This is a genomic window from Leifsonia sp. ALI-44-B (assembly GCF_001984125.1).
Classification (GTDB): Bacteria; Actinomycetota; Actinomycetes; order Actinomycetales; family Microbacteriaceae; genus Okibacterium.
Window position 1 is genome coordinate 1,642,878 of the sequence record NZ_MTQL01000007.1, and the last position, 179,260, is coordinate 1,822,137.

Annotated in this window: 163 protein-coding genes, 1 tRNA gene and 1 pseudogene (1 of these 165 running past the window's edge); 103 read left to right on the top strand and 62 right to left on the bottom strand. The window is 68.5% G+C overall.

Annotated features, from left to right (window positions below; genetic code table 11):
- On the top strand, window positions 1-82 hold the 3' end of the coding sequence (locus ALI44B_RS14610) for an LCP family protein (RefSeq protein WP_077055280.1). The gene continues 1,289 nt to the left of window position 1, outside the view; the window shows 82 of its 1,371 coding nt (coding positions 1,290-1,371); the start codon falls outside the window, past its left edge; its stop codon occupies window positions 80-82.
- A gap of 85 nt (window positions 83-167) precedes the next feature.
- Here the strand turns inward: ALI44B_RS14610 and ALI44B_RS14615 are convergent, their stop codons facing one another.
- The 4 genes from ALI44B_RS14615 to ALI44B_RS14630 all read right to left on the bottom strand — a co-directional run bounded on the left by ALI44B_RS14615 (window position 168) and on the right by ALI44B_RS14630 (window position 3,647).
- Entirely contained in the window at window positions 168-1,307 is a 1,140-nt protein-coding gene (locus tag ALI44B_RS14615; protein ID WP_077055281.1) for a glycosyltransferase family 4 protein, read from the bottom strand.
- A gap of 24 nt (window positions 1,308-1,331) precedes the next feature.
- Entirely contained in the window at window positions 1,332-2,219 is an 888-nt protein-coding gene (gene rfbD, locus ALI44B_RS14620) for a dTDP-4-dehydrorhamnose reductase (RefSeq protein ID WP_077055282.1), read from the bottom strand.
- A gap of 73 nt (window positions 2,220-2,292) precedes the next feature.
- A complete protein-coding gene (locus ALI44B_RS14625) occupies window positions 2,293-3,069 on the bottom strand; it encodes a polyprenol monophosphomannose synthase (protein ID WP_077055283.1) in 777 nt (258 codons plus the stop codon).
- Window positions 3,066-3,647 (bottom strand): GtrA family protein, encoded by a 582-nt coding sequence (locus ALI44B_RS14630; RefSeq protein WP_083710077.1) that lies wholly within the window; start codon window positions 3,645-3,647, stop codon window positions 3,066-3,068. Before ALI44B_RS14630 ends, ALI44B_RS14625 begins: the two co-directional genes overlap by 4 nt.
- 230 nt (window positions 3,648-3,877) lie before the next feature.
- On the opposite strand from ALI44B_RS14630, the gene ALI44B_RS14635 reads away from it, so the two are divergent.
- The gene (locus ALI44B_RS14635; RefSeq protein ID WP_077055284.1) at window positions 3,878-4,492 is read left to right on the top strand and encodes a dTDP-4-dehydrorhamnose 3,5-epimerase family protein; all 615 of its coding nucleotides are present in this window, start codon (window positions 3,878-3,880) and stop codon (window positions 4,490-4,492) included.
- A gap of 2 nt (window positions 4,493-4,494) precedes the next feature.
- On the top strand, window positions 4,495-5,358 hold the full coding sequence (gene rfbA, locus ALI44B_RS14640) for a glucose-1-phosphate thymidylyltransferase RfbA (RefSeq protein WP_077055285.1): 864 nt from the start codon (window positions 4,495-4,497) through the stop codon (window positions 5,356-5,358).
- A 105-nt stretch (window positions 5,359-5,463) separates the two neighbouring features.
- Here the strand turns inward: rfbA and ALI44B_RS14645 are convergent, their stop codons facing one another.
- The 7 genes from ALI44B_RS14645 to ALI44B_RS14675 all read right to left on the bottom strand — a co-directional run bounded on the left by ALI44B_RS14645 (window position 5,464) and on the right by ALI44B_RS14675 (window position 12,563).
- Window positions 5,464-7,014: a glycosyltransferase gene (locus ALI44B_RS14645; protein ID WP_077055286.1), complete on the bottom strand. Its 1,551-nt coding sequence runs from the start codon at window positions 7,012-7,014 to the stop codon at window positions 5,464-5,466.
- A 2-nt stretch (window positions 7,015-7,016) separates the two neighbouring features.
- Window positions 7,017-7,283 (bottom strand): hypothetical protein, encoded by a 267-nt coding sequence (locus tag ALI44B_RS14650; protein WP_077055287.1) that lies wholly within the window; start codon window positions 7,281-7,283, stop codon window positions 7,017-7,019.
- Entirely contained in the window at window positions 7,280-8,209 is a 930-nt protein-coding gene (locus ALI44B_RS14655) for a hypothetical protein (protein WP_077055288.1), read from the bottom strand. The genes ALI44B_RS14650 and ALI44B_RS14655 overlap by 4 nt, the downstream gene beginning before the upstream one ends.
- On the bottom strand, window positions 8,209-9,099 hold the full coding sequence (locus ALI44B_RS14660; protein ID WP_077055289.1) for a glycosyltransferase family 2 protein: 891 nt from the start codon (window positions 9,097-9,099) through the stop codon (window positions 8,209-8,211). The genes ALI44B_RS14655 and ALI44B_RS14660 overlap by 1 nt, the downstream gene beginning before the upstream one ends.
- A gap of 4 nt (window positions 9,100-9,103) precedes the next feature.
- On the bottom strand, window positions 9,104-10,336 hold the full coding sequence (locus ALI44B_RS14665; RefSeq protein ID WP_077055290.1) for an ABC transporter ATP-binding protein: 1,233 nt from the start codon (window positions 10,334-10,336) through the stop codon (window positions 9,104-9,106).
- 12 nt (window positions 10,337-10,348) lie between these two features.
- Window positions 10,349-11,257: an ABC transporter permease gene (locus tag ALI44B_RS14670; RefSeq protein ID WP_077055291.1), complete on the bottom strand. Its 909-nt coding sequence runs from the start codon at window positions 11,255-11,257 to the stop codon at window positions 10,349-10,351.
- Window positions 11,258-11,369: 112 nt separating this feature from the next.
- Complete coding sequence (locus ALI44B_RS14675) at window positions 11,370-12,563, bottom strand: glycosyltransferase family 2 protein (protein WP_238592224.1); 1,194 nt, start codon at window positions 12,561-12,563, stop codon at window positions 11,370-11,372.
- Between the two features lie 232 nt (window positions 12,564-12,795).
- On the opposite strand from ALI44B_RS14675, the gene ALI44B_RS14680 reads away from it, so the two are divergent.
- The 3 genes from ALI44B_RS14680 to ALI44B_RS14690 all read left to right on the top strand — a co-directional run bounded on the left by ALI44B_RS14680 (window position 12,796) and on the right by ALI44B_RS14690 (window position 19,565).
- Window positions 12,796-15,288, top strand: a complete 2,493-nt coding sequence (locus ALI44B_RS14680; protein WP_077055293.1) for a glycosyltransferase — start codon at window positions 12,796-12,798, stop codon at window positions 15,286-15,288.
- 103 nt (window positions 15,289-15,391) lie between these two features.
- The gene (locus ALI44B_RS14685) at window positions 15,392-17,407 is read left to right on the top strand and encodes a LasA N-terminal domain-containing protein (protein WP_077055294.1); all 2,016 of its coding nucleotides are present in this window, start codon (window positions 15,392-15,394) and stop codon (window positions 17,405-17,407) included.
- A gap of 109 nt (window positions 17,408-17,516) precedes the next feature.
- Window positions 17,517-19,565 (top strand): DUF7657 domain-containing protein, encoded by a 2,049-nt coding sequence (locus ALI44B_RS14690; protein WP_143459293.1) that lies wholly within the window; start codon window positions 17,517-17,519, stop codon window positions 19,563-19,565.
- 54 nt (window positions 19,566-19,619) lie between these two features.
- Here ALI44B_RS14690 and ALI44B_RS14695 read toward each other — a convergent pair whose 3' ends face one another.
- Window positions 19,620-20,135, bottom strand: a complete 516-nt coding sequence (locus ALI44B_RS14695; protein ID WP_077055296.1) for a GtrA family protein — start codon at window positions 20,133-20,135, stop codon at window positions 19,620-19,622.
- A gap of 188 nt (window positions 20,136-20,323) precedes the next feature.
- On the opposite strand from ALI44B_RS14695, the gene ALI44B_RS14700 reads away from it, so the two are divergent.
- Together ALI44B_RS14700 and ALI44B_RS14705 are read left to right on the top strand one after the other, a co-directional pair.
- Window positions 20,324-21,268, top strand: coding sequence for a glycosyltransferase (locus ALI44B_RS14700; RefSeq protein ID WP_077055297.1), 945 nt, complete (start codon window positions 20,324-20,326; stop codon window positions 21,266-21,268).
- Between the two features lie 61 nt (window positions 21,269-21,329).
- Window positions 21,330-22,304, top strand: coding sequence for a glycosyltransferase family 2 protein (locus ALI44B_RS14705; protein WP_077055298.1), 975 nt, complete (start codon window positions 21,330-21,332; stop codon window positions 22,302-22,304).
- A 14-nt stretch (window positions 22,305-22,318) separates the two neighbouring features.
- Here the strand turns inward: ALI44B_RS14705 and ALI44B_RS14710 are convergent, their stop codons facing one another.
- From ALI44B_RS14710 to ALI44B_RS14725, 4 genes are all read right to left on the bottom strand, one after another.
- Window positions 22,319-23,629 (bottom strand): O-antigen ligase family protein, encoded by a 1,311-nt coding sequence (locus ALI44B_RS14710; protein ID WP_238592225.1) that lies wholly within the window; start codon window positions 23,627-23,629, stop codon window positions 22,319-22,321.
- The gene (locus tag ALI44B_RS14715) at window positions 23,626-24,996 is read right to left on the bottom strand and encodes an O-antigen ligase family protein (RefSeq protein ID WP_077055300.1); all 1,371 of its coding nucleotides are present in this window, start codon (window positions 24,994-24,996) and stop codon (window positions 23,626-23,628) included. Before ALI44B_RS14715 ends, ALI44B_RS14710 begins: the two co-directional genes overlap by 4 nt.
- Window positions 24,997-25,111: 115 nt before the next feature.
- Window positions 25,112-26,296, bottom strand: coding sequence for an acyl-CoA dehydrogenase family protein (locus tag ALI44B_RS14720; RefSeq protein WP_077055301.1), 1,185 nt, complete (start codon window positions 26,294-26,296; stop codon window positions 25,112-25,114).
- 228 nt (window positions 26,297-26,524) lie between these two features.
- The gene (locus ALI44B_RS14725; RefSeq protein ID WP_077055302.1) at window positions 26,525-27,517 is read right to left on the bottom strand and encodes a GlxA family transcriptional regulator; all 993 of its coding nucleotides are present in this window, start codon (window positions 27,515-27,517) and stop codon (window positions 26,525-26,527) included.
- Between the two features lie 91 nt (window positions 27,518-27,608).
- On the opposite strand from ALI44B_RS14725, the gene ALI44B_RS14730 reads away from it, so the two are divergent.
- From ALI44B_RS14730 to ALI44B_RS14750, 5 genes are all read left to right on the top strand, one after another.
- Window positions 27,609-27,971 carry a hypothetical protein gene (locus ALI44B_RS14730; protein ID WP_077055303.1) on the top strand — a complete coding sequence of 121 codons (363 nt, stop codon included), beginning with the start codon at window positions 27,609-27,611 and terminating at the stop codon, window positions 27,969-27,971.
- Window positions 27,968-28,939 carry a UDP-glucose 4-epimerase GalE gene (galE, locus tag ALI44B_RS14735; RefSeq protein WP_077055304.1) on the top strand — a complete coding sequence of 324 codons (972 nt, stop codon included), beginning with the start codon at window positions 27,968-27,970 and terminating at the stop codon, window positions 28,937-28,939. Before ALI44B_RS14730 ends, galE begins: the two co-directional genes overlap by 4 nt.
- A 184-nt stretch (window positions 28,940-29,123) precedes the next feature.
- Window positions 29,124-29,438, top strand: a complete 315-nt coding sequence (locus ALI44B_RS14740; RefSeq protein ID WP_077055305.1) for a WhiB family transcriptional regulator — start codon at window positions 29,124-29,126, stop codon at window positions 29,436-29,438.
- Between the two features lie 86 nt (window positions 29,439-29,524).
- Window positions 29,525-32,599, top strand: a complete 3,075-nt coding sequence (locus ALI44B_RS14745; RefSeq protein WP_077055306.1) for a glycosyltransferase family 2 protein — start codon at window positions 29,525-29,527, stop codon at window positions 32,597-32,599.
- Window positions 32,592-34,016 carry a DUF5719 family protein gene (locus tag ALI44B_RS14750; protein WP_077055307.1) on the top strand — a complete coding sequence of 475 codons (1,425 nt, stop codon included), beginning with the start codon at window positions 32,592-32,594 and terminating at the stop codon, window positions 34,014-34,016. Before ALI44B_RS14745 ends, ALI44B_RS14750 begins: the two co-directional genes overlap by 8 nt.
- Before the next feature lie 29 nt (window positions 34,017-34,045).
- Here ALI44B_RS14750 and ALI44B_RS14755 read toward each other — a convergent pair whose 3' ends face one another.
- Window positions 34,046-34,501 (bottom strand): metallopeptidase family protein, encoded by a 456-nt coding sequence (locus tag ALI44B_RS14755; RefSeq protein ID WP_077055308.1) that lies wholly within the window; start codon window positions 34,499-34,501, stop codon window positions 34,046-34,048.
- A 60-nt stretch (window positions 34,502-34,561) separates the two neighbouring features.
- Between ALI44B_RS14755 and ALI44B_RS14760 the strand changes: the two genes are divergently transcribed.
- Window positions 34,562-34,768, top strand: a complete 207-nt coding sequence (locus ALI44B_RS14760) for a DUF3499 family protein (RefSeq protein WP_077055309.1) — start codon at window positions 34,562-34,564, stop codon at window positions 34,766-34,768.
- Between the two features lie 4 nt (window positions 34,769-34,772).
- The gene (ahcY, locus tag ALI44B_RS14765) at window positions 34,773-36,260 is read left to right on the top strand and encodes an adenosylhomocysteinase (RefSeq protein WP_077055310.1); all 1,488 of its coding nucleotides are present in this window, start codon (window positions 34,773-34,775) and stop codon (window positions 36,258-36,260) included.
- 61 nt (window positions 36,261-36,321) lie between these two features.
- On the opposite strand, the gene ALI44B_RS14770 is transcribed toward ahcY, so the two are convergent.
- Window positions 36,322-37,185, bottom strand: coding sequence for an RDD family protein (locus tag ALI44B_RS14770; protein WP_077055311.1), 864 nt, complete (start codon window positions 37,183-37,185; stop codon window positions 36,322-36,324).
- 17 nt (window positions 37,186-37,202) lie between these two features.
- On the opposite strand from ALI44B_RS14770, the gene ALI44B_RS14775 reads away from it, so the two are divergent.
- On the top strand, window positions 37,203-38,198 hold the full coding sequence (locus ALI44B_RS14775) for a stage II sporulation protein M (protein WP_077055312.1): 996 nt from the start codon (window positions 37,203-37,205) through the stop codon (window positions 38,196-38,198).
- An 86-nt stretch (window positions 38,199-38,284) separates the two neighbouring features.
- Here the strand turns inward: ALI44B_RS14775 and ALI44B_RS14780 are convergent, their stop codons facing one another.
- From ALI44B_RS14780 to ALI44B_RS14800, 5 genes are read right to left on the bottom strand one after another with little or no spacing between them, the layout of a single operon-like run.
- Window positions 38,285-39,592, bottom strand: coding sequence for a DUF58 domain-containing protein (locus ALI44B_RS14780; protein WP_077055313.1), 1,308 nt, complete (start codon window positions 39,590-39,592; stop codon window positions 38,285-38,287).
- Window positions 39,593-40,576, bottom strand: a complete 984-nt coding sequence (locus ALI44B_RS14785) for an AAA family ATPase (RefSeq protein WP_077055314.1) — start codon at window positions 40,574-40,576, stop codon at window positions 39,593-39,595.
- Window positions 40,573-41,799, bottom strand: coding sequence for a DUF4350 domain-containing protein (locus ALI44B_RS14790; RefSeq protein WP_077055315.1), 1,227 nt, complete (start codon window positions 41,797-41,799; stop codon window positions 40,573-40,575). The genes ALI44B_RS14785 and ALI44B_RS14790 overlap by 4 nt, the downstream gene beginning before the upstream one ends.
- Window positions 41,796-42,542: a DUF4129 domain-containing protein gene (locus ALI44B_RS14795; protein ID WP_083710081.1), complete on the bottom strand. Its 747-nt coding sequence runs from the start codon at window positions 42,540-42,542 to the stop codon at window positions 41,796-41,798. Before ALI44B_RS14795 ends, ALI44B_RS14790 begins: the two co-directional genes overlap by 4 nt.
- Window positions 42,539-44,041, bottom strand: coding sequence for a glycerophosphoryl diester phosphodiesterase membrane domain-containing protein (locus tag ALI44B_RS14800; RefSeq protein ID WP_077055316.1), 1,503 nt, complete (start codon window positions 44,039-44,041; stop codon window positions 42,539-42,541). The genes ALI44B_RS14795 and ALI44B_RS14800 overlap by 4 nt, the downstream gene beginning before the upstream one ends.
- Window positions 44,042-44,233: 192 nt before the next feature.
- Between ALI44B_RS14800 and mtrA the strand changes: the two genes are divergently transcribed.
- The 6 genes from mtrA (at window position 44,234) to secA (ending at window position 53,196) form a co-directional block, all read left to right on the top strand.
- On the top strand, window positions 44,234-44,914 hold the full coding sequence (gene mtrA / locus ALI44B_RS14805) for an MtrAB system response regulator MtrA (protein ID WP_077055317.1): 681 nt from the start codon (window positions 44,234-44,236) through the stop codon (window positions 44,912-44,914).
- A gap of 10 nt (window positions 44,915-44,924) precedes the next feature.
- Complete coding sequence (mtrB, locus tag ALI44B_RS14810) at window positions 44,925-46,766, top strand: MtrAB system histidine kinase MtrB (RefSeq protein ID WP_077055318.1); 1,842 nt, start codon at window positions 44,925-44,927, stop codon at window positions 46,764-46,766.
- Window positions 46,763-48,490: an LpqB family beta-propeller domain-containing protein gene (locus tag ALI44B_RS14815; protein ID WP_083710083.1), complete on the top strand. Its 1,728-nt coding sequence runs from the start codon at window positions 46,763-46,765 to the stop codon at window positions 48,488-48,490. Before mtrB ends, ALI44B_RS14815 begins: the two co-directional genes overlap by 4 nt.
- 92 nt (window positions 48,491-48,582) lie before the next feature.
- On the top strand, window positions 48,583-49,446 hold the full coding sequence (locus tag ALI44B_RS16495; protein ID WP_077055319.1) for a ComF family protein: 864 nt from the start codon (window positions 48,583-48,585) through the stop codon (window positions 49,444-49,446).
- Window positions 49,436-50,101 carry a ribosome hibernation-promoting factor, HPF/YfiA family gene (gene hpf / locus ALI44B_RS14825; RefSeq protein ID WP_077055320.1) on the top strand — a complete coding sequence of 222 codons (666 nt, stop codon included), beginning with the start codon at window positions 49,436-49,438 and terminating at the stop codon, window positions 50,099-50,101. Before ALI44B_RS16495 ends, hpf begins: the two co-directional genes overlap by 11 nt.
- 251 nt (window positions 50,102-50,352) lie before the next feature.
- Window positions 50,353-53,196: a preprotein translocase subunit SecA gene (gene secA / locus ALI44B_RS14830; protein ID WP_077055661.1), complete on the top strand. Its 2,844-nt coding sequence runs from the start codon at window positions 50,353-50,355 to the stop codon at window positions 53,194-53,196.
- Window positions 53,197-53,467: 271 nt separating this feature from the next.
- Here the strand turns inward: secA and ALI44B_RS14835 are convergent, their stop codons facing one another.
- The gene (locus ALI44B_RS14835) at window positions 53,468-53,971 is read right to left on the bottom strand and encodes an Rv3235 family protein (RefSeq protein WP_083710085.1); all 504 of its coding nucleotides are present in this window, start codon (window positions 53,969-53,971) and stop codon (window positions 53,468-53,470) included.
- Window positions 53,972-54,191: 220 nt separating this feature from the next.
- Here ALI44B_RS14835 and ALI44B_RS14840 point away from each other — a divergent pair, with 220 nt between their 5' ends.
- The gene (locus tag ALI44B_RS14840) at window positions 54,192-55,685 is read left to right on the top strand and encodes a sensor histidine kinase (protein WP_077055321.1); all 1,494 of its coding nucleotides are present in this window, start codon (window positions 54,192-54,194) and stop codon (window positions 55,683-55,685) included.
- Between the two features lie 126 nt (window positions 55,686-55,811).
- Here the strand turns inward: ALI44B_RS14840 and ALI44B_RS14845 are convergent, their stop codons facing one another.
- The gene (locus ALI44B_RS14845; RefSeq protein WP_077055322.1) at window positions 55,812-56,060 is read right to left on the bottom strand and encodes a WhiB family transcriptional regulator; all 249 of its coding nucleotides are present in this window, start codon (window positions 56,058-56,060) and stop codon (window positions 55,812-55,814) included.
- A 361-nt stretch (window positions 56,061-56,421) separates the two neighbouring features.
- On the opposite strand from ALI44B_RS14845, the gene ALI44B_RS14850 reads away from it, so the two are divergent.
- Complete coding sequence (locus ALI44B_RS14850; protein ID WP_077055662.1) at window positions 56,422-56,859, top strand: hypothetical protein; 438 nt, start codon at window positions 56,422-56,424, stop codon at window positions 56,857-56,859.
- Window positions 56,860-56,878: 19 nt separating this feature from the next.
- On the opposite strand, the gene bcp is transcribed toward ALI44B_RS14850, so the two are convergent.
- The 3 genes from bcp to aroA form a co-directional block, all read right to left on the bottom strand.
- A complete protein-coding gene (bcp, locus tag ALI44B_RS14855) occupies window positions 56,879-57,358 on the bottom strand; it encodes a thioredoxin-dependent thiol peroxidase (protein ID WP_077055323.1) in 480 nt (159 codons plus the stop codon).
- 104 nt (window positions 57,359-57,462) lie between these two features.
- A complete protein-coding gene (gene rsgA / locus ALI44B_RS14860) occupies window positions 57,463-58,494 on the bottom strand; it encodes a ribosome small subunit-dependent GTPase A (protein ID WP_077055324.1) in 1,032 nt (343 codons plus the stop codon).
- Window positions 58,494-59,942, bottom strand: a complete 1,449-nt coding sequence (gene aroA, locus ALI44B_RS14865) for a 3-phosphoshikimate 1-carboxyvinyltransferase (protein ID WP_083710086.1) — start codon at window positions 59,940-59,942, stop codon at window positions 58,494-58,496. The genes rsgA and aroA overlap by 1 nt, the downstream gene beginning before the upstream one ends.
- A gap of 118 nt (window positions 59,943-60,060) precedes the next feature.
- Here aroA and ALI44B_RS14870 point away from each other — a divergent pair, with 118 nt between their 5' ends.
- Together ALI44B_RS14870 and ALI44B_RS14875 are read left to right on the top strand one after the other, a co-directional pair.
- A complete protein-coding gene (locus ALI44B_RS14870; RefSeq protein ID WP_179100282.1) occupies window positions 60,061-60,681 on the top strand; it encodes a sigma-70 family RNA polymerase sigma factor in 621 nt (206 codons plus the stop codon).
- Window positions 60,678-60,920, top strand: coding sequence for a zf-HC2 domain-containing protein (locus ALI44B_RS14875; protein WP_077055326.1), 243 nt, complete (start codon window positions 60,678-60,680; stop codon window positions 60,918-60,920). The genes ALI44B_RS14870 and ALI44B_RS14875 overlap by 4 nt, the downstream gene beginning before the upstream one ends.
- A 66-nt stretch (window positions 60,921-60,986) precedes the next feature.
- On the opposite strand, the gene ALI44B_RS14880 is transcribed toward ALI44B_RS14875, so the two are convergent.
- Both ALI44B_RS14880 and ALI44B_RS14885 read right to left on the bottom strand, forming a co-directional pair.
- The gene (locus tag ALI44B_RS14880; RefSeq protein ID WP_077055327.1) at window positions 60,987-62,699 is read right to left on the bottom strand and encodes a cation:proton antiporter; all 1,713 of its coding nucleotides are present in this window, start codon (window positions 62,697-62,699) and stop codon (window positions 60,987-60,989) included.
- Window positions 62,700-62,788: 89 nt separating this feature from the next.
- Window positions 62,789-66,601: a multifunctional oxoglutarate decarboxylase/oxoglutarate dehydrogenase thiamine pyrophosphate-binding subunit/dihydrolipoyllysine-residue succinyltransferase subunit gene (locus ALI44B_RS14885; RefSeq protein WP_179100283.1), complete on the bottom strand. Its 3,813-nt coding sequence runs from the start codon at window positions 66,599-66,601 to the stop codon at window positions 62,789-62,791.
- 135 nt (window positions 66,602-66,736) lie between these two features.
- Between ALI44B_RS14885 and guaB1 the strand changes: the two genes are divergently transcribed.
- The 3 genes and pseudogenes from guaB1 to ALI44B_RS14900 all read left to right on the top strand — a co-directional run bounded on the left by guaB1 (window position 66,737) and on the right by ALI44B_RS14900 (window position 71,060).
- Window positions 66,737-68,176, top strand: a complete 1,440-nt coding sequence (guaB1, locus tag ALI44B_RS14890) for a GMP reductase (RefSeq protein ID WP_077055328.1) — start codon at window positions 66,737-66,739, stop codon at window positions 68,174-68,176.
- A gap of 191 nt (window positions 68,177-68,367) precedes the next feature.
- A pseudogene (locus ALI44B_RS14895) lies at window positions 68,368-69,675 on the top strand (hemolysin family protein); the annotation flags it as partial.
- A 320-nt stretch (window positions 69,676-69,995) separates the two neighbouring features.
- Window positions 69,996-71,060, top strand: coding sequence for a hemolysin family protein (locus ALI44B_RS14900; protein ID WP_077055329.1), 1,065 nt, complete (start codon window positions 69,996-69,998; stop codon window positions 71,058-71,060).
- A 150-nt stretch (window positions 71,061-71,210) separates the two neighbouring features.
- Here ALI44B_RS14900 and ALI44B_RS14905 read toward each other — a convergent pair whose 3' ends face one another.
- Window positions 71,211-72,290, bottom strand: a complete 1,080-nt coding sequence (locus ALI44B_RS14905; protein ID WP_077055330.1) for an NADH:flavin oxidoreductase/NADH oxidase — start codon at window positions 72,288-72,290, stop codon at window positions 71,211-71,213.
- Between the two features lie 141 nt (window positions 72,291-72,431).
- Between ALI44B_RS14905 and ALI44B_RS14910 the strand changes: the two genes are divergently transcribed.
- From ALI44B_RS14910 to ALI44B_RS14940, 7 genes are all read left to right on the top strand, one after another.
- Entirely contained in the window at window positions 72,432-73,304 is an 873-nt protein-coding gene (locus tag ALI44B_RS14910; protein WP_077055331.1) for an ADP-dependent NAD(P)H-hydrate dehydratase, read from the top strand.
- A 165-nt stretch (window positions 73,305-73,469) separates the two neighbouring features.
- Window positions 73,470-73,952: an FMN-binding protein gene (locus tag ALI44B_RS14915; RefSeq protein WP_077055664.1), complete on the top strand. Its 483-nt coding sequence runs from the start codon at window positions 73,470-73,472 to the stop codon at window positions 73,950-73,952.
- A 14-nt stretch (window positions 73,953-73,966) separates the two neighbouring features.
- Window positions 73,967-74,899: an FAD:protein FMN transferase gene (locus ALI44B_RS14920; protein ID WP_077055665.1), complete on the top strand. Its 933-nt coding sequence runs from the start codon at window positions 73,967-73,969 to the stop codon at window positions 74,897-74,899.
- Window positions 74,896-76,431 (top strand): hypothetical protein, encoded by a 1,536-nt coding sequence (locus ALI44B_RS14925; protein ID WP_077055332.1) that lies wholly within the window; start codon window positions 74,896-74,898, stop codon window positions 76,429-76,431. The genes ALI44B_RS14920 and ALI44B_RS14925 overlap by 4 nt, the downstream gene beginning before the upstream one ends.
- 38 nt (window positions 76,432-76,469) lie before the next feature.
- Entirely contained in the window at window positions 76,470-77,885 is a 1,416-nt protein-coding gene (locus ALI44B_RS14930; RefSeq protein ID WP_179100284.1) for a glycosyltransferase 87 family protein, read from the top strand.
- A 17-nt stretch (window positions 77,886-77,902) separates the two neighbouring features.
- On the top strand, window positions 77,903-78,214 hold the full coding sequence (locus ALI44B_RS14935; RefSeq protein WP_077055333.1) for a thiamine-binding protein: 312 nt from the start codon (window positions 77,903-77,905) through the stop codon (window positions 78,212-78,214).
- Between the two features lie 105 nt (window positions 78,215-78,319).
- Complete coding sequence (locus ALI44B_RS14940; protein ID WP_077055334.1) at window positions 78,320-79,609, top strand: MFS transporter; 1,290 nt, start codon at window positions 78,320-78,322, stop codon at window positions 79,607-79,609.
- A gap of 27 nt (window positions 79,610-79,636) precedes the next feature.
- Here the strand turns inward: ALI44B_RS14940 and ALI44B_RS14945 are convergent, their stop codons facing one another.
- The 5 genes from ALI44B_RS14945 to ALI44B_RS14965 all read right to left on the bottom strand — a co-directional run bounded on the left by ALI44B_RS14945 (window position 79,637) and on the right by ALI44B_RS14965 (window position 85,490).
- Window positions 79,637-80,284, bottom strand: a complete 648-nt coding sequence (locus ALI44B_RS14945; protein WP_077055335.1) for a response regulator transcription factor — start codon at window positions 80,282-80,284, stop codon at window positions 79,637-79,639.
- 11 nt (window positions 80,285-80,295) lie between these two features.
- The gene (locus tag ALI44B_RS16015; RefSeq protein ID WP_077055336.1) at window positions 80,296-81,495 is read right to left on the bottom strand and encodes a hypothetical protein; all 1,200 of its coding nucleotides are present in this window, start codon (window positions 81,493-81,495) and stop codon (window positions 80,296-80,298) included.
- The gene (locus tag ALI44B_RS14955; RefSeq protein ID WP_143459298.1) at window positions 81,492-82,760 is read right to left on the bottom strand and encodes a sensor histidine kinase; all 1,269 of its coding nucleotides are present in this window, start codon (window positions 82,758-82,760) and stop codon (window positions 81,492-81,494) included. The genes ALI44B_RS16015 and ALI44B_RS14955 overlap by 4 nt, the downstream gene beginning before the upstream one ends.
- 105 nt (window positions 82,761-82,865) lie before the next feature.
- Entirely contained in the window at window positions 82,866-84,068 is a 1,203-nt protein-coding gene (gene metX / locus ALI44B_RS14960) for a homoserine O-acetyltransferase MetX (RefSeq protein ID WP_077055338.1), read from the bottom strand.
- Window positions 84,069-84,161: 93 nt separating this feature from the next.
- A complete protein-coding gene (locus tag ALI44B_RS14965; protein WP_077055339.1) occupies window positions 84,162-85,490 on the bottom strand; it encodes a bifunctional o-acetylhomoserine/o-acetylserine sulfhydrylase in 1,329 nt (442 codons plus the stop codon).
- Window positions 85,491-85,800: 310 nt separating this feature from the next.
- Between ALI44B_RS14965 and ALI44B_RS14970 the strand changes: the two genes are divergently transcribed.
- Window positions 85,801-86,595, top strand: coding sequence for an SDR family NAD(P)-dependent oxidoreductase (locus ALI44B_RS14970; RefSeq protein ID WP_077055340.1), 795 nt, complete (start codon window positions 85,801-85,803; stop codon window positions 86,593-86,595).
- A gap of 72 nt (window positions 86,596-86,667) precedes the next feature.
- Here ALI44B_RS14970 and ALI44B_RS14975 read toward each other — a convergent pair whose 3' ends face one another.
- Window positions 86,668-88,155, bottom strand: coding sequence for an MFS transporter (locus ALI44B_RS14975; RefSeq protein ID WP_077055341.1), 1,488 nt, complete (start codon window positions 88,153-88,155; stop codon window positions 86,668-86,670).
- 46 nt (window positions 88,156-88,201) lie between these two features.
- Here ALI44B_RS14975 and ALI44B_RS14980 point away from each other — a divergent pair, with 46 nt between their 5' ends.
- Genes ALI44B_RS14980 through ALI44B_RS14995 form a run of 4 tightly spaced genes read left to right on the top strand, consistent with a single transcriptional unit; the run spans window position 88,202 to window position 90,747 of the window.
- Entirely contained in the window at window positions 88,202-88,726 is a 525-nt protein-coding gene (locus tag ALI44B_RS14980; RefSeq protein WP_077055342.1) for a phosphoribosyltransferase, read from the top strand.
- 9 nt (window positions 88,727-88,735) lie between these two features.
- Window positions 88,736-89,458: a type 1 glutamine amidotransferase family protein gene (locus ALI44B_RS14985; RefSeq protein ID WP_077055343.1), complete on the top strand. Its 723-nt coding sequence runs from the start codon at window positions 88,736-88,738 to the stop codon at window positions 89,456-89,458.
- A 14-nt stretch (window positions 89,459-89,472) separates the two neighbouring features.
- On the top strand, window positions 89,473-90,165 hold the full coding sequence (locus ALI44B_RS14990) for a uracil-DNA glycosylase (protein ID WP_077055344.1): 693 nt from the start codon (window positions 89,473-89,475) through the stop codon (window positions 90,163-90,165).
- Window positions 90,166-90,168: 3 nt separating this feature from the next.
- A complete protein-coding gene (locus tag ALI44B_RS14995; RefSeq protein WP_077055345.1) occupies window positions 90,169-90,747 on the top strand; it encodes a GNAT family N-acetyltransferase in 579 nt (192 codons plus the stop codon).
- Between the two features lie 3 nt (window positions 90,748-90,750).
- Here the strand turns inward: ALI44B_RS14995 and ALI44B_RS15000 are convergent, their stop codons facing one another.
- A complete protein-coding gene (locus ALI44B_RS15000) occupies window positions 90,751-91,560 on the bottom strand; it encodes an SDR family NAD(P)-dependent oxidoreductase (protein WP_077055346.1) in 810 nt (269 codons plus the stop codon).
- Window positions 91,561-91,612: 52 nt separating this feature from the next.
- Between ALI44B_RS15000 and ALI44B_RS15005 the strand changes: the two genes are divergently transcribed.
- Window positions 91,613-93,049, top strand: coding sequence for an amidase (locus ALI44B_RS15005; protein WP_077055347.1), 1,437 nt, complete (start codon window positions 91,613-91,615; stop codon window positions 93,047-93,049).
- 87 nt (window positions 93,050-93,136) lie between these two features.
- On the opposite strand, the gene ALI44B_RS15010 is transcribed toward ALI44B_RS15005, so the two are convergent.
- The 6 genes from ALI44B_RS15010 to ALI44B_RS15035 form a co-directional block, all read right to left on the bottom strand.
- Window positions 93,137-93,931: an ATP-binding cassette domain-containing protein gene (locus tag ALI44B_RS15010; protein WP_077055667.1), complete on the bottom strand. Its 795-nt coding sequence runs from the start codon at window positions 93,929-93,931 to the stop codon at window positions 93,137-93,139.
- A 56-nt stretch (window positions 93,932-93,987) separates the two neighbouring features.
- Window positions 93,988-94,827 (bottom strand): ABC transporter ATP-binding protein, encoded by an 840-nt coding sequence (locus tag ALI44B_RS15015; RefSeq protein ID WP_077055348.1) that lies wholly within the window; start codon window positions 94,825-94,827, stop codon window positions 93,988-93,990.
- A gap of 77 nt (window positions 94,828-94,904) precedes the next feature.
- Window positions 94,905-95,840: an ABC transporter permease gene (locus tag ALI44B_RS15020; protein WP_083710097.1), complete on the bottom strand. Its 936-nt coding sequence runs from the start codon at window positions 95,838-95,840 to the stop codon at window positions 94,905-94,907.
- A complete protein-coding gene (locus ALI44B_RS15025) occupies window positions 95,837-96,787 on the bottom strand; it encodes an ABC transporter permease (protein ID WP_077055349.1) in 951 nt (316 codons plus the stop codon). Before ALI44B_RS15025 ends, ALI44B_RS15020 begins: the two co-directional genes overlap by 4 nt.
- Entirely contained in the window at window positions 96,784-98,289 is a 1,506-nt protein-coding gene (locus ALI44B_RS15030; protein ID WP_077055350.1) for an ABC transporter substrate-binding protein, read from the bottom strand. The genes ALI44B_RS15025 and ALI44B_RS15030 overlap by 4 nt, the downstream gene beginning before the upstream one ends.
- A 249-nt stretch (window positions 98,290-98,538) precedes the next feature.
- Entirely contained in the window at window positions 98,539-99,504 is a 966-nt protein-coding gene (locus ALI44B_RS15035; protein WP_077055351.1) for an alpha/beta fold hydrolase, read from the bottom strand.
- A gap of 97 nt (window positions 99,505-99,601) precedes the next feature.
- On the opposite strand from ALI44B_RS15035, the gene ALI44B_RS15040 reads away from it, so the two are divergent.
- Together ALI44B_RS15040 and ALI44B_RS15045 are read left to right on the top strand one after the other, a co-directional pair.
- Window positions 99,602-100,345 carry a tyrosine-protein phosphatase gene (locus ALI44B_RS15040; RefSeq protein WP_077055352.1) on the top strand — a complete coding sequence of 248 codons (744 nt, stop codon included), beginning with the start codon at window positions 99,602-99,604 and terminating at the stop codon, window positions 100,343-100,345.
- A 56-nt stretch (window positions 100,346-100,401) separates the two neighbouring features.
- Window positions 100,402-100,884: an SIP domain-containing protein gene (locus ALI44B_RS15045; RefSeq protein WP_077055353.1), complete on the top strand. Its 483-nt coding sequence runs from the start codon at window positions 100,402-100,404 to the stop codon at window positions 100,882-100,884.
- 162 nt (window positions 100,885-101,046) lie between these two features.
- Here ALI44B_RS15045 and ALI44B_RS15050 read toward each other — a convergent pair whose 3' ends face one another.
- Window positions 101,047-102,093: an LLM class flavin-dependent oxidoreductase gene (locus ALI44B_RS15050; protein ID WP_077055354.1), complete on the bottom strand. Its 1,047-nt coding sequence runs from the start codon at window positions 102,091-102,093 to the stop codon at window positions 101,047-101,049.
- Window positions 102,094-102,194: 101 nt separating this feature from the next.
- Here ALI44B_RS15050 and ALI44B_RS15055 point away from each other — a divergent pair, with 101 nt between their 5' ends.
- The 5 genes from ALI44B_RS15055 (at window position 102,195) to ALI44B_RS15075 (ending at window position 107,658) form a co-directional block, all read left to right on the top strand.
- The gene (locus ALI44B_RS15055; RefSeq protein ID WP_179100285.1) at window positions 102,195-103,256 is read left to right on the top strand and encodes a siderophore-interacting protein; all 1,062 of its coding nucleotides are present in this window, start codon (window positions 102,195-102,197) and stop codon (window positions 103,254-103,256) included.
- A 104-nt stretch (window positions 103,257-103,360) separates the two neighbouring features.
- Window positions 103,361-104,398 carry an iron-siderophore ABC transporter substrate-binding protein gene (locus tag ALI44B_RS15060; RefSeq protein ID WP_077055356.1) on the top strand — a complete coding sequence of 346 codons (1,038 nt, stop codon included), beginning with the start codon at window positions 103,361-103,363 and terminating at the stop codon, window positions 104,396-104,398.
- 72 nt (window positions 104,399-104,470) lie between these two features.
- Window positions 104,471-105,520 carry an iron-siderophore ABC transporter substrate-binding protein gene (locus ALI44B_RS15065; protein WP_077055357.1) on the top strand — a complete coding sequence of 350 codons (1,050 nt, stop codon included), beginning with the start codon at window positions 104,471-104,473 and terminating at the stop codon, window positions 105,518-105,520.
- Between the two features lie 9 nt (window positions 105,521-105,529).
- On the top strand, window positions 105,530-106,585 hold the full coding sequence (locus tag ALI44B_RS15070) for a FecCD family ABC transporter permease (RefSeq protein WP_083710099.1): 1,056 nt from the start codon (window positions 105,530-105,532) through the stop codon (window positions 106,583-106,585).
- Window positions 106,582-107,658, top strand: coding sequence for a FecCD family ABC transporter permease (locus ALI44B_RS15075; protein WP_077055358.1), 1,077 nt, complete (start codon window positions 106,582-106,584; stop codon window positions 107,656-107,658). Before ALI44B_RS15070 ends, ALI44B_RS15075 begins: the two co-directional genes overlap by 4 nt.
- 103 nt (window positions 107,659-107,761) lie before the next feature.
- Here the strand turns inward: ALI44B_RS15075 and ALI44B_RS15080 are convergent, their stop codons facing one another.
- The 5 genes from ALI44B_RS15080 to ALI44B_RS15100 are packed head-to-tail and all read right to left on the bottom strand — an operon-like array spanning window position 107,762 to window position 112,218.
- Window positions 107,762-108,133: a Fe-S oxidoreductase gene (locus ALI44B_RS15080; RefSeq protein WP_077055359.1), complete on the bottom strand. Its 372-nt coding sequence runs from the start codon at window positions 108,131-108,133 to the stop codon at window positions 107,762-107,764.
- Entirely contained in the window at window positions 108,130-109,542 is a 1,413-nt protein-coding gene (locus tag ALI44B_RS15085; RefSeq protein ID WP_077055360.1) for a dihydrolipoyl dehydrogenase family protein, read from the bottom strand. The genes ALI44B_RS15080 and ALI44B_RS15085 overlap by 4 nt, the downstream gene beginning before the upstream one ends.
- 2 nt (window positions 109,543-109,544) lie before the next feature.
- A complete protein-coding gene (locus ALI44B_RS15090; protein ID WP_083710100.1) occupies window positions 109,545-110,441 on the bottom strand; it encodes a crotonase/enoyl-CoA hydratase family protein in 897 nt (298 codons plus the stop codon).
- A 31-nt stretch (window positions 110,442-110,472) separates the two neighbouring features.
- The gene (locus tag ALI44B_RS15095) at window positions 110,473-111,423 is read right to left on the bottom strand and encodes an arginase family protein (protein WP_077055361.1); all 951 of its coding nucleotides are present in this window, start codon (window positions 111,421-111,423) and stop codon (window positions 110,473-110,475) included.
- A gap of 24 nt (window positions 111,424-111,447) precedes the next feature.
- Window positions 111,448-112,218, bottom strand: a complete 771-nt coding sequence (locus tag ALI44B_RS15100) for a PspA/IM30 family protein (protein ID WP_077055362.1) — start codon at window positions 112,216-112,218, stop codon at window positions 111,448-111,450.
- A 208-nt stretch (window positions 112,219-112,426) separates the two neighbouring features.
- Between ALI44B_RS15100 and ALI44B_RS15105 the strand changes: the two genes are divergently transcribed.
- Both ALI44B_RS15105 and ALI44B_RS15110 read left to right on the top strand, forming a co-directional pair.
- Window positions 112,427-113,185: a gamma-glutamyl-gamma-aminobutyrate hydrolase family protein gene (locus tag ALI44B_RS15105; RefSeq protein WP_077055363.1), complete on the top strand. Its 759-nt coding sequence runs from the start codon at window positions 112,427-112,429 to the stop codon at window positions 113,183-113,185.
- 74 nt (window positions 113,186-113,259) lie between these two features.
- Window positions 113,260-114,102, top strand: coding sequence for a DUF3097 domain-containing protein (locus tag ALI44B_RS15110; protein WP_077055364.1), 843 nt, complete (start codon window positions 113,260-113,262; stop codon window positions 114,100-114,102).
- A gap of 54 nt (window positions 114,103-114,156) precedes the next feature.
- Here the strand turns inward: ALI44B_RS15110 and ALI44B_RS15115 are convergent.
- Window positions 114,157-114,229: transfer RNA gene (locus ALI44B_RS15115), tRNA-Arg, on the bottom strand.
- A gap of 94 nt (window positions 114,230-114,323) precedes the next feature.
- Between ALI44B_RS15115 and ALI44B_RS15120 the strand changes: the two genes are divergently transcribed.
- The gene (locus ALI44B_RS15120; protein ID WP_077055365.1) at window positions 114,324-115,118 is read left to right on the top strand and encodes a transglutaminase-like domain-containing protein; all 795 of its coding nucleotides are present in this window, start codon (window positions 114,324-114,326) and stop codon (window positions 115,116-115,118) included.
- Window positions 115,119-115,178: 60 nt separating this feature from the next.
- On the opposite strand, the gene ALI44B_RS15125 is transcribed toward ALI44B_RS15120, so the two are convergent.
- The gene (locus ALI44B_RS15125) at window positions 115,179-115,817 is read right to left on the bottom strand and encodes a hypothetical protein (protein WP_077055366.1); all 639 of its coding nucleotides are present in this window, start codon (window positions 115,815-115,817) and stop codon (window positions 115,179-115,181) included.
- A 130-nt stretch (window positions 115,818-115,947) separates the two neighbouring features.
- Between ALI44B_RS15125 and argS the strand changes: the two genes are divergently transcribed.
- The 8 genes from argS (at window position 115,948) to prfA (ending at window position 127,387) form a co-directional block, all read left to right on the top strand.
- Complete coding sequence (argS, locus tag ALI44B_RS15130; RefSeq protein WP_077055367.1) at window positions 115,948-117,615, top strand: arginine--tRNA ligase; 1,668 nt, start codon at window positions 115,948-115,950, stop codon at window positions 117,613-117,615.
- Window positions 117,616-117,656: 41 nt separating this feature from the next.
- Entirely contained in the window at window positions 117,657-118,448 is a 792-nt protein-coding gene (locus ALI44B_RS15135) for an LmeA family phospholipid-binding protein (RefSeq protein ID WP_077055368.1), read from the top strand.
- Window positions 118,449-118,794: 346 nt separating this feature from the next.
- Entirely contained in the window at window positions 118,795-120,264 is a 1,470-nt protein-coding gene (lysA, locus tag ALI44B_RS15140) for a diaminopimelate decarboxylase (protein ID WP_083710105.1), read from the top strand.
- The gene (locus tag ALI44B_RS15145) at window positions 120,261-121,583 is read left to right on the top strand and encodes a homoserine dehydrogenase (protein ID WP_077055370.1); all 1,323 of its coding nucleotides are present in this window, start codon (window positions 120,261-120,263) and stop codon (window positions 121,581-121,583) included. The genes lysA and ALI44B_RS15145 overlap by 4 nt, the downstream gene beginning before the upstream one ends.
- Window positions 121,583-122,668: a threonine synthase gene (gene thrC / locus ALI44B_RS15150; RefSeq protein WP_077055371.1), complete on the top strand. Its 1,086-nt coding sequence runs from the start codon at window positions 121,583-121,585 to the stop codon at window positions 122,666-122,668. The genes ALI44B_RS15145 and thrC overlap by 1 nt, the downstream gene beginning before the upstream one ends.
- Before the next feature lie 2 nt (window positions 122,669-122,670).
- The gene (gene thrB, locus ALI44B_RS15155; RefSeq protein WP_077055372.1) at window positions 122,671-123,606 is read left to right on the top strand and encodes a homoserine kinase; all 936 of its coding nucleotides are present in this window, start codon (window positions 122,671-122,673) and stop codon (window positions 123,604-123,606) included.
- Between the two features lie 293 nt (window positions 123,607-123,899).
- Entirely contained in the window at window positions 123,900-126,206 is a 2,307-nt protein-coding gene (gene rho / locus ALI44B_RS15160; protein ID WP_077055373.1) for a transcription termination factor Rho, read from the top strand.
- Window positions 126,207-126,307: 101 nt separating this feature from the next.
- Entirely contained in the window at window positions 126,308-127,387 is a 1,080-nt protein-coding gene (prfA, locus tag ALI44B_RS15165; protein WP_077055374.1) for a peptide chain release factor 1, read from the top strand.
- A 135-nt stretch (window positions 127,388-127,522) separates the two neighbouring features.
- Here the strand turns inward: prfA and epsC are convergent, their stop codons facing one another.
- Window positions 127,523-128,107, bottom strand: coding sequence for a serine O-acetyltransferase EpsC (epsC, locus tag ALI44B_RS15170; RefSeq protein ID WP_077055375.1), 585 nt, complete (start codon window positions 128,105-128,107; stop codon window positions 127,523-127,525).
- Window positions 128,108-128,119: 12 nt separating this feature from the next.
- Window positions 128,120-129,058 carry a cysteine synthase A gene (gene cysK, locus ALI44B_RS15175; RefSeq protein ID WP_077055376.1) on the bottom strand — a complete coding sequence of 313 codons (939 nt, stop codon included), beginning with the start codon at window positions 129,056-129,058 and terminating at the stop codon, window positions 128,120-128,122.
- Window positions 129,059-129,262: 204 nt separating this feature from the next.
- Here cysK and prmC point away from each other — a divergent pair, with 204 nt between their 5' ends.
- Window positions 129,263-130,198, top strand: coding sequence for a peptide chain release factor N(5)-glutamine methyltransferase (gene prmC, locus ALI44B_RS15180; protein ID WP_077055377.1), 936 nt, complete (start codon window positions 129,263-129,265; stop codon window positions 130,196-130,198).
- A gap of 116 nt (window positions 130,199-130,314) precedes the next feature.
- On the opposite strand, the gene ALI44B_RS15185 is transcribed toward prmC, so the two are convergent.
- Complete coding sequence (locus tag ALI44B_RS15185; protein WP_234991171.1) at window positions 130,315-130,950, bottom strand: HAD-IA family hydrolase; 636 nt, start codon at window positions 130,948-130,950, stop codon at window positions 130,315-130,317.
- Window positions 130,951-131,025: 75 nt separating this feature from the next.
- On the opposite strand from ALI44B_RS15185, the gene ALI44B_RS15190 reads away from it, so the two are divergent.
- The 12 genes from ALI44B_RS15190 (at window position 131,026) to ALI44B_RS15245 (ending at window position 141,502) form a co-directional block, all read left to right on the top strand.
- Window positions 131,026-131,775 carry an L-threonylcarbamoyladenylate synthase gene (locus tag ALI44B_RS15190; protein ID WP_077055379.1) on the top strand — a complete coding sequence of 250 codons (750 nt, stop codon included), beginning with the start codon at window positions 131,026-131,028 and terminating at the stop codon, window positions 131,773-131,775.
- Window positions 131,772-133,091, top strand: a complete 1,320-nt coding sequence (locus ALI44B_RS15195) for an MraY family glycosyltransferase (RefSeq protein ID WP_083710107.1) — start codon at window positions 131,772-131,774, stop codon at window positions 133,089-133,091. Before ALI44B_RS15190 ends, ALI44B_RS15195 begins: the two co-directional genes overlap by 4 nt.
- Window positions 133,088-133,534: a Cg1360 family ATP-synthase-associated protein gene (locus ALI44B_RS15200; protein WP_077055380.1), complete on the top strand. Its 447-nt coding sequence runs from the start codon at window positions 133,088-133,090 to the stop codon at window positions 133,532-133,534. Before ALI44B_RS15195 ends, ALI44B_RS15200 begins: the two co-directional genes overlap by 4 nt.
- Before the next feature lie 231 nt (window positions 133,535-133,765).
- Window positions 133,766-134,569, top strand: coding sequence for a F0F1 ATP synthase subunit A (atpB, locus tag ALI44B_RS15205; RefSeq protein ID WP_496507432.1), 804 nt, complete (start codon window positions 133,766-133,768; stop codon window positions 134,567-134,569).
- A gap of 47 nt (window positions 134,570-134,616) precedes the next feature.
- Window positions 134,617-134,850 (top strand): ATP synthase F0 subunit C, encoded by a 234-nt coding sequence (gene atpE / locus ALI44B_RS15210; RefSeq protein WP_035837596.1) that lies wholly within the window; start codon window positions 134,617-134,619, stop codon window positions 134,848-134,850.
- A gap of 30 nt (window positions 134,851-134,880) precedes the next feature.
- The gene (locus tag ALI44B_RS15215; protein ID WP_077055381.1) at window positions 134,881-135,447 is read left to right on the top strand and encodes a F0F1 ATP synthase subunit B; all 567 of its coding nucleotides are present in this window, start codon (window positions 134,881-134,883) and stop codon (window positions 135,445-135,447) included.
- Window positions 135,448-135,453: 6 nt separating this feature from the next.
- A complete protein-coding gene (locus tag ALI44B_RS15220) occupies window positions 135,454-136,269 on the top strand; it encodes a F0F1 ATP synthase subunit delta (protein WP_077055382.1) in 816 nt (271 codons plus the stop codon).
- A gap of 118 nt (window positions 136,270-136,387) precedes the next feature.
- A complete protein-coding gene (gene atpA, locus ALI44B_RS15225; protein ID WP_077055672.1) occupies window positions 136,388-138,025 on the top strand; it encodes a F0F1 ATP synthase subunit alpha in 1,638 nt (545 codons plus the stop codon).
- Window positions 138,026-138,028: 3 nt separating this feature from the next.
- Complete coding sequence (locus tag ALI44B_RS15230; protein WP_077055383.1) at window positions 138,029-138,928, top strand: F0F1 ATP synthase subunit gamma; 900 nt, start codon at window positions 138,029-138,031, stop codon at window positions 138,926-138,928.
- A 30-nt stretch (window positions 138,929-138,958) separates the two neighbouring features.
- Window positions 138,959-140,425, top strand: coding sequence for a F0F1 ATP synthase subunit beta (gene atpD, locus ALI44B_RS15235; RefSeq protein WP_077055384.1), 1,467 nt, complete (start codon window positions 138,959-138,961; stop codon window positions 140,423-140,425).
- A 2-nt stretch (window positions 140,426-140,427) separates the two neighbouring features.
- Window positions 140,428-140,697, top strand: coding sequence for a F0F1 ATP synthase subunit epsilon (locus tag ALI44B_RS15240; protein WP_077055385.1), 270 nt, complete (start codon window positions 140,428-140,430; stop codon window positions 140,695-140,697).
- A 28-nt stretch (window positions 140,698-140,725) separates the two neighbouring features.
- Window positions 140,726-141,502 carry a YaaA family protein gene (locus tag ALI44B_RS15245; protein ID WP_077055386.1) on the top strand — a complete coding sequence of 259 codons (777 nt, stop codon included), beginning with the start codon at window positions 140,726-140,728 and terminating at the stop codon, window positions 141,500-141,502.
- Here ALI44B_RS15245 and ALI44B_RS15250 read toward each other — a convergent pair.
- Window positions 141,462-142,010: a methylated-DNA--[protein]-cysteine S-methyltransferase gene (locus ALI44B_RS15250; protein ID WP_077055387.1), complete on the bottom strand. Its 549-nt coding sequence runs from the start codon at window positions 142,008-142,010 to the stop codon at window positions 141,462-141,464. The genes ALI44B_RS15245 and ALI44B_RS15250 overlap by 41 nt on opposite strands.
- A gap of 152 nt (window positions 142,011-142,162) precedes the next feature.
- Here ALI44B_RS15250 and ALI44B_RS15255 point away from each other — a divergent pair, with 152 nt between their 5' ends.
- A complete protein-coding gene (locus ALI44B_RS15255; protein WP_077055673.1) occupies window positions 142,163-143,140 on the top strand; it encodes an aldo/keto reductase in 978 nt (325 codons plus the stop codon).
- An 18-nt stretch (window positions 143,141-143,158) separates the two neighbouring features.
- Here the strand turns inward: ALI44B_RS15255 and ALI44B_RS15260 are convergent, their stop codons facing one another.
- The gene (locus ALI44B_RS15260) at window positions 143,159-143,767 is read right to left on the bottom strand and encodes a TspO/MBR family protein (RefSeq protein WP_238592226.1); all 609 of its coding nucleotides are present in this window, start codon (window positions 143,765-143,767) and stop codon (window positions 143,159-143,161) included.
- A 152-nt stretch (window positions 143,768-143,919) separates the two neighbouring features.
- Here ALI44B_RS15260 and ALI44B_RS15265 point away from each other — a divergent pair, with 152 nt between their 5' ends.
- Entirely contained in the window at window positions 143,920-144,699 is a 780-nt protein-coding gene (locus ALI44B_RS15265) for a PP2C family protein-serine/threonine phosphatase (protein WP_238592227.1), read from the top strand.
- 117 nt (window positions 144,700-144,816) lie between these two features.
- On the opposite strand, the gene ALI44B_RS15270 is transcribed toward ALI44B_RS15265, so the two are convergent.
- Window positions 144,817-145,824 (bottom strand): asparaginase, encoded by a 1,008-nt coding sequence (locus tag ALI44B_RS15270; protein WP_077055388.1) that lies wholly within the window; start codon window positions 145,822-145,824, stop codon window positions 144,817-144,819.
- Between the two features lie 95 nt (window positions 145,825-145,919).
- Between ALI44B_RS15270 and ALI44B_RS15275 the strand changes: the two genes are divergently transcribed.
- A complete protein-coding gene (locus ALI44B_RS15275) occupies window positions 145,920-146,396 on the top strand; it encodes an OsmC family protein (RefSeq protein ID WP_077055389.1) in 477 nt (158 codons plus the stop codon).
- Between the two features lie 18 nt (window positions 146,397-146,414).
- On the opposite strand, the gene ALI44B_RS15280 is transcribed toward ALI44B_RS15275, so the two are convergent.
- Window positions 146,415-147,095: a lysophospholipid acyltransferase family protein gene (locus ALI44B_RS15280; RefSeq protein WP_083710190.1), complete on the bottom strand. Its 681-nt coding sequence runs from the start codon at window positions 147,093-147,095 to the stop codon at window positions 146,415-146,417.
- Between the two features lie 245 nt (window positions 147,096-147,340).
- Between ALI44B_RS15280 and ALI44B_RS15285 the strand changes: the two genes are divergently transcribed.
- Window positions 147,341-148,318 (top strand): FKBP-type peptidyl-prolyl cis-trans isomerase, encoded by a 978-nt coding sequence (locus tag ALI44B_RS15285; protein ID WP_077055676.1) that lies wholly within the window; start codon window positions 147,341-147,343, stop codon window positions 148,316-148,318.
- A 158-nt stretch (window positions 148,319-148,476) separates the two neighbouring features.
- Entirely contained in the window at window positions 148,477-149,571 is a 1,095-nt protein-coding gene (gene dxr / locus ALI44B_RS15290) for a 1-deoxy-D-xylulose-5-phosphate reductoisomerase (RefSeq protein WP_077055391.1), read from the top strand.
- 57 nt (window positions 149,572-149,628) lie between these two features.
- Here dxr and ALI44B_RS15295 read toward each other — a convergent pair whose 3' ends face one another.
- Window positions 149,629-151,167, bottom strand: a complete 1,539-nt coding sequence (locus ALI44B_RS15295; RefSeq protein ID WP_077055392.1) for a Mur ligase family protein — start codon at window positions 151,165-151,167, stop codon at window positions 149,629-149,631.
- A gap of 111 nt (window positions 151,168-151,278) precedes the next feature.
- On the opposite strand from ALI44B_RS15295, the gene ALI44B_RS15300 reads away from it, so the two are divergent.
- The 16 genes from ALI44B_RS15300 to rbfA all read left to right on the top strand — a co-directional run bounded on the left by ALI44B_RS15300 (window position 151,279) and on the right by rbfA (window position 169,344).
- Window positions 151,279-152,823 (top strand): M50 family metallopeptidase, encoded by a 1,545-nt coding sequence (locus ALI44B_RS15300; protein ID WP_077055393.1) that lies wholly within the window; start codon window positions 151,279-151,281, stop codon window positions 152,821-152,823.
- Between the two features lie 102 nt (window positions 152,824-152,925).
- Window positions 152,926-154,239 carry a sensor histidine kinase gene (locus ALI44B_RS15305; RefSeq protein ID WP_179100287.1) on the top strand — a complete coding sequence of 438 codons (1,314 nt, stop codon included), beginning with the start codon at window positions 152,926-152,928 and terminating at the stop codon, window positions 154,237-154,239.
- Window positions 154,236-154,898 (top strand): response regulator, encoded by a 663-nt coding sequence (locus tag ALI44B_RS15310; protein ID WP_077055395.1) that lies wholly within the window; start codon window positions 154,236-154,238, stop codon window positions 154,896-154,898. The genes ALI44B_RS15305 and ALI44B_RS15310 overlap by 4 nt, the downstream gene beginning before the upstream one ends.
- A gap of 160 nt (window positions 154,899-155,058) precedes the next feature.
- Window positions 155,059-155,442: an SHOCT domain-containing protein gene (locus ALI44B_RS15315; RefSeq protein ID WP_077055396.1), complete on the top strand. Its 384-nt coding sequence runs from the start codon at window positions 155,059-155,061 to the stop codon at window positions 155,440-155,442.
- Between the two features lie 113 nt (window positions 155,443-155,555).
- A complete protein-coding gene (gene ispG / locus ALI44B_RS15320; RefSeq protein ID WP_077055397.1) occupies window positions 155,556-156,713 on the top strand; it encodes a flavodoxin-dependent (E)-4-hydroxy-3-methylbut-2-enyl-diphosphate synthase in 1,158 nt (385 codons plus the stop codon).
- A gap of 16 nt (window positions 156,714-156,729) precedes the next feature.
- Complete coding sequence (locus ALI44B_RS15325) at window positions 156,730-157,794, top strand: AAA family ATPase (RefSeq protein ID WP_083710109.1); 1,065 nt, start codon at window positions 156,730-156,732, stop codon at window positions 157,792-157,794.
- Between the two features lie 19 nt (window positions 157,795-157,813).
- Window positions 157,814-158,782 (top strand): DUF58 domain-containing protein, encoded by a 969-nt coding sequence (locus ALI44B_RS15330; protein WP_077055398.1) that lies wholly within the window; start codon window positions 157,814-157,816, stop codon window positions 158,780-158,782.
- Window positions 158,769-159,248 carry a hypothetical protein gene (locus tag ALI44B_RS15335; protein ID WP_077055399.1) on the top strand — a complete coding sequence of 160 codons (480 nt, stop codon included), beginning with the start codon at window positions 158,769-158,771 and terminating at the stop codon, window positions 159,246-159,248. Before ALI44B_RS15330 ends, ALI44B_RS15335 begins: the two co-directional genes overlap by 14 nt.
- Window positions 159,239-160,237, top strand: a complete 999-nt coding sequence (locus ALI44B_RS15340; RefSeq protein WP_077055400.1) for a vWA domain-containing protein — start codon at window positions 159,239-159,241, stop codon at window positions 160,235-160,237. Before ALI44B_RS15335 ends, ALI44B_RS15340 begins: the two co-directional genes overlap by 10 nt.
- On the top strand, window positions 160,234-161,361 hold the full coding sequence (locus tag ALI44B_RS15345) for a VWA domain-containing protein (RefSeq protein ID WP_077055401.1): 1,128 nt from the start codon (window positions 160,234-160,236) through the stop codon (window positions 161,359-161,361). Before ALI44B_RS15340 ends, ALI44B_RS15345 begins: the two co-directional genes overlap by 4 nt.
- Window positions 161,358-162,170 (top strand): hypothetical protein, encoded by an 813-nt coding sequence (locus ALI44B_RS15350; protein WP_077055402.1) that lies wholly within the window; start codon window positions 161,358-161,360, stop codon window positions 162,168-162,170. The genes ALI44B_RS15345 and ALI44B_RS15350 overlap by 4 nt, the downstream gene beginning before the upstream one ends.
- A gap of 98 nt (window positions 162,171-162,268) precedes the next feature.
- A complete protein-coding gene (locus tag ALI44B_RS15355) occupies window positions 162,269-164,044 on the top strand; it encodes a proline--tRNA ligase (RefSeq protein ID WP_077055403.1) in 1,776 nt (591 codons plus the stop codon).
- A gap of 140 nt (window positions 164,045-164,184) precedes the next feature.
- Entirely contained in the window at window positions 164,185-165,174 is a 990-nt protein-coding gene (nusA, locus tag ALI44B_RS15360; RefSeq protein WP_077055404.1) for a transcription termination factor NusA, read from the top strand.
- Window positions 165,175-165,456: 282 nt separating this feature from the next.
- Window positions 165,457-165,702 carry a YlxR family protein gene (locus ALI44B_RS15365; protein ID WP_077055405.1) on the top strand — a complete coding sequence of 82 codons (246 nt, stop codon included), beginning with the start codon at window positions 165,457-165,459 and terminating at the stop codon, window positions 165,700-165,702.
- Between the two features lie 84 nt (window positions 165,703-165,786).
- Complete coding sequence (infB, locus tag ALI44B_RS15370) at window positions 165,787-168,630, top strand: translation initiation factor IF-2 (RefSeq protein WP_077055406.1); 2,844 nt, start codon at window positions 165,787-165,789, stop codon at window positions 168,628-168,630.
- 150 nt (window positions 168,631-168,780) lie between these two features.
- Window positions 168,781-169,344, top strand: a complete 564-nt coding sequence (gene rbfA / locus ALI44B_RS15375) for a 30S ribosome-binding factor RbfA (protein ID WP_077055407.1) — start codon at window positions 168,781-168,783, stop codon at window positions 169,342-169,344.
- A gap of 275 nt (window positions 169,345-169,619) precedes the next feature.
- Here rbfA and ALI44B_RS15380 read toward each other — a convergent pair whose 3' ends face one another.
- Complete coding sequence (locus tag ALI44B_RS15380; protein ID WP_077055678.1) at window positions 169,620-170,483, bottom strand: HhH-GPD family protein; 864 nt, start codon at window positions 170,481-170,483, stop codon at window positions 169,620-169,622.
- Between the two features lie 125 nt (window positions 170,484-170,608).
- Here ALI44B_RS15380 and ALI44B_RS15385 point away from each other — a divergent pair, with 125 nt between their 5' ends.
- The 5 genes from ALI44B_RS15385 (at window position 170,609) to ALI44B_RS15405 (ending at window position 174,085) form a co-directional block, all read left to right on the top strand.
- Window positions 170,609-171,283 carry a nucleoside/nucleotide kinase family protein gene (locus tag ALI44B_RS15385; protein WP_077055408.1) on the top strand — a complete coding sequence of 225 codons (675 nt, stop codon included), beginning with the start codon at window positions 170,609-170,611 and terminating at the stop codon, window positions 171,281-171,283.
- A gap of 93 nt (window positions 171,284-171,376) precedes the next feature.
- Complete coding sequence (truB, locus tag ALI44B_RS15390) at window positions 171,377-172,300, top strand: tRNA pseudouridine(55) synthase TruB (protein ID WP_286140839.1); 924 nt, start codon at window positions 171,377-171,379, stop codon at window positions 172,298-172,300.
- Entirely contained in the window at window positions 172,297-172,665 is a 369-nt protein-coding gene (locus tag ALI44B_RS15395) for a hypothetical protein (protein ID WP_077055410.1), read from the top strand. The genes truB and ALI44B_RS15395 overlap by 4 nt, the downstream gene beginning before the upstream one ends.
- A gap of 41 nt (window positions 172,666-172,706) precedes the next feature.
- Entirely contained in the window at window positions 172,707-173,156 is a 450-nt protein-coding gene (locus ALI44B_RS15400) for a hypothetical protein (RefSeq protein WP_077055411.1), read from the top strand.
- Complete coding sequence (locus tag ALI44B_RS15405) at window positions 173,153-174,085, top strand: bifunctional riboflavin kinase/FAD synthetase (protein WP_077055679.1); 933 nt, start codon at window positions 173,153-173,155, stop codon at window positions 174,083-174,085. Before ALI44B_RS15400 ends, ALI44B_RS15405 begins: the two co-directional genes overlap by 4 nt.
- Window positions 174,086-174,095: 10 nt before the next feature.
- Here ALI44B_RS15405 and ALI44B_RS15410 read toward each other — a convergent pair whose 3' ends face one another.
- On the bottom strand, window positions 174,096-174,794 hold the full coding sequence (locus ALI44B_RS15410; RefSeq protein WP_083710111.1) for a maleylpyruvate isomerase family mycothiol-dependent enzyme: 699 nt from the start codon (window positions 174,792-174,794) through the stop codon (window positions 174,096-174,098).
- Window positions 174,795-174,989: 195 nt separating this feature from the next.
- Between ALI44B_RS15410 and ALI44B_RS15415 the strand changes: the two genes are divergently transcribed.
- The 4 genes from ALI44B_RS15415 to ALI44B_RS15430 all read left to right on the top strand — a co-directional run.
- A complete protein-coding gene (locus ALI44B_RS15415) occupies window positions 174,990-175,934 on the top strand; it encodes a sugar-binding transcriptional regulator (RefSeq protein WP_077055413.1) in 945 nt (314 codons plus the stop codon).
- A gap of 76 nt (window positions 175,935-176,010) precedes the next feature.
- A complete protein-coding gene (gene deoC / locus ALI44B_RS15420; protein ID WP_407668767.1) occupies window positions 176,011-176,973 on the top strand; it encodes a deoxyribose-phosphate aldolase in 963 nt (320 codons plus the stop codon).
- Between the two features lie 59 nt (window positions 176,974-177,032).
- The gene (locus ALI44B_RS15425) at window positions 177,033-178,601 is read left to right on the top strand and encodes an aldehyde dehydrogenase family protein (protein ID WP_077055415.1); all 1,569 of its coding nucleotides are present in this window, start codon (window positions 177,033-177,035) and stop codon (window positions 178,599-178,601) included.
- A partial coding sequence (locus ALI44B_RS15430; RefSeq protein WP_083710113.1) for an aldehyde dehydrogenase family protein occupies window positions 178,598-179,260 on the top strand: 663 nt, incomplete at its 3' end. The genes ALI44B_RS15425 and ALI44B_RS15430, both read left to right, overlap by 4 nt.

Here is a 179,260-nt window from a genome sequence, read left to right on the forward strand (position 1 = left end):
CGAAGAGCCCGACTTCGACAAAATCCGCAGCATGGTGGATGCCGCGCTCCACCCGGCATCGCCCGCGCCGTCCGGCGGCTAGCGATCACCGACAACGCTGAAGGGCCCTCACGCAGGATGTGAGGGCCCTTCAACGTTTGTGCCTCTGCGCGTGCGCGCAGCGGTGCCTAGAGGTCGGCGTGCAGCTGCCAGACGCGCTCGGCCGAGTCGCGCCAGCTGAAGGCGCGAGCACGGTCGGAGCCGGCCACACTGAGGCGCGAGCGCAGGTCGCTGTCGTCGAGCACCTGCGCGATGGCCTCGGCCAGACGCTCGGGGTAGCCCTTCTTGCCGCCGCGTTCGACGACGAGCCCGGCGCCGCCCGCTACCTCGACGAGGGCGGGGTCGTCGGAGTGCACGACGGGCGTGCCGAACGACAGCGCCTCGACGAGCGGCAACCCGAAGCCTTCGCGAATGCTCGGGTAGACGAACACGGTGGCGCGGTCGAGCACGACGGCCAGGTCGGCGTCGGACAGGAAGCCCAGCGAACGCACGCGGCCCTCGGGCAGGCCGGCCTCGTCGGCAACGGACGCCAACGTGAGGTCGCCCCAACTGTCGGGCCCGATGACGAGCACGGGCAGGTCGGGAGCATCCGTCGCACCGAGGCCGCTGATGAGCGACAAGAGGCCGCGACGCGGGTCGAGGGTGCCAAACGTGAGGATGTATTCATCGGGAAGTTCGAGGTTGCCCGCGCGCCACTCGGCATCGCTCGTGAGCTGCAGGCCCGAACCGACGGCACCCGGGATGACGCGCACGCGGTCGCCGAAGTCGATGATCTCAGCTAGCTGCTCGGCCACGGCGTGCGTCGGCACCACGATGGCGTCGGCGTGCTTCTTGGCGCGCTTGGCCATCGACTTCGTGAACGACACCGACGTGGGCGTCAGCGACTTCGGATGCGTCCACGCCAGGGTGTCGTGAATCGTGACGACCGTCTGCTTGCGGTCGTAGGCCCGGTTGTGTCGCACCAGGGGAGCGAGCAGCGTGGGCGAGTGCACCATGCCGTCGCCGTAACCCGCCACAAGGCCCAGCTGCCACGCGGCCGACAACTCGCGACGCGCCAGCGTGGTCTTGTGCAGCTCGGCCAGGCCGGGCAGGCGCGTCTCGACGTCGGCGATCTTCTCGGGCGGCAGGCTCGACACGATGCCCTCGACCTGGCAGTTGCGCGGGGCCGTGAGGATCAGCGCCTTCGTCAACTCTTCGGTGTAGCGGCCGATGCCGCCGGGAACGGGCGCGACCATCTGGTCGACCACCATGGTCAGGGTCGTGGGCATGAGTGCTCCTGATCCGGCCGGGGCCTAGGCCTGGCTCGCGGCGGGGGCAGCGGTGTCGGCCGGGCGCGCGACGGCGCCGGTCTCGACGGCCTCGTGCAGGGCTTCGCGCCAGTCGCGCAGGGGCGACAGCCCGGCGGCGGCCCAGCCGTCGTGGCCGAGCACCGAGTAGGCCGGGCGGGGAGCCGGGCGCACGAAGCTGGCGCTGTCCGTCTTGCCCACGCGCTCGGGATCGAGACCCACCTCGGTGAAGATGGCGCGCGTGAAGTCGAACCACGAGCCCTGGCCCGCGTTGGTGCCGTGATAGACGCCCGCGGGGGCGTCGGCGTCGGCGAGGGCCACGATCTGGCGCGCGAGGTCTTTCGTCCAGGTGGGCTGGCCCAGCTGGTCGGTCACGACGCTCACGGTCGGGTGGCTCGCCGAGAGACGGATCATGGTGGCGGCGAAGTTGGGGCCGTGCTGGCCGTACAGCCACGCCGTGCGCACGATGTAGGTGCCGTCGGGGTGCTCGTCGAGCGCGAGCTTCTCGCCCGCGGCCTTGGTGCGGCCGTAGGCCGAGATGGGTGCGTGCGGGGTGTTCTCGGCGTAGGGCGTCGTCGCCGAGCCGTCGAAGACATAGTCGGTGGACACCTGGATGAGCTTGGCCCCGGCTTCGCGCGCCGCGATCGCCAGGTTCTGAGCACCGAGCGCGTTCACCGCGTAGGCGGCATCCTCGTTCGTCTCCGCGTCGTCGACCTTGGTGTAGGCGGCCGCGTTGATCACGACATCGTGGCCCGCGACGGCCTGGCGCACCGCGTCGAGATCGGTCACGTCGAGGTCGGCGCGCCCGAGGGCGGTCACCTCACGGCCCTGCAGAACGTCGATCAGGTCGGTGCCGAGCATGCCGGATGCTCCGGTGATGAGGTAACGCGTCATGGTGTCCTTCGCCAGCTGAGTCGGCGACGAAATGGCCGCCGAATGTGCGACCCCAGTCTAGCGAGGGGCCACCCTAGCGTCGGCTGAACAGGCCGGTGAGCTGCCGCATCCGACGCTGGAAACCCCACAGCGTGACCTTGCCCATGGCCTCGAAGATGATGTTGCCGCTCATCTTCGATTCGCCGATCTCGCGCTCGCGGAAGACGATCGGGACCTCTTCGATGCGGTAGCCGGCGGTGTCGACGCGCAGCGTCATGTCGATCTGGAAGCAGTAGCCGTGCGAGTTCACGTTCTCGAGGTTCAGCGCGCGCAGCACCTCGGCGTTGTAGACGCGGTAGCCGGCCGTGGCATCTTTGACGCCCACGCCGAGCGCCAGACGCGCATAGACGTTGGCCGCGCGGCTGAGGATCTCCCGGCGCTTTGGCCAGTTGACGACGCTTCCGCCGGGCACCCAGCGCGAGCCGATGACAAGGGCCGAACCGCCCTGAGCGATGGGTCGAGCTTTGGCGCGTGCCACCATCTCGGGCAGCGTCTCGGGCGGGTGCGATCCGTCGGCATCCATCTCGATGAGGTAGTCGTAGCCTTCGCCGAGGCCCCAGGCGAAGCCCTGCAGATAAGCGGAGCCGAGGCCCAGCTTGCCCGTGCGGTGCTTGACGTGGATGTGCGGGTCGGCCGCGGCCATGTCGTCGGCCACCTGGCCCGTGCCGTCGGGGCTGCCGTCGTCGACGACGAGCACGTGCCCGTCGGGCAGAACCTCGCGCACGCGGCCCACGATCTTCGGCAGGTTCTCCCGCTCGTTGAACGTGGGGATGATGACGAGCGCGGATGCTCCGGAATCGCTGGGTGTCACGGTCGGGCAGCTCCCTTGTCGCTGGCGGGCGCGGGGTTGCCGGCGCCGTCGATCGGATGTCCGGGCTCCTCGAACAGCGAACGCTGACCCTCTTCGACGCGGGCCCGGGCCGACAGGCCGTCGCTGCGGTGCATGCCGTAGACCCAGTAGCGGTAGAGCAGGAAGCGGAAGATGGTGCCGAGCACGAGCCCGATCACGTTGGCCGAGATGTTGTCGGCGATGATGTTGTCGAAACCGAGCAGGTGGTGAGACACCCACAGGCAGAGCAGGCTGATGAGCAGGCCGCCCACGGCTACGACGACGTATTCGAGCAGCTCGAGGACGAAGTTCTTGCGACGGTGCTCGCGGAAGGTCCAGTACCGGTTGCCGATCCAGTTGAACACGATGGCGACGCTCGTGGACAGCACCTTGGCGCCGAGCGCGGTGCTCCACCATCCCTCACCGAACACGCCGAGGCGCAGGAGGTTGAACAGGCCCGTGTCGATAGCGAAGCCGATGAGGCCGACGACCCCGAATTTCAGGGCGTACAGCACGATGCCGTGCCAGGCGCGTTCGGCCAGCTGGCGTATTCTTCTCATCAGACCTCGGAGGGGATCGTCGCGTGAAAGCGACCTCAATCGGTGACCTTCGTCGGTCTCTTCCGGACAGCGTCGCCGTGCACATGCACGATGACAGACTCATCATCGTATCCGATGACCGGCTGCATATTGGCTGACCATTCGGCGTGCGTCGCGGGTTCGGCGTGCGCATATCGTGACAAGCCGCTCATCTCTGCGCTGATCAGCCCGGTCTTGCTAGGATTTCGAGCGTGCAGATACGCGAACTCCGAGTCCCCGACAGTTACGAGATCACCCCGAAGCAGTTCGGCGACGACCGAGGCGTGTTCCTCGAGTGGTACCGCTTCGACAAGCTCGAAGAGACCATCGGGCACTCGCTGAACCTCGCCCAGGGCAACACGTCCGTGTCGAAGCGGGGCGTCGTGCGCGGCATCCACTTCGCCGATGTGCCGCCGAGCCAGGCCAAATACGTCACGGCCACCCACGGTGCCGTGCTCGACTACGTCATCGACATCCGCGTGGGGTCGCCCACCTTCGGCGAGTGGGACACGGTCCTGCTCGACGACACCGACCGCCGCGCCATCTACCTGGCCGAGGGCCTCGGTCACGCCTTCGTCGCCCTCACCGACGACGCCACCGTGAGCTACCTGGTCACCTCCACGTTCAACGCCGAGCGCGAGCACGGCATCAACCCGCTCGACCCCGAGATCGGGCTCGTCTTCCCCGAAGAGGCCGGCGAGCCGCTGCTGTCGCCGAAGGACACCGACGCCCCCGGGCTCTCCGAGGCCGCCGCGCAGGGGCTCCTGCCCACCTGGGAGGCCGCTCGCGCCTACTACGAAACGCTGAACAAGGGACAGGGACACTAACCATGCGCGGAATCATCCTCGCCGGCGGCTCCGGCACGCGACTGTGGCCGATCACCAAGGGCATCTCGAAGCAGCTCATGCCCATCTATGACAAGCCCATGATCTACTACCCCCTGTCGACGCTCATGATGGCCGACATCCGCGAGGTGTTGATCATCACGACGCCCGAATACAACGAGCAGTTCAAGGCGTTGTTGGGGGATGGCTCGGAGCTCGGCATGCGCATCGAATACGCCGTGCAGCCCTCGCCCGACGGCCTCGCCCAGGCGTTCATCATCGGCGAAGAGTTCATCGGCGACGAGAGCGTCGCGCTCGTGCTTGGCGACAACATCTTCCACGGAACGGGCCTCGGCTCGTCGCTGCGCACGCACAGCGACATCGAGGGCGCCACCATCTTCGCCTACCACGTGGCCAACCCGAAGGCCTACGGCGTCGTCGAGTTCGACGAGAACTTCACGGCCGTGTCGATCGAAGAGAAGCCCACCGAGCCGAAGAGCAACTACGCGGTTCCCGGCCTCTATTTCTACGACAACAATGTCGTCGAGATCGCGAAGACAATCGAGCCCTCCGCGCGCGGCGAGCTCGAGATCTCCACGGTCAACGAGCGCTACCTCGACGCGGGCAACCTCAGCGTCAAGGTGCTCGACCGCGGCACCGCGTGGCTCGACACGGGCACATTCGAGTCCATGATGCAGGCCTCCGAATACGTGCGTGTGATCGAAGACCGCCAGGGCTTCAAGGTCGGCTGCATCGAGGAGATCGCCTGGCGCGCCGGCTGGATCGACGACGAGCAGCTCGCCAAGCTCGCCGCGCCCCTCGTCAAGAGCGGCTACGGCACCTACCTGCAGGGCCTCCTGAGCGCCTAGGCGTCCAGCCGAAGCATCGGGCTCGATACGAAGAGCGCGTCCCCGATGGGGCGCGCTCTTCGTCGTTCTGAGGCCCGGTGCCGGCGGCCGTGCGGCCGGGGTGGCCTACGGCAGGTAGGGGTCGCGCTCGGGCACGCCCCAGCGGTCGTGCACGAGGGCGTATTCGGCATCCGTGATGGTGTTCACGCGCGTGCGAGACTCGTAGTGGAAGAGGACGACGTCGCGCAGCCACAGGAGGCGCAGGCCCAGCAGGTCGTGCACCTTCTTGCTCAGGTCGACGTCGTTGTAGTTGATGGCGAATTCTTCGGAGAAGCCGCCCACCTGCTCGACGGTCTCGCGGCGCATGGCGATGCACGCGCCCGTCAGGCCCGACGCCTCGCGGTTGACGAACAGCGCGCTGAACTCGCCGGGATAGATCTCGGGCGTGCCGAGGTAGGCGTGCGTGAACTGCCCGTTGCCGTAGCGGTGTCCGCCGTGCTGCAGCGTGCGATCCTCGAACAGCAGGCGCGCGCCCGTCATGCCGACATCGCTCTCGCGCAGCGGGGCGATGAGGTTCTCGATGACACCCTCGCTGATGGCCTCGACGTCGTCGTTCAGGAAGATGACGACATCGCCACGGGAGGCGAGGAACCCGGCGTTGCACTTGCGGCTGAAGTTGAAGGGCTCGTCGTAGCGCACGAGGGTGAGCCGGTCACCGGTGATCTCGGCCAACTCGTCGAGCACGGCATCCGGGGTCTCGGGGTCGTAGACGATGACGACCTCAACGTCGGTGTGGGCGCTCGTGGCCAGCACCGAACGCACGGCGTCAACGACGAACACGCGCTCGACACCGTTGATGGGGCCGGCCGAACCGCGCGTGGGGATGATGACGCTCACGCTCGTGGTCAGATCGGGGTCGCGCACCACGCGGTAGTGACTGGGCGCCGGACCGCGCTCGGCATGACCCAGGATGCCCACGCGCTTGACGTGGTCGTCGACGGCCTTGACGCCGGAATCCCAGGCATACGGCTTCGCGTCGATGTCGGTGGCCGCCGAACCCGGGATGGCGCGCCAGTGGTACAGCACCTCGGGGATGTGCACGATGCGCCGGGCCTTCTCGGTGACGCGCAGCGCGAGGTCGTGGTCTTGTGAGCCGTCGTAACCGTCGCGGAAGGCGCCGACCTCGTCGACGATGGAGCGGCGCAGCACCGACAGGTGGCCTGTGTACATGTGGCCGCGCAGGCGCTCGGGCGACCACTCGGGCTTCAGGAACGTGTCGTAGTGGGTGCCGTCTTCGCCGACCTTGTCTTCGTCGGTGTAGATGTAGTCGGCGTCGGGCTGCAGGTCGATCGCCTCGGACACCTTCTGCAGGGCGTCGGGGTGCAGCAGGTCGTCATTGTCGACGAGCGCCACGAAGTCGCCCGTGGCGGCCGCGAGGCCCACGTTCGAGGCGCCCACGATGCCCTTGTTCTCGGGCAGCTGCACCACACGGATGCGGCTGTCCTCGGCCTCGCGCTGGCGCAGGTAGGGCACGATGGATGCATCGGGCGACGCGTCGTCGGCGAGCACGAGCTCCCAGTTGCCGAAGCTCTGCGCGACGACCGAGTCGATCATCTCGCCGAGCACGTCGAGCGGCGGGTTGTAGACGGGCGTGACGACAGAGAATTTGGGGGCCATGCTCAACGCACCTTCGAGACGATGATCCGCACGAGGCTGCGGGCTTTGCGGGGGACGACTTTCGCGCGCAGGGCGGTCGACATGATGGCGTTCCCGACCTTCCACGACTTGGATGCCTTGAGCGCGGCGTTCTGGGCTTCGCTGCGGGCCAGCGCGCGCCGCGTTTCGGCGAGCGTCGCCTCGATGCCGAGTGCGCGGTCGGCGGCGACCAGGCGATCGTGTTCGGGCGAGGACAGCAGGGTGGCGGCGTCGAGCGGCTTTCGGGTCACGGGGTCATCCTATCGGCCGGCTCGTCGGCGGCACCGGGGCGGGCCTGGAGCACGGGGTCGGTGAGCGGGGTGGTGTGCAGCAGATGCTCGGAGAAGACGGTCTTGAGGTCGAAGATGGCGTGGTGCTGGTCGACGTCACGCAGGACGAACTCGATGGGCGTCTCCACCTTGATGAGGCGCCAGCCGTTCCAGGCGGCGAACGTCGACATCCACATGTCCTCGAGGAACAGGTAGCGGCGGGGGAGCGCGCGGAAGAAGACATCCGAGCGCACCAGGGTGCTGTCGCAGACCGCGCCGCCCGTTCCCACATAGGTGGCGGCGTCGCCCTGCGAGAGGGCCGCGCGCTGATAGTAGGTCTCGACATAGCTGAACGCCCACCAGCCCGCGATGGAGCGCGGGGCATAGGCCGCGAGCAGGTCGTCGAGAAAAGCGGGGGTGATGTCTTCGTCGTCGTCGAGCATGACGAACGGGCCCTCGTAACCCGTGTCGACGACGCGGCGCATGGCGAGGAAACGCCCGACGCCGCCCACGTTGACGGGGGCGTTGAAGAGTTCGATGCTGTCGATCGCGCCGAGATCGAGCGCCTGCACCGCGCGGCGGTAGTGGTCACCGTTGGCGGCGAGGTTGTTCCACAGGATGAGGCGGATTCGGCGGCCGCCGTGTTGCTCGCCGAGCTGCTTCACGATGTCGGCGATGCGCTGCGGTCGCTTCCACAGGCACATGACCACCGGGAGGGCGTCGTTCGAGGGGGTGCCGCGCAGGCGTTCGAAGTCGAGGGGACGTTCGAGGTGTCGGCGGTAGGCGTTCCAGCGCCGCGATTCCGTGTAGCCCTCGCGGGCTCCGCGGGCGGCCCGCAGGCCGGCGCGCGCGACGGGGCCGAGCCCGAGGCGTTGGGCGGTGCGGCCGACGGCGTTGCGCAACGCCATCACGCGGCTCCGGACGAGTGGGACGTGCCTGACGAACGCGACGAACGCGTGTTCCACCGCAGGCGTACCCAGAGCCCAAGGCGCAGCAGTCCACGCAGCGGCGCCTGATACCAGCGCGGGTAGCGGCGGGACAGGTAGAGATAGGCGCTCGAGTGGTGGGCCGTCAGCATGCGGACCGGGTTCTGCGAGGTGCTGCGCGCGCCGCGGTGCACGACGGTCGCGGCGGGCACGTAGCGGTTCTCGAAACCCGCCTCGCGCAGTCGGCGGCCGAGGTCGACATCCTCGAAGTACATGAAGAAGCTCTCGTCGAAGCCGCCGACGCGCTCGAACGCCGCGCGCCGGATGAGCACGCACGCGCCCGACAGCCAGCCGACGGATGCCTCGAGCCCCGTGTCGATGCGCTCGTTGTGGTAGCGCTGCGTCCACGGGTTCGATGGCCAGATGCGCGAGAAGAGGGCATGGCCGGCGCCCGACGACAGCGAGGGCAGTTCGCGCGCGGAGGGGTAGATCTCGCCCTCCTCGGTGAGGATGCGCGGCCCGGCTGCCCCGGCCTCGGGGTGACGATCAAGGATGTCGACGAGCGCGTCGATGCTGCCGGGTTCGAGCACGACATCCGGGTTAGAGATGAGCAGGAATTCGACATCCGGCGAGACCGTGCGCGCGCCGGCGTTGATGCCGCCGCCGTAACCCCGGTTGTCGTCGAGCAGCAGGAACGATGCCCCGCGCTCGTCGACGGTGGCGCGGGTGTCATCGTGCTGGGGCGAGGCGTTGTCGACGACGACGACGTCGACGGGCCCGGTCGACGCGCGCTCCACGGATTCGAGGAACGGGCCGATCTGGTCGCCGGAGTTGTACGTCACCGTGACGACGGCGACTCGAGGGGAGCTCATCGGATCAGGAGATCTCCGCCATCTCGGGGCGGGCGTGCAGAATGCCGACGGCCAGCTCGTAGTCGGGCGCATCGAACGACGTGGCCTGCGGGAAGTCGTGCAGGTGTCGTCCGGCCATGTCCATGAGCGACGCGTTGATGAAGTACTTGCCCGTGCCCAGGTTGACGTCGTGCAGCGTGAGCTCGACGGTCTTCTGCCCGATCAGGCGTGGGAGCGGAGTGCCGAGGCGCTTCGAGGTCGTGCCATAGACCACCTGGCCCATCTCGTTGTCGATCTGCACGGCGGCGACCCACTCGTCGAGGCCGTCCTTGTGCTCGAAATCGACCTGGATTTTGAGGTCTCCACCTGGGGCGATGGGCTCGCCGACGGTTCCGCCGGCGGGGAAAGCGCGCACGGCCAAGACGCGGCCGTCGTCGCGACGCTGCACGGCGACGGGCTGTTCCTTCTTCTCGTCGAGGCGGCGGCCTTCGAGGATGTCGCGGAAGTCGGCGACGGCCTCGCGCGGGTTGCCGTCGAGCACGATCTTGCCCTTGTTGAGCAGCACGGCGCGGTCGCACAGCTCGACGACCTGGCCGAGCGAGTGGGTGACGAGGATGATGGTGCGACCCTCGGCCTGGAACGACCGGATCTTGTCGAGGCATTTGCGCTGGAAGGCCTCGTCGCCGACCGCGAGCACCTCGTCGACCAGCAGCAGGTCGGGGTCGGTGTGCACGGCCACCGAGAAGGCGAGGCGCACGTACATGCCGGACGAGTAGAACTTGACCTGCGTGTCGATGAAGTCGCCGATGCCCGAGAAGGTGAGGATGTCGTCGAACTTCGCCTCGGTCTCTTCGCGGCTGAGGCCCAGGATGGATGCGTTGAGGAACACGTTCTCGCGCCCCGTGAGGTCGGGGTGGAACCCGGCGCCCAGCTCGAGCAGCGCGGCGACGCGACCGCGGCGGGCCACCGTTCCGCGGGTGGGGTCGAGAATGCCGCCGATGACCTTCAGCAGCGTGCTCTTGCCCGAACCGTTGTGGCCGATGAGGCCGACGGTCGTGCCGGCCTGGACCTTCAGGTCGATGCCGTCGAGGGCCCAGAAGTCCTCTTTGTGGCGGCGCCCGGCGCGGCCGAACGTGACGATGCGCTCCTTGAGCGAGTTGTCCTTGCGAATCGTGAAGCGCTTGGCGACACCCTCGATCTCGACGATCGTCGGGCGGCCGGGGATCAGACCTTTTTCGGTGTCCGTTGCGGTAGTCATAGGGGAGTCGACCTACAGTTCCTGTGCGAAGTTGCCCTGCAGACGGGCGAAGACCCGCTGCGAGAAGAAGAGGACGATCAGGCCGACGCCGATCGCGATCAGCATGCGCAGCATGAGCTCGGGCGGGGCCGACATCGGGTTGTCGTGGCCGGCCGTCCAGAAGACGCGCTGGAAGCCCAGAACGGCCAGGGTGATCGGGTTGTTGGTGTAGACCTCGAGGATCCACGGGTGGCTGGCCGTGATGTTCTTGACCATCTCCCACGAGTAGACGATGGGGGAGGCCCACATGCCGAGCATCAGAACGACCTCGACGAGGTACTGCACGTCGCGCAGATAGACGTTCACGGCCGAGAGCAGGATGGCGAAGGCCGTGCCCCAGACGAGTAGCAAGAGCAGCGCGGGGATGAAGTAGATGGCCTCGGCCGAGAAGGGCGGCGATCCGAGCGCGAACGTTGCCGCGAGCAGGATGACGAGCTGGATGAGGAAGTTGAACCCGGCAGAGCCCACGCTCGCGAGAGGGAACACCTCTCGGGGCAGGTAGATCTTCTTGATCAAGCCGGCGTTCATGATGATGGACGACGTTCCGCCGCCCACGATCTCGCTGAACAGGCCGTAGGCCGTCAGACCCGTGTAGACGTAGATGGCGAACTCGGGGATGCCGCGCTCGGCGCCGAGGATCTTGCCCATGACGAAGTAGAAGATCGCGAGCTGGGTGAGGGGACGCACGAGGGTCCACACGAAGCCGAGGCTGGAGTCCTTGTAGCGCGACTTGATGTCGCGCCGCACGAGCAGACCGAGCATCTGCCGGTGCGCCAGAACACCTTTCAGCGCCGACCAGCTCGAGCCCACCTTGCCGCCGGACGAACCGACGGGGATGAGGGGTTGTTCGGCGAGCGTCTGGAATCGTTCCTGAGCTGTCATACCTGTTTGTTCCGTTCCGCTTCGGGCAGGGGAAAGCCCGTCGCACACTACGACTCAGGTAGCGTACCCCACCTGTTGCTGAGCGGCCCCCGAGTTCGCCCGGCCGGTCCCGCTAGCGGCGGCGCAGATTCTTGAGGGTGCCCGGAAGCTTCTTGGCCTCGCGCTGCGCCTCGCGTGCGCGGGCCCCGGCCCAGTCCGCGGCCTTCACGATCTTGCGGTCGTGGAACGCCTGCACCTGCGCCTCGAGAGAGCGGATGTGTTCGTCAGCGGCCTTCTTCTCGCGTTCGAGTCTGGCGCTCAGCTCGGCCTCGATCTCGGCGGCCTCGGCCCGCAGGGCGTCGGCGTCGGAGGCGGCGCGGGCGAGCTCATCCTCGAGTTCGGCGATGCGTGCGGCCTCGGCGATGAGCGCGCGACCGGTGGCCTGGCCGAGTGCCGTGACGTCGTCGGAGAAGAACACGTCGGGCTGTCCGGTCAGGTGCTCGTCTGAAACCGTGCGGTCGAGCATGAAGCGCCCGTCGGCGAGCCCCGCCTCGAACTCTTCGGCACTTGGATGCCGCACCAGATAGTAGGAGAGCAACGTGCCGCCGAGCAGCCGCCGGTAGTCGCGCATGCCGTGGTGGTTGGGGCTCGGCGTGAGCCCGGACACCTCATAGGCCGAGCCGGCGTTGCGCACCTTGTGCTCGTATTGCTTCCACGAGCGCCACGGCAGGTGCAGCACCTCGATCATGTAGGCGGGGTCGGGTTCGCCGTGGCTGGCGAGCGACACGTAGTGGTTGCCCTGGGCCACGTTCACCTCGGGGTCGCCGATGTGCGCTGCATCGTGCGTCGAATGCGCGAGCAGGCCCACGCGGTTGAGCTCCTCGACGGGGCGGCTGTCGCGATAGATCAGGCGGTCGAGCCCGGACCCCTCGGCAGCCGGCGCGCCGATCATGTCGATGACGGGCACGGTGAATGAGTGCAGATCGGTGGGGATGTTCTCGAACGCCTCTTTCAGCGTGAGCGAGCGGTTGTTCGGCACCCAGAACTCGTCGGCGTCGGCGTTCAGCACCCAGTCCGCGTCGTGCAGCGTCTTGGCGTCGCGCGCCATCTGCGTGACCATCTCGGCCTGTCGCTTGTCGTGCACGGGGTGGTGTCGCAGGTCGACCGTTCCGGCGGCGGCGTAGCGCTCGAGGATCTCGGTGGTGCCGTCGACCGAGCCGTTGTCGGTCGCGATGATGATGTCGACACCCTGTTGCAGGTGATGTTCGATCATCGCTTCGATGATGTCCGCTTCGTCGCGCACCATCAGGGTCATGGCTAATCTCATGGGTTCAGTTCCTCGTCGGGGGCCGCATTTCGCGGGCTTGCCGGGTTCGGGGGCACCGGCCGTGCCTCTATTATTGGCGGATACCGAAGGCCGGGCGTCGTGCCGCGCGGAACACGATCGTCGAAGTTTCTCAGAATGCTCTGGAAGACTCGGGGGATTGTGCCGTGCATCGACGTGCGGCGCCGCCAGCCAGCACAACGGACACCTCAGTCAACGGGAGAACATCCACACCATGGTTCAGACGACATCGGGCACCGTATCGGTCATCCTGGTCAATTTCCGGGGCACGCCCGACACGCTCGAGGCCATCCGGCACCTGAACGCGCTCGACTGGCCGGCCGACAAGCTCGAGATCGTCGTCGTCGAAAACGGCTCGGGCGATGACAGCGCCGAGGTGCTGGCGCGCGAGGCCCCGCAGGTGAAGCTCGTCGTCTCTGACGAGAACCTCGGCTTCGCGGGCGGTTGCAACCTGGGTGTGAGCCACAGCACGGGCGAGTTCGTCGCCTTCCTCAACAACGATGCCAAACCGGATGCCGGCTGGGTGCGCGCCGCGGTCGACCGCTTCGCCACGTCGCCCCGCGTGGGCGCCGTCGCCAGCCAGGTGCTCGACTGGGACGGCGAACGCGTCGACTTCATCGGCTCGGCCATGACCTGGTTCGGCATGGGCTACAAGCCGCTCACGGGCCAGCCGCTGCCCAAGAAGCAGAACGATGTGCCCGAGAACGTGCTGTTCGGCACCGGTTCGGCCATGTTCGTGCGCCGCTCGGTGTTCGACCGCCTGGGCGGTTTCGACGAGCGCTACTTCATGTTCTTCGAAGACGTCGACCTCGGCTGGCGCCTCAACCTGCTGGGCTACCGCTTCGCCTACGAGCCCGCCTCGCTCGCGTACCACAAGCACCACGCGTCGATGGCGTCGTTCGGCGAATACAAGGAGACCTACCTCCTCGAGCGCAACGCGCTCTACACGCTCTACAAGAACCTCGGCCAGGAGGCGCTCAACAACACGCTGAGCGCGACCCTGGCGCTCGCCGTGCGCCGTGCGGTTGCCCGCAGCGGCCACGACTCCACCGAGTTCGACCTGCGCAAGGTCGGCGGCGACCGCGACGAGAACATCGAGATGCCGCGCGATTCGATCGCCACGCTCTACGGTCTCGACCAGTTCGTCGAGCACCTGGGCGACCTCACCGAGACGCGCACGCACGTGCAAGAGACGCGCGTCGTCTCCGACCAGGTCATCTGGCGACTGTTCGGCGAGACCGACGCGCCCTCGTTCGGCGGCGACCACTTCCTGCGCGGCTACAGCACCATCGTCGAGACGTTCGACGTGCTCGACGCGCCCGACTCCACGCGCGTGCTGATCATCACGGGCGACCCGATCGGTCCCAAGATGGCCGGCCCCGCCATCCGTGCCTGGCACATGGCCGAGGCCCTGTCGGCCGACAACGACGTGCGCCTCGTGACCCTGTCGGGCATCACTCCGGTCGGCGCGCCCTTCGACATCGTGCACGTGGCCCCGGGCAACGAGAAAGACATGAAGAAGCTCGAAGAGTGGGCGGATGTCATCGTCTTCCAGGGCTTGGCCATGACCATGTTCCGCGCCATCCGCGACTCGACCAAGATCATCGTGGCCGACATCTACGACCCCATGCACCTCGAGCAGCTCGAGCAGGCCCGCGAGTTGGGCGACGCGCAGTGGACCATGCAGGTCGAGAGCGCCACCAACGTGCTCAACCAGCAGCTCGAGCGCGGCGACTTCTTCCTGTGCGCCTCCGAGCGTCAGCGCCACTTCTACCTGGGCCAGCTCGCCGCCCTCGGCCGCATCAACCCGCTCAACTACAAAGACGACCCCGACCTCACCGGGCTCATCAGCGTCGTGCCCTTCGGCCTCGAGGCCACGCCTCCCGCGCACGAGTACGACGTGCTGAAGGGTGTCGTCGCGGGCATCGAGAAGAAGGACAAGGTTCTGCTCTGGTCGGGTGGCCTCTACAACTGGTTCGATCCCAAGACGCTCATCCGCGCCGTCGCCCAGCTGAGCGAGACGCACGACAACATCCGCCTGTTCTTCCAGGGCACCAAGCATCCGCACCCCGGTGTGCCCGAGATGGCCATCGTGGGGGAGTGCCGCCGCCTCGCCACCGAGCTGGGCGTGCTCAACCGCTCGGTGTTCTTCAACGACTCGTGGGTCGACTACACGGCTCGTCAGAACTTCCTCACCGAGGCCGACGCGGGCGTCTCGACGCATTACTCGCACGTCGAGACCACGTTCTCGTTCCGCACGCGCATCCTCGACTACCTCTGGGCCGAGCTGCCCATGGTCGTCACCGAGGGCGACCACTTCGCCGACCTGGTTCAGGCCGAGGGGCTGGGTATCGCGGTTCCGGCCGAAGACGTCGACGCCCTGACCGCCGCGCTCGACAAGGTGCTTTTCGACAATGCGTTCCACGCCGAGTCCAAGGAGAACATCCGTCGCGTGCGCGAGTCCTATAAGTGGGATCGCGTGCTCGAGCCGCTGACGTCCTTCGTAGCCGAGGCGCGGCATGCCAACGACCTCGTGTCTTCGGGCATGATCGGGGCGGGAGCATCCGAGGCCCGTGCGCGCGTGCGTCGTCAGCCCACACCCTTCGGGCCGCTGCGCGACGTGCAGCTGGTCTGGTTCTATGTGAAGCAGGGCGGCCCGCGCATGCTGCTCAGCAAGGTGAAGGGGCGCCTGCTCAAGCGGCGTTAAAACTAAAGTTCTACTCAGGCTTGAAGGTCGGGTTATCATTCACATGGATAGACCGTGACCTCGAAGGGCCAGAGCCTTGCAACTCCGCAGAATTTTCACAGCAGTGCTGGCTCTTGTCGCGCTCGTCGCCGGCCTCGCGTTGACGGCTCCCGCCGCTCCCGCCGAGGCCGCGAACAACGCCGATTTCCGGGCCGACAACATCATCTCGGACAGCGTGTTCTTCAACAGCAACACGATGTCGGCGGGTGACATCCAGAACTTCCTCGCGGACAAGGGGCGCAACTGCGTCGCCGGAAGCGCGCCCTGCATCAAGGACTTCCGAGCGGATTCGCCCAGTCGCCCCGCCCAGGGTGCCGGCCACTGCGGCGCCTACCCGGGTGGCACCAACGAGCTCGCCTCGACCATCATCTACAAGGCCGCCAAGGCCTGCGGCATCAACCCGCAGGTTCTGATCGTGACGCTCGAGAAGGAACAGAGCCTCATCACGGGCTCGCGTCCGTCGGCCACGCGCTTCGCCATCGCCATGGGGTTCGACTGCCCCGACACGCGTGCCTGCGGCTCGAGCTCGATGGGCTTCGAATACCAGATGTACAAGGCGGCCTGGCAGTTCCGTCAGTACACGCTCACCCCCAACTACTTCCGCTACAAGCCCGGCAACATCGCCGTGCAGTTCAACCCGAACGCGGCCTGCGGTTCGACCATCGTCAACATCAAGAACCAGGCCACGGCCAACCTCTACAACTACACGCCCTACCAGCCGAACGCAGCGGCGCTGCGCGCCGGTGCCGGCGTCGGCGACAGCTGCTCGGCCTACGGCAACCGCAACTTCTTCCGCTTCTTCACCGACTGGTTCGGCAAGACGACGACCGCCAACAACCCGGTGGGCGGATTCTCGCTGCAGGCCGAAAAGGGTGGCTTCCACGTCGAGGGTTGGGCTCTCGACCCCGACGACAAGACCAAGTCATTGCGCATCGACGTGTACGCGAACGGCGTCGGCGCCGGTTCGTTCACCGCTAACGCGTGGCGCCCCGACATCCCCGTGAGCTACCCCGGCGCGAGCAACAACCTGGGCATGGATGCGTCGCTCGACAACGAGGGCGGCGCGCAGAACATCTGCGTCTACGCCATCAACATCGGCTCGGGCGACAACACCCTGCTCGGTTGCAAGGACCTCACCATCGAGACGGCCTCCCCGCACGGCGGCACCTCGCTCGACGTTCAGCCGGGCGGCGTGCGCCTCACGGGCTGGACGCTCGACACCGACACCAAAGCCGCCCTGGCAGTGCACGTCTACATCGACGGCAAGGGCCAGCAGATCCTCGCCAACACCTCGCGCCCCGACGTGGGTCGCGTGTTCCCGGGCTTCGGCGACAACCACGGCATCGACGCATCCTTCGCCCTCAGCCCCGGCAAGCACAACCTGTGTGCCTATGGGATCAACGTGGGCCGCGGCTCGAACAAGACCCTGGGATGCTATGACTTCACGGTCGAGAACCCGAACCCGTTCGGCGGCATGGACGTGACGGCGATGCCGGGCGGCGCACAGCTGCGCGGCTGGACGATCGACCCCAACACGACCGTGCCCATCCAGGTGCACGTGTACACGGACGGCAAGGCACAGGCCGTCACCACGGCCAACGCCAACCGCACCGACGTCGGCCGCGTGTACCCCAAGTTCGGCGCCAACCACGGCATCGACACTTTCCTCCCCATGTCGGCAGGCACGCACCAGGTGTGTGCATACGGCATCAACGTCAACTACGGCGTGAACACGCTGCTGGGGTGCTCCACGGTGACCGTGCAGTCGGGCTCGCCCTTCGGCGGAACCGACATCACCCCGGTCGCGGGCGGCGCCCAGCTGCGCGGGTGGGCGATCGACCCCGACACGGCCAACCCGATCCAGGTGCACGTGTACGTAGACGGCGCCGCGCGCGCCATCACGGCCAACGCATCCCGCCCGGATGTCGGACGCGCGTACCCGATGTACGGTTCGAACCACGGAATCGACACGACGCTCAAGCTGTCGAGGGGCACGCACCAGGTGTGTTCCTACGGCATCAACGTCGGGCCCGGCACGAACAACCTGCTGGCCTGTCAGACGGTGAACGTCACCTCCTGACGCGGCGCGGGTTCGGATGGTCTGAGGATCGATCGGTAAGCTCCTACGAGGGTGCGTGACGCTCGACCCGAACGACCGCTTCTTCGAGCGGCAGACAGCCGAAGGAACCATGACGAACCGAACACTCGACTCTGCCCGCGCCCGCTTCGCCGCGGCCCGAGACCGTTTCGACCGTGCCGTGCAGCCCACAGCCGATGCCCTGCCCAACCGCCGGGTGCTCTGGTCCTTCCCGGCGCTCATCGCCGTGTTCTTCGTCATCATGGTCGCAACGGGCATCTCGGGCACCTCGTCGGGCAATTACTGGGCGACCTTCGGCGACGGGCAGAAAGACCCGGCGCTGATCTCGGGCGAACCCCGCGGCATCCGCAGCGACGAATGGCTCGTGCAGTCGAGCTGGATCGTCTCGCAGGAGGAGCAGGGCTTCCCCGTCGAGAACCAGACCCTCCCGGGCGGCATGGACCTCACGGTGCAGAACGATGCGCCCACGTGGGACTGGTCGACGGCCTTCCGACCGCATATCGCGGGCTTCCTTGCCCTGCCGCTCGATCAGGGCATGGCCGTGCGCTGGTGGTTGCCCGGTCTCGCGGTCATCGTCGCCGCCTACCTCTTCTCGGTCACCATGATGCCCCGACGGCCGGTCACCTCGGCGCTGCTCGCGGTGGGCCTCTTCTTCACCCCCATCCTGCAGTGGTGGTTCCTGCCGACGACCCTCTGGCCGGTGGCGCTCGCTTTCACCGCCATGGCCGCGATCATCTGGATCTTCCGGCATCCGCGCCTCGGGGTGCGCATCGCGTGGGCCGCCGTGACGGGGTATTTGGCCGTGACCACGGCCATGTCGATCTACGCCCCATTCATCGTCCCCGCGGCGCTCGTCGTGCTGTTCTTCTTCATCGGCGCGTGGATCAGCGAGGCCCGTCGGCAGGAGCTCTCCTTCCGCGCATCCCTTGTGCGCATCAGCCCGCTCCTGGCAGCGGCCGTCGGTGCCGGCGTCGTCATGGTGCTGTGGATCCTCACGCGCCTCGACACCATCAGGGCGCTCTTCGGCACGGTCTACCCGGGCCAGCGGCTCGAGGGCACGGGGCTGCTGTCGGCCAAGGGTCTCGTGTCCCTCTTTGCCGGCCCGTTCAACGAGGCCCTCACGAACTCGGCGTTCAGCCAAGATCAGTCGAACTATCTCGGGGCCAACCAGTCCGAGGCGGCCGGCGTCGTCCTCTACGCGTTCTTCTTCCTCATCCCGCTCGCCTGGATCGTCGTGGCCGACTGGCGGGCGTCTCGTCGCCTCAACTGGATCGCGCTGGCCGTCATCGGCTGCACGGTGTTCGTCACGGCCTATCTGCTCATTCCCGGCTGGGATGCGATCGCGCACCTGCTCTTCGTCGACCGCACGACGGTGGCGCGCATCCGTCTGGCCTACGCCATCCTCGGCATCGTGTCGATCGTCGTGCTGCTGAAGCGACTCGACAAGCGCGACATCCGCCTGCCGGGGAGTGTCGTCTGGACCACCGTGGCCCTCACGGCCGGCAGCATCCTCTTCACGGCCGTGGTGCTGACCGTGGTCGACCCGCTCGTTCCGAACCTCGCGGCGCACTGGCGCATCACCGCCGTGCTCATCGTGCTGGGCGTCTTCTTCATCCTGAAGCGGTGGGCGGTGGCCGGCGCGGCCGTCATCCTCGTGGCCGCGCTGTTCATCGGCTCGGGTGTGAACCCGCTCTACCGCGGAGTCTTCGACCTGAACGACACCGAGATCGGCGAGGCCGTCGATCGCGTCAACGCCGAAGACCCGGGCACCTGGGTGGGCATCGGTTCGTATGTGCCGACGGCCGTGCTGGTCGAGTCGGGCGTGCGCGCGATGAACGGCGTGCAGACCTACCCGCCGACCGAGATGTGGGACCAGATCGACCCCGACGACCGCTACGAAGAGATCTGGAACCGGCTGGCGAACGTGAACTGGGTTCCCGGCGAGGGTGAGCCCGTGCCGACCAACCCGGTGCGCGACCAGATCCACGTGTCGTTCGACGCCTGCAGCGACTTCGCCGAGGAGCACGTCTCCTACGTCTTGTCGGAGGTCCCGATCGATGAGACGTGTGCGACCCCCGTCGAGACGGTCACAGAAGGCGGATCGACTCTGACGATCTATGAGGTCCAGCCCGACAAATAGGGCGGATGCTCGGTCGGCCGATGCCCCTGAGTCGGCGCCTGCCTCCGAGCCGGACTAGGCCTCGGAGCCGGCCGGGCGCGTGAACGGGTCGTCCGAGCCGGGCTCGGTCGACGGACCGGGCTGCGCGGGCCCATCGGCCTGCTTCGGGAAGACGAAACGGCCATAGGTGACGTAGCGGAACGCCGTGGCGACGATCTGGCCGATGACCGTGCCGAAGATGTTGTCCGAGACGGCGTCGTCGAGGTGCAGCACGTAACGCGAGAACCCGAGGCACGCGAGCTGCAGGCCGCCCGCGATGAGGTTGATGACCACGAAGATCGCGATCTGCCGGGCCGAAACCCGCGTGGGCCGGTCGCGGTAGGTGAGGAACTTATTGCCCACATACGTGGCGACGGATGCCGTGGCGATCGAGATGATCTTGGCGACGAGCGGCAGGTCGTGCAAAACGCCGTGCCCACCCCAGTAGACGAGCAGGTTGTAGAGGCCCGCGTCGACGAGGAAGGCCAGTCCGCCGATGACGAGGAACGAGCTTCCTCTGGCGATCTCGATCAGAGCGCGGCTTCTCGCCATTGTCGGGTTCTCCTCGGGTTTTGGGGGCGCCCAGCCAGCGGGCCGCGCACCTCCCGATTGTACGGTCCGGGCCCGGGACTGCGCCGCGCGCTCGCGCTCACCGACCCGCGCCAGCCGTCTAGTAAGCTCATCTCCGGCACCGCCCGGACGAGCGACCGGTGCCCCCATACATTTACGGAGTATCACCAGTGTCTCAATTCGACGGTTTGACCATCGCCTGCATCGTTCCCTGCCACAACGAAGAAGTTGCCGTTGGAACGGTCGTCGCCGACCTCAAGCGCGCGCTGCCGACGGCCGACATCTACGTCTACGACAACCGCTCCATCGACAACACGGTCGAGGTCGCCCGCGCGGCCGGCGCCATCGTGCGGCACGAGCACATCAAGGGCAAGGGCAACGTGGTGCGCCGCGCCTTCGCCGACATCGAAGCCGATATCTACCTCATGATCGACGGCGACGACACCTACGACGCCTCGGCCGCGCCGCGCATGATCGAGACCCTGCTCGAGGGCCCTTACGACCACGTCCTGGGCGTGCGCAAAGAGACGACCGCCACGTCCTACCGCCCCGGCCACTCCACGGGCAACAAGGCGTTCAACAACCTCATCTCGGGTGTGTTCGGCGCTCGCGTCAACGACATGCTCTCGGGCTACCGCATCTTCTCGCGGCGCTTCGTCAAATCGTTCCCGGCCGTCTCGCGCGAGTTCGAGATCGAAACCGAGCTCACGGTGCACAGCGTCAGCCTGCGGGTGCCGCAGACCGAGGTCGAGGTGGGCTTCAAGGACCGGCCAGAGGGCAGCGAGTCGAAGCTCAGCACCTACCGCGACGGCTTCAAGATCTTGAACCTCATCGTGAGCCTCGTACGTCACGAGCGGCCCGTCCTCTTCCACGGCCTCATCGCGGCACTGCTCGCCATCATCTCGATCATCGTGGCGATTCCCGTAATCATCGACTTCTTCCAGACGGGGCTCGTGCCGCGGCTGCCGACGGCGGTGGCGGCATCCTCGCTCTTCGTGATCGCGGCGCTCGTGTTGTTCCTCGGCTTCGTGCTCGACGGCATCACCAAGTCGCGACACGAGAACGCGCGGTTGACCTACCTCGAATTCCCGGCCGTCGGCCACAAGTCCCGCTAGATTCACTCATTCCTTTCGCCGCCGATTCGTTGACCCGCCGACTCCTGACGAGAACCGCTCCGTGACCCTCACCGTTTCCGTCGCGCTGTGCACCTACAACGGTGCGCGGTTCATCGGCGAGCAGTTGTCGAGCATCCTGGCGCAGAGCCGCATGCCCGACGAGATCGTGGTGTCCGACGACGGTTCTCGCGACGAGACGCTCACGATCGTCGAGCGGATGTCGGCCACGGCGCCCATTCCCGTGCGCGTGCTCTCGGGGCTCGAACCGCTCGGTGTGACGCGCAACTTCGAGCGCGCCATCCGGGCCACGGCGGGCGAGATCATCGTGCTGAGCGACCAGGATGACATCTGGAAGGCCGACCGCGTCGAGCGCTGCGTGCGCCTCTTCGAGCAGCAGGATGACGTCGACTTCGTATTCGGGGACGCGCAGATGGTCGATGCGAACGGCGCCGACCTGGGGTACACGCTGTTCGAGGCCCTCGAGTTCCGGCCGGACGAGCGCCGCGACGTGCAATGCCCGTCGGCGTTCGACACGCTGCTGCGCCGCAACGTGGCGACGGGCGCGACCGCGGCGTTCCGGCGCCGGTTGGCCGACGCCGCCATGCCGTTCCCCGCCGACTGGGTGCACGACGAATGGCTGGCCATCATCGCCTCGTTGACGGGCCGCCTGGCCGTGATCGACGAACCGCTCATTGACTACCGCCAGCACGGCGCCAACCAGATCGGCATGCGCAAACCCGGCTTCGCGCAGAAGGTGTCGCGCGTGCTCGAACCGCGCGGCGACCGCAACCGCGCGCTCGTGCGCCGCACCGAGGCGCTGGTCGAGCGCATGCTCGAGGCTGACTTCCCCGCCGAGCACGAGCACCTCGAGGCGGCCGAGGGCAAGCTGCGCATCGAGCGCGTGCGCGCGGGCCTGCCGAAGAACCGCCTGCTCAGGCTGCCCACCGTGCTGCGCGAGGCGAAGACGGGCGACTACGAGCGCTACACGAGCCAGGGGCGCGCCGAGGTCCTGCGCGACCTTCTCCAGCCCGCCTGAGCGCTGCCTCGGCTCTACTCGAGCGGCGGCTGCGGCACGAGCGTCTCTTTCGAGCGCAGGCGGCGGCGCCAGCTCTGACCCTGGGACGCATTCGCGGCGCACACCACGAGCAGCAGCCAGCCGGCATCCAGCAGGGCGAAGCTTTCGGCGGCCGACGTGGCGATGACGACCACGAGCACGAGCGCCGGCCACGTGTAGGTGACGACGCGGCGGTTGGACGCCAGCAGCCAGGAGCGCACGAACGCCAGTCCGACGAGCGCGACGAAGGCCAGCAGCCCGACGAGCCCCACCTGCAGATAGACGTCGAGGAACGCGTTGAGGCCCGTCGAGTGCCCGCGCGAGAGCGCGAAGTCGATATTGGCGAATGGCGGGATGCCGGTGCGCCAGAAGCCGGCCCACCCCCAGCCCTCGAGGGGGTGCACGGGAATGAGCTGCCACATCTGGATCCACAGTGAGTAGCGGTACTCGAACTCGCTGCCCACGTTGAGCAGGTTGATGACGCGCACGCGCGCGAGATAAGTGGCGACGGCCCCCACGACGGTCAGGCCGAGGAGCGCCCACTGCAGCCGCAGCCGCACATCGGGTTTGGCCTTGCGCAGCCCGTAGAGGGCCAGTGTGGCGAACAGCAGCACCGTGACGACCAACCAGGTGACGGGGGAGCCGCTGAAGAGCAGAGCCGCCCCGCCGAGGATGGCCGAGAAAATGAAGAGGCCTCGCGTGATGGAGCGCGTGCGCCACTCGATCACGAACGTGACGATGGCGATGACGGCCACGAAGCCCAGCATGTTTCGCGTGCCGAAGACGCCCTGGATGGGGCCGCCGAGGGCGAGCGCGCCGTCGACGCCGAGGAAGCGGAACGGCACGTCGAGGATGAGGCCCGAGAGGATCTCGACCCCGAAGGACAACACGAGCAGGAATCGCAACACCGTGCCGACCGAGCGCACGATCTGGATCAGGTCGCGCGTGAGCACGATCGTGATGCCGAGGAACGCGAACGCGGCCTGATAGAGCACGCTCGAGGCCGTGACCCACTGGTACTCGGTCCAGAACGCCGAGAGCCCGCACCATCCGATGAAGACCAGGATGGAGATGGGCAGCAGGCCGTGCCACTCGATGGCGTCGCGCCGCGCGATGAGGATGCCGATGCCGAGCACCACGAGCACCACGAGGGCGCCGATGAGCCCGGGCCAGCCGATGATCGCGCGGATGGCGGGCGTGGCAAACGCCAGTCCGAAGGTGATCAGGCTGAAGGCGGCCGCCGCGTGGGGGCTCTGAAAAGCCTCGGGCACCTCGCGTACGGCCCGCGGCCCGCGACGGTCACTCACGCCGGTTCGACCTCGTAGCGCACGGGGTCGGCGGCCGCGGCATCCGAGTCGATCACGGGGTGCTGCTTCGATTTGAGGGCGAAGAGCGTGAGCAGCACCCATCCCGATTCGATGAGGATGCGGCTCTCGGCGAAGCTCTGCACGATGAGCACCGTGATGATGAGCAGCGGCAGCAGGCTGAGCGCCGTGTAGGGGCGGTCGTCGCGCAGGTCGAAGCGCGGCCGGTCGACGGCCAGGAACCACACGCGCCAGAGCGTGGCGAACACGACGGCCGCGAAGACGATGACGCCCAGGATGCCGAGCTGCAACCACACGTCGAGCCACGCGTTGTGCGCCTGCAACTGCACCACGCCGTGGCGCACCACGAGGGAGTCGAACGGTTTGACCCACGGCACCCACGGGCTCGAGAAGCCGAGGCCGAAGACGGGGGTCTGGGCCGCGAGCGATTGCACCGTGTCCCAGATCTCGAGCCGGCCCGTCAGGTCGGAACTCTTGCCGAGCAGGCCGAGCAGGGGGCGGGAGAACACCGTGGCGCCGAGCACCAGGCCCGCGCCCACGACGACCACGCCGAGACTCAAGGCCCGTCGGGCGGCGGCCGATGCTGCATGCCGGAAGCCGAGGGCCGCGGCCAGGGCCACGGCGGCGATGGCGGCCGCGACGATCATGGTGCTCGACCGCGTGAGCAGGAACTCGAGCACCGCGAGGCCCAGCCAGAACCAGCCGCGGAAGCCCCTGGCGGTCTTGCCGGCCAGCTGCAGCGAGAAGACGATGATGCCGATGAGGGCGATGACGCCCAGCAGGTTGGCGTTGCCCACGATGCCCTGGATGCGATCGCCCGTGAAGAGTTCGTTGCGCGACCAATACGACAGCGCCGGATGCTTGCCCTCGGTGCCGATCAGCGTGACGGGCAGCAGCGGATGCCGCAACACCACGCTCACGAGCAACTCGAACAGGATCGACAGCCCGAGCACCCACTTGACCGCGGCGCCCAGCGCCCGCAAGACCTCTGGCCAGCTCAGCATGGTCGCCACGAACAACCCGGCGAACGTGCACACGACGACGCCGAGCAGCGTGAACGCGCTGGCCCCGGGATAGGCCGACCAGGCCAGCGACGCGAACGCCAGCAGCAGATAGGCGATGAGCGACTTGGGCAGGCGCGTCGCGTCGATGCGCGGGCGTTCTTTCACGAACAGCACGACGAGCCACACCGTGACGGCCACGGCGATGATGGAGAAGCCCCACATGGTGAAGGCGTTGCGCAACGCGTCGCCGGCGAAAGCGACGAAGAGCGCGGACGCGGCGGCGGCCCGAACCTGGAGTCGCCAGGTGCTCTCCGACGCTGGCGGGAGAACGCGCGTGCGGGTCATGTGTTCTACGGTAGCGCGTCGAAGCCGTGAGGAGACGGGGGAGGGCATGGGAATCCGCCGCCCCGCCGCCCGGCCGTCATGAACATCCGGTGATCACCGCGCGATCGTCCGGCGATCAGACGAACGCGGCCTCGCCCGTGATGGCCCGGCCGACGATGAGCGCGTTCATCTCGCGCGTGCCCTCATAGGAGTAGAGCGCCTCGGCATCCGCGAAGAACCGGGCCACGTCGTAGTCGAGCACGATGCCGTTGCCGCCGAAGATCTCGCGCGCCCACGCGACCGTCTCGCGCATGCGGGCCGTGCAATACGCCTTGGCCAGGGCCGAGTGTTCGTCTCGCTGCGTGCCCGCATCGTGCATCTCGGAGACGCGCACGCACATGGCGAGCGACGCCGTGATGTTGCCGAGGCACTTCGAGAGCAGGTCCTGGATGAGCTGGTGCGCGGCGATGGGCTTGCCGAACTGGATGCGCTCCTTCGAGTAGCGCACGGCCGCCTCGTAGGCGCCGATGGCCACGCCGACGCTCGACCAGGCCACGCCGGCGCGCGTCAGCCGCAGGACGGCGGCCGTGTCGCGGAAGGAGTTGGCGTTCTGCAGGCGCAGCCGCTCGGGCACGCGCACGTTCTCGAGCGTGATGTCGGCGTTCTGCACGGCGCGCAGGCTGATCTTGCCCGCGATCTTGGTGGCCGTGTAGCCGGGGGTGTCGGTCGGCACGATGAAGCCCAGCACCTTGCCCGTCTCGGCATCCTTGGCCCAGATGATCGTGATGTCGCTGAAGGTGGCGTTGCCGATCCAGCGCTTCTGACCGTTCAGCAACCAGTCGCCCGTGTCGGCATCGCGCGTCGCGGTCGTGCGCAGGCCCTGCGCGCTGTCGCTGCCCGAGAGGGGTTCCGTCAGGCCGAAGGCGCCGATGACCTCGCCCGACGCGAGCTTGGGCAGCCATTCGGCGCGCTGTTCCTCCGAGCCGCACACGCCGATCGAACCCATGGTGAGGCCGTCTTGCACACCCAGGAACGTGGCGACCGAGGCATCCACGCGCGAGAGTTCGAGGGCCAGCATGCCGCGGAACACGGCCGAGTTCGTAAATGGTGCTGTCTCGGGCCACGAGTAACGGGCCGCGTCGGTGGCGAAGAGCCCCGGAAGGATGTCGTGCGGGAATTCGGCCTTCTCCCACGCCTCGTTCACGACGGGTTTCACCTCGCGCTCGAGGTGCTCGCGCAGGCGGCCGAGCGCCTCCCGCTCATCGTCGGTGAGGGTGGACGCGAAATCGTAGAAATCGCTGGCGAGGGTGTCGAACGGCATGTCGTGCTCCAGTGCTCGAGAGGCGTGATCGGATGCCCGTCGAGGCGACAGCGCGTCGACGAGCGTCGGGCTCAGCCTAGGCACGCGAGAGCGGGGCGGTTCAATCGCTTGAGCGTTTGGACGAAACCGGGCGCGAGCCCGGCGGGGCGCTTTGTAGGGTGCCGCCAACAGGGTCGGGTCGGTCGACCACGCGTGCCGTGTTGACCGCGCTCGGCCGCGCCCGCCCGGTCAGCCCGCCAGCTCCCGCATGCGCTCCTCGGCGCTCGGCAGGCTGCGCCCGAAGGTGCGGCGATAGTCGTTCGGGGTCGTGTGCAGCACCTTCACGAAGTGGTGCCGCATGACGGATGCCGAGCCGAAGCCCGCCTCCTGCGCGACGCGCTCGAGCCCCTCGTCGCCGTGTTCGAGCAGGTGCTGCGCTCGCAGCAGGCGCTGGCGGTTGAGCCACGCGGCCGGTGTGGCCCCGAGTTCGGCCCGGAACCGGCGCGCGAACGTGCGCTCCGACATGTGCGCCTTCTGCGCCAGCAACTCGACGGGCAGCTCCTCAGCCAGGTTCTCGAGCATCCAATCGGTCACGGCCGCCAGCGAGTCGCTAGCGCGCGTCGGCACGGGGAAGGGGATGTACTGCGCCTGACCCCCGTCGCGGTGCGGCGGCACGACCATGCGACGCGCGATGACGTTGGCGGCGGCCTGGCCGTGCTCGCGGCGCACGAGGTGCAGGCAGGCGTCGATGCCGGCCGCGGTACCGGCGCCCGTGATGACGCCGCGGTCCTCGATGTAGAGCACGTTGGGGTCGACATCCGTGAGCGGGAATTGGGCGGCCAGGCGCGCGCTGTGCTGCCAGTGCGTGGTGCTGCGGCGGCCGTCGAGCAGCCCGGCCTCGGCCAACACGAAAGCTCCCGTGCACACGCTCAGCACCCACGCGCCGCGCGCCTCGGCCTGGCGCAAGAGGTCGAGGGATGCCTCGTCGATCGAGTCCGACACCGAATGCATGTTCGCGACCACGGCGATGAGATCGGCATCCTCGGCGGCCTCCAGCCCGTGCTCGACCGTGATGTCGAAGCCGAGGCTCGTGCGGATGGGCCCCGGATGCGCCGTCACGATCGTGAAATCGAACGGGGGAGCGCCCTCGTCGGTGCGGTCGATGCCGAAGACCTCGCACACGACGCCGAACTCGAACGGGGCGACGCCGGGGGCCACGAGGAGGGCGACTTTTCTCAGCATGGGCGGTCCGTTCGTCGAATGGCAGGAATGAGGCGAAGTGTGGCAACTCTGCCACTCGTGGCAGGAAAGCGCAAGGAGAAGGATTACTGCCATGACCTCCTTACTCTTGCTCGCCGGCCTCGGCATCCTCGCCCTCACCGCCTCGGCCTACACGGTCGTCGACCTCCTGCGCGACGGATACCGCCACCGCGCCACGCTCGACGGGCCGGAACCCGACCGCACGATCGACCGCACGATCCAGCGGTCGTCGGCGCCGTCGCAACAGCGCTCGCCGGAACACGAGCCGGGACTCGAGCCGGAACCCGAGCCGGGGCATCGGCCGCATGCCGGTGTCCGCCGATCGCGACTCGGCGCCCGCGATAAGGTAGCCAGGAAAACGTCGACGTCCTCCGCGGCGAAAGCGGCCGCGCGCCGCACCGCTCGGGCGTCGCATCACGCGATGGAGGGCGAATGACCTGGTTGGTCACCGGCGGTGCCGGATATATCGGAGCACATGTGGTTCGAGCATTCCAACGGGAGGGCATCGGGGTCGTCGTCCTCGACGACCTGTCGTCGGGCCATGAGCGCTTCGTGCCGGCCGATGTGCCGTTCGTGCGGGGCAGCATCCTCGATGGCGCCCTCGTTCTCGACACGCTGAAGAAGCACGACATCACGGGCGTCGTGCACGTCGCGGGCTTCAAATACGCGGGCGTCTCGGTGCAGCGCCCCCTGCACACTTACGAACAGAACGTCACGGGCACGCAGGTGCTGCTCGCGGCCATGGACGAAGCGGATGTCTCGAGCATCGTCTTCTCGTCGAGCGCCGCCGTCTATGGCACGCCCGACACCGACCTCGTCACCGAGGACACCCCCAAGAACCCGCAGTCGCCGTATGGCGAGTCGAAGCTCATCGGCGAGTGGCTGCTGCGCGACCAGGGCGTCGCCCGCGGCCTGGCCCACACGAGCCTGCGCTACTTCAACGTCGTCGGCTCGGGCTACCCCGACGTCTACGACACGAGCCCCCACAACCTGTTCCCGCTGGTGTTCGAGGCGCTCATCGAGGGCCGCACGCCGAAGATCAACGGCAACGACTACCCGACCGCCGATGGCACGTGCGAGCGGGACTACATCCATGTGGCCGATCTCGCGACCTCGCACGTGGCCGCCGCGAAGCGCCTCGACGCGGGCCAGAGCATCGAACCCGTCTACAACCTGGGTTCGGGCGACGGCGCCTCGGTCGGCCAGATCATGTCGACGGTGGCCCAGGTGACGGGCATCGACTTCGAGCCCGAGATCACGCCGCGCCGCCCCGGCGACCCGGCCCGCATCGTGGCGTCCGGCGAGCGGGCCGCGCGCGATCTCGACTGGACCATGCGCCACACGCTGGCCGAGATGGTCGAATCGGCCTGGTCGGCGCGCAAGGCCTCCGCTGCCGCTGAATAACGAGTCGTGCTCGGATGTCTCGCGAGAGGCATCCGGGCCGCGACACGCCGACAAACCCTCAACAACTCTCCATCCGAACTTGAGGGTTTACTATCCGCGACTTGACGGCAGGGTAATGACAACGGTGTAATTATGTCGAGGCACCGGTCGGTGCATAGGGGATTTTCACCAGAAAGGGGCAGCCATGGCACCCGAGTATCGCGCTGGCGTCCCCGACGACTGGTTCGTCGATCCCGTTCAGCTCGGCGTTCCCGGGGTGCGCAAGCCCGTCGAGGACGACGCGCTCGCCTGGCAGACCGATTCGCTCTGCGCCCAGACCGACCCCGAAGCCTTCTTCCCCGAAAAGGGCGGCTCCACGCGCGATGCCAAGCGCATCTGCTCGAGCTGCGAAGTGCGGTCGCAGTGCCTCGAATACGCTCTCGAAAACGACGAGCGCTTCGGCATCTGGGGCGGCCTCTCCGAGCGCGAGCGTCGCAAGCTCAAGAAGCGCGCGGGCTAACACCCCGGCGTCGGCTCGTGGCCAAATGTGAGCCACGCCACCGCGCCTGACGGGCGCAGCAAGAACGCGAGCTTAGGGTTGAGCCGATGTCTCCCCGAGTAACAGCGATCATCGTCGTCCACGACGGAACAGGTCCCACCGCGTCCCCCCGTGCACACGACCCCGCCGACGACCAGCGGCACCTTCGGCGTACCCTCGACGCCGTCGCGGCGCAAACTCGCCGCCCCGACACGGTCATCGTGGTCGCGTGCGCCACACCCGAGGCCGAACTCGAGCTCGTGCGCCGAGCCGTGCCCGACCGCATCGTCACCTCTAACGACCGTCTGTCGTTCGGCCAGGCGGTCGCCGCGGGGCTCCGCGTCGCCGAGCCGCCCGCCTCCGACGACGACTTCCTCTGGCTGCTCGCGCAAGACACGGCCCCCGAACCGGATGCCCTGGCGCGCCTCGTCGGCTCGCTCGAGGTGTCGCCCTCGGTGGCCGTCGCCGCCCCCAAGAACGTGGATTGGCCCGACGGCTCGACGCTCGTCTCCTTCGGCCAGTCGATGACCCCGTTCGGCACGACGGTCGAACTGGTCGAGAACGAACTCGACCAGGGCCAGCACGACACCGCGAGCGACGTGCTCGGCGCCGCGCCCGCGGGTCTCCTCGTGCGCCACCGCGTCTGGGACGAGGTCGGCGGCTTCGACCCCGGCCTGCCGACGACCGACGACGGCCTCGACTTCTCCACGCGCGTGCGCCTCGCCGGGCACCGCGTCGCGCTCGTGCCCGACGCCGTCATCCTCACGGCCGGCGACGGTGTCGCGGGCCCCAACCGCTCGAAGCGCGCGCACGCCCGCCGTCGACGCGCCCGGGCCGCCCGCACCGCTCAGCTGCACCGCCGCCTCGTCTACGCGCCCGCCGCCGTCGTGTGGCTGCACTGGCTGAGCCTCGTTCCGCTCGCCGTTTTGCGCGCCATCTGGCGCCTCCTCTCGAAGACCCCCGAGTTCGTCGGCGGCGAGCTCGCGGCCGCGTTCGTCACGGCTTTCGGCGGCACGAAGGTGCTCGCGGCTCGCAAACGCCTGAAGAACTCCAAGACGGTCGGATGGTCGTCGGTGCAACCGCTCCGCTTGCCCTTCGCCGAAGTGCGTCGACGCCGACGCCTCAGCCGCGAGGCCGGCCAGGTCGTCTACACGGTCGAACGCAGCGAGCTGCGGTTCTTCTCCGGGGGCGCGGCGTGGGTCGTGCTCGCATCCGCTCTCGCCGGCGTCATCGCGTTCTTCTCCTTGCTGCCCGCGACTGCTCTGCAGGGTGGCGGCCTCCTGCCGCTGTCCGAGCAGGTGCCGCAGCTCTGGCAGCACATCGGCTATGGCTGGCGCGATATCGGCCTCGGCTTCGTCGGTGCGGCCGACCCGTTCTCGGCCGTGCTCGCGGTGCTCGGATCGATCACGTTCTGGGAGCCCTCCTACGCGCTCGTGCTGCTGTGGCTGCTGGCCTTCCCGCTCGCCACGCTCGGTGCGTGGTTCGCGGCGACGCGGCTCACCGAGCGCAGCGGCTACCGCATCTTCGCGGCCATCGTCTGGACGCTCGCGCCCACGTTCCTCTCGTCGCTCGCCGACGGCCGCCCGGCCGCCGTTCTCGTGCACCTGCTGTTGCCCTGGCTGTTCTATGTCGGAGCCGTCGTGGCGCGGTCGTGGGCTTCTGCCGGCACGGCCTCGCTGCTGCTCGCGGCCACCGTCGCCGCGGCGCCCTCGCTCGCCCCCGCCATGGTCGTGCTGTGGGTTCTCGCGCTCGTGCTGTCGCGCAAGGCCATCGTGCGCGTCGTGTGGACCATCATTCCGACCGCCGCTTTGTTCGCCCCGCTCGTGTGGCAGCAGGGCATCGTGGGCGGCAACTGGTTGCGTCTGCTGGCAGACCCCGGCCTGCCCATCGTCGGTCCGCAGCCCACCGGATGGCAGCTCGCGCTCGGTTTCCCGGCCGGTGACGAGGGCGGATGGCTCACGTTCGGCCAGTCCCTCGGGCTCCCCGCCGAGGTGCTGCACATCCTCGTGCCCGTGCTGCTCGCACCCCTTGCCCTGCTCGCGCTCGCGGCGCTCTTCCTGCCCGGCAGCGTGCGCGCGGCCGTTCTCCTCTTCGTCGGCCTGCTCGGCCTGGTCACGGCGGTCGGCGCCTCGCACCTCATGCTCACGTTCGTCGGGTCGTTCAACACCTCGGTGTGGGCCGGTCCCGCGCTCAGCCTCTACTGGATCGGCCTCGTCGGGGCGGCCGTCGTGGGTCTCGACAGCCTGCGTCGCGCGGGCCGCGCGCCCGCCGTCGTCTCGGCGCTCATGCTCGCCGCCGTGGCCGTGCCCCTCGTCGCCGCGGGCGCCCTCGGCACGTCGGTCGTGCAGCGCACCGACGGGCGCACCCTGCCGGCCTACGTGGCCGCGGCCGCCGCTCAGGAGCCGCGCGCCGGAACGCTCATCCTCACGCCGCAGCCCGACGGCGGGCTCGCCGCCCAGCTCGTGCGCGGCGCGGGGGAGACCCTCGACCGACAGTCCACCATCGTCAGCACCGACCCCGTGGTCGAGGACGACGATCTGCGCCTGGCCACCCTCGCGGGCAACCTGGTGTCGCAGTCGGGCTACGACCTGCAGGCGGGCCTCGAGGAGAACGGCATCCGCTTCATCCTCGTCGCGCCGCCCGCCACCAACCGCGGCGAATCGGCGACCACCCGTTCCGAGGAGCTGCGCGTGCGCGCGATCTCGGCCCTCGACGGCAACGCGCAGCTGGCTCACGTGGGCGAAACGGGCCGCGGGATGCTGTGGCGCAACGACGGCGAGGCCTCGACGGGTCCGGCCCCCGAGACGACGCCGCTCTGGTCGAACGTCGTGCTCATCGGCACGGGCGTCGTGTTCCTCATCGCCCTGCTGCTCTCCATCCCGACCGCCGCCTCGCGCCGTGCCACCGAGTCGACGCCCCGCACGGTGGGTCGCCGCGACCGCGTCCGGCCCGAGCGTCGCCGCCGCCGCGCCAAGGAACCCGCCGTGGATGCGACCGAGGTGGGCGTGACGGCCGCGGGAACGCAGCATCCGGAGCCCATCGAAGTCGCCGCGGAGGACCTGCCGGACGAGGAGCAGAAGACGACGGATCATCACTCCGACGAAGACCGAACCGCCGAGCGAGAGGAGCACACCCGTGGCTAACACACGTCGCGCGGCAGCCGTTGGCGGCCGCATCGTCTCGGGCGTCGTCGGCCTCGCGCTGGCCGGAGCCGCCATCTTCGCCGCCGGAACGGTGCAATTGCCCGACCTCGGCCGCGAAGCCCCGCGCACCTCGGTCACCCCCGAGGGAGCCAGCCAGCTGCGCGCCTGCGCCGGGCCTCTGCTGCAGCTCGCCTCGACCGACACGGCCCTCGCCGCCGTGCAGTCCATCGGGGCCGCCACCACCACGCTCTCCGGCCGCGACGCCGCTCAGGAGCCCCTGGCCTCGCCCGACAACACGTCCGGTGACGCCTCGGGTCTGCCCCTGCGGCTCACGGCCCCCACCGACGACAGCTCCGATGCCGCGGCACTCCTCGCGGGCGCGCAATCGCAATTCGCCGACCAGGAGAACGTCTTCGGGGCAGCGGCCGCCGATTGCGCCGAACCGTCCGCCAACAGCTGGGTCGTCGCCGGCTCGACCGAGGTCGGGCGCACGAGCCTGCTCGTGCTCACGAACCCCACCGCGCAGGATGCCGTCGTCGACCTCGAGTTCTCGGGCGAGGACGGGCCCATCCAGGCGCCCGGTTCGCAGGGCATCATCGTGCAGACCGGTCAGCAGAAGGTCTTCTCGCTCGCGGCCTTCGCGCCCAACGTGGTCATGCCCGTCGTACACGTGACGACGCGCGGCGGACAGGTGAGCGCCGTGATCCAGCAGTCGGTCGTGCGCGGCCTGACCCCCACGGGCGTCGACTGGGCGGGCGCGACGGTCGCCCCGCGCACCGAGGTGACGATCCCGGGCTTCGTGGTTCCGGGCGATATCCCCGCCACGGCGAACGACGACGCCTACGACGATCAGGCTCCCGTCATCCGTGTTTTCGTGCCGGGGGAGGACGACGCCGACGTGGCGCTCAACTTCATCGGCGAGGGCGACGATCAGAACGCGCCGGCGCCGCTCAGCGTCACGGTGCCGCACCAGTCGGCCGGCGAGATCAACCTCGCGAGCCTCGACCCGGGCAACTACACCATCGTTCTCACCTCGACGCAGCCTCTCGTGGCGGCCGGGCGTTCGACCGCCGTCGCGGGCGACAAGAGCGACTTCGCGTGGTCGCCGGCATCGGATGCACTCGGCGCAGCCGCCTCGTTCGCCGTCCCCGCCGGGCAGAACCCCGTGCTGCACCTCTCGAACCCCGGCTCGACGGCGCTCGACGCGACGCTGGATGGCGGGGGCGAGAACCGCTCGCTGACCGTCATGCCCGGCACCGCCGTGACCGTGCCGCTGAAGGAGAACTCGGGTTACACGCTGACGGGAGCCGTCGGAGCGTTCGGACGCGTCGTCTACTCGGGCGATCGCGGTATCGCGGGCTTCTCGATCGCGCCGACCAACCCGGCCGCCGATACGGTCACGGTATACGTGCGCTGAATCTGAGCTCGCCTCGAGCGGATGCCTCTTTAGAGGAAGCGGAACCGCTCGGGCCCGAGATCCCACGGGTCGCGGCCGAGCAGCTCGGCCGTTGCACGGAACACGCAGCTCTCGATCATCATGCGCTGGTGCAGCTCGTCGTCGCGGTGCAGCCGGCTGAGTCGCTGGATGGGCAGCCGGTAGAGCACGATGCGCCGGGCCGCCGGGAACGTGGCCCAGCGAGGGACTCCGCCGCCCTCGGGCGCCTCGGCGGGCATGGGCGCCACCTCGTAGCGCACGCTCGACAATTCTTCGGGCCACGAGCCGCGCAGGAACTCGGCCGTAGACGCGACCGTCGAATCGAACAGGTCGAGGCGGTTCTGCAGCATGGGCAGGTGCGGCCCCGTGACGGCACTGCGGCCCGATCGCCCGTGCCGGTCGTGTCGCACCGCGCGCTGTGAGGCGTTGCGCTCGGGGTAGGAGCTTCCCCGGGTTCGTCTGGCCATGCATCCAGTGTAGGCCGCTGTCAGGCACAGCCCGGCCGCCAACTTGTACGCTGTCTGACTGTGACCGAACGACTCTGCACCAAGGTGGGATGCCGCCGCCCGGCCGTCGCCACGCTCACCTACGATTATTCGGATTCCCTGGTCGTCGTCGGTCCGCTCGGCCTCACGCCCGACCCGCACAGCTACGACCTGTGCGCGCTACACGCCGACCGCCTGAGTGTTCCCCAGGGGTGGTCCGTCATACGCCATGCGTCGATGCGAGAATAAGACAATGAGCATCGCAACCCCCGACGTGGCCACGAGCCCCGCATTCAAAGTCGCCGACATCTCGCTGGCCGAGTCCGGCCGCCACCAGATCCGCCTCGCCGAAAACGAGATGCCGGGCCTGATGTCCCTGCGCGAGGAGTTCGGCCCCTCGCAGCCCCTCGCCGGCGCCCGCATCGCCGGTTCGCTGCACATGACCGTGCAGACCGCCGTTCTGATCGAGACCCTCGTCGCGCTGGGCGCGCAGGTGCGCTGGGCCAGCTGCAACATCTTCTCGACGCAAGACGAGGCCGCCGCGGCCATCGCCGTCGGCCCGACGGGCACGCCCGCCGAACCCGCCGGTGTGCCGGTCTTCGCGTGGAAGGGCGAGACGCTCGACGAGTACTGGTGGTGCACCGACCGCATCTTCGACTGGAGCGCCGAAGCCTCCGCCCAGGGTGCCGACTTCACGGGCCCCAACCTCATCCTCGACGACGGCGGCGACGCCACGCTGCTCGTGCACAAGGGTCGCGAATTCGAGCTCGCGGGCGCCGTGCCCGAGACGACGGATGCCGACAGCCACGAGTACTCGGTCATCCTCGGCCTCCTGCGCCGCTCGCTCGCTACGTCGACCGACCGCTGGACCACGGTCGCGGCCGAGCTGCAGGGCGTCACCGAAGAAACCACCACGGGCGTGCACCGCCTCTACGAGCTGGCGCGCAACGGCGAGCTGCTGTTCCCCGCCATCAACGTCAACGACTCGGTCACGAAGTCCAAGTTCGACAACAAGTACGGCATCCGCCACTCGCTGCCCGACGGCCTCAACCGCGCCACCGACGTGCTCATCGGCGGCAAGGTCGCGTTCGTCGTGGGTTACGGCGACGTGGGCAAGGGTGCCGCCGAGGCGCTGCGCGGCCAGGGTGCGCGCGTCATCGTCTCAGAGGTCGACCCCATCTGCGCGCTGCAGGCGGCCATGGATGGCTACCAGGTCGCGCGCCTCGAATCGGTCGTGTCCGAGGTCGACATCTTCGTGACCGGCACGGGCAACCTGGGTGTCATCCGCCCCGAGCACATGCTCGAGATGAAGCACCTCGCCATCGTCGCCAACGTCGGCCACTTCGACAACGAGATCGATATGACGGGCCTCGAGAAGATCGAGGGCGTCGAGAAGGTCGAGATCAAGCCGCAGGTGCACGAGTGGCGCCTGCCGACCGGCCGCAGCATCCTGGTGCTGTCAGAGGGTCGCCTGATGAACCTCGGCAACGCCACGGGCCACCCGTCGTTCGTCATGAGCAACTCGTTCACCAACCAGGTGCTCGCGCAGATCGAGCTGTGGGTGTCGAACGACAACTACCCGATCGGCGTCTACGTGCTGCCGAAGCACCTCGACGAGAAGGTCGCGCGTCTGCACCTCGACGCGTTGGGCGTCGAGCTCACCGAGCTGAGCCCCGAGCAGGCCGCCTACATCGGCGTGTCGGTCGAGGGGCCGTACAAGGTCGATCACTACCGCTACTAAGCGATCGTGCGGGGAGCGGGCGTCTGGCTGTGAGCCGGGCGCCCGTTCGTCGTTCAGGGGTTCAGCGGTCGGGAAAGTCGTGCGGCAGGCCGCGCAGGGCCGGTTCGAGGCGCGCGAGGCGTTGCTTCTCGAGCTGCAGGGCGGCGAATTCGCGGTCGCGACGGAGCGCCGACAGGCCCGCGAGGAAGATCTCCGGGGCCACGGGCGGCACGGGGGAGACGAAGGCAGAGGCCTCGGCCGCCAGTTCGTAGCCGCGGCGGGCGCGCGACTCGGGCGTGAGCTTGTGGGCCTCGCGCAGGTATTGCGCCACGCGGCGGGCGAGGGCATCGGGCAGGCGGCCCACATCGGCGAGCGGAGCCCAGCCGGCCAGCTGGGGCGGCAGGCCGAGGGCAGGGTCGGGAATGCGCGGCACACGTTCGTGCTGCGAGTAGGTGCCGGCGAGCAGGTCGCCGAGGCGTTTCGAGCGCTCCGAGAGCAGGCCCGTGATGGCGGCGACCCCGCCGAACGTGATGTAGATCTCGAAGAACCCGACGAGGGCTCGGATGAGGGCGTGGCGGAACGACGCGGCGCCCCCGTCATCCCGCACGATGCGTGCGCCGACGATGAGCCGACCGAGCGAGCGCCCGTGCGTGACGGTCTCGACGATGCAGGGCACGATGACCGTGGACGTGACGAGGATGACCGAGGACAGTGCAGCCACGGCGGCCTGGTCGAGCTCGACGGCCGTGCTCGCCGCGCCGAGCAGCAGGAACCCGCCGAGCAGCAGCAGACCGCTCACGAGGACGTCGACGATATCGCCGACGGCCCGCAGCATGAAGCCGGTCGGCCGCACCTCGAGGGCGACGGCCTCGCCCGTGATGAGCTCGGAACCGGGATCGACGCGCGAGCGGGTCCCGCCCCCGGGGGTGTAACTCGACGCCGACATGCATAGTATCTAAGCAGATGGATCTGGATGCCTACACCGCCGCCCACCGCCAGGAGTGGGACCGACTCGACGCCCTCGGCGCGAAGCGGTCCTTCAGCGGTGCCGAAGCCGACGAGCTGATCGAGCACTACCAGGCCGGGGCCACGCAGCTCTCGCAGATCGCCAGCGTCGCCGGCTCGAGCGTGCAGGGGGCCCGGTTGAGCGTCTCGCTGTCGCGGGCCCGCATGCGGTTCACCGCGGCATCCAGCAACGTGCTCAGCCAGCTGCCACGCTTCTTCGTCGTGCAGCTGCCGGCCGCGCTCTATCAGCTGCGCTGGCTCACGCTCATCGTCGCTCTCGTCACGGTCGCCGTCGCGGCGCTCTGGTCGTTCTGGGTGCTCAACGACCCGCAGGTGCTCGCCAACTTCGGCACCGACGCGCAGCTGCAGAAGATCGCGAACGACGAGTTCATCAACTACTACTCCGAGAACCCCGCCGCGTCCTTCGCCGGCCAGGTCTGGACCAATAACGCCTGGATCGCCGCGCAGTGCATCGCCTTCGGCGTGACGGGCATCTGGGTGCCCTACATAATCCTGCAGAACGCTCAGGGCCTCGGCACGACATCCGCCGTGCTGTTCAGCCAGGGCGAGGCCGACACGTTCTTCCTCTACATCGCGCCCCACGGGCTGCTCGAGCTCACGAGCGTCTTCGTGGCCGCGGCCGCCGGGCTGCGCATCTTCTGGGCCTGGGTGGCGCCCGGCGGCCTGCCCCGCGCCGTATCGCTCGCGCGCCAGGCCCGCTCCATGTTCACGGTCGTGATCGGGCTCGTGCTGTCGCTGTTCGTGTCGGGCATCATCGAGGGGTTCGTCACGCCGCAGCCGTGGCCGTGGCCCGTGAAGATCGGCATCGGGGCGCTCGCGCTGGCGGCGTTCCTGGCCTACATGCTGATTCTCGGCCGCCGCGCGGTGCGGGCGGGCGAGACGGGTGACCTGTCGGCCTTCGAGGCGGGCGCCGAGCGCATCTACGCGGCCTAGGAGCCGGGGCGCAAGACAGGTTCGCGCGCCGCTGTGCAAGCCTTGAGCAGAAGGGCGCAGCGGCCCAAGACGGCGCTGCAGCCGGCCTAAAGCTGGCCCGTCGCTTTCAGCTGCAGGTACAGGTCCGACAGCGCGGGCGGCAGATCTTCGGGCGAGCCCGTCACGACCTGGGCTCCCACCTGGGTGAGCGCGGTGCGCACGCGTTCGATGTCGAGCAACTGGCGTTCGGCGGCGGCGGCGCGATAGACGTCGTCGAGCGTGCCGCGGGACGCTGCGGCATCCAGCGCTTCGGGGTCGGTGACCGAGGCAACGATCACGCGGTGCCGGCGGGTCAGCTGAGGCAACATCGACAACAGCCCTCGGGATGCCGCGGGCGCATCGATCGTCGTCAGCAACACGACGAGCGCCCGCTGGTTGGTGATCTGCCGGATCTCGCCGGGAACCGACGCCCAGTCGGTCTCGATGAGCTCGGGGTCGACGGGAGCCAGGGCATCGACCATGCGCGAGAGCAGGGCCGCGCCCGTCGCCCCCTGGATGCGCGCCCGCACCCGGCGGTCGAAGGCCAGCACGTCGACGCGGTCGCCCGCCTTCGAGGCCAGGGCTGCGAGTAGGAGGGACGATTCGAAGGCCGTGTCGATGCGCGGTTCGTCGGCGATGCGGGCGGCCGAGGTGCGGCCCGAGTCGATGACGATCACGATGCGCCGGTCGCGTTCGGGCCGCCAGGTGCGCACGACGACGTCCTGCCGGCGGGCGGTCGCGCGCCAGTCGATCGAGCGCACGTCGTCGCCGCGCACGTATTCGCGCAGGGAGTCGAACTCGGTTCCGGCGCCGCGCACCATGACGCTCGTCGACCCGTCGAGTTCGCGCAGGCGGGCCAGCCGGGATGGCAGGTGTTTGCGCGCGTTGAAGGGCGGCAGAACGCGCAGGGTGCCGGGGGCGCGCAGGGTCACCTGGCGCGCGGCCAGGCCGAGGGGGCCGTAGCTGCGCAGCGTCACGGTTTCGACGTGTCGTTCGCCGCGGCGCGTGGGCGTCAACCGGCTGAGGATCTGTCGGCGCTCGCCGGCCGGGATGCTGAGGCGCGGTCTCGTGCCGGGCGCACCCGCCGAGGGCTGCCATCCGTCCCGCACGCGCACGCGCAACGTGCGGCCACCCGTGTTCGTGACGAGAAGCTCGGTGTCGACGGCCTCACCCAGACGCACGCGCTCGGGCAGGCGCCGCTCGAGCGAGGTCTTCCGCGGGGATGCCGCGGCGGCCAGGTCGATGGCGAGCAGAACGACGACGAGCACGAGCCACGCGCCGAGGAGCAAGCCCGGTTCGCCCGTGGCCTGTCCGAGCACGACGACGGGCACGAGCCCGAGCGCCGTGAGCCAGACGAGGCGGCCGGTGATAGCCATTTAGATCGGAACCTGAACCTGCTGCAGCACCTGGCGCAGGATGGTGTCGGTGCCGACGCCCTCGAGTTCGGCCTCGGGGCGCAGCTGCAGGCGGTGACGCCACACGGGCAACACCATGGCCTGCACGTGATCGGGTGTGAGCGACGGGTAGCCCGTGAGCCAGGCCCAGGCCTTGGCGGCGGCCAGCAGGGCCGTGGTGCCGCGGGGGCTCACGCCGAGCCTCACGGAGGGGCTGCGTCGTGTGGCGCGCGCGAGGTCGACGACGTAGCCGAGCACATCGGTCGAGACGCCCGTGGCCGCGGCGGCCGACTGGGCGGCCACCAGGTCGGCGGGCGAGAGCACGGCGCGCAGGCCCGCTCCCGCGAGGTCGCGCGGGTTGAAGCCGGCGGCGTGGCGGCGCAGCACCTCGATTTCGGTGTCGCGCTCGGGCAGGTCGAGAACGAGCTTCAGCAGGAAGCGGTCGAGCTGCGCCTCGGGCAACGTGTAGGTGCCCTCGTATTCGATGGGGTTCTGCGTGGCGGCCACGAGGAAGGGCGTCGGCACGGGCTTGGCGAGACCGTCGACCGACACCTGTCGCTCCTCCATGGCTTCGAGCAGCGCCGACTGCGTCTTCGGGGGCGTGCGGTTGATCTCGTCCGCGAGCAGGATGTTGGTGAACACCGGGCCCTCGCGGAACTCGAACTCGCCCGTCTTGGCGTCATAGACGAGCGAACCCGTCACATCGCCCGGCATGAGGTCGGGCGTGAACTGCACGCGCTTCGTGTCGAGCTGCAGCGCCGTCGACAGCGAACGCACGAGCAGCGTCTTGGCCACGCCCGGCACGCCCTCGAGCAGCACGTGCCCGCGGGCCAGGAGGGCGATGATGAGGCCCGTGACGGCGGCATCCTGGCCCACGACGGCCTTTCCGACCTCGAGGCGAACGGCCTGCAGGCGTTGGCGCAGGTCGTCGTCGGTGGGGCGGGACGGCGAAGTGGCGTCGGTCATGAGTTCCTCCCAAGAGGGTCGGTGGCGTGGCGGATGTCGCGTTCGAGGTCGTTCAGGCGGTCGGACAGCGCGACGACGTCGCGGTCGGAGGTGGGCGCGGCGTCGACCAGGATGGCCCGGATCTCGGACGGATGCCGCCCGAGCTTGGCCGCCGCCGTGTCGGCGACCTCGAGGACCGACGACGAGCGCGGCAGTTTGAGTCGAGTGGCGATGCGGCCGGTCGTGCCGATGCGCAGGGCGTCGACGGCGCGCCCACGCGCCGAGCTGCGCTGATAGAGCCGCGCGCGCCCCTCGCGGGTTTCCCCGGCGGGAACGGTCACGGGCAGGTCTTCGACGACCAGGGGGCCGAAACGGCGGCCCCGCCAGAACACGGCCACGAGCGCCGTGATGGCGAGAAGTGAGGTGGCGGGCACCAACCAGTCGGGGGTCAGGGCCTGCAGCGTGGGCGGGCCGTTCGCCTCGAGGTCGGCGGGGGTCGGCAGGTACCAGACCAGGTCGTCGGCCTCGCCCAGCAGGTTGAGCGCCAGGGCGGCGTTCCCGCGCTGCACGATGTGCTCGTTGTCGAAGACGGCGCGCGGACCCACGATGCTGATGCCGTCGCTCGTGACGACGAGGGGGTAGCTTTCGGCGCCGGACGGACCGCTGCCGAAGCATCCGATGCTCGTCTCGTCGTCGATGCCGAACGAAAGACCGGATGCCATGCTGCCGGCTCGCTCGGCCGCGGCAACCGTGCACGCGGCCTCGGGTGAATCGGCCGCCTCGTCGTCGGCATCGGGCGACCCGGCCAGCCGTACGCTGGGTGCGACAGCCTGCAACATGCCGAAGTCGGGCGCGATCAGCACGGTGCGTCCGGCCTCGGAGACGATCTCGGCGAGCCGGTCGTCGTCGAGGTAGCCCGAGTCGTCGAAGACGGCGAGTGTGGCCCCGGGATTCTCGACCAGCGCGGCATCGGCCTCGGATGCGGTGTCGGCCACGTGCACGGTCACGCCCTGGTTCTTCAGCACCTCGATCACGGCCTTGGCGCCGCCGGGTGCGGGGGAGTCGGCCGCGAGGGGGATGGTCGTGCCCGTGGCGCCGCCCCGCAGGACGGCGGACAGGAGGACGACGCCGAGCGCCACGATGCCGAGCAGGATCCAGAAGGTGTTGCGGCGAAAGAACTGCCGAACCGTGGGGGTTTCGGCGGACGATTCAGAGCCGGGCACAGAGTTGGTCGGGGTCGTCATCGAAGACCCCCAGCCGCGGACGCCCCGTCGACCGGCGCGGCGTCGAACCCGACGGGCGCCTGGCCCGCCAGATCGTCGTCGAGCCGGGCTATGTCCGCATAGCGCTCCGCCGTGCCCGGTTCGCCGAGGTAACGCACCTCGTCGAAGGCGCGCGCAGTGTCGGCCAACCGGTCGGAGAACGCCGGGAAGGATGTCGCGGCGCGCGCGGCGACCTCGTGAGCCGTCGTTCCGGGTGTGACGGTGACGATGGTGCGCTCGGACAGGCCCCGGGCCAGCGCTCGGAACCGCTCGGCGATCGCGAGCGACCAGTCGCCCGCCTGGGCGGCGCGTTCGGCATCGGCCCGGATCTGGCGCGCATCCCGGGCATCCTCAGCGCTGAACACGCCGGGCTCGGCCTGGCTGCGGCGGTTCAGGCGGGGCACACCCCAGATGAGCAGCGCCACCACGACGGCCACGACCACGATGGTCACGACGATGGCGGGCAACAGTCCGTCGGGGGTGCCGCCGCCCCCGGTGAAGAGCGACATGAGCCACTCCCAGATGCCCTGCGAGATGCGGTCGAAGAGGCTCGGCTGGGCCTCGGCATAGCCGGGTTTCGAGAGTTCCTCGAGCAGCAGGCGTTTGGCTTCGGGCGCGTCGGGGTCAACCGGAACCTCGAGCGCGACATCCCGAGCCCAGGCCGAAACCCGGGTCAGAGCTGTCGCCGCATCGCTGCCGGCCCCCACGACGATGCCCGCGATCACGCCCCGTTACCGCCCCAGGTGCCGGGGCCCGTGTTGCTGCCGGGGCCGCTGCCGGGGTAGCCCTGCTGCGGGCCAGCCTGCTGCGGCTGGTGCGTGTTGCCGTCGAAGTCATACGGGTTCTCGGCATCGGATGCCTGGCCGCGCTCGCGTCGCTCGACGAATCGCATGAGCTGCAGGTCGAGTCCCTCTTTGCGCATGCGCAGGTCGATGTAGATGAGAGCGGTCGTGGCGCTCTGGGCCACCGCGGTCACCGACGACGTGATGATTGACAGCAGCGCCAGCACGATGTAGAGCACGACGATCGCGGTGATGTTGTTGTCGGTGATCTCGGAACCCGTCGGGTCGAGCGACCCCGCCACGACCGAGAAGATGACCGAGACGGGCGTGGTGACGACCTGGCTGACGGTGCCCACGATGAAGGCGACGAGCAGCTGGATGCCGAGCGTCTTCCAGAAGTAGCCGGTGGTCAGCGACCACGAGCGTCGGATGGCGGCGGCGAAGCCCAAGCGTTCGAGCACGATGCCGCTCGGCACGAGCGCCAGCTTCGTCGACAGCCAGAAGACGGCCGCGATGAGAACGAGGAAACCCAGGATGCCGACGGCGACGGAGGCCCCGACGAAACCGCCGCCGAGCGACACGAGCAGGACGATGAGGCCGATCAGGAGGCCGATCGCGAGCATCATGGCGAGCGACGCGACGAGCGTCCAGGCGACGAGCGGCCAGAACCTCGGCCAGGTCGCCTTCCAGGCCTCGCCGAGACGCAGCTTCTCGCCCAGCGTGGCGCGGGCCACCTCGGTGACGATGACGCCCTGCAGGAACACGGCGCCCGCGATGGTGAGAAGGAGAGGGATCAGGCTCGCGAGCACGATTTGCAGCAGCGCGCCCGCAGCGATGGTGTCGCGGTCCTCGTAGGTCGCCTGCGAGATGCGTGCAAAGGCGAAGTAACTGACGAGGCCGACCACGAGCAACGTGAGGATCGTGGTGACACCCGTGATGAGCAGGGCGCTGCCGAAGGTCGTCTTCGGGTTGCGGCGCAGCGTCTGGAACGGGGCCCCGATGAGCGTGCCGAACGAGAGGGGGCGCAGCGGGATCAGGCCAGGCTTGGGCGGGGGAGCCCAGCCCTGGTTCTGCGAATTGAACGGTTGCTGCCCGTAGGGGTTGTTCGGGTCGAAGGGCGCCTGCTGGCCGAACTGCGGCTGACCATACTGCTGGCCGGAGGGCTGCTGCTGACCGTATTGCGGTTGGCCATAAGGCTGCTGCGGCTGCTGACCGTAAGGCCCGGGCTGCCCGTACTGCGGTTGCTGGCCATACTGGGGCTGCTGCCCATACTGCGGCTGCTGCTCGCCATAAGTCGGCTGCTGCTGCCCGTAAGGCTGCGGAGCCTGCCCCTCCGGCAGACGCTCCCCGTAGCGCGGAGGAGTGTCGTCGCGCGGCCCCCCGGCGGAACCGTTGGTGTTCGCATCGGCGCCGGGTGAGCGCCATCCATCGTCGTTGGTCATCCAGCGAATCCTCACCGCTCACGGACAGGGTCTTTCCACCATGCTGTCATAGTGCGGGCCCGGTTTACCATCGATCGGACTGCGGCCCCTCAGCGTCCGCCGTTAGGATGACTCGACGACCACTCGCCTCATCGGGGCGAGTCACCCAACTGTGGCGTGTTCAGGCGCACAGGCGAAACGAGAACGAGGCGAATGAGCGCACGAATCTTGGTGGTTGACGACGACACCGCGTTGGCCGAGATGATCGGCATCGTGCTGCGGACCGAGGGTTTCGACCCCGAGTTCTGTGCCGACGGCGACGAAGCCGTCGAGGCCTTCCACCGCACCAAACCCGACCTGGTGCTGCTCGACCTCATGCTGCCCGGAATCGACGGCATCGAGGTGTGCAACCGCATCCGCAGCGAGTCGGGCGTGCCCATCATCATGTTGACGGCCAAATCCGATACGGCGGATGTCGTGAAGGGCCTCGAATCCGGCGCCGACGACTACATCGTCAAACCGTTCAATCCCAAAGAGCTGGTGGCCCGCATCCGCACGCGCCTGCGCCCGGCACCAACCGAGACCAACGAGTCGATCACGGTGGGGGATGTCACGGTCGACGTCTCGGGCCACGAGGTGCGCCGGGGCGACCAGACCATCGGCCTGACCCCGCTCGAATTCGACCTGCTGCTCGCGCTCGCGTCGAAACCGCAGCAGGTGTTCACGCGCGAGATGCTGCTCGAGCAGGTCTGGGGCTACCACTACAAGGCCGATACGCGCCTCGTCAACGTGCACGTGCAGCGCCTGCGCGCCAAGGTCGAGCTCGACCCCGACAACCCCAAGATCGTCATGACGGTGCGCGGCGTGGGCTATCGCGCCGGCTCCGTGGCCTGACCGAACCCCCATGTCTCAGACCGGACGGGCGCAAACCGGGCAGGCGCGAACGGGCCAGGCGCGAACCGGCCCGTCGTCGGCCGGCCCGGCGCCGACCGGCACCCAGCGCGCGGCCACGTTCTTCCGCTCCTGGCGCACGTGGCCGACCTCGATCGTCGCCACCTGGCGCCGGTCGCTGCAGTTCCGCACCGTGGCGAACACGTTCGCGCTCGCTTTCCTCGCCGTGTTGATCACGAGCATGTACATGTCGTTCTCGATCGGCAACGACCTCTTCCAGTCGCGTCTCAACCAGGTGCTCGCCGAGTCGAACCGGGCCGTGGCGTCGGCCCAGCGCATCCTCGATTCGTCGAACGCCGAAGACAAAGCGGCCGTGCAGGATCTGATGATCTCGGCGCGCACCGAGATCGCCCAGGCATCCTCGTCGCAGCTCATCGCCGGATACCGCGCGCCCGGCCAGGAGTCGACGCCCCTGGCTCCGCAGGACTTCGAGGCGGCCCGGCTCGGCGGCGACGTCATCAGCGAAGAACTGCGCGAGAGCGTGCGGTCGAGCGCCACCGATCAGTGGTGGCAGTCGACCACGCTCACGGCCGACGACGGGTCGCAGAGCGCGGGCATCATCGTGGGTTCCGAGGTGACGGTGCCGGGGGCCGGGCGCTACGAGATTTACATCGGCTACGACCTGGCCGACTCCGAGCAGACCCTGTTGTTCGTGCAGCGCACGCTCGTGCTCGGCGGGCTCGCCCTCATGCTGCTCGTCGGCGCCGTGGCGTGGGTGGTCGTGCGACTCGTCGTGACGCCCATCCGCGTCGCCGCCGACACGAGCGAGCGGCTGGCGTCCGGCGATCTGGCGGTGCGCATCCCCGAACGCGGTGAAGACGAGCTCGCCACCCTCGCCCGGTCGTTCAACGGCATGGCCGACAGCCTGCAGGCGCAGATCAAGAAGCTCGCCGACCTGTCGATGGTGCAGCAGCGATTCGTCTCGGATGTCTCGCACGAACTGCGCACGCCGCTCACCACCATCCGGCTCGCGGGTGACGTGCTGTTCGATCAGCGCGACGACTTCCCGCCCGCCACGGCCCGCACGGCCGAGTTGCTGCACACGCAGACGCAGCGGTTCGAGCTGCTGCTGAGCGATCTGCTCGAGATCAGCCGCTACGACGCCGGTTCGGTCGAACTCGAAACCGAAAAGGTCAGCCTCGTGCACCTCGCCGAAGACTCCGTCGAGGAGATGCGCAGCCTGGCCGAGTCGAAGGGTAGCGATCTGCGCCTCGTGGCCCCTGGCGGCTATTCCGAGGTCGAGGTCGATCCGCGCCGCATCCGCCGCATCGTGCGCAACCTGGTGGGCAACGCCGTCGAACACGGCGAGGGTCGCCCCATCGTGGTCACCGTCGACAGCAACGAACGCGCCGTCGCCCTCTCGGTGCGCGACTACGGGCTCGGCATGTCCGAGGCCGACGCCCGCCGCGTGTTCGACCGTTTCTGGCGCGCCGACCCCTCGCGCAAACGCACCATCGGCGGCACGGGCCTCGGCCTCGCCATCTCGCTCGAGGACGCGCAATCGCACGGCGGTGCGCTCGAACTCTGGTCGGAGGAGGGCCGAGGAACCTGCTTCCGCCTCACCCTGCCGCGCCGCTTCGGGCAGGCCTACTCGGTGTCGCCGCTGCCGCTGCCGCCCGAGGATGCCGAGGGCACGGCGCCCACGTTCGCCGACGCTCCGGATACCGGCGTCTCGTCTGAGGCGGCAGCCGGTTCCGCGGCCGCCTCCTCGTCCAGCTCGGGCGCGGCGACACGCACATCGCCCGGGCACGACCTGCCCTCGGAAGCCGACTACCGGCGGGAGAACACGCTATGACCGCCCCGCACTCCTCGCGCTCGCCGCGCTTTATGCGCTCTTCGCGCTCTTCGCGCCCCTCCGTCCTCGCTCTCCTCGTCGCCGGTCTGCTCGTGCTCACGGGGTGCGCGGTCATCCCGCGTCAGGGCCCCGTCGAACAGGGCGAGAGCGTGCAAGAAGACACCGACCCCGGGTTCCTCTTCGTGCCGAAGGGCCCCGAACAGGATGCCGACCAACAGGCCATTCTCGAGGGCTTCGTCGAGGCGGCATCCAGCCCGTTGAACAACTACGAGATCGCGCGCGAGTTCCTGGCCCCCGGCGCCAAGGTCGACTGGAACCCCGACGCCAGCGTCACGGTCGACGAGCAGTCGAAGCGCCTCTACTCGGCGGTCGACGAACGCACGATCGCGCTGACCACGACGGCGACCGCGGATGTCAGCGCGGCCGGCGAATACCGTGAGGCATCCTCGTCGGAGCCCGTCAGCCGCAGCTATCACTTCACCGAGGTCAACGGTCAGTGGCGCCTGAGCGAGGTGCCCGACGGCATCGTGCTCGAACGCAGCAAGTTCGACAGCGTCTTCAGCGCCCATGCTCTCAGCTTCTTCGACCCGAGCTGGACCTACCTCGTGCCCGACCTGCGCTGGTTCCCGTCGCGCGCCTCGACGGGCACACGCATCGTCACGGCCCTGCTCGACGGCCCGAGCGAATGGTTGCAGCAGGCCGTCGTCACGGCGTTCCCCGAGGGCACGGCGCTCAGCAAGGATTCGGTGCCGCTGCGGGGCACGACGGCCGAGATCGACCTCAACCGCGAGGCGTTGCAGGCCGAGACCATCGCGCTGCAGCGCATGCAGGCGCAGGTCACGGCGAGCCTCACGGGCGTGTCGTCCATCACGGCCGTGCAAATCTCGATCGCGGGCACGGTCGAGGAGATCCCTACGCTCACTGTGGCCACGCCGCGCGTCGACTCCCGCGCCCTCGTCTTCGACGGCAAGACGTTCGGTTTCCAGAACGCGTCGGCCATCCAGCGCATCGAAGGCTTGTCGACGCAGATCGAGGGCGTGAACCCGAAGGCTGCAACGGTCAATGCGGCGCAGACGCAGGCCGCGGTGCTCACGGCCGGGGGCGTGGCATCCGTTCGGTCGGGCGCATCGTCACCGACCATGGTGGATGAACGAGCCAACCTCATCGCGCCGGCCCTCGACAATTTCGGCTACGTCTGGACCGTCCCCTCCGATCGCCCGGGAGACGTGCACGCCATCGCCGCAGACGGCACGCAGACCCCCGTCGTGACGAGCTGGCCCGAAGCTTCGCAGATCGTGTCGCTGCAGGTGTCGCGGGACGGTACGCGTGTGCTGGCTCTTCTGCGGAGCGGCGGGCAGAACCGCCTGCTCGTGGCGGGCATCGAGCGCAACAACGCGAACCTGCCGCTCACGCTGGGCGAACCCGTCGAACTGACGATCGGCTCGGGAACGGCCATCGGGGCCACCTGGGTCGACAGCGTCTCGGTCGCATCGGTGACGGCGGGGGAGGGCGACGAGCGCACCGTGGTGCAGCAGGCGGTGCGCGGCCAGTCCGAGCAGCTTCCCTCGAGCGAGGGTGCCGTCGCGGTGGCGGGTGGCAATACGGCCCGGCAGCTGCGCACGCTCGACGCCGACGGCCGGCTGTCGATCTTCCAGGGGTCGTCGTGGCAGCAGGTGGCCGACGGCATCCGGTTCGTGGCCACGCAGATGGGTTCGCCCGACTAGCGTTTCGTTCTCCACAGTCGCGATCGAGCAATCTTCTCCACAGATCGCCCCGTGTCGGCCGGGCGGATGCTCGCACGCGGAATGCTCGGGACATGACCGATCTCGTTTCGACCCCCGCCCCCGAGTGGCACTCGCCGTTCGCGGCCGCCCTCGGGTGGGCCCTGCCGCTCAGCTGTGTGGGCTGCCAGACGCCCGACCATCCCCTCTGCGACTCCTGCCTCGGCCGGGCCGCGCTGTCGGCGCCTCCGCCGCGCGCGCTCGCCGACGGCACGATCGTCTTCGCGGGCAGCTCCTACGCCGACGAGGCCAGGCGCGCCATCGTCGCCTTCAAGACCGAGGGGTTCACCGTCATCGACAAGCGCCTCGCGGTTCTGCTGGGCGCCGCGGTGACGGCCGCCTGTCTCGATGTCACCGACGCCCTTCCCGCCGACGCGAGTTGGCTCGCCGCCGTGCGCGAACGCGACGGCCTCGCCACGCGACGCCGTCCGGTGCTCTTCGTGCCCGTCCCCTCATCGCGACGGGGCTACCGCGCCCGCGGCTACCGGCCCGTCGACCGCGTGCTCGGCCGAACCGGCCACATCGCGACGCCCGCGCTCGCCTATGTGCGCCAACCCTCCGACCAGATCGGCCTCGATGCCGACGAACGGGCGGCCAACATGCGCGGCAGCATGCGCACGACGCGCCGCGTCGGCGGTCGCACCGTGATCCTGATCGACGATGTCTGCACGACCGGAGCAACCCTCACAGAAGCTGCTGCCGTGCTGCGCGCGGCCGGCGCCCGCCGCGTGTGCGCGGCCGTCATCGCCGCCACACCGCTTCGTTCGCTATCGGCACAACCCGCCCAGACTGTCAGTGACTTCTCCGTTGAGGGGGACTACGGTGGGGCCAAAGGCGTGGAAGAACCGCCCGAATTATCCGGCGGCACGCCCTATCGAGGAGGTCGCTGTGGAAACTAACATCGTCGGACTAGGTCTCGGACTCACCGATCGATTTCGCGATTACGTCGAAGAGAAATCCGAGAAGGTCGAGCACCTCAACGAGAAGGCTCTCGCCTTCGAGGTGAAGGTCTCGCGTCACAACGACAAATCGGGTCGCGCGGGTGACGACCGCGTCGAGCTCACGCTCATCGGCCCCGGCCCGCTGGTGCGCGCCGAGAGCTCGGGGTCCGACAAATACGTCGCCTTCGACCTCGCAATCGCCAAACTCATCGAGCAGGTGCGCCGCGCAAAAGACCGTCGCAAGGTTCACCGCGGAAAGCACCGCACCTCGCTGCACGCTGCGGCCGCCGAGGGGTTTAGCGGCATCGACATCCAGCCCGCCGACGGCGAGATCATCGAGGCCGTCGCGACGGGTGCCGTGCCCACGCAGCAGGTCGTCGACGATGAACAGCCCGAGGACTACAGTCCCGTCGTCATCCGCCAGAAGGTCTTCCCGGCCGAATGGATGACGGTCGACGACGCCGTCGATCGCATGGAACTCGTCGGTCACGACTTCTTCCTGTTCATCGACGCCAAGACCGACCGCCCGAGCGTCGTCTACCGACGCAAGGGCTGGGACTACGGCGTCATCGGCCTCGACGAAGAGGCGGGCGCCTCGCAGAAACGAGCCTGAGCACACGCCGTCACGCGCATAATCGCGCGGGCTTTCCCGAACGCCGCGTGCAGCCATCCGAGCTGCACGCGGCGTTCACTCATTTACAGCGTGTGCACACCGGTCGCCCCGCTAACATAGAGTGCGGTCCGGGCAGAATTGCCCGACGTCAGTCGTGCACACGGCACGACGCGCTCACACGATCGGCGCCCACGGGCATCGAACATCGCGCGGCGCATATGACGCGCACCGAGACAACTGGAGTTCAATTCGTGGCCTCAATTCTGGAGAAGGTTCTTCGAGTCGGCGAAGGACGCACGCTGAGGAAGCTAGAGAACCTCGCGAAAGCGGTCAACGCCCTCGAAGACGACTTCGCCGACCTCACCGACGAAGAACTGAAGAACGAAACCGCCGAGCTGCGCGGCCGACACGAGAAGGGCGAGTCGCTCGACGACCTGCTGCCCGAGGCGTTCGCCGCCGTTCGCGAGGCCTCCAAGCGCACCCTCGGCCTGCGGCACTTCGACGTGCAGCTCATGGGTGGCGCGGCGCTCCACCTCGGCAACATCGCCGAGATGAAGACCGGTGAGGGCAAGACGCTCGTCGCCACGCTCCCGGCCTACCTCAACGCCATCGCGGGCAAGGGCGTTCACGTCATCACGGTCAACGACTACCTCGCCACCTACCAGTCCGAGCTCATGGGTCGCGTCTTCCGTGCCCTCGGCATGACCACGGGTGTCATCCTCTCGGGCCAGACGCCCGCCGAGCGCCGCGAGCAGTACGCGGCCGACATCACCTACGGCACCAACAACGAATTCGGCTTCGACTACCTGCGCGACAACATGGCCTGGCAGTCGGCGGACCTCGTGCAGCGCGGCCACTTCTTCGCCGTGGTCGACGAGGTCGACTCCATCCTCATCGACGAGGCGCGCACGCCGCTCATCATCTCGGGCCCGTCGTCGGGTGAGGCCAACCGGTGGTTCACCGAGTTCGCGCGCATCGCCAAGACGCTCACGCCCGGTGAAGACTACGAGGTCGACGAGAAGAAGCGCACCGTCGGTGTGCTCGAGCCCGGCATCGAGAAGATCGAGGACTACCTCGGCATCGACAACCTCTATGAGTCGGCCAACACGCCGCTCATCTCGTTCCTCAACAACAGCATCAAGGCCGTCGCCCTCTTCAAGAAAGACAAGGACTACGTCGTGATGAACGGCGAGGTCATGATCGTCGACGAGCACACGGGCCGCATCCTGATGGGCCGCCGCTACAACGAGGGCATCCACCAGGCCATCGAGGCCAAGGAGGGCGTGGCCGTCAAGGCCGAGAACCAGACGCTCGCCACCGTCACGCTGCAGAACTACTTCCGCCTCTACGAGAAGCTGTCCGGCATGACCGGTACGGCCGAGACCGAGGCCGCCGAGTTCATGTCCACCTACAAGCTCGGCGTGGTGGCCATCCCCACCAACCGCAGCATGCAGCGCATCGACCAGTCCGACCTCGTCTACAAGAACGAAGAGACGAAGTTCCAGCAGGTCGTCGAAGACATCGCCGAGCGCCACGAGAAGGGTCAGCCCGTCCTCGTCGGCACCACGAGCGTCGAGAAGAGCGAATACCTCTCTCGCCTGCTGGCGAAGAAGGGCATCCGGCACGAGGTCCTCAACGCCAAGAACCACGCGCGTGAGGCCGCCATCGTTGCCCAGGCGGGTCGCCTCGGCTCCGTCACCGTGGCCACCAACATGGCCGGCCGCGGAACCGACATCATGCTGGGCGGCAACGCCGAGTTCCTCGCCGTTCAGGAAATGAACCAGAAGGGTCTGAGCCCCGTCGAGACCCCCGAAGAATACGAAGCCCAGTGGGACGACGTGTTCAAGGCCGTCAAGGCCGAGGTCGGCGAAGAGGCCGAAAAGGTCATCGCCGCCGGCGGCCTCTACGTGCTCGGCACCGAGCGCCACGAGTCCCGCCGCATCGACAACCAGCTGCGCGGTCGTTCCGGCCGTCAGGGCGACCCGGGCGAGAGCCGCTTCTACCTGTCGCTCACCGACGACCTCATGCGCCTGTTCAACTCGGGCGCCGCCGAAGCCCTCATGGGCCGCAACGGCGTGCCCGACGACATCGCCATCGAGTCGAAGGTCGTCAGCCGGGCCATCCGCAGCGCGCAGTCGCAGGTCGAGTCGCGCAACGCCGAGATCCGCAAGAACGTGCTCAAGTACGACGACGTCCTCAACCGCCAGCGCGAGGCCATCTACTCCGACCGCCGCCACATCCTCGAGGGTGACGATCTGCACGAACGCACGCAGAAGTTCCTCGAGAGCGTCATCGACGAGGTCCTCGACGTGCACGTGGCCGACGGCAACGGCGACGACTGGGACTTCGACGCCCTGTGGGTCGAACTGAAGACGCTCTACCCGATCGGCCTCACGGTCGACGAGGTCGTTGCCGAGGCCGGCCGCAAGGGCAAGCTCGACCGCGACTTCCTGCGCCGCGAGATCCTGTCCGACGCGAAGCTCGCCTACAAGCGCCGCGAAGAGCAGCTCGGCTCCGAGGCCATGCGTGAACTCGAGCGCCGCGTCGTGCTGCAGGTCATCGACCGCCGCTGGCGCGACCACCTCTACGAGATGGACTACCTGAAGGACGGCATCGGGCTGCGCGCCATGGCGCAGCGCGACCCGCTGGTCGAGTACCAGCGCGAGGGTTACGCCATGTTCCAGCAGATGATGGGCCAGATCCGCGAAGAATCCGTGGGCTACCTCTTCAACCTCGAGGTCGAAGTGAACCGCCCGTCGGCGGACGACATCGCGGCCACCGTCTCCGCCAAGGGACTCGAGCGACCCGCCGGCGAAGAGGAGAAGCTCAGCTTCACCGCCGCCAACGACGCGGGCGAGGTCGAGGTGCGCAACCAGAAGGGCCAGATCGAGAAGGCGGCCACCAACCGTGCGCAGCGTCAGGCCGAGAGCCAGAAGGCCGCAGCAGCCGCCGACGGCGACGAGCCTGCCGAGGCCCCGAGCCGCCCGCAAGACGCCCCCAAGGGCGGCGCACGCGGCGCGTTCGGGCAGTCGTCAGGCTCAGCGCCCGCGGCCGCCAACCGCGCCGAACGTCGCGGCCAGGCCAAGAAGAAGTAACGCTCGCCCGTCGCGCCCCGTCCACCGACGACGGCCCGGCAGGCCGAGCTCACGAAGGGTGCCACTCCTCAGGGGGTGGCACCCTTCGCGCTGTCTTGCTCCGGGTTGCGCCCCTCGCACGGCGGAGGACAGGGGTGGCACGCGATACTCTGCCGCGCGATAAGGCCGGCCCGTCGGGCTGCAGTCGGCAGGGGCGGCGCCCTTCGCGTTGCGCGGGCACCGGGCCAGAGCGAGCGCGCCAGCACGGTCACCGGGGGGCCCGCACGGGCGGCTACAGAACGTGGATGGCACTCGCGCGCCACCGGCCCCCCTCCCACTCGATACGGATGGCGACGGCGCGCGTGCGATCGCGCATGGTGACCGTCACGACACCGTCGACGATGGTCTCCCCGGTGCGGAAGGCGCTGACGCGCGTGCCGAGGATCACGGGACGCTTGCCGACCGCCCCGCGCACCCGGCGCGCTCGGCTGGCGACGGTTACGCGGATGCTGAGGTGTTCGTAGACCTCGCGCGTGACCCAGCGGCCCAGCTGCTCCAGGTCGCGCGCCCCGGCGATCACCTCGATGGCCGACAGGGCCAGGTTTTCGAGCACGGGTTCGGGCGTTCGGATGTCGCGTGCCGCCGCATCCGACGCGTGCCGGACGACTGGGCCCCGATCGGATGTGTGCTCGCTGCTGTACTCGGTGACACCCGTGACGACGCGGAGGCCGTCCTGGCCGGTTGCGCTGACTGTCGTGGGGGAGTCGGACGGCGTGTTCGGAAAAGGCGGTGTCATGCGGCTCCTTGATCTCTCGGCACACGGCGAGAGGACCACTGCCCTCCCGGCGCGCGCCGAGTGACCGTCAGAAAATCTGACGGTCGGTTCGGATACGGTGCCGCCGGGTGGGGGAGGAGCGACGAAGGGCAACTCAATCAGGTGCGCCACCGGTCGGTCTAGAGCATCGTTGCCCTGTGGAAAACCGAGTCGGGTCGCCGCGCCCCCATAGACTGGTCGGGTGTCAACGCTCAGTGATTTGGTTCATGCCCAGGGTCTCTCCACCGATGCCGAGGTCGACTGGTTGCACATGCTCGTGGGCGACGCGCAGTTGCTCGCCGACCTCGCCTTCGCCGATATCGTGCTGTGGATTCCCACCCCCGACGAGGGTTTCATCGCCGTGGCGCACTACCGCCCCTCGAGCGCGGCAACGCTGTTCTACCGCGACTTCGTGGGCCAGGCGATCAAGCCGCAGTGGCGCAAACAGGTCACCGACGCCTTCGAATCCGGCAAGATCATCGACTCGTCGGCACCGGACTGGTACGAAGAGACCCCCACGCGCGTGCGGGCGGTTCCCGTCATCCGCCGTCTGACCTCCTCGGGCTCCGAGAATGCGCCGACGCCCATCGCTGTGCTCACCCGCCACACCAACCTGGGCGAGGCGCGCACACCGAGCCGCCAAGAGCTCACGTTCAACGACTGCGCCAACGACCTGTTCCAGATGATCGCGACGGGCGACTTTCCCGACCTGTCGGCCCCCACGGGCCCCCGACGCGGCGCACCGCGCGCCTCCGACGGCCTCATTCGCCTCGACGTCGAGGGCATCACCACGTTCGCCAGCCCCAACGCGCTGTCGGCCTTCAACCGCATGGGTTTCGCCGAAGAGCTCGAGGGCGAGTCATTGGCCGAGGTCACCACGCAGATCCTTCCGTCGAAGCAGGACATCGACGAGTCGCTGCCGCTCGTCGTCACGGGCCGGGCGCCGTGGCGCACCGACATCGAGGCCCGCGGTGTGACGGTGTCGTTGCGCGCCATCCCCCTGCGCCACAACGGCGAGCGGGTGGGTGCCATCGTGCTGTGCCGCGACGTCTCCGAGCTGCGGCACCAGGAGCGCGAGCTCATCACCAAAGACGCGACCATCCGCGAGATCCACCACCGCGTCAAGAACAACCTGCAGACGGTCGCGTCGTTGCTCCGCATCCAGGCCCGCCGCACGCATTCCGACGGGGCGCGCGAGGCGCTCACACAGGCCATGCGTCGCGTCGCCGCCATCGCCGTCGTGCACGACACGCTGTCAGAGGGCCTCAACCAGCAGGTCGACTTCGACGAGGTCTTCGACCGCGTGCTCATGCTCATCGCCGAGGTGGCGTCGTCGCACAACACCACGGTGCACCCCAAGAAGACGGGCACGTTCGGCGTCCTGCCGAGCGAATACGCCACGCCCCTCGCCCTGGCGCTGACCGAGCTGGTCACCAACGCCGTCGAGCACGGCCTGGCGGGTCGCGAGGGCGAGGTCGAGATCGTCGCCGAACGCACGGATGAGGGTCTGTCCGTGCTCGTGCGCGACGACGGCTACGGCCTTCCCGAGGGCAAGGTCGGTTCGGGTCTCGGCACGCAGATCGTTCGCACGCTGATCCAGGGCGAGCTGGGCGGCACCATCGACTGGCACACCGTCACGGGCAGCGGCACCGAGGTCACCATCGAGATGCCGTTCCGCTACATCGAGACCTCTTAGCAACCCCGCGCACACAGAAACGTCCCGGTGCGAATCTGGTGAGGATTCGCACCGGGACGTCGGTGCTGTGTGCGGAATGCGGCGGTGCTAGGTGGCCGCGTATGAGTCTGTGGTGAGGTGCTCCGACTAGGAGGCGCGGCGTGCGCGGGCCGCACGGCGCTTGAGGGCACGTCGTTCGTCTTCGCTGAGGCCGCCCCAGACGCCCGAGTCCTGTCCGGTCTCGAGCGCGTACTGCAGGCATACTTCGGTGACCGAGCAGCGTGCGCAGACGGCCTTGGCCTTGTCGATCTGGTCGACAGCCGGACCCGTGTTCCCGACGGGGAAGAAGAGTTCGGGGTCCGCCGTGAGGCAAGCAGCCTTATCGCGCCAATCCATGGGGGTGCTCCTTTTGTGATTCTCGGGGATGTCGACCGATCGGTCGAGAGTTCGTCGAGGCCGAGTTGCAGAGTGGTTTCCGTCTGGATGTCTTGTGCAGCGTTCGCACCCCCGAAGTCGTGTTTTCATAAGCACGCCACAAAACGCGTCGATCTGACGCGAATTGTCGTGTGAAATGAACCCAGTAGACTTCGGTATCATCGCCCGCTCGCAGCGGTTCGATAAGAGGATGCTCTTCGTGCACCGATCACCGATCGGAATGTGCTCACCACCCTGTGAGCGTCAACTCAGCCTCAAATATGGTCGCATACTGGATGTGGCAAATCAATAGTTTTGTATGGGATTCGTGGTGACTTCGCACATGTCTGATTCTGAGAGTTCAACTCCCGTTCACGGGCGACACGCCGGTGGGCCGCTGTTTACGGCGCTCATTATCCTGTTGTTCATCGAAGCGGCGGGCATGATTGCGGTCACGGGCTGGCTCGTGGTGGACCTCTTCACGCTCACGCCCGACTCCTACACGAGCGCGATTGCGATACTCGTTCTCGCGATTCTGGCGTCGATCTGGATCAGCGCCGTCGCGGTGTCGTCCATCCGCCGGGCACCGTGGATCCGCGCCGGAGCCGTCATCTGGCAAATTCTGCAGCTGTCGGTCGCGGTCGGCGCCCTGCAGGGCACGTTCGCGCGCGCCGACATCGGCCTGGCGCTGCTGATCCCGTCGCTGCTCGGCCTCGTCCTGCTGTTCATGCCGCCCGTCGTGGCCGCCGTGAAGCGCCCTGACGAATACCCCGCCGAGTAGCCTCGGGCCAGCGGCCGCTCTAAGCGTCGACGCCGAGCTTCTTGCGCAGCGACGCGACGTGGCCGGTTGCCTTCACATTGTAGAGCGCCAACTCGATCAGCCCGTCGGTGCCGATGACGAAGGTGGAGCGCAGCACACCCGTCACGACCTTGCCGTAGAGGTTCTTCTCGCCATAGGCGCCGTAGGCCTGGTGCACGGCGAGGTCGGCGTCGCTCAGCAGCGGGAACGTGAGCTCGTCGCGCGCGGCGAACTCGGCCAGCTTGGCGGGGGAGTCTTTCGAGACACCGAGAACCGTGTAACCGGCACCGGCGAGCGACGCGATGTTGTCGCGAAAATCACACGCCTGGGTGGTGCAGCCCGGCGTCATGGCGGCGGGGTAGAAGTAGAGGATGACCTTTTGGCCGGCGTAGTCGGCATTGCTGACCATCTCTCCGTCTTGGTTCTGCAACGAGAAGACGGGGGCCGGGTCACCGGCGGACAAACGGATGCTTTCGGTCATGCATCCATTCTAGGTTCGCGGTCTGACAACGCCCGCCGCGCGGGGTGCACGCTTACCGCGCAGATCGGTGGCCCACAGATCGGCCGTCGGCAGAGCACGCCCGCTCAGGCGAAGGTTGTGAGCAGGCGCTGCAACGAGTCGAGCCGCGCCGGGCCGTTGGCGCCGAGCTCGCCCGATTCGGCGGCCTCGATGATGGCGCAATCGGGCGCGTCGGGCAGGTGCGTGCAGCCCCGCGGGCACCGCTCGGCCACGACGGCGAGATCGCTGAAGGCCTTGAGGATGTTGTCGGTGTTGATGTGCCCGAGACCGAACGACCGCACGCCGGGCGTATCGATGACCCATCCGGCCCCCTCTGGCCGCTGGAAGCGATAGGAGATCGTGGACGAGGACGTGTGCCGCCCGCGGCCCGTCACGAGGTTCACGTGGCCCGTGGCGCGTTCGGCCGTGGGCACGAGCGCGTTGACGAGCGTCGACTTGCCCACACCCGAGTGCCCCACGAAGACCGTGCTGTGCCCCACGAGAGCCGCGCCGATCTCGTCGACGGGCATGGCGCCCTGGCGTGAGGTGTAGACGGGAAAGTCGAGTCCCGTGAAGTTCTTGAGAAAATCGCTCGGGTCGGCGAGGTCGGTCTTGGTGATGCACAGGATGGGCTCGATGCCGGCGTCGTAGGCGGCGATGAGGTAGCGGTCCACGAGCCGGGCCCGCGGTTCGGGGTTGGCGGCCGCCACGACGAGCAGCATCTGGTCGGCGTTCGCCACGATCACGCGCTCGACCTCGTCGGTGTCGTCGGCGCTGCGGCGCAGCAACGTGGAGCGTTCGCGCACGCGCACGACGCGCCCGAGCGTGCCCTCGTCGCCGGTGAGGTCGCCCACGACATCCACCTGATCGCCCGTGACGGGTTTCATGCGCAATTCACGAGCGCGGGATGCCGAGATGCGGTGTTCGTTCTCGCCGTCCTCGTCGACGAGCAACGAGTAACGGCCGCGGTCGACCCCGAGCACGCGCGCGATCTGGGCATCCTCGTGGGCCGGACGGGTCTTGGTGCGCGGCCGGTTGCCCTTGGGGTTCGGCCGCACCTTGATGCGCGATTCGTCGTAGTCGGGCTCGTCGTCCTCGCCCGTGTCCCACCAGGTCATCAGGCGTCCGGCTGCGTCGTGGGGGATGACACGGACGGCGACGCCGGCGACGTGACGGGCGAGGTCCGTGGGGTCGCAACGGGCGTGGCCGGCACGGCAGGCCCCTGCAACATCTGACCCCAGAGTTGGGTGAACTGCGGCAGCGTCTTGGCGGTCGTCGCCACGTTCTCGATCACGACGCCCGGCACGGCCAAACCGATGATGGCGCCGGCCGTGGCCATGCGGTGATCGTGGTAGCTGTGCCAGAGCCCGCCCCGCAACGGCTTCGGCTCGATGTAGAGGCCGTCCTCGAGTTCGGTCACGTTCCCGCCCAGCGCATTGATCTCGGCGGCCAGCGCGGCGAGCCGGTCGGTCTCGTGGTGGCGGATGTGGCCGATGCCCGTGATGGTCGACGGCGAATCGGCCAACGCGGCGAGGGCCACGAGGGGAGGAGCGAGTTCTCCGCCCGTGGTCAGGTCGAGCGTGACGCCCGAAATTGTTCCGGATGCCTCCACTGTCAGCCTGTCGCCGTCCCGCGTCACGGTCGCGCCGAAGTGGGGCAGCAGCTCGATGAGGTCGGCGCCGACCTGCGTCGTGGTCTCGGGCCATGCGGTGATCGTCACGCGGCCACCGGCAACGAGCACGGCCGCCAAGAAGGGCGCGGCGTTAGAAAGGTCGGGTTCGATGTCGACCGTGCGCCCGGCGATGGGCTGCGGCGCCACCTGCCAGTGGCCCACCTGGGGCTGCTCGACGAGCACGCCGCGGGCCGCCAGGGCGTCGATGGTCATCTCGATATGGGGGATGCTGGGCAGTCGTTCGCCCGCGTGCGTGAGGTCGAGCCCCTCGTCGAACCGTGCGGCCGCGAGCAACAGGCCCGACACGAACTGGCTCGAGCTGGAGGCGTCGATGGTGACGGCACCGCCGCGCACCGAACCCGTGCCGTGCACCGTGAAGGGCAACGAGCCGCGGCCGTCGTCGTTGATGTCGACGCCGAGCGCCCGCAGCGACGCGATCATGGTGCGCATGGGGCGGCCGCGCGCCGACGTATCGGCGTCGAACGACGTGGGCCCGAGCGCGAGGCCCGCGACGGGCGGCACGAAACGCATGACGGTGCCGGCCAGCCCACAGTCGATGGTGGTGCTGCCGAACAGCTCGCCCGGCGTGACGCGCCAGTCGGCCCCGAAGGGACCAGCCCCCGGCAGCTCGTCGATAGTGGCGCCCAGGGCACGCAGGGCGTCGACCATGTTGCGGCTGTCCATGGAGTGCAGCGGCGCGCGCAGCAGCGACTCGCCGTCGGCCAGGGCCGCGAGCACGAGCTCCCGGTTGGTCAGCGACTTCGAGCCGGGCAGGCTGAGCGTGGCGTCGAGCGGCGCGTCGGCCACCGGAGCCGGCCAGCTGCCGTCATCCGGGACCTTGTCGCTCTCGCCGAAGATGTTGAACTCGGGCGCGGAATATTTCGATTCGAGCATCGTTTACCTAGGGTAGCGGCGAAATTGCCGCATGATGTCGAACGGAAGGCGAGAGCGGATGTCAATCGCAGTGCTCGAGCGGGAAGCCGATCAGGTCGCAGCCCTAGACTGGGACCTGATGACTACCGTCGATGACGAGGCTACGCCGAACGAGCCCACCGAATCAGAAGTTCGCGCGCTGTTCGAGGAGCAGGCACTGCCGTTCCTCGATCAGCTCTACGGTGCTGCGATGCGCATGACGAAGAACCCGCCCGACGCGCAAGATCTGGTGCAAGAGACGTTCGCCAAGGCATACGGGGCGTTCGGTCAGTTCCAACAGGGCACCAACCTCAAGGCGTGGCTCTACCGCATTCTCACGAACACGTACATCAACGTGTATCGCAAGAAGCAGCGCGAGCCCTATCAGGGCACCATCGACGACCTCGAGGACTGGCAGCTGGGCGGCGCCGAGTCGACCACCGCGTCATCCTCGCGATCGGCCGAGGCCGAGGCCATCGACCACATGCCCGACAGCGCCGTGAAAGACGCTCTGCAGTCGATCCCCGAAGACTTCCGTCTGGCGGTGTACCTCGCCGACGTCGAGGGCTTCGCCTACCAAGAGATCGCCGACATCATGAAAACCCCCATCGGGACGGTCATGAGCCGCTTGCACCGTGGCAGGCGCTTGCTCCGCGACCTTCTCGCCGACTATGCGCGCGACCGTGGTGTGGCCGCGCCCCCCGCAAGGAGAGCACGATGAGCGACTGCGGTTGCGACAAGGCAAAGAAAGACCTCGAGGAGTACCTGCGGAACGAAGTCTGCAGCACCGAGGCCTCCGATATCCGCGCGCACCTCGAAACGTGCGTCGACTGCCAGAACGAAGCTTTGGTGGCGCGCACGCTCACCGAGGCCGTGCAGCGCGCCTGCACCGAGGTGGCCCCCGAAGAGCTGAAGAACCAGGTCCTCGCCCGCCTCCGCGAGGTGCAGGGCACGCACTAGCGTCGCGTGGGGAATTCCGCGTCGGGCCTTCCGCGTCGGCGGGCTCTACAGAAGGGGCCGGGGCACTCAGTCGTGGGTGGCCTGGTCGAAGCGGGATTCTTCGATGTCGAGGAGTTGCTGGGCGCGGGCCAGCGTGCGAGAGCTGTAGCTGCCGGCGGAGCGGGCGTCGAGCAAGGCGGCGCGTTCGGCGTCGAGCACGATGCGCCGCAGCTCGCGGTATTGCTCGTGCGGGCCGACATCTTCTGAGGCATCCATGACCTCGGATGCCGCAGCCGACCGGGACTCGCTGTCCCCACGCACCCGGTCGACGACCTCGGGGTCGTAGGCGCCGCCATCCGCCCGTTTGAGGTCGGGGTTCTTGAGTGCCTCCACGCCCACGGACGACATGTCCTGGATGAGCGAGGCGTACTCCTGCCGATCGGCCTGCTCGTCGGTGCCGCGCACGCCCAGAAGGCGGATGACGGCGGGCAGCGTTCCACCCTGCAGCAGCAGCGTGATGACGGCGATGAAGAACGCGAGCAGGATGAGCTGCGGGCGGTAGGGCGTGTCGGCGGGCAGCGACTGCGCCGCCGCCAGGGTGACGACGCCGCGCATGCCGGACCAGGCAAGAACCGCCCCGCCCCGCCATCCGAGGCCCTCTGACTGCAGGAAGTCGAGGTCGGCCGCGCGTCTCGTGAAGAAGAGCGCCGCGCGGTTGCGGCGGCGCGGCTCGATGGCATCGTCGGGCATGGCGTCGAACCGGCGGCGGGCGGCCTCGAAACGCCCCGACTCGCGCACGGCGCGGCGCCCCTCGCGGCGCAGGAGCGCGATGAGCGGCACCACGAAGAGGAACCGCAGCACGATGAGCACGACCGTCACGAGGAGCGCCAGCGCGAGCGTGCGCTCGACCGAGAGCACGTTGTCGTCGACCGAGGCGATGAGCGTCGACAGCTCGGCGCCCATCAGCAGGAACACGCCGTTCTCGAGCACGAATTGCAGGGTGCGCCAGTTGAGCCGCTCGCTGATGCGGTCCTGCGCCGAGAAGTAGCGCGCGCTCTGGTGGCCCGTGACGAGACCCGCGACGACGACCGCGAGCACGCCCGAGGCGTTGAGCTCCTCGGCGGGGAGGTAGGCGATGAAGGGCACGGCGAACGAGATGGCCGTGGTGAGCACACTGTCCTTGAGCTTGGAGCGCACGAAGACCGTGACGAGGCCGATCAGGAGGCCCACGATCAGGGCGACGGCGACGGCGTAGAAGAAGTCGCCCACCACACCCCACAGCGAGACGGCTCCCGCGGTGGCCGCGATGGCGGAGCGCAGCAGCACCAGGGCCGACGCGTCGTTGACGAGACCCTCGCCCTCGAGCACCGTGACGAGGCGGGGCGGCAGGCCGAGCTTCTTGCCGATGGAGGTGGCGGCCACGGCATCCGTGGGGCTGATGACGGCGCCGAGCGCGATGGCGGCCGCGAGGTTGAGGTCGGGCAGCAACCAGAAGAGCAGCAGGCCGACGCCCAGCGCGGTCACGACGACGAGCAGCACCGACAGGCCCGTGATGGCCTTGAGGTTGCGGCGGAAGTCGACGAGTGGAACGTTGACCGCCGCCGAGTAGAGGAGCGGCGGCAGCACGCCGGCGAGGATCCACTCGGGCGGGATGTCGATCGACGGCACGCCCGGAATGAAGCTGTAGACGACGCCCACGACGACGAGCACGAGAGGTGCGGCCACACCGAGGCGGGACGAGAAGGCCGAGACGGCGACGATCGTGACGAGGGCGACGACGGCGGTCAGGGCGAGGTCCATGCAGTCAGCCTAAACCGCGGCACGCACGACACATCCCCGGTCCCGCAAGACGTGTGTCGGGCGGGACCGGGGATGTGAGGGACTATCGGCTACTGCTGGCGGAGAGCGTCTTTCAGGAGCGTGGACTGCTCGATGCCGTGGCGCTTGGCCGAACCCGTGGCGGGCGAGGCGGATGCCGGGCGGGAGACGACGCCGAGCGAGCGGTTGCCCAGCTGCTGCGAGAGCTCGAACTCCATGAACGGCCACGCGCCCTGGTTGGCGGGCTCGTCTTGCACCCACACGACCTCGGCGTTCGGGTAGCCGTCGACGATGTGCTTGATCTCGGCGGCGGGCAGCGGGTAGAGCTGCTCGACGCGCACGAGGGCGATCGTCTCGTCTGGCGCCTTTTCGAGCTCGTTGGCGAGGTCGTAGTGGATCTTGCCCGAGTGCAGCAGCACGCGCGTGACGGCGTTCTTGTCGGTGATGCGCTTGTCGTCGATCACGGGCTCGAACACGCCCGAGGTGAAGGCATCGACGTCGCTCGTGGCACCGCGCAGGCGCAGCATCGACTTCGGGGTGAAGACGACGAGCGGGCGGCGGGGGCGCGCGTAGGCCTGGCGGCGCAACAGGTGGAAGTACGACGCGGGCGTCGACGGGCGGGCCACGGTCATGTTGTTCTCGGCGCACAGCTGCAGGTAGCGCTCGATGCGGGCCGACGAGTGGTCGGGACCCTGGCCTTCGTAGCCGTGGGGGAGCAGCAGAACGAGGCCGGACCGCTGATCCCACTTCTGCTCGGCGCTCGACACGAACTCATCGATGATGGTCTGCGCGCCGTTGCCGAAGTCGCCGAACTGGGCTTCCCACAGCACGAGCGCGTCGGGGCGCTCGACCGAGTAGCCGTATTCGAAGCCCATGACGGCGTATTCCGACAGGAGCGAGTCGTAGATCCAGAAACGGGCCTGGTCGTCGGACAGGTTCGCGAGGGGCAGCCATTCCTGGCCGTTGAGGCGGTCGTGCAGCACGGCGTGGCGCTGGACGAACGTGCCGCGGCGGGAGTCCTGGCCGCTCATGCGCACCGGGGTGCCCTCGAGCAGCAGTGAACCGAGGGCGAGCAGCTCGCCGAAGGCCCAGTCGACCTTGCCGTTGCGGCTCATCTCGAAACGCTTCTGCAGCAACTGCTTGAGCTTCGGGTGCACCGTGAAGCCCTCGGGCGCGTTGTTGAACGCGTCGCCGATGTGCTCGATGACGCTCTGCTTGACGCCGGTCTCGTCGGGCTCGCCCGAGTAGCCGTCGTCGTCCTGCTCCTGCACGATGACAGGAATCGAGGATGTCTGGGCGGCGTGCGTCTCCTGGAAGGCCCGCTCGAGGCGGTCCTGGAAGTCGCGGTGCGACGCGTCGTACTCCTCCTGCGTGATGTCGCCGCGGCCGATGAGCGACTCGGTGTAGAGCTTGCGCACCGAACGCTTGGCCTCGATGAGGTTGTACATGAGGGGCTGCGTCATCGAGGGGTCGTCGCCCTCGTTGTGGCCGCGTCGGCGGTAGCACACGAGGTCGATGACGACGTCTTTGTGGAACGCCTGACGGAATTCGAAGGCCAGCTCCGCCACGCGCACGACGGCCTCGGGGTCGTCGCCGTTCACGTGCCAGATGGGCGCCTGGATGGCCTTGGCCACATCGGTCGAGTACACCGAGGTGCGGCCTTCTCCGGGGGGAGTCGTGAAGCCGACCTGGTTGTTGACGACGATGTGGATGGTGCCGCCCGTGCGGTATCCCCGCAGCTGCGACAGCTGCATGGTCTCGAGCACGACACCCTGGCCGGCCATGGCCGCGTCGCCGTGCACGAGGATAGGCAGCGTGGAGAACGTGCCGATGGGCTTGCGGTCCTGCTTGGCGCGGACGATGCCCTCGAGCACGCCGTCGACCGCTTCGAGGTGCGACGGGTTGGCGGCGAGGTAAACGGGCAGCTCGGAGCCATCCGCGGCCCGGAAGGTGCCCTCGTTGCCGAGGTGGTACTTGACGTCGCCCGAGCCGTGGCTGTCGCGCGAGGACTGCGTGCCCTCGAACTCGCGGAAGATCTGGCCGTAGGTCTTGCCGGCGATGTTGCTCAGCACGTTGAGGCGGCCGCGGTGGGCCATGCCGATCGCGGCGCCGTCGAGCCCGGCCGAGGCGGCACCCTGCAGGATGGTGTCGAGCAGCGCGATGGTGGACTCGGAGCCCTCGAGGCTGAAACGCTTCTGGCCCACGTACTTGGTCTGCAGGAACGTCTCGAACGCCTCGGCCTCGTTGAGCTTGCCGAGGATGCGCATCTGCTCGTCGTGCATGGGCTTGGCGTAGGGGCGCTCGACCTTGGACTGGATCCACTTGCGCTGGGCCGGGTCTTGGATGTGCATGTACTCGAGGCCGATGGTGCGGCAGTACGAGTCGCGCAGAACACCCAGGATGTCTCGCAGCTTGGCCTGGCGCTTGTCGCCGAACTCGCCCGTGACGAACTCGCGGTCCAAGTCCCAGAAGGTGAGGCCGTGGTTGGCGATGTCGAGGTCGGGGTGCGAACGCTGCACGTATTCGAGCGGGTCGATGTCGGCCATGAGGTGGCCGCGCACGCGGAACGCGTTGATGAGCTCTTGCACGCGGGCCGTCTTCGACACCGTGTCGCTCAGGTCGACCGAGATGTCGGAGGCCCAGTGGATGGGGTCGTAGGGGATGCGCAGGGCCGCGAAGATGTTCTCGTAGAAGTCGCGCTGGCCGAGCAGCAGCTCGTGCACCTTCTTCAGGTATTCACCCGAGCCGGCACCCTGGATGACGCGGTGGTCGTAGGTGGAGGTCAGCGTGATGGTCTTGCCGATGCCGAGCTCGACGAGCGTGTGCTCGGACGCGCCCTGGAACTCGGCGGGGTATTCGAGGGCGCCGGCGCCGATGATGCACCCCTGGCCCTTCATGAGGCGGGGCACGGAGTGCACGGTGCCGATGCCGCCCGGGTTGGTGAGCGAGATCGTGACGCCCTGGAAGTCGGCCGCCGCGAGCTTGCCGCCACGGGCGCGCTTGACGAGGTCCTCATATGCGACGAGGTATTCGCCGAACGTGAGCGTGTCGGCCTTCTTGATGCCGGGCACCATGAGAGAGCGCGTGCCGTCGGGCTTCGGCAGGTCGATGGCGATGCCGAGGTTGATGTGCGCGGGGGCGATGACGCTGGGCTTGCCGTCGATCTCGCCGTAGGCCACGTTCTGGCTCGGGAACTCTTTCAGCGCTTGGATGAGCGCCCAGCCGATGAGGTGGGTGAAGCTCACCTTTCCGCCGCGGGCACGCTTCAGGTGGTTGTTGATCACGATGCGGTTGTCGATCATGAGCTTGGCCGGGATGGTGCGCACACTCGTCGCCGTGGGCACCGTGAGCGAGGCATCCATGTTGGTGGCGAGAGTCTTGGACATGCCGCGCAGGGGAGTGACGGTGTCTTGCGGCTCGTCGGCCGGGGCATCGGAGGAGACGGTCTTCTGGGGGGCCGTGACGGGCGCATCGGCCGGGATGGGGGTGGGCTTCGCGGGGGCCGACGTGGTGCGGGCCACGGGCTGGGCCTTCGACTCGTCGGTGGACTGCGTGGCGGTCGCGGCCGAGGTCTTGGGGGCCGCCTGGGGCGGGGTGCCGAGGGCGGGCGCCGAGGTGGTGGGAGCGGCCGGCGTGCCGGGCTTCTGCGACTGGTCCGCGGCGGGTGCGGATGCGGGGGCAGCGGCGGCGGGCGCGGATGCCGGGGCCGCAGCCGCCTCGCCCTTCACGGCGTGGTAGCGCTCGAGGGTGGGCCACCACGACTCGTCGACGGAATTCTTATCGACGACGTACTGCTCGTACAGTTCTTCGACGAGCCATTCGTTGGCTCCAAATTCGGCCGACGAACCTTCGTCGGTTCCTACGCCGGTCACCTGGCTCGACACTAGGGATCGCCCACTCTCTCCGTTGATATCTGATCGACGAGGCGCTGTCACACGACGCTCGTCGCGTCCAATCATCAAGCCTAAACCCTTCGTCCGACCGCCGCATTGTCAGGAGGTGGCGTTAGCGTTACGGGTATGGAGTTCTATGGCCAAGCGCCCGCCTTCGATCTGACCTATTCCGACGTCTTCCTGGTGCCCTCGCGCTCCGGCATCACGAGCAGAATGGATGTCTCGCTCGCCACCGACGACGGCACGGGCGCCCAGATCCCCATCGTGTCGGCCAACATGAACTCGGTCACGGGACCGCGGCTCGCGGCATCCCTGGCCCGGCGCGGCGGGCTCGGCGTGCTGCCGCAAGATCTGCCCTTGCAAGACCTCGACCACGCCATCCGGTGGGTGAAAGAACAGCCGACCGCGTTCGACACTCCCGTGCGCATGACGGCCGACGCGACCGTGGCCGACGCCCTGCTCGCGCTGCCGCCCGTCTCGGGGCACGGTGTCGTGGTCGAAGACGACCACGGGCGTTTCCTCGGCGCCATCCCCTCGACCCGCCTGGGCTCGGCGCTCGCCGATGCCACGCTCGGCAATCTGCTGCACGGCTCGGTGGCCTCGATCGATGCCGACGACGTGCCGACCGCGCGCGCCGCCTTCGACATCATGGTCGCCGCCGACCTCGACTTCGCGCCCGTGCTGCGCCACGGCATCGTCATCGGCACGCTCAGCCGCACCTCGGCGCTGCGTTCCACGCTCTATACGCCCGCTCTCGACAGCGACGGGCGACTCGTCGTGGCTTCGGCGCTCGGCATCAACGGAGACGTGGCGGCCAAGGCATCCGCCCTGGCCCGTGCGGGCGTCGACGTGCTCGTGCTCGATACGGCTCACGGGCACCAGGAGGGCATGCTCGAGGCGCTCGCCACGGTGTCGAAGCTCGACCTGGGCATTCCCCTCGTGGCGGGCAACGTCGTGTCAGAGGCCGGCGTGCGCGACCTCGTGGGCGCGGGCGCCAACATCATCAAGGTGGGCGTCGGCCCGGGTGCCATGTGCACGACGCGCATGATGACGGCCGTCGGGCGCCCGCAGTTCTCGGCCGTGCTCGAGACCGCCGAGACGGCGACCGAGCTGGGCGCGCACGTGTGGGCCGACGGCGGAGTGCGCTACCCGCGCGATGTGGCCCTCGCGCTGGCGGCCGGGGCATCCAGCGTTATGGTCGGCTCCTGGTTCGCCGGCACGATCGAGGCACCGGGCAACCTGCGCACCGACGACGATGGTCGGCTCTACAAAGAGAGCTGGGGCATGGCCTCGACCAAGGCCGTCGTCGAGCGCTTCGGGCGTCTCGACCCCTACGAGCTCGCGCGCAAGATGCTCTTCGCCGAGGGCATCTCGTCGTCCAAGATCTACCTCGACCCGCTGCGGCCGTCGCTCGAAGACCTGCTCGACATGATCACGTCGGGCCTGCGTTCGTCGTTCACCTACGCGGGGGCGACCTCGCTGGCCGAGTTCCGTGAGCGCGCCCGCGTGGGCCTGCAGTCGGCGTCGGGTTACGAAGAAGGCAAGGCCCTGCCCGTCTCCTGGTGAGACAGGCTTCTTGGTCAGGCGCCTGCCTGGTGAGACCCAGGGTTCGCCGGTATAGTTGGGCGAATAATGGATGACCCTCCTTCATCGTCTGTGTCCCTGACTTCTTCATCTAGGCCCTTCCGCGGCACCTCATCGAGGCTCCTCGTCGACGTTCGCGTGCTCAGCCTCCGAATCGGGGTGGTGTTCGCGTGATGTACGAGTGGATCATGCTCGGAGTGGGCATCGTCCTTACGATCGGCACCGGCCTCTTCGTGGCCAGCGAGTTCGCGCTCGTCAACCTCGATCGTTCCGACCTCGAAGCCCGGCGCGAGCGCGGTGAGACCAAGCTCAGCATGACGATCGCCGCGCTGCGCATCACGTCGACGCACCTGTCGAGCGCGCAGCTGGGCATCACGCTCACGACGCTGCTCACGGGTTACACCATGGAGCCGGCGCTCTCGTCGCTTCTGGCGGGCCCGCTTGGCGCCGTCGGTCTGCCCGAGGACGTCGTGCCCGTGATCGCCACGCCCATCGCGCTCGTGATCGCCACGCTCGCGTCGATGGTCATCGGCGAGCTCGTGCCCAAGAACTTCGCGCTGGCGCTGCCCATCCAGACCGCCAAGCTCGTCATCCCGTTCCAGACGCTCTTCACGACCGTGTTCAAACCGGCCATCGTCGTGCTGAACGGCAGCGCCAACGGCCTGCTGCGTTCGGTCGGCATCGAGCCGAAGGAAGAGCTGTCCGGCGCCCGCACGGCCGAGGAGCTCTCGAGCCTCGTGCGCCGCTCCGCCAGCGCGGGTGTGCTCGAGCAAGACACGGCCACGCTGCTCAACCGCACGCTGCAGTTCGCCAACCACGACGCATCCGATGTGATGACGCCCCGGCCGCGCGTGGCGTGGGTGCAGCGCACCGACTCCGCCCAGGCCGTCGTCGACCTCGCCCGGTCGACGGGTTACTCCCGGTTCCCCGTGGTCGACGAGGGCATCGACGACATCGTGGGCGTCGTGCACGTGAAGCAGGCCGTCGCCGTGCCGCGCGCCCGGCGTTCCGAGGTGCCGGCATCCGCCCTCATGACCGAGGCGATCCGGGTGCCCGAGACCATGCGCCTCGACACGCTCCTCTCCGAGCTGCGCGGCCGCGGCTATCAGATGGCCGTCGTGCTCGACGAATACGGCGGAACGGCCGGCGTCGCCACGCTCGAAGACCTCGTCGAAGAGATCGTCGGCGAAGTGGTCGACGAACACGACCGCACGCGTGCCGGCATCGTGCGCGCCCGCGGGTCGATCGCGTTCCCCGGCAGCCTGAGGCCCGACGAACTGCTCGAGAGCACGGGCATCCACGTGCCCGAGGATGGGCCGTATGAGACCGTCGCCGGTTTCGTGATGAGCGAGCTCGGCCGGTTGCCCGAACAGGGTGACGAGGTCGAGACCGCCGACGGCACGCTCAAGGTGGAACGCCTCGACGGGCGTCGCATCGACCGCCTGCGCTTCACCGAACGCCCCGTCGATGACACCGACGAGACCGAGGGTCGCGATGGATCGTCGGCACGCGCCGCGCGAACCGCCGAACGGGAGGCAACGCGAGCCGCTGACCGCGCCGAACGGGCGGCCGACCGGGCCGACCGCGCCGCGGACCGGGCCGACCGGGATGCCACGCGCGACGCGACCAGGGAAGCCGCGCGCGCCGCGCAGACCGAGAAGCGTGAGCAGTCCGCCATCTCCGCGAAATCGGCCCGCACCCGCGCGGCCGACGCCGTGCTCGAGGGCCGTGGCGAAGTCGCCGAATCGGTAGAAACCGTTGACCGCACTGAACGCGCCACCACGAAGAAGGGAGACCGATCATGAGCGATTGGGCAGGAATAGCCTGGCTCGTCGTGCTGCTGCTCGGAAACGCCTTCTTCGTCGGCGCCGAGTTCGCCGTCATCTCGGCCCGCCGCTCGCAGATCGAACCCCTCGCCGAACAGGGCAAACGCAGCGCCATCACGGCGCTCTGGGCCATGGAACACGCCACGCTCATGCTGGCCACGAGCCAGCTCGGCATCACGGTGTGTTCGCTGCTCATCCTGAACGTGTCGGAGCCCGCCATCCACCACCTGCTCGAGGTGCCGCTGGCGCTCACGGGGCTGCCCGAGGAGTTCATCTCGACCATCGCGTTCGTCATCGCGCTGATCGTCGTGTCCTACCTGCACGTCGTCTTCGGCGAGATGGTGCCCAAGAACCTGTCCTTCTCGATTCCCGATCGCGCCGTGCTGCTTTTGGCGCCGCCGCTCGTGTTCGTGTCGCGGGTGTTCAAGCCCATCATCTGGTCGCTCAACGCCGTCGCCAACCTCGTGCTGCGGCTGTTCCGCGTCGAGCCAAAAGACGAGGCAGCCTCGACATTCACGCTGGATGAGGTGGCCACCATCGTCGGCCAGTCGACGCGAGAAGGCGTGCTCGAAGACTCGACCGGCGCTCTCGTGGCGGCTTTCGAGTTCACCGAGAAGAAGGCCCGCGACGTGGCCGTGCCGCTCGACCAGCTCGTGACGCTGGGCGAGGACGCGACGACCGAAGACCTGGAGCGCTCCGTGGCGCGCCACGGGTTCTCGCGGTACGTGGTGGTCGACGACGAGTCGGTACCCGTCGGCTATCTGCACCTGAAGGACGTGCTGAAGCTCGAAGCCGACGAAGAGCCGGGGGAGGAGACCCTGCCGATCCCGTCGAAGCGCGTGCGTCAGCTGGTCTCCATCTTTGACGACACCGATCTCGAAGACGCGCTCACGTCGATGCGCCGCAGCGGCTCGCACCTCGCGCGGACCTTCGACACCGAGGGCACGACCACGGGCGTGCTGTTCCTCGAGGACATTATCGAGGAACTCGTCGGCGAGGTCGAAGACGCCACGCAGCGCGGGCAGCGACAGCGCGGCTGACGGGTGGCGGTTACGCGCTGACGGGCTGAAGGGCTGGCGAGCCAGCCGACAAGCCACCGTGCAGCATCCGTCTGGCGCAGAGAAAAGGCGGCCACCCCCGAGGGGATGGTCGCCTTTTTTCGTACGTCAGCGAGAGCGGACCATTGCGAGCTAGCCGCGCGGCGCGCGCTCGTACTGGCCGGGCAGGTAGTCGAGCGTGTCGCCCAGCTCGAAGGCCGCACGGGCCGCGAAGTGCGGGTCGCGCAGGAACTCGCGCCCGGCCATGACGGCGTCGGCGTCGCCCGTCGCGACGATCTTGTCGGCCTGAGCCGGTTCGGTGATGAGACCGACGGCCGAGACCGGGACGCCGGCCTGCTGCTTCACGTGCGCGGCGAACGGCACCTGGTAGCCGGGTCCGACCGTGATGTTGGCCGCGGGCACGTTGCCGCCCGACGAGATGTCGAAGAGGTCGGCACCGGCGTCTCGGGCCCAGCCGGCCACCGTGGCGGTGTCATCCTCGTTCCACCCGCCCTCGGTCCAGTCGCTGGCCGAGAAGCGCACGAAGAGGGCCAGATCGCCGGCGACCTCGCGGATGGCTTCGACGACGCGCAGCAGCAGGCGGGCACGGTTCTCGAGCGAGCCGCCGTATTCGTCGGTGCGGTCGTTCGACAGGGGAGACAGGAACTGGTGCAGCAGGTAGCCGTGGGCGGCGTGGATCTCGAGCACGTCGAAACCGGCCAGGCGGGCACGCACGGCGGCGCTGCGGAAGTCCTCGACGACCTTCTCGATGCCGTCGGCGTCGAGCGCCTCGGGGGTGGCGTAGTCGCCGAAGGGAACGGCCGACGGGCCGACGGTCTGCCAGCCGCCATCCGAGAGGGGCACCGAACCGTGGCCCGTGTGCGGTCCCCAGGGCGCGAAGGTGGAGGCCTTGCGCCCCGCGTGCGCGAGCTGGATGCCGGCGGCGGCGCCCTGGGAGTGCAGGAAGTCGACGATGCGCACCCAGGCATCCTTCTGCTCGTCGTTCCAGATGCCGGTGTCCTCGGGCGAGATGCGGCCCTCGGGGCTGACGGCCGTGGCCTCGGTGACGACGAGACCCGCGCCGCCCGACGCGTACTGCCCGAGGTGGACGAGGTGCCAGTCGACGGGGATCCCGTCGCGCTCCATGACCGAGTACTGGCACATGGGCGCCACCCAGAGGCGGTTGCGCAGCGTGAGCGTGCGGACGGTGAGGGGGCTGAAGAGGTGAGACATCCTGCTCCTTGTGAGGCTGAACGAGCTGATCGACGGGCGTGCCGCCGATCGACGGTGTGGGGGCGATTCGGTGCGAACACACGCGCGCCACAGGAGACAAGCGGCCTGCGCCGCGAGATATTCCGGCCGTAGGGTGGAGGCATGAGCGAGTGGACGGCATTCACCGACGACGACGCGGCACGCTGGATCGCCGTGCCCGGCCCCGACGACGACAAGTACTCGCGCGGGGTGCTGGGCGCCATCACGGGTTCGGCCTCCTACCCGGGCGCCGCCGTGCTGAGCGTGCAGGCGGCGCACCGCACGGGCGTGGGAATGGTGCGCTACCTGGGCCCGCGGCATCCGAGCGAGTTGGTGCTGGCCCGGCGGCCCGAGGTCGTCACGGCCGACGGACGCGTGCAGGCCTGGGTGATCGGCTCGGGCATCGACGAGCGGGCACTGAAGCCGAAACGTCGCGCTCGCATCATCCGTGCCCTCGAATCGGGGGACCCGGCCGTGATCGACGCGGGTGTGTTGGGACTCTTCGTCGACCACCGCGTCCACGCCACCCCGGGCGACGAACGCACGAAGACGATCCTGACGCCGCATTTCTCCGAGCTCGTGGTGCTGCTCGGGCGCGCGGGCATCGACACCGACGTGGATGCCGTGAAGAGCGCCCCGGCGGACTGGGCCGTGCGTGCCGCCGAGGCCTCGGGCTCCGTGGTGCTGCTGAAGGGCAACACGACCTACATCGCCGACCCGGACGGCGCACGCCTCACGGTCTCGGGGGCGCCCTCCTGGCTCGCGACCGCGGGCTCGGGCGACGTGCTGGGCGGGGTGCTGGGCGCGCTCGTCGCCACGCACCGTGACGAGATCGATGCGGATGCCGGAGCGCTGGCACCCTTGGCCGCCACGGGTGCCCTGCTGCACGCGCGGGCCGCCGAGCTGGCGTCGGGCGGGGGACCGGTCGCGGCGCTCGACGTGGCCGATGCGGTCGGATCGGCGATAAAAAGTTGCCTGAATTCGGCCCCACACTAACGTTCAGGTAACCCATCGGCGTCGCCCGGATTCACGGGCACTTCTTCGGATGCCGCGTCATTCCGGGCATCGGGCGCATAGCCTGTTCATAGAATGTTCCCAGTAGTAGCCGCGGTTCGCTTCCTACGGTTGGACCACATCTACCGCCACAGGGAGCAGATCACCATGAAGACCAGTACTCGACAGAACACCGCCGTAGCACTCGCCGGAATCGCCGTGATCGGGGGCCTCGCGGGGTGCTCCTCCGCCGGGGCCGACGCCGAGGGCACGGGCAGCACGAGCGCCAGCACGCCGGCCGCGGGATCCACCTCGGAATCGTCGTCGGGCGCCGCCGGTTCGGGCGCCGACGCCAGCGCGCTGAAGGACGGCACCTATACGGAAGACGGCTCCTACAACTCCCCGGGTGGAGAAGAGTCGATCACCGTGAAGCTGACCCTCGCGGGCGGTGTGATCGAAGACCTCGACGTGACGTCGAACGCCACCAACCCGAACTCGAAGAAGTATCAGGGCGAGTTCGTCGACGGCATCAACGACATCGTCGTGGGCAAGTCGATTGACGACCTCAACGTGTCGAAGGTGGCCGGGTCGTCGCTCACGAGCGGCGGCTTCAACGACGCCATCGACAAGATCATCGCCGACGCCTCCTAGTGTCGGTCGAGGCCGTGGCACCGACATCCGCGCCGCGTGAGCCCGAGGCGTGGGTCTTCGACGCCATCGGCACGCGGTGGCAGATCGACACCGACCGTGAGGTGCCGTCGGCTCTGCGCCAGGCGATCGCCGCGCGCATCGATCAGTTCGACCGCGACTACTCGCGTTTTCGCGAGGACTCGCTCGTGACGCGGCTGTCGCGTTCGGCGGGGGCCTATCGGGTGCCCGCCGACGCACAGCCGCTCATCGACGTCTACGAGCGGCTCTATCGCGCCACCTCGGGGGCCGTGACGCCGTTCGTCGGGGACACGCTCGTGGCGTTGGGCTACGACGCGCAGTATTCGCTCGTGCCCGCGGCCGCCGCGGTTGCCGCGGTCGCCCCGGCCGGGCAGGATGTCGGGGCAACCGTGCCGCGTCTGGCGGATGTCGTCGACGACGCGTCGGCGTTGCGGGCCGGCTCCGTCGTGCACACCACACGCCGGGTGACGGTCGACGTGGGCGCGGCCGGCAAGGGCTACCTGGTCGACCTCGTCGCGGCACTGCTCGACGAGGCCGGCTTCGACACATTCACGGTGGATGCCTCGGGCGATCTGTTCCGGCGTGGCACGCCCATCCGCGTGGCCCTCGAGCATCCGTACGACCGCTCGAAAGCGATCGGAGTCGTCGAACTGGGCGACGGCGCCCTCTGCGCCTCGGCCACGAACCGCCGGGCGTGGGGCAACGGCCTGCACCACGTGATCGACGGCCGCACGGGACTGCCCACGCCGCAGGTCGCCGCCACCTGGGCCCTCGCCGCCGACGCCCGCACGGCCGACGGCGTCGCCACCGCACTCTTCTTCACCGACCCCACGGCGCTCCGCGAGGAGTTCGGCGCCGACGGGGTCCGCATCTTCTCGTCGGGTCGCCTCGAACGCACCCCCACATTCCAGGGAGAGATCTTCGTATGAAACGACTGCTCGATGTGCGCTTGGGCCGCGTGGGCATGTACACGCTCGTGGTGGGCGTGCTGTTCGCCCTCCTCGCGGTCACGCTCATCTTCTCGGTGCTCTCGCCCGACCTCATCTCGTTCGACCCGCTGGTGTTGCTCGGCAGCGCAGCGGCCGCCGTGTTGACCTGTCTCGTGGCCGGGCGCGTGTTGGGTCTGCTGTTCCGGGTGCGCCCGCAGGACGGCTCGGCCATCATCACGGGCCTCCTCCTCTTCTTCATCCTGCAGCCGTCGCTCGAGCCGGCGGGTCTCGGCGGCATCGTGCTGGCCGGTGCGGTCGCCACGGTGAGCAAATACGCGCTCGCGGTGCGGGGGCGTCACATCTTCAACCCGGCGGCTTTCGGAGCGTTCTTCGTCACGGTCACGGCCATCGACCCGTCGATCTGGTGGGTGGCCACCACGCCGCTGTTGCCGTTCGTGGCGATCGGGGCGTTCCTCATCCTCTATCGCACGCGCCGGCTCGGCATCGGCGGATGGTTCATCCTCGTGTCGCTCGTCATCGTCACGATCCGCCTGCTCCTCTTCGGTCAGGATGTCGGGGGTGCCGTCGGCACGGCCCTGGCGTCTTACCCGATCATCTTCATCGCCGGGTTCATGCTGTCCGAGCCGCTCACCCTGCCGCCGAGGCGGTGGCAGCAGTTCGTGGTGGCGACGATCGCGGCCGTGCTGTTCGCCATCCCGTTCAACGTGTTCGGCGTGCTGTACTCGTCGCCCGAGCTGGCGCTCCTCGTGGCGAACCTCGTGGCCTTCGTTTTCGGCCAGCGCCGTCGCATCCGCCTGAGTCTGGTGGGCCAGCGGCGCCCGACGCCCGGAACCGTCGAGCTCACGTTCCAGCCGAGCGCGCCCGTGCGTTACGTCGCCGGCCAATACCTCGAGGTGACCGTGCCGCACGGGCCCGCCGACAAGCGGGGCAACCGCCGCGTCTTCAGCCTCGTCTCGGCGCCCTCGGCCGCGCATCCGACCGATACGCCGGCACCCGTCTCGATCGCGTTCAGCCTGCCCGAGCCGGCGTCGTCGCTCAAGCGCGCGCTCGTCGGCCTCGAGCCCGGTCAGCGCATCTCGGCCACGGGAGTGTGGGGCGACTTCCTGTTGCCCGCCGACCCGGCAACGCCCCTGCTGCTCGTCGCCGCGGGCATCGGGGTCACACCCTTCGTCTCGCAGCTGACCGATGCGCAGCGCCGCGGCGAGAACCGCGACGTCGTGCTCGTCTACGCCGTGTCGGATGTCGAGGCCCTCGCCTATCTGCCCGAACTCGAAGCGTCGGGGGCCCGGGTGTTCATCTCGGCTCCCGAGGCGCCCGACACGCTGCCGGCCGGATGGAAGTACATCGGCGCGGGGCGCATCGACGGCGACCGGTTGCGCGAACACGTGCCTGACCTGACCGAGCGCACGACGCTGATCTCGGGCCCTCCCGGGCTCGTCGACGCGCTCAAGCCCGCCCTGCGACAGGCCGGTGTGCGCCGGGTTCACAGCGACTACTTCTCGGGGTATTGATCGGCGGCGGGGCGCGGCCGAACAATATGATGAGGGCGATGTCTTCCGAACCGTCTTCGTCCGCCGCCGCGCCCCGCTCCGTGTCGGGGTCTGTATCAGCGTCCGGATCTGCCGCTGCCGCGTCTGCCTCGGGGCGTGGCGACGCGGCCCGCGTGTCGCCGGCGTCGTCCTCCCGCGCATCCGGCGGCGTGCCGGCCGCGGCCTCCTTCCCGGCGGATGGTCCGCTCTGGTCGGCGCCCGTCCTCTGGGTGGCCTTCATCGTCGTCCATGTCGTGGTCTCGCTCGGCGTCATCTACGCCCCCAACACGCCGCTCAACGACGTCACGGGCGTCTACCTCGGCTGGATGCGCGACGCTCTCGCCGGGGGACCGGTCGTCGGCATCGACGCGGTCTGGGTCTACCCGATCGCGGCGCTCGTCCCCATGGCCATCCCGCTCCTCGGCGGCACGAGCGTGGTGGGCTACGGCTTCGCCTGGCTCGTCGTCGTGGCCGCTCTGGACGCCGTCGCGTTCGCGTTCCTCCTCGGCAGCGTGCCGCGCGGCACCCGCACGCGCGCCCGGTTCCTGGCCGCCTGGTGGTGGCTCGCGTTCCTGCTGCTGTTCGGCGTGATCGGCGTGGCCCGGCTCGATGCGCTCACGGCATCCCTGTCGCTCATCGCCATGCTCATTGCGGTGAACCGCCCCATCGTCGCGTCGGTGCTGCTCGCCGTGGCCACGTGGATCAAGATCTGGCCGGCCGCGATCCTGGCGGCGGCCTTCATCGTGCTGCGCAGCCGCTGGCGGGTGGCCGCAGCGGCCGCCGGCACCTCGGTCGTCATCGTCGCGGCGGCGCTCGTCGCGGGCTCGGGCCTCACGGTCTTCAGCTTCATCACCGAGCAGACGGGCCGCGGCATCCAGATCGAATCGCCCGTCGCCGTGCCCTACCTGTGGGCGACGTCGTTCGGGGCGCCCGGTTTTACGACCTACTTTGACCGAGAAATCCTCACCTTCCAGCTCACCGGAACGGGCGCGGGCGTCGTCTCGACCCTCATGACGCCGCTGCTCGTGATCGCCCTCGCCGTCGTGGCCTGGTTCGGATGGCGCGCGACGCGGGCCGGCGCCTCGGCCATGCGCCTCTTCCCCCAGGTGGCCCTGGCGCTCGTGCTGGTGTTCATCGTCTTCAACAAGGTGGGGTCGCCGCAGTACCTCTCCTGGCTCGTCGCGCCCGTCGCAGCACTCATCGTGGTCGGCGGCCGGCGCGTGCCCCTGCTGGCCGGACTCGCGCTCGTGGTCGCGGCCATGACGCAAATCATCTACCCCTACTACTACGACGCGCTCGTGCAGACCCAGACCTGGATGGTTCTGCTCATCACCCTGCGCAACGCCGGCCTCGCCGTCATGCTCGTCATCGTCGCGCTCGAGATCTGGCGCGCGGGCTCCGAAGCCCGGGCCGCGGTCCCACACGCATCCGCCTAACCATTCGAGGAGAAATCATGTTGGTCGCTTTCAGTGTTGCCCCGTCGGGCGGCTCGAACGAGGATGCCTCGGTGCACGACGCCGTGGCCGCCGCCGTCAAGATCGTGCGCGAATCGGGTCTGCCGAACCACACCGACTCGATGTTCACGACGCTCGAGGGGGAGTGGGACGAGGTCTTCGACGTCATCCGCCGCGCCACCGAGGCCGTCGGCGCCTTCGGGTCGCGCGTCTCGCTCGTGTTGAAGGCCGACATCCGCCCCGGCCACACGGGCGAGCTCACGGGCAAGGTCGACCGCCTCGAGAGCGCCCTCGACCGCATCGCGGAGTAGCGCACACGGCGACCCGGCTGCGCGCGTGCCCGGCCCCCTGCTGCGGCGATCACCCCATAATCGAATCGATTCGATTCCCGCTGAGAACGCGCCTAGACTGAGCGCATGCCTGCCGCCACCGACGGGTCGACACCGCTGTCGTCGACCCGCATTCGTCTTGCCCTGATCGCCCTCGCCATCGGGTCGTTCGGCATCGGCACGACCGAGTTCGTCGCCATGGGCCTGCTGCCCGACATCGCCCGCGACCTGCTGCCCACGCTGTTCGCGGATTCGGCCGAGCACGCCAACGCGCAGGCGGGATGGCTCATCAGCGCCTATGCGCTCGGCGTCGTCGTCGGCGCGCCCACCATCGCGGCCCTCGTCGCCCGCTACCCCCGGCGTTACGTGCTCGTCATCCTGGGCGCGGCTTTCACTGTCGCAACGGTCGCCACCTCCCTCGCGCCCACCTTCGAGACGGTCCTCCTCTCGCGTTTCGTCGCCGGCATCCCGCACGGCGCCTACTTCGGCATCGCCTCGCTCGTCGCGGCCAAGCTGATGGGCCCGGGTCGGCGCGCGCGCGGCGTGGCGCTCGTCATGTCGGGCCTCACGATCGCCAACATGATCGGCGTGCCACTCGCGACCTTCGTCGGCCAGTCGTTCGGCTGGCGCTCGGCCTACTTCCTCGTCGCCATCGTCTTCGCGCTCGCCACCGCGGCCGTGTGGTTCGCGGTTCCGCAGCAGCCGGGCGACGCGGGCCAGACCATGCGCAAAGAGCTCAAGGCGTTCACGCGCGCCCAGGTGTGGTTCGCGCTGCTCATCGGCTCTATCGGGTTCGGCGGCTTCTTCGCCGTTTACAGCTACATCGCGCCCATCGTCACCGACGTCACGGGCGAGAGCGCGGGCCTCGTGCCCTGGGTGCTTTTCGCCATCGGCCTCGGCATGACCATCGGCAACTTCGTGGGCGGCCACATCGCCGACAAGAGCGTCAAACTTTCACTCTTCACGTTCTTCCCGCTCATGCTCGTGGTGCTCGTCGGGCTCGCCCTCACGGCCGCGTGGCTGCCGGCGCTGTTCTTCTTCGTGTTCGCGACCGGTTTCGCGGCGCAGGGCATCGGCCCCACCATCCAGACCCGCTTGATGGATGTGGCGGGCGACAGCCAATCGATCGCCGCCGCCCTGAACCACTCCGCCCTGAACATCGGCAACGCTCTCGGAGCCTTCCTCGGCGGCGTCACCATCGCTGCCGGGGCCGGTTACCTCTCGCCCGTCTGGGTGGGCGCCGTGCTGACGGTCCTGGGCATCGCCCTGGCCGTGCTCAGCTACGCCACCGAGAGCCGCAGCGCCGCATCACCGAGCGCGAAACCGCTCGGCCGCAACGCAGAACGGGCGGATGCCGCAGCATCCACCCGTTCGTAAGCTCGCCCTCGAGGGGCCGGCACGCCGCTAGTCGACGATGATGCCGTCGAGAATGGCGCGTTTGCGCAGCGCCACCTTCGTGCCGACGTCGTGGCCCGACAGGCGGTACTTTTCGCGGATGCGCTTGAGGTAGCTCTTGGCCGTCTCTTCGGAGATGCTGAGCTCGAACGCGACCGTCTTGACGGGCTCGCCCGCGGCGTAGAGGGCCATGACGCGGCGTTCCTGCGCGCTGAGCTTCGGCGCGCCCGACGTGGTGGCGTTGAGCGCCAGGTCGAGTTCGGCCGAGATGTAGGACTCGCCCCGGTTGGCGGCGCGGATGGCCTCGGCGATCATCGAGGCATCCTCGCTCTTGACGAGGTAGCCGACGGCGCCGGCGGCCAGCGCCTCGCGCACGACGGCCGGGTCGGAGTAGGTGCTCATGAGCACGGTCTTCACGCCGGCCGCCTTGAGCGTCGACAGCTTGAGCGACACGGGGATGTTGTCTTTGAGGTCGAGGTCGAGCAGGACGACGTCGACGGGGAACTCTTTCGAGGTCAGGAGTTCGGGCCAGGTGGGCACGGCGACGACCATGTCGATGTCGTCGGCGGCGCTGCGCACCCACTCGGTGAGCGCCCCGAGGAGCATCCTGTGATCGTCGACGATAGCCAGTCGGATGTTGCTCAGCGTGTTCGGCATCGGTTCTCCTGTCAGTGACGGCTCGGTGTGCGAGCGGCAGGGCTCTCGACCGTGCACTCAATTTCTACCGTAATTCCGAGCGGTCGTGCGGTATCGACATAGCTTCCCACACGCGCGAACCCCAGCCAGGTGCCGGGTTCGACCGCCGTGCGGCGCACTCCCTCGACCACGATGACGAGCGGGAAGCGCTGCGTGGGGGTGTCGACGGGCGGCAGCGGCATGGCCGGAAAGCGCAATTCGACCGAGGGGACCTGCCGCGGGTTGGCGCTGATGAGCAGCCACAGGGCGCTCAGCAGGCCGTCGCGCTGGCGCTGGTCGAGCGTGGCGGCGAGCCCGTGCGGGTCGACGACCTCGATCGAGTCGCCCAGGAACTCCGATTCGGCGATGGCGTGCACGAGCCAGCTCGTGCTGCGGTTCTGCACGAGGTGCTGGCGCAGCTCGGTGGCGAGTTCCTGGGCCCGCGAGGCCCGCGCCGGCGTCAGAGGCAACGGCTCGCGTCCCGACGACACGTCGGCGAACAACCCCTCGACCTCGCGGTCGAGCGCCGCGAGCTCTTCGGTTTCGAGCATGCTGACGCCGAAGGCCGGTGCCGCGACGGTCGACTGGATGAGCACGCGGTCGAGGGCCATGCGCACCATGCGCCGGTAGGAGGCGACGACGGCGCAACCGACGAACGCGGGACCGACCGTGAGGGTGAGCGTGAGCAGCTGCGGCGCGATGGTGGCGGGGGAGGGGCGCTGCTCCGAGAAGAAGACGGCTATGAGCGCGAGCCCGAGCAGACCCGTGACCACGGCGACCTCGCGGGCCGGGCGCAGCGTGACGGCGGCGAGCAACGCCCCGCCCACCGCCACGGAAGCGGAGGGGTAGAGCCGGGCCCCGCTGAGGCCCCAGATGGCCGTCAGGTCGAGCGCTACGGTGGCGCCGAGCGCCGCGAGCAACAGGATGAAGACGGGCAGGTCGAGCAGGTAACCTCGGCGGCGCACGATGAGCGCGATGACCGCCACCGAGACCGCAAAGACGGCCCACGCGGCCACGTTGAGGGGCAGGCGCGGGTAATCGCCGATATGGGTGAGGAACCGCCACAGGCCGTTCGCCACGATGAACGCGCCGGCCACGGCGAGGCCGCTGCCGAGCTGCGACGTGCCGAGGTTCGAGCGCACGCGTTCGGTGCGGCGGCCGGCCCGCGGGTTGGTGTCGAGAGGAACACTCATCGTTTGGTCACCTCCAACACGACCGTGGTTCCCGCGCCGCGCGCCGAGAACACGCGCACGGTGCCGCCGATGTCGTCGAGGCGCGCGATGACCGATTCGCGGAAGCCGAGGCGGCCGCCGGGGATCTCGTCGGGGTCGAACCCCACGCCCGCGTCGGTGACGACGGCGCGCGCGGCGGTCTCGTCGTCGCCCAGCGTGACGTGGGCCCGGTTCACCTGCGCATGGCGGCGCACGTTCTCGAGGCATTCCGAGAGCGCGAGCACGAAAGCCTCGAGGTGTTCGGGCGGCAGGTCGATCTCGGCGGCGCCGTGCCAGTCGATCTCGAGGCCGCGCCCGTCGAGCCGGGAACGCAGCCCGGCGAGCGACGCACCGACGGGCACCTCGGCCGTCGTGGTGAGCGAATAATCGCCGGATGCCTCGGGCTGCGGTGTCTCGCCGAGCCGCAGTCGCCGCAGCAGCTCGCCGTCGGACTCGGCTTGGCGGCGCAGGGCCTCGCCGTTCACGCCCACGCCCGAGTGGGCGAGCATCGTGAGGGTGGCGAGTGCCGTGTCGTGCAGCAGTCGCGCGTCGCGCAGCCGGCGCGCCTCGGTCTCGCTCGCCCGGCGTTCGATGTTGTAGGCGCGCCCGATGCGGCCGATGCGACGCATGACGCGCGGGAAACTGGCGCCCAGCCATCCACCGAATGTGGCGGCGACGCCCCAGCCTGTGACGATGAGCGCGACACCGCCCGACAGGTTGGCCGGGGTGCCCGCGAGGAGCGCCAGATAGAGCGCGATCGTGAGGACGAAGGCGAGTGCGCCCAGCAGGATCTCGCGCCAGCTGACGACGAGCACGGCCGCGATACCGCCGATGCCGAGCGCCGCGACGAGACCCATGGCCGACGAGCTGCCCACATTCCAGGCGCCGTCCATGAGCACACCGATGACGAGCAGCGACACGAAGCCCAGCGAGACGACGGCGACGATGAGGATGTCCCGGGGCCGCCACGCGGCCAGGGCGTGCGCGGCCGCGAGGAGGACGAGAGGGATCGACGCAAGGGGCGCGTGCCCCGGGGCCAGAACGCCCGGGATCCACAGGATGACGAGACTCACGACCGTGCCGATCAGCCCGAACGCCGCCGCGCTCAGCGCCAGCAGCCGCCCCATCTGGTAGGAGAAGCGGTCCTGTTCACGCCGGGAGAGCCGGGCCTCGGCCGCGCCGAAGGACGCCCGGGGAAGGGTGCCCGTCCGGCCCCCGCCGGTGACGACTCGAGGCGCACGTGGCATACGAGGAATCCTATCCGGCACGGGTGACGCGGCGGGTGTCGGTCTGCGTCGGGCAGCGTGCGCCGGTCGGCGTGCGTCGGGCAGCGTGCGCCGGGACGGGCGCGATCAGGCGGCGAGCAACCGCGCCAAGTGCCGCGCCACGGCCCCGTGTTCGATGAGGAACCCGTCGTGGCCGAACGAGGACGACAGCACGGTCGCGTCGTCGTCGATCGATGAGCGGATGCCGCGCGCGATGCGGCTCTGCCCCTCGACGGGGAACAACCGGTCGGAGTCGATGCCGATGACCACGGTGCGAGCCGTGACGCGTTCGAGCGCGGCATCCACCCCACCGCGCCCGCGGCCCACGTCGTGCGAGTTCATGGCCTCGACGAGCACCAGGTAGCTGTTGGCGTCGAACCGCCTCGTGAACTTGTTGCCGTGGAAGTCGAGGTAGGACTCGACGGCCCACCGCCCGTTGTCGCCGAGCGGCGAGATCTCGGACTGCCACGACCGGCCGAACCGCTCGTTGAGCTCTTCGGGGCTGCGGTAGTTGAGCAGCGCCATGCGCCGGGCCAGCGCGAGCCCCCGGTGCGGCCCCTGCCCGACGGCCGCGTCGTAGTAGTCGCCGCCCGCCCACTGCGGGTCGATGCGGATGGCCTCGAGTTGCAACGAGTTCAACGCCACCTGATCGGATGTCGTCACGGGGGGCGCCGACAACAGCCCGAGCCGCGCCACCCGCTCGGGGTGCGTGACGGCCCACTCGAGCGCGTGCATGCCGCCCATCGAGCCGCCGATGACGGCGTAGAAGCGGTCGATGCCGAGCGCATCGGCGAAGAGCGTCTGCGCGGCGACCTGGTCGCGGATGGTCGTGAAGGGGAACCGGGCACCCCACTCGGTGCCGTCGGGGGAGAACGATGACGGGCCGGTGGAGCCCTGGCATCCGCCCAGCATGTTGGGGGCGACGACGAAGTAGCGGTCGGTGTCGATGGCGAGGCCGGGCCCCACGATACCGTTCCACCAGCCGCCCGTCTTATGCCCGGGGCCGCCCTGGCCGACGACGTGGCTGTCGCCCGTGAGGGCGTGCAGGATGAGGATGGCGTTGTCGCGCTCGGGTGTCAGCGTGCCCCAGCTCTCGTAGGCGAGGCGCACATGTGGCAGGTGCCCGCCCGATTCGAAGTCGAGGGGGCCGAGTTCGGCGAAGCGGCGGTCGCCCGGCCGGTCGCCGTCGCGCCACGCGCCCGAGGCCGGCGGCTTGCCGAGCACGGTGCGCGCCTCCGCCTCGGTGACGAAGCGGGACGGAACGGTGTCCGCGGAAGTCTGCCAGTCCATGTGTTCAATTCTGTCGGTACGACGCCGCCCCGGTGTCCATGTTACGGACGCCGGGGCGGCGGAAGAGGTGCTGCGTGGTGCTGCGCGGGCTGCTTACACGCGCGCGGCGTCGGCCACGCGCTTGGCGGCGGCGAGCGCCTGCGTGAGGTCGGCCTTCAGGTCGTCGATGTTCTCGAGTCCGACCGACAGGCGCACGAGGCCGGGCGTGACACCCGTCGTGAGCTGCTGTTCGGGGGTGAGCTGCGAGTGCGTGGTCGACGCGGGGTGGATCACGAGCGAGCGCACGTCACCGATGTTGGCGAGGTGCGAGAAGAGGGTGAGGCTGTTGACGAGTTCGCGCCCGGCATCCACGCCGCCCTTCAGCTCGAAGCTGAGCACGGCGCCGACACCCTTGGGGGCGTAGCGGTTGGCCGCGGCATACCAGGGGCTCGAGGGCAGACCCGAGTAGTTCACGCTGGCGATGTCGGGGTGCTGGTCGAGCCACTCGGCGATCTCCTGCGCGTTCTGCACGTGACGCTCGATGCGCAGCGACAGCGTCTCGATGCCCTGGATGAGCAGCCACGCGCTGTTGGGCGAGATGGCGGCGCCGAGGTCGCGCAGCAGCTGCACGCGCGCCTTGATGATGTAGGCCAGGGAGTCGCCGACGGCGGTCGTGTAGCTGGCGCCGTGGTAGGACGGGTCGGGCTCGGTGAGGCCCGGGAACTTCTCGACGTTCTTCGACCACTCGAATTTGCCGCCGTCGATGATGATGCCGCCGATGGTGGTGCCGTGTCCGCCCAGGAACTTGGTTGCCGAGTGCACCACGATGTCGGCGCCGTGCTCGAGGGGTCGGATGAGGTAGGGCGTGGCGATGGTGCTGTCGACGATGAGCGGCAGGCCGGCGTCGTGCGCGACATCCGCGACGAGTCGGATGTCGAGCACGTTGATCTTGGGGTTGCCGATGGTCTCGGCGAACAGCAGCTTGGTGTTGGGGCGGATGGCGCGCGCCCACTCCTCGGAGTCGTCCTGGTTCTCGACGAACGTCGTCTCGATGCCGAGCTTCTGCAGCGTGTACTTGAAGAGGTTGTAGGTGCCGCCGTAGATGGACGACGACGACACGATGTGGTCGCCCGCTTGCGCGATGTTGAGCACGGCGATGGTAGTGGCCGACTGGCCGCTGGCCACGAGCAGGGCCCCCGTGCCACCCTCGAGGGCCGCGAGACGCTGCTCGACGACATCCTGCGTGGGGTTCTGGATGCGCGTGTAGATGTTGCCGAATTCGGACAGCGCGAAGAGGTTCTGCGCGTGCTCGGCGTTGTCGAACACGTAGCTGGTGGTCTGGTAGATCGGGGTGGCCCGGGCCTTCGTGACCGGGTCGGGCTGCGCGCCCGTGTGGATCTGCTTGGTCTCGAATTTCCAGTCGGGGTTGTTCAGGTCGGTCATGAGATCTCCCGGGTCGTGGTGCGGATGATGCGAGCGGATGTTCGTGCGGATGTCTGGGGTCGTGCGGTGCTGCGGTGCAGACGCGTCGTGGCGGGCCGGAGCGAGCAGGTGTGCGCGTGATGCGGGTCGTGCGGGGCGGGCGACACGGTGCCGACGCGACGGTGCGTGGCCGACGATGTGTGCGGTGCCTCGCTTCGAGACTAGGAGTGCGGCCGGGCGCGGGCAAATGGCCCGCAACGTGGCGCAATGTGGCGAAACGCGGCGGGCGGCCGCGCGGCGCACCGGCGTGCCGCGGCGATACGCTGGGGGCATGACGACGACGACCAGACGTGCAGTGGTGACGGGTGCGAGTTCGGGCATTGGGGCGGCGACCGTGCGGTTGTTCCGCGAGCGCGGCTGGGAGGTCGTCGGGGTGGCCCGCCGTGCCGACCGGCTCGAGGCGCTCGCCGCCGAGACGGGCTGCGACTGGGTGGTGGCCGATCTGACGAAGCAGGCGGATGTCGACGCCCTCGCCGAGCGCGTGGCCGAGATCGGCGACATCCATGTTCTCGTGAACAACGCGGGCGGGGCTTTCGGGCTCGACTCGGTGGAGGACGGCGACGTCGACGACTGGGCGCGCATGTACGACATCAACGTGCTCGGCACGAAACGCGTCATCTCGGCGCTGCTGCCGGCCCTGCGCCGCGGAATTCCCGAGGGTGGCTCGGCATCCATCGTGGGTGTGACGTCGATCGCGGGACATGTGGCTTATGCGGGCGGCGGCGGCTACAACGCGGCCAAGTTCGCCGAGCGCGCGCTCTTCGAGGTGCTGCGGCTCGAGCTGAACGGCGAGCCCCTGCGCGTGATCGAGGTGGCGCCCGGCATGGTGCACACCGAAGAATTCTCGCTCGTGCGCTTCGGTGGCGACCAGGCCAAGGCCGACGCCGTCTACTCCGAGGTGCCCGACCCGCTGTACGCCGACGACATCGCCGAGACGATCGTGCACGCCGTCGAGCTGCCGCCGTTCGTCAACCTCGACCTCATCACGGTGAAGCCCGTGGCCCAGGCCGCGCCCTACAAGGTGTCCAAGGGTGCGCTGCGCGTGCGCCAAGCCGACGAAGACTGACCCTCACTGACTTGGCCCTAGCCGACTAGGCCGGTCTGGGCTGAGCTCGCCAACCCGGGCCGGCCCGAGCGTTCAGGCGACGGGCGTCGTGGCGGATGCCGCATCCGCCGTCACCTCGTCGCTGAACGCCAGCTTCGGCACGAAGAAGAGCAGCACGGCGGCCACCAACGCGCCGCCGCCGCACACCGACCACACGACGAGGTAGCCGCCGAGACTCGACGCCGTCGACGTGACCGCGCCCGCCGCGCCCGCGAACAGCACGATGCCGAACGTGGCCGACGCGAACGACCCGCCGATGGTCTTGGTTGTGTTCGTGAGGGCCGACGCCACCCCGGTCTGCCCGCGCGGTGCCGCCGCCGCGGCCGCCGCGGGCATGGCGCCGACGAGCGCGCCCGATCCGAGGCCCGCGATGGCCATATTGGTGAACACCTGCCACGTCTCGAGATGGAACGGCAGGAACAACAAATATCCGCCGGCCACGAGGAATGCCGCGACGATGAGCGCGATGCGCGGGCTCGTGCGTTTCGACACAAGCGGGAACAGCAGGGCGCCCACGATCATCGACAGGAGATAGGCGCCGATCAGAATGGATCGCTGCGACGCGCTCAACCCGAGCCCGTAGCCGTTGACGGGGTCGGTGCCTGCATACGTGCTGAGCGGCGCCTGCGCGCCCAGCAGGCTGATGCCCACGAGACCCGCGGTCAGTTGCACGGGCCACATGGTCGGCTGGCGCAGCACGCGCAGGTCGATGGCCGGGTCTTTCTGCCGCAGCTCCCACCGACCGAACGGCACGATCGCCGCCACGCCGACCAGGATGATGGCCCACACCCACCAGGTCTCGGGCCCGTTCAGCCGCAGGAACGTGAGGCCCGAGGTGACGAGCAGCAGCGACAGCGACAGCAGCACGAAGCCCACGAGGTCGAGCGTGCGCCCGGGCAGCGGCTCGGATTCGGGCACCTTGAACAGGATCACGAAGAACACGGCCGTGACGGCCACGGCCGGCACCATGAGCGCGAGCGTGACGTTCTCGCTGAGCGCCGCGAAGATGCTGCCCGCGCCGAGAGCCCCCAGGATGGCCCCCGCCTCGAGCGCCACGACGAGCAGGCCGGCCGCACGGCGCGTGTCGGATGCCGCCTGACCGCTCTTCCGCCCCCGCTCGAAGATGAGGGCGATCTCGAGCGGCAGCCACACCACGTAGAACCCCTGCAGCGCCCAGGCCGCGAGGAAGGACCAGAAGTCGTTGGCGAAGCACAGCCACCACGTGGCACCCGCCGTGAGCACGGTCGCGATGAGCAGCATCCGTTTGTGGCCCATCATGTCGCCGAGTTTGGCGAGCACGGGCACGACGAGCGCCGACAACAGCAGTTGAGCGGCCTCGAACCAGTTGAAGTCGGCGTCGACGATGCCGAGGTGCGCCACGAGATCGCTGATGAGCGGCACGTAGTAGCCCTGCAGGATGCCGCTCGTCAGCTCGACGAAGAAGAACCAGCCGATGAGGGATGCGCTGACCCCCACCATCGACCGTGGCAGGCGTGGTGTGCGGGCGGGCGGCGTCGTCATTGTCGGATGCTACAACCGGCGGTCAAAACGCCGCTAGCTTAAGAAGATGACGAACGATGTGACTCCTCCGGCCGCCGAGAACACCCCCGAGCGCGAAGTCCTCACGTGGGACGACTTCGGAGATGCCACGCGAACGCTCGCGCACGACGTGCTCTCCTCGGGTTTTACCCCTGACATCGTCGTCGCCATCGCGCGCGGTGGACTGCTTCTCGGCGGGTCGATCGCCTACGCCCTCGGTGTCAAGAGCTGCGGCGCCCTCAACGTCGAGTTCTACACGGGCGTCGACGAGCGCCTGCCCGAACCCGTCGTCATCCCGCCCATGCTCGACGGCGGTTCGCTGCGCGACAAGAACATCCTGCTCGTCGACGACGTCTCGGACTCGGGACGCACGCTCGCCCTCGTGCGCGAGCTCGTGGGAGCCTCGGGCGCCCGCGTCAAAACCGTCACGCTCTACACGAAGCCCGGCACGGTGCTCGTGCCCGACTACTACTGGAAGAGCACGTCGCAGTGGATCACGTTCCCGTGGTCGGCGCTCCCTCCCGTCGAGGTGGGCGACCCCCAGGCTCGCTAAGCTGACGGGATGAGTATTCACCTCGTGGGCGGGCCGATGCCGGCCGACACAGAACCGGCCATCTACGGGGCGTTCATCGCCGAAGCCGCCGAGCGGGCCGTGCACGGCGAGCGCCTCATCCCGCGCATTGCCGTCGTCATCGTGCACGACGGCAACGGCACCGACGACGCGGCCGCGTGGCGACGCACGCTCGAGCGTTCGGGCGCCTGCGAACCCGTCGTCGCTCTCGTGCGCGAGGGCGCAACGCTCGACCAGACGGCCCTCGTCGACATCGACGGGCTCATCGTCGCGGGCGGTCTCACGCCCGCCTACGCCGTGGCCCTCGAACCCGTCACGGGCGAGATTCGACGTCAGGTGGCAGACGGTCTGCCCTACCTCGGCTACTCGGCGGGCGCGGCGCTCGCCGCCGACCGCGCGCTCATCGGCGGCTGGCAGATCGGCGGGGTGCCCGTGTGCCCCGAGGACGCCTCCGAAGAACTCGACGATGTCACCATCCAGCAGGGCATCGGGCTCATCGACGTGACCGTCGACGTGCACGCCGCGCAGTGGGGAACGGTGGCGCGCGCCATCGCCGCCACCGAGGCGGGGCTCGTCGAGGGTGTGCTTGCGATCGATGAGGCCACGGCGCTCGTCGTGGGCGAAGGCCCCCTGCGCGTGGTTGGCCCGGGCAGCGTCTGGCAGATCTCCGGCAGCGAGAACGGCGTGCGCGTCGTCACGCTCGCCGAGGGCTGATCGACCGCTCCCGCATGAGACACTCACTCGCCGAACTGGCCGCCGACGGGTCGATGGATGCCGCGTGGGCGACAGCGCTTGAACCCGTCGAGGACGACATCCACCGCCTGGGCGACTTCCTGCGGCAGGAGACGGCCGAGGGGCGCGGATATCTGCCCGCGGGCGAGAACGTGCTGCGGGCCTTTCGGGCGCCGCTTCGCGACGTGCGGGTGCTGATCGTGGGGCAAGATCCCTACCCGACGCCCGGGCATCCCATCGGCCTGTCGTTCGCGGTGGAGAAGCATGTGCGGCCCGTGCCGCGCAGCCTGCAGAACATCTATCGCGAGCTGGCGGATGATCTGGGTGTCACGCCGCCCGAACACGGCGACCTGAGCGCGTGGACCGACAACGGCGTGATGCTGCTGAACCGCGTGCTGACGGTGCGACCGGGGGAGGCGGCATCCCATCGCGGGAAGGGGTGGGAGGCCGTGACCGATCACGCCATCCGCACGCTCGTGGCGCGCGACCAGCCGCTCGTCGCGATTCTGTGGGGCAAGGATGCTCAGGGGCTGAAGCCGTTGCTCGGCGACACCCCCGTGATCGAGAGCGCGCACCCGAGCCCGCTGTCGGCGAGGCGAGGATTCTTCGGGTCGAAACCGTTCTCGCGCGCCAACGAGGTGCTGGTGCGGCGCGGGGCGAAACCGGTCGACTGGACGCTTTACACTTGAGCCGTGCTCGAAGAGGAATACCAGCCCCGACGCCGGCTCCCGCCCCACCTGCGGAAGAAGCCCAGCGAAGAACCGCCGTTCGACTATGAGATCCGCGACGCGCGGCTCGAAGACATGCCCGACGTGCGCGAGATCTACAACCACTACGTCGCCAATAGCGTCGTCACGTTCGACGAAGACGCCATGACCCTCAAAGAGTGGAAGACCAAGTTCGAGCGCCTGCACAAGGCCGGCATGCCGTTCATAGTGGCCGTCTCGCCGAGCGAACAGATCCTCGGCTATGCGCTCGTGGCGCCGTGGAAAGAGAAGCGCGCCTACCGCTACACGGTCGAGAACTCGATCTACCTGCGCGCGGCGTCCACGGGTAAGGGTCTCGGGCGCGTGCTGCTCGGCGAGCTCATCGAACGGTCGAAGGCCGCGGGGCTCAAAGAGATGCTGGCCGTGATCGCCGACAAGGGTGCCGAGTCATCCATCGCCCTGCACGAGAAGTTCGGCTTCGTCGAGATCGGGCGCATGGGACGCGTGGGCTTCAAGTTCGAGCGCTGGCTCGGCACCGTGCTCATGCAGAAGTCGCTGAAGTAACGCTCAGCGACCCGAGACGCGTCCGGCGACGTCCAGCACGAGCCCGCGGGGGAGGATCCCGGCGCCAACAGCCTGCACCTTGTTGCGCAGCCCCGACACGACACTCGCGGGCGTGCGCGCACGATCGAGCGCCCGGAAAGTCGTCTGGATGACCTGATCCACCGTCTCGCGCGGCCCGAACGATTGGTCGTCATTGCCTGCCACGGCGAAGAAGTCGGTCTCGGTGGGGCCGGGGGACAGCGCCAGCACCTTCACGCCCGTCTCCTTGAGTTCGAACGCGAGCGCCTCGGTGAACGACAGCACGAAAGCCTTCGTGGCGGCATAGATCGCGAAATCGGGCACGGGGGCGTGGCCGGCGACACTCGACACCGTGAGCAGAACGCCCGTGCCGGGTTTCGTGGCGGCGTGCGCCGTGAGATGCGGCAGCAGCGCGTGCGTGAGCTTGACGAGCGCCGTGATGTTCAGGTCGATCTGGCCCGTGGCATCCTTCGACGACGAGCGCAGGAACGGGCCCGCCACGCCATACCCCGCGTTGTTGACGAGACTGGCGATGCGGATGCCGCGCCCCTCCAGCCCCGATACGACCTCGTCCACGCCGCCCGGGGCCGCGAGGTCGGCCGCGATCACGGTGGATGTCGTGCCGTACCGTTCGCCGAGCTCATCCGCCAGCGCCTGCAGCCTGTCCCGCCGACGCGCCACGAGCACGAGGTCGGCGCCGCGGCGTGCGAACTCGGCGGCGAAACCGCGCCCCAGGCCGCTCGAAGCGCCCGTGATCAGAACAGTGGTACCCATGGGGTCGAAGACGTAAGCCATGGGGCGAGAGTAGCGCGCCGGGCCGGGCGTGCGCGGCGAGTAGGCTCGGAACGTGTACGAGATTCACGATCTGGGAGCCGTCGAACTCTGGGTGTCGCTGCAGCGCGGCGAGCTCGGCCCCGTCGAGGTCACCCGCCACTTCCTCGAGCGCATCGAGGCCATCGAGCCTCAGGTGGGCGCCTTCCTGCAGGTCAACGCCGACGCCGCCCTCGAGCGGGCCCGCTTCGTCGAGAAGGAGGTGCCGCAGACGTCGCCGCTCTGGGGCATCCCGCTGGCCGACAAAGACCTGGTGCAGCGCGCCGGCACGGTCACCACGTTCGGCTCGAAAGCCTTCGAAGGTGTGGTGTCGCAGGCGTCCGACGAGATCGTGCGCGTGCTCGACGACGCCGGGTCGATCAGCCTCGGCAAGACGAACACGCCCGAGTTCGGCCTGTTCGGCTACACCGAGAACGCGCTCGCCGAGCCGACGCGCAACCCCTACGACCTCGAGACCAACGCGGGCGGGTCGTCGGGCGGCGCGGCTGCGGCCGTGGCGGCGCGCATGCTGCCGTTCGCGCCCGCGAGCGACGGTGGCGGCTCCATCCGCATCCCCGCCGCCGCGACAGGGCTCGTCGGCATCAAACCGTCGCGCGGCCTCGTGCCGTCGGGCTCGGGCATCGATTCGCTGGCCGGGCTCGCCGTCAAGGGTCCCATCGCCCGCAGCGTGCGCGATGCCGCCATGCTGCTCGACGCCATGATCGGCCGCGAGAACGGGCGCATCCCGCATCCCTTCGCCCTGCGTGCGCCCGACGACGACGACGGCGATCTGCTCGGGGTCGCGATCCGGGGTGAGGGTCGCTTCAACATCGGGCTGCTCACGAACACGCCGTGGGATGACGCCTACGACATCGTCGTCGCGCCAGAGGCCCGTGCCGCCGTCGCTCAGGCCGTCGAGTTGCTGGCCACGTTCGGTCACGGCATCGAGGAGGTCACGCTCGACCACGGCAACGTCTATCCGGATGCCTTCCGCACCGTGTGGCGCGTCTCGGCCGCCACGCTGCCCGTCGACGGCGACCGCATCGGCCTGCTCGAGCCCATCACGCAGGAGTTGCTGCGCGCCGGCCGGCAGATCGGGGCCCGCGAGCTGTCGCAGGTCCTGTCGGTGCTCGGCCGCTTCGAGCGCAGCGTCATCCGCCAGTTCGCCCGCTTCGACGCCGTGCTGAGCCCCAGCCTCGCGCTCACACCGCGGCCGAACGGTTGGCACGACCAGACCGACCCGGCCCGCAACTTCGAGCAGCAGGTGCTCTATGCCCCGCACACCTCGTTCGTGAATGCCTCGGGTCTGCCCGCCATCACGCTGCCCGTCGCGGTGACGGATGACGGCCAACCCATGGGCGTGCAGCTCATCGGTCGCCCCGGTGGCGAGGCCGCGCTTATCTCGATCGGCACGCAGCTCGAGCGCAAGCTCCGCTGGCAGAACCGGATGCCGGCGCTCGCCGCTTCCCGCTGACGCGCGCGTGTCGCGGGGTCAGGCGCCTGGCGGCGCCGGGTTCGTCGGCGTGCCGCCCGGCCTCGAAGCCGCGCGCGGCGTCATTCGTCAGGCGTCGAGCGTCGGCACGGCGCTCAGCAGGCGGCGCGTATAGGGATGCTCGGGCCGCCCGAGCACGCGCGCGGTGGGTCCTTGCTCCACGATCGCGCCCTCGGTCATGACGGCCACGCGGTTGCTGAGGTGCTGGATCACCCCGATGTCGTGCGACACGATGACGAGCGTGAGCCCGAGCGACGCGCGCAGCTCGGCGAGCAGGTCGAGGATGCGGGCGCGCACGGTGACGTCGAGCGCCGACAGCGGTTCGTCACCGACGAGCAGGCGCGGCCCGTGCACGATGGCCCGGGCCAGGGCGATGCGCTGACGCTGACCGCCCGAGAACTCGTGCGGATACCGCGAGGCCGCTGCGGCGTCGAGACCGACGGCCTCGAGCACCTCGACGACGCGTCGACGATGGCCGCCCTCCGTGCGGATGCCGAGGCCCGTGAGCGGTTCGGCGACGATGCGTCCGACGCTCATGCGCGGGTCGAGCGACGCATACGGGTCTTGGAAGATGATGCCGGTCTCGCGGCGCAACCAGCGCAGCTTCGCGGCCGGACCAGGTTCGACCGCACGGCCGTCGAAGGTCACGGTGCCGCTGCTCGGCGCATCGAGCGCGAGGAGCAGGCGCACGAGCGTCGACTTGCCCGAGCCGGACTCCCCGATGACCGCGAGCGTATCGCCCTCGAAGACGTCGAGGTCGACGGGTTTCAGCGCATCGGTCACACGCCCCGGCTGAAAAAGGTTCTCGCGCGGCGACACGAACCGCCGCGACAACCCGCGCGCGCTCAGAAGGGGCGTGCGGATCGGCGTGTCCGTCTCGCGATCGAGGGCGTCGTGGCCGGTCACAGCGTCGTCGCGGCTCACAGTGCTCCCTCGTCTTTCGCTCGGTTGTAGTCGTTGTTGTTGTCGTCGTCGTGATCCGTTGTGGCCCCCGCCGTCCACGTCGTCGCCCGTGCGGCCTCGAGCAGCGCGCGCGTCACCGGGGATGCCGGATCGTGCAGCAGCGTCTCGATCGACGCCTCCTCGACCACGCGCCCCTCGGCCAGCACCGAGGCGCGATCGACCGTGCGCTGCAACACCGCCAGGTCGTGCGTGATGAACAGCAGCGACATGCCGCGCTCCCGCTGGATGCGCGCGAAGAGGTCGAGGATCTCGGCCTGGATCGTCACGTCGAGCGCCGTCGTCGGCTCATCGGCGATGAGCACGTCGGGGTCGGCCGCCAGCGCGATGGCGATGGCGACGCGCTGACGCTGTCCACCCGAGAGCTGGTGCGGGTAGCGGTCGACGATGCGGTCGGGCTCCGGCAGGCGCACGAGGGTGGCGAGCTCGATGGCGCGCCTCCGGGCGTCGCGCTTCGAGGCATCCGTGTGTCGTCGGATGGGCGTCATGATCTGGCTGCCGACCGTGCGGATGGGGTTGAGGGCCGTGCGGGGTTCCTGGAAGACGATGCCGAGGCGGCGGCCGCGGATGCGCGCGAGTTCCCGTTCGGAGAGCCCGACGATCTCGGTGTCACCCAGGCGGATGCTGCCCGACACGCGTGCTCCCTCGGGCAAGAGCCCCAGCAGTGCGAGCGCCGTGAGCGACTTGCCCGAACCGGACTCGCCGATCAGGCCGAAGCGTTCGCCTCCGTCGACGTGGAACGAGACGTCGTCCACGACCACGCGGCCGCCCACTTCGATCGTCAGGTTCGAGACGGTCAAACTCGACGCAGCGAGGCCTCGCCCAGCGGGATTCGACCCAGCGGGATTCGACCCAGCGGGATTCGGCGGTGTGGGATTCATCGGTTTCCTCCCTGGCGCACGCGCGGGTCGGTGGCGTCGCGCAGCCCGTCGCCCAGCAGGTTGAAGCCCAGCACGGTGAGCGTGATGACGAGGCCCGGCCACAGCACGGCGAGCGGGTGCACGCCGATGTAGGGCTGCAGTTCGGCGAGCAGGCGGCCCCAGCTGGGCGTCGACGCGGGCGCCCCGTAGCCGAGGTAGGAGAGCCCGGCCTCGGCGAGCACGGCCAGCGCCATCGACCACGACAATTGCACGATGAAGACGGGCGCGATGTTGGGCAGCAGGTGGCGCGTGAGCACCCGCCCGCGACCGAGACCGGATGCCGTGGCGGCCAGCACGTATTCGCTGCGGGCGATGCGCCGGATCTCGCCGCGCGACACCCGGGCGATGTTCACACCGAAGCTCACGCCGACGGCCACGATGACGACGCCGAGCGAGCCGCCGAAGACGCTCGCGAGCATGAGGGCCACGAGGATGGTCGGAAAAGCGATGAGGATGTCGATGAGCACGGCGATGCCCTCGCGCACCCAGCGCGCCGTCAGCGAGCCGAGAGCCGCCAGCGCCACGCCCACGACGGCCGCGATGAGCGCCGAGCCCGCGGCCACCTGCACGGTCGTGCGGCTGCCGGCGAGCAGCACGCTGAAGATGTCGCGCCCCACGTTGTCGGTGCCCATGAGGTGCGTGAGAGAAGGCCCGAACCACTGGTCGTACGGGTTCGCGGCACCCGGATCGTAGGGCGTGTAGACGAGCGAGACGCCCGCGGCCACGACGAGCACGACCACGGCGACGACGCCGTAGAGCCCCGACGGTGTCGCGAGCAGCGCCCGCCACCACGTGCGGCGGCGGGACGGCCTGCCGGCGGCGGCCGAGCGGCGTGCGAGCTGTCGCACGCGGCGCGGGTCGGGCGTGGGGGCGCCGGTCTGGATGATGGTCATGCGGTCTCCCGCTGTCGGGGGTCGAGCAGCCGGTGCACGATGTCGACGAGCGTGCCGATGACGAGCACGATGGCCGTCAGCGCCAGCAGTTCGCCCTGCACCTTGGTGAGGTCGCGATTGCCCACGTCGGCCACGAGCATGCGCCCGATGCCCGGCAGGCTGAAGAGCTGTTCGATGATGATGGCGCCCACGATGAGCCCCGCGACCTGCAGGCCGAGCACCGAAACCACCGAGAGCGCCACGTTGGGCATGCCCTGCGTGATGAGGGCCCTGGTGCGCGTCATGCCTGTCGCCGCGGCCGTGCGCACATAGTCCTCGCCGCTCGCCTCGACGGCGGCCGAACGGATGAAGCGCAACAGCACGGCACCCTCGATGATGCCGATCGTGAGGGACGGCAGGACGAGGGATTGGATCGCGCGCCCGGGCTCCTGCCATCCGTCGAGGGGGAAGCCCTGCGGGGGCAACCAGCCGAGCCACACCGCGAAGACCGCGATGAGGACGAGCCCGGCCCAGACGGCGGGCACGGCGGCGAGGCCCTGCGACACGAAGCTCACCACCGTGCCCGAGATCCGGCGCCGGCGAACGGCCGCGAGGATGCCGAGGGGAACGCTGAACAGCAGTGCGATGACGAGCGAGAAGACGGCGAGCGGCACGGTGACCTGCGCCTTCTCGGCCAGCTCGTCGGCCACCGACGACGACGTGATGAGCGATGAACCGAGGTCGCCCCGCAGAAGCCCGCCGAGCCAGTCGCCGTATTGCACCAGGATGGGGCGGTCGAGCCCGAGAGACAGCCGAATCGCGGCCACCTGCTCGGGCGTCGACTGCGTTCCCGCGATCACCTGAGCGACGTCACCCGGCAGAATGCGCAGGGTGAAGAAGATCAGGGCGCTGGCCACCAGGAGCCCGACGACGAGGAGCAGCAGCCTCGTCAGGACGAAGCGCATCACTCCTGGACGGCTAGTTCGCCGAGGTCGAGACGCGTGGAGGTCGAGTCGGTCGGGAACCCGGTGACGCCCGTGCGCACGGCCGTGAGCGTCACGGCGTTGTAGAGCCAGTCGGCGCCGGCCTGCTCGCTGACGATGCGCGCGGCTTCCTTCAGCTTGGCGGCGGCGGTCTCGGGATCGGCCGCAGCGACCGACTCCTGGTAGAGGCGCTGCACGTCGGCGTTGTCGAAGCCGAAGTAGTAGTCGGGGTTGGCCCAGTTGCCGAAGTCACGCGATTCGGCGTGGTCGACGTAGCTCAACTGGAAGTCCTTGTTGGTGTAGACGTCGTTCAGCCAGGTGGCGAACTCGACGCTCTTGACGTTGAGCGTGATGCCGACCTTCTCGAGCTCCGAGACGAGCAGCGTGGCCACGCTCGTGCCGTAGAAGGACGGGATGGTGAGGTCGAGGCTGAGGTTCGACTGGCCGGCGGCGGCGAGCAGTTCCTTGGCCTTGGTCGGGTCGTAGGGTGCGACATCCGTCAGGTCTTCGTAGCCCGGGTCGAGTTCGGGGATGGGCCCGCCCTGTTCGACGGCCGCGCCGCCGACGGCCTTGACGACGGCGGCGTGGTCGATGGCCATGCGGATGGCCTGGCGCACGCGCACATCGTTCAGCGGGGCGACCTTGTTGTTGAAGGCCAGCGTGTATTTGTCGGTGGTCTTGCCGCGCGCGATCTCGATGTCGGCGTTGCCGTCGAACTGTGTGGCGAGGTTGGCGTCGACGGCCGTCTGCACGTCGAGGTCGCCCGCCAGCATGGCGTTGATGCCCGCGTTGGCGTCGGTGATGTAGCGGAACACGACGCTCTTCACCCGGGCCTTCTCGCCCCAGTAGTCGTCGTTGCGCTCGAGCGTCAGGCTGTCGCCCTGCTTCCAGCTCTTCAGCGTGTAGGGGCCCGTGCCGACGGCGGTCGTGGACAGGTCGTTGGTGGCGGCCTCGTCGAGCACCAGGCCCGCGCGGCCCGCGAGGTTCCACAGCAGGTTCGAGTCGGGGGCCGAGAGCGCGAGCGTGACGGTGTCGTCGTCGGTGGCCGTGATCGACGTCACGTTGGCCAGATCGGTGTGGCCCTGCATCCCCTCGTCGTCCTTGACCTGCGAGATCGACCAGACGACATCCTCGGCCGTGACCTCGTCGCCGTTCTGGAAGGTGACGCCGTCGTTGAGGTCGAACGTGTAGGTGAGGCCGTCTTCAGAAACCTCGTGCGATTTTGCGATGGTGTCGACGATGTCGCCCGAGGCCGTGCGCGAGACGAGACCCTCGTAGACGTTGTCGATGAGCACCTGGTCGAGCGCGATGCCGTCGGTGGTGCGGATGTCGAGGTCGGTCGGTTCGAGCACCAGACCCACGTTGACCGTGGCGTCGGCGTCGGGGCTGCCCGACTCGGACGAGCCTCCGTCCGGCGTGCAGGCGGTGAGGACGAGGGCTGCGGCGGCGACGGTGCCGGCTGCGGCGAGAATTCGGGGGGAACGCATGTCGATCCTTTCGGGATGCTTCTGCAGTGCAAGTGTCGGTCATCCCGCCCGCCCGGCCGAGGCCCTGGCGGGGCGGCGGCAGTGGGGCGGAGATGAAAGGTGCTGTCCTGGTCGACGGGGCCCGACCGGTGGTGCGGGTGCGTGACTTTCGGACTCGATGTCGCTGGCGGCGGCGTTGCCGGTTTCAGCGCGCTGCGGGGAGGGAGAACCTTGCCCGGGCACGTGATCGCCGGCGCGGAATGCGCGGCGTCAAGAGAGCGTACCGGATGCCGGGACCTGACCCGGAATCGGCGCGGACTCGTCGACGAAATCGCGGATCGCTTCGGCGAGTTGCACGGGAGCGAACTCCTGCACGTTGTGCCCCGCCTCGATCCGTACCGAACGTGAACCGGGCACGCGGTCGAGGAATTCCCGTTCGAGGGCGTCGTCGAGGAAACCGTGCGAGGCGCGTACGAGCAGCACGGGGATGTCGAGCCGCTCGAACGAAGCCCAGACGCTCGCCAGCTCGAACGTGAGGGGCACTCGGTCGCCCAGGTTGGCGAGGTGGTGTTTGAAGATGATGGAGCCGTCGGGCTGCTCGCGCGTGTTGAGCCAGACGCCGCGTTCGAGGGCCCGGCGGTCGGTGCCGATGCCGAACGCGATGGCACGGTCGACGATCTCGTCGCGCGAGCGGAAAGGCTCGGGCGCCTGCAAGAAGTCGCGCACCGACTGCGCACCCGATTCGTGCAACCCCGGGGTGATGTCGACGATGACGAGCGCATCGGCGGATGCCGCATCCTCGGCCGCGATCACCGCAGCGGTCAGGCCGCCGAGCGATTGGCCGACGAGCACCTGGGGCCCCGGGCCATCCACGACTTCGTCGAACAGCGGGCGCAGAGACCGGGCGTTGGTGGCAGGGGAGTAGTCGGCGTCGTCGCGCCACGCCGAATCACCGTGACCAGGCAGGTCGACGGCCAGGGCGTTGCGGCCGAGCGCCTGAACGGTGGCATCCCAGGTGTGGGCGTTGAGGCCTGCGCCGTGCAGGAACGTGAACTCGGGGCCGCCGTCGCCCCACTGCAGATACGAGATGGCGCGGCCATCCGGGTCGACCACGCTGTCGCGCCGCCCGGGCAACGGCACATGGTCGGGGGTGTTCAGGATGCCGCGGTGCTCGAGTTCGCCGGCGAGGAACCGGAATTCGTCCGGGCCGTCGACGTCGCTGTGATCGAGAGTCATGCTTCTAGTCTCTGCCATCGGGGGCGGGCGCACGAGTCAGTCGGCCAGATCGTGACTTCTCGTGACATCTCCAGACGCGTCGGGACAAGATAGGGATATGAGCACCCCGCGCCACTACCCCCTGCCCGGCACGTACAACTTCCGCGAGGTGGGTGGCTATCACGCGGGATCGTCGACCACGAAGTGGGGCAAGCTCTACCGGTCGGATGCCCTGAACCGCCTGACCGACGAGGCGCGCGACGACCTGCGGCAGCGCGACATCCGCACCGTCATCGACCTGCGCGACGACGAGGAGCGGCGCCACAACCCCAGCCTGCTCGAGGGGCTGCCCGTGCGCGTCGTCGAATCGCCCATCTTCAGCGGGTCGGCGTCGTCGTTCCTGGCCTCGGACATTACGCTGGCTCGGCTCTATGAGACGGTCGTCACCGAGAATGCGGATGCCATCGTGCGCGCCATCCGCGTGATCGCGTCATCGGGCGAGGACGGGGGCGCCGTGCTCGTGCACTGCACGGCCGGCAAGGATCGCACGGGGCTCGTCGTCGCATTCGCGCTGCTCGCGGTCGGGGTCGATCGCCAAGAAGTCGTCGCCGATTACGCCATGACCCAGCAGAACCTGCCCGATTCGCTCATGGCACCCATCATCGCGCGGCTGAAGGCGCTGCACGTGCCCGATTCGACCACGATCGACGAACTCGTGTGGGGCTCGCCCGCTCATGTGCTCGAAGAGACGATCGACCTCGTGGTGCGTCAGCACGGCAGCGTGCGCGCGTTCTTGACCGACAACGGGTTGACCGACGCCGAGCTGGATGACCTCGCCCACGTCCTGCTCGAGCGCGCCTGAACGAACGCCCCGAGAAGTTCTCAAGATAGGTAAGGCATGCCTATACTGAGAGCGTTATGACGAACGATTCCGTCCTCCCCGAGCACGCCGACAGCGGCTCTTTCGCGCACCTCGGTCACGGGGCTCACGGCGGCCGTCACCGCACGCGTGTGCAGTATCTGCTCGCGGGCGACGAGACGGTTCTGGCCGAGGTTCAGGCGCTCGCCGCAACGCTTCCGCTGTGTGCAACGGGCCGCATCTTCGTCGAGGTCGCCTCAGAGGCGGATGTCTTCGAGCTGTCGGCGCCCCCGCGCATGACCGTCACCTGGTTGGCGCGTTCGACGCGCCGCGGGTCGGTCGGTTCTGGCCGGGCCTGCGCCCGAGGCGAGGCCGTTTCCCGCGCCGCGCGCGCGTGGGCGAGCGAGATGCTGTGCGACGATCCCGAATCGGCGCACATCTGGCTGGGCGGGGACCAGCGCGGGGTGGCCGAGACGTATCGGCACCTGACCGTGGGGCTCGACATCCTGCCCGATCACATTCACGGCGCAGCGCGCGCCTAGGGCTCGCCCGGCGGCTGAATCCGCGCGGGCGGCGTATGCCTCTGCGCTCGCTGTGGCGATTGTTGCTGTGTCGGTGCTCCCGCGCGCGATCACCCGCTCACCATGACGTGCCGCCGGCGGCAGCCGATTGCTCAGCCGCCACCGACGTCAGCGTTGGCGCTCTTAGCCGCGCGGGCTCGCGCCCAGCTCCTTGTCGACCTGCGGCAGAACCTCGGTCGCGAAGAGTTCGATCGAGCGCATCATGAGCGGCTGCGGCACACCCGACCAGTCCATCTGCAGCGCGTGGCGGTCGTAGTCGAGGTGCTGGTGCAGCGCGATCATGCGGTCGGCGACCTCGTTGGGGCTGCCGGCGAAGATGGCGCCGCGGGGTGCGGCCTGCGCGTCGAACGAGGCGCGGTCGGGGGTGGCGAATCCGCGCTCGGCCGAGATGCGCGACATGCTGTCGATCCAGTAGGGGAAGAATGTGTCGCGCGCCTCTTGGCTGGTCGGGGCGATGAAGCCGGGGCCCGAGATGGCGACCTTCAGGGCGCTGGCGTCGTGGCCGGCCTCGGTCGCGGCGCGGCGGTAGAGGTCCACGAGCGGAGCGAAACGCTCGGGGTAGCCGCCGATGACGGCGTAGTTGATGGGCAGGCCGAGAACGCCGGCACGGATGCTGGACTCCGGGTTTCCGCCCGTCGCCACCCAGATGTCGAGGTCGTGTCCGTCGGGCCGGGGCAGAATCTGAGCATCCGTCAGTCCGGCGCGGAACTTGCCGCGCCACGTGACGCGTTCCTGCGCGCTGATGCGCAGCAGAAGGTCGAGCTTCTCTTCATAGAGCGCGTCGTAGTCCTCGAGGTTCTGACCGAAGAGGGGGAACGACTCGATGAATGATCCTCGCCCGGCGGTGAGCTCGGCGCGGCCGTTCGACAGCAGGTCGATGGTGCTGAACTGCTGATAGACCCGCACGGGGTCTTCGGTCGACAGCACTGTCACGGCGCTGCCCAAGCGGATCTTCGAGGTGACGGTCGCGGCGGCCGCGAGCACGGTCGCGGGGGAGGAGATGGCGTAATCGGGGCGGTGGTGCTCGCCGATGCCGAACCAGTGCAGGCCGAGTTCATCGGCGAGCTTGATGCGCTCGATCGTGTTCGCGAGCTGCTGACGGGGTGAGATCTGTTCGCCCGTAACGGGATCGCGGTGGATGTCACCAAAACTGTAGACGCCTAATTCCATACTTATGAATACAACCAGAGGTTGGCGAATATTCCGGCATTCTCTCGGGGATTCGACCGATCACGTTGCGGGCTTTAGGTAAGGCAAGCCATACTTAGGTAGTGCTTACTACGACGGATGCCCCGACCGCCGCCCCTGCCTCCGAGCCCGTGCTGCCCTACCGCTGCTTCACCGTCCGCGTGAAACGCGTCGACCGCCTCACGCCGCACTTCATCCGGGTGACTTTCCACTCCGACGACCTGCAATACTTCGGCACGGACTGCCTCGACCAGCGCATCAAGGTCGTGCTGCCCCTCGCTGAGACGGGCCTCGACACGTTCCCGCAGGGCGGGGATTGGTGGGATGCCTGGCGCGCGCTGCCCAATGAGCAACGCAATCCGTTCCGCACCTACACCGTGCGCGCCGTCCGCCCCGCCGAACGCGAGGTCGACGTGCTCTTCGTCTCGCACGGCGACTCCGGTCCCGCCTCCTCGTGGGTCGCGAACGCCACGGCCGGCGACGAGGCCATCCTCGTCGGGCCCAACGCACTCAGCCCCGACAGCGCGGCGGGCATCGCCTGGAACCCCGGCGCCAGCCGCCGCCTGCTGCTCGCGGGGGACGAGACGGCGGCGCCGGCCATCCTCGCCATTCTCGAGTCATTGCCTCACGATGCGACGGGCAGCGTGTTCATCGAGGTTCCCGACGCGGCCGATGTGCTGCCCGTCGTGGCGCCCGAGGGTGTCGACGTGACGTGGTTGCCGCGGGCCGACGCTGAATCCGCCGCCGCCGCTTCTGCCGCTTCCGCTTCTGCCGCCGCCCCGGCCGTCTACGGCGCCCGCCTCGTGGAGGCCGTCGGCGCGTGGGTCGACAAATTCTGCCTCGACTGCGAACCCGTGGCCGATGCATCCGCTCTCACTCGCGCCGTGGCCGACGACGAGGGCGAGACCGACAACGGCGTGCTGTGGGACGTGCCGGCCGACAGTGCATCCGACGCGGCATCCGACCCCGCAGCGGGTGACCAGAATGACGCCCAGGCCCCGCGCCGCGACGACCTCTACGCCTGGCTCGCGGGCGAGGCCGGCGCCATCAAGACCCTGCGCCGCCACATCGTGACGACCAACGGCATCGACCGTCGCCAGGTTGCCTTCATGGGCTATTGGCGCATCGGCAAGAGCGAGATCTAGCCCCGGCCGCCGCCCCAAACCACATTTTCCCTCCGCGCCGCCACCTCGGGGCGCCCCCTCGTCGTGCCCCGGCACCGTTCCACCCGCCCTCTCGAAAGGACCCCGTGACCACCTCACGCCGCCTCCGCCGCCTTCCCGCCCTGGCTCTTGCCACCCTCACCGCGACAGCGCTCCTCGCGGGGTGCTCGTCCTCGGCCGAACCCGCGTCGAGCGCGGGCGCGTCAGCCGACGGAGCCTTCCCCGTGACGATCGACTCGGCGCTCGGCGAAGCCGTCATCGACGCGAAGCCGAAGCGCATCGTGACAATCGGTCAGGGTTCGGCCGACACGGCCGTCGCGCTCGGCACCACCCCGGTGGCCGTCGAGGAGCAGGTCTGGGGCGGCGACGCCGACGCCCAGCAGGCCTGGGTGCGCGAGGCCATCGAGAAGCGCGGCGACGAACTGCCCGCGACGTTCACGGTGACGCCCGAGATCGACATGGACGCCGTGGCCGAGGCCGAGCCCGACCTCATCCTGGCGCCGCAGTCGGGAATCACGCAGGACCAGTTCGATGTGCTCTCGCAGTTGGCTCCCACGGTCGCTTATCCGGGCGAGGCCTGGTCGACCGCCTGGGATGACCAGATCGAAATCATCGGTGAGGCGCTCGGCCAGAAGAAGGATGCCGAGGGGCTCGTCGACGACATCCGCTCGACCCTCGGAAAGGTCGGCGAGGAGCACCCCGAGTTCGCCGACCTGACGTTCGCCTACCTCTACACCGGCGAGCCGGGCACGCTCGGCGTCTTCCAGCCGAACGAGCCGCGCGCCGCCATCCTCGAACTTATGGGCCTGAAGAGCGACCCGATCGTCGCGCAGCAGGAGGTCACGGCCGGCACCGCGTCGAGCGTCCTCGGCCTCGAGAACGCCGACCTGTTCGATGACACCGACCTCATCTTCAGCTGGTTCTCGGACGCCGAAGAGCAGGCCACGATCGAGGCGCAGCCGCTCTACGCGCAGATCCCCGCCGTCAAGCGCGGTTCGGATGTCGTCACCTACGACAAGCAGTTCGTCAACGCCGCGAGCATCATCACGCCCCTGTCGGTGCCGTGGGTGCTCGACGAATACGTCGACCTGATCGCCGACGCCGCCAGGCGCGTTCCCCGCTAGCCACCCTCATCCCCGCCGCTCGCCCGCGCCGCGCGAGCACCCCGCACCATCCACGTTCAGGAGACCCCCCTCATGACCCCAACTTCCTCTCGCCGTCTCGGGCTGCGCGCCCTCTCGGCCACTCTCGCGGCGGGCCTCGGTCTCGCCGGCCTCGTCGGATGCTCGACCTCGGCGTCGACCGGCACGGGCTCGTCATCGTCATCCGACGCCACTTTCCCGGTCACCATCGACTCGGCGCTCGGCGAGGCCGTCATCGAGAAGAAGCCCGAGCGCGTCGTGACGATCGGCTGGGGTTCGGCCGACACGGTCTACTCGCTCGGAACCACCCCCGTGGCCATCGAGGCCGACCGCTGGGCGGGCGACAAGGATGGCCTGCTGCCCTGGTTCCGCGAGGCCGTCGAGAAGAACGGCGACACGTTGCCCGCCACGTTCGACGTCTACCCCGAGATCGATGTCGACAGCATCGTCGAGGCCGACCCCGACCTCATCCTGGCGCCGCAATCGGGTCTGACGGCCGACCAGTACGACGTGCTCTCGCAGCTCGCCCCAACGGTCGCCTACCCCGACCAGGCGTGGCAGACCCCGTACGACACCCAGATCGAGATCATCGGCAAGGCGCTCGGCAAGACCGACGAGGCGAAGGATCTGGTCGACGAGATCGACACGACCCTCGCCGACGCCGCGGCATCCCACCCCGAATACGCCGAGCACACGTTCGCTTACGTCTATGCGGGTGGCGACCCGGGAACCCTGTCGTTCTACCAGAAGGGTTCTGCGCGCGTCGACATGCTGTCGGCCCTCGGCCTGAAGATGGACGAGACGGTCGCCGAGCAGCCCATCACGCAGGGAACCTTCACCTCGGTCGTAGGCCTCGAGAACGCCGACATGCTCAAGAACGTCGACCTGCTGATCACCTGGTTCAACGACGAGGACGAGGAGAAGGCCACCGAGCAGCAGCCGCTCTACGCGCAGATCCCCGCCGTGCAGCGCGGCTCCTACATGGTCTCGCTCGACCGCCAGCTGGGCATGGCCGTTTCGGCTCTGACGCCGTTGACGGTGCCGTGGGCGCTCGACAAGTACCTGCCGCAGATCGATGAGGCACTCGCGAAGGTCGGCGAGTAGCCTCACCGCATGCACGCCGTCCCCCCAACCCGCGCGCAGGCGCCGCACGTCGATGTTCCCGTCGCCGTGCGGCGCCGTCGTGCGTGGGCTCGGGCGGCGGGGCTCCTGATCGCGGTGGCGGTGCTGGGGCTCCTGGTGCTCGTCAGCCTCTCGGTCGGCTCGAAAGAGATCTCGCTGGGGGATGTCTGGGCGGCACTCGTCGGCAGCCCGCCCGACGACTACACGGCCACCGTGGTCGAGTCGCGCGTCCCGCGCACGCTCCTGGCGGTCGTGGTCGGAGCCGCCCTGGCGGTCGCGGGCGCGGTCATGCAGGGCATCACGCGCAACCCGCTGGGCGACCCGGGACTCCTCGGCGTGAACTCGGGCGCGGCCGCCACGGTCGTCACGTCGATCGCGTTCTTCGGTGTTTCGGCCGCGGGCAATGTGTGGCTGGCCCTGCCCGGCGCGGTGGCCGCCGTCGTCATCGTGTATGCGATCGGCCACGGCAGGGGGCACGGTTCACCGGCCCGCCTGGTGCTGGCGGGCGCCGTCGTCACGGCCGTGTTCTCGGCGTATGTGCAGGCGATCTCGCTGAGCTTTCCCGACGCCTTCGCCGCCTACCGGTTCTGGGTGATCGGCTCGGTCGCGGGCCGCGGCTTCGACACGTTCTGGAGCATCCTGCCGTTCATCGTCGTGGGTCTGGTGCTCTGCCTGAGCCTCGTGGGGCCGCTCAACGCCCTGGCGCTGGGCGAGGATTCGGCGGTCGCTCTCGGCGCGCGCCCGGGTGTCACGCGGCTGGTCGGGGGAGCGGGCACGACGCTGCTCGCGGCCGCTTCGACGGCGGGTGTCGGCCCGATCGGCTTCGTGGGCTTGGCGGTGCCGCATATCGTGCGCGCGCTCATCGGCAGTGATCACCGCTGGCTGCTGCCGTTCTGTGTGGTGCTCGGGCCAGCCCTCGTGCTCACGGCCGATGTCGTGGGGCGGGTCATTGCGCGCCCCGACGAGCTCATGGTGGGCGTCATCACGGCGTTCATCGGAGCGCCCGTGTTGTTCATCGTCGTGCGGCGTCTGGGGGCCCGCGCATGACGCGCGTCGATGCCGCGGCCGTCGCAGCGGGCAGTGGGTCTCGGCAGCCGGCGCGCACGTTCCGGGTGGGCTCGTGGCTCTCGTTCCGTTACCGGCTGCGCCCGCTCGTCGTCTCGCTGCTGCTGGTGGTCTTCACCGTCATCCTGGGCGTCGCCACCCTGACGCTCGGCCGCCTCGGCATCGCGCTTCCCGACCTACCGACGGCTCTGCTCGGCGACGTCTCGGGCAAAGAAAAGTTCATCCTCGGTGTTATCCGCGGCCCCCGTCTCGTGGTCGCCGTCGGTGCCGGTTTCGCCTTCGGGGTGGCGGGCAGCATCTTCCAGCGCGTCACGCGCAATCCGCTGGGCAGCCCGGATGTCATCGGTCTGACGGCCGGCGCATCGGCGGGCGCCGTCTCGGTCAGCCTGTTGTGGCCGAATGTCATCCCCGTGCCCGTCGGAGCATTGATCGGTGCCGTCGCCGCCATGGTCGTCGTCTACGCGTCGACGGGCCGCGGTTTCGCTGCCCCGCAGCGGCTCATCGTGGCGGGCATCGGCGTCTCGGCGCTATCGCTCGCGTTCGTGCAATTCGTGCTGAGTCGCGCTCAGCAGGAGCAGGCCACCGTGGTCTCGGGATGGCTGAACGGCAGCCTCGAGGCCAAGGACTGGTCCGATGCCGCCGTCGTCTGGGCCGCGGTGATCGTGTTCACGGGTCTGGCCCTCGCGCTCGCGCCGCGCACGCTCCTGGTCGAGCTGGGCGACGACATCGCTGATGGTGTGGGCGCCAGGTCGTCGGCCACGCGCGTGTTCATCGTCCTCATCGCCATCGCGCTGTCCGCGGCGGCCGTGAGCGTCTGCGGGCCCATCGCGTTCATCGCCCTGACGGCGCCGCATGTCGCCCGGGCGCTCACGCGCGACGCGGGCGCGGGCCTCCTTGCCGCGGGCCTCACGGGTTCGGCCCTGCTCGTGGCCGCGGATCTGCTCGTGCAGCAGGCGCCGTTGCCGCAGCAACTGCCCGTCGGCATCGTCACGGCGGGGATGGGTGGCCTGTTCCTCGGCTTCCTGCTCATCCGCCAGTGGCGCCGCACGGGCTAGCGACCGGCGCGCCCTGTCCGGAGTGGCCCGCGGCTAGCGGGTCCATCCCGGCGCGAGCCCGCGTGGCCGACCGCTCGCCGCGAACGCTCGGCCCCCGCATCCGCTACCCGCGCTTCTTCGGCAGATAGCCGCCCTTCTCCAAACCGGCCTCGATCTCGAACCGGTTCTTCAACGGATTACGCCCGCTCGCCGCGTAGTACAGCGGGAACAACATGCCGTAGGTCTTCCACTGCTGTTTATGCACGGCTTCGTGTTCGAGCACGTCGTCCGACACATTGTGGTCGGTCAGGTAACACGCTCCGACGCAGCTGCCGCCGCGCCCGAACGTCCACTTCGGCATGCCCGTGAACACGAAGAGGCCGTTCCTCCGCTGCACGCGCCCGGTGCTCCAGATCGTCCCCCAGACCAGCCCGACGAGGGTGGCGTAGAGGTAGCCGAGCCAGGAGAGGGGCGAGCTCAGGAGCGTTCCTTTCACGCCTCGGCCCGGTAGGTCTCGAGCAGCCGCAGCCAGATCTCGCTGATGGTGGGGTAGGAGGGCACGGCGTGCCACAGTCGCGACAGCGGCACTTCGCCGACGACCGCGATGGTGGCCGAGTGGATGAGCTCGGACACGTCGGGCCCCGCGAAGGTCACGCCGACGATGACCTGGCGGCTCTCGTCGACGATCATGCGGGCTTGGCCCTCGTAGCCGTCGGCGTGGAGCGCGCTTCCCGCGACGTTGCCGAGCGCGTAGTCGACCACGCGGATGTCGAGCCCCCGGTCGGTGGCCTGCTTCGCGGTCAGGCCGACCGACGCCACCTCCGGCTCAGTGAACACGACCTGCGGAACGGCCTGGTGGTCGGCCGTCGCCACGTAATCGCTCCACGGCACGGGGTTGGATGCCTCGTCGCCCTGCGCACGCGCCGCGATGACCATGCCGGCGGCCCGCGCCTGGTACTTTCCCTGGTGGGTGAGCAGCGCGCGGTGGTTCACGTCGCCCGCGGCGTACAGCCAGCCACCCTCGACGTCGGTGACGCGCATGGTGTCGTCGACGCTCAGCCAGTCGCCGTCGCTCAGGCCGACGGTCGCGAGCCCGAGGTCTTCGGTGCGGGGCGTGCGGCCCGTGGCCACGATGATCTCGTCGGCGACGACGTGTTCGCCGTCGTCGAGCGTCACGGTCACTTCGCCGTTCTCGGCGCGCGAGACGGAGGCGGGTGAGCCGTGCACGACGGTCGCGCCGCGCGAACGCAACTCGGCGGCCACGAGGTCTCCGGCGAAGGGCTCGTAGGTGCCGAGGAGGCCCGAGCGCGCGATGACGGTGACGGCAGAGCCGAGCGCCTGGTAGGCCGTGGCCATCTCGGCCGCGACGACGCCGCCCCCGATGATGACGGTGCGGGCGGGAATCTGTTCGACGGCCGTGGCTTCGCGGCTCGTCCACGGTGCCACGTCGGCGAGGCCGTCGATGTGGGGGAGCAGCGCGGCGGATCCGGTGCACACGGCGACGGCGTGCGTGGCGTGCAGCGTGCGCGTGCCGTTTTCGGTGGTCACCTCGACGACCTTTTCACCCGCGAGGCGCCCGTGCCCACGCACGAGGTCGATGCCCGCACCCGTCAGCCAATCGACCTGGCCAGAGTCGTTCCACTCGCTCGTGAACGAGTCGCGGCGTTTCAGCACGGCGGCCACGTCGAGCGTGCCCGTCACACCCACCTTCTCGGCGGCGTGCAGGGCCTGTCCCGTGCGCAGCAGAGCCTTGGACGGCATGCAGGCCCAGTAGGAGCACTCGCCGCCGACCAGTTCGCTTTCGACGATGGCCACGCTGAGCCCGGCCTTGTGCGCGTAGTCGGCCACGTTCTCGCCGACGGGTCCGGCGCCGATCACGATCAGGTCGTAGGTGTGTGAGGTCATGGCTATCTTCCTTCGAATTGCGGGGTCGTTCGGGTGAGGAAAGCTTCCATCCCGATGCGGGCGTCTTCCGACGCGCTCAGCCGGGCCAGCAGCGCGGGCAGTTGCGCTTCGGCTTCGGCATCGGGCCCGCGCTGAGCGAGCTTGGCATTCTGCAGGGCGGCCTGCACGGCGAGCGGCGCTTGGGCGGCGATGCGTTCGGCCAGCGCGATGGCGTGCTCGAGCTGCTGCCCGTGCGGCACGATGTCCTGCACGAGTCCCAGCCGGCGCGCCTCGTGGGCGTCGAATTCGTCGCCCGTCAGCACCCAACGCATGGCGTTCGACCAGCCGGCAGTCTTCGCGAACCGCGTGGTCGCGCCGCCGAAGGGCAGGATGCCGCGGCTCACCTCGAGCTGGGCGAACCGCGTCCCTTCGGCCGCCACGACGATCTCAGAGGCGAGGGCCAGCTCGATGCCGAGCGTGAAGCAGATGCCCTGCACGGCGAGCACGACGGGTTTGGACTGCTGCGTGCCGTCGACCTGCCACGGGTGCAGACCGTCGGGCGGCACGATCTCGAGCGTCCCGGCTTGCACGCGCGGACCGATGTCGGCGAGGTCGAGCCCCGCCGTGAAGTGCTCGCCGACGGCATAGACGACGCCCACCCGCAGCTCGGGCTCCCGGTCGAGCAGGCCATACGCCGAAGACAGCTCGCTGAGCATGCGCGCGTCGGCGGCGTTGCGTTTGTCGGGGCGGTTCAGGCCGATGAGCAGCAGATGGCCGCGCCGCTCGACCAGCACACGCTCGTCGGTGGTGGCGGCCGCGGTCTCAGCGGCGGCGGCCGCGGTGTCAGAAGCGGCAGCGTCAGTCGCGTCGGCCGCCGTGGCGTCGTCGCTCTCGGGCACAGGCGTCGTTGCAGGTGTCATATCACTCACGTTACCCGCCTCCCGTCCGCGGTCAGCGGGCGAGTGCTCCGATGACGCGCAGGATGGTTCCGAGGTCGTCGTCGGCCGCTTCGGCGCTGGCGGGCGCAAACCCGGTGAGGCTCGCTCCGGCGAACGTGAACCGCTCCTTCAGGGCGACGATCGCCTCGACGAGCGTGGCGGGTTCGACGCCGAAGGGTTCCGGCCCCGTGATTCCGGCGATCCGGGCGGGGTCGAGCACATCGAGGTCGACGTGCACGTAGACGAAACGGGCTCCGGATGCCTCGACAGCGGCCACGAGGTCATCCGCGGTCGTGCGTTCCACCGTCAGAGCCGTCATGGCCGACCCCTCGATGAACGCGGCCTCGGCGTCATCGAAGGACCGGGCACCGGCGAGCACGATGCGCTCGTCGTTCACGGGATGCGTCGCGGTCAGTGGCCAGGCCCCGTCGCCCATGATGGCGCGCAGCACCATGCCCCCGAAGGCGCCGGATGTCGATGTGTCGGGTGTGTTCAGATCGCCATGCGCATCGAACCACACGACCGCCAGGTCGGACCCATGCGCGCGGGAAGCGTGGTCGATGGCGCCGAGCGCGACACCACAGTCGCCGCCGACGACGAGCACGGGCTCGGCATTCAAGGCACCCCCGGAGTTCTCGGCGGCGCTTGTCGCGCTGCCGGTGTCGGGCTCGCTTTCCGCGTTCTGCGCTCTCTCGCCGCTCTCGGCGTCCACGCCAGCCTCATCGCCCTCGCGGGCGATCCGGTCGTAGCGCTCGAGTGTGGCGACGACAGCTTCACGCACCATCTGTATCGACGACGCGCGATTAATGCCGGTGTCCATGGCCGACCCGGCTTCGAGGGGAACCTGGACGACCTCGGTGCGCGAGGCGGGCAGGTCTCCCCGAATCGCCTCGGCACCGTCGATCAACTGCATGGCCCGAGCGGAGGGCGAACCCTGCCACTCGGGCGCCACGAGGTAGCGCATGGGTCTCGCTCCGCAGCCCGGAGCTTAGGAACCGGCGCCCGGCGTGTAGGGCGGGTTCGGAGCCTCGACGGCGGCGCGGCTGGGGCTGCCCGACTTGAGCGCGGCCAGTCGGGCCTCGACCTCGGTCAGCTCGCCGAGGTCGTCGAGCGATTCGAACTGGGCGTCGAGGCTGGATGCCGACAGCTCGGCCTGGCCCTTCACCTTGGCCTCTTCGCGGCGGATCTTCTCCTCGAAGCGGCTGACCTCGCTGGTCGGGTCCATGATGTCGATGCTCTTGACGGCGTCGTGCACGCGGGCCTGCGCCTCGGCCGATTTGGCGCGGGCGACGAGCTCGTTGCGCTTCGACTTGAGCTGTTCGAGCTTCTGCTTCATGCCGTTCAGCCCGTTCTTCAGCTGATCGACCACCTGCGTCTGCGACGCGATCTGCGGCTCGGCGGCCTTCGCCTCGTTCTCGGACCCGATCTGGCGCTGCAGCGCGACCTTGGCCAGGTTGTCGAACTTGTCGGCGTCGGCGGCGTGTCCGCTGCTGCGGTATTCGTCGGCCTTGCGGCTCGCGGCGATGGCCTTGTTGCCCCAGTCGGCCGCAGCCTGCACGTCTTCGCGGTGGTCTTCTTCGAGCAGGCGCAGGTTGCCGATGGTCTCGGCGATGGCGCTCTCGGCGTCGGCGATGGAGGCGGTGTAGTCACGCACCATCTGGTCGAGCATCTTCTGCGGGTCTTCCGCTCCGTCGAGCAAAGCGTTGATGTTCGCCTTCGCCAACTGCGTGATCCGGCCGAAAATGGACTGTTTCGCCATGGTGCTCCCTCTCGTCAAGCGGTGTGATTCCCACTCTAGGGCGGGGCACCGACACCGGCATCAGCTTTTGCAGAGAGAACGCACAGAATAGGATGTCGCGCCCGCACGCCCTTCTGTGTCACCGTGTTACACACCCGTTGCCCCTGTCGGTGGTGCGGGGCAGGATAGAAACACCACCACCACTCGCACCTCAGGAAGGGGGCCACCCATGCACGATCTCCACACCGATCTGCGTCTCGCTGTCATCGAGGTCGCGAGCATGCGCGAACACGCCCCCGATTACGACGAGTTCGTGGCCCAGCTCATCGGGCGCACCGTGTCAGAGGCCGAGAGTGCCGGGTGGCAGGTGTCGCGCCACGCGGCCGCCGATCTCGGTGCCGAGGCGCTGCTCGAGGTCACCGACAAGGCCGACGCCATCGTGATCCTCGGGGGAGAAGACATCCACCCGCGTCACTACGGCGAAGAGGTCGGCTACCCGGGCGAGGGCGTGCACTACGACGACGCCGATCTGGCGCAGATCGCCGTGGCCCGCCGTGCCGCCGAGCGCGCAACGCCCCTCCTCGGCATCTGCCGCGGTCACCAGGTCATCAACGTGGCCCTGGGTGGCACGCTCATCCCCGACCTGGGCGACGAGAGCGGCCACCGCAACATCGACGTCCCCATCGAAGACGTGCTCACGCCGCACGAGATCCAGCTCGAGCGTTCCTCCACTCTGGCGCTCCGCCTCGGTGGCGCCGCCGTCACCGTGCAGAGCGCCCACCACCAGGCCGTCGGCCGCCTGGGCGAGGGCCTCATCGCGGTCGGCTGGTCGCACGACGGACATGTCGAGGCCATCGAGCACGAGGTCCTGCCCATCACGGGCGTGCAGTTCCACCCCGAGGCGCCGTCGTCGCCCGCCGGTCAACTCGCCGGACTCCTCGAGGGCCTCGCCCGCGAGGCAGAGCGCGCCCAGCTCCTCGCCGCTTGACCCCCGGCTTTCCGCCGAGCCGTTCCACGCGTGGCATCCGCCCGGTGTCGCCGCGGTCGCCTAGCGTTGAACCCATGCACGACGACCGCTACTCCACCGATGTCCTCGCCGGCGACTGGAAGGGCCGCAACAAGCCCGTCATCCCCACGCAGCCGGCCACGCTCGACCTGGTCGTCGAAGACATTCGCACGGGATGGGCGGGCGCCATCACCCGCGTCGAGGGCAAGATGGTCGAGCTCGAGGACTGGAAGGGCCGCCGTCGCACGTTCCCCCTGGGCGGCGGTTTCCTGCTCGAGGGGCAACCGATCACGTTGGTCGCGGCACCTCGGGCTTCCGCCGGGCGGGCGCGCACGGCATCCGGATCGTTTGCCGTCGAGCAGGAGCGCGCCCGGGTGGCCCGCAGCAGCCGCATCTTCGTCGAGGGTAAGCACGACGCCGAGCTGGTCGAGCGCGTGTGGGGCGACGACCTGCGCATCGAGGGCGTCGTCGTCGAGTTCCTCTCGGGCGTCGACGACCTCGACCAGATCGTGCGCGACTTCAAGCCCTCGCGCGAGCGCCGCGTCGGTGTGCTCGTCGACCACCTGGTGCCCGGCTCCAAGGAGAGCCGCATCGCCGAGACGGTGGCGCGCGGGCCCTTCGGTGCGCACGTGCTGGTGGTGGGGCATCCCTATGTCGACGTCTGGCAGGCCGTGAAGCCGGAACGACTGGGGCTCACCGAGTGGCCGACCATCCCGCGTTCGATGGAGTGGAAGAAGGGCATCTGCAAGGCGCTCGGATGGCCGCATGAAACGCAGGCCGACACGGCCAGGGCCTGGCAGCGCATCCTCGGCCAGGTGCGCACCTTCGCCGACCTCGAACCACAACTGCTCGGCCGCGTCGAACAACTCATCGACTTCGTCACCGAACCGACCGCCTAAAGGAGCAATCACCGGCAGGAATCGCATCGCCGGAACGGCGAGCCACAAACACGGTGCCTCTGACAGGATTTGAACCTGCGACTTCTTCCTCCGGAGGGAAGCGCTCTATCCACTGAGCTACAGAGGCGGACTACTCGTAGAATCTACCAGACATCCCGCGCCCGGCATCGCCCCGCTCAGGGGGTGCTTCGAGGCCAGAAACGCGTGCGAAGATATCTCACATGCAGCGCACCGTATCGGCCGACCTCCGCTTCGACCTGGGTGCCACGAGCGATGTGATCCTCTCGCTCGCGGTGGCCGCCGCCACCCCGCTGTTCACTGAAACGCTCACGTGCACGCGTGATGGCGAGACGGTCCCGGTGACCGAGCTCATCGACCGGCACGGCGCCCGGCTTCACCGCGTGCGAGCGGATGCCGGCAGCTACGTCGTGCGTTACGACGCCGTCATCGCGGCCGATCGCCTGCCCGACCCCGTCGACCCCGTCGATGTCATCCGCTACCTGCGCCCGTCCCGCTACGCCGAGTCGGACCGCATCGCATCGTTCGCCGCCCAGACCTTCGGGGGAGCGCAGGGTTTCGACCTGCTCGACCGCGTCGTCGACTGGGTCTCGAACACGCTCTCTTATGTGCCCGGTTCGAGCGTCGGCACCGACAGCGCCATGTCGACCTTCGCGTCGTCTGAGGGGGTCTGCCGCGACTACGCGCACCTCACGATTGCGTTGTTGCGCGCCCGCGACCTACCGGCCCGCATGGTCTCGGTCTATGCGCCGGGCCTCTCGCCCATGGACTTCCACGCGGTCGTCGAGGCCTACGTCGACGGCGCCTGGTATGTGGTCGACGCCACGCGCCTGGCTCCGCGGCAGTCGCTCGTCCGCATCGCAACGGGCCGGGATGCCTCGGATGTCGCGTTCCTCACCAATCACTGGACCGGCCTCACCCTTGGCGACGTCTCGGTCACCGCAACCGCCGAGGAGCTCCCGCGCGACGACGGCTGGTCGCGCGTCCAGCTCGGCTGACCCACCGTCCGTTAACGCACGAATGCCCCGGCCGAAACCGGGGCATTCATCATCCAGCGTCTAGGACGCCGGCAGGTGGGGGATGGCCGCCATGAGCAGCTGCTGCGCGTCGCCCGGCTCGAGGAACTCGTCAGAGGACAGCGTCAGCCAGTAGGAGCCGGTGAAGACCTGCGCCTGGCCCTTCGTTCCGACCATGTTGAAGTAGCCTTCGACACTCGCCGGGTCGCCGTAGGTGGGAACCGAGCCGCCGGCCTGGAACGCAATGTTCTTGAGCGACGTCAGCTGGTCGTCGGTGAGCTTCGCCAGCCCGAGGTCGATTGTCGACTCGCTCGTGTTGTTCTTCCACTGGCAGGTCAGGCCGTTCATGCCGGCGATCTGTCCGGCCTTCGAGTCGACGGCCGGTTTCGCGGCGGGCAGCGCCGTGTAGTTGGGGTTGTAGTCGTAGACATCCTGCAGCGTGAGCAGCTGGTCGCAGGTCACGCCGACGGGGGACGAGATGACCGCGTCGGAGGTGGGGGCGGCGGTCGCGGCGGGGGTCTCGGTGGCGGTCGGGGTGGCGCTCGCCGTCTCGATGGGGGTGGGTGTGCCGGTCGACCCCGACGACGCGCCACACGCGGTGAGCGCGGTGAGGGCGACGATTGCGGCGACGGACAGTGTGGCGGCGCGCGATGCGCGGGCTACCCGGGGCGACAAGGCCATGACTTTTCCTCCTGTTGAGCGGTCTCGTGAACCATACCAAGCACAGATCACGCGCTTCGTTATATAGCCCCGTTTCCGCGTTCGATTCCCGGCAGATGGTTACATTCGGTGCACGGTAGAGTTGATCGCTGTGACTCCCGCAGACCTCTCCCGCAGCCTCTTCGACCTCCTCGTCCCGCTCGTCGAGGGGCGACGACCGGGTGCCGGTGCCGAGCTCTCGCCCACCGATGTGGTGCTCGAGCGTCCGAAGAACCGCGAGCACGGCGACTGGTCCTCCAACATCGCCATGCGCCTGGCCAAGAAGCTCGGCACCAACCCGCGTGAGCTGGCCGCCGAGATCGCCGAGAGCCTCGCCTCGGTCGACGGCGTGCAGGGCGTGGATGTCGCGGGCCCCGGTTTCATCAACGTGCGCCTCGACGCGGCCGCTGCCGGCCAGATCGCGCACACCATCGTCGAGCGCGCGCACAACTACGGCCGCAACGAGTCGCTCGCCGGTCACGTCATCAACCTCGAGTTCGTGTCGGGAAACCCGACGGGTCCGCTGCACCTCGCGCACACGCGCTGGGCCGCCGTCGGCGATTCCCTCGGACGGGTGCTGCGCGCATCCGGAGCTGAGGTCGGCACCGAGTACTACATCAACGACGCGGGCAACCAGATGGACAAGTTCGGCCTGTCGGTGCAGGCGGCGGCCTTCGGCGAGCCCACGCCCGACAAGGGCTACCCGGGCGAGTACATCGGCGAGCTCGCGGCGCGGGTCGTGGCCGCCGACCCGTCCATTCTCGAGCGCCCGCGCGACGAGACGCTGGCCGAGTTCCGCGAGCGTGCCTACCAGCTGCAGATGGCCGAGATCAAAGATTCGCTCGAGCGCTTCAACGTGCACTTCGACGTCTTCTTCACCGAGCAGACCCTGCACGAGAAAGACCCGGCGACGGGTCGCAGCGCCATCGACGACGCGGCCGAGCGCCTCAAGGCCCAGGGCCACGTGTTCGAAGACGACGACGCCGTCTGGGTGCGCACGACCGACTTCGGTGACGACAAAGACCGCGTCATGATCCGCGGCAACGGCATCTACACCTACTTCGCGGCCGACGCCGCCTACTACCTTTCCAAGAAGGATCGCGGCTACACCGAGAAGATCTACCTGCTGGGCGCCGACCACCACGGCTATGTGCACCGTCTGCGCGCCCTCTCGGGTGCCGCGGGTGACGACCCCGACGTCAACATCCAGGTCCTCATCGGCCAGATGGTCACGGTCAACGGTGCGAAGCTGTCGAAGCGCGCCGGCAACATCGTCGAGCTCGACGACCTGCTCGAGTGGGTGGGCGCCGATTCGCTGCGCTACGAGTTGGCGCGCTACCCCAGCGACACGCCGCTCGACCTCGATGGCGAGCAGTTGCGCAAGCGCAGCAACGAGAACCCGGTTTTCTATGTGCAATATGCACATGCGCGCACCCGCAGCGTCGCCCGCAACGCGGCCGAGGCCGGCGTCGACCGCAGCGTCTTCCGCCCCGAGCTCCTCGAGCACGAGACGGAGTCGGCGCTCCTCGGCGCGCTGCAAGAGTTCCCGCGCATCGTGGCCCAGGCCGCCGAGCTGCGCGAACCGCACCGCGTTGCGCGCTACCTCGAAGAGATCGCCGGGTTGTATCACCGCTGGTACGACAACTGCCGCGTCATCCCGCTCGGCGAGCAGCCCGTGGAAGACGTGCACCGCACGCGCCTGTGGCTGAACGACGCGACGGGCACGGTGTTGCGCAACGGACTCGAGCTGCTCGGTGTGACGGCGCCCGACCGCATGTAGCGGGGCGGTTGACAGGGGGAACGATGGGGGAGCAGCAACACATGAGCGACGGTTTCGATTTCGCGTTCGAAGAATCGGATGTTCCGCGGCGCGCCCGCTTCGGCTGGGTGCTGTGGCTGTTCCTCATCCCGGCCATCGTCGGCGTGGGGTGGCTCGCTCTCTGGATGCTCGACAGCGCGCTCAGCGACGTCGCCGAGGGTGTCGTCAAGAAGCAGATCGAGGACAACCTGCCCGAGGGCGTGGTCGCGGACGTCGACGTCGAGATCAGCGGTCCACCGTTTATCTATCAATACGTCACTGGTGTTTTCGAGACCGTGACGGTGACCGCTCGGGATGCGACCATCAACGACATCCCCATCTCGGCCCGGGCCGTCTTGAGCGATGTGCCGAAGGACACGACCGAGCCCGTCGGGCATGTCGACGCCTCCTTCTCGATCTCGCAGCAGGCGCTCGACGTGCTGGCCGAGGCTCCGGATGCCGATCAGGCCCTCACCTTGGGCGACGGCGTCGTCACGTACGACTCCACGCAGACCGTCCTCGGTTTCCAGATCCCCTACACGCTGACGGCCACTCCCACGGTTGCGGGAAACGCCGTCGAGCTCGTACCCGAGAAGGCTTCTGTCGATGTCGGGTCGCTCAACATCGACGTGCAGCCCATCATCGACCTGCTCCTGCAGCAGCAGCCTCTCTCCATCTGTGTCGCGTCGCGCCTGCCGGAGGCCGTCACGCTCACGGGCCTCACCGTGACGCCCGACGAGGCCACCGTCACGGCATCGGCCGATGACGTCGTCCTGTCTGGCAGCTCGCTCCGCACTCCGGGCTCCTGCGGCTAGACGGCTCCGCTCTCGGCGCCTGGGGCTAGATTGCTCCGAACGCCGGGCACCCGCGGTTAGACGGCTCCGAGCTCCGGGAACGTGCGGATAGACGGTTCCGCGCGAGGTGACCGCCCGGTTGATTCGTTTGGCGAGCCCGCGCCGTTCGGGTGACCGCCCGACTGCGACGCGGCCTCGCTATATGCCGTCGCGAGGATGACCTCTCGATAGGTTTGTTCTCCACAGCGCGCCCAGCGCTGAATCGTCCACAGCCCCGCCGCGGGTTCGTGGCCCAGAGACGTTCTCGGTACACTTTGGGAGTCGTCCTCTGCCGGGCGACTGCTCCCTCCGCACGATTGGTTCCCCGGTGGCAACACACCCCCTCGCACCCGACTGGCTGGCCCTGCCCGCCGACGCCAACGACTTAGGCGACGGCCTCTTCTCGGCCAACACCGAGCGCGACCAATACGGCCAGATCCAGGTGGCCGGTGTCACCGCGGGCGAGCTCGTCGAGACCTTCGGCACTCCTCTCTATGTGGTCGACGAGGCCGACGCCCGGGCCCGCGCCGCGCGCACGCTCGGCGCGTTCCGTTCGGCCGTTGCCGCGCGCGCCGCCTCTGGTGCCCGAGCCGAGGCGGCTGCCGACGCGCCCGCCGGCTCCACAGACACCCCCCGCGTGCCCGGTGTGACGATCTATTACGCCGCAAAGGCGTTCCTGTCGGCCGAGGTCGCACGGTGGATGATCGAAGAGGGCCTCAACATCGATGTGTGCTCGGGTGGAGAGCTGGCCGTCGCTCTCGCCGCCGGCGCTCCGGCCGCGCGCCTCGGGTTCCACGGCAACAACAAGTCGCTGGCCGAGATCGAACGCGCCGTCGCGGCGGGCATCGGCACCATCGTGCTCGACAGCCTCGAAGAGATCGAGCGGGTCGCCGAGGCATCCGCTCGCCACGGGCGACGACAGGGAGTCCGCCTGCGGGTCAACAGCGGCGTTCACGCGCACACGCACGAATTCCTCGCCACCTCGCACGAAGACCAGAAGTTCGGGCTGCCGCTCACCGACACGGCCGCGGCCGTCGCCCAGATCCGCAGCCACGAGTCGCTCGACTTCCGCGGGCTGCACTGCCACATCGGCTCGCAGATCTTCGACGCGTCGGGCTTCGGCGAGTCGGCCGCACGCCTCCTCATCGCGCACCGAGAGCTCCTCGAGGGCGGGCCCGTGCCTGAACTCAACCTCGGGGGCGGTTTCGGCATCGCCTACACGACGGCCGACGACCCGCAGCCCATCGAACAGATCGCCGAGGGCATCGCCGAAGCCGTCTTCCGGGCCGCCGCCGATCTCGGCGTCGAGGTTCCCAATCTCGCCTTCGAGCCGGGGCGCAGCATCATCGGCCCCGCCGGCATGACCCTCTACACCGTCGGCACCCGCAAAGATGTCCACGTCGCGGGCGAGGACGGCTCGTCGTCGGTGCGCCGCTATTTGAGCGTCGACGGCGGCATGAGCGATAACGCCCGTCCCTCCCTCTATGGCGCCGACTATTCGGTCCGCCTCGCCAACCGGGTCTCCGACGCGCCGGCCGCGCTCGTGCGACTCGCCGGAAAACACTGTGAATCCGGCGATATCGTCGTCAACGCCGACTACCTGCCGGGCGATGCCGCCTCGGGCGACATCGTCGCCGTGCCCGCGACGGGCGCCTACTGCTGGTCCCTCGCGAGCAACTACAACTACCTCGGTCGCCCCGCCGTCGTCGCCGTCGTCGACGGCACCGCGCGCGTGATCGTTCGTGGCGAGACCGAGGCCGAACTACTGGCGCGCGACGCCGGATTGGACGCACGATGATCGAATACCGCACGCTCCGGGTGGCCCTGTTGGGCGCCGGCTCCGTTGGCTCCCAGGTGGCGCGTCTGCTGCTCGAGAACCGCGAAGAGCTGGCGGCCCGATCGGGAGCCGACCTGCAGCTCGTGGGCATCGCCGTGCGCAACCTCGACGCCAAGCGCGACGTCGAGCTGCCCGCCGAGCTCTATACGACCGACGCCGAGACGCTCATCGTGGGCGCCGACATCGTCATCGAGCTCATGGGTGGCATCGAACCCGCCAAGACGTATATCCTGCAGGCGCTGAACGCCGGTGCCGACGTCATCACGGGTAACAAGGCCCTCCTGGCCGAGCACGGCGCCGAGATCTTCGGTGCCGCCGAGCAGGTCGGGGCCGAGGTCTACTACGAGGCCGCGGTCGCCGCAGCCATCCCGATCATCCGCCCACTGCGCGACAGCCTCGCGGGCGACAACATCAAGCGCATCCTGGCAATCGTCAACGGCAGCACGAACTACATCCTCGACCGCATGGATCGTTTCGGCGACAGCATGGCCGACGCCCAGAAGACCGCCTTCGAGCTGGGGTTCCTCGAGGCCGACCCGACGCTCGACGTCGAAGGTTACGACGCGGCGCAGAAAGCCACCCTGTTGGCCAGCCTCGCGTTCCACTCGAGCGTGCCCGCCAGCGGCGTGCACCGCGAGGGAATCAGCCAGATCACGCCCGAGCAGATCCAGGCGGCCAAAGACGCCGGCTATGTGATCAAGCTCCTGGCCATCGCCGAGCGCATCACCGACGAAGACGGCACCGAGGGTGTCTCGGCCCGGGTCTATCCCGCGCTCGTTGACCGCAATCATCCGCTCGCGTCGGTGCACGGCGGCAACAACGCCGTCTTCGTCGAAGCAGAGGCAGCCGGCCCCCTCATGTTCTATGGCGCGGGAGCGGGCGGCGTGCAAACGGCCTCGGCCATCCTCGGCGACCTCGTCTCGGCCGCCCGCCGTCACGTCGCCGGCGGCCCCGGTCTCGGCGAGTCGACGCACGCCGACCTCCCACTCCTGCCCATCGGCAGTGTCACCACCAAGTATCAGATCAGCCTTCTCGTCACCGACCGTCCGGGCGTCCTCGCCCGGATCGCTGGCATCCTCAGCGACGGTGGCGTCTCGGTCGAAACGGTCCAGCAGACCGTCCAACCCGGCGAAGAAGACGACGCCACCGGCACCGCCACCCTGGTGATCGGAACCCACGCGGCCCGCGAGGCCGCGCTGCAGGCAACAGTCGAGGCGTTGACGGCCAGCGAAGACACGCAGGCCGTCGTCAGTGTTCTACGAGTTGAAGGAGCCGAATAATGGCGAAGCAGTGGCGCGGAGTTCTGCACGAATACGCAGACCGTCTCGACATCAGTGACAAGACCCCCATCATCAGCCTTGGCGAGGGTGGCACGCCGCTCATCGCCGCGCGGGCCCTCTCCGAGCGCACGGGCGCCCGCGTCTACGTGAAGTTCGAGGGCATGAACCCCACGGGCTCCTTCAAAGACCGCGGCATGACCATGGCCGTCTCGAAGGCCGTCGAACACGGCGCAAAGGCCATCATCTGCGCCTCGACCGGCAACACGTCGGCCTCGGCCGCCGCCTATGCCGCGCACGCCGGAATCACGGCCGCCGTGCTCGTGCCCGAGGGCAAGATCGCCATGGGCAAGCTCAGCCAGGCCGTCGCCCACAACGGTCAGCTCATCCAGATCCAGGGCAACTTCGACGACTGCCTCGACATCGCGCGCGACCTCGCCGAGAACTACCCGGTTCACCTCGTCAACTCGGTCAACAACGACCGCATCGAGGGCCAGAAAACGGCAGCCTTCGAAATCGTTGAGGTGCTCGAAGACGCGCCCGACTTCCATTTCATCCCCGTCGGCAACGCGGGCAATTACACCGCCTACACGCGCGGCTACAGCGAAGAGCTCGAGCGCGGCGCCACGACGAAGCTGCCCCGCATGTTCGGGTTCCAGGCCTCCGGCAGCGCGCCCATCGTGCGCGGTGAACTTGTTCGCCACCCCGAGACCATCGCCAGCGCCATTCGCATCGGCAACCCCGCCTCGTGGGAGCTCGCCCTCACGGCGCGCGAGAAGACCGACGGCTACTTCGGTGCCATCGACGACGACAAGATCCTGCTCGCGCAGAAGATCCTGGCCTCCGAGGTCGGCGTCTTCGTCGAGCCCGCGTCCGCCATCAGCGTCGCCGGCCTGCTTGAGCGCGCCGAAGCCGGCCAGGTTCCCGCGGGCAGCACCGTGGTGCTCACGGTCACCGGTCACGGGTTGAAAGACCCGCAGTGGGCCCTGCGCACGGAGGACGGCGGCCAGGTCACCCCCACCATCGTTCCCGTCGACACGGCCGAGGTCGCGAGCGTGCTCGGCCTCGTCGCCGCACCGCAGGCGTGACCATGACCCCGCGCCGGGTGGCGGTGAAGGTTCCGGCCACCACCGCCAATCTCGGCCCCGGCTTCGACACGCTCGGTCTCGCGCTGAGCGTCTACGACGAACTCGACGTGCAGGTGCGCGACGAGCCCGGCGCCCACGTCACCGTGCACGGTGTCGGCGCGGGCGAAGTGCCCACCGACGAGAGCAACCTCGTCGTCTCGTCGATGGCCTACACGTTCGAGGCCATGGGGCGGCGCATGCCCGGCGTGAACGTCACGGCGCACAACACCATCCCGCACGGGCGGGGGCTCGGTTCATCGGGCGCCGCCGTCGTCTCGGGCATCATGGCCGCGAAGGGGCTGCTGCAGGGCGACGTCGAGATCGACGCCGACACGCTGCTGCGCATCGCGACCGACCTCGAGGGCCACCCCGACAACGTGGCGCCGGCCCTGTTCGGCGGGCTCACGATCGCGTGGCTCACGACATCCGGGCCCAAGCAGAAGCGGCTCATCGTGCACCGCGGTGTCGCCCCGCTCGTCTTCGTACCGCAGTTCACCATGTCCACCAAGCTCGCGCGCAGCCTGCAGCCCGCCTCGGTGCCGCACGAAGACGCCATCTTCAACGTGTCCCGCTCGGCGCTGCTCATCGCGGCCCTCACGCAGAGCCCTGAGCTCATGCTCGCGGCCACCGAAGACAAGCTGCACCAGAACTACCGCGCGGCCGCCATGCCCGAAACGGCCAAGCTCGTCACCCTGCTGCGCAACGCCGGTTACGCGGCCGTCGTCTCGGGTGCCGGGCCCTCCATCCTCGTGCTGGCGGATGGCCCCGGCCAACGTCTCGCGGCCGCCGAACTCGTCGCCACCCAGGCCGACACGCCGTGGCAGGCCCTGATGCTCGCGGTCGACTTCAAGGGTGCGACCGTGACGCCGGTCGACGACGACGAGAGCCCCGCCCAGTAGTTCGGATGCGGCATCCGACACGCAAGCGCAACCCCCGGTGCGTGTGGCGGGCCGCCCGAAGTTTGAGTGCTACAGTGGTAGCGATCCCGGGGGAAATGCCGATCAGGTAAATCTGTCCGCCGGGTGAATCCGCACATTCAATGCTGTTGCCTCCGCAACGTGTGCTCTCTACCGTGTTCACTCGAACGTTCTCTTTCCGGTAGGCACGTGCAGGAGAAGCCCCCAGACGCGTAGGCAACCGGCGCTCCCGACGAGCCGTATGCGCCCGGGCGGGGGGAAGGAAAATACTTTTCGTGACTGACGTCAACATCCACACACCCGTGGAATCCGGCGCTCCGCTGACCTCGCTCAAAGTGGCAGACCTCCAGGTCCTCGCCGTGCAGCTAGGCATTCCGGGCGCATCCAAACTCCGCAAGGGAGCCCTCGTCGAGGCGATCCAGGCAGCGCAGGGCGGCGCACAGCCGACCATCGCGGCCGAAGGCTCCGTCGTCGCACCCGCGACCGACGCGGTCCAGGTTCCCGAGTCGGCGGCCGCTCTCACGGCCGACAGCGTGGCAACCCAGCTGCCCGCCACCGAGCAGGCACCCGAAACCGCCGCCGCGCCGGCTCGCAAGCGCGCGCCTCGCCGTGCCACGACGCAGACCGCTCTCGAGGGTGCCCAGGCGCCCGCGACGGGCCCCGTCTCGGCGGTCGGCCACGTGAACGCCGACCAGCCCGCGCAGATCCCCGCGACTCCGGCCAACGACGCGGTCGCCGCCGCGGCAGAGACCGGCTCCGACACGCAGAACGACTCGGCCCAGAACGGCTCGGACGCCACCAACGGCGCCGACGCATCGTCCACCGACGAGCCCCGCCGCGGCAACCGTCGCCAGCGCGGCAACCGCGCCGAGCGCGGCACCGAGCAGGAAACGCTCCCCGACCTCGGCATCGAGCTGCCCAACGAGCCGCGCAAGAACGGCCGCAAGCAGAACGACAACGCCGACCAGGGCGACGAGCCCACAGGCCGCGGGCGCAGCCGCAACACCCGCCAGGGCCGCGCGGCTCAGGGTGCCGACGCGCAGTCGTCCGACCAGGCCGACGACAAGCAGCAGAACGACGACGCCTCCGACCTTCAGGGTGGCGAGACCGAGGGCGACAACGGCCAGGGCGAGCGCCAGGGCCGCGGCCGCAACCGCAACCGCGCCCGCAACGGGGAGGGCGACAACGCCCAGAACGCCGGCAACGGCCGCGACAACAACGCTCGCGCCGACCGCGCCGACAACCGCGCCGACGCTCGCGCCGACCGCGCCGATGACAAGAACAACGGCAACCCCCGTCAGCAGGGCCCCGCAGCGGGTCAGGACGACGAGGCCGGCCGTGGCCGCGGGCGCTACCGCGACCGCAAGCGTGGCCGCAACGGCGAAGACATCGAGCCCGAGATCGCCGAAGACGACGTCCTCATCCCCGTGGCCGGCATCCTCGACGTGCTCGACAACTACGCGTTCGTGCGCACCACCGGCTACCTCGCCGGCCCGAGCGACGTCTACGTCTCGCTCGGCCAGGTCAAGAAGTACGGCCTGCGCAAGGGTGACGCCGTGGTCGGAGCCATCCGTCAGCCGCGCGAGAACGAGAACAACGCTCGCCAGAAGTACAACGCGATCGTCAAGGTCGACTCCGTCAACGGCCTGAGCGTCGAAGACGCCGTCGAGCGCGTCGAGTTCGGCAACCTCACGCCGCTCTACCCGCAGGAGCGTCTGCGCCTCGAGACCGAGCCCAACAAGCTCACGCAGCGCATCATCGACCTGGTCGCTCCGATCGGCAAGGGCCAGCGCGGCCTGATCGTCGCGCCCCCCAAGGCCGGCAAGACCATCGTGCTGCAGCAGATCGCCAACGCCATCGCGACGAACAACCCCGAGGTGCACCTCATGGTCGTCCTCGTGGACGAGCGTCCCGAAGAAGTCACCGACATGCAGCGCACGGTCAAGGGCGAGGTCATCGCCTCCACGTTCGACCGTCCGGCCGAAGACCACACCACGGTCGCCGAGCTGGCCATCGAGCGCGCCAAGCGTCTCGTCGAGCTGGGCCACGACGTCGTCGTGTTGCTCGACTCGATCACGCGCCTCGGCCGCGCCTACAACCTGGCCGCGCCCACCTCGGGTCGTGTCCTCTCCGGTGGTGTCGACGCCGCGGCGCTCTACCCGCCGAAGCGTTTCTTCGGAGCCGCCCGCAACATCGAGAACGGTGGATCTCTCACCATCCTCGCCACGGCTCTCGTCGAGACCGGGTCCAAGATGGACGAGGTCATCTTCGAAGAGTTCAAGGGCACGGGCAACTCCGAGCTGCGCCTCAGCCGTCAGCTCGCCGACAAGCGCATCTTCCCGGCCGTCGACGTCAACGCGTCGTCCACTCGCCGCGAAGAGATGCTGCTCGGCGCCGACGAGGTCAAGGTCACGTGGAAGCTGCGTCGCGCCCTCGCGGGACTCGACCAGCAGCAGGCCCTCGAGGTCGTCCTCGGCAAGCTGAAGGAGACCTCGTCCAACGTCGAGTTCCTCGTGCAGATGCAGAAGACCATGCCGCAGCCGACGGGCCACAGCCACAGCCACGAGCGCGACCACCGCTAGCCTTCTCACCGAACCCGCCTGACCCCTGGCATCCGCTCTGGATGCTTTCGGTCAGGCGGGTTCTCTGATGGGGCAGGATGGTTCAACGGGAGGAAAGCGACATGTTCGAATCGGTACAGGTGCTGCTCGACGAGCACAAAGACCTGCAAGACCAATTGGCCGACCCGGCGGTTCACGCCGACCCGGCACGCTCGAAGAAGATCAACCGGCGCTATGCCGAGTTGTCGCGCATCCAGGCGGCGTACAACACCTGGCACCAGGCGCAGGAAGATCTGGCGGCCGCTCGCGAGCTGGCCAAAGAGGACGAGGCCTTCGCCGAAGAGGTGCCCGGGCTCGAAGAGCATCTCGCCACCTCGCAGGAGAAGCTCCGCCGCCTTCTGATCCCGCGCGACCCGGATGACGGGCGCGACGTGATCATGGAGATCAAGGGTGGCGAGGGCGGGGCCGAGAGCGCCCTGTTCGCCGCCGACCTGCTGCGCATGTACATGCACTATGCCGAATCGAAGGGCTGGAAGACGGAGCTCCTCGAGCGCACCGAATCCGACCTCGGCGGCTACAAAGACGTGCAGGTGGCCATCAAGTCGAACGCCACCGACCCGTCGCAGGGCGTCTGGGCTCACCTCAAGTACGAGGGTGGCGTGCACCGCGTGCAGCGCGTTCCCGCGACCGAGTCGCAGGGACGCATCCACACCTCGACGACGGGTGTCCTCGTCTTCCCCGAGGTCGACGCACCCGAAGAGGTCGAGATCAGCCAGAACGACCTGAAGATCGACGTGTACCGCTCGTCGGGCCCCGGCGGACAGTCCGTGAACACGACCGACTCGGCCGTGCGCATCACGCACCTTCCCACGGGCATCACGGTGGCGATGCAGAACGAGAAGAGCCAGCTGCAGAACCGCGAGGCCGGTATGCGCGTGCTGCGCGCCCGCATCCTGGCACGTCAGCAGGAGGAGCAGGCGGCTCTCGATAGCGCGGCCCGCAAGACCCAGATCCGCACCATGGACCGTTCCGAGCGCATCCGCACGTACAACTTCCCCGAGAACCGCATCGCGGATCACCGCACGGGATACAAGGCGTACAACCTCGACTCGGTCATGAACGGTGCGCTCGAGCCCGTCATCGAATCGGCGATCCTCGCCGACGAAGAGGCCCGGCTCGCCGATATCGGCGACCAGAGCTAGTCGAAACAACCCCGCCACATCGACAGAAGGCCGACCCGATCATCCGGGTCGGCCTTCTGCGTTGGATTGTGTCGATCGTGAAGAGAGCTCCTGATCCGCCAGCGGTGATCGCCCGGGTCAGCGCATCGCGGGCAGTCAGTCGGCGGCGGGAGCTGCTTCGGCGTCGTCGCCCAACTGGGCGCGCTCGATGGGCGATGCCTGGTCGCGCGGCCGGGCCGTCGCCGGGATGCCCGTGATGATCGAATGCGGGGGAGCGTCACGCGTGACGACGGCATTCGCGCCGACGACCGAATGCGCACCGATGACGATATCGCCCAGAACCTTCGCACCGGCCCCGATCATCACGCCGTCGCCGATCGTCGGATGGCGCTTCTGCCGCCCGAGGCTCTTCCCGCCGAGCGTCACGCCGTGATAGATCATCACATCGTCACCCACGACGGCGGTCTCGCCGATGACCACGCCCATGCCGTGGTCGATGAAGAAGCGTCGGCCGATGCGCGCGCCCGGGTGAATCTCGATGCCCGTCAGGAAGCGCGCGAAAGCCGACCCGGCGCGGGCGGGCAAGCGGATGCCGCGCCGCCACAGCCGCGCGTTGAACCGGTGTGCCCACACGGCGTGCAAGCCGGGGTAGGTCAGGAAGATCTCCACCCGGCCGCGCGCGGCAGGATCGTGCACGCGCGCGGCTGTCAGGTCTTCCCTGATGCGGGTGAAAACACTCATAGAGTGTCGAGCCTAGTCGCTGAGACCGGCCCAGAGAGGCGTTGAGATGTAGCGCTCACCGGTGTCGCACACGATGGCGACGATCTTCTTGCCGGCGTTCTCGGGGCGCTTGGCGAGCTCGCGGGCCGCCCAGATGATGGCGCCGGAGGAGATGCCCGCGAGGATGCCCTCTTCGGCGGCCAGACGCTTGGCCACGTCGATCGAGTCCTCGAACGAGACGTCGATAACCTCGTCGTACACGGTGGTGTCGAGGATCTCGGGGATGAAGTTCGCGCCGATGCCCTGGATCTTGTGCGGCCCGGGCTTGCCACCGTTCAGGATGGGGGAGTCAAGCGGTTCGACGGCGACGATCTGCACGTCGGGCTTCAGCTCCTTCAGCACTTGGCCGACGCCCGTGATGGTTCCGCCCGTTCCGACACCCGCGATGAAGATGTCGACGTCGCCGTCGGTGTCGCGCCAGATCTCCTGCGCCGTGGTCTTGCGGTGGATCTCGGCGTTGGCCTCGTTGGCGAACTGCTTGGCCCAGATGGCGCCGGGCGTCTCGTCGACGATCTCTTTCGCCTTCTCGACGGCGCCCTTCATGCCGAGGGCCGGTTCGGTGAGCACGAGTTCGGCGCCGAAGGCGCGCAGCAGCACGCGGCGCTCCTGGCTCATCGAGGACGGCATCGTGAGGATGACTTTGTAGCCGCGGGCCGCTCCGACGAGGGCCAGTGCGATTCCGGTGTTGCCGCTCGTGCCTTCGACGATCGTTCCACCGGGCTTCAGGGCACCGGATGCTTCGGCGGCGTCGACGATCGCGACGCCGAGGCGGTCTTTCACGCTCGACCCGGGGTTGTAGTACTCGAGTTTGGCGAGCACGGTCGCGCCGGCGCCATCCGTTACCCGGTTGAGCTGCACCAGCGGCGTGTTGCCGAACGCCTCGGTGATGTTCGAATAGATCTTGCCTGCCACGATCTGCCTCCCTGTGCGGTGTGCCGCACGACATCCTTCTGGTGCACGCCGCTCGGCGCACCCTCAAGCCTATTCGCGTGAATGGGGTTTGGGACCAAGATGACGAGACGTTCGTCATCTTCCCGGCTGGGGGCCGAGATGAGTGTTTCCCGCCTCTGCGCTAGGCTTCCCGGCGGAACGGTCGCCGTCAACGGCCGTCAGCGTATGTCTCACACACCTTCTTCTCCCCAGCCATCCTCGAGCCCGTCGCCCGAGCCCGGCCCGCTTCTGTCCGAGCTGCGCGACTCGGCCGTCGAGCGTCTCGCGCGATCGGGCGTGCCGACACCGGATGTCGACGCCGAACTCCTTCTCGGCCACGTCACGGGCCTCGGCCGCGGCGAGTTGCAGGCCGCTTTCATCACGGGTCGCCGCGCAGGCGCCGGCGCGGGCCCCGACGGCGGTCGCGATGCCGCCGGAGCCCTCGACGCCCTCCTCGAGCGCCGTGCCGCGCGCGAGCCGCTGCAGCACATCCTCGGCGTCGCCTGGTTCCGCTCGCTCGAATTGCGCGTCGGCCCGGGCGTCTTCGTGCCGCGTCCCGAAACCGAGGGCGTCGTGCAGATCGCGATCGATGCGCTGCGCCAGGTGCCGACCCCCGAACCCGTCGCGGTCGACCTCGGCACGGGCTCGGGTGCCATCGCGCTGGCCATGGCCACCGAGGTGCCGAACGCGCGCGTCCATGCGGTCGAGGCCTCCGTCGACGCCTTCATCTGGGCCCGCGAGAACTTCGCGGCGGTGGGTGCCGACAACGCTCGCCTGGTCTTCGACGACATGGGTCGCGCCCTGCCCGAGCTCGACGGCTCGGTCGATGTCGTCATCTCTAACCCGCCCTACGTTCCGGATGATGCCATCCCACGCGACCCCGAGGTGCGCCTCTTCGACCCGGCCATGGCCCTCTACGGTGGCCCCGACGGTCTCGACCTCGTCCGTTCGCTCGAACGCACAGCGCACCGGCTCCTGCGCGAGGGCGGGCTGCTCGTCATCGAGCACGGCGAACTCCAGGGCGCCGACATCCGATTGATCCTCACCGAACGCGGATGGCGCGCCGCCGCCACGCACGTCGACCTGACGCTGCGCGACCGCACCACGACGGCCCTCCGCTAGCTCGAGTCCCTAGGGGCACGCAGCTCTCCCGATCCGCGACCGCGTCGCGCGGCCAGCGCGGCCCTGGCCGTGGACGAGGCTGTGGCTGGGCCGTGGCCGTCGACGTCGACGTGCCGCTAAGGTCGCGCCGCAAACTCCTCGACGGCGGCCATCAAACCGTCGGTGTCATACCCGTCGGCCGTCTTCGTCAGGTGGAAGGCCGTGATGCCCACGGCGCGCGCGGCCTCGACGTTGGCGTGCGAATCATCCGCGAAGAACGCATCGGATGCCTCGACCCCCAGCCGGCCGAGCGCGCGCGTGTAGATGCGACGCTCGGGTTTCGCCGCTCCCAGCACGGCCGACACGAGGTCATTGTCGCCCCCGATGATCTCGGCGGCCTCGGGAGCCAACACCGACAATTCCTCGCGGAAGATGATCGGGTTGTTACTCAGCAACGCGGCGGTGCCGAGCTCTGAGGCGCGCTTGAGGGCCGCGATCGACCCCGGAATGATCGTCATGGCCGACTTGCGCGACTCGCACCACTGCTCGCGCGTGAGCGGCACCCCGGTCACCTCGGCGAACGCCTCGAGGTATTCGTCGCCCGTGGCGAACTCGCCCGCATTGGCCGCCCGCTCGAACCCTCCCACCCACCAGGTCGAGGCCAGGTGGTACTGCGTCGACCCCGTCAGACGCGCCAGATTGGGCAGCCGTTTGAGAAAATCGTAGTCATAGAGGGTCTTGTCGCAGTCGAAGAAGAACACGGATGGCTTCACCCATCCAGTATCTCTCCCCGTTCTCACACCCGGCGACCCGTTCGCTCTCGGCAGGTGACGATAGAATCGAGCACAATGTCCCGCATCCATGACTGCTCTGACGACACCGAGCTGCTGATCGGCATGCGAATGGCCCGAGCCGCGATCGCCCGCGGTGAACTCGTCGTCATTCCCACCGACACCGTCTACGGTGTGGCCGCCGACGCTTTTTCCCCCCGCGCCGTGCAGCGATTGCTCGACGCCAAGGGCCGCACACGCCAGTCGCCGCCGCCCGTTCTCGTGCCCGGCATCCACACGCTCGAGGCCCTCGCGGCCGAGGTACCCGACGCCGTGCGCGACCTCGTCGAGGCGTTCTGGCCGGGCGGCCTCACGATCGTGCTGCCGGCCCAGCCGTCCCTCGCCTGGGATCTGGGCGACACCGACGGCACGGTCGCCGTGCGCATGCCGAGCCACCACATCGCGCTCGAGCTGCTCGAAGAAACGGGCCCTCTCGCGGTCTCCTCGGCCAACCTCACGGGTCTCCCTGCCGCGACAACGGCGGCAGAAGCCGAACGGATGCTGGGCGACAGCGTCTCCTCCTACCTCGACGCGGGCCCCTCGGGCGACACCGCCTCGACCATCGTCGACGCCACGCGCCTGCAGACCCCGGGTGGCCGCGTCACGGTCCTCCGCGAGGGTGCCATCAGCCGCGCCCAGCTGGTCGAGGTCCTGGGCGACCTGCTCGAACCACTCGACGCAGCGCCTGCCGCCAGCGCCGAGCCGGCAGCGAATCCGGATACCCCGACGCACGGCACCCCGCCGCCCGAGTCAGCCCGCGACGCATGATCCAGTATCTGATCATCGCCGCGATCACGGCGGTCATCACGTTCGTCGTCTCCTTGGCGGTCTACCGCGGTGCCCTGAAATACAAGCTCTACCCGAAGATCCGCGAACGCGACGTCCACACACGTCCCACCCCGCGCCTGGGTGGTGTGGCCATGTTCGTGGGCGTCATCGCGGCCTTCGTCATCGCCTCGCAGAACCCGTTCTTCGCCTCGACGTTCGGCAGCCCCGGGCCCATTCTCGCCATCGGGGGAGCGGCGCTGCTCACGGTCTTGATCGGCGTCGCCGACGACATCTGGGACCTCGACTGGATGATCAAACTCGCGGGCCAGTTCCTCGCCGCGGGCCTCATCGCCTGGCTGGGCGTGCAGATCTACTCGCTGCCCATCGGCGGCCTCACGGTCGGTTCGTCGTGGATGTCCTTCACCATGACGGTCTTCGCCATCGTGCTGGTCATGAACGCCATCAACTTCATCGACGGGCTCGACGGCCTGGTCGCGGGAGTCGCGCTCATCGCCAACGGAACCTTCCTCATCTACGGCTACCTCCTGGTGCGCGAGACGGGCCAGACGAGCTTCTTCAACCTCTCGTTGCTCATCTCGGCCGTGCTGGTCGGTGCCTGCGCCGGATTCCTGCCGCTCAACTGGCATCCGGCCCGCATGTTCATGGGCGACGCGGGTGCGCTCCTCGTCGGCCTCCTCATGGCCACGAGCGCCGTCGCCATCACGGGCACGGTCGACCCGACATCCCTCGGCCGCAGCCAGCTGCTCGGAATCTACATCCCGATCATCCTGCCCTTCGCCATCCTCGTGGTGCCGCTGCTCGACTTCGGGCTCGCGGTCTTCCGCCGTCTGCGTGCCGGCAAGTCGCCGTTCAGCGCCGATCGCAAGCACCTGCACCACCGCCTACTCGACATGGGTCACACGCACTTCCAGGCCGTCCTCATTTTCTACGCCTGGACATCCGTCATCGCCATCTCGTGCCTGCTCTTCTTCGTCTTCCAGCCCTATTGGGTGGCGCTCGTGTTCCTGATCGCCGGTGTCATCATCTGCGCCGTGGTCACGCTCGCGCCGCTCGGCCGCCGCAAGACCCTCGAGTTCTCGGCCCAGACCGTCGGCGCCGACGATCCCGCGTTCGAGCGCGTTCGTGAATTCGACCCGTTGGATGCCGCGAGCGAAGACCGGCCCCACGACGCGCCCATCTCGCACGAACTCGTCGCCGAGGTCGTCGCGGTCGCCGAAGCCCAACGCACTGAACCAGAAGCATCCCCGGTCCGACGCTCGGACGACGACGCCCCCGCCCCGAAGGACACCCCATGAGCTCCAACAAAGTATTCGTCGACGCCCTGAAGTACGGCGCCCTCCTCGCCATCGGCATCGCCCTGGTCGGGGGAGTGATCGGTTTCTTCCTCGACGGCAGTCGCGGCGTCGTCTCGGCCCTAATCGGCACGGCGCTCTCGGCCGTCATGCTCGCGATCACGGCGGCCAGCATCCTTTTCGCCAACCGTTTCTATGGCTCCGACCTCTTCGTCGGCGCCTTCTTCGGCATCGTCCTCGGTGGATGGCTGCTCAAATTCGTTGTCTTCCTGGTGCTGGTCTTCCTCCTCGCCGATCAGCCCTGGGTCAACCGCGTGATCATGCTCGTCTGTGTCATCGTCGGCGTCATCGGTTCCCTCGTGGTGGACATGGTCGTCGTCGCTCGCTCGCGCGTGGGCTATGTCAGCGACGCACAGTTGCCCGGAGACCAGAAAAACGCGCAATAACGGGCAAACCGATTCGTCAGCACGCCCAAATGTTGATAGGCTCTCTGGAGATTCCCCAAGCATATTTACACGCATTTCGCGTGAGTTGTTTGGCGTCTTCCGAATGTTCGTCGCTCGGAGAGCAGTTCGCTCTCCGCCCCGAAACAGGAGATAGCGCTGTTAGGTAACGCTGTGCTGTTAAGTAACTCGGTGCTGAGTAGCTCCGTTCACTTCAGCGAAAAAATCAACTCTGTGATCAACGCCCCGATCTTCGCGGCTGCTGGCGACGACAACACGTTCCACGGTCCGTCGATCAACGAGTTCTTCCCCGAGATCGTCGCTTTCGAAGGCACTCCCTTCGCGATCAACCGCATCATGCTGATCCGGTTCCTCGCGGTGGCCGCCATCCTGGTTCTCTTCTGGCTCGGCACGCGCCGCATGAAGATCGTCCCGGGTCGCGGTCAGTCGATCATCGAGATGGGCCTCGACTTCGTTCGGGTCAACATCGCCGAAGACCTGTTGGGTAAGAAAGACGGCAAGCGGTTCCTGCCGATCATCACGACGATCTTCTTCATGGTCTTGTTCATGAACATCACGGGTGTCATCCCGTTCCTGAACATCGCGGGAACGTCGGTCATCGGTGTTCCGCTCGTGCTGGCGCTCGTCGCCTACATCGCGTTCATCTACGCCGGTGTCAAGAAGCACCCGGGCGCATTCTTCAAGAACGCGCTCTTCCCGCCCGGCGTGCCGTGGCCGCTGTACATCATCGTGACGCCCATCGAACTGGTTTCCACGTTCGTCCTGCGGCCCATCACGCTGACGCTCCGACTCCTCATGAACATGGTCGTCGGGCACCTGCTCCTCGTCCTCTTCTTCGGAGCGACCTGGTTCTTCTTCTTCAACGCCGACGGCATCTTCAAGGCCTTCGGTGTGGGCACGCTCGCATTCGGCTTCGTCTTCACGCTCTTCGAGCTGTTGGTCGCCGCACTGCAGGCCTACGTTTTCGCACTACTTACGACTGTTTACATCCAGCTCGCGCTGGCTGACGAACACTAAACGACGTCAGCATCCGCTGACATCGCCATCACGGAAGGAAACAACACGTGGACGCAACAACCGTTCTCGCCGAGATCAACGGAAACATCGCGACGGTCGGTTACGGTCTCGCTGCAATCGGCCCGGCCATCGGCGTGGGTATCGTGGTCGGCAAGACCATCGAGGGTGTCGCCCGTCAGCCTGAGCTGGCCGGTCGTCTCCAGGTTCTGATGTACATCGGTATCGCCTTCACCGAGGCGCTGGCCTTCATCGGCATCGCGACCTACTTCATCTTCGTCTAAGCCCTTCGTCATTCGTAGCAAGGAGGCGTGATGATTCACGCACTAGTGCGGGCTGCCGCAGAGGGTGAAACCTCGCACAACCCGCTTTTGCCCGAGACGTATGACATCGTCTGGTCGTTGGTCTGCTTCATCGTCATCCTCGTCGCATTCTGGAAGGTCTTCCTTCCCAAGATGCAGAAGATGCTCGACGAGCGTTCCGCCGCCATCGAGGGCAACATCGCCAAGGCCGACGAGGCTCAGCGTGACGCCGAGGCTGCTCTCGAGCAGTACACGGCTCAGCTCGCCGACGCCCGTCAGGAAGCTGCCGCCATTCGTGACCAGGCTCGTGTCGACGGTCAGCGCATCCTCGCTGAACTGAAGGAACAGGCTGCGACCGACGCCGCACGCATCACGCAGAGCGCCCAGGCCCAGATCGAAGCCGAACGTCAGGCAGCGGTCGTCAGCCTGCGCAACGAGGTCGGCTCGCTCGCGATCGACCTCGCGTCCGGTGTGATCGGCGAAAGCCTGTCCGACGACGCCCGTGCAACCGCGGTCGTTGACCGATTCCTGGCTGACCTCGAAGCATCCGAGGCCTCGAACCAGGCAGAGAAGGCGTAACGCATCATGGGTAGCGCGACAAGAGAAGCACTGCACGAATCGCTGCGCGAGTTGGACTCGACGGGAGCCGTTGGCGACAACGGTTCCGGTCGTGACCTGACGACCGTCAGCGAGCTGTTCGCCGTCGGCCGCGTCGTCGCTCGCACGGCGCACCTGCGCTCGGCCCTGTCCGACAAGGCCGCACCCGCCGAGGTCAAGCGTCAGCTCGTGCAGACGGTCTTCGGATCGTCTGTGTCCGAGCGCACGCTGCGACTCGTCAGCGCCGCCGCCGCCGGCCGCTGGTCCGACGAGGACGGCTTCGTCGCCGGCCTCGAGGAGCTCGGCATCCGTGCCGCGGTGCAGTCGGTCGGTTCGGACGTGTCGATCGAACAGGAGCTGTTCGAATTCGGCCGCTATGTCGCGGGTGACGCAGAGCTCGAGCTCGCGCTCGGCTCCAAGCTCGGCGATGTGCAGGCCAAGGTCGCGCTCGTCGAATCCCTGCTCGCGGGTAAGGCCTCACCGCAGACGGTCGAGATCGTCCGTCAGCTGGTGCAGCAGCCCCGTGGTCGCCGCATCCGCACGCTTCTGCGTTACGCGGCCGGCATCGCCGCCGACCAGAGCAACCTCACCGTCGCAACCGTCACGGCCGCGGCACCGCTCACCGAGGGGCAACTCGCCCGGCTCCGTGCCGGACTCAGCTCGCTCTACGGTCGAGATGTCAAAATCAACGTGATCGTAGACGCATCCATCATGGGCGGTCTGCGGGTGCAGGTCGGTGACGATGTCATCGATGGCAGCGTTGCATCTCGCCTGCACGACCTGAAGCTCCAGCTCGCCGGCTGATCCAGCCACACCGCTGATCCAGCCGCACACAGCACAGAGCCGCACACAACACAGACGCACGATCCCTGGGATCGACACATCGGAAGCGCGAACCGTTTCCGCAACTCAAAGGAAAATGATGGCAGAACTAACGATTAGTCCTGATGAGATCCGGAGTGCTCTCAAGGACTTCGTCGCCGCATACGAGCCGGGCAAGGCCGGAACGACCGAAGTAGGCCACGTGATCGACGCCGGCGACGGCATCGCGCACGTCGAAGGTCTGCCGGGCGTCATGGCCAACGAGTTGATCCGCTTCTCCGATGGCACGCTGGGCCTTGCCCAGAACCTCGACGAGAACGAGATCGGCGTCGTCATCCTCGGTGAGTTCGCTGGCATCGAAGAGGGCATGGAAGTCACGCGCACGGGCGAGGTTCTCTCGGTCCCCGTCGGCGACGGCTACCTCGGCCGCGTGGTCGACCCCCTCGGCAACCCGATCGATGGCCTCGGCGAGATCGCGAGCGAAGGCCGCCGCGCCCTCGAGCTGCAGGCGCCCGGCGTCATGCAGCGTAAGAGCGTGCACGAGCCCCTGCAGACCGGTATCAAGGCCATCGACGCCATGATCCCCGTCGGCCGTGGCCAGCGCCAGCTGATCATCGGTGACCGCCAGACCGGTAAGACGGCCATCGCGATCGACACCATCATCAACCAGAAGGCCAACTGGGAGTCGGGCGACACCAACAAGCAGGTGCGCTGCATCTACGTCGCCATCGGCCAGAAGGGCTCCACCATCGCTTCGGTGAAGGGTGCCCTCGAAGACGCCGGAGCCATGGAATACACGACCATCGTCGCGTCTCCGGCTTCCGACCCCGCCGGCTTCAAGTACCTCGCTCCCTACACCGGTTCGGCCATCGGCCAGCACTGGATGTACGGCGGCAAGCACGTCCTCATCATCTTCGATGACCTGTCGAAGCAGGCCGAGGCCTACCGTGCCGTTTCGCTGCTCCTGCGTCGTCCGCCGGGCCGCGAGGCATACCCCGGCGACGTGTTCTACCTGCACTCCCGCCTGCTCGAGCGTTGCGCGAAGCTGTCCGACGAGCTCGGTGCCGGATCGATGACGGGTCTCCCCATCATCGAGACGAAGGCCAACGACGTCTCGGCCTACATCCCCACCAACGTGATCTCGATCACCGACGGCCAGATCTTCCTGCAGTCCGACCTCTTCAACGCCAACCAGCGTCCCGCTGTCGACGTGGGAATCTCGGTCTCGCGTGTCGGTGGTGACGCTCAGGTCAAGTCGATCAAGAAGGTTTCGGGAACGCTGAAGCTCGAGCTGGCTCAGTACCGCTCGCTCGAAGCATTCGCCATGTTCGCGTCCGACCTCGACGCCGCCAGCCGCCGTCAGCTCGCCCGAGGCGCCCGCCTCACCGAGCTGCTCAAGCAGCCGCAGTACTCGCCCTACCCGGTCGAAGACCAGGTCGTCGCGATCTGGGCCGGCACCAACGGCAAGCTCGACGAGGTTCCCGTCGAAGACATCCTGCGCTTCGAGCGCGAGCTGCTCGACTACCTGGGCCGCAACACCGACGTCCTGTCCAAGCTGCGCGACTCCAACGTGCTGAGCGACGACATCGTCACCAACCTCGAGTCGTCGATCGACACCTTCAAGAAGGAGTTCCAGACCGGCGAGGGCAAGCCCCTCAACTCGGTCGGCTCCGAGAAGTTCGAAGAACTTCCCGCCGAAGAGGTCAACCAGGAAAAGATCGTCAAGGGACGTCGATAACCGATGGGCGCACAGCTCCGGGTCTACACGCAGAGAATCAAATCTGCGCAGACGACCAAGAAGATCACGAGGGCGATGGAGTTGATCTCCGCCTCGCGCATTCAAAAAGCGCAGGCGCGAGTCGCCGCCTCCGGTCCGTACAGCCGCGCGATCACGCGTGCTGTATCGGCCGTGGCGACCTACTCCAACGTCGACCACGTGCTCACCACCGAACCCGAGAAGATCGAGCGCGCAGCGGTCGTCATCTTCGCCTCGGACCGCGGTCTCGCCGGTGCGTTCAGCTCACAGGTGCTTCGTCAGGCCAATGAGCTCACCGAGTTGTTGCAGTCTCAGGGCAAAGAGGTCACCTACTTCCTCGTCGGCCGCAAGTCGGTGGCGTACTTCGCCTTCCGCAAGCGTGCCTCAGAGGGGCAGTGGACCGGCGGCACCGACTCGCCGTCGTTCGAGACGGCGCAGGAGATCGGGCAGGCCCTGCTGAAGAGCTTCCTCACGGATGCCTCTGAAGGCGGAGTCGACGAGATCCACGTGGTCTACAACCGTTTCGTCAGCATGGTCACGCAGACCCCCGAGGTCGTCCGTCTCCTGCCGCTCGAGGTCGTCGAAGGTGTCGAAGAACCCGACTCCAAGACCGTCCTGCCGCTGTACGAGTTCGAGCCCGACGCCGCAAACGTGCTGGATGCGCTGCTCCCGGTCTACATCGAGAGCCGCCTGTTCAACGCCATGCTGCAGTCTGCCGCGAGCGAGCACGCTGCCCGCCAGAAAGCCATGAAGTCCGCGAGCGACAACGCGGACAAGCTGATCACCGATTACACCCGTCTGCGCAACAACGCGCGTCAGGCGGAGATCACCCAGCAGATCGCCGAGATCGTCGGCGGCGCCGACGCTCTGTCGGGCGCCAAGTAAGACTCGACGGATAAAGAGAGAAGAAGAGCAATGACAGATACAGCGACAGCTGAGGCGGGAAGCGCCGGAGTGGCCACGCTCGCCGCCGGCCGCATCGCTCGCGTCACCGGCCCCGTGGTGGACATCGAGTTCCCCCACGACTCGATCCCCGAGGTCTACAACGCCCTCGAAACGACGATCACCATCGGCGACGAGCACACCGACATCACCCTCGAGGTTGCCCAGCACCTCGGTGACGACCTGGTTCGCGCCATCGCCCTGAAGCCGACGGACGGACTCGTCCGCGGCCAGGAAGTGCGCAACACGGGCGCGCCGATCTCGGTTCCCGTCGGCGACGTTACCAAGGGTAAGGTCTTCGACGTCACGGGCAAGATCCTCAACGGCAAGCCTGGCGAGACCGTCGAGATCACCGAGCGTTGGCCCATCCACCGCCGCCCGCCGGCCTTCGACCAGCTCGAATCGAAGACGCAGCTCTTCGAGACCGGTATCAAGGTCATCGACCTCCTGACCCCCTACGTGCAGGGTGGAAAGATCGGTCTGTTCGGTGGTGCCGGTGTCGGTAAGACCGTTCTGATCCAGGAAATGATCCAGCGCGTTGCGCAGGACCACGGTGGTGTGTCGGTGTTCGCCGGTGTCGGCGAGCGCACCCGTGAGGGCAACGACCTCATCGCCGAAATGGAAGAGGCGGGCGTCTTCGACAAGACCGCCCTTGTCTTCGGCCAGATGGACGAGCCGCCGGGAACGCGTCTGCGCGTCGCCCTGTCGGCCCTGACGATGGCGGAGTACTTCCGCGACGTGCAGAAGCAGGACGTGCTGTTGTTCATCGACAACATCTTCCGCTTCACGCAGGCCGGTTCCGAGGTGTCGACTCTTCTCGGTCGCATGCCTTCGGCCGTGGGTTACCAGCCGAACCTCGCCGACGAGATGGGCGTTCTTCAGGAGCGCATCACCTCGACGCGTGGTCACTCGATCACCTCGCTGCAGGCGATCTACGTGCCGGCCGACGACTACACCGACCCGGCCCCGGCGACGACGTTCGCCCACCTCGACGCCACCACCGAGCTGTCGCGTGAAATCGCGTCGAAGGGCCTCTACCCGGCCGTAGATCCGCTGACCTCGACCAGCCGCATCCTCGACCCCCGTTACTTGGGCGAGGACCACTACCGCGTGGCCACCACGGTCAAGCAGATCCTCCAGAAGAACAAGGAACTGCAGGAAATCATCGCCATCCTCGGTGTCGACGAGCTGTCCGAAGAAGACAAGGTCACCGTTTCGCGGGCCCGTCGCATTCAGCAGTTCCTCTCGCAGAACACCTACATGGCGAAGAAGTTCACGGGTGTCGAAGGTTCCACGGTTCCCCTCAAGGAGACCGTCGAGTCGTTCGACGCCATCGCCAAGGGTGAGTTCGACCACGTGGCCGAGCAGGCCTTCTTCAACGTCGGTGCTATCTCCGACGTCGAAGAGAAGTGGGCTCAGATCCAGAAGGAGAACGGCTGATCATGGCTTCCTCGAAGCTGCAGGTCAGCGTCGTCGCCGCCGACCACGAAGTGTGGTCGGGCCAGGCGTCGATGGTGGTCGCGAAGACGGTCGAAGGCGAGATCGGCATTCTGCCGGGGCACGAGCCGATGCTCGCCGTCCTGGCAGAAGGCCAGGTCCGCGTTACGACCGACAATGGTCAGAAGATCACCGCTGATGCGTCCGACGGATTCCTGTCCGTCGAGAACAACACGGTGACCGTCGTGGCTGGCAACGCCAGCCTCGTCAAGTAACTCTTCCTCTCTTCACCGCGTACGCCCCGTGCTTGTCATCCTGCCTCCGTCTGAGACGAAGCGGGATGGCGGCACGGGGCGTTCGTCATATCTAGAGGAACTGCGGTTCCCGGCGTTGACGCCTTATCGGCAGTCGCTCATCGAGCAACTGGCCGACCTCGCGACCGACCCGGAAGCATCCATGAAGGCCCTGAAGATCAGCGCCCGACAGATGGGGGAGATCGAGCGCAACCGCGCCCTGCATAGTGCGGCGGTGATGCCCGCCATCGACCGTTACACGGGTGTTCTCTTCGACGCGCTCGACGCAACGACGCTAGCGCCAGCAGAACGCGCGTTCGCCCACGAGCACGTCGTCGTTCACTCGTCGCTCTTCGGCCCGGTCGGCGCGCTCGACCCGATCCCCGCCTATCGCCTCTCCCACAGCTCTCGCCTGCCCGAGGGCGGGTTGCGGCAACAATGGGGCCGAGGCATCCGGCACGAACTGGCGCAGGTGCCCGGCCTCGTGCTCGACCTGCGCTCGGAGGGGTATGCCGAGCTTGGGCCCCTCGAGTTGTCATCTGAGCGGCTCTACGTGCGCGTGATGGCCCGCGGCGCCGATGGTGAGACTAGGGCCCTCAACCACTTCAACAAGAAGACCAAGGGACTCTTCACACGGGCCCTCCTGCAGAACCAGGTGGCATTCGAGGATATCGACAGGCTGCGCACGTGGGCCGCCGGCGCAGGCTTCGAGGTGGGCGACCCGTCTTCGGCACATGAAATCGCGCTCATCGCGCCGGCTCGAGAGATGACGCCCGCGGTTTCGTGACCTGGAACGGGATGCTCTCGTGCCGCAGGAGCCACAGCTTGGTGTCGAGCCCCGAGCCGCGGTCGTAGCCGACCGGGTTGCGACGGGTGCCGAGGACGCGGTGACAGGGCACGAGGAGTGGCACGGGATTGGCCGCTATGGCCGCACCCACCGCGCGGCCGGCGCGCGGAATCCCCACGGCCGAGGCGATCTCTCCGTACGTCATGGTCGAGCCGAACGGGATCGACGCGAGCGTTCGCCAGACTGCCTGCTGAAAGGCCGTGCCGGACACCTCGACGTGCAGGTCGAATGACACGCGGTCGCCGTCGAGGAAATCGAGCACCTGTTTGGCGGCCCCGCGAATGAACTCGGAGTGCGAGGGGGAGGGCGAGAGCGAAGCGCCGCCGCTCGCGCCCAGGGCCTCGGGGCGCCACGTCACTCGGCCGATGTCGCAGCTGGTGATGTATTCGCCCTCGGCCTGGAGCGTGATGACGCCCAGGGGCGAGGGAAACGAGATGATTGCCGGCATGGAGGCTCCGATCGTTTGTGCGCCCGGGGGAGGGGGCTCACCGTGTGTCCAGAGTAGGGATGGCGGGAGGAGTGTGGGGGAGAGGGCGTGACCTGTGGAGAAATTGATGGCGCAGCGGGCTGTGGAGAAGAAGGCGTCGTAGGGTGGATGACATGACCGACATGCTCTACCGTCCTCTTGGCCGCTCCGGATTGATGGTCTCGGCCGTCGGGATCGGCTGCAACAACTTCGGGCGAGCAGACACGCTCACCGAAACGCAAGAGGGAACGACATCCGTCGTCGATGCGGCCCTCGAGAGTGGCGTCAACTTCTTCGATACCGCCGATGTGTACGGCAAGCGTCCGGGGCTCAGCGAAGAACTCCTCGGGCGCGCGCTGGCGGGGCGCCGCGACGACGTCGTGGTGGCCACCAAGTTCGGGCACGCGACACTCGACGGCGGAATCGCCCAGCCCTGGGCGCGCGGGTCGAGGCGTTACGTGCGGCGTGCGGTCGAAGCATCCCTGCGGCGCCTCGATACCGAATGGATCGACCTCTACCAGCTGCACACGCCCGACCCGACGACCCCGATCGACGAGACGCTGAGCGTGCTCGACGACCTCATTACCGAGGGAAAGGTGCGCTACATCGGCCACTCCAACCTGAGCGGGTGGCAGATCGCCGAAGCCGACTACGAAGCCGTGCTGGGCTCGCATCCCCGTTTCATCTCGGCTCAAAACGAGTTCAGCCTCATCGTGCGGGACGCCGAACGTGAAGTCCTGCCGGCGGTGCAACGATTCGGGCTCGGCTTCCTGCCCTTCTTCCCGCTCTACAACGGCCTCTTCACGGGCAAGTTCACGCGCGCGGGCGGCCCCGCCGATTCCCGCATCATGCGCATTCGCAAACACCTGCTCGACAACGCCCCCTGGGATGCCATCGAGGCGCTGCAATCCTTCGCCGAGGCCCGCGGGCGCACCCTGCTCGAGGTCACATTCGGCTGGTTGCTGGCTCAGCCCAACCTCTCGAGCGTGATCGCGGGGGCGACGACGGCCGCGCAGATTCGCGAGAATGCCGCGGCGGGTGTGGCCTGGACGCCGACTCCCACAGAAGTCGCGGAGATCGACCGGCTGTTCCCGGGCCCGGCGAATTCCTGACCCGAGCCACGGCCGCGCTCAGCTGTTGAGCACGGCCAGAGCCGCGTTCAGCGTCGTCGCGAAGAGCACCCACGCCCAATAGGGGATGAGCATCACGGCCGACACCTTCCTGATCGGCCAGAACCGCAGCATCGTGATCAGCACGGCGATGTCGAGCAGCACGATGATGGCGAGTGCGAGCCACAGCGCGGCGGGGCCCATGACCGGGTACAGGCCGAAGAAGACCGGTGTCCAGATGCTGTTGAGCACGAGCTGCACCACATACGCCACCAAAGCGGGCCGCGTGTCGACGCTGTAGCGTCGCCGCCACACGAGCCAGGCGGCCACCGACATGAGCACGTAGAGAACGGTCCACACGGGGCCGAACAAGAAGTTGGGCGGGTTCCACGGCGCCTTCTCGGCGGTGGCATACCATCCGTCGACGTTGCCGGCCGTGCCGATGGAGCCGATCGCCGCCACCGCAAACGAGATTGCGATGAACACGATCAGCATCAGGATGTCGCGGCCCAGGCTCGTGGCCCGCCGCGGGTTCGCGCCAGACCCGGTCGCGCCGTCGCGGGGATCGTGGCTCTCGTGGCCATCACGGGCGTCGCGGCGGTTATGGTCGACGCGGTTGTCGTCTGTCATGATGCTGCCTCCTCGATATCGTCCCCCCAACTTAGTAAGCTGGCTGACTAATGTGAAGGGCTTGAAGTGGCGCGCGCCGTATGCCACTGAGATCGGCTCAGAGACACTAGACTTTTGCACACTGCCTTGTTCCCCTGCCGAAAGGACCCCGGGTGACCGACATCGACGTGCGAACCGGTTCGGGCGCTGTCGACCTCTCCGACGGGCGCACGCTGTCCCTCAACTGGGCCGCCGTCACCGACACCGGTCGCAAACGCCAGGTCAACCAAGACGCACTCATCGTCGAGCTGCCCGTCTTCGCCGTTGCCGACGGCATGGGTGGCCACGACGCCGGCGAGGTCGCGAGCGCGGCCGTCGTCGAACGCTTCCGCGGGCTGGTGGCAGAAGGCAAACACGTCGATCGCGAGACCATCGAAGAGGCTCTGCGCGACGCCGTCGAGGACATGTTCAACCAGGTCGGTCAGAGCGACCTCGGCACGGGCACGACCGTGACCGGGCTCATGCTCGCCAGCACGCCGACCCCCGGCTGGACCGTGTTCAACATCGGCGACTCGCGGGTCTACCGGCTGCTGGGGGATGAGCTCATCCAGGTCACGCTCGATCACTCGGTCGTGCAAGAACTTATCGCCATCGGCGCCATCACGCCCGACGAGGCTGAGACGCACCCGCACGGCAACGTCATCACGCGCGCGGTGGGTTTCACCGAAGACCCGGTTCCCGACTACACGGATGTCCCGGCCACCTCGGGCGCGCGCTGGCTCGTCTGTTCCGACGGGCTCACGAAAGAGCTGACCGACTACGGTCTGCAGCATTTCCTCATGCGCGCCGAATCGCCGAAAGAGGCTGTCGAACTCATGGTCACGGCCGCACTCGACAACGGCGGCCGTGACAACGTGTCGGCCATCGTCCTCGACGAGCTCATCACGCCGTAGCGAGCCGGGGGCCGAGCGCGACGCGCTGACTGCACGGCGCCGGGACGCGCTGACTGCACAGCGCCGCGACGCGCTGACTGCACAGCGCGGCGTGCCGACCGGGCAACCGCTCGCCCGTTAGAGGCCGGGCGACACCTGGATCATGCCGACCGGCTGGCCGCCGCCCAGAACCTCGAGGTGCAGCTGCGGCAGCAGGTCGTCGACGTCGTTCTGGCTGAGCGCGCCCGCATCGGTCAGCAGTCGCAGGGCCACGACCGTGGCCGCGCGTAGGCTGCCGTCGAGAATCTTCGCCGCGACCGTGGTGCCGTCGGGGGCCGCCATGACCATGACGCCCTCGGCGCCGAGCTTCGCCAGCACACCCAGGCGGTCGATGACGAGCGTGTTGTCACGGCCGACCCCGTCGAGCGCCCAGCCATCCGCCAACACGGCCTGCGTCAAGATGCCAGCGTTGCGGTACAGCGCGAAGGGTGAGGTGGGCGAGGAGGTGCGCACACGGCCGATGCCGCGCGCGAGACCCGCGAGACTGATGGCGTGCACGGGCGCCCCGCATCCGTCGACCGCCGTGGCCTGCGGCTTCTCGCCCGTGAAACGCTCGATCACGTCGAGGATGGCGCGCTGCAACGGGTGGTCCACGTCGAGGTAGGTATCGATGGGCCACCCATTGGTGGCGCACGCGAGCAGCATGGCGGCGTGTTTGCCCGAGCAGTTCATGTAGACGGGGGAGGGGCCGCTGCCGTCGCGCACCAGCTCGTCGCGCGCTGCCCGGTCGGCCGGCCAATCGGCGGGGCACTGCAGCGCATCTTCGGTGAGACCGGCCTGGGCCAGGATGCTGCGCACCACCGATACGTGGCGCTGCGTGCCCGCATGGCTCGCCGTCGCCAGCACGGCGGCCGCACCGCGCAGGCCCACCCCCGCGTTCATGACGGCGATGGCCTGGAACGGCTTGAGGGTGGAGCGCGGGATCACGGGCGCCTGCGGTTCGCCGATCTCGCGGATGACGTCGGCGTGCTGGTCGATGACGATCGCCGAACCCAGGTGCCGCGACTCGACGAAGCCGTTGCGCACGACCACCGCGAGCTCTCGGGCGGAGGATGCGGGGAAGGTTTCTGCGGTGATCTCTGACACGTGTTGGTTCTCCGTTTTTCTGCGGCGCCCGACGCTCCGCCGCAACAAGCGTAGCGGGCCGGGCGCACGCGCGCTGAGCGTGGCAGACTGGGGGAATGACCGGTCCCGAGCATGTGTACACGATCAGCGCCGAGTGGACGGGTAACACCGGAACGGGCACGTCGAGCTATCGCGAGTACAGCCGCGACCTCACGGTGCGCGCCTCGGGAAAACCCGACATCCTGGGCTCTGCCGACGTCCCCTTCCGCGGCGATCCGGCACGCTGGAACCCCGAAGAGCTGCTGCTCGCAGCCCTCGCGCAATGCCACATGCTGTCCTACCTCTACGTCGTCACGACGGTCGGCGTCGTCGTCACCGACTACCGTGACGAAGCCCTCGGCACGATGGTCGAAGACGGTCAGGCCGGTGGCGAATTCACGCAGGTCATGCTGCGTCCCGTGGTGACGGTGGCCGACGCATCCATGGTGGATGCCGCGCGCACGGCGCACAAGCGCGCCTCAGAACTCTGCTTCATCGCGCGTTCGATGAACTTCCCCGTGCTGCACGAACCCGAGATCCGCGTCGCGTCCTAGGGGCCTGTTCCGCGCGGGCTAGAACCGCTCGCGTCGCAGGATGTTGCGCTTGAACTTCTCCATGGCGTCGGCCGGGGGAGACTCGTTATAGGCGTGTGCCAGCTCCTGGCCCGTCAGGGCGTGGATGGCGGCCATGATCTCGTCGGTCGCGGCTCGTCTCGCGCGTCCGCTCGTCGCGGGCCCGTGGTGCGACACGTCAATGGGCTCGCCGAAGATGACACTCACCTTCTTGAGCTTCGGCATCTTGGTGCCGACAGGCATGAGTTCGTCGGTGCCGATGAGACCGACGGGGACGACGGGGGCACCGGTCGAGAGCGCGAGCCAGGCGACACCCGTGCGGCCGCGGTATAGCCGGCCGTCGAGCGAGCGCGTGCCCTCGGGGTAGATAGCGAAGGCGCTCTCGGATTCGAGGATCTTCTTGCCCTCGTCGAGCGCCTCCTGGGCGGCCGCTCCCGCACCTCGGCGCACGGCGACGGCGCCGATGGACTCGAAGAAGACTCGAGACATCCACCCCTTTGCCCCGGTGCCCTCGAAATAGGTCGACTTGGCCAGGAACTGCACGCGCCGCGGCGTGACGACGGGGATGGCGATGCTGTCGATGAACGACTGGTGGTTGCTGGCCAGGATCACCCGACCGGTGCGCGGCACGTTCTTGCGCCCCACGACTTTCGGGCGGTAGATGAGGCGCGCGATGGGCATGAGCACGAGGCGCCCGAGCGCATAGACGGGGCCCGACGACGACGCGACATCGGCGGTTTCTCGTGTTTCTTCCTCGGCTGGCACGCAGATGAGGCTACAGGGCAAGACATTCCACGGCCGGAATGGTCCGGTCGTCAGCGTGTTGCCCACCAGGCGGCATGGATGATCTGAGCCCGATCGCGTGCGGCAATACACACTTTCGTCGGGCAGACTGGTCCCATTCCCCTTCAACGAAAGTGATCGTCGTGCAGAAACGTGTTCCCGCGCTGTTGGCCGCTGCCGCAGCATCCGCCCTGCTGTTGAGCGCATGTTCGGGCGGCGCCAGCCCCACCAGCACGCCGTCGGCCTCGTCGAGCGCCGCGGCCACCGCGTCGCCCTGCAAGGACACGCCGTCGGGCAGCGAAGTCGAATCGGTCAAGGTTTCGGGCAACCTGGGCGAGGCGCCCACGGTCGAGATCCCCGCGCCGCTGGCCATCGACGCCACGCAGCGCACCCTGGCGATCACGGGCACGGGTGACGAGACGAAGACGGGCGACACCGTCGAGGTGTCGATCACCATGTACAACGCCCAGACGGGTGCCGAAGTCGCGCCCATGCAGAAGGCCGCCGCCACGGTCGACGACACGCAGTTCCTGCCCGGCTTCGTGCGCGCCATCGAGTGCGTTCCGGTCGGCTCGCGCGTGGTCGCCCTGGTCGACTCGGCCGACGCCTTCGGCACGACCGGCTCGAGCGACAGTGCCGTCAAGGCCGGTGAAGACGTCGTCATCGTGGCCGACATCCTGAGCATCACCCCCGACCGCGCCACGGGAGAACCGCAGCCCGAGGTCGAGGGCATGCCCAAGGTCACGCTCGACGACGACGGTCGCCCCACCGTCACGATCCCCGACACCGAGGCGCCGAAAGACCTGAAGCTCGCCGTGCTGAAGCAGGGCGACGGTGAAGAGGTGCAAGAGGGCGACACGGTCTCTGTGCAATACCAGGGCACCAACTGGACCACCGGCAAGGTGTTCGACGAGAGCTGGGGCAAGCAGATCGCGTCGTTCCAGACCACGGGCGTCGTGAAGGGCTTCTCGCAAGCCCTCGTGGGCCAAAAGGTCGGCTCGCAGGTCATCGTCGTCATCCCGCCGGCGCTCGGTTACGGTGATGCCGGCCAGCCCAGCGCGGGCATCGGCGGCACCGACGACCTCGTCTTCGTGATCGACATCCTGCAGACCTCGCGCTAAACGGTTCTGCTGCCCGTTCTTGGCTGCTCGCGACGCCCCGGATGCCGACAGGCCCGGGGCGTCGCCTCGTTCACGGGTTAGGGCCTGCCCGCTTCTCTGCGAGCGTCCACACCCGGGCAGAGGTCGTGCTTCCGGCCCGCCGGGCTAGGGTGGACAGCATGCGACGCGTCATCATCCTCGGCAGCAGCGGTTCGATCGGCACCCAGGCGCTCGACGTCATACGAGCCAATCCCGAGAAGTTCGAGATCGTCGGCCTCGGCACGGGCACCAACGCCGCCGTGCTGGCCGAGCAGGCCGAGGCCTTCGGGGTCGAGCACACGGCGCTCGGGGCCGCCGAAGCCGAGCAATTGGTGCGGGATGTCGACGCCGACGTCGTCATCAACGGCATCACGGGTTCGATCGGCCTCGGCCCGACCCTCGCCACACTTCGCGCGGGAAAGCAGCTCGCGCTCGCCAACAAGGAATCCCTCATCGTCGGCGGCGACCTCGTGAAGCAGCTCGCCGCGCCTGGCCAGATCGTGCCCGTCGATTCAGAGCACTCGGCCATCGCCCAGGCCCTGCGCTCGGGCTCGGCGGCCGAGGTGCGACGACTCGTGCTCACGGCATCCGGTGGCCCCTTCCGCGGGCGCACGCGATCGTCGCTCGCCGATGTGACGCCTCAGGAAGCCCTCGCGCACCCCACCTGGGACATGGGGCTCATGGTCACCACGAACTCGTCGACCCTCGTCAATAAGGGCCTCGAAGTGATTGAGGCTCACCTTCTCTTCGACGTGGCCTACGAAGACATCGCCGTGACCGTGCATCCGCAATCGATCGTGCACTCGATGGTCGAGTTCGTGGATGGTTCCACCATCGCCCAGGCCTCTCCGCCCGATATGCGTCTGCCCATCTCGCTCGGCCTGGACTGGCCCAACCGCGTCTCGGGCGTCGGCACGCCGCTCGATTGGACGACGGCGCAGAGCTGGACGTTCGAACCGCTCGACGACGAGGCCTTCCCTGCCGTGTCGCTGGCCAAGAAGGTCGGGCGCGCCGGGGGGACCTACCCAGCCGTCTTCAACGCGGCCAACGAACAGGCCGTGCTCGCGTTCCATGACGGGCGCATCGGCTATCTCGACATCCTCGACACGGTCAACCAGGTCGTCGACGAGCACGACGAGGTCGACACACTCACGCTCGAGTCCCTGGCCGCCGTCGAGATCGACGCCCGCCGGGCAGCGGATGCCGTCATCGCCCGCCGCAGCACGCGCGGCTAACCCGAGCGTCGAGCGAGCGCTCGCGGAATCATCCCTTGGCAGGCCCGGCAGCGCAGCCTAGGACGCGTCCCAGCCGGCCTCTCGCAGCGCCTTGCGGGCTTCCTCGCGCGCCGAGTAAGGCGTGCGCACGCCGCGGATATCGCGGTAGTCCTGGTGCCCGGGACCGGCCCACAGGATTGCGTCGCCCTCGCGCGCCAGCGAGACGGCCTCGCGGATGGCGGCCTCGGGCGGCGACACCTCGTGGATGTCCCCGTCAGGCCTGGCCGCGCGAGCGCCCTCGACGAGCGTCGCGCGGATCGAGTCGGGATCTTCGAAGCGCGGGTGGTGATCGGTGATCACGAGGATGTCGCTGCCGAGCACGGCTTCCTTCGCCATGTCGTGGCGTTTGGTGGCGTCGCGGTCGCCGTCGGCACCGAAGACCATGATGACGCGGCCCGGGGTGACACGGCGCACGGCCGCGAGCGTCTTCGCGAAGGCATCCGGGCTGTGGCCGAAGTCGACATAGACGGTGGGGCCCGTGTCGCCTGACACGCGTTCAGTGCGGCCCGGCAGGTAGGCCTTCACGCCGCCATCCCGCGTGAGCGCTGCGTCGATATCGGCGAACGGGATGCCGCCCTCGACCATCATGGCGATCGCGAGTCCGGCGTTGGCCGCCATGTGCGCCCCGATCAGCGGGATGCGCGAGTGCAGCGTGCCGTGGGCCGCGTGCGTGAGCGAGAACTCGGTGTATTCGGGCTTCTCGTCGCCGATCGTGACGATCCAGTTCGCTTCGGTGTCGGGCAGCGACGTGATGGTCACGACGGGAATGCCGGCGCGTTTCACGAGCCCTTCGCCCCATGCGGTGTCGAGCGACACGACGCCGCGGCGGGCGCGGTCGGGCTGGAACAGGGCGACCTTCGCATCCATGTAGTCGTCGAAGTCGCGGTAGTCGTCGAAGTGGTCGTGACTCAGGTTGGTGAAAGCCGCGACGTCGAACATGATCCCGTCGACGCGGTGGCGGCTGAGGGCCTGCGCGCTGACCTCGACGGCCACGGCCTGAACGCCCGACTCGCGCATGCGGGCGAGCAGAGCGTGCATTTCGCTCGACTCGGGCGTGGTGAGCCGCGACACGATGGTCAGGTCGCCGATGTGGCGTTCGGCCGTCGAGCTCAGGCCCGTGACGAGACCGACCTGCTGCAGGATGCCCTCGAGCAGGTGGGCGGTCGACGTCTTACCGTTGGTGCCCGTGATGGCGTAGAGCGTGGGCATATCGGCGCCGGTGTCATAGACCCAGGCCGAGATCATGCCGAGCACGACGCGGGGCGACTCGGTGATGAGGATGGGGAGACCCGCGTCTCGGGCCAACTCGGCGCCCGTGGCATCCGTCAAAATCGCGACGGCACCCTTGTCACGCGCGTCGGCGGCGAAGGATGCTCCGTGCCTATTCGCACCCTGGATCGCGACGTAGACCTCACCCCGCTGCAGATCGTTGGTGGAGAGGGTGATGCCGTTGAGGCTGACCCCGTCGATGTCGCCCTCGACCCCGAGTCCGAAATGCGTCGCCAGATCGGCGAGGGATTTCACGGGCGGGTTGTCGGGCCGGAGTACCGGCGGCATACGCGATTCCACGGAGATTCGTCCTTCTTTCTCGCTTGCCTGGTGGGAAGCCATCCCATCGTCTCATAGCCCGCACAGCAACTTTCGAGCGCCGGGCGGTATCGTCGCAAGGTGGAATCGGCGCTTCTCTATGTTCTCGGTGTGCTCATCGTTCTGGTGGGCCTCATCGTGTCTATCGGCCTGCACGAAGTGGGGCACCTCGTGCCGGCCAAACTCTTCGGGGTCAAGGTCACGCAATACATGATCGGCTTCGGGCGCACGCTGTTCTCGCGGCGCCGGGGAGAGACCGAATATGGCCTCAAGCTCATTCCCCTGGGCGGCTACATCTCGATGATCGGCATGTACCCGCCGTCGAAGACGGGTGGCGCCGCGCGCAACGCCACGACGAGCGTTTTCGAGGCCATGGTGCAAGAGGGCAGCGCGGTGAAGACGCGGCGCGACGCCCGGCAGGCCGAGGGTCAGGCAGCGGATGGCTCGGGCGACACGCTCGAGGGCGCCCCCGGGGCATCCGTGCCGATCGATCAGTCGCCGGATGCTCGCGTCGAGGTCGTCTCGGCGGGTGCCACCGACTTCCCGCCTCTCGACGAGGGGGAGCGGCGTCGCTTCTTCGGATCGATGGCAGAGGATGCCCGAGAGGCCAGCGCCGAGACGATCGGCGAGGGTGAAGACCACCGGGCCTTCTACCGCCTGCCGGTCTACAAACGCATCATCATCATGTTGGGCGGGCCCTTCATGAACCTCGTGCTGGCCTTCGTCTTCTTCGGCATCTCGCTCGTCGCGTTCGGGGCACCCGTGCAGACCACGACCCTGTCGATGGTGAGCGAGTGCGTGCTTCCTGCTGGGAGCACCAAGACGGCGTGCGATGCCTCCGACCCGCTCGCCCCGGGTGCCGCCGCCGGTCTCAAGCCGGGCGACACGATCGTGTCGATCGATGGAACACCCGTGTCGACGTGGGCCGAGTCGACCGAGATCATCCGACAGTCCTCCGGTGACGCGCTCGACGTGGTCATCGAGCGCGGCGGTGCTGAGCAGAGCGTCACGCTCACGCCGCTGCTGACGAAGCGTTACGTCTACGACACCGCCAACCGTGTGATCGAGAACGCCGACGGCTCACCGAAGACCGAAGAGGTCGGTTTCGTCGGCATCTCGTCGACGCAAGAGGTGCAGCAGCAGCCCGTCACGGCCACGGGCCCCATGGTGTGGCAGAGCGTCTCGGGCGTCGCCGACATCATCGTGCACCTGCCTCAGCGCATGGGCGATGTCCTGAACGCCGCGTTCGGGCCGGGCGAGCGCGACCCGAACGGCCCCATCAGCGTGGTCGGCGTCGGGCGCATCGCGGGCGAGGTGGCGGCGTCAGATCAGATCCCGTTCGTCTCGAAGGGGGCCTCGCTCTTCGCCGTGCTCGGGTCGCTCAACATCGCGCTCTTCGTCATCAACCTGGTGCCGCTCATGCCGCTCGACGGCGGGCACGTCGTCACGGCGCTGTGGGAAGGCATCCGCCGCTTCTTCGCCAAGCTGTTCGGGCGACCCGATCCGGGCCCGGTCGACGCGGCCAAGCTCATGCCGCTGACGTTCGTCGTCGTGATCTTCTTCATGGCGATGAGTGCCATCCTCATCTATGCCGACATCGTGAAGCCCGCGAACCTCTTCGGCTAGCTGTGCCCTCTGTGACGGCTGTACTCCCGGGGGAGTAGTGCCGATTCGGCGCTCGTTCGACGGGCCGATTCGCCCGGGATGCACGCCGGGTACGCTTCAGGAATGACGACGTCCCCACTGCCCGCTCCGCCGTTCGACGGGCGTCGTTCCGGCCCGCCGCGCGCCGTGCGCGTATGGATGCCGGTCGTGGTGTCGCTCGTCGTGCAAGTTCCCGCGGCGCTCCTTCTGCTCGCCCATCAGGTCTCCGGCTCGCTCGACGCGGGCGGCCCCGCCCGTGACCCCGGCACAGGCCCCGACCTCGGCACTGGCGTCGGGTCCGGCAACGGCGTCGGGCCCGGCTCCGGGGCGTTCACGTTCGAATCAGCGGTCAGCTCCGTCTGGGTGTCCGTTCTGGCCCTCGTTCTCGCGGTGCTCACCTCGTTCGCACTCGTCATCATTCGGCGCTACCCACGCACGGTCGTGGTGGCCATCATCGCGGCGACCTCCGTCGAGGCACTGTTGTCGCCCATCGGGCCCCCGTTCATCTCCGTGGCCTTCGCGGTGATCCTCGCCGTGCGTCACGGTGCCCGAGCGTGGGCGTACATCGCGCTCGCGGCGGCCTGGATGCTCGTGGTGTTCCTCGGGCCGCTCTCCGGCGCTCCGTGGGCGCCGCGCCTCGTCGCCCCCACCACCCTGGGCCTGCTCGTCGTCGTCGGGGCGGCCGAGTTCTCGAAGCGACGCAGCGATGTGCGACAGAAGCTTCACGAGGACGCCCTGGCGCGCCGCCGCGCCGAAGATGCCCGACAGGAGGCGGCGGGTCAGCAGGAGCGCGTGCGCATCGCCCGCGAACTGCACGACGTGCTCGGGCACTCGCTCTCGCAGATCACCGTGCAGGCCAACGCGGGACTGCACCTCATGGACCGAGACCCGGCCGAGGCGCGGCGCGCCCTCCTCAACGTGAAGGAGACCTCGGCGGCGGCGCTCGCCGAGGTGCGCAGCGTGCTCGGCATCCTGCGAGACCCGGCGCCGCCCCGCGCTCCCGGCCCGGGGCTCGAGCGACTCGGCGACCTCTTCGAGGTGGTGAGAGCTGGTGGCGTGAGCGTCACAGAATCGATCTCGCTCGGCGACGCCGCACAGATCCCTCTTGGTGTCGGGCAGTCCGTCTATCGCATCGTTCAAGAATCGCTCACCAACGTCATGCGCCACAGCTCGTCGGTCTCGACACGGGTCCGCATCACCCGAGACGAGGCCGCATTGATCGTGACCATCGAGGACGACGGCACCACCGAGGTGTTCGGCGCCGATCCCGAGCCCGGCAACGGTCTGCTCGGCATGCGCGAGCGCGCCGAGCTCCTGGGCGGCTCGTTCTCTGCCGGACCGACGCCCACCGGCGGCTGGCGCGTCGTCGCTGTCTTCCCTCTGGCGGTTCCGGCATGATCCGCGTGCTCCTGGCCGACGATCAGGCCCTCATCCGCGCGGGCTTCCGCGCGATCCTGCACGCCGAGGACGGCATCGAGGTCGTGGCTGAGGCATCGACGGGCGAGGAAGCGGTGGCGCTCGCCGCCCTGCATCACCCCGACATCGTCTTGATGGACATCCGTATGCCGCAGGGCGACGGCATCTGGGCCACCGGACAGATCGTCGCCGACCCCGCCCTCGCATCGACGCGGGTGGTCGTCGTCACCACATTCGAGCTCGACGACTACGTCATCGACGCCATAGCCGCTGGTGCGAGCGGTTTTCTCGTGAAAGACACCGAACCGGTCGAACTCATCCGCGCCGTGCGGGTCGTGGCCACAGGCGATGCGCTGCTCTCACCCGGGGTCACGCGCACACTCTTGCAACGCGTGTCGCCCGCCCTGCGGCAGACGGTGGACGCCACGGCGCTGGCCCCGCTCACCGAGCGTGAGCGAGAAGTACTCGCCCTCGTCGGGCGCGGGCTCAGTAACGACGAGATCGGCGCGACGCTGTTTCTCAGCCCACTGACCGCCAAGACCCACGTCTCCCGCATCATGCAGAAACTCGATGCGCGGGACCGCGTTCGGCTCGTCGTCGTGGCCTACGAGTCGGGGCTCGTGGCGCCCGGCTGGGGGTAGCGCACCCGCCCGTGCGCCAAGCGGTCGCGCGTGCATCGAGGAAGACGCGCGTGCGCCCCGGGGAGTAGGAGCGAAGCATCCCAACGGCAGATGTGGCGGCAACCGGTCGCGAGGATGCTTTTCCTCAGGACGGTCGACGTACGACCGCCGAGGAGGAAAGATGCTTCACACCGCACTCGCCACACTGGCGCAGCACTACCCGGGCTACGGCCCCGGCCCGGGAGCACACCTGTGGTTCCTGCTCATCCCGTTCTTCTGGCTCATCGTCGCGATCGTCCTGTTCGCGGTCTTCGGCCGCCGCTGGTCGAAACGCGCCGGCGAACGCCGCGAGTTCATGCGCCAACACTGGCAGTCCGAGGCGCAGGGCGGCGCCGAGAAGGTGTTGGCCGAGCGTTTCGCTCGCGGCGATATCGACGAGGTCGAATACCGGGCCCGGCTCGAGGTCATCCGGTCGTCCAGCCTGCACTCGCCCCAGGGCCCCGGTTTCGGCGGCGGCTTCGGCCCCGGCGCGGGCACAGGCCCGGGGATGCCGCCCCAGCACTGATCGCGACAGCCCGGCTTGCTGCGGCACGGCCAGCAGTGTAGCCGGGCGGTGCGGCGCATGCATCCCTCACCGATTCGCAGCGCGTGCACACCAAGAGGACCTAAACTGACGGAGTGGTAGCAGTCAATTTGGGTCTCCCTAAAGTCCCTGAAGTTCTGGCGCCGAGGCGTAAGTCCCGTCAGATCAAGGTCGGTAAAGTTCTCGTCGGTGGCGACGCTCCCGTGAGCGTGCAGTCGATGACCACGACGCCCACCCCCAACATCAACGCGACACTGCAGCAGATCGCCGAACTCACGGCATCCGGTTGCGACATCGTGCGGGTGGCCGTTCCGAGCCGCGACGACGCCGAAGCTCTTCCGATCATCGCGAAGAAGAGCCAGATTCCGGTCATCGCCGACATTCACTTCCAGCCGAACTACGTCTATGCGGCCATCGACGCCGGCTGCGCCGCGGTTCGCGTGAACCCCGGCAACATCCGCAAATTCGACGACCAGGTCGGCGAGATCGCTCGTCGCGCCAAGGCCGCTGGCGTTTCGGTGCGCATCGGCGTCAACGCCGGTTCGCTCGACCCGCGCCTGCTGCAGAAGTACGGCAAGGCCACGCCCGAGGCCCTCGTCGAGAGCGCCGTCTGGGAGGCGAGCCTCTTCGAGGAGCACGACTTCCACGACTTCAAGATCTCGGTCAAGCACAACGACCCCATCATCATGGTCAAGGCCTACCGTCTGCTCGCCGAGCGCGGCGACTGGCCCCTGCACCTCGGTGTCACCGAGGCCGGCCCGTCGTTCCAGGGCACGATCAAGAGCGCCACGGCGTTCGGCATCCTGCTGTCCGAGGGCATCGGCGACACCATCCGCGTGTCCCTGTCGGCGCCCCCCGCCGAAGAGGTCAAGGTCGGCCTGCAGATTCTGCAGTCGCTCAACCTGCGCGAGCGCAAGCTCGAGATCGTCTCGTGCCCGAGCTGCGGCCGCGCCCAGGTCGACGTCTACAAGCTCGCCAACGACGTCACCGACGGCCTCGAAGGCATGACCGTTCCGCTGCGCGTGGCCGTCATGGGCTGCGTCGTCAACGGTCCCGGAGAAGCGCGCGAGGCCGACCTCGGCGTCGCCTCGGGCAACGGCAAGGGCCAGATCTTCGTCAAGGGCGAAGTCATCAAGACCGTGCCCGAGTCCGAGATCGTCCAGACCCTGATCGACGAAGCCAACCGGCTCGCCGCGGAGATGCCCGCCGACGACACGTCGACCGGCAGCCCGGTGGTGACGGTCGGTTCCTAACGAAGGCAGTGGCCGCATGACCATTACCCCGCCTCCCGCCGCCGGACCGATCGGTGCGCCCCCCGCGCCCGGTCCGGCCTCCGGCGCGGGCACCGGTCCCATCACGCCCGATGAGTTGCAGCGCGCGCGCCGCATCTTCGACACCATCGTGGCGGGTTACAGCCAAAAGGTCGTGGGCCAAGACAGCCTGCGCACCACGCTGCTGGTCGCCCTGATCACGGGTGGGCACGTGCTGCTCGAGAGTGTGCCCGGGTTGGCGAAGACCACGGCCGCCGAATCGATCGCCGAATCGGTGTCGGCCAGCTTCCGACGCATCCAATGCACGCCCGACCTCTTGCCCGCTGACATCATCGGCACGCAGATCTATGACCCGGCCACGGCCACGTTCGGCACGCAGCTCGGCCCCGTGCACGCCAACTTCGTCCTGCTCGACGAGATCAACCGTTCGAGCGCCAAAACGCAGTCGGCCATGCTCGAGGCCATGCAGGAGCGGCAGACGACGATCGGCGGCGAGAATCATCCGCTGCCATCGCCCTTCCTCGTCCTCGCCACGCAGAACCCCATCGAGCAGGAGGGCACCTACCACCTGCCCGAGGCTCAGCTCGACCGCTTCCTCGTGAAAGAGGTGCTCGGCTACCCGAGCCCCGCCGAAGAGGCCGAGATCGTGCGCCGCGTCAACGCCGGCGTCTACGAACCGGGTGGCACCCACGGCCAGGCCGTCACGCTCGACGATGTGCGGTTCTTGCAGAAGCTCGTTCACCGTGTCTACCTCGACCCGGCCGTGCTCAACTACATCGTGCAGGCCGTCTATGTCACGCGTCACGCCGAGCAATACCTTCCCCCGGCACTCGCGGGCTATGTCGAATACGGCGCCAGCCCGCGCGCCAGCATCGCCTTCGCCAGCGTGGCCCGCGCCCTCGCGCTGCTGTCCGGCCGCGGCCATGTGATCCCCGAAGATGTGAAGAGCTATCGCTATCAGGTGCTGCGACACCGACTGATCCTCGGCTTCGAGGCCGATGCCGACGGCGTGACGCCCGAGACCATCATCGACGCGATTTTCGGCGCCATCCAGGCCCCCTGAGCGCCCCCGAAGCCGAATCGTGCCTGCGCTCCTGCCCCGCGTGAAGACCACGCTGTCGATCGTCGCCCACCGCCGCGTGCGGGGCTGGCTCGACGGTGAATATCGCTCGGTGTTCCACGGCAAATCGCACGACTTCGACGACCTGCGGCCCTACGTGCCCGGCGACGAGATCCGCGACATCGACTGGAAGGCCACGGCTCGGCACGGGGCGCCGCTCACGAAGCGCTATATTGCGTCGCGCAAACAAGCCGTCATGATCGTCGTCGATTCGGGGCGCGACCTCGCGGCCGTGAGCGCCTCGGGCGAACCGAAGCGCGATCTGGCCATTCACGCGGCCGGCGTCCTCGGCTACCTCGCGCACCGCCACGGCGACCAGGTCGGGCTCGTCACGGGTGACGCCGCGGGCAGCGCCCTCGTGCCACTCGGCGGCACCGAGGGGCACCTCGAACGGTTGCTGCAGATCATCCACGCGCGCGCCAGCCTGCAGGGCAGCCCCAGCGACTTCGCGGGGCAGCTCGACTACGTGGCACGGCGGTTCCGGCGGCGCATGCTGCTCGTGATCATCAGCGACGATCAGGCGTTAGCGGGCACGGGACACGACGATAGCGGCACCAGCGGCATCAGCGGCGCAAACGCGCGCACGCCGAGGACACCAGGGGCCGCCGCATCCGATCTGCGCCCTTTGCTGCGGCGCCTGCACGCCCAACACGAGATGCTCTGGGTGTCGATCGCCGACGCCGACCTCGTGGCCGCGAGCCCGCTTGGGGCCGAGTTGCTCGACGTGCAGACCTTCGGTGAGCTGCCCGAGTTTCTGCGTCGCGACCCGCAGGTGCGGCGCGAGTACACCGAACGCGCGGCGGCGCAGAAGACCGAGACCCGAGACATCCTCGACCGCATTGGCATCGCATCGACGCGCATCGAGTCGACCCGCGACGTCGTGCCGAAGCTCTTCCGACTGCTCGAGAGGCACAATCATGCCGGGCGGTGACTACTATCCGTTGGCCGACTTCTCGCCGTGGTGGGCCGTCATCGCGGTGGCCCTCGTGCTGCTCGTGGCCGCCTGGTATGCCTTCGTCATCTGGTTCCCGCGCTGGAAGCACCGGCCGCGAGGCGCCGCGGCCATCCCCGAGCCGGCGCCGTGGCAGCGCCAGCAGCGCATCAGCGAGCACTACCTGGCCGAGATCGACCGGGTGGAGCGCGACTACGCCGAAGGGCACGTGGATGTCCGGGCGGCCCACGTGCGCCTCGCCGAGATCGTGCGGCGCTATACGCTCGAGGCGCGCGGCATCCCCACGCTGCCCATGACCCTGCAGGAGCTGCGACAGGCGCGCCTGCCCGAACTGGCCGAGGTCGTGCAGGGCCTGTACCCGAGCGAATTCGGGGCCGAAGCATCCGGTTCGGTGCACGGATCTGCCCAAGCGGCCCGGCGGGCGGTGACGTCGGCATGGAACTGAGCTTCTGGTGGATGCCCCTCCTCTGGGTGTTCGTGATCGCGGGCGTCGTGGCCCTCGCCTTCGTGCTGACCCGTCGGCGGATGCGGCGACGCCCCTCCCGCGCGGTCGTCCCCGTCGCCCACACCGAGCGTCTCACGGCCCTGCCCGCCTACCGCCGCGCGCTCACGCGATACCGCACGCTCTTGGCGCTGAGCGTCGCCGCCGTGGTCGTGGCTCTCGTAGCCGCCGTGGTGTTGAGCGCCCGCCCCGTCGCGGTCTCGGCCTACCAACCCGAGCTGCGCAACCGCGACATCGTGCTGTGCCTCGACGTCTCGGGTTCGATGGTCGACTACGACGCCGAGATCGTCGACACGTTCAGCGATCTGGTCGACGAGTTCGACGGCGAACGCATCGGGCTCGTGCTCTTCAACGCCTCGGCGGCGACGGCCTTCCCGCTGACGAGCGACTACGGGTTCGTGGAGGAACAGCTCGGCACGCTGGGCGAAAAGATGAGGAATGCCGACGAAGATTACTCGTTCGCGAACGGCACTCTGCTCGGCAACGGCTCCTCGCTCATCGGCGACGGGCTCGGTTCGTGCGTCATGCGCTTCGACGATATCGGGCAGGAGCGGTCGCGCTCGATCATCCTCGCCACCGACAACTTCGTCGCGGGTGAGCAGATCGTCACGTTGCCGGAGGCGGGCGAATTCGCCACCGAGAACGACGTGACCGTCTATGGCATCAACCCGGGCGATGTGGCCAGCAAGTCCTACATCAAAGATCTCGCCGACGAGTTCGAGCAGGTCGTCGACGACACGGGCGGGGCCTACTACGCGCTCGACGACCCGGGCGCGATTCCCGCCATCGTCGAGCAGATCCAGTCAGAACAGGCCGCCGATATGACGGGCGCGACGCAGATCGTGAAGACCGACATCCCCGTCTGGCCGATCGTGGCGGGCCTCTTCGGCACCGCGGCCCTCATGTTCCTCGGGTGGAGGCTCAAGCGATGATCTTCCACCCCATCTTCACGCCTCCCGTGCTCGTCGTGGTCTTCGGGGGGCTCGCGGCGTTCGCGCTCTGGCAGGCGGCTCGTAACATCCGTCGCCCGGGCGGCTGGCACTGGTTCGTGCGGCTCGCGCTCGTGGGCCTCTTGTTCGGCATGTCGCTGCGGCCGGGGCTGCCCGAGACCGAGCATCCGCCCGTCGCCGCCGCGCAGACCGACGTCTACTTCGTGCTCGACACCACCTCGAGCATGGCCGCCGAGGACTACGGCGACGACCAGCCGCGCCTCACGGGGGCAAAGGCAGACATCGAGGCCATCGCGGACCGTCTCGCCGGTTCGCGCTTCTCGCTCATCACCTTCGACGCCGACACGGTGCAGCGCCTGCCCCTCACCACGGATGCCTCGGCCCTCGCGTCCGGCGTCGCTTCCACCACGCAGGAGATCAGCGTCTACTCGCGCGGCAGCAGCATCGGCCAGCCCGCCGCGTTCCTCGAGAAGCAACTCGCCGCCGACAAGGATGCCGCCCCCGACCGCACGCGCATCGTCTACTACCTGGGCGACGGCGAACAGACCGTCAGCACGGCACCCGAGTCCTTCGCCCCCCTCGCCGACCTGGTCGACGGGGGAGCGGTGCTCGGCTACGGCACCGAGGAAGGCGGCCCCATGCGCACGTTCTCGGGCTACCGCGACGACTTCTTCGGCGACGACCAGTCCGACGATCAGGGGTCGGACGATTCGGGGTCGGATGAATCGAGCACGGACGATCCCGACGCCGCCGACCCCGGCGCCGCCGACGACTACATCCAGTACTACGGCCCGAATGGCCAGGAAACCGCCATTTCGATGATCGACGAGAAAGCGCTCGGCACCATCGCCGGGCAGCTCGGTATCGAGTACTTGCACTCCGAGCCCGGCAGCGACGTCGCGCTGCAGGCGACACGCGGCATCGATGTCGGAGCCGCGACATCCGCCCCGAGCGGTCCGCCGTCAGCCCCCGAGTTCTATTGGCTCCTCGCCATCCCGTTCGGCCTGCTACTCCTGACCGAACTCGTGCCGCTGCTGCTCGCCCTGCGTTCGCTTCGACGCCCCGCCACTACCAGCGGCCCGGCCCAGACGGAGGTTTACCGATGACGCTGTTCTCGCAAGACCTCCAGACGCCCGGCGCCGCGCCGCAGTCACCGCGCGGCCCCCACGAGCCCCCGCGCCGACCCCAGCCCCCGCAGCACCTCGTCCGGCGCACACGCCGCCGCCTCTTCTGGTGGTCCCTGCCCGTCGTGCTCGTCATCCTCGCGATCGCGTGGAAACTCGTGAGCCTGCAACTCACCACCGACGGCGCGAAGAACGACTTTGATGCCGGCGATTACGAGGGCAGCGCCGACCGTTCGGGCTCCCTGCTCGTGGGCAATCTCGTCGAACCGTGGATCCCGTACTACAACCGCGGCACCGCCCTCGCCGCCTTCCAGAACTTCACGCCCGCCACCGACGACCTGGGGGAGGCGCTCACGCGGGCTCCCGCATCCGAACGCTGCATGGTGCGCGTCAACCTCGCACTCGCCTGGGAACAGCAGGGGGATGCCTACCGCGGTGCCGGTTACGAGGAGGGCGCCATCCGTCTCTATGAGACGTCACTCGCGGTCATCCGCGACGGGGCCGCCGACGGGTGCCAGACGGACGAGTCATCGCGCGCCCTCGAACAGCGCGACACGCTGCAGACGGCCGACGAACGCGTTCAGGCGAAGATCGATCAGCAAGTGCCGCAGATCGTTCCCCAGCCCGGCCAAGGAGACGCCCCGGATGAGGGTTCGTCGGGGGAGAACGACCCAAGCGCCGAAGAGAAGCTGCAGGAACGCGGCGATCAGGCTGCCGAGGAGAAGGCCCAGCAGGACGCCGAGGAGCGTGGCCGGGGCGGCGGCGGGCGCACGACCGACAAGCCCTGGTAGCGACGCGCCGGCGCGAACGACTGGCGCGAACACCCGGCGCACCCGCCCGACGTCGCCACCCGACGCGGCCGACCGGCCCCTGCCGCTAGCATGGTCAGGTGGTCACGCGTCTCAGTAATTACTTCCTCCGCACCCTCCGTGAAGATCCCTCCGATGCGGAGGTGACGAGTCACCGGTTGCTGGTGCGCGCGGGCTACATCCGCCGCCAGGCCCCCGGCGTCTTCGCCTGGCTGCCCATCGGCCTGCGGGTCAAGAACAAGATCGAGCAGATCATCCGCGAGGAGATGGCCGCGGCCGGCGCGCACGAGGTGCATTTCCCCGCGCTGCTGCCGCGCGAGCCCTACGAGATCACCAACCGGTGGACCGAATACGGCGACGCCCTGTTCCGCCTGCACGACCGCAAGGGTGCCGACTACCTGCTCGCGCCCACGCACGAAGAAGCTTTCACGCTGCTCGTGAAGGACCTCTACGGCAGCTACAAAGACCTGCCGCTCTCGATCTTCCAGATCCAGGACAAGTACCGCGACGAGGCCCGTCCCCGCGCCGGCCTCCTGCGCGGCCGCGAGTTCACCATGAAGGACGCCTACTCGTTCGACTACACCGACGCCGGTCTCGACGCGAGCTACCAGGCCCAGCGCGACGCCTACGAGCGCATCTTCCAGCGCCTCGGCCTCGAATACGTCATCGTCAAGGCGGATGCCGGGGCCATGGGTGGCTCGCGCAGCGAAGAGTTCCTGCACCCGACCCCCGTCGGCGAGGACACGTTCGTGCGCTCCGACCACGGCTACGCGGCCAACGTCGAGGCTTTCACGACCGTCGTCCCCGAGGCGCTCCCCATCGAGGGGCTGCCCGAGGCCGTCGTGCGCGACACGCCGAACACCCCCACCATCCAGACGCTCGTCGACGTGGCCAACGCCGAGGCGCCCCGGGACGGTTCCCCCTGGACGGCCGCCGACACCCTGAAGAACGTCGTGCTCGCGCTCACCCACCTCGACGGAACGCGGGAGCTCGTCATCGTGGGCCTGCCGGGCGACCGCGACGTCGACCTGAAGCGCGCCGAGGTGGCCTTCGCGCCCGCCGAGGTCGAAGCGGCCACCGCCGAGGACTTCGCCAAGCACCCGGGCCTCGTCAAGGGTTACATCGGGCCCGGTGACCAGCGCGGCCTCGTGCTGGGTGAGAACGGCAGCACGGGCATCCGCTACGTGCTCGACCCCCGCGTCGTCGACGGCACCTCGTGGATCACGGGCGCCAACGAGGACGGCAAGCACGTCTTCGGCCTCGTCGCGGGCCGCGATTTCACGGCCGACGGCGTGGTCGAGACGGCCGCCGTGCGCGAGGGCGACGAGGCTCCGGATGGCTCGGGCCCCGTGCACCTCGCCCGCGGCATGGAGATCGGCCACGTGTTCCAGCTCGGCCGCAAGTACGCCGAAGCGCTCGGCCTCAAGGTGCTCGACGAGAACGGAAAGCTCGTCACGGTCACCATGGGTTCCTACGGCATCGGCGTCACGCGCGCCCTGGCCATCATCGCCGAGGGCAACAACGACGAGAAGGGCCTCATCTGGCCCGCGAACGTCGCGCCCTTCGACGCGTATGTCATCGCCACGGGCCGCGACCAGGCGGTCTTCGAAGCCGCCGATGGTGTCGCCCGGGCGCTCGAGGGCGCCGGTTATGACGTGCTCTACGACGACCGCCCCAAGGTCTCGCCCGGTGTGAAGTTCGGCGACGCCGAACTCATCGGTGTGCCGAAGATCGTGATCGTCGGCCGCGGTGTCGCCGACGGCGTCGTCGAGCTGTGGGACCGCCGTTCGGGGGAGCGCACCGAGGTGCCCATCGCCGAGGTCGTCGAGCGCCTGCAGGCCCAGCGCACCATCTGAGCAAACTTCGACACGCACGCTCACGGGCGGACCGCCGATGGTCCGCTCGCTGCGTGGTGTCGTGCGGGCGCAGAGTCCGGTACGCTAGCAAGTTGTTCCGTTCTTGGTGAACGGATGTATCTGAATAGAGGAGGCCGCCGGTGGATATCGACCTCACCGTTTTGAAGATGATGGAGCGGGAACGAGAGATCCCGTTCGACGAGCTCGTGCACATCATCGAGCAGGCGATCTTGACCGCCTACATCAAGAGTGAGACGCAGGGCGGCCAGGAAGCTCCAGAAGCCCGGGTCGAACTCAACCGCAAGACCGGCCACGTGTCGGTGCTCATTCCCGAGCGCGACGAAGAGGGTGTCGTCATCGGTGAATCCGAGACCATGCCGGATGACTTCGGCCGCATCGCCGCTTTCGCCGCCAAACAGGTCATCAACCAGCGTCTGCGCGACATCGCCGACGACGCGGTTCTCGGCCAGTTCAAGGGTCGCGAGGGCGACATCGTGGCCGGTGTGATCCAGCAGGGTCCGAACCCGCGCATGATCCACGTCGACCTGGGAACGGTCGAGGCCATCATGCCTCCCGAGGAGCAGGTGCCGGGCGAGGACTACAAGCACGGTTCGCGTATCCGCGTCTACGTCACCTCGGTGGCCAAGGGGCAGAAGGGTCCGCAGATCACGGTCTCGCGCACCCACCCGGGTCTCGTGCGCAAGCTGTTCGCGCTCGAGGTTCCCGAGATCGCGTCGGGTGTCGTCGAGATCATCTCGCTGGCCCGCGAGGCCGGCCACCGCACGAAGATCGCGGTGAAGGCCAATGACCCGAGCGTCAACGCCAAGGGCGCCTGCATCGGCGAACTCGGCCGCCGCGTGCGCGCCGTCACCGACGAGCTCGGCAACGAGAAGATTGACATCGTCGACTACTCGCCGAACCTGCCGGTCTTCGTCGCCAACGCCCTGTCGCCCGCCAAGGTCTCGAGCGCTTTCGTGCTCGACGAGGCCACGAAGGCCGTCCGCGCCCTGGTGCCCGACTACCAGCTCTCGCTCGCGATCGGCAAGGAGGGCCAGAACGCCCGCCTCGCCGCGAAGCTAACGGGCGCGAAGATCGACATCCAACCGGATTCCGTCATGGAATCCGATTAGAGGTCGATCTTCGCGCCGGGGAGAGACGGCGATTCAGCCGTCTCTCCCCGGTCTCGGGCACAGCCCGAGCACAAGCACAGCTATTCAGCCACTACCGCGCGGCATCTAGCTCATGCAACCCCAAGGCGTCGCCCCGAAGGCCCCTGGCCCCGAAGGCTCCCGCCCCAAAGGCTCACGGCCCCCGCGGCCCCCCGCCCCAACACTCACCACAACCCCCAGCAGCCACTCACCCTTCCCCCCAAAAGTGAGTGGCTGAACCCATGTCAGGAGGGGAGTGCTAAGATGGAACCACTACGAACGTGCGTCGGATGCCGTTCACGTGCCCCACAAACCCACCTCTTGCGATTCGTCGCGCGCGGTACGGAGCTCGTCGTCGATGAGGCGGCGGTTCTGCCCGGTCGAGGGGCATGGATCCATCCGAATCTCGATTGTTACCACCTCGCAGAGAAACGCCGAGCTTTCGGTCGCGCTCTTCGCGCTGGCAACGCCATCGACACGACACACCTAGAGAAATGGCTGAACGGCTAATGGACAACTAATGAGCGGCTCGAAATGAGACCCGTCCGTAAGTGAGGTCTGCCCTGTCCGGGGTCAGACCCAGACAGGAGAATAGTGGCTGGAAAACCACGCGTACACGAGATCGCATCCGAACTCGGTGTCGACAGCAAGGTCGCCCTTGCGAAATTGAAAGAGCTTGGCGAGTTCGTCAAGTCCCCGTCTTCGACGATCGAACCCCCCGTCGCGCGCAAGCTGCGTGCCGCGCTGGAGTCCGAGGCATCGAAGGCTCCCGCAGCGTCCGGCGCACCCGCGCCGAAGGCTCCCGCGGCCAAGGCCCCCGCGACGGGCGCCGCGTCCGCCGCGAAGCCGTCGTCGGGCCCCACGCCCGCAACGGCCAAGAAGGCTCAGGATGCTCCGGCTCCCGCGCCCGCTCCGGCAACCCCGGCCAAGGCTGCTCCCGCTCCGGCGGCGCCCGCCGCGCCAGCCGCCGAGAAGCCCGCTGCTGCATCCGCTCCGACGCCGGCAGCCGCTGCGCCGAAGTCCGAGGCTGCGCCCGCGTCCGATGCTGCCCCGGCAGAGTCGTCCGCAACCCCCTCTTCCTCGAAGCCGACCCCCGGCCCCGCGGCTCCTCCCCGTCCGGGTGGCGCAGCAGGTGCCCGTCCCGGCGCCCCGCGTCCGGGTAACAACCCCTTCGCGTCGTCGCAGGGCATGGGTCAGCGCCCGCCGCGTCCCGGCAACAACCCCTTCGCCAGCGCGCAGGGCATGGGTCAGCGTCCGACGCCGGCCAACATCCCTCGCCCGCAGGCTCCTCGCCCCGGCAGCCCCCGTCCCGGTCAGCCGGCACAGGGTCAGCGCCCCGGCGGTCCCGGTCGTCCGGGTGGAGCAGGTCGCCCCGGTGGCGGCGGCTTCCAGCGTCCCGGCGGTGCCGGTGGCGCCCCCGCGGCCGGTGGCTTCCAGCGTCCCGGCTTCGGCCCCTCGCGTCCCGCGGGTGGCGGCGGCGGTCGCGGCCGTGGCCCCGGTGGTGGAACCGCCGGTGCGTTCGGTCGTGGCGGCGGCAAGAGCAAGTCGCGCAAGTCGAAGCGTACGAAGAGGCAGGAATTCGAGCTGCGGGAGGCCCCGTCGCTGGGTGGCGTGAGCGTTCCCCGCGGCGACGGCAACACCGTCATCCGCCTGCGTCGCGGTGCCTCGATCTCCGACTTCGCCGACAAGATCGACGCGAGCCCGGGAAACCTGGTCACGGTTCTCTTCCACCTCGGTGAGATGGCCACGGCGACCGAATCGCTCGACGAGGCCACCTTCGAGGTGCTCGGCGACGAACTCGGCTACAAGATCCAGATGGTTTCCCCCGAGGACGAAGACCGCGAGCTGCTCGAGGGCTTCGACATCGACCTCGACCAGGAGCTCGAAGACGAGGGCGACGACCAGCTGGTCATCCGTCCCCCCGTCGTCACGGTCATGGGTCACGTCGACCACGGTAAGACCCGCCTGTTGGATGCCATCCGAAACGCCAACGTCGTTGCCGGCGAGGCCGGTGGCATCACGCAGCACATCGGTGCCTACCAGGTCGTCACCGAGCACGAGGGCCTCGAACGCGCCATCACCTTCATCGACACCCCGGGTCACGAGGCGTTCACCGCCATGCGTGCACGTGGTGCGCAGGTGACCGACATCGCGATCCTGGTTGTCGCGGCCGACGACGGCATCATGCCGCAGACGGTCGAAGCCTTGAACCACGCCCAGGCGGCCAACGTGCCGATCGTGGTCGCGGTCAACAAGATCGACAAGCCCGACGCCAACCCCGCCAAGGTTCGTCAGCAGCTGACCGAATACGGTCTGGTTGCCGAGGAATACGGTGGAGACGTCATGTTCGTCAACGTCTCGGCTCGCGAGAACGTGGGCATCCAGGACCTGCTCGACGCCGTTCTGCTCACCGCAGACGCCGGGCTCGACCTGCGCGCCAACCCCGATAAGGACGCACGCGGTGTGGCCATCGAAGCGAAGCTCGACAAGGGCCGCGGTTCGGTTGCGACCGTGCTCATCCAGTCGGGAACGCTGCGCGTTGGAGACGCCATCGTCGCCGGCACGGCTTACGGCCGTGTGCGAGCGATGGTCGACGAGAACGGCGACACCGTCGCCGAGGCCGGCCCGTCGCGCCCCGTGCAGGTTCAGGGTCTGTCGAGCGTTCCCCGCGCTGGCGACACGTTCCTCGTCACCGAGGAAGACCGCACGGCACGTCAGATCGCCGAGAAGCGTGAAGCCGCCGAGCGCAACGCCTCGCTGGCCAAGGCTCGCAAGCGCATCAGCCTCGAGGACTTCACCCGCGCACTCGAAGAGGGCAAGGTCGAGTCGCTCAACCTCATCATCAAGGGCGACGTGTCGGGTGCTGTCGAAGCGCTCGAAGAATCGCTGCTCAAGATCGAGGTCGACGACAGCGTGCAGCTGCGCATCATCCACCGTGGTGTGGGTGCTGTCACCGAGTCCGACGTCAACCTGGCGACGATCGATAACGCGATCATCATCGGGTTCAACGTCCGCCCCGACCCGAAGGCCCGTGAGCGCGCCGCCCGCGAGGGTGTCGACATCCGGTTCTACTCGGTCATCTACAACGCACTCGAGGACGTCGAGCAGAGCCTGACCGGCATGCTCAAGCCCGAGTACGAAGAGGTCCAGTCGGGTGTGGCCGAGATTCGCGAGGTGTTCCGTTCCTCCAAGTTCGGAAACATCGCCGGTGTCATCGTCCGCTCCGGAACGATCACGCGAAACGCCAAGGCTCGCGTCATCCGCGACGGCGTCGTGGTCGGCGACAACCTGGCCATCGAATCGCTGCGTCGCTTCAAGGACGACGTCACCGAGGTGCGCACGGACTTCGAGGCCGGTATCGGTCTCGGCAAGTTCAACGACATCCAGATCGGCGATGAGATCGAAACCACCGAGATGAAGGAAAAGCCGCGCGGCTAATCCCCACCTCCGAACCGGAGCCGGTCGGTCGCCCCAGGGCGGTTCGACCGGCTCCGGCCGTTAACGGATGTCGGTGCCACGACGGGGCGCTCCGGCATCCGATCACCGAGCGATAAGCTCGAACTCGCAGATTTACAGAAAGAGGACACCATGGTCGATCACGCACGCGCCCGCAAGATGGCTGACCGCATCAAAGTGGTCATCGCCGAACGCCTCGACCGCGGCATCAAAGACCCGCGGCTCGGGTTCGTCACCATCACCGACGTTCAGGTGACGGGCGACCTGCAGCACGCCAGCGTCTTCTACACCGTCTACGGTTCCGACCAGGAGCGCGCCGACACGCAGGCCGCGCTGAAGTCCGCGACCGGCATGCTGCGCTCCGAGGTGGGCAAGAACATCACGGCGCGCCTGACGCCGTCGCTCGAATTCATCCTCGACGCCATCCCCGAGAACGCTCAGCACATCGAAGACCTGCTGCGCACGGCGCGCGAGCGTGACGCCGAGGCGCTGAAGTTGGCGCAGGGCGCGAGCTACGCGGGCGACGAGAACCCCTACGTGACCGACGCCGACGACGAGGACGACGAGGCGGATGCCGCCGCGGCGCCTGTGGCGGCCGCCGCACCTGTCGCAGCCGACGAGACTGCCGCGTCTGACGACGAGAGCACCTCGGATGACGACGAAGCCGTCTCTGGCGACGACGACGCCACGAAGTAGCGTTAGCTTTCCTCGGCGTTGAGCCGGGGAACTCAAGCGATCGGGAGACCGGCGGGCACAGGGTGTCCGCCGGTTTTCTGTTCCCGTCGCGAGGCCGGCCTCGCGTGACAGCCTCGGGCGACATCGAGACGCGCGCTAGTGAGAGCGTCTGGTAGCGCGGCCGACGCGTCAACGTGTGCCCAGGCACTCAGCTTCCCGGGAAGGGTGGAAGAGCCCGCGTCAGCGAACCACGTCTTGCGGCGTAGCGCGCCGCGGCTGGGAGGCCGAGGCTGGAGTTACGGCAGGACGTAGCCCTCGTCCTCGGGCACCGCGAGGCCGTCGGCGACGAGACCCGTCAGGGCGCGCTGCAGCTGGTCGACGTCGGGCCACAGGCCCGCGATCTCGGCGGGGGTGACCGGCCGGTGGGTGTGGCGCAGCTCGGCCATGATGAGCCCGCGCACGTGGCGGTCAGAGCCCTCGTACTTCTTCTGCACGGCCTTCTTCTGGCCCGTGTACTCGGGATAGCCCGCGGCGCGCCAGCGGCAGACGTCGCGCAACGGGCATTCGTCGCACAGCGGGGAACGGGCCGTGCAGCGGATGGCGCCGAGCTCCATGATGCCCGCGTTGAACGCGCGTGCGTCGGCCAGATCATCCGGAAGCAGCGCCGTCATGGCAGGAAGGTCGCGTTTGGCCGACGGGGGACCGGGCTGACCGTTGCCGTCGACGGCGCGCGCGATGACCCGGCGCACATTCGTGTCGACCACGGGGTGCCGCAGGCCGTATGCGAAGACGCTGACGGCGCGCGCGGTGTAGTCGCCGATGCCCGTGAGTGCGAGCAGCTGATCGACGTCGGAGGGGACGACCCCGCCGTGCCGCTCGGTGATCTCGACGGCCGCGCGGTGCAGCCACAGGGCCCGTCGGGGATAACCGAGGTTGGCCCACGCGCGCACGGCCTCCCCAGGCGGCGAGGAGGCCAGGTCGGCGGGTGTCGGCCAGCGCGCGAGCCACTCGTCGAGACGCGGTATGACGCGGGCGACGGGCGTCTGCTGCAGCATGAATTCGCTGACCAGCGTTCCCCACGCCGTGAAACCGCGGCGGCGCCAGGGCAGGTCGCGGGCGTTCTCGGCGAACCACGCGATGATCGGTGTCGCGACATCCATCGGCGAGGCGTGCTCACGTTCGGCGGCGTCGGGCAGCGGTGATTCGGATGATTCGGGCATCGGTTTCAGAGTACCCGCCGGTCAAGCCCCGAACGCCCGTCGGGGGTGCGGAGTAGGCTGAAAACATGATGCTGGCGAACACTCCGAGGGTTGTCCTTCTGCGCGATCTGCGCGACGAGATCTCGCACAACTATGGCGTCGGGCGCACGATCGTGGCGGTCGACGGCATCGGTGGATCGGGCACGACCGAGTTCGCCGACGGGCTGGCCGAGGTGTTCCGCGAGCAGGGGCGTGCGGCCTTCCGAGCATCCATCGACGACTTCCACCGGCCGCGCACCGAGCGCTACCGCCGGGGTGAGAGCGACCCTCACGGTTTCTACGAGGACTCGTTCGACTACAGCCTGTTCCGGCGCGTGCTCATCGAGCCCTACCGTTTGGGCGGCAGCGCGGGTTTCCAGCTCGTGGGCTTCGACGAGCGGCGCGATCAGACGGCGCAGTCGGCCTGGGTCACCGCTCCGCGCGACGCCGTGCTCATCGTCGACGGGGTCTTCCTCAACCGTGACGAGCTGCGGGGCCTCTGGCACTACTCCATCCGGCTCGACGTGCCCTACAGCGAGGCCTACCGCCGGCTGCACGAGACGCTGGGCGTGGATGCCGATCCCGAGGCTCCCTCGAACGCGCGCTACGTGGGCGGGCAAGACCTCTATGAAGCCGAAGGTGACCCGCGCACGCGCGCCACGGCCGTGATCGACAACGCCGACCCCGCGCATCCACGCCGCCTGTTTCTCGACAGCTGCTGATCGCCGTGGCACCGCCGCCTCGACCGGCCCCCGCGCGGGCCGAGGTGCGGGTTATGGCAGGATTCTTGCGGGGCTGAACGAGGAGTGACGAACGTGGTGTCTGCAATTCTGCTGGTCGACAAGCCGATGGGCGTGACCAGCCACGACGTCGTCGCCAAGACGCGCCGCGCCGCCGGCACCCGCAAGGTCGGCCACGCGGGAACCCTCGACCCCATGGCGACGGGCCTCCTCATCCTGGGCATCGAATCGGCCACGCGGCTGCTCACCTATGTGGTGGGCGCCGACAAGGAGTACTTCGCGACGATCCGCCTCGGGCAGACGTCGTCGACGGATGACGCCGAAGGCGAGCTGGGGGAGCGGGCCGAGGCCGCGGCGCTCGGAGGCGCGACCGACACCGCGATCGCGCGGGGCATCGCCGCGCTCACGGGCGAGATCTCGCAGCGCCCCTCGAGCGTCAGCGCGATCAAGGTTGGCGGAAAACGGGCCTATGCGCGCGTGCGTGACGGCGAAGAGGTCGTGCTGGCCGAACGCAGCGTCACCGTTTCCACGTTCGAGGTGCTCGACCGCCGCGACCTGGATGGCTTCGTGGACCTCGACGTGCGCGTCGAATGCTCGTCGGGCACCTACATCCGTGCCCTCGCGCGCGACCTGGGCGAGGCGCTCAGCGTCGGCGGACACCTCACGGCCCTGCGCCGCACGCGCGTCGGCCCCTTCCGCGTCGAGGGTGCCCCCACGTTGGCCGAGGTCATGGCCGAGGGGTTCGATGTCGCCGGCACGTCCATTGCTCCCGCAGATGCCGCAGCCGCGCTGTTCCCGGTCGTCAACCTCGACGAGCACACGGCCGTCGACCTGGGCCACGGCAAGCGCATCCCCGCCGACATCCTGCCCGACGCCGACGGCCCGATCGCGGCGATCGCTCCCGACGGGCGCCTCATCGGGCTCGTGGAGAAACGCGGCGGGGCTGGCAAGACCGTCGTCAACTTCCCGCCCGATCCGGCTCAGGGAGGCGCACGATGATCGAATGGTTCACTTACGTGCAGGTGGGCGTGGCCGTCGTCGCCGCCCTGGTCTGCTTCGTCGCGGGACTTGCGGGCAAGAAGCCCAACGACCTCACCATGGGCGCGACCGCGCTCGTCGAGGTTCTGCTGATCGTGCAGCTCGTGGTGGCCATCGCGGCGCCGTTCGTCGGCAACGAGGCATCCGGCAGCGTGCCCGAGTTCTACGTCTACCTCATCTCGGCCCTCATCCTGCCCGCCGCGGCCGGGTTCTGGGCGCTGCTCGACCGCAGCAAGTGGAGCACCGTGATCCTCGGAGTCGCGTGCATCGCCATAGCCGTCATGGTCTACCGCATGTACCAGATCTGGGCGGTCCAGGGCGCCTGAGCGCGAGCGTCCCGCGGCAACGAGAATAGAATCGACACGATATGACTGAGCAGAGCGCATCCGCCCCCGCACCCGCCGGAACCCCCGCATCCGGCCGCATCACCGGCATCGGCCGACTCCTCGTGGTCGTCTACGCCATCCTGGCGCTCGGCGCGACGGGCCGCTCGGTGTTCCAGCTCGCCACCAAGTTCGACGAGGCACCCGTGGCCTATTCGCTGTCCGCCGTGGCCGCGGTGGTCTACATCGTCGCGACCGTGGCGCTGGTCCTCTCGCGACGTGGTGCCGCACGACTCGCCTGGATCACCATCGGCTTCGAGCTCGCCGGCGTGCTCGTCGTGGGCCTGTGGAGCGTGCTCGACCCGGCGCTCTTCGCCCACCCCACCGTGTGGTCGTACTTCGGCGTCGGCTACCTGTTCATCCCGCTCGTGCTGCCCGTGCTCGGCCTGATGTGGCTCGCGGGACAGCGCAAGCGCGAGCGGACGGCCGCCTGATGCTCTACACCGACCTCAGCGAGATCCCCGAAGGCTACGGGCCGTCGGCGGTCACGATCGGCAAGTTCGACGGTGTGCACGCCGGACATCGCGCCGTCATCCACGAACTTCTCGAAGAGGCATCCGCACGCCACGCCACGAGCGTCGTCGTGACCTTCGACCGGCATCCGCTCGCGCTGCTCAACCCCGAGAAGTGCCCGTCGTCGCTCGTCGGCAACCGGCAGAAGGCCGACCTCATCGCGCAGACGGGTGTCGACGACACCGTGCTGCTGCGCTTCGACGAGGCGTTCAGCCAGAAGAGCCCCGACGCGTTCGTGCGCGACATCCTGGTCGAGGCCCTGCACGCCGTCGTCGTCCTCGTGGGCGCCGACTTCCGGTTCGGCCATAAGGGCGCCGGCACGGTCGAGACGCTCACCGAGTTCGGTCGGCAGTACGGCTTCGAGGTGCGCGTGGTCGAAGACGTCGCCCCGAAAGACGGGCGGCGCGTGTCGTCGACGTGGATCCGCGAACTGCTCGCGCAGGGTGAAGTGCGCCAGGCCGCCGAACTGCTGGGTCACCTTCCCACCGTCAGCGGCGTCGTCGTGCACGGAGCAAAACGCGGGCGCGAGCTCGGTTTTCCCACGGCGAACCTCTCACCCGACTCGGATGGCCTCATCCCGAGCGACGGCGTCTACGCGGGCTGGTTGGTGCGCGGCGACGTCTCCTACCCGGCCGCCATCTCCGTGGGCAACAACCCCACCTTCGACGGCGTGCCGCAGAAACAGGTCGAGGCTTACGTGCTCGACGAGACGCTCGACCTCTACGACGACGTGGTCGACGTGAAGTTCGTCGAGCGCCTGCGCGGCCAGGTCGCCTATCGCGGCATCGAACCGCTCATCGAACAGATGCACGAAGACGTCGCCAAGGTGCGCGACATCCTGACGGCCTGATCGCTCTGGCCTATGCCAGCTCGGGCCCGCGGAACGGCGCGTTACCCGGCGCCTCGATATGCGTGCGCGCCAGCTTCGCCGGGTTGGGCCCCTGCGCCTTACGGCCCGTGAGGTAGAGGATGATGCTCGCGGCGTCGGCCACGATGGGCGAGCCGTTGCCGATGCTCCAACCCGCGTCGCCCGCCACCAGACGGCGATTGCGCAGCAGGAGTCGGGCGTCGCGGCCGGCGGTGGCCTGAGCCATCCGTGCCACCTGATGCGTCGATTCGGGCGCGAAACCGAGCGGCACGTTGAGGGGTTGCAGGGCGTCGTAGCCGTGCACGATCGCCTCCATGAGCTCGGCGGGGTTGGTGCGGCCGACGCCCTTCGACTTCTGGGCCGCGATGCGCCGCAGTTCGGCCACGAGCATCGGGATGCTGCGCGCCTGCCCCTCGCGCCGGGCGATGTCGTCCATCGAGGCCATGGGGTTGAGGTGCCGCTTCTGCGCCGTCGTCACGAGGATGTCGCCCACGAATCGGTGGGTGGGGCTGCCGACGCGCCACACCAGGTGGCCCACGACGTCGCGCGTCGTCCATCCATCGCACAGGCTCTGGCGGCCCCACTGCTCGTCGCCGAGCGTGTCGAGCGCGTCGGCGACGACCCCGAGGGCCATGCCGATCGGGCGCCCCCTCGATGCGGTGCGGCCGGTGTGCAAACGCTGAGCTGCCATGGAGCAACTTTAGTCCGAGGGGCGCTCGGGGGACAGGGCACGAGTGCGGCGGGGCGCGCCAACGGCCGCGGGCGAACCGCGTCGAAAGCTGCTCACATGAGCAAAACACCCCGCATGTGTTGAAACGAGCAGGGGCCCGCCGTAGCCTGGAGGCAGCCCACTCGGGCGCCCACCGCGATCGTGAAGGAGTGCAGCATGTCCGACAGCGACGAACTCCTCTCCATCCGCGCGGCCGAGCTTTACTACGACGAAGACAAGACGCAGGACGAGGTCGGCCAGATCCTCGGCCTCACGCGCTGGAAGGTCGGGCGGCTGCTCGCCCAGGCCAAGGAAAAGGGCTACATCCGCATCGAGATCGTGCACCCGCGGGCCCGCAAACTCGGCCTCGAACGCGAGCTGAGGGATGCATTCGGCCTCGCCGACGCCATCGTGGTGCCCGTCTCGGGCGCGAAGAACGACGCCGAGATCCGCGACCGGGTGGCCCAGGGTGCCGCGGACTACCTGACGGCACTGCGTCCGGTTCCCCGCACGCTCGGCATCAGCTGGGGGCGCACGCTCGACGACGTCGCCGCCAAGCTCACCGACGGCTGGGCCACGCGCGTGAACGTCGTGCAGATCAACGGTGGCGTCACCCTCAACCAGCGAGCCGGCACGGCCGCGGCCACGGCCGTCTCTATCGCCAAGAAGGCCTCGGGCGATGCCACGCTGCTGCCGAGCCCCGCCATCCTCGAACGCCTCGAGACCAAGAAGAGCATCGAGGGCGACCGCATGGTCGCACAGGTGCTGGGCATGGCCGCCGAGGCATCCGCCTATCTGTATTCGGCCGGTGTGGCCGGGCCCGATAGCGCCCACGTGCACAGCGGCTACCTCACCACCGAGAACGTGCGCGAACTCGTGCGCCGCGGCGCCGTGGGGGATGTCGTCGGCCGCTACATCGACGCCAACGGCATGATCGTCGACCCGTCGCTCGACGAGCGCACGCTCGGCCTCAGCCTCGACCAATTGCGCGCCGCCCCCACGAGCATCGCCGTCATCGCCGGGCTGGCCAAGCAGGCCGTCGCCCGCGCCATGGTGTCGTCGGGCCTCTGCACGGTGCTCGTCACCGACGAAGAGACCGCCCGCGCGGTGCTCAACCCCTGAACCTCTGACACTAAGAACGAGAAGAGACCTCATGCACGACGCCGGAAAAGAACTGGCACGGCCGACGGCCCTCGAGATGCTCGACGGCCCCATCACCGACGCGAGCCTGCGCCGCTACCTCGACGGCATCCCGGGTGTCGACGCCGTGGGCCTCGAGCAGCGCGCGGCCGACCTCGGCAGCCGCAGCATCAAGACCACCTCGAAGGCCTGGGCGCTCGACACCATCATCCGCCTCATCGACCTGACCACGCTCGAGGGTGCCGACACACCCGGCAAGGTGCGCTCGCTCTCGGCCAAGGCCGTGACGCCGGATGCCTCAGACCGCAGCACCCCGCAGGTGGCGGCCGTGTGCGTCTACGGCGACATGGTTCCCTACGCCGTCGAAGCTCTCGGCGCGCACCACTCCGTGGGCGGCGAGGGCGGCATCAACGTGGCCGCCGTCGCGACCGCGTTCCCTTCGGGCCGCGCCTCGCTCGCCGTCAAGCTCGCCGATACGGCCGACGCCGTCGACGCGGGGGCCGACGAGATCGACATGGTCATCGACCGCGGCGCGTTCCTCTCGGGTCGTTACGGCCAGGTCTACGACGAGATCGTCGCCGTGAAAGAGGCCTGCCGCCGCAGCGATGGCAGCTACGCGCACCTCAAGGTCATCCTCGAGACCGGCGAGCTGAACACGTACGACAACGTGCGCCGCGCCTCGTGGCTCTCGATCCTCGCCGGGGGCGATTTCATCAAGACGTCGACGGGCAAGGTCTCGCCCGCCGCCACGCTGCCCGTGACGTTGCTCATGCTGCAGGTCGTGCGCGATTGGCACCTGCTGACGGGCGAGAAGGTGGGCGTGAAGCCCGCCGGCGGCATCCGCTCGTCGAAAGACGCCATCAAATACCTCGTGACCGTCGCCGAAACCGTTGGCGAGGAATGGCTGCAGCCGCACCTGTTCCGGTTCGGCGCCTCCAGCCTGTTGAACGATGTGCTGCTGCAGCGCCAGAAGCTCACCACGGGCCAGTACTCGGGCGCCGACTACGTGACCATCGACTGACCCGCAGCCGGCCCACCCCACCCACTTTCGCTCTGCCAGCATCCATAGAAAGGCACGACATGAGTTTTCTCGACTACGCCCCGGCGCCCGAGTCCACCTCCGTCCTGAACCTGAAGAAGCAATACGGCCTCTTCATCAACGGCGAATTCGTCGACGGTCGCGGGGATGGTTTCGCCACCATCTCGCCCGCCACCGAGAAGCACATCGCCCAGATCGCCACGGCCACCGACGCCGACGTCGACGACGCCGTGCGCGCCGCCCGCCGCGCCTACGACACCGTATGGTCCACCATGTCGGGAAGCGACCGCGGCAAGTACCTCTTCCGCATCGCCCGCCTCGTGCAGGAGCGTGCCCGCGAGCTCGCCGTCGCCGAGAGCCTCGACAACGGCAAACCCATCAAGGAGAGCCGCGACGTCGACGTGCCACTCGTGGCCGCCTGGTTCTTCTACTACGCCGGCTGGGCAGACAAGCTCGACTACGCGGGCCTCGGCGCCAACCCGCGCTCGCTGGGCGTTGCCGGTCAGGTCATCCCGTGGAACTTCCCGCTGCTCATGCTGGCGTGGAAGATCGCGCCCGCCCTCGCCGCCGGCAACACCGTCGTCCTGAAGCCCGCCGAGACGACGCCCCTCACGGCACTCATCTTCGCCGAGATCCTGCAGCAGGCCGAACTGCCCGCCGGCGTCGTCAACATCGTGACCGGTGCGGGCGCGACGGGCCGTGCGCTCGTGGCCCACCCGGGCATCGACAAGGTCGCCTTCACAGGTTCGACGGCCGTGGGCCGCGAGATCGCGCGCACCATCGCGGGCACCGCGAAGCGCGTCACGCTCGAACTCGGCGGCAAGGCCGCCAACATCGTCTTCGACGACGCGCCCATCGACGAAGCCGTCGAGGGCATCGTCAACGGCATCTTCTTCAACCAGGGCCACGTGTGCTGTGCCGGCTCGCGCCTGCTCGTGCAGGAATCGATCCACGACGAGGTCATCGAGCGCCTGAAGCGCCGCATGTCTACGCTGCGCGTCGGCGACCCGCTCGACAAGAACACCGACGTCGGCGCCATCAACTCCCGCGAACAGCTCGACCGTATCCGCGCGCTGAGCGACCAGGGTGAGGCCGAAGGTGCCGAGCGCTGGAGCCCCGACTGCGAGTTGCCGACCGACGGATTCTGGTTCAAGCCCACCATCTTCACGGGCGTGTCGACGAGCGACACTATCGCGCGCGAAGAGATCTTCGGGCCCGTGTTGTCGGTCCTGACGTTCCGCACCCCGGCCGAGGCCATCGCCAAGGCGAACAACACGCCCTACGGCCTCTCGGCGGGCATCTGGAGCGACAAGGGAAGCCGCATCCTGGCCGTGGCCGACAAGCTGCGCGCCGGCGTGATCTGGGCGAACACGTTCAACAAGTTCGACCCGTCGTCGCCGTTCGGCGGCTACAAGGAATCGGGCTACGGGCGTGAGGGCGGCAAGCACGGGCTCGGCGCCTATCTCGCGACCGCGGCATCCGTGACGTCGCTGCCCTCGAGCATCGCCCCCTCTGTGCCCGCCGAGCTGACGACGCCCGCCGAGCCGACCGCCGCCGCACAGGCACCCACGACCGAGACCACCACCGCCCCGAACGGAGCAGCAGAATGAGCCGCCTGACCGTGCCCAAGACGTACAAGCTCTACATCGGCGGCAAGTTCCCGCGCAGCGAGTCCGGCCGCACCTACGAGGTGCGGGCGGCCGACGGCGGGTTCCTCGCCAACGCCGCCAAGGCCTCGCGCAAGGATGCCCGCGATGCCGTGGTCGCCGCGCGTGCCGCGGTATCCGGATGGTCAGGTGCAACGGCCTACAACCGCGGGCAGGTGCTCTACCGTATCGCCGAGCTGCTCGAGGGGCGTCGCGCCCAGTTCATCGACGAGATCGTGCAGGTCGAAGGCGTCTCGCAGGCCGAGGCCGCCGCGCAGGTCGACGCGGCCATCGACCGCTGGGTCTGGTACGCCGGCTGGGCCGACAAGTACCAGCAGGTCACGGGCAACGCCAACCCCGTGTCGGGCCCGTACTTCAACCTGAGCGTCGCCGAGCCCACGGGTGTCGTGGCCGTCATCGCGCCCCAGGAGAACAGCCTCATCGGCCTGGTCGGCGTCGTCGCCCCGGCTCTCGTCGCGGGCAACACCGTCGTGGTCGTGGCCTCGGCGTCGGAGCCGTTGAGTCCGGGTGCAGCCGAAGCTGCCGTGACCGATGCTCCGATGAGCGACGCGGCCATGACGCCCACCGCGGCGACGCGGATGGCGGTTTTGTTCAACATGATT

What these genes read in the sequence shown, in the direction of transcription:
- ALI44B_RS14615 (WP_077055281.1), bottom strand. Translation starts at nt 1,307, where the DNA reads ATGCCCACGACCCTGACCATGGTGGTCGACCAGATGGTCGCGCCCGTT.
- rfbD (WP_077055282.1), bottom strand. Translation starts at nt 2,219, where the DNA reads ATGACGCGTTACCTCATCACCGGAGCATCCGGCATGCTCGGCACCGAC.
- ALI44B_RS14630 (WP_083710077.1), bottom strand. Translation starts at nt 3,647, where the DNA reads ATGAGAAGAATACGCCAGCTGGCCGAACGCGCCTGGCACGGCATCGTG.
- rfbA (WP_077055285.1), top strand. Translation starts at nt 4,495, where the DNA reads ATGCGCGGAATCATCCTCGCCGGCGGCTCCGGCACGCGACTGTGGCCG.
- ALI44B_RS14645 (WP_077055286.1), bottom strand. Translation starts at nt 7,014, where the DNA reads ATGGCCCCCAAATTCTCTGTCGTCACGCCCGTCTACAACCCGCCGCTC.
- ALI44B_RS14655 (WP_077055288.1), bottom strand. Translation starts at nt 8,209, where the DNA reads ATGGCGTTGCGCAACGCCGTCGGCCGCACCGCCCAACGCCTCGGGCTC.
- ALI44B_RS14660 (WP_077055289.1), bottom strand. Translation starts at nt 9,099, where the DNA reads ATGAGCTCCCCTCGAGTCGCCGTCGTCACGGTGACGTACAACTCCGGC.
- ALI44B_RS14665 (WP_077055290.1), bottom strand. Translation starts at nt 10,336, where the DNA reads ATGACTACCGCAACGGACACCGAAAAAGGTCTGATCCCCGGCCGCCCG.
- ALI44B_RS14670 (WP_077055291.1), bottom strand. Translation starts at nt 11,257, where the DNA reads ATGACAGCTCAGGAACGATTCCAGACGCTCGCCGAACAACCCCTCATC.
- ALI44B_RS14675 (WP_238592224.1), bottom strand. Translation starts at nt 12,563, where the DNA reads ATGAGATTAGCCATGACCCTGATGGTGCGCGACGAAGCGGACATCATC.
- ALI44B_RS14680 (WP_077055293.1), top strand. Translation starts at nt 12,796, where the DNA reads ATGGTTCAGACGACATCGGGCACCGTATCGGTCATCCTGGTCAATTTC.
- ALI44B_RS14690 (WP_143459293.1), top strand. Translation starts at nt 17,517, where the DNA reads ATGACGAACCGAACACTCGACTCTGCCCGCGCCCGCTTCGCCGCGGCC.
- ALI44B_RS14695 (WP_077055296.1), bottom strand. Translation starts at nt 20,135, where the DNA reads ATGGCGAGAAGCCGCGCTCTGATCGAGATCGCCAGAGGAAGCTCGTTC.
- ALI44B_RS14715 (WP_077055300.1), bottom strand. Translation starts at nt 24,996, where the DNA reads ATGACCCGCACGCGCGTTCTCCCGCCAGCGTCGGAGAGCACCTGGCGA.
- ALI44B_RS14720 (WP_077055301.1), bottom strand. Translation starts at nt 26,296, where the DNA reads ATGCCGTTCGACACCCTCGCCAGCGATTTCTACGATTTCGCGTCCACC.
- ALI44B_RS14725 (WP_077055302.1), bottom strand. Translation starts at nt 27,517, where the DNA reads ATGCTGAGAAAAGTCGCCCTCCTCGTGGCCCCCGGCGTCGCCCCGTTC.
- ALI44B_RS14730 (WP_077055303.1), top strand. Translation starts at nt 27,609, where the DNA reads ATGACCTCCTTACTCTTGCTCGCCGGCCTCGGCATCCTCGCCCTCACC.
- galE (WP_077055304.1), top strand. Translation starts at nt 27,968, where the DNA reads ATGACCTGGTTGGTCACCGGCGGTGCCGGATATATCGGAGCACATGTG.
- ALI44B_RS14740 (WP_077055305.1), top strand. Translation starts at nt 29,124, where the DNA reads ATGGCACCCGAGTATCGCGCTGGCGTCCCCGACGACTGGTTCGTCGAT.
- ALI44B_RS14745 (WP_077055306.1), top strand. Translation starts at nt 29,525, where the DNA reads ATGTCTCCCCGAGTAACAGCGATCATCGTCGTCCACGACGGAACAGGT.
- ALI44B_RS14755 (WP_077055308.1), bottom strand. Translation starts at nt 34,501, where the DNA reads ATGGCCAGACGAACCCGGGGAAGCTCCTACCCCGAGCGCAACGCCTCA.
- ahcY (WP_077055310.1), top strand. Translation starts at nt 34,773, where the DNA reads ATGAGCATCGCAACCCCCGACGTGGCCACGAGCCCCGCATTCAAAGTC.
- ALI44B_RS14770 (WP_077055311.1), bottom strand. Translation starts at nt 37,185, where the DNA reads ATGTCGGCGTCGAGTTACACCCCCGGGGGCGGGACCCGCTCGCGCGTC.
- ALI44B_RS14775 (WP_077055312.1), top strand. Translation starts at nt 37,203, where the DNA reads ATGGATCTGGATGCCTACACCGCCGCCCACCGCCAGGAGTGGGACCGA.
- ALI44B_RS14780 (WP_077055313.1), bottom strand. Translation starts at nt 39,592, where the DNA reads ATGGCTATCACCGGCCGCCTCGTCTGGCTCACGGCGCTCGGGCTCGTG.
- ALI44B_RS14785 (WP_077055314.1), bottom strand. Translation starts at nt 40,576, where the DNA reads ATGACCGACGCCACTTCGCCGTCCCGCCCCACCGACGACGACCTGCGC.
- ALI44B_RS14790 (WP_077055315.1), bottom strand. Translation starts at nt 41,799, where the DNA reads ATGACGACCCCGACCAACTCTGTGCCCGGCTCTGAATCGTCCGCCGAA.
- ALI44B_RS14800 (WP_077055316.1), bottom strand. Translation starts at nt 44,041, where the DNA reads ATGACCAACGACGATGGATGGCGCTCACCCGGCGCCGATGCGAACACC.
- mtrA (WP_077055317.1), top strand. Translation starts at nt 44,234, where the DNA reads ATGAGCGCACGAATCTTGGTGGTTGACGACGACACCGCGTTGGCCGAG.
- mtrB (WP_077055318.1), top strand. Translation starts at nt 44,925, where the DNA reads ATGTCTCAGACCGGACGGGCGCAAACCGGGCAGGCGCGAACGGGCCAG.
- ALI44B_RS14815 (WP_083710083.1), top strand. Translation starts at nt 46,763, where the DNA reads ATGACCGCCCCGCACTCCTCGCGCTCGCCGCGCTTTATGCGCTCTTCG.
- ALI44B_RS16495 (WP_077055319.1), top strand. Translation starts at nt 48,583, where the DNA reads ATGACCGATCTCGTTTCGACCCCCGCCCCCGAGTGGCACTCGCCGTTC.
- ALI44B_RS14835 (WP_083710085.1), bottom strand. Translation starts at nt 53,971, where the DNA reads ATGACACCGCCTTTTCCGAACACGCCGTCCGACTCCCCCACGACAGTC.
- ALI44B_RS14845 (WP_077055322.1), bottom strand. Translation starts at nt 56,060, where the DNA reads ATGGATTGGCGCGATAAGGCTGCTTGCCTCACGGCGGACCCCGAACTC.
- ALI44B_RS14850 (WP_077055662.1), top strand. Translation starts at nt 56,422, where the DNA reads ATGTCTGATTCTGAGAGTTCAACTCCCGTTCACGGGCGACACGCCGGT.
- bcp (WP_077055323.1), bottom strand. Translation starts at nt 57,358, where the DNA reads ATGACCGAAAGCATCCGTTTGTCCGCCGGTGACCCGGCCCCCGTCTTC.
- rsgA (WP_077055324.1), bottom strand. Translation starts at nt 58,494, where the DNA reads ATGACCTGGTGGGACACGGGCGAGGACGACGAGCCCGACTACGACGAA.
- aroA (WP_083710086.1), bottom strand. Translation starts at nt 59,942, where the DNA reads ATGCTCGAATCGAAATATTCCGCGCCCGAGTTCAACATCTTCGGCGAG.
- ALI44B_RS14870 (WP_179100282.1), top strand. Translation starts at nt 60,061, where the DNA reads ATGACTACCGTCGATGACGAGGCTACGCCGAACGAGCCCACCGAATCA.
- ALI44B_RS14875 (WP_077055326.1), top strand. Translation starts at nt 60,678, where the DNA reads ATGAGCGACTGCGGTTGCGACAAGGCAAAGAAAGACCTCGAGGAGTAC.
- ALI44B_RS14880 (WP_077055327.1), bottom strand. Translation starts at nt 62,699, where the DNA reads ATGGACCTCGCCCTGACCGCCGTCGTCGCCCTCGTCACGATCGTCGCC.
- guaB1 (WP_077055328.1), top strand. Translation starts at nt 66,737, where the DNA reads ATGGAGTTCTATGGCCAAGCGCCCGCCTTCGATCTGACCTATTCCGAC.
- ALI44B_RS14900 (WP_077055329.1), top strand. Translation starts at nt 69,996, where the DNA reads ATGAGCGATTGGGCAGGAATAGCCTGGCTCGTCGTGCTGCTGCTCGGA.
- ALI44B_RS14905 (WP_077055330.1), bottom strand. Translation starts at nt 72,290, where the DNA reads ATGTCTCACCTCTTCAGCCCCCTCACCGTCCGCACGCTCACGCTGCGC.
- ALI44B_RS14910 (WP_077055331.1), top strand. Translation starts at nt 72,432, where the DNA reads ATGAGCGAGTGGACGGCATTCACCGACGACGACGCGGCACGCTGGATC.
- ALI44B_RS14915 (WP_077055664.1), top strand. Translation starts at nt 73,470, where the DNA reads ATGAAGACCAGTACTCGACAGAACACCGCCGTAGCACTCGCCGGAATC.
- ALI44B_RS14925 (WP_077055332.1), top strand. Translation starts at nt 74,896, where the DNA reads ATGAAACGACTGCTCGATGTGCGCTTGGGCCGCGTGGGCATGTACACG.
- ALI44B_RS14930 (WP_179100284.1), top strand. Translation starts at nt 76,470, where the DNA reads ATGTCTTCCGAACCGTCTTCGTCCGCCGCCGCGCCCCGCTCCGTGTCG.
- ALI44B_RS14935 (WP_077055333.1), top strand. Translation starts at nt 77,903, where the DNA reads ATGTTGGTCGCTTTCAGTGTTGCCCCGTCGGGCGGCTCGAACGAGGAT.
- ALI44B_RS14940 (WP_077055334.1), top strand. Translation starts at nt 78,320, where the DNA reads ATGCCTGCCGCCACCGACGGGTCGACACCGCTGTCGTCGACCCGCATT.
- ALI44B_RS14945 (WP_077055335.1), bottom strand. Translation starts at nt 80,284, where the DNA reads ATGCCGAACACGCTGAGCAACATCCGACTGGCTATCGTCGACGATCAC.
- ALI44B_RS16015 (WP_077055336.1), bottom strand. Translation starts at nt 81,495, where the DNA reads ATGAGTGTTCCTCTCGACACCAACCCGCGGGCCGGCCGCCGCACCGAA.
- ALI44B_RS14955 (WP_143459298.1), bottom strand. Translation starts at nt 82,760, where the DNA reads ATGCCACGTGCGCCTCGAGTCGTCACCGGCGGGGGCCGGACGGGCACC.
- metX (WP_077055338.1), bottom strand. Translation starts at nt 84,068, where the DNA reads ATGGACTGGCAGACTTCCGCGGACACCGTTCCGTCCCGCTTCGTCACC.
- ALI44B_RS14965 (WP_077055339.1), bottom strand. Translation starts at nt 85,490, where the DNA reads ATGACCGACCTGAACAACCCCGACTGGAAATTCGAGACCAAGCAGATC.
- ALI44B_RS14970 (WP_077055340.1), top strand. Translation starts at nt 85,801, where the DNA reads ATGACGACGACGACCAGACGTGCAGTGGTGACGGGTGCGAGTTCGGGC.
- ALI44B_RS14975 (WP_077055341.1), bottom strand. Translation starts at nt 88,155, where the DNA reads ATGACGACGCCGCCCGCCCGCACACCACGCCTGCCACGGTCGATGGTG.
- ALI44B_RS14980 (WP_077055342.1), top strand. Translation starts at nt 88,202, where the DNA reads ATGACGAACGATGTGACTCCTCCGGCCGCCGAGAACACCCCCGAGCGC.
- ALI44B_RS14985 (WP_077055343.1), top strand. Translation starts at nt 88,736, where the DNA reads ATGAGTATTCACCTCGTGGGCGGGCCGATGCCGGCCGACACAGAACCG.
- ALI44B_RS14990 (WP_077055344.1), top strand. Translation starts at nt 89,473, where the DNA reads ATGAGACACTCACTCGCCGAACTGGCCGCCGACGGGTCGATGGATGCC.
- ALI44B_RS15000 (WP_077055346.1), bottom strand. Translation starts at nt 91,560, where the DNA reads ATGGCTTACGTCTTCGACCCCATGGGTACCACTGTTCTGATCACGGGC.
- ALI44B_RS15020 (WP_083710097.1), bottom strand. Translation starts at nt 95,840, where the DNA reads ATGACCATCATCCAGACCGGCGCCCCCACGCCCGACCCGCGCCGCGTG.
- ALI44B_RS15030 (WP_077055350.1), bottom strand. Translation starts at nt 98,289, where the DNA reads ATGCGTTCCCCCCGAATTCTCGCCGCAGCCGGCACCGTCGCCGCCGCA.
- ALI44B_RS15035 (WP_077055351.1), bottom strand. Translation starts at nt 99,504, where the DNA reads ATGACTCTCGATCACAGCGACGTCGACGGCCCGGACGAATTCCGGTTC.
- ALI44B_RS15040 (WP_077055352.1), top strand. Translation starts at nt 99,602, where the DNA reads ATGAGCACCCCGCGCCACTACCCCCTGCCCGGCACGTACAACTTCCGC.
- ALI44B_RS15045 (WP_077055353.1), top strand. Translation starts at nt 100,402, where the DNA reads ATGACGAACGATTCCGTCCTCCCCGAGCACGCCGACAGCGGCTCTTTC.
- ALI44B_RS15050 (WP_077055354.1), bottom strand. Translation starts at nt 102,093, where the DNA reads ATGGAATTAGGCGTCTACAGTTTTGGTGACATCCACCGCGATCCCGTT.
- ALI44B_RS15065 (WP_077055357.1), top strand. Translation starts at nt 104,471, where the DNA reads ATGACCCCAACTTCCTCTCGCCGTCTCGGGCTGCGCGCCCTCTCGGCC.
- ALI44B_RS15070 (WP_083710099.1), top strand. Translation starts at nt 105,530, where the DNA reads ATGCACGCCGTCCCCCCAACCCGCGCGCAGGCGCCGCACGTCGATGTT.
- ALI44B_RS15075 (WP_077055358.1), top strand. Translation starts at nt 106,582, where the DNA reads ATGACGCGCGTCGATGCCGCGGCCGTCGCAGCGGGCAGTGGGTCTCGG.
- ALI44B_RS15085 (WP_077055360.1), bottom strand. Translation starts at nt 109,542, where the DNA reads ATGACCTCACACACCTACGACCTGATCGTGATCGGCGCCGGACCCGTC.
- ALI44B_RS15090 (WP_083710100.1), bottom strand. Translation starts at nt 110,441, where the DNA reads ATGACACCTGCAACGACGCCTGTGCCCGAGAGCGACGACGCCACGGCG.
- ALI44B_RS15095 (WP_077055361.1), bottom strand. Translation starts at nt 111,423, where the DNA reads ATGCGCTACCTCGTGGCGCCCGAGTGGCAGGGTTCGCCCTCCGCTCGG.
- ALI44B_RS15100 (WP_077055362.1), bottom strand. Translation starts at nt 112,218, where the DNA reads ATGGCGAAACAGTCCATTTTCGGCCGGATCACGCAGTTGGCGAAGGCG.
- ALI44B_RS15105 (WP_077055363.1), top strand. Translation starts at nt 112,427, where the DNA reads ATGCACGATCTCCACACCGATCTGCGTCTCGCTGTCATCGAGGTCGCG.
- ALI44B_RS15110 (WP_077055364.1), top strand. Translation starts at nt 113,260, where the DNA reads ATGCACGACGACCGCTACTCCACCGATGTCCTCGCCGGCGACTGGAAG.
- ALI44B_RS15120 (WP_077055365.1), top strand. Translation starts at nt 114,324, where the DNA reads ATGCAGCGCACCGTATCGGCCGACCTCCGCTTCGACCTGGGTGCCACG.
- ALI44B_RS15125 (WP_077055366.1), bottom strand. Translation starts at nt 115,817, where the DNA reads ATGGCCTTGTCGCCCCGGGTAGCCCGCGCATCGCGCGCCGCCACACTG.
- ALI44B_RS15135 (WP_077055368.1), top strand. Translation starts at nt 117,657, where the DNA reads ATGAGCGACGGTTTCGATTTCGCGTTCGAAGAATCGGATGTTCCGCGG.
- ALI44B_RS15145 (WP_077055370.1), top strand. Translation starts at nt 120,261, where the DNA reads ATGATCGAATACCGCACGCTCCGGGTGGCCCTGTTGGGCGCCGGCTCC.
- thrC (WP_077055371.1), top strand. Translation starts at nt 121,583, where the DNA reads ATGGCGAAGCAGTGGCGCGGAGTTCTGCACGAATACGCAGACCGTCTC.
- thrB (WP_077055372.1), top strand. Translation starts at nt 122,671, where the DNA reads ATGACCCCGCGCCGGGTGGCGGTGAAGGTTCCGGCCACCACCGCCAAT.
- prfA (WP_077055374.1), top strand. Translation starts at nt 126,308, where the DNA reads ATGTTCGAATCGGTACAGGTGCTGCTCGACGAGCACAAAGACCTGCAA.
- epsC (WP_077055375.1), bottom strand. Translation starts at nt 128,107, where the DNA reads ATGAGTGTTTTCACCCGCATCAGGGAAGACCTGACAGCCGCGCGCGTG.
- prmC (WP_077055377.1), top strand. Translation starts at nt 129,263, where the DNA reads ATGTCTCACACACCTTCTTCTCCCCAGCCATCCTCGAGCCCGTCGCCC.
- ALI44B_RS15190 (WP_077055379.1), top strand. Translation starts at nt 131,026, where the DNA reads ATGTCCCGCATCCATGACTGCTCTGACGACACCGAGCTGCTGATCGGC.
- ALI44B_RS15195 (WP_083710107.1), top strand. Translation starts at nt 131,772, where the DNA reads ATGATCCAGTATCTGATCATCGCCGCGATCACGGCGGTCATCACGTTC.
- ALI44B_RS15200 (WP_077055380.1), top strand. Translation starts at nt 133,088, where the DNA reads ATGAGCTCCAACAAAGTATTCGTCGACGCCCTGAAGTACGGCGCCCTC.
- ALI44B_RS15215 (WP_077055381.1), top strand. Translation starts at nt 134,881, where the DNA reads ATGATTCACGCACTAGTGCGGGCTGCCGCAGAGGGTGAAACCTCGCAC.
- ALI44B_RS15220 (WP_077055382.1), top strand. Translation starts at nt 135,454, where the DNA reads ATGGGTAGCGCGACAAGAGAAGCACTGCACGAATCGCTGCGCGAGTTG.
- atpA (WP_077055672.1), top strand. Translation starts at nt 136,388, where the DNA reads ATGGCAGAACTAACGATTAGTCCTGATGAGATCCGGAGTGCTCTCAAG.
- ALI44B_RS15230 (WP_077055383.1), top strand. Translation starts at nt 138,029, where the DNA reads ATGGGCGCACAGCTCCGGGTCTACACGCAGAGAATCAAATCTGCGCAG.
- atpD (WP_077055384.1), top strand. Translation starts at nt 138,959, where the DNA reads ATGACAGATACAGCGACAGCTGAGGCGGGAAGCGCCGGAGTGGCCACG.
- ALI44B_RS15240 (WP_077055385.1), top strand. Translation starts at nt 140,428, where the DNA reads ATGGCTTCCTCGAAGCTGCAGGTCAGCGTCGTCGCCGCCGACCACGAA.
- ALI44B_RS15250 (WP_077055387.1), bottom strand. Translation starts at nt 142,010, where the DNA reads ATGCCGGCAATCATCTCGTTTCCCTCGCCCCTGGGCGTCATCACGCTC.
- ALI44B_RS15255 (WP_077055673.1), top strand. Translation starts at nt 142,163, where the DNA reads ATGACCGACATGCTCTACCGTCCTCTTGGCCGCTCCGGATTGATGGTC.
- ALI44B_RS15260 (WP_238592226.1), bottom strand. Translation starts at nt 143,767, where the DNA reads ATGACAGACGACAACCGCGTCGACCATAACCGCCGCGACGCCCGTGAT.
- ALI44B_RS15275 (WP_077055389.1), top strand. Translation starts at nt 145,920, where the DNA reads ATGACCGGTCCCGAGCATGTGTACACGATCAGCGCCGAGTGGACGGGT.
- ALI44B_RS15280 (WP_083710190.1), bottom strand. Translation starts at nt 147,095, where the DNA reads ATGCCCATCGCGCGCCTCATCTACCGCCCGAAAGTCGTGGGGCGCAAG.
- dxr (WP_077055391.1), top strand. Translation starts at nt 148,477, where the DNA reads ATGCGACGCGTCATCATCCTCGGCAGCAGCGGTTCGATCGGCACCCAG.
- ALI44B_RS15295 (WP_077055392.1), bottom strand. Translation starts at nt 151,167, where the DNA reads ATGCCGCCGGTACTCCGGCCCGACAACCCGCCCGTGAAATCCCTCGCC.
- ALI44B_RS15305 (WP_179100287.1), top strand. Translation starts at nt 152,926, where the DNA reads ATGACGACGTCCCCACTGCCCGCTCCGCCGTTCGACGGGCGTCGTTCC.
- ALI44B_RS15310 (WP_077055395.1), top strand. Translation starts at nt 154,236, where the DNA reads ATGATCCGCGTGCTCCTGGCCGACGATCAGGCCCTCATCCGCGCGGGC.
- ALI44B_RS15315 (WP_077055396.1), top strand. Translation starts at nt 155,059, where the DNA reads ATGCTTCACACCGCACTCGCCACACTGGCGCAGCACTACCCGGGCTAC.
- ALI44B_RS15325 (WP_083710109.1), top strand. Translation starts at nt 156,730, where the DNA reads ATGACCATTACCCCGCCTCCCGCCGCCGGACCGATCGGTGCGCCCCCC.
- ALI44B_RS15335 (WP_077055399.1), top strand. Translation starts at nt 158,769, where the DNA reads ATGCCGGGCGGTGACTACTATCCGTTGGCCGACTTCTCGCCGTGGTGG.
- ALI44B_RS15340 (WP_077055400.1), top strand. Translation starts at nt 159,239, where the DNA reads ATGGAACTGAGCTTCTGGTGGATGCCCCTCCTCTGGGTGTTCGTGATC.
- ALI44B_RS15345 (WP_077055401.1), top strand. Translation starts at nt 160,234, where the DNA reads ATGATCTTCCACCCCATCTTCACGCCTCCCGTGCTCGTCGTGGTCTTC.
- ALI44B_RS15350 (WP_077055402.1), top strand. Translation starts at nt 161,358, where the DNA reads ATGACGCTGTTCTCGCAAGACCTCCAGACGCCCGGCGCCGCGCCGCAG.
- ALI44B_RS15365 (WP_077055405.1), top strand. Translation starts at nt 165,457, where the DNA reads ATGGAACCACTACGAACGTGCGTCGGATGCCGTTCACGTGCCCCACAA.
- rbfA (WP_077055407.1), top strand. Translation starts at nt 168,781, where the DNA reads ATGGTCGATCACGCACGCGCCCGCAAGATGGCTGACCGCATCAAAGTG.
- ALI44B_RS15380 (WP_077055678.1), bottom strand. Translation starts at nt 170,483, where the DNA reads ATGGATGTCGCGACACCGATCATCGCGTGGTTCGCCGAGAACGCCCGC.
- ALI44B_RS15385 (WP_077055408.1), top strand. Translation starts at nt 170,609, where the DNA reads ATGATGCTGGCGAACACTCCGAGGGTTGTCCTTCTGCGCGATCTGCGC.
- ALI44B_RS15395 (WP_077055410.1), top strand. Translation starts at nt 172,297, where the DNA reads ATGATCGAATGGTTCACTTACGTGCAGGTGGGCGTGGCCGTCGTCGCC.
- ALI44B_RS15400 (WP_077055411.1), top strand. Translation starts at nt 172,707, where the DNA reads ATGACTGAGCAGAGCGCATCCGCCCCCGCACCCGCCGGAACCCCCGCA.
- ALI44B_RS15410 (WP_083710111.1), bottom strand. Translation starts at nt 174,794, where the DNA reads ATGGCAGCTCAGCGTTTGCACACCGGCCGCACCGCATCGAGGGGGCGC.
- ALI44B_RS15415 (WP_077055413.1), top strand. Translation starts at nt 174,990, where the DNA reads ATGTCCGACAGCGACGAACTCCTCTCCATCCGCGCGGCCGAGCTTTAC.
- deoC (WP_407668767.1), top strand. Translation starts at nt 176,011, where the DNA reads ATGCTCGACGGCCCCATCACCGACGCGAGCCTGCGCCGCTACCTCGAC.
- ALI44B_RS15425 (WP_077055415.1), top strand. Translation starts at nt 177,033, where the DNA reads ATGAGTTTTCTCGACTACGCCCCGGCGCCCGAGTCCACCTCCGTCCTG.